Below are 230,686 nucleotides of genomic sequence, written 5' to 3' on the forward strand. Positions count from 1 at the left end.
TTTGGGAGATACGCCTATTGTGGAATGTTTGGATGCCATCGGCAAGAGTATGATTTATGTTTTTGCGGCACTGGCGGCAGTGGGATTAATGTCCTTCCTTGCGATTACCGTCATGCTCGCAGCAGGCAATATGACGGTCATGATGAGGTGAATACATGCACATAATCCAACGAGAGGGAGGCGAGTGACGTGACCTGGCTGGGAGGCTGGCTCAAGGAACTAGTGCTAATCGTGCTGCTGGCTTCTTTTGTCGATATGATCTTACCGAGCCGATCTATGGAAAGGTATGTCAAACTCGTACTCAGCCTGCTTGTTTTGCTGACATTGCTATCTCCGATTGTGCGCTTGCTGAGCAGCAGTCCCTCAGAGGTTCTGGGGCGAGCATTGGATCTGCAACGCCAGGCAGAGACAGGTAACAGGGAACCGACATTGGAGGAAATCTTAGCCAAAGGCAACAAGCTAAAGCAACAGCAGGAACAAAGCTCCTTGCAATGGGCAGGCAAAGAGGTAGCTAAGGAAATGAAAGGGCAATTGGAGCAGTACACTGGGTTAGCAATTCAGTCGGTCCAGGTGACCCTTGCGCAGATTCAGCAGAAAGAATCGGGGCTAGAGGCAGGAACGGGTGTTCAGTCAGTAGTGGTCAAATTGGCGGAGCAGAAGGCAGAAAAAGAAAAAAACACAAACGTCCCGCCGGATACAGATATCAAGCCGGTTATCGTGGAGCCTGTAGCTGAAAAGACAGTGAATATTCGTGTAGAGCCGACACAGTCAAAAACCTCTAATCATAATGAAGGAACGCGAGAAGATGATCGTAGTCCTGACGAAACCACAGAGGATGGCAAACCTGCGGATCAGAAAGCTTTTGGCTTAATCACAGGCATTCTACGTGAAAAATGGGGGATCGACAGCACACATGTTCAGGTGATTAATTCGCAGGATGGAACACATGAATGGTAACAGGAGGTGAACCGAAATGGGTAAATGGAGGAAAAAGCTGGAGCAATGGATGGGTGGAGGGGGAGACGGAGCGAAAAAGTTCAATTCATTTCGTTGGCTACTTATTCTTGGCCTTATCGGTGTAGCGATCATGCTCTTTAATTCATTCGTTAATGTGAAAAAAGTCGACCCGGAAAACGTAGGGAGAGAACCGCCTGGCGTAATGAAAAATGAGCCTGCGTTAGAAACAACGGTAGGTGAGGACAGTTCCTTTGCCGGAATCGAGAAGGCTTTTGAGGACAATATGAAACAGATGCTGGAGCAGATTGTTGGCGTAGGAACCGTCGATGTCATGGTTACGGTAGACTCTACCGAAGAAGTGATCGTTCAACGGAATGTGAAGGACATGCAGGAAGAAAATAACGAGACGGACGCCAATGGTGGACAAAGGCACACTACTCAATATACACGCGATGGTGAGATTGTCACCTATGAATCATCGGGTGGTCAGCATACTCCGATTGTTACCAAAAAAGTAAAACCACAGGTAAGGGGAGTGCTTGTGGTGGCTATGGGGGCAGAAAACCCTACGGTGAAGCAACTCATTGTAGATGCTGTGCAGAAGGGACTGAACGTACCTTCATACAAAATATCAGTCGTTCCGCGTAAGCAGGGATAATATGGAATTGGAGAACAAAGAAGTTAATATTGCAAACCACTTATGAATATGGAGGACAGAACATGAATAATAAAAGACAAACCGTTTGGCTGGTGTCCATGCTGAGTTTAATGGTGGTACTGTCTGCATATTATTTGTTTACGGAGGACTCAAGTCCGGCGAATCCACCAGTAGCGGACAGCGAGCAGGTGAGCAAGGTTAAACAGGATGCTGCACAGGAAACAACGACAAAGGCAGAAGAACAAATGAACGAACTAAAAGTAAATGAAGTGGTAACCAATGGTGAAGTAACTGACGGAACGGCAGAGACTTCCACAAAGGACACAGCTTCTACAACTGATCCAGCAACAGAATCATCAAAAGGTGATAAAGACACAGCCGCCGCCCCTGCTACTGAATCGACTGCATCCGATCAAAACACAACTACAGCTAAGACAGACACGACAGCTAAAAGTGATGACAAAGCAGCTTCTAGCGCCAAAACCGACAAGCAGGTACTTGATCAAGTAGCAAACGAACAAGCAGCCCAACCAACAGCGGCAGCTGTGATTGACAACTATTTGCTGGAGCGGGATGTGGAAAATCAAAAGAAAAATGACGAGCTGACTACCGCAATGAATGATAGTACACCTCAGAAAGCTGCAGAGGCGCAAAAGGAATTACATGTACTTGAAGATAAACAGGCCAAAATTACCGGTATCGAAGAAGAGCTACAGCAGCAATTCGCCAATGCAGTCGTCCGCGAGGAAGATGCTGATAAATACAAAGTAGTGGTTCTGAGTGAAAAATTGGATGCTAAGCAAGCGGTAACGATTGTCGATAAAGTCATGAAGGAATTAAACGTTACGCAGGACAAGATCAGTGTCCAGTATGTTACACAATAAGACAAAAAACGCGAAAAAGCCCGGATTTCTGCACAATCCCGGGCTCTTTCTATTTTTAATGATTGTGATATAATACATAAAGCTGTTTCAAAAATGTTATCAGCAACCGGCAAAATGCTGAAGGAGTGATTAATAGAGATGTTTAAATTAAGCGAGATTAAGGAATTGATCAAGCTGGTGGATGAAACGTCTGTGCATGAGCTTGAAATTGAAAATGAAGGAACTCGCCTCATGATCCGTAAACCGGGCAAAAGCGAGATCGTTACGGTACAGGCTCCTGTAACAGCACCTGCTTATACAGTGGCGCCACAAGCTGCAATTCCGAATCCACAAGCACAGTCCGATGTTGGACATGCAACTGCTGGGGAACCGAAGGAATATGCAAGCAATCTACATAAAATCGTATCTCCGATGGTGGGCACTTTCTATAGTTCTTCATCCCCGGATACGGCCCCGTATGTGAGTATCGGCAGTAAAGTAGGCGATAAAACAACGGTATGTATTATTGAAGCGATGAAGTTGATGAACGAGTTGGAAGCTGAAGTGAAGGGCGAAATTGTTGAAATTTTGGCCGAAAACGGACAGTTGGTTGAGTATGGCCAGCCATTGTTCCTTGTGAAACCGGAGTAAGAAGCTTGTTTGTCCCCTTTTTTGAGGGTTCGGCAAGACTGCTCCCAGGGAGGATAAAGTCATGACATTTCAAAAAGTATTAATCGCGAACCGTGGAGAAATTGCAGTTCGTATCATTCGCGCTTGCCGCGAAATGAATATTTCGACAGTTGCCGTTTATTCGGAAGCTGACAAGGATTCGCTACATGTGCGTCTCGCAGATGAGGCTTACTGTATCGGACCGACGTTGTCTAAGGACAGCTACCTTAATTTTACGAACCTGATGAGTGTTGCTACATTAACTGAATGTGATGCCATTCATCCAGGTTACGGATTTTTGGCGGAAAATGCAGACTTCGCTGAAATTTGCGAATCGTGCAATATTACGTTTATCGGACCTTCTCCTGAAGCAATTAACAAAATGGGAGACAAGGCTGTAGCCAAGCAGACCATGAAGGATGCCGGGGTTCCGGTTATTCCAGGTTCAGACGGACTGGTTGAGGATGTGCAGGATGCAATCAGCATCGCACGTGATATCGGATATCCGGTCATTATCAAGGCCACAGCAGGTGGTGGTGGTAAAGGTATTCGTATCGCCGAAGATGAGGATAACCTTATTCAACAAATCACTACTGCTCAGCAGGAAGCGCAAAAGGCCTTTGGCAATGCGGGTGTGTATCTGGAAAAATATTTGACCGGCATGAAACACGTGGAAATACAGATCATAGCGGACAAGCATGGTAATGTTGCCTATTTGGGCGAACGGGACTGCTCTGTACAGCGTCGTCGTCAGAAGTTGTTGGAGGAAGCACCATGTCCAGTACTTTCGCAGGACGTTCGTGAAGAAATGGGACAGGCAGCTGTTCGTGCAGCTTTGGCCGTTCAATACTCTGGTGCAGGTACGCTTGAATTTTTGCTTGGCCCGGATAATAAATTCTATTTCATGGAAATGAACACTCGTATTCAGGTAGAACATCCAGTAACAGAAATGATTACCGGTGTAGACCTGATTAAAGAAATGATTTCGGTCGCTGAAGGGCATCCGCTTTCCTTTACTCAGGAAGAAGTCACGATTAATGGCTGGGCAATAGAATGCCGCATTAACGCTGAGGACCCGGATCGTAATTTTATGCCTGCACCGGGTAAAATCGGATTTTATCTGCCTCCAGGCGGTCCTGGAGTACGGGTAGACAGCGCTGCTTATCCAGGTTATAGCATTCCTCCTTATTATGACTCTATGATTGCCAAGCTGATTGTATGGGCGCCTACACGGCAGGAGGCGATTGCCAAAATGAAGCGTGCTTTAGCTGAGTTTGCTATTGAGGGCATACCCACAACGATTTCTTTTCACCAGCGCTTGCTAGAGCATCCGACCTTTATTGAAGGCGATTTTGATATTAAATTTTTGGAGGAAAACGAAGTTTAATCGGTATATTTCCTCAGTTTGTCATAATGAACGCCAAATGATATAGTATGGATAATAAGTGAGCATGTCTGCTTTGATATCCAAAGCTGGAATGAAACTTATTTTGACCGAAAGGTGTTGAAGGTATGAGCACAGTGCCAACCGAATTCGAACGTACAGAAATTGGGGAAATTCAAATTGCCCCGGAAGTTATTGAAGTCATTGCCGGACTGGCTACCGTTGAAGTACCAGGTGTAGCGGGAATGAGTGGCGGATTTGCTGGCGGATTTGCCGAACTGCTAGGCCGCAAAAATTTATCTAAAGGTGTAAAAGTGGAAGTCGGACAGCGTGAAGCTGCTGTAGACGTCTCCGTCATTATTGAGTATGGTAACCGTCTGCCTGAGGTGGCTGCTGCTATTCAGCATAATGTTAAGCGTTCCATTGAAAACATGACAGGTCTTAACGTGGTAGAAGTGAACGTGCAAATTCATGATGTTCAATTCAAAAATGCTGAAAAAGTAGAAGAGCCGGAAGTGCTGGGCGCCGGACGGGTTAAATAGAGCGATACTTTGTACAAACCCCCGACCCTTATGGGTCGAGGGTTTACTCTAATTTAAGGAGGCTGTGCGTTTCGTGGCTAAAGTTATGGACAGACTTCTGCTGTTTTTGTACAGCTTAAGTATCGGAATTATTTCCATTCTCGCCATCCTCCTCCTGAGCGGGGCCATTCCGTATGTTTTAAGCATTGAGGATGAGCGAGTGGTGTGGTTTACCAGCTTGATTATTGCAGGAGTTCTGTTGTTATTGAGTCTTCGGTTTTTTTATATCTCTATTCGACGGAACCAAACCGTACAGCATTCTATTGATCAGCGAACCGAATATGGTGACATTCAGATTTCGGTGGATACCATCGAAAACCTGTGCCTCAAAGCGGCTTCCCGATTTCGCGGGATGCAGGATCTGAAAGCACGCGTTCGTGTGTTGGAATCGGGACTTGATATTACGATTCGGGCGATTGTTGACGGGGAAAGCTCCATTCCGGTGTTAACCTCCGAGGTACAAAAGGGGGTACACGACCATGTGGAAGAAATTACAGGAATTCCAGTATCCAATGTGTCGGTGTACATCGCTAATGTTTCTCAGTCACCAAGCTTTAAGAGTCGTGTGGAATAGAGGTGATTTTCCCTGATGCCCTGGAAAGAAATATGGGGAAGTTACAAGGGCCGGATCATGGGGATCACGGCCGGTATTTTTTTCGGTTTTATTTATTTGTGGGCAGGCTTTTGGAATATGTTGTTCTTTGCATTGATGGTGTTCATCGGATATACGCTAGGAAGACGTAGCGATTCAGCGCTTGGTTCATTCCTCCCTTGGAAAGAATGGAGCGAATGGTTATCGCAACGTTGGCGTCCTTTTAAATGAACCCTGTGATACGTGTTCTCCAAAATACAGCTGTAGCTTATTTGCGCCCAACGGTTTTGGAGGATGCGTTCACAGGTTTTTTTGTGGAAATTGGTTAGAATGAAAAATAGATATAGGCAAGCGTAGGAGGCAGGGCATGAAAAGACGTCTGGCGAGGGAATTAGCGGTACAGAGTATGTACCATATGGAAATGAATGAAGTGGATGCGGCGGCAGCTGTAGACATGCTGCTTCAGGAAGCGGCTGAGGAAAACGAAGCTGAAGTTGTGATTAAAAACGCGGAAGTGTTAAGAGCATATGTTTTGGAGCATGTGCGTGGCACATGGGAGCATAAGGAAGCTATTGACGGGCTGTTGGCGGATTACCTGAAAGGCTGGCAGATCAGCCGACTTTCACGTGTGGATCGTCAAATTTTGAGGCTTGCGGTATATGAAATGATTTTCCGCGAGGATGTTCCAGCCAAGGTAGCAGTCAATGAAGCCATTGAATTGTCGAAGCACTTTGGTACCGAGGAATCGGGTAAATTTGTTAATGGTGTGCTGGGACGAGTTATACAAGAGCTGGAGCAATTGAAAGCACGTTTTTAATTAGAGACTACTGAATCAGGTTGGGGAGTGGTTAAACATGTCAGCACCGATCATTGATGGTAAACAAATCTCTCAGGATATCCGGGCAAGCATTCAGCAAGAGGTCATTCGTTTGAAAGAACACAGCTTTCAACCCGGACTGGCTGTTGTACTGGTAGGCGAAGATCCTGCTTCTCAAGTGTATGTTAAAAATAAGGAAAAGGCGTGTCATGATCTCGGCTATTACTCTGAGGTTCATCGACTGGCGGCAGATACTTCGCAAGAAGCATTACTGAAACTGGTGGATAAGCTGAATCATCAAAGTAATATCCATGGGATATTGGTGCAATTGCCATTGCCAAAGCATATTCAGGAAAAAGCTGTCATTGACGCGATTGCAGTGGAGAAAGATGTTGACGGATTTCATCCGGTAAACGTAGGAAACCTGGTCATCGGCGATGATAGCCTACTGCCTTGTACTCCCGCTGGAGTCATTGAGTTAATCAAGCGTGCTGGAGTAGAGATAGCCGGTAAACATGCAGTTGTTATTGGTCGCAGTAATATCGTGGGCAAGCCAGTCTCTTTATTGCTGCAGCGTGAAAATGCTACGGTTACGATGTGTCACTCTCGTACAGCGAATATGGCCGAGCTCAGCAGACAAGCGGATATTTTGGTCGTTGCCATCGGCAAAGCCAATTTTATTGATGCTTCGTTCGTAAAACCAGGCGCAGTAGTTATCGATGTGGGAATGAATCGTCTGGAGAACGGAAAGTTGGCGGGTGACGTTGATTTTGAGAGCGTAAAGCAAGTGTCCGGTCCGATTACGCCTGTTCCCGGCGGAGTAGGCCCAATGACGATTACAATGCTGATGCAAAATACGCTCGTAGCGGCCAAGCGGTCGTACGGTTTGGCATAAAGGCAGCTGCCTGTGGCTGAACAACAACGTATTTATTCTATAAAGGACCTGAATCGTTATATCCGGATGAAACTGGAATCCGATCAGGTGCTGTCTGATGTATGGATACGCGGGGAGATTTCTAACTTTACGCATCATTCGAGTGGTCACATGTACTTTACGCTCAAGGATGAGGGGAGCCGGATACGTTCGATTATGTTTGCGACCCATAATAGACGGCTCCCTTTCGTACCAAAAGAAGGTACGCGTGTTATCGCCCGGGGAAACGTATCCGTGTATGAACGGGATGGACAATATCAATTTTATGCGACGCAAATGCAGCCTGACGGTATAGGCAGCCTTTATTTGGCTTATGAACAACTCAAACAAAAGCTTGATGCAGAAGGGCTGTTTGATACCGCTCGCAAACGGAATCTGCCCGCTCACCCGGCAACCATCGGTGTAATTACGTCACCGACCGGAGCGGCTGTGCGTGATATTATCACCACACTTCAACGCCGATACCCGCAGGCTGGAATCGTGTTGTATCCTGTTCTTGTGCAAGGAAAGGGTGCTGCCCCCTCGATCGTTAAGGCAATTGAAGCCATGAATCGTATGCAGGAGGTTCAGGTGATGATCGTCGGACGGGGCGGTGGCTCCTTAGAAGAACTGTGGGCGTTTAATGAGGAAGCGGTTGCGCGTGCCATTTACACATCGGTCATTCCTGTGATTTCGGCAGTTGGACACGAAACGGATTTTACCATTGCCGATTTTGTGGCTGACTTACGCGCAGCGACGCCGACCGCAGCAGCTGAGCTGGCTGTGCCTCACCAGGGAGAGCTTCGGGATCAGCTGCTCCAGCGGGAGCAACGGTTGCGCAACGCCCTTAGGCAGCGGCTGGAAGCCAGTCGTGAACGCTTGCTGAGGCTTCGGCGTTCGCCAGTGCTGCTGCATCCACGCCGCTACATGCTCCAGCATGCAGAGCGGATGGATATGCTGCATCAGCGTCTGATCCGCGCAGCGGCTAACCGTTCACGCTTAAACGCAGAGAAAAATGCGCGTATGCGTCAGGTACTAGAGCGGTTTAATCCGCGCGAACAAATTCGTTCGGCGCGCAAGCAGACGGATATGGCACAACGTCAGCTGGAGTCTGCGATGCGTGCGATCACAAAAACGGGACGGCAGCAGCTGCATACCGGAATTCGTCAGCTGGATGCGCTGAGTCCGCTCAAAGTCATGGCCCGAGGCTACAGCTTGGTATACGATGAGCAGGAGAAACGGCTGATCAAGTCGCTCAAAGATGTACAACCGGGAGATTCCATCAAGATAAAAGTGAGTGACGGGCAGTTAGACTGTCAAGTATGGGGAATGAAGGAGGACGCGAAGCACGGTGGCGAATGAAGCGGAATTGAATTTTGAAGCGGCCATGGCCGCTCTTGAAGAAATTGTCGGACAACTGGAGCATGGAGACGTTCCTCTGGAGCAAGCCATTGATTTGTTCCAGCGGGGGATGAAGCTGTCTCAGCTTTGCAGCCAGAAGCTGGAACAGGTCGAACGTAAAATTGAAATGATTGTGGAAGAGGATGGAGATTTGCGCAAGAAGCCTTTCGGTGGCGGATTGGATGAAAACGGCGGTGAAGGGCTTGAATAGACTGTCGTTCAAGGAATATTTGGCTGTGACGGCGGATGCAGTTTCGTCTGCATTGACCGAGCAGTTTCCGGCGCATTGGGACATTCCAGATGTCCTTCGAGAATCTATGAACTATTCACTGACCGCAGGCGGAAAACGGCTGCGGCCTCTGCTTGTGATCGCCGCTGCGGAAGCATTTGGTGGAAGCAGGGAAGCGGCGTTGCCAGTAGCATGTGCGGTAGAAATGGTACATACGTATTCCCTCATTCACGATGACTTGCCGGCGATGGATGATGATGATTATCGGCGAGGAAAGCTGACGAATCATAAGGTATACGGCGAGGCGGTTGCTGTTCTTGCGGGCGATGCTTTGCTGACCCATGCATTTTATAGCATCGTGCAGGCGGGTCGTCGTCACGGGGTTTCTTCCGATGCGCTATTGTCCATAGTTGAGGATTTATCCGAAATGAGCGGTGCCAGAGGCATGGTAGGTGGACAGGTCGCAGATATGTCAGGCGAGCAGGGAATGACGGGGATCGAGGAACTGGAATATATCCACCTTCATAAAACGGCTGATTTGATCATTTTCTCACTCTTGGCAGGTGGACGAATTGCTGGGGCAGACAAGAGTCAACTAGAGGCGCTTCGCTGTTTTGGACGAGATCTGGGCCTGGCCTTTCAAATTCAGGACGATATATTGGATCTCGTAGGCGATGAAAGCAAAATGGGAAAAAAAACGCAGAGTGATGTTGAACAAGAGAAGGTTACCTATCCGTATTTCATCGGTATGGACGCATCTCTGCGACAAGTGGAGGAACTCACAGTGTCTGCCAAAAAAGTGATTGCAGAAGGTGGCATTCCCGATTCTTCGCGTTTGCTGGAGATAGCGGATTACCTGATGAAGCGTGATCATTAGTAGCATTAGAACTGGTTTGACTTGTCTGCGTTTAAGCACAGTCCAAAAGTGTGATATAATACTTGTTAACTTTACACACAAACTTGAAGGAAAGCGGGGAGATATGCGTGCTGCTTCCACACATAAAGCAACCAGGCGATCTGAAATCACTGTCGGTTGAGGAGTTGGCTTCTCTAGCCGAGGAAATCAGGAGCTTTTTGATTGAGAAGCTGTCCGTGACTGGGGGGCATCTGGCATCGAATCTGGGAGTGGTTGAGCTCACGATCGCCCTGCATTATTGCTATAACAGTCCAAAGGACAAGATGATTTATGACGTTGGGCACCAAGCCTACGTGCACAAAATATTGACAGGGCGAATGGATCGTTTTGATACACTTCGTCAGCGTGATGGACTTTGTGGTTTTGTAAAAAGAAGCGAGAGCGAGCATGATGTATGGGAAGCTGGACATAGCAGCACTTCCCTTTCGGCTGCAATGGGGATGGCCTTGGCACGAGATTTAAAGGGCGAGGACAATAAAGTTATTGCAATGATCGGGGACGGAGCATTGACTGGGGGCATGGCCTTCGAAGCATTAAACCATATTGGTCATGAACGTAAAAATTTAATGGTCATTCTGAATGATAATGAAATGTCCATCGCCCCGAATGTAGGGGCCATGCATAATTATTTGAGCAAAATTCGCTCGGACCGTCACTATTTGCGGGCAAAGGATGAGCTGGAGGTTTTGCTGAAAAAAATACCCGCTATAGGCGGTAAACTTGCCAAATCGGCTGGCCGTGTCAAGGACAGTCTTAAATATATGATGGTGCCAGGTGTGCTGTTTGAGGAGCTGGGATTTACGTATCTTGGTCCGGTCGATGGACATGATTTGTCCAAGCTAATTGAGACTTTTCAGCAGGCTGATAACGTTACTGGCCCCGTATTAGTGCATGTCGTAACCACCAAGGGTAAAGGCTATAAACCTGCGGAGGCCGATTCGCACAAGTGGCACGGCATCAGTCCATACAAAATTGAATCAGGTCAGGTACTCAAAGCCGTGGGCAATCCGATGTATACAGAAATTTTCGGTAGAACGCTGATTGAGCTGGCTGAACAGGATGAGCGGATCATTGCGGTCACCCCTGCAATGCCTGGTGGATCAGGGCTAGTACCGTTTAGTAAAGAGTTTCCTACACGTATGATTGACGTCGGTATCGCTGAGCAGCATGCTGCAACCATGTGTGCAGCGTTAGCAATGGAAGGGATGAAGCCGGTATTTGCGGTGTATTCCACTTTTATGCAGCGTGCATATGACCAAATTGTGCACGATATTTGTCGTCATAATGCCAACGTGATGTTCGCGATTGATCGTGCTGGTTTTGTTGGTGCTGATGGTGAAACTCATCATGGCGTGTTTGATGTAGCATTCCTGCGTCATATCCCGAATCTGGTGCTTATGATGCCAAAGGATGAAAATGAGCTGCGCCATATGATGAAAACAGCACTTGACTACGAAGACGGTCCAATTGCTTATCGTTACCCACGTGTTAACGTGGTTGGTGTGCCATTGGATAATGAATTGCGGGCTATTCCCATCGGCAGTTGGGAGTTTCTGCGTAAAGGTGAGGGCTTCGCTGTAATCGCTTCAGGACCAATGCTCCAAGTGGCGACAGAGGCTGCGGAGGCGATGAAACGTGAGGGTATGCAAGTGGGCGTTGTGAATGCACGCTTCCTCAAGCCTTTGGATGAGGAGATGTTGCGTGAACTGGCCCGCCAGCATACGAAGCTGATCGTATTGGAAGAAGCTTCTGAAGCGGGAAGTTTGGGTAGCGCTGTACTGGAATTTTACGCTAAAGAAGAAATACAAGATGCACAGGTGCGCTTAATGGGGATTCCCGATCTGTTTGTGGAGCACGGCTCCATCAAAGAGCAGCGCGCTGAAGTGGGACTTACCGTTGAAGCTGTGTGCTTAAAGCTGCGTAAGTGGTCTGCTGAGCCAGCATATGGCATGGGGCAATCTGTATAGGGTAACTTAAAGTAAACAACATGATATTATAAAAAGTATGACAAGAGCAGCCTGGCTGCCTAAAGGGAGATTAACATGTCTGTTCCGAAGGAACGCATTGATGTATTGCTTGTAGAACAAGGTTTTTTTGAAAGCCGTGAAAAAGCTAAAGCCGCAATCATGGCAGGTCTAGTGTTGGCGGACAGCGAACGGATCGAGAAAGCGGGAATGAAGGTACCACGTTCCAGCGAGCTTAAAGTTAAAGGGGCGGTGCATCCGTATGTAAGCCGTGGAGGGTTGAAGCTCGAAAAGGCCATCCGTCAATTCGAGCTGGACATGAAGGGCAGGACGATGCTGGATATCGGTTCATCAACCGGAGGCTTTACGGATTGTGCGCTTCAGCATGGAGTTGAGTACGTGTATGCCATTGATGTGGGGTATAATCAGCTGGATTGGTCACTTCGTAATGATGAACGTGTATGCGTTATGGAGAAAACAAATTTCAGATATATGACACCTGCAGATTTGGGCGGTCCTGTGCCTAATTTCGCAAGTATTGATGTTTCTTTTATTTCGTTACGAATTATTTTGCCACCGTTGCTTGCACTGCTGCATCAACCTGCTGATATTGTAGCTCTAATTAAGCCTCAATTCGAAGCTGGACGCGAAAAGGTTGGGAAATCTGGCGTGGTTCGAGATCCTGCTACGCATAAAGAAGTGCTGCAGACCATCTTGATGTTTGCACATGAGCTTGGACTTTCATTGCAAGGCTTGGCCTATTCCCCCATAACAGGTGGCGAAGGAAATATTGAATTTTTAGCGCATTGGCGTTTGAATGGGCTTCCGGCGGCAGAATCGCAGCTGGAGAAGATGGATTTCAGTCCACTGATTGAACAAACTGTTCAGGAAGCAGGTCAGACATTTAATAATGGCCCATCGCGTAAGTGACATTCAGGGGTTCTCCATGAGTTCTGTGAACTTAAGAGAACCTCTTTTTGGTGTGAGGGATTGCTTGTAGAACTCACGTTCGCCTATAATGAGATGTATAATTGCAGATATTCATTTTCATTCACACAGATGTGATGAACCCAATTGAATATCCGGTCGCAGGTACAGCGTACCTGTATGAGGAAAAGGGATTTTATATCTTGTCCTAGAATATGTCCATGAGGTGATCGGTTCATGGACACGCGATACGATACGGTTATCATCACTGTGATCGGGGTGATATTAGGGATATGGGCTTTATATAGCCTGCGTGCCTGGTTAAAAGAGCCGGGACCGCTTGTACTAAAAACGATACCAATTAACGAGGATTTGAACGAAGGACCTGCTGTGGATCAGCTAGAAGAAGCAGGATATGAAGTGGTGGGCGGGAAAATGAAAATACCGCTTGCTTTTAAAGTGAATGGACATACCGTGTATAGCCGTTTGTTTATTGACTACGTAGCTGTACGTAACGGTTCGACATATATGGTCAAAACGTCACGCCGCAAGAAACCGATGGAGTGGAACGGTCCTGATTTACGGGACAGGCTTATGCCTTATTTGCTGCTCTATCCGGGCTGTGCGGGGGTATTGTACGTTGATACGGACGAGAAAAGTATTCGCCTTATTACATTAGTGGAAGACCTCGAAGAAGAGGAATATGAAGGCTAATCCATAGGAGGATTATATGAAGGGTCAACGACATATTAAAATCAGGGAAATTATTTCACAACATGAGATTGAAACGCAGGATGATTTAGTTGAAGCATTACGTGAGGCTGGTTTCCAGGTTACGCAGGCAACTGTATCCCGGGATATCAAAGAACTGCTGCTCATAAAGGTTCCAATGGACGACGGCAGATATAAATATTCGATGCCTTCAGACCAGCGCTACAATCCGACGCAGAAACTGAAACGTACATTGGTTGACAACTTTTTGCATATTGACTACACAACCAATCTGATTGTGATGAAGTGCCTGCCAGGAACAGCTAACTCGATTGCTGCTTTATTAGATAATATTGAATGGTCTGAGGTCATGGGTACGATTAGCGGGGATGACACCATTTTGATTATCTGCCGATCGGAAGAAAATAGCGAAACTATCGTGAATCGTCTTATGGGCTACATTTCCTAATTATAAAGTACGCATATTAGGCGTTTTAATTTGTACATCATAGAGGTGAAAGAACGATGCTGGTCACTTTGTCTATACGGAATTTGGCAGTCGTAGAAGCTGTCGATGTTCATTTTTATAAAGGATTTCATGTATTGAGCGGAGAAACTGGTGCTGGTAAATCCATTATTATCGACGCACTTGGGCTGATTGCGGGCGGCAGGGGATCTGCTGATCTAGTGCGTTACGGATGTGATAAAGCCGAAATGGAAGCCTTGTTTGAATTGCCGGTCAAACATCCCGTTTGGAATACGTTGGAGGAACAAGGGATTAAGGCTAATCCAGAAGAACATTTGCTGATTCGTCGAGAACTTACGGTTCAGGGGAAAAGCTCATCTCGAATTAACGGTCAGATGGTTAATTTAACGATGCTGCGTGAGGTAGGTGAGCAACTCGTTAATATCCACGGGCAGCATGAGCATCAAAGCTTGCTGCGTGCGGATCGCCATCTTGCGCTGCTGGATACGTTCGGTGACTCGGTCATTGGTCCAGTCAAAGCGCTTTACCGGGAACGCTACAATGCTTTTGTCAAAGCGGAAAAAGAAGTAAGAGAATTGCAAAGCTCCAGTCAAAAGGCTTATCAGCTATTGGACATGTATCGCTTCCAATTGGAAGAGATCGCTGCGGCGGAGTTAAAATTGGGTGAAGATGAATTATTGGCAGAGGAACGGGTCAAGCTATCCCATAGTGAGAAAATGATGGATGGAGTATCAGGAGCATACGAGCTGTTAAGTGGCAGAGGTGGTCTGGATACGGTCAATAACGTGTTGTCCAGATTAAATGATGTTCAGAGCTACGACAGTAAAAGCCTTCAGCCCATTGCGGAGCAGATTCAATCTGCTTTCTATCAGTTGGAGGATGCAGCGTTTCAATTACGCTCTTATCGTGAGGATATTGAATTTAATCCGGGTAAGCTGCATGAGGTGGAGCAACGTTTGAATCAAATTACCGGATTACAGCGAAAATATGGTGATAGTATAGAGCAGATTTTGGAATACTATAGCCGTATTGAGCAGGAAACCGATCTGTTGGAAAATAAAGATGAGCGGCTGGAGCAACTCATTGCAAAGCGGGATGAGTTGCTTTCGGATTTGCTGGAGATTGCTGAAGAGCTTACAGAAGCACGTGAAATTTGTGCTGAAGAGCTTGCAGAGCAAGTAGAACAGGAATTAAAAGATCTTCAAATGGAAAGAACGTCACTCAAGGTGCGTATTGATCCAATTGAGGATCCACGTGGATATGAATATAAAGGTCTAAAGGTACGACCTACCAAGCAAGGGATAGATAATGCGGAATTTCTGATTTCGCCCAATCCAGGTGAGCCACTTCGCCCACTCGGTAAAATTGCTTCTGGTGGTGAGTTATCACGTATCATGTTGGCAATGAAAAGTATTTTTGCGCGTCATGATCAAATTCCGGTGCTCATTTTTGACGAGGTTGATACCGGGGTAAGTGGTCGTGCAGCTCAGTCCATAGCCGAGAAGCTTTATCGTTTGTCTTCTGTTTGTCAGGTGTTTTCCATTACTCATTTGCCGCAGGTGGCGTGTATGGCAGATCATCAGTACCTGATTGAGAAAAATGTTCATGACGGACGGACCATGACTCAAATTGAGGGACTAACGGAGGAAGGTCGTGTTAAGGAATTGGCACGGATGCTGGGCGGGGTAGAAATTACCGAAAAAACATTGCATCACGCACAGGAAATGCTGAATTTGGCGGAAGGAAAGAAAGCCTGAAAAGAGCGGCTGGCGTAATGATTAACAGTTATAAAAGCCTGGGGGCAAGGTTACCTTATAGGTACGCAATTGGCGACCACCTTTACTCGTCAAGCGAAAGAAGCAAAGGGAGCGTGACAGCCATTGAATTTTTACTCCAGGATCAAATTGCTCGGTCTTTTGCTTGTTTTTCTTATGTGTTCTCTCGGTAACGCTCAGCATGTGCAAGCAGCGCTGCCTCTACAAGCTTCTTTGGATTTGTTCGGCACTAAAAGCATGCAAACAACCCAAGAAAGCGTGGTTCCCGATTTGAAAGTATACCCAGGGGGGCAGACGATCGGGGTCAAAGTAAAATCTTCAGGAGTGCTTGTCGTAGGTCACCATATCATTCAGGAAAGCAATGATCGTAAGGTGTCACCTGGTGAGATTGCTGGTATTCGCCTAGGGGACCGGATTACACACATGAACGGCAAACCCCTCAATAGTCTCGCCAGGGTAGCTGAAGCCGTGGACGAGGCAGGTAAAAACAAAAAGCCGCTGAACATCACGCTTTGTCGAGGTGAGCAGACGATTTCCACCAAGTTAACCCCAGCATATGATCAAGATGATAAAGCGTGGCGGCTTGGGTTGTATATTAGAGACTCGGCTGCAGGCGTAGGTACATTAACGTTTTATGCACCGGACCAGGGGGTTTACGGGGCCTTGGGTCATGTAATTACCGATATGAATACTCAAACTCCCATTGTTGTGGGTAGTGGAGAGATTGTGCAATCCAATGTGACGTCAATTGCGAAGAGCCAGAGTGGGGAACCCGGAGAAAAACGTGCTCATTTTCTCAAAGATCATCGGATATTAGGAAATATAGAACGAAATACGAGCTTTGGAATATTTGGGAAAATGTCAGATGAGCCGCAGAATGGATTGTATTCGACGCCCATTCCGGTGGGACTTGCGAATGAAGTAAAAGAAGGACCGGCAGAAATATTGACTGTATTGGAAGGTCAACAAATTCAGCGTTTTCAGGCAGAAATTGTACACATTTCTCAGCAGGGTAAACCGGCAACCAAAGGGCTTGTGATTCGGGTTGTAGATCCTAAGCTATTAGATAAGACCGGCGGAATCGTGCAAGGAATGAGTGGGAGTCCGATTATCCAAAATGGTAAGCTGATCGGAGCTGTAACACATGTATTCGTTAATGATCCTAAATCAGGTTACGGATGTTTTATCGAATGGATGTTGCGTGATGCAGGAATCATGCATAATAAATTGAGCTTGAAGTCATCCTCTAATCTTAAGGCGAGCTAGTGGCCTTAAGATTTTTTTGTCGAAAAGCAGAGGAATAACTCAGAATTGCAAGATAAAAATTCAATTATAATTGAATTAATAAAAAAAATAAATAAAAATAATTTTCGACAGAAGGAATTCATAATTCGATGTCGAAATCATATACTCCGACAAGAAATATTTATTTAATGCAAACAGATGTCCCAATGGAATAACACTCAATAAGGAGGAAGTACATTGCAAAAAATTGAGGTATTGTTGGCTGATGACAACCGGGAATTTACGAATTTGCTTGCTGAATATATTTCCGATCAGGAGGATATGGAAGTTACAGGAATCGCCTTTAACGGTGAAGAAGTACTCCAACGCATCGCAGAATCCCGCAACATACCTGATGTACTTATTTTAGATATTATTATGCCTCATCTGGATGGTCTCGGTGTATTGGAGCGTTTAAGAGAAATGAACCTGACTCCACAACCGAAAATCATTATGCTGACTGCATTCGGTCAAGAAAATATTACACAGAGGGCCGTTCAACTCGGGGCATCTTATTATATTTTGAAGCCGTTTGACATGGAAGTGCTTGCTAACCGTATACGCCAATTGGTAGGACCGCAATTAGTCAGCAATAGCCCGGTAACCGTTTCATCCATGCGGTCCAACGTTGTGCCTATGGGTAAGACGAAAAACCTGGATGCCAGCATCACGGCTATCATCCATGAGATCGGCGTACCAGCTCACATCAAGGGCTATCAATATCTACGCGAAGCCATTACGATGGTGTACAATAATATCGAAATATTGGGAGCCATCACCAAAACCCTATATCCGGCAATTGCCGAAAAGTTCAAAACGACGGCATCTCGCGTAGAACGCGCCATTCGTCATGCTATCGAGGTAGCATGGACCCGTGGAAATATCGACAGCATCTCCCACCTGTTCGGTTACACTATCAATATCAGCAAGTCCAAACCAACCAACTCAGAATTTATAGCGATGGTCGCAGACAAGCTGCGGATTGAGAATAAGGTGTCCTGAAAGTCTGATGAGACGCGAAAAAATGAACATGAGTAGAACGCAAATTCTCAATAATTTATCGATCGTTGCGCCGGAGATTCCGATGAAGCTCTTCGCAATTGAGTTGAATTTTACGCTTTACACACATATCAATAGGTATTTTTGCTGAAACTAATACTAAAAAAGTGAAAATTATTTGAATAACGCTTATCTCTTCGGAGGTGGGCGTTATTTTTTTGCAAGATGTCGCAAATTTGCAAATCCATCAAATTAGGGTAACTCACCGATAGAGGGCCCCTATACTTGGATTCATCGTATGAACGTTCAAAGAGCAATTAAGAGATGCAAGGTTGAATTATACCAAGCATTTAATGAATAAGGTTATGGAGAGACTACGAGCGAGGTAATTGCGGAGAGTTTATTTTATAGTAGGAATATCATTACAAGATCGAACAGATGTAATCTTGCAATTGCAATGGACTCTACGAATCATGCTGTCGATATACGTTAACCGGTCTATCTCCTTATGCGCATCAGAGTGTAAATCTGCCAATGTTATTATATTATTGACTTTACTTCCCATTAAAATGTAAGGTATTAACATACACTATTACTAGGGAAGGTTGTTAGATGATGCGGGTGAAAATTTCAATAATTTTGTTAGTGATTGTTTGGTTTTTCACTACCGGCATTTCTGATCTACAAGCTAAACTGGATAGAGGAATAAAAAACACGGTTACATCTAATATGTTTGGTGCCAGTGGAGACGGGACTGATCAGACAAAAGCTATCCAGTCTGCACTTGACTACCTCGAGAGAGTGGGAGGCGGTAAGCTTATCCTTGGCAAAGGTACGTATCTCCTAAGTATCGCTAAGAGTATTCACAGTAAGGCATGTATTGTCATACCCGCCGGAGTGATTATAGAAGGCTCTGGTATGGGTGTCACCATCATCAAACGGATTAGTAGTGAACGGAAGCAAAACGGCGTATTGCTCGTTAATAAAGGCTACGACACAAAGGGTGGATATAAAGCAGCTGGCAATATCGTGTTACGAAATTTCACGATTACAGACGGTGATGTTACCTCCAAGCCGAGGACTTACGGGGACTTGATTGCGTTGGGACATGCGAATAATGTACTTATTGAGCGTGTCCAATCGTTAAATCATGATCAACATTTCGTAGACATTTGCGGTTCGAGAAATATAACCATGAGAGATTCTATCAGTAATAATCTTCAAGACACCTATGGGACGGCCACAATCCAAGTTGATCGAGCTAAAAACCTAGGGATATGGGGGTTGCTACTGGACGGAACTAATCCAAAAAATGTAACTATAGAGAATAACAAAATCAACTCAATGTCCGAACTGGTGTTACAACTTGGGCATGATCAATCTATTGCAGGAGATATACGTGTAGTAAAAAATGCAATTAATTGCTTGAATAAGGCTAGAGCACAAATAGCAATCGGTAAGGACGAAGATACATCAATATTGACTGCAAACATTAAAGACAATCAAATAAAACTCAATAATGCAAATAGTGTAGGGGTTAATCTAGTGGCCAATACAGCTAATAGGCTAGAAAATATCTCAATAGCTGGCAATACTATCACAGGTAAGATGCGGTCAGCGACTATTGTAGGCAATTCTGTCGCATCTGCGGGTTTTGAGGACATTTTGTATTCACATTACGTTGAGGTGTAACACATGAGTTTTCTACGCAGGTTGCTATAGAATTTTTTAATAAATCTTTATATTTTTATGTTAAACTTGTCTCTATATGGGTTACTGTGGCATGTCTGATTAGAAATATAATTAAAGCAAACTTTCAAATGAGGTGAATGGATGTCTTTCCGTATTGTTCGAAGTATTTAGTTTCCGGGCTGGAAAAAAACGCGTACCAGCTGTCAAGGGGGGAGTCTGCCTTATTGACTACAAAACTAAAATTTCGAATGATCTCGGTCTGCTATTCTGTAGTTTATTATCTTATTTGAAGGTGGATAAAAATGAATTCAATTGAATATAAAGAGTTTTATGATAAGGTTGGAAAAATCAACGGATGGGATTTTAGCAATGTGAAATGTATTTCTGAAGGAGTAAAATGGGACTTCTATAATGAAGTGTCGAAGACGTGCGAGAAGTCGGACATATTGCTTGATATCGGCACGGGTGGCGGGGAAGCTATTTTGTCAATAGCGGCTTCTGCATTACTTTTAGTCGGAATTGACCAATCTGCTGGAATGATTGATACGGCAAGAAAAAATTCTACTGAAGCAGACATAGCGAATGTTCGTTTTCTACAGATGGATGCTGAAAATCTGAATTTTCCCAAGGAATTCTTTAATGTAATCTCTTCTCGACATTCGTGTTTCTCTGCAAAAGAAATAGCTAAGGTGTTAGTTAAGGGTGGTATATTTTTAACACAGCAAGTGAGCGAAAATGACAAATTAAACATTAAAGAAGCGTTTGGAAGAGGGCAGGCATTGGGTACTAAGAAAGACTCGTTGAAAACTCAATGTATTACAGATCTCAATGAAGCGGGCTTTAACGATATTCAGTCATTTGAATTTAATGCAACCGAATACTATCAGACTCCTGCAGACTTAGTTTTTCTTTTGAAACACACTCCCATTATTCCTGACTTTGGACAAAAACAAATGGATTTTGAAATACTCCAACAATTCATTCTGGACAACCAAACTCCAAAAGGAATTAGGACAAATGCAGAACGATTTATGATTATAGCTAGGAAGTAAAACATAAAGAGATACCCGCTTTGGGGTATCTCTTTTTTGCTTGCAATGCTTTAACGGATGAATTGGATGGACGAAAAATAATACTCTCACGCGGTTTATAAAATAAGCGTCAATCATTATATAACGATCAAGAAGAGAAATTTTCCTTTTGTAAACAGTTCTGAAATTCTCTTTAATTTTGATATAAACAATGTGTCGATTCTTGTCGATATAATATCTATTATAAAGAGAACTGAGGAGCGAATATATGAAATTTAACATTCGAACAAAATTGTTATTGGGTTTCCTTGCGGTAATAATCCTGTTGGTTGTGATTAGTACAGTATCGATCTCGAGAATGAAAAAGTTAGGCGATACTTCAATAGAAATTGATAGCCATTGGATGCCAAGTGTGACCATCCTCGGAACACTAAATGGTGATATATCTGATGTAGAGCGGCTCTCATTAAACATTATTGTAGAACGTGACCCGGAGGAAATGGAGAAGGTTCAGGCCGAATATGATAAGGTTTTAAAGAAAGTTGAAGAAGACCGAAAAACATACGAAAAATTAATTGCTACTCCTAAGGAACGTGAAATGTATGAACAATTCTCCAAAACTTATACGGAGTATTTGACTAAGTTACCAGAAATGATTGCAGCAGGGAGAGCTAATGATTACACTCAATCAAGCATTCTACACCAAGAATCCTATAAGTTATGGTATAGTTCAAACGATATGATCAGTCAGCTCATTAAGTTGAATGCAGATGGATCAAAACTGATTACGAAAGAAGCTGTTGACAACTTTATTTCAGGCAGACAATTAGTTATCGTTTTGAGTATTGCAGCCGTTATACTAGCATTGATCATGGCGATCATTATAGCCCAAATTATTTCTAAGCCCATTTTGCGCATCAGTCGTGCTGCTGAAAGCATTGCGTCCGGTGACCTTACTGGGGAAGCCATTGTCGTGAAAGGCAAGGATGAGATTAGTATTTTGGCCCATTCTTTTAATACGATGGTTGCAAATCTTCGTCAACTGATTCAGTCTGTAAGTAGTACGACCGAGCTGGTAACCACTTCCTCGGAGGAATTGACGGCCAGCGCAGAGCAAAATAGCCAAGCAACTGCGCAAATCACCGAAACAGTGCAAGAAGTTGCTACAGGGACAGGTGACCAGGTGGATATGGTGACCAAATCGTCCCAGGCTATTGAGGAAATGTCCATCGGTGTAGAACAAATTGCAATCCGTGCGCAAAATGTTTTTGCATCAGCTCAGGATGCGGCTCACAAATCAGCTGAAGGTAATCAGATGATCCAGCAGGCTGTTGTCCAAATGAATAGTGTGAATGACTCTATGAATAGCTTGGCTGATCTTATGGCTGGATTGGGAGAGCGTTCAGATGAAATCGGGAAGATTATTGATGTCATCACCAATATTTCAAGTCAGACCAATCTTCTTGCCCTGAACGCGGCCATTGAAGCAGCCCGCGCAGGAGATCACGGTAGCGGATTTGCTGTAGTTGCAGGTGAAGTGCGTAAGTTGGCTGAACAATCGGCTCATTCTGCTCAACAAATTACGGAGCTGGTGGGATTGATACAAAAGGATACCTCGCATGCTATTGAGGCGGTAGCGTCCAATGGGCGAGATGTCATGACAGGTCGGGAAGTCGTACAAAATGCGGGTGCATCCTTTGAGCTTATTCAGGAAACCGTTAATAAAGTGGCCAGTGAAATTGAAGAGGTCTCTGCTGGATCGGAGCAAATGTCTGCAAGTACCGATGAGATTGTTGGCTTTGTTAGACAAATTTCAGCGATTGCTGAAGAGGCTGCAGCTGGGACGCAGCACGTATCTGCCGCGACTCAAGAGCAATTGGCATCGATGGAGGAAATTGCTTCCTCTGCAAGAAACCTGTCCAAAATGGCAGAAGACCTACAAGGACAAATTGGTAAATTTAAAGTATAAATCGTATACCGGTTCTATATTTCAGGGGAAAAGCCGCTCTATTGTAAGCGGCTTTTTCTATTCATTTTTTAATAAATATATTTGCGATTAAAAGATGGAGATATGCGGAGCCTGTAATTGGAAAGATATGATACAATGGTGGGAAATTCTTTTGGGTTGGAGTGATATCATGGACAATAAAACTGAACTTAAAGCAAGCGACCTGCGTCAGTTAGCGATAGACAAAATCATAGCTACACCATTTTTGAATGATTTTAAATATCTGAAAAGCAGAAAAGTTTTGAAAAAAGAAAACAAGGAATTTATATTTGAAATTTGTTTCGGCGCGACCAAATATAGTGCATTAAAAGTTTACATTACCGTGGAATCCAAAAGTATAAAAAAGAAGTATAGTACAGGGGCTTGTTTTCACAGTGAGTTGATCGCTCTAACCAAGAAATATACGGGCAACAGGGATTACCTTGTGTCCACAGAAGTAGAAAGAGAACGAGTGATCCAAGAGATTGTGGAAGATATCTACACTTTCGCGTTGCCTTTTTTCAAGCGATTTGAAGATGTAGAAACCCTAGCAGAACAAGTACATAAGTCAGGCTTTTTACCGCATCGCAAACGTTTTGATAAATTTAATCCGTTGACGAAAAGATTCATTGATTTTTATTATCAAGGGGAGTAATGTAGCCATCTGGGACATTTTTGTCCTCACCTTTGGAAAGTAGATAAGCATTATGATAAGGAGAACGGTGTCCATGGAGTGGATATTACCGTTTTTCGAAAGAATCATGTACAATTTGTAAAAAGGATCAATATACTCCTCGGCATAACAAGATTTACCGAACGTGATCAATGTCTCGTTAAGAGGAGAGTCGGATGTTGCCCTGGAGGGTAGATTTTTACATGGGTAGCAATCGAATGAACAACACAGAGGCTGTATACACGGATATATACAATCATATTTTATAGGCAAAAGTCATCGCATTGAACGGGCTAGTGGTATGGATGTAAAAGATTTTAAAGCAAAGAGGGGATGAGAGCATGTGGAATAGTCTGACTTGGGTGATCGTCGGCGTGTTGTTGGTGGCGTTGGGTTGGATTGTTATGGCATGGCGTGGACGTAGCGGCAATCAACAACAATCGGATGAACATCGGGGCAGTAATGTTGTTGAATTTCGCCCTCGTAAGCCCGCCCGACAATCCCGCACTGGCAATGAAATGAAGTCTAAAGTGTTTTCGGGTACACGCGCGAATACAAAAGCGGCAGATATTCAGGCCCAAGCTGGATTTGGACTGTCTGACTCCATTCAGAGCACGAGTAAACAAAAATGCTCCTTTTGTAAAAAAGAAGAAAAATTAACCTTTTATGCCGATGATAATGGTTCGCTGTATGGGGTATGTAAAGAGTGTAAGCATAAGGCGGAAAGACAGGATATGCTGCCACTTTAGTCTATACAGACTATGGAGAACCATCATCAAATAATTCTTATAATTAATAAAAACTCCCAACCGTATGTAAGTAAATTGGTTAGGAGTTTTTTTGTTAGTGTTTTACTACATTGTTAGCGAATTTGCCTGTCAATCAATTCCTCTAGCGCATCAGCTATATGATCTGGTCCATAGGATAGTTCTTCCCGGCTTAAGCTCAACCAGGCATGACGCTCATCCATATCAAAGGCATTTTCCAGCCAACCGGACAAGCCTCTGCCTCTACGATCTACTTCTACAAGCACATGGACACCCTCGGGTTCCAACTGCATAATCAGCTCTAGCTCCTCGATATCCCGTGCATACTCCGAGCCAGGCGTAAACTCAAACTCCTGCACGAATGGAACACCGCGTCCAAGCTTGGGGTGACGTTCACAGGTGGAGGAACGGAATCGGAAGCCTAACAGGTGAACCGCCTCAAACACCGTACTCATATAAGGATGTGGCTCGATTTTGAGTGAATCACGATCGGTCGGGTCCAAAGCCATGCCAATGTCCAATGCTGTTTCCAGCCAGACAGGCTGTTTGGCATGAGTAACAGGAGTTTCCAAAGGCAACCTAAAGGAAAAAGGAGTTTCAAGCTCCTGTCCTTGCTTTAGATGAAAACCATCAGATACCTTGATCCGCGCAATGCAGCAGGTGGTGACGTTTTTTTTATCATCGTGCTCTACGATATATTCAGTCTTGAGTTCAATATCAATTTTGCCGATTTCCTGATCAATTTTACCGCCTTTGATACGTATGATGCCACTAAGTTCTTCTCCAGGCACATATACAGTCTGATCCACCAACGTATCGACTTTGGCTGAACCGATTCCTGCACTTGCTAAGATCTTGTTAAAGAAACTCATCATTCCGTCCCCCCGATAATCTTATGGTTATTATGCACAAAAAAATAAAAACTTGTACAGCTTAACGGATATACGGGGAAATAGCTTGAACCGTTCCAAAAAAATGCAAGAAAAAAGTAATGGAAAACAAGTGGGCGTATGGAGTTTGCCGCCCCATGTAGCTTACTATTCGCAGTTCACTTTATGAGGAGGTATAAAGCAATTACGACAACGAGGCTCATAAGCCTCAGAGTCACCGATCATCACGATAGGTCCTACAGTGGAAGGTTTTCCATTGACCATACGCTGCGTAAATACTGCTTCCGAGCTGCCGCATACAGCGCAGAAGGAAGTCAGTTTCTCGATGTCATCTGCCATAGCGAGCAGACCACCGACATAGCCGAACTCCTTGCCTCGGTAATCCAGATTTAGCCCATCGGCAATGACATGCTTTCCGCAATAAGCTAACTCTTGTATGAGCGACATAATATGCCGACTGAAAAACTGGACTTCGTCAAAGGCAACCACATCGGCATCTTTCGTTTCTTGCAAAATACGCTGAACGAGCTCATCCGTGAGTTTTCTTGGAATAGAGATAGCGGGCAGCCGATATCCGATTCGGCTTACAATTTCATCCTCCGCATAACGGTTGTCTTCAGCTGGTTTGTAAGCGACCACCTTGCGATGCCCGTATTGGATTAGTTTCTGACAACGGCGAATCAATTCGCCGGATTTTTCGCTGAACATGGGGCCTGTTATAATCGTAATTCGTCCTGTAGGCAAAGCGAATTCCCCTCTCTTAACATGTACATAACGCTGTAAATCTTCATCTCCGAAAGAAAACGCCATTATAGATTACCATAACGAGCCACATACAGACTAGAGAAAATATATTGTTTTTCGACATGTTTTTGTATGTCTATTCCTAAATCGTAAATGTGGTCGTCATTGCTCTGCCGCCGCGGGCATGATATGGTGAAGCGTAGTGGAATGAAGGGAAGAGTGGAAGGCATGGACGAAAAAAACACGGATTATAGTGCCAAAAAAAGAGTATTACTGGAACAAGGACTGATTAGCCGGCAAGCTCTGGAGCTAATCATTGAGTTGGAGACAGAGCTTGATTTTCTGAGCAAGCAAAATGAATCGTTTCGCAAGGCGTTGCGAGCCAAATCAGCACAAAGTCCAAGAATGGCTACCAAATTACGAGATGCACTGTATGAATGATATGGAGAGATATCTAGATTAGGTAGATGATGATTTGCAGCCTATGCCTAAACGCTAAATTTTGTACAGTGAAATAAAGAGAGTACAATAAGCTATATATAATCAATGTTAATGGAGGAGAAACATGACTATACATTGTGATGTCGCTATTTTGGGTGGAGGAACCGGAGGGTATGTAGCAGCAATTCGCGCAGCCCAGCTCGGCAAGGAAGTGGTGATCATCGAAAAGGACAAGCTGGGCGGAACCTGTCTGCACCGTGGTTGTATTCCGAGCAAGGCTTTGCTGCGCAGTGCGGAAGTATATGCAACGATTAAAGAAAGTGTGCAATATGGTATTGAGACATCGGGAGCACAGCTTGTATTTCCCAAGGTTCAGGAACGAAAGGAAGCCGTTGTGGAGCAGCTACACCAGGGCGTTCAATTTTTGATGCGGAAAAATAAAATTACGGTGCTGAGCGGTAAGGGACGCGTGATTGGACCGTCTATATTTTCTCCTAAAAGCGGCGCAGTGGCTGTGGAACTAGAAGATGGTGAGATGGAGACGATTGTTCCGGCACACCTCATTATTGCAACAGGATCACGTCCGCGTGTGCTGCCTGGACTGGAGCCAGATGGCGAATTTATTTTGAGCAGTGACGAAGCATTGACTATGGAGAACCTGCCAGCATCCCTGATTATCGTGGGTGGTGGGGTCATTGGCGTGGAATGGGCTTCCATGCTAAATGATTTTGGCGTGGAGGTTACGGTGGTTGAGGCCGCGAATCGACTTATTCCTACGGAGGACGAGGACGTTTCGCGTGAAATGCAGCGCTTGTTAACCAAGCGTGGTGTCAAGGTGCTGACGGGGGCACAAGTGTTGGCTGAAACCTACGGCAAGGATGAGGAAGGCGTACAGATTGACGTGCAAAAAGGTGAAGAAACCGAAACCCTCAGTGCTTCCAAACTGCTCATTTCTGTAGGTCGTCAGGCGAATGTGGAAAATATCGGGCTGGAAAATACGGATATCCGCGTGGAGCGTGGCTTTATCTCGGTTAATGAGCATTTGCAGACAAATGAGCCACATATCTACGCCATCGGGGATTGCATCGGCGGCTTACAACTGGCCCATGCCGCGAGTCATGAAGGCTTGCAGGCAGTTCATCATTTGGCGGGCGAAGAGTTTCACAGCGTACCCAACTATATGATTCCGCGGTGTATTTACACACGTCCTGAAGCCGCAAGCGTCGGCTTGACGGAGCAGGAAGCCCGTGAACGTGGACACCAGGTGAAAACAGGGAAGTTCCCTTTCCAAGCTATCGGAAAATCGCTAGTATACGGTAGTCGAGACGGCTTCGTGAAAGTGGTGGCGGACCAGCAAACCAATGATATTCTTGGTGTACATATGATCGGTACGCATGTAACGGATCTGATCAGCGAGGCCGCTCTTGCGCAATTGCTGGATGCTACGCCGTGGGAAGTCGGACAGCTTATTCATCCGCATCCAACGTTGTCGGAGATTTTGGGAGAAGCGATGCTGGCAGTTGATGGACAAGCGATAGGCATATAAACGTTTCAAATAAATCGGTACTTTTCTTTTTGGGGCGAAAAGGATTATAATGGGGTTAGTCAGAGTTTAGTACCAGGTTTTAAGACAAGATGGTACTAGGTGCTGAAAGTAGGATGTTTGACATTTAAGGAGGTGCCTCAATGAGTTCTAAAGGCGCTGTAGACGCTGGCTTCAGACATGAGCAGCTGGGACTTACTCACGGACAAGTAATTGATATGTACAGATATATGTTGCTCGCAAGAAGATTTGACGAGCGCAACATGCTCCTGCAACGGGCAGGGAAAATTAATTTCCACGTTTCCGGCATTGGACAGGAAGCGGCACAAGTAGGTGCAGCTTTCGCTCTGGACCGGGAAAAGGACTATTTCCTTCCCTATTACCGGGATTACGGATTTGTGCTTGCAGTCGGCATGACGCCGCGGGAATTGATGCTGTCGGCATTTGCCAAGGCAGATGACCCTAATAGTGGAGGGCGCCAGATGCCAGGGCATTTTGGTAGTAAACGGCTGCGTATTGTGACAGGCTCCAGCCCAGTAACGACACAGGTTCCACATGCAGTGGGTGTTGCGTTGGCCGCCAAGATGCAGAAAAAGGATTTTGTGTCGTTTGTTACGTTTGGGGAAGGCTCCAGCAATCAGGGGGATTTTCACGAAGGCTGTAACTTTGCAGGTGTACAGAAGCTGCCAGTCATCATTATGTGTGAGAACAATCAATATGCAATATCGGTTCCGATTCATAAGCAGTTGGCAGGCAAGGTAAGCGACCGGGCCTTGGGTTACGGATTCCCTGGTATTCGTGTCGATGGTAATGATGCGCTAGCCGTATATGCCGCGGTGAAGGAAGCACGTGAACGTGCTGTCCGCGGTGAAGGTCCTACGCTAATCGAAGCGATGATGTACCGTCTGTCCCCTCACTCCACCTCGGACAATGATCTGGCTTACCGGACCAAGGAGGAAGTGGATGAAAACTGGGCCAAGGACGGCGTAGCCCGCATGAAGAGTTACTTGATTGAATGCGGCATTTGGGACGAGGCCAAAGATGCAGATCTGTCGGCCGAGCTGCTGCTCGAAGTCAAGGAAGCCATTGAATATGCAGACAATGCGCCTTTTCCAAAGCCTGAAGATACGCTGCTGCATGTGTATGCTGATAGCGATGGGGAGGGTCGGTAACGATGGCGATTATGGAATATATTGATGCGATACGTCTTGCTATGAAAGAAGAAATGGAGCAGGATGAAACGGTTTTTGTATTAGGTGAGGACGTCGGCGTAAAAGGCGGTGTTTTTACAACGACTAAGGGGCTCATGGACCAATTCGGTGAGCAACGTGTCATGGATACGCCATTGGCAGAGTCGGCGATTGCAGGCGTTGCGATTGGTGCGGCAATGTACGGAATGAAGCCGATTGCCGAAATGCAGTATTCGGACTTCATGCTGCCGGCGACGAATCAGATTATTAGTGAAGCGGCTAAAATCCGCTACCGCTCTAATAACGATTGGAATTGCCCTGTGGTGATCCGCGCCCCCATCGGTGGCGGTATTTTTGGTGGTTTATATCATTCTCAGTGTCCAGAATCTATCTTTTTTGGTACACCGGGTTTAAAAATTGTTGCTCCATTTACACCTTATGATGCCAAAGGATTGTTGAAAGCAGCCATTCGTGACCCTGATCCAGTGCTGTTTTTTGAAAATAAAAAATCCTACAAGCTGATTAAGGGTGAAGTGCCTGAGGATGATTATATCGTTCCAATTGGCAAGGCTAATCTGCTACGTGAGGGTGACGATATTACGGTCATCGGATATAGCCAGCCGTTGCATTTTGTTATGCAGGCAGCTGAGGAATTGGAGAAGGAAGAGGGCATTACCGCACATGTTGTGGATTTGCGCACACTCCAGCCTTTGGATCGCGAAGCCATTATTGAGGCTGCACGACATACAGGTAAGGTTTTAATCGTTCATGAGGACAACAAAACGGGCGGTATCGGTGCCGAAGTATCGGCTATTATTAATGAAGAGTGTCTGTTCGAACTGGATGCACCGATTGAGCGTCTGTGCGCTCCTGATGTGCCAGCCATGCCGATCAGTCCACCGATGGAGAAGTTTTATATGTTAAACAAGGATAAAGTGAAGGAAGCCATGCGTCGTCTCGCAATGTATTAATATAGAGCAGATTCGGGCGAAAGCATTCCAAAAGTGTAGTGGGGCAGCGATAAAACGCGCCCTTCTATGATGTTAAGGAGTTGAAAAAAATGTCAGACCAAACACAATGGAACGACGTGACTATGCCGCAATTGGCTGAATCGCTCGTATCAGCGACAATCGCCAAATGGCTGAAACAACCTGGTGACCCAGTAGAGCAATTCGAGCCAATTTGCGAGGTCATTACAGATAAAGTGAACGCAGAAATTCCCTCCACATTGGATGGGATTATGGGTGACCTGTTGGCAGAGGAAGGTCAGACGGTAGCGGTAGGCGAGTTGATTTGCCGTATCCAGACGAAGTCGGCTGCACCTACAGCATCAACAGGAGGGACACCTGCGGCATCAGCATCTCAAAGCAACGTGCAAGCACAATCCCAGCAGAGTGCTGGATCGGATCAGTCCATGCGCGGACGTTTTTCTCCAGCGGTCCAAACACTGGCTGCTGAGCACAATATAGACTTAAGCAGAGTGCCAGGTACAGGCATGGGGGGAAGAATTACCCGCAAAGACGTGTTGAATTTTGTGCAGCAGGGCGGCTCTGCTCCAACTGGAGTGACTGGTCAGACGAGTGGAACCACGCAAGGACAAGGATCTCCTTTTACAGGACTCCAGCAGTCTGCCGTTCAGCATAGTGCACCAGTTCAAAATATGGACCCTGCGATTCCGGTGCGCAACAGCGGCATTCATTTAACGGAAGCTCCAAAAGTTCCTATGATCGAAGTTGAGGGTGGCAACAATAACAGATCCGAGTATTTTATTGATGTTACACCCATTCGTAGTGCAATTGCCCGCAATATGCGGCAAAGTGTTTCGGAAATTCCTCATGCCTGGACGACGATTGAAGTGGATGTGACCAATCTAGTGATGCTCCGTAACAAGATCAAAAACGAGTTCAAACAAAAAGAAGGCATCAATATTACGTATCTTGCTTTTCTCATGAAAGCAGTTGTGAATGCAATCAAGGAATATCCGATCATGAATTCGGTATGGGCAGTGGATAAAATTATCATCAAAAGAGACATCAATATTTCGTTGGCCGTAGGTACAGAGGACTCCGTTCTTACTCCTGTTATTAAAAAAGCCGATCAGAAAAATATTGCTGGCTTAGCTCGTGAAATTGACGATTTGGCACGTAAAACTCGCGAAGGTACACTCAAACTGGACGACATGCAGGGTGGAACGTTTACCGTCAACAACACAGGTTCCTTTGGTTCAATTTTATCTTATCCGGTGATTAACTATCCGCAGGCTGCAATTCTTACCTTTGAATCCATTGTCAAAAGACCAGTGGTTATTGATGATATGATTGCGGTGCGCTCAATGGCTAATCTGTGTCTGTCGCTGGATCATCGTATTTTAGATGGAGTGATTTGCGGACGATTCCTGCAACGGGTTAAAGAAAATCTAGAAGGCTACACCTTGGATACGAAGCTGTACTAATCATCCGAACAGTTAGGTAAATGGACGGAGAGGAAGTGACAGGCCGTGAATAGACGACCGCTTGATGTAACCTATACGAATAGGATGGAATATGCCCATGCTTGGGATGTCCAGAAGGAGATTGTGGGAAAGCTGGATGCAGGGGAGGCGAGAGAAACGCTTATGCTTCTCCAGCATCCACCAACCTACACCATTGGTTCCCAGAGGCATCCTGAGCATTTGCTCCTTACACCAGAGCAGCTGAAAGAGCAGGGAATCAGCGTCTTTCAGATTGATCGTGGGGGAGACATTACATATCATGGACCAGGGCAACTTGTCGGATATCCCCTACTTGTGCTTGGCAACCGAGAGGCGTTAAATCTGCACGGATACCTTCGAAGTCTGGAAGAAGTGATCATTCAGTTGCTGGCATCTTATGGGATTGAAGGGAGCCGTAAGCCTGAATATACGGGGGTATGGATCGGGAATCTTAAAATTGCGGCCATTGGTGTCAAATTTAACAAATGTAAGCACCGCCGGGGCTTCGTAACCAGCCATGGCTTTGCCTTTAACATCAAGTCAGGAATACAGCATGAGGGCTTTGAAGGCATTGTTCCGTGCGGAATTCAGGAATACGGTGTGACATCATTAGAGGACTGTACACAGCAGTCTTTTTCGGTGGAACAGATTGCGAAGGAAATTGTACCGTACTTTGAACAGCAATTTTCATTTGCTGCGCAATGGCAAACGCATTCCTTCCAATAAAGGTCAGGCGGGCAATTGTGTAATTAACACGGGAGCCCGCCTCTTTGCTTGTGCAGCAGCTCGTCCACACATAGCTTCAACGGATCTTGAAGTAGTTCAACCTTGAGCGGTATAGCTATTATAGTGGCATAATAAACGGCTCAATCACCATGAACAGTGTAGAACCAATCATAGCTGCGAGCATAACGTAGACGAAAAAACGAACCCATTTTTTGTTAGACATGTGTAACTCCTTTAGGATAGGTTTAAGTCATAGATAAGAACATCTATCCGTATTGTAACGTAATCGGGAAAGAGAGGAAAGTTTAATGACAGTAGAGATAGTAAAAGACCGAATCGTACAGGAATTTATGGAACTCGTACAGGTGGATAGTGAAACGAAGGATGAACAGGAAATATCACGTGTTCTGAAAGAAAAGTTTAATGCACTTGGACTGGAAGTCGTAGAAGATGATTCTCGCGAAAGAACGGGACATGGTTCGGGCAATTTGATTGTTACCTGGAAAGCGGAAGGTGTGGAGCAAGCACCCAAAATATTTTTCACCTGTCACATGGATACCGTGACTCCAGGCAAAGGAATCAAACCGCAGTTGGGTGAGGATGGCTGGATTCGCAGTGATGGTTCAACAATTCTGGGTGCGGACGACAAGGCTGGGATTGCTGCTTTGTTCGAGGCGATTCGTGTCGTGCGCGAGCAGAACATACCCCATGGTCAAATTCAGTTCGTGATTACGGCTGGCGAGGAATCTGGTTTAATGGGTGCACGGGCGATGAAGCCGGAAGTCCTGGATTCTGACTTCGGATACGCTTTGGATTCGAACGGTGAAGTCGGTTCTATTTGTATAGCTGCTCCCACACAGGCACGTATTGAAATGAGAATTACTGGAAAGTCCGCTCATGCGGGGGTCAATCCTGAAGATGGCATTAGTGCCATTCAAGTCGCTTCTAAAGCAATTTCTAAAATGAAATTGGGACGCATTGATAAGGAGACGACTGCTAACATCGGCAGTTTCGAGGGCGGCGGCGCGACGAATGTGGTCTGCGATTTTGTATTGATCCGTGCGGAGGCTCGCAGTATTGTACAGGAAAAGGTTAATCATCAGATTCAGCATATGCGTGAAGCGCTCGAAACCACTACGCGTGAATTTGGTGCTCAGGGAGAGTTCCGCAGTGAAGTCATCTATCCAGCATTCAGCTTTACGGAGCATGATGAAGTTGTACAGGTTGCACAGCGTGCCATTCAAGGACTGGGAATGGCAACATCAACCTTCCATTCCGGTGGCGGCTCAGATGCCAATGTATTCAACGGGCTTGGTATTCCAACGGTGAATTTGGCGGTAGGCTACCAGAACATCCACACCACAGAGGAAAAGATCAAGGCCGATGATCTAGTGAAGGTTGCTGAAGTAGTCGTAGCTCTGATCCAAGAAACTACAAAGTAAGACTTACTTCTTACATTTACAATATACCAAGAAAAAAGGGTTCAGGCTAAAGACAGGAACGGTGTTCCTCCTTTAGATCTGAACCTTTTTTGGAACAGTTAGCGAAGCAATAGTGGCTGTAGGTCCGTATTCCTTTTGCCATTGACGCAGGAGGGCTTGTATCTGCCAGGCTTTGCCAACAATATGAAGGGTGGTTTCAGTTCGGTAACTTTTCATGTTCTGAAATCTCCTTATAGCAGAAGTTTTGATATACTACCCCCAGCATATGTCCCAAGTGGACAAGTTAGACTAATGTTGGAGATAATTAATAATGAAAGAAAGATAGAAGACGAAGGAGGCAACATGTCTGATGAACGACCAAACGAACGAACAAGTGAACAATCCAACAAACAATACACTTCGCAAGCCTTTTTCCAATCCTGCGCTGGAGGAAAAGACCGTGTCCACACAGCCTATTTTTGAAGGAAAGGTCATTACGGTACAGGTAGACACGGTAGAGCTTCCCGACGGTTCCACTGGAAAGCGTGAAATCGTAAAGCATCCAGGTGCGGTGGCAGTTTTGGCTCTGCATGAAGGGAAAATGCTGGTGGTGGATCAGTACAGACAAGCTATGGGGCGATGTGAGGTTGAAATCCCCGCAGGCAAGCTGGAGCAAGGTGAAGACCCGCTGGAAGCAGCGGGACGTGAATTAAGAGAAGAAACAGGCTATACAGCCAAATCGTTGAAGCTGCTGCACTCTTTTTATACATCTCCTGGCTTTGCGGATGAAATCATACATCTGTATGTGGCCGAAGACCTGGAGCGAGGTGAGATGGAACCGGATGAGGATGAATTTCTGGAGCTATATGAAGTGACCCTGGAAGAAGCGCACACGCTTATTCGTGAAGGACGCATTAGTGATGCCAAAACGATTCTGGCCGTCTATGCATGGCAACTTCGCCAACAAACAGGGAGCTTCTAAGCGGATGGATACAAATATAATAGAACTTAACAACTACTTTGCAGACTTGCATATTCATATTGGCAGAACGGAGAAAGGAGCTCCAGTCAAAATTAGTGGTAGCCGTGATCTAACGTTTGCCAATATAGCCAAGGAAGCCTCCGGTCGCAAAGGGATTGGGCTTATCGGGATTATTGACTGCCATGCGCCTAATGTACAGGAAGATATTCGTAGCTATTTGCATACAGGTGAAATGGAAGAAATCAGCGGTGGTGGCATCGCATACAGAGATACAGTGATTCTACTTGGCACGGAGCTGGAAATACGGGCTGAAGGTCGTCCCGAAGCACACGTACTGGCTTATTTTCCTGATCTGGCGGCGATGGAGGATTTTACCCAATGGCTGAGTAAGCATATGAAAAATGTCAATCTCAGCTCACAACGGATCTACGCACCGCCACGTGAGTTGCAGCAGCAAATTTACGGTCGTGGAGGCATTATGGTGCCTGCGCATGTGTTCACTCCGCATAAGGGCATTTACGGCAGTTCTGCAGCCCGTATGGAGGAACTGCTGGATATGGAGCTCATTAGCGGGGTGGAACTGGGGCTGAGCGCAGATTCATCTATGGCTGGTTTGATTTCGGAGCTGGATCGTTTCAGCTTTCTCACGAATTCAGATGCCCATTCACTCGGGAAAATTGGACGAGAGTACAACAAATTATCATTGGCGAAGCCGAGTTTTGATGAATTCAGGATGGCTTTGGAGCGGCGTGAAGGACGACGAGTGTGTGCCAACTACGGTTTGAATCCCAAACTTGGAAAATACCATCGCTCTTACTGTCAAAGCTGCGGTACGATTATTGATGAGCAGCAGATGGCGGACGAACGTTGCCCTAACTGTGGGCATACCAAGCTGGTGCGGGGTGTGCTCGATCGAATCTGGAGCATTGCCGATCGTGAACAGCCCGTAATTCCCTCCCATCGTCCTCCGTACATTTACCAGATTCCGCTGGAATTTATTCCAGGCTTGGGTAAAGCCAAGCTGAACCAGCTGTTAGCAGCCTTCGGGACAGAAATGAATATTTTACATGAGGTTACGCAAGAGGAACTGTCAGAGGTCGTCGGTACAGTGTTGGCAGAGCAGATTGTGCTTTCACGCGAAGGACGCCTGGCGCTGTTATCCGGTGGTGGTGGAACATACGGAAAAATAGCGAAGTCCTAGTAAAGTGTCCTAGTCAAGTCTTGTCTCCCTAAAAAGGCATATCAGCGTCTGCTTGTTCATAACCATAAAATATCTCTGCCGTTGGCTTGGTGCATCATTCGTGATGTTAGATTTGCAGCGAAAGCTGCCCCATTTCTAGCCATCAGCCGTCGGATTACGGTTGTTTTTTGGACAAACAAGCAGATGAAAGGGGCAGGACCCGATGCAATGGTTTCGTCATACGTTAAAGGATCAGACGCCGTATTATGTTTTCTTGGCTGTACTGTTTCTAGTGGGAGTTGTCTTTGGCGCACTCATGGTAAATGCACTCTCCCTGGAACAGTTACAGGATTTGTCCCGTTACCTGAAGGACTTTTTTGTGACGGTCAATCAAAACAAGCAGGGCTTTGCTGATTCGCAGGCGGCCTCGACCTTTTGGGACAGCGTATCACTACATCTTAAATGGGTGGGCCTCATCTGGGTATGCGGGCTTTCGGTCATCGGACTCCCAGGTATTCTTGTATTGAATTTTCTCAAGGGTGTGCTGATTGGATTTTCTGTAGGTTATATGGTAGGGCAATATTCGTGGAAAGGACTATTATTTTCATTGGTTTCCGTTGCTCCACATAACCTGCTCGTGATTCCGGTACTGCTCGTCTGTAGCGTGGCTGCGATGACTTTTTCCATTCATATGATCAAAACTAAAATACTTGCTACTCGACCATCAGACGGGATGTTGCGTCCGTTGCTTTCTTACGCAGGATTGACTGCTGTGATGATGGTGCTGCTTATCGGCAGTGCATCCTTTGAAACCTGGGTCACCCCGGTTATGATGCAATGGGTCACTCCTATGCTGACGGCTTCCGTGACATCTTGAACTCATTTCAAAATGTTTGACTTTATTTGTATAGACCCCCTATAATAATAGGAGTGAAAAAAAGTGCAGTAGGCAGTAGCTTTGCAGGGGGAGGGAGACACATGGAAGCACGGATCGAAAAAATTAAGCAGCAGCTGCAATCCCAGGGCTACAAACTAACGCCTCAGCGGGAAGCCACCGTCAGAGTTTTACTTGAGAACGAAGATGATCATCTGAGTGCGGAAGATGTATTTATGCTCGTCAAAGAGAAAGCTCCCGAAATCGGTCTGGCAACCGTATACCGTACCCTAGAACTGCTAAGTGAACTGCATGTCGTGGAGAAAATTAATTTTGGCGATGGCGTTGCGCGTTATGACTTACGCGGCGATACAGCCAAACATCACCACCACCATTTGATATGTGTGCAGTGCGGCAGTGTAGATGAAATACTGGAAGATTGGCTTGGACCGTTAGAGGAGCGTTTGGAACGGGAATATAATTTTACTGTAGTGGACCATCGTTTGGACTTCCACGGTATTTGTTATCGTTGTAAGGCGAAGAACGATACAACTGCCCAGAAATCCTCGGGCAAAACCAAGAAAAACAAATCCCAGGATTAATAAGCTGACTACCCAAGCTCTCACCGACGAAGACGCGTTCGGGGGAGCTTTTTTGGTTCGGAATTTACTGTGTAGGATCAAGTGGTATAAAACAGAATAGCTTGTCATACCCTTCCATAGAGAGCCCTACATAGGGACTATATTTTGGGAAGGCGGCTGATCCACATGGTACTATCATTACGGAGAGGACTACAATGGCTGCGCTTGCTGATATTGTTCGGGGTGTTGGCATGTATGTTCTTTTATAGCCTCAGGCTGTTTACAGATTGGATAACACCTGTAGATCATTACCGAATACCGGAAGGACATGCAGTTAAGGTATTTGGCGGACAAACAGTGAATGAAGGGTCCGAGCAACGAATCGGAGTGTTGGAACGTTTACGTTTCTTTTATTGGTATGGTGAGTAGTCTATGTAATCTTCACGATGAGATGATGATATGAAGGCCGCACACGAAGAAGCAGGCGCAACAACTTGAATCGTTGTATGCAGGACAAGGAGACTTTTGGAACTCATGAAAATGTATATTCAACCTTTCGTTCAATATATGGAAGAGGAAAAAGGTTTGTCGCGCAGCACATTGGAAGCGTATCAGCGGGACGTACAGCAGTTTGCCGAATTCGCAGAAAGCTGTGGCCTTGAGCAGCCAGACAATGTACAGCGGTCACATCTGGTGCTGTATTTGGGGCATCTGAAGGAACAGGGAAAAGCCGCGGCGACAATTACACGTAGCGTCGCCTCGATACGCTCTTTTTTTCATTTTCTCATTCGGGAGGGAATCGCAATCCATGACCCGTCCGTTCTGGTGGAACTGCCCAAAGCCACTAAAAAGAAGCCCTCGGTGTTGACGCAGGATGAAATAGAGCGTTTACTGGCAGCGCCGGATGTGAGTGCCCCGCAGGGGGGACGAGATAAGGCCATGCTAGAGTTGTTGTATGCGACGGGCATCCGCGTATCAGAGCTGATTGCCCTGAACGTGTGTGATGTGCGCATAGATTTGCGCTTTGTACACTGTGGCGGTGAGGCGGGCAAGGAGCGTGTTGTACCGATCAGTCGTGAGGCATCACAGTGGGCACAAGCCTACTTGGACGAGCAGCGTCCAGCGTTGCTGCGACCCGGGCAGGGTGAAGAGGCTCAGACAAAGCAGGAAGCCTTGTTCTTGAATGTATCGGGTCAGCGGCTCAGTAGACAGGGCTTCTGGAAAATAATTAAGAAGTACGCTCAGGAAGCAGGCATAAGCAAGGATATCACGCCCCATACGCTGCGGCACTCCTTTGCGGTACATATGCTGGAGGGCGGAGCGGACTTACGCTCTGTACAGGAAATGCTGGGTCATGCTGATCTAGCAACGACGCAGGTATATGCACAGACCGCTAGACGGAACATGAAGGAAGTATATGAAATGCATCACCCGCACGGCGGTAACCGCACTTCTCATGATAGCAAGGATCAAACGTAACGTCGCTTTGCTATTATAGAAAGTGTGATAATGATATAACTTTACGATTGTACAAGTCAGGAGAGATATTTATGTCAACAGCCAACCAAGCTACAATTCAGGAAGCAGCAGACTATATCCGTGCCAAGAGCGGAATAACTCCAGAGATTGGTCTTATTCTGGGATCGGGCCTCGGTATTTTGGCAGATTTGATTCAAGATGGAGTTAGTATTCCCTATCAGGATATTCCCCATTTTCCCGTATCAACGGTAGAAGGCCACGAGGGGGAGTTACTGTTAGGCACTATTGAAGGTCGCGCTGTCGTCATGATGAAGGGGCGCTTTCATATGTATGAGGGCTATGGCCCGCAACTGACGGCTTTTCCTGTTCGGGTAATGAAGCAGCTCGGGATTCAAAGCCTACTCGTGACAAATGCGGCAGGTGGTGTAAACACTTCCTACAAAGCGGGCGATCTGATGGTCATCTCGGATCATCTGAATCTGACCGGACAAAATCCGCTGATTGGACCGAACGATGCTGCTCTGGGTGTTCGCTTCCCAGACATGTCAGAGGCATACAGCCGCCGCTTGCGTGAAATTGCCAAACAAACAGCTACCCAACAAGGCTTCAGCCTGCAGGAAGGTGTATATGCCGGATTGCTGGGACCCAACTATGAGACACCTGCTGAAATCGTTATGCTGCGTACACTGGGGGCAGATGCAGTAGGGATGTCGACCGTGTCTGAGGTTATCGTAGCTCGTCATGCGGGGATTGAGGTTTTGGGCTTCTCCTGTATTACCAATATGGCTGCAGGCATTCTGGACCAGCCTTTGTCTCATGGTGAAGTGATGGAGACGGCAGAGAAGGTACGTGAACAATTTCTGAAATTGGTACTGGCGATTATTCCACAAATGTAGATTAAGTATAATTTTCCACTCGAAACGGTGGTTATATTCAAAGAACCCCATATCCGAGCGCCTTTTGATGGCGTGGGATACGGGGTTCTTTTACATACCGCGGTTGAGCTGAGTAAGATTGCCTAGTGAAGAGGGCGTGTGCTCCATGCAGCTGTATTCGCTTTTTCTGCCACAGTTAGTCTATGTCGCTCTTGCACCTTGATCACAATGACCATGAATATAATCCAGTAGATGGATAATGAGTTCAGAAAACGGCTATCTGTTATATTATTTAACACGATGAACAGGAAGAAGACGGCTGCCGTCAGCCAAGTATACATATCTGTTTTGCCGATTCTGAATTTAAATAAGGTAGTTACGACGAGTATAACCGTTGCCAGTAGTCCTATAAGGCCCACATCGATCCACAGATCTCGAAAGCCGCTATGGCTGCTGGTCAGATCAAAGCGGATGCCGTTCGCATAAATGCTGGGCCGGGCTGCCCAGAAGGAGCCATAACCATGGCCGAACCAGTAGTGGCTCTGAATAGCACCATCAATTCCCTGCCAGATTTCCGTTCTTCCGGTTAAGGTTGTTGTTTTTCCGAATTCCGAGGCAATCGCATCTCCATAAGTAAAGGTAAGTGCCAAACCCAAAAGAACAAGTAGGCAGGAACAGCTAACAAAGAACCCCCGCAACGCGATGCTTCGAATTCTTTTGAATAGCAATATAAACAAAATAAATACGAACAGTGAAGATGTCAGCACCAATGAGGTGGTAGATTGGCATTCGATGAGTAATAAGGCATTGAGTAAGATGAAGCCAATATGTAAAGCTTTGCGTGTGCCCCTGAAAAAATAAATGACATGTGAAACAAAACTTAACAGAGAGAGGGTTCCAAGTGTATTTTTATGGCCGGAGATTCCCTTCCACAGTCCAGTATGTTCTACACCGCCATGAATGGCAAAGGAAGGAACGAGTACAACGGCGAGTAGATTGAGTACGCTCAGGATACTTAATGTAACGACTAAGAGGCGTATGCAGCCCTGTGTTGTATAATGGGTGACCAGATAAAGTCCAAAGGTAGAGAAGGCAATAAATTTGAGAACCATGAGCACGGAAGAAGTCTGCTCTTGTTCAGCCCATATACAGGAGGCGGCGATGTACATCATGAGTAAAGTCAGCAACGGATTATCAGCTAGGGTTGCGATTAATGACTTGAGTGAAGGCAGAAGCATGGTGTAGCTGAACAACAAGATAAGCAGGGAAATCGTGATCACTCTGGGAGACAAACCCTGACAGGCAAAGGGGATCGAGAAAGCCAGTAAACCGGCTACTGTGAGTATGTGTTTCACGGTTTCACCGCCTAGATACGTTATGTATCTATAATATACAAAATGTATCTCCTTGTACAATCATATAAAATATTTATTTTCATTTTTCGCGATCCTAGAGCAAGCCTTATTGTGCATATACTCAGTCCATGCTAAGAAAATGAAGAATTCTTCGGCATAGTCTGAAAGTATTTTCACGTTTTTAACAATGGGGGTGTTTGGGTGGCAGATTTTACAGACCGATTGAAGTTGAATTTGAGCGGTACGGGCAAAGAGTTAACGCCTCAGCAGTTAAATGACAATTTTAAAGCCATTGAAAAAGAATTCATGGAACGCAGTGTAAACGTAAGCTGGTTTGGAGCTGCTGGTGATGGTATTCAGGACGACACGGCATCTTTGCAAGAATTGATTAACAAGACCCCCGATTACTCCATTCTTCACATCCCCAGCGGCCGATACAAAATAACATCTACCCTTCAGATTCGGAAGCAGGGTATGCGCATTTTTGGTATTCATAAGGGCAGATACCGACAGGGTAAGGGAGTTACATCGATTGAATATTATGGCAAGGGCCCTTGTTTCCAAATTGGAGACGAAAGTCTGCCATCGTTTAGTGGCTTTCAAAATGTGCAGTTCCATGACTTATCGATCCGGTACGAAGGGACCGACAGAGCTACCTTAAATAATCCGTTTTCGCAGTCAGTGAAGCGCGGGTATTATGGCAAAGGTACTACGGGCATTCAGGATTGGAAGGGCGGCGGCGTTGTCCTGGATAACGTGTTGATTGAGCATTTTGAAACGGCTTTTTGGGGCTATGAAAGTGATGTGAACTTATTTAAATGCACGGAGATAAATTACAATAAAATAGGGATTCACTTGCAGAACAGAAGTTCACAGTTTACAAGCATTGCGCTTTTTACGCTCGGAAACGATACGGCGCTGGACCTGAATAGTTCTAACGGGGCGAGATTCATGGCTAGCCAGCACATTAAGGATGGGAGCCCCAGTGATATTCCCATTCTAATAAATGATTTTATGAATGCAGAATTTATAGGCTGCTGGTTTGAGGGACTAAGCAGAGAACACAAGGTGACAGTACCTTCTTTTATTCAAATTGGTGCTACGAAAGAAACCAAAAATGTTGCCTTGCGCGACTCTATTTTGGCGATAGCAGACAAATACGATGACACCCAATCAGTGTGCAATTATTTTGTGGATGTGGTCATTGGCAAAAAAGTTTTGGTGGACGAGGTGGGCGGATATCCCCGTAATCTAAAACAGCTTATTTGTTTCTCTGGTAGCTCCTCCACACAGCAGGTGACACTTCGCTCACATTTGGATTTTAGCTATAGCAATCATCGTTATGACGAAAATAATGGGACAGGGCAAGCGTTGTTGCTCGTAGAGAAATATTCGAATAACGGTATTGAACATTTGAATGAAACCTTTGTCAAAGCCTACCTTGGTTCAAGGCAAAATATCCCTGCAGGTAGCTGGCAGAAAGTAAGGTTCAATCAAATCAATCATGATGAGTTGACCGAATTCGATGGTTCGAATAGTCGGTGGCGAGCCAAACGAGCTGGGAAATACAGAATACAAGTATACGTTTCGACCGATCCCCAAGTAGATGGTAACCGGACACGGCTGGCACTTCACCTGAATGATGAGCAGCTTGCCGGAAGTTCTGCTTATGCATATCTCGATGACAGGGTGATTGGCGGGCTGAACTATGGTGCATTGAGTGGAGCAATGGAACTTAGACTTGAAGCGAATTCTTTTATTGATATACGGGTGTTTAGTCAAAATGCAGTGGATATTTTACCGGGTGGAGGTATTACATACCTCACCGTTAGCCGGATTTGAACGATTTTTATAGATCCTGTTACAGACGATACATGTTGTGTCATTTATAGATTGGAAAATAGCACCATGCTGGCTCAGCTTGGTGCTATTTGATGTTTTTATCCATATGGAATATTTTTCTTTCAATCTGACGACAATGGTTAGCAGCACGCGAATAGACCGGAGAGATCAGTAAATGGACTCCGGTGCTTTACGCCAATATGTTGAGGAGGGGACCGATTGTGAAGAAAAAAGTGGTGGCGTTCATCCTGGCTTGTCTGGTAGCCTTGACTGCCGTCCCTGTCGGCGGTTGGGCCGAAGAAAGCAGACCTGAAAGCAAAACCAAAGTAGGATCAGCAGCTGAGCTGGCTCCCGAGGCTCTTTCGGCGATCTTGATGGATGCAGATACAGGCACAGTCATCTATGAAAAAAATAGTCGTGAAAAGCTTCCTCCAGCAAGCATCACTAAGATCATGACGATGCTGCTAACAATGGAGGCCATTCATGATGGCAAGCTCAAGCTGACCGATAAAGTACGGGCCAGTGAGTATGCGTCTTCAATGGGAGGCTCACAAATTTTCTTGGAGCCGGGAGAAGAAATGACGGTCGATGAGATGCTGAAGGGAATTGCGATGGCTTCGGGCAACGACGCCTCTGTAGCGATGGCGGAGAAAATTGCGGGGTCTGAACAGGCTTTTGTCGAGATGATGAATGCCAAGGTGCAGCAGCTCGGACTCAAAGATACGCATTTTGCCAATTGCAACGGTTTACCCGTAGAAAATCACTATTCCTCTGCGCATGATATTGCGGTTATGAGCCGGGAACTGTTGAAATATCCACAAATTACGAAATATACGGGAGCGTATCAGGACTATTTGCGCAAATCCTCGGTCAAGCCCTTTTGGCTGGTGAATACGAATAAGCTTGTTCGCTTCTATACCGGAGCAGACGGTCTGAAAACGGGCTATACGTCAGAAGCAAAGTTCTGCCTTTCCGCTACGGCGAAGCGTGATGGCTTACGTGTCGTAGCTGTCGTACTCGGTGAGCCGAACACGAAGATACGCAACAATGAGGTTTCTTCCATGTTCGACTACGCATTTTCTCAATATACAATGAAATCCATATATAAACCAGGTGAAAAGCTGGGCAGTGTAAAAGTTGAAAAAGGTGTATTACCAGAGCTGGAAATTCAGGCTGACCGTTCTTACAGTGTGCTGGTGAAAAAAGGCGGCAACAAACAAACACTGCGTCACGAGCTGCAACTGACTCCAAGCCTTAAAGCTCCTGTCCGGGTGGGTGACCCTGTTGGTAAGCTGGTCGTCTATCAGGATGGACAACGCCTTAAGGAGTTTAATATCACTTCGCCTGTGGCGATCGAGAAGGCCGGCTGGTGGAAATTGTTTAAACGTACCATGTCAAACCTATTTTCTTTGTAGATTTTACGGGGTTTTCTTCTAGTTTTGTCGGAGGGCAGGAATCGTCTGCGACTACGTAGAAATCCTTGTCCAAGACCGGGAGGAGAGTGAGCAAGCATGAACCTGCAAATTGAAATGGAGCATCACCGGGGAGTACTTATTGTAAGGCTGTCTGGTGAACTTGATCACCATACGTCGGATATGGTCCGTATGCAAATGGATGAGGCGATTCAGCACCGGCAATGCGAGCATATCGTGCTCAGCCTGAAGAATCTTCAGTTTATGGATAGTTCCGGCCTTGGCGTTATCTTGGGACGATACAAACTGATCAAGCAAAAGGGCGGGAAAATGGCAGTCTGTGATGTCAATCCGCCGGTACATCGATTGCTGGATATGTCAGGCTTATTTAAAATCATGCCCATCTATGACAACGAGGGAAATGCGCTCACGGAATTGGAGGTTGTGTCATGAGAGAAGGCACGGGGAACAATTTCATGAGCTTGCAGTTTGCCGCCAAATCGGAAAATGAAGCATTTGCCCGCGTGGCTGTGGCAGCCTTTATTTCCAGGCTTGATCCCACGATGGATGAGCTTAGCGATTTGAAGACCGTCGTGTCTGAAGCGGTGACAAACAGTATTATTCACGGTTATGACAGCGATCCGTCAGGTGTTGTAACGATTAAAGTTGGGATTGAAGCGGACGTGATCACGTTAGTCGTTGAGGATGCAGGACGGGGAATTGAGGATCTGGAGCTGGCCAAGCAGCCTCTCTATACGTCCAAGCCTGAATTGGAACGCTCTGGGATGGGCTTTACGATTATGGAAAATTTCATGGATGAGTTCGAAGCAGTCAGTGAGCCGGGCGGAGGCACGTCGGTCCGGATGAAGAAAAGGATTGAATCCAAGAAAGCTTTATATAATTAGGAGTTGATCCTATGGAAGCAGGAGGAAAAAAAACTTCGCACAGCTATTTGGAGGATACAGAGGTCAAGCGGCTTATTGCACTGAGCCAATCTGGTGATAATGATGCTCGTGAGACACTGGTCAATAGTAATATCCGGCTCGTCTGGTCTGTCGTGCAGCGCTTTATGAACCGGGGGTATGAACCTGACGATCTTTTTCAAATTGGTTGCATCGGATTGTTAAAATCGGTGGATAAATTCGATCTCAGCTACGAAGTCAAATTTTCAACATATGCGGTACCGATGATTATCGGTGAGATTCAACGGTTCCTTCGAGATGACGGTACACTCAAGGTTAGCCGTTCCTTGAAGGAAACAGCCAATAAGGTCCGTAAAATGAAGGACGAGCTATCCAAACGGCTCAATCGTCTGCCTACAGTCAAGGAGGTTGCTGATGAGCTGGGAGTGACACCGGAGGATGTTGTTTTTGCGCAGGAGGCGAATAAGCCTCCTACCTCGATTCACGAAACGGTGTTTGAAAATGACGGGGACCCGATTACACTTATGGATCAGATTGCCGACGAATCACAGGAAAGATGGTTCGACAAGCTGGCGCTGAATGAGGCCATTGACGGATTATCTGAGCGGGAGCGATTGATTGTGTACCTGCGTTATTATCGGGATCAGACTCAATCAGAGGTTGCAAGTCGTCTTGGTATTTCTCAGGTGCAGGTATCACGATTGGAAAAAAAGATTTTACAACTGATCCGCGATCAGATTGCCCAATAATAAAGGGCAGGATTTTAGTAAAACTTTATGCTTACGCATTTTAAAGGGTATTCCAAAGCCATTTTAATGGCCAGGAGTACTCTTTTTTGCGTGTGACAAAAGACAATATACAGAATAGGTTTGCTTGCTTCGCTCCATACTAATCGGTAATTACGAGGATAAGGAGGGAATCGGATGAATCATAGTCCGGCTCCTATTGTCTACTTGCGGCTCCGCAGCCGTGTGCGTATGATCCAAGGGCAGGATTTACATTTGGGCGATGTAGCCCATCTGCTGACGGAGCCCGAATGGGAAAAGGATCTGCTTGAACTTGTTCTCAAGCGGCCGCAGAAGCAGGACGGTAACCTGATACTGGTGGACATGCTACAGATCATATCAAAAATTAGAGATCATATTCCGGGAGTTGTAATTGAATCTCTCGGGAAACCGCATGTACTTGTGGAACTCGTGGAGAGACCCCGTAAGCCATCCAAAATACTGTTCGTGTTGGTATGGTTACTTCTGTTTTTTGGCTCTGCGCTGACGATTATGAACTTTCATGCTGACGTTAGCATGATGGAGGTACAGGTTCGGATTGTAGAAATGATTACGGGACAAAAGGATGAGCACCCGTACTTGTTCCAAATTGCTTACTCGATCGGCATCGGCTTTGGTATGATCGTATTTTTTAATCACTTGTTCAAGAAAAAATGGAATGAGGAGCCGACGCCACTGGAGGTGGAAATGTATCTGTATCAGGAAAATGTGGATCAGTATGTTGTGGCAGAGGAGTATGAAAAGATGGCTCGTTTGCAGCCAAAGGATAAGAAACCATGATATTTGTACAGGCTGCACTTCAGATTATTTTGGGTATCGCTGGGGGGCTGGCGGTAGGTAGCGGTGTGATTGCTTTTTTTATTGTGCTGGATATTATGCCGCGATTAGCACAACTCACCCGGACGTATAAAAAATCACGTGCATACGAAAAGGCGATGATTTTAGGTTCAGTGGTGGGAACCGTGGCCGATTTTTGGAACATCTGCTTGCCATTACCGGGCATATTTACATGGATACCTGGTTTGTTTTGCGGAGTGTTTATTGGCTTGCTCGCCGCGGCTCTAACAGAGGTGCTGAATCTCCTGCCCATACTGGCCAAGCGACTCCATATGACTGTATACATGTTTGGTCTGTTAATGGCAATGGTGCTTGGCAAGGTAACGGGTTCCTTATTTGATTGGTTTGTATACAACCGTTAATAGTGAAAGAGAAGGGGGCAAGAAGTATGGATCATAGAACGGATCAGGATCAGCAGGAGCATTATCATGGAGACGGAGCAATTGGAAGGGAAAATCATACTGACGGGGAAAGTTTGGGCTCCTGGAAGCAAAAGCAGGAGCAGGAAGCCGCCCGTCTTAAGCACAAAAAAGAAAGCGAGCGTTCTGATAATGTAGAGGAATCCATTCGTTATTGGCAGATTGAGGATGATATTTCGCCAAAGATGAAGGAAAATCGTGAAACCCTTAAGATGGTATTGGGTTTGGGAGAAACCTTTGATGTTGTATTTAGGGAAATGACAACAGGTGGCCGCCATATCGGGTATTTGTTCTTGAATACCTTTGCCAAGGATCAGATCATGCTTGAGGTGCTAAAGCGGCTCACCTATCTGACGCCGGATGACATGACTTCAGCTGGACTTCAAGCGTATTTCGAAAATTTTATTCCACATATACAGGTGGAGAAGACGGATAAGATGTCCGTTGTCATAAACAAGGTACTGACGGGAATGAGTGCTCTCTTCATGGAAGGCGAGCGTTTTGCTGTTATTCTGGATACTCGTAATTACCCTGTACGGAGCCCAGAAGAACCTTCCTTGGAGAGAGTTGTGCGCGGTGCACGTGATGGTTTTACTGAAACGATGCTTACAAATGTAGGTTTAGTGCGTCGGCGTTTGCGAGACCCCGGACTTAAATTCGAGGCCATGCAGGTCGGACGCCGAACTCGAACAGATGTATGCTTGGGCTACATTGATGATATTGTGGATAAGGTCATGGTGGATACGGTACGAGACAAAATTAAAAATGTTAATCTGGATGGTATTCCACTGGCTGATAAGCAATTAGAGGAGACGATTATCAATAAAGGTTGGAATCCATATCCATTAGTACGATATTCAGAGCGACCAGATGTTGTGGCTTCGCATATTATGGAAGGAAGGCTCGTAATTTTCGTTGATACCTCACCCAGCGTAATGATTTTGCCTACCACTTTTTTTGACCTGTGCCAGCATGCAGAAGAGAATCGGCAAACCGCTTTTATGGGTAGCTATTTACGCTGGGTACGTTTTATAGGCATATTCGCCTCGATGTTTCTGCTTCCGATGTGGCTGCTAATGGTTATCAATCCCGAATTAAAACCGGGGTTTCTCGATTTTATCGGCCCTCAAAAGGAAGCACATTTTCCGCTGATTGCCCAGTTTATCATTGTGGAACTAGGGGTCGATCTTATGCGAATGGCAGCTGTGCATACTCCGACACCATTGGCTTCCGCCATGGGGTTGATTGCAGCCATTCTGGTTGGTGATATAGCGGTTAAGACGGGACTGTTCGTAAATGAAGTCGTATTGTACATGGCTGTTGCTGCCATAGGAATGTTCGCAACACCGAGCTATGAGCTGGGGCTCGCGAATAGACTGATTCGACTATTCCTGCTGATTGCTGTTGCTATTTTTCACGTACCAGGCTTTGTCGTGGGCACGACACTGATCATTTTGATGCTGACGCTGCATCGGTCATATAATTCTTCGTATTTGTGGCCGTTTATTCCTTTTAATGCCAAAGCGTTAGCTTCCATCTTGTTCCGTATGCCTGTACTTGATGCGCCTAACCGCCCGTCATTTAATAAAACGAGGGACAATACGCGTATGCCCCATACGGATGCCAACACAGATTCGAACTCAGGCAATGGACAGGAGCATTAATGTAAATGTTCTGAATAAAAATCCATTGTTCTTGATGTTTTTTTTGCTATACTGGTGTAAACATTCGATGGAATATGACTAGCTTGTTCCAGAAAGAGAGGCGCCAGAACATGTATTTGCATGGAAGCAGTAAAATTAACAGCAATGGACATTTGGAGATTGGCGGATGTGATACCACGCTTTTGAAAGAGCGTTTTGGCACGCCGCTATATATTGTAGACGAACAGTTAGTCCGCCGGCGCTGCCGGGAATTTATAGAAGCATTTCGTGAGACCGGTTTAAAGTTTCAAGTGGCTTATGCAAGCAAAGCATTTTGTGTTATGGCAATGTGCGCTTTAGCTGCTGAAGAAGGGATGTCGCTCGACGTTGTTTCCAGCGGAGAGCTGTTCACAGCACTGCAAGCAGGATTCCCGGCAGAACGAATCCATTTTCATGGCAATAACAAGACGCCGGAAGAAATTGAAATGGCGTTAGAGGCGCAAATTGGCTGCTTTGTCGTTGATAGCAAGATGGAATTGCATTTGTTACAGGCTCTCGCCTCTGAAAAAGGACAACAGGTCAATGTTTTACTGCGGGTTACGCCGGGGGTTGAGGCGCACACGCATGAATATATGGCCACAGGTCAAGAAGATTCAAAATTTGGTTTTGACATTGCGAATGGCACAGCCCGTCAAGCGGTGGAACAGGCTATCAAGCTGGATCATCTTAATCTGCTGGGAGTACATTCTCATATCGGCTCGCAAATCTTCGAAGTCAATGGCTTCCAAATGGCTGCCGAGCGGGTCGCAGTTTTTTGCAGGGAGATTAAGGAACAGCTTCAGTATTCCTTCAAGGTGATTAATCTCGGTGGGGGATTTGGTATCCGTTACACAGAGGAGGACACACCGCTGAAACTATCCACCTATGTACAGGCTATCGGTGAAGCGGTAAAAACTCATTTTTCAGGGCTTTACGATGAACTTCCAGAAATTTGGATTGAGCCGGGACGCAGTATTGTAGGTGATTCAGGTACAACCTTGTATACGGTAGGAAGCATCAAGGATATTCCGCAGGTTCGTAAATACGTTTCTGTAGACGGCGGAATGACAGATAATCCACGTCCTGCACTGTATCAGGCCAAGTATGAAGCAATGCTGGCTAATCGAGCCCAAGATGCGAACGAAGAGACAGTGTCCATTGCAGGCAAATGCTGTGAAAGCGGCGATATGCTTATTTGGGATGTAGAACTGCCTCGCCCGAATAGCGGAGACTTGCTCGCTGTTGCCTCAACCGGAGCTTATAATTACTCCATGGCGAGCAATTATAACCGGATACGCCGACCAGCAGTTGTATTTGTCAACAACGGTGAGGCCGAGCTGGTAGTGCGTCGGGAAACCTACGAGGATATCGTTCGCAATGATGTTTTGCCACAGCGCTTGGTTCGTGATCAAGCCAGTTCAGTGGTTCAGCCCAATGCTAAGATTACGGTTTCGTCCTGATTGTGGAATTCTAAATTCAAGCAGGCCATTGCGTCGGTAATAATAGACCGGGGACAATGGCCCCTTTTTTTTGGACAAGGCTTTGCTAAGCGCGCCAATTCATAGTAAACTGGAACTTGATGTTATTTAGTTCTCAAAACAGGTTGAAAAGGAGATACAAACAATGAAAAAAGGTAGAATAGATCTTGAAAACGGCGGTATCGTCGAAATTGACTTTTTCCCAGAAGAAGCTCCAAACACCGTTGCTAACTTTGAAAAGCTGGCAAACAGCGGTTACTACAATGGTTTGAGCTTCCACCGTGTCATCCCGGGCTTTGTTGCTCAAGGGGGTTGTCCGATCGGTAATGGTACTGGCGGTCCTGGCTACACCATTGACTGTGAAACAGCTACGAATACAACAAAGCATGCCAAAGGCGTTCTGTCCATGGCTCATGCAGGTCGCAACACAGGTGGCAGCCAATTCTTTATTTGCTACGCTCCACAGCCGCATTTAGATGGAGTACATACTGTATTTGGTAAAGTAACCAAAGGTATGGAATTCATTGATACTGTAAAACAAGGCGACAAAATGAAAGAGGTTAAAGTATTTGACGTGTAATTTACCATTACATGCATGATTTGAATTCCTTTAAATAGCGTTGCACCTAAGCCGTTCTGTCTTTGGACAGGGCGGCTTTTGTTGTCTTTTGTTTGACGGTTTGCTGATTTTTACAATCACGTAGGTATTACAGTGCGTAAGATCACATTCGAAAAGTAAGTGTTGTGATAGCCTTTTCATAAGAATGCATTTTCCATTTATTTTATATGAGTATTCAGCTCAGTAAGAGTTGGAAAAGAAGGGGGCTTATCACATTGTCTATTTTAACGCGCACAAATCGACTCGGATTTTTTGAAATCCGGCTGGAATCCATTGGTGGACTCGGCGCAAATCTGGCTGGCAAAATGTTGGCCGAAACCGGGGTACTTGGTCTGGGACTGAATGCTTCAAATTTCTCATCCTACGGTTCGGAAAAGAAGGGATCTCCAGTTAAAAGCTTTGTTCGCTTCTGTGAGCCGGAGGTGGATATTCGCGATCACAGTCCGATCGAGCAACCGCATGTGGTAGGCATTTTCCATGAAACGTTATACAAAACGGTAAATGTAATCAGCGGCCTGCCAGCAGATGGGATTGTAGTCGTAAATTCCACACGTCCGGCAGAAGAAATACGGGCTGATTTGGGACTGGTATCCGGTACATTAGCAGTGGTGGATGCGATGGGCATCGCACTGGAAGAGCGGACCAAACTAAATACGTCCATGCTAGGTGCCTTGTTCCGTGTCTGTGATTTCCTGGACCCGGAAGCAATGAGATCGGTTATTCGCAGTACTTTTGAAAAGAAAAATCCACAATTAGTGGAACCTAATCTGCGTACGTTTAATCGTGGTTTTGAAGAAATGCAACTACATGTATATCCGGTTACTGCTGATGCGCAGGATCGGGTTTTTGAACGTCCGCAGCCTTTGCTAGGGTACGAAACTCAATTGCTGGGGGGCGTTATTGCAACTCAGGGCAACAGCATGACGAAAGATGTTAGTGGTTCACGTCAGGGTTATGTACCTGAGTATGAAGCTGATAAATGTACTCATTGTGCCAAGTGTGATTCGATTTGCCCGGATTACTGCTTTGTATGGGAAGAGCAAGCAGACAAACGTGGAAGAATGATGCCGTTTTTGCAAGGGATTGATTACCAGTATTGCAAAGGGTGTCTGAAGTGTGTAGATATTTGCCCGTCGGGGGCATTAAGCTCGCGTCGCGAACAATGGGGCTGGGCGGAGCAGAATCGCGTTGCCCACCAATTTCCAGTATATGAAGGAGGGCGTGCGTAATGGCAAAGCTGGAGGAAGAACTCAAACAGACGGGCGCCGCACAAGTGACAACATTCGAATCCGGTAATGAAATGGCAGCTACAGCGGCTGCGCAGATCAATTATCATATGATGGGATATTTCCCGATTACGCCATCGACCGAGGTAGCACAGTATCTGGATCAAATGAAAACGCGTGGTCAGCATAATATTAAACTGGTTGCAGCAGATGGAGAACATGGATCGGCAGGGATTTGTTATGGAGCTGCGGCAGCAGGAGCGCGGGTTGTGAACGCTACCAGTTCGCAAGGTTTCCTATACATGCTGGAGCAGTTGCCTGTTCAGTCGGGTACCCGTTTTCCTATGGTTATGAATCTGGTGACAAGAGCTGTCAGTGGTCCCTTGGATATTCGGGGGGATCATTCGGACCTGTATTATGGTTTGAATACAGGCTGGGTCATTTTGACGGCAAGTACGCCACAGGCTGTGTATGATATGAACATTATGGCCCTGAAAATTGCAGAGCATAGCGATGTACGGTTGCCTGTAATGGTCGCATACGACGGTTTTTATACGTCCCATCAAAAACGTAAAGTGCAATATTTTGCCGATGCAGAGACCGTGCGCGATTTTGTAGGCCCCAACCCGAACCTAAATTATCCGAATATTACGGATTTTGATCGTCCTGTCACTGTGGGTGCGCATATGAACGGCGATGACCTGACGAATAATCACGTTCAACTGTCCGAAGCGTTGAAGCTTTCAGAAGGAGTATATGAGCAGGTAGCAGCAGAATATGCCGCTTTATCCGGTCGGGAATATCCGATTTTGGATCTGTATCATATGGAGGATGCTGAGGTTGCGGTATTTTTGCTGAATTCGGCGGCTGAATCGGCCAAGGATGTGGCAGATCAACTCCGCACGCGCGGCATTAAAGCCGGTGTGATTCGTCCGAATATCATCCGGCCATTCCCAGCTGCACAACTGCGGGAGGCATTGCGCCATGTCAAGGCGCTGTTGGTGGGTGAACGTGCAGATTCGTACGGGTCAGATGGTGGTAATTTGACGCATGAAATCAAGGCGGCGTTACAAGAGGACCCATTGAACCAAACCATCGTATTAAGCCGTATCTTTGGCTTGGGTGGTAAGGATTTTTATGCGGAAGATGCAGAGGCGTTCTTCCAGCTTGCTATTCAGGCGGCAGAGGCTGGACGAGCGGAAAAGCCCTTTGATTATTACGGGATTAATCCGGGTTCACCGGACAAAGTGATGCCGCAAGTCATGCAGCCACCACGTGGCAATGCATACCGTACGGGTCTGATTCAGGTTACGCCGGACGAGGCGACCGGGAAGCTCAAAGTCAAGGTACCACCTCTGCGTTCGTTGACAACCAAACCACGTCGTCTTACACCAGGGCATGGGGCTTGTCCTGGTTGTGGAGCCTTGTCTGCGCTTGAGCTATTTTTTAAAGGAATTGAAGGCGATATTGTCGTACTGTTCCAGACTGGCTGCGTTTATGTGGTGACGACAGGGTATCCATATACATCACACAAGCAACCGATGATCCACAATCTTTTTCAAAACGGGGCCGCTACCCTTTCAGGTGCGCTGGAAGCTTACATGGAGATGAAGCGACGTAATGAAATTGAGATGTCGGATGATCCAACCTTTATCATGATCAGTGGTGACGGCGGGATGGATATTGGTATGGGTTCTGCGATTGGTGCGGCTCTGCGTAACCATAAACTGATTATGCTGGAATATGACAACGAGGGGTACATGAATACAGGTTCGCAGCAATCGTACTCCACTCCAATGGGGCATATGACCAGTACGTCGGGTGTAGGGAAAATGCAAAAAGGGAAGCAAGGGCATCATAAGGATACCGTGCAAATCATGGCCGCCTGTAACATCCCGTATGCCTTTACAGCAGCCGAAAGTCATCCGCAGGATATGCTGCGCAAAGCCGCCAAGGCTCAATGGTATGCCAACAACGTGGGTACGGCATATGGTAAAATTCTGTGCGCCTGTCCGCTCAACTGGAAATCCGAAGACAGACTGGGTACTAGCATCGTGGGCGCCGCAGTCGAGTCCTGCTTCTTTCCTTTGTACGAAATCGAGCAGGGAAGTACGACGATTACGTACAATCCGGAAGACAAGGGAAAACGGATTCCAGCCGCAGAATGGCTGAAATTAATGGGTAAAACGAAGCATCTTCTCAAAGAGGAAGCAACGATGGCTACCTTTGAGCAGGAGATTGAGCGTCGCTGGACTATCCTGAAAAAGAAACATGAAATTTCGGAGTTATAATTCTGTTTTTTTGCATAATAATCGTGTAACATTGTTAGCCGCTGTTTTGGCACCAGTTCGATTGAGATTCCTTGCGCTTGCTGCGCAAGGAATCTTTTTTTGCGTTTATGGATTGAGGCATAAAAAAACAGGTAATGATTTCCGATATAGGAGTGGAGGCCTATAGAAGGCATGTTATAAAGTTTTCTTCTGAATTTTAAGATGCAATGAGGTGCAGGTAATGATTAAGCTGAATACAGTTGAAATAATTGAAGTTATAAAGAAGCAAATCCCCAAGGTTATGAACATCACGCCAGTGGAACTCAAGTTTACGGATGATTTTGGACGGGCATCGCTGGCGGCAACAGAACACAAATTCACGCTGACGAACCAGCATTATTCTGCCAAGGTGATGGATTGTGTGTTAGAAACACAAGTGCGCCCTATTTTAATGTGTGAAATTATTTATTTTCTAAAATGCGAGTTTATTGATGGGCATGTGGATGTACGACTGGATTATGAAGCATGCTCTGAGGGAGAGCGAGGACCTGTCGCTACAGCCGTTATTACCTTTGACCATGATACACAGCTTGGAGTCGACGAACTGGCCGATCTGATTGATCTGGCACTTCATATGAATGATAAAACCTGGTTTGAAGAACTCTCCAGCCAGTATGTCAAAACCAAAGCAGGAGCTTCTATTAGATAACTTGCTTTTTTTTGAAGTCGGTGCTAATATACGTAACAAGTTTAATGTTAATTCAATTAAATAAGAGCAAGATCCTTCGGGGCGGGGCGAAATTCCCCACCGGCGGTGATGGCATGTTTGTGAATCGCTTCTGCGAACACAGCATGGCTTAGTCCGTGACCCGGATGCTGAACAATCAGCAGAAGGTGGACCTGGTGTAATTCCGGGACCGACAGTATAGTCTGGATGGGAGAAGGATACGAAGCGCATGTGCATGACGTGGCATGTGCCAATTTTTAGCATACTTAAAAGTACGTACGGCTTATTTCGTTGTAGGACAGCATCAGACGATAGCTTTTTTTAGCTTTCTTTTTGATAACGTTCTGAGCGTAATTGCTGTATCTTCGATCATGCTTTCTTTTGGCAAACCTATGATTTCATGTCATTTTAAGACATACATGAACTGCGCTTGTATACTACATATGTGACTCTCATCACCCCCATGACGGATTGAATCCTGACTGGGGGTTGTTTGCGCTTACAGCAGATGAATTAGGGATAAACTGAAATGTAGTGGAAAGGAGTGAAAGCATGTTTACCGGATTGGTCGAGGAAGTGGGTCGCATTCAAAGTATTTCCAAAAGCGGTGAAGCGATGGTGCTGGGGATTTCGGGTTCTGTGGTATTGGGCGATTTGAAAATCGGCGATAGTGTCTCGGTAAATGGTGTTTGCCTGACGGCAATACAGATTGGTACTAAAGATTTTAAGGTTGATGTGATGCCAGAGACTTTTCGCAGCAGTAATCTAAGGGAACTCAGATCCGGTAGCCGAGTCAACCTAGAGCGAGCGATGGCGGCGAATGGAAGGTTCGGAGGACATATCGTACAGGGACATGTGGACGGGACGGGTACAATTCGCGGAGTAACATCAGACCAGAATGCAGTTGTGTTCGAAGTTGAGCCTTCTGATCAAGCATTATTTAAATATGTTCTCCTCAAAGGGTCAATTACAATTGATGGTATCAGCCTCACAGTCGCGCAGCGGACGAGAGATAGCTTTGCCGTATCTATTATCCCCCATACCTTAGCCGAAACGGCCTTACAAGCCAAACGTGAGGGAGACACTGTGAATATTGAATGCGACATATTGGGCAAATATGTGGAGCAGCTTTTACATTACAGAGGTTCAGTACCGATGGAGAGAGCAGATCAAGCTCCTCTTAGTTTGGACTATTTGGCGAAACACGGCTTTGCTTGATACAGCCTGATACAGAATGATAGAAAATTTGGTTCAGGAGCATTCGTGACATAAGACATAAGGAGGAGAGGGTTATGGATAGAGGCATCCAAACAAGTGCGACGACAAATATCATGGAGCAGGGCGAGTTGCACCATGACGAAGAGATTCGATTGGATTCCATCGAAGAAGCATTGGAGGATTTAAAGAACGGCAAAGTCGTTATTGTAGTGGATGATGAACAGCGGGAAAATGAAGGCGACTTTATCGCTTTGGCTGAGAAAGCATCGCCTGAGGTCATCAACTTCATGATTACAGAAGGTCGCGGGTTGGTCTGCGTGCCGATCACACAGCACAGAGCCGAGGCATTGGAATTGCATCCTATGGTAGAGCAAAACACAGATTTTCACGGTACCGCCTTTACGGTATCGGTAGATCATATGAAGACAACAACGGGGATTTCAGCGGCCGAGCGCTCTTTGACTGTTCGCGCCTTAGCCGACGAAGCAATCACGGGCAGCGATTTCCGCAAACCTGGTCACATGTTCCCGCTAATTGCTCGTGATGGTGGGGTCTTGCAACGCGCCGGTCATACTGAAGCGGCTGTCGACCTGGCCCGACTCAGCGGCTTTAATCCCGCCGGGGTCATTTGCGAAATTATAAAGGAAGATGGCTCAATGGCCCGCTTGCCTGATTTGGCCGTGATCGCCAAGCGACATCAATTGAAGCTGATTAGCATTCAACATTTAATTGAATACCGTCGTCGTTTGTCATTGTAAAAAATTCAAAAAAAAGAGAGGTTGATAAGCATGGCACGTTTTCTGGAAGGTAATCTTGTATCAAGTGGTTTAAAGTATGGTATTGTGGTGGGCAGATTTAATGAGTTTATTACAAGCAAACTGTTAAGTGGTGCGCTTGACGCACTTCAACGACATGGTGCAAAGGAAGATGAAATTGATGTAGCATGGGTGCCGGGTGCATTTGAAATCTCACTTATTGCACAAAAAATGGCTGCAAGCGGAAAATATGATGCCGTCATTACGCTTGGCACGGTTATCCGTGGCTCTACTTCACACTATGATATCGTCTGCAATGAAGTGGCCAAGGGTGTGGCGGCAAGCAGTCTGAAAACGGGTGTCCCCATTATTTTTGGTGTAGTGACTACGGAAAATATTGAGCAGGCTATTGAACGAGCAGGTACGAAGGCTGGTAATAAAGGTTGGGATTCTGCGCTGGCTGCGATTGAAATGGCCAATCTCGGTAAGCAGTTCTAATGATATAAATGGCTGAAAGAACGGCATAAATTGCAAAGTGGAAAAGGGATTGGATTGTTAAGCAAGGCGATGACGTATATACTACAGAAAGAGGGATTGATAATGTAGAGCATAAGTGCTAATGGGGAAAGGTATTGTTGAATGATGATTGGAGTAAGGCAGGGGGAAGCACATTGACAGTCGTAAATTACAAGCTGGAAACATTCGAGGGTCCGCTGGATCTACTGTTGCATCTGATTGATAAAGCCGAGATCGACATTCAGGATATCCCGATTAGCGATATTACTGATCAATACATGGCTTTTTTGCACAGTATGCAGGAGCTGGAGTTGGACATTACAAGCGAGTTTCTAGTGATGGCGGCGACGCTCTTATCCATTAAGAGTAAATTGTTGCTTCCCAAGCCACCTGTAATGGAATATGACGATTTGGATTATTATGGAGAAGAGGACTATGATCCACGCGAGGAACTGGTTCGCAAGCTGGTGGAGTATCGCAAATACAAAGGGATTGCTCGCCACCTGAGTGAACGTGAGTGGGAACGGAGTCTGATTTATGGCAAGGAGCCGGAAGATTTGAGCGCATTCTTGCCAACCGAACCCGCGAATCCGGTGCATGGGCTGCATGCAAGTGATTTGGTCGCGGCCTTTCAGCGTGCATTGCGCAAAGCTGAACGACGTACGACGGTAACCCGTGTTCATCGGGACGAAATTTCAGTCAAGGACCGTATCCGGCAAGTTATCGGGGCGTTAGAGATGGTGGGGACTGGAGGACGGCTGCTGTTCTCCAAGCTGATGCATGTGGACATGTATCGGCATGAGGTGGTTGTAACCTTTTTGGCTATCCTTGAATTGATGAAAATGAAGCAAATCTTCTGTTATCAGGAGAAGCTTTTCGATGATATTGTAATGGAGTGGAGAGGGGATTTACGGGTTAATGGATTATCTGAAGCTGAAATCAATTATTGAGGGGCTGCTGTTTCTTGCGGGAGAGGAAGGGTTGTCCACCAAGCAGATCGCCGACATTGTAGAGCAGCAGCAAGAGCTGGTTGAAAAGTGTCTGGAGGATATGAAACAGGACATGGAGCAGGGAGGAAGAGGCCTGCAGCTTGTCCGTATTGCTGGTCATTATCAGCTTGCAACCTTATCCGAACATGCACCCTATTTTGAAAAGCTCGCCTACTCTCCGGCACGTGCCTCACTGTCTCAAGCTGCTTTGGAGACACTGGCTATTGTGGCCTATCGCCAGCCCATTACAAGAGTTGAAATCGAAGAAATTCGGGGAGTCAAATCCGAGCGGGCCATACATACACTGGTCAACAAGGAGCTCATTGAAGAGAAAGGTCGAGCTGAAGCCATCGGACGACCAATATTGTATGGAACGACGAAATCATTCTTGGATTATTTCGGTCTAGGCTCTCTCGAAGATCTACCGCAACCGGAGCAGTTCGAGGATTCAGACAATTTGGAAGAAGAGACACAGCTATTGTTCGAGCGTTTGGAGAGCAGCCAGCCTGCGGAGAACGATTCGGATCTGGAATCCTAAGTTCATAAAATTCAAAAGACAGCCAGTCCTTACGTTGTTGAGGGCTGGCTGTTTGGCATTTAAGATGCATGATTTTCCGCCGAAGGGTCATACTATTTTTGCCATGATATTCTATAGCAAAAGGGTAGGGAGGACTCGCCAGTGTGGAAATGGATCAGTATCGCCATCATCATCTTTATATTCATCGTACTGGCTATTCTGCTCTCTCGTATTCGATTGAAGCTGGAAATTGCCAAGCATGACAATGATGATCGGGCGCATCTAGAGATCAGAATTCTATACGGGTTGGTCAAAATGGATTACGATATTCCAGCCATTCTCATAACAGGTTTGAAAAAAGGGCTTCTCTATCGGCTTGACCGCAATAAAAACATACATAAAACGGATGCTTCTGTGGATAGCGGAAATATTGATATCGAAAAAATCAAGCAATTTATACATGATATACGGGTTTTGCTCAAGGGAACACAATCTTTACAGCGATGGCTGCGACATACATTGGCCCATGTAACAGTGTCCAAAATGGAGTGGTCTACCAATATTAGTCTGGCTGACGCAGCTTATACAGCGACCTCAACTGGTATGTTATGGGGGCTAAAAACGACCTTGATCGGTTTTGCTTCCAGCATTGTGCGCATGGATTGTACCCCAAAGGTGTTTGTTGTGCCTTATTGGGTGGACCGACTACGTTTTACTACCATCTTGAACTGTGAAGCAAAAATATCGCTCGGTTATTTAATCTTTTCCATGCTCAGATTAGCTTTCCGCATATGGCGTGTTCCGGGAGGACCAGAGGCATGGAAGCGGGTTATTTCCAAAAATCCTGAGAATCAACAAGCCAGCAGTGAGGAATAAACAGTGTAGAGGATTGACATACATATTTCCCTGAACCTTTGCGCACAATAGCGAAAGAAAAGCAGTCTACGCTTGAGATAAGCAGAGGAGGAATAAAACATGTCAGATCATCCGATTCAAGGGCTCATGCAAACCGCGATGGAGAACATCAAGGCCATGGTGGACGTGAATACGATTGTGGGAGACGCGGTGGAAACACCCGATGGTTCCGTTATTTTGCCAATCAGTAAGGTAGGATTTGGGTTCGCAGCCGGGGGAAGTGATTTTAACGTAGATGAAGAGGCGCTCCATACTTCCTCAGCATCCGGTAATCATAGTGGGAAGGAAGTACATCCTTTTGGTGGCGGTAGCGGTGGTGGTGTATCTATTCATCCCATTGCCTTTCTAGTTGTTGGCAAACAGGGAGCACAAATCGTTCCGCTGGACAATCAAACGCATCTGTTTGAGAAAATCATCGACTCCACACCATACCTGATCGATAAGGTTCAGTCTATCTTCCAGAATTCAGGCAGCAACATGCAGACTCCACCTCCACAGGTACCTGCAAATGCTAATACTGACCAAAGTCAATCTGGACCGGCTTACTTGTAAAAGTTATTGAAATTAAAAGTGTGCTCTCAAGAAGGTATCCCCAAGCCAAGCGTGGCCTAGGAATACCTTCTTTTTAGTATGAACTCGGTCCTATTCCTGAATATACTGCCTTCCACCAATGACAGCATGTATACAGTGACTGAATTCTTGGTAATAAAATGTATTCACTGATAGTTCATTTTTTCGGTTTTCTTCGGGTGCGAACTGGGATAGGTAAACGAAGTCAGGGTAGATCACTTCATTCGTCAAATAAGCAGATACCGTGGCATTCGGGCGACGATGGCGATTAAGAGAATCAATAATACCTTGAGCCGGCAAGATGCCAATCCCATGTCCATAGAAAGCATCTTCCTTCAGTTTGACGACATTTTCTCCCTTCCATTCCAATGCATCGGACGACACATCTGGATTGTTAAAATACAGAATGTCCCCAGGAACCGCTTTATGGCTGCCTTGCTGTTGTATAAGCCTGAGATCACTGTCATAGTGCCAATCATACAACAGCATATCTGCAAAAATCTGATTAAACTCACTTTCTAGAATGGAATCCAGTACTCCTTTGTACAACACAATAACCATTGCTGTTGCACATTCAAAAGCGTATTGTTGACCGTTTATAAAGATATCTTTGATTCCTTGCGCCGGAGTGACACCTGCTTTGATCCGGAAACCGCCTTTTTCCGTTAACTCCCAAAATTGTGGGTTGCAACGCGCGGTAGCAAAAGTGGCGAAGGATACACCACTTTGATGCAATGCTTGTGCGGACTCTACAATCCGCGATCTTAAAATCATTTCAAACTGTAATCGCTGCATGTTGTAACCCCCCGATTCATATTTAACGTTTAGTAACTAATATTATATGTGTTCAGGAGTGCAAGTTGCTTGGTTAACATAGAAAGAAAGCAAAAGAGGAGCGGCTAATGACTGTCCTGTACAAGGAATTTTCTGTTATAAAGGTGGACATACTTTGAACAGCTTGGACATAGAATGGTACAAGACTTGCTCAAAACCGGAGGAATCCAAATGTTTAAAAAAAAACAACATATCCATGCGGACCACAGCCATTTTAAGAATAAGGCACGCGCATTTGTTTTACCGCTAGCGCTTATGCTTGTTTTGTCATTGCCGCTTACATTGCTGAGTCCACAGCCTGTTCTGGGAGCGGTGACAACAGAAGCAACACCACCCGCGTTAGGAACTCATGCACAGGCTGCTTCTTTAATTGATGTCACATCAGGACGGATCATATATTCAGCCGAAGGTGACCGGGAGCTCCGAATAGCTAGCCTAACTAAAATTATGACTGCGATTGTAGCCATTGAACATGGACGCTTGCAGGACCGAGTAAAAGTGAGTTCAACGGCGTATGCCAAAGAAGGCTCCTCGCTTTTTCTGCAAATGGGTGAACAAATGACGCTGGAAAATATGCTATACGGCTTAATGCTCCGTTCGGGTAATGATGCAGCTTCTGCCATTGCCGAGCATGTGGGGGGGACAGAGGAGGGGTTTGTCCATTTAATGAATGACAAGGCGGTTCAGCTTGGGCTAAACCATACGCATTTTGCTAATCCTCATGGGCTGGATGCCGATGGACATTATTCCTCAGCCAACGATATGGCCCGGCTCACTGCTTATGCGCTGCATAACCCAACTTTTGCCCGTATCGTAAAAACAGAACTGAAAAAAGCACCGAACCCCAACGATTCCTGGGACTATTCATGGCATAATAAAAATAAAATGCTGCGGCTGTATGAGGGAGCTGACGGTGTAAAAACAGGCTTCACTAAAAAAGCGTTTCGTTGCCTGGTCAGCTCGGCCACACGTGAGGGGCGCCAGCTCGCTGCTGTTACCTTGAATGACGGGGACGATTGGAATGACCATGCCCGTATGCTTGATTACGGCTTTCGATATTATCCTCTCATTCCGATTACGGACAAGCAGCAGCCTATTGATGGTTACCCCCTCTTGACAGGGGCGAGTTTTTCTTATCCTCTACATGATGGTGAGAAGACTCAATTGCACAAAAGACTGGTGTTGTTTAAAAATTCCGCTTCGGCGGATAGAGCTGACGTGTCTTTTGGTTTACGAGGACGGGTCGAATTTTTACTGGAAGGTAAATTGATCGGTTCTGTTCCTGTATATGAAAAAGGTAGTAAGCTGCCTACTCAAACTATTGTACAGCCACAGCAGGAGGCTCCGACTGCACAAGTTCCTGCAAACCATACTCAGCCACGAGGTTGGACGAGCAAATGGAATGAAATTCTTAAAAATCTGTTCAGATCATAAGGCAAGTAGGCTTGATGCTATAAAGCTGCGGTGTCACATCATTGGGAAAAGGGGGAATCAGTCATGATTCATCTCATATGGGTGGCTTTGATTTGTATAGGATTTGTATTTGCAGCCGCACAGGGAAATATAGAGGTGGTGACGAAGGCGGCTTTTGACGGGGCAACTACGGGTGTTACAGTATGCTTTGGACTGATAAGTGTGCTGGTATTCTGGATGGGCATGATGAGGTTGGCTGAAGACGGTGGGCTCTTGCAGAAAATATCTAAGCTGCTTTCTCCTTTGGTCGCCTTTCTCTTTCCTGATGTTCCGCGTAATCATCCCGCTATGGGCTACATTTTGTCCAATATGAGCGCCAATCTGCTCGGACTGGGGAATGCAGCAACGCCCATGGGGATCAAAGCGATGCAAGAGTTACAAACACTCAATCCTGATAAGCAAACTGCTACACCTGCCATGTGTACGCTACTCGCGCTGAATACAGCCAGCATTACGCTTATTCCTACAACGTTGATCGCCATTCGGCTAAATTTTCATTCCGCACACCCAGCAGAAATCGTCGGAACGACACTGGTGGCGACCGCAATAGCCACCTTTGCTGCCATTGCGGCGGATCGTTGGTATCGTAGTCGAGAATTGCGCCGCCGTCCTCCAGCGAATCCGCCATCCCAGACCTCCTTGGCGCCACGTACCTCGCAAGCACCAACATCTGTGGCTTCTTCACATGTACCGCCCATATCTTCACCTGCCGTGCCGCGAACGGGAATCACAGCTACCAAGGGCAGGGACACCACTTGGAAAGGATGAGGGAGGCATGCTAAATTTTATTAACCTCGTATCGACTTGGGCCATCCCGGTTATTCTCGCTTTTATTCCTTTATATGCATATGCCAAAAAGGTCCCTGTCTACGATTCTTTTGTAGATGGAGCCAAAGACGGCTTTTCTACCGCCATCAGCATTATTCCTCATCTTGTAGGTATGATGGTGGCGATTAGCATTTTTCGAGCATCCGGCGCTTTGGACTATGTAATATCCTGGGTAACCCCGTGGATTAAAAACTGGGGCGTACCTGGCGAGGTACTGCCTTTAGGTTTGCTCCGTCCATTGACAGGCACTGGTTCACTTGCGTTCACGACGGATCTAATTCGCACTTATGGTCCCGATTCCATGATCGGTCGGATTGCTTCAACGATTCAGGGCAGTACAGATACGACACTGTATGTATTAACTGTATATTTTGGTGCGGTAGGTATCCGCAATGGACGATATGCCTTGAAGGTGGGACTATTTTCAGATGTGGTTGGTTTTGTGGCGGCTATTGCCATTTGTTTGCTTGTATTTTGAATTTTGCATCGTTTTTTGAACGGGGGTTGTGATTTTGCTCATGGATGGGTATCATTAGCATGAGGTGAATTAGCGAACATGGAAAGATTGCAGAAAATATTGGCCCAAGCCGGTGTAGCTTCCAGACGTAAATGTGAGGAGCTTATTCAGGCGGGCAGTGTGGAAGTAAACGGGGTTACCGTAACTGAGCTGGGAACGAAAGCAGACCCTGATCAAGATATGATTACAGTAAAGGGACGCCCGATCAAAACTGAGAAAAAAATCTATTTGATGATGAACAAACCCAAAGGGGTCATTACAAGCGCTTCCGATCCGGAAGGTCGCAAAATTGTGTCTGACTATCTAAAAGGCGTCAAGGAACGCGTATATCCGGTCGGACGTCTTGATTACGACACCGAAGGGCTGCTGTTGCTTACCAATGACGGAGAGTTCGCCAATCTGCTCACCCATCCCAAGCATCATGTGCCGAAGACGTATGTGGCTACAGTCAAAGGCGTTCCGCACGGTACTGAGCTGGACAAGCTGAAAAAAGGAATCGTGCTGGAGGATGGCATTACTGCACCGGCCGAGGTAGAATATAAGGATGTAGATCCGGACGGTAAGGAATCTGTGATCCAGATTACCATTTATGAAGGCAGAAATCGCCAGGTAAGACGGATGTTTGAGGCCATTTCGCACCCAGTCATCAGACTCAAGCGGATTGCTTTTGGGGATCTATTGCTTCAAAACTTGAAGCGTGGTCTCACCAGACCCCTAACCAAGGACGAAATCAACCGTCTCATTCAACTTGCCAAATCAGACAACACGAAAAAGAAACGGACAGGACGGGGGTCATAACCCCGGCCTTTTTGGCGTAAAGAGACTATTGGATGAGAGTAAAGTTTGACCAAGCACGGGAAAATAGTAAAATAGAGAGAATGCTTTTTTTAGCGAAGGGGCTGGGAATATGTCAGAACAAAGCAACCGCATATTAATTGTAGATGATGAAGAACGCATTCGCCGCCTTCTGCGGATGTATCTGGAAAAAGAAGGATACGAGATTGAAGAAGCTGAGGATGGCGAGATTGCTCTCCAAAAAGCGACTGCAAGCGATTACAGTATTATTTTGCTCGATGTGATGCTTCCGGGTATGGACGGGATTGAAGTGTGTACACGGCTGCGCCAAACCAAATCTACACCTGTGATTATGCTGACAGCCAAAGGCGAGGAAGTGAACCGCGTGCAAGGCTTCGAAGTCGGAGCTGATGATTACGTGGTCAAGCCCTTCAGCCCGCGAGAGGTCATTTATCGGGTAAAGGCAATTTTACGACGGTCGTCGGAGACTGCTTTTTTAACGAAAGAGGCTGTGCCAAGCAATAGTATTGTTTTTCCAAATCTTATTATTGAGCATGATGCACACCGGGTAACTGCAGGCGGAATTGAAATCAGTCTAACGCCTAAAGAGTACGAGCTGTTGCATTATTTGGCGGTGTCGCCAGATAAAGTCTTCTCACGCGAAGAACTGCTGAAAGATGTTTGGAATTACGAATTTTTTGGTGATCTACGCACTGTGGACACGCATGTGAAACGGCTTCGTGAAAAGCTGAATAAGGTATCGCCAGAGGCAGCGGCTATGATTACGACCGTATGGGGCGTAGGTTATAAGCTGGAGGTTCCAAAATAACGTGAACTTCTGGAGATCGCTGGTAGGCAAGCTGTGGATCACCATCATTTGTCTTGTAGGTTCTGTGCTTATTTTTCTAGGGCTTTTTTTATTGCCGTACATCAACAGAAATTTTGCAGCACATGAATCGACGGAGATCAAGCATTTATTCACCTATACATGTATTGTCGGATTTTTATTGACGACCTTTTTTGCTCTATTTCTTTTTACTAAAATCACACAGCCTATGCAGCTGTTGATTCAGGCGGCGAATGCCATCCGTGAGGGAAGGTATGATACTCGGCTTTCGCTGGTGACCAGCGATGAAATTGGAGAGCTGGCGAAAACTTTTAACCATATGTCTACGGAACTGGAAGCGACGATCCGCAGTCTGAATGAGGAGAAAAACCACTTATCCAGTGTGCTGCGAAGTATGTCTGATGCCGTATTTACCTTCGACAGAAGTGGACAAATCATCTTGACGAATCCGCCTGCACAAAGTTTGCTGGATATTTGGGAAAAGCTGGAGTGGCAGGGGCGTGATCTGGAGGAATTCGGAGCTTCTGTGCCTGAGCCTTTGCTGCCTTTGTTCCATACGGTTATGGACAGAGGCGAGGATGTCGGAGACTACATCCATGTCAAGAAAGGCTCGTGGTCAGTGCAAATGGCGCCGCTGTATACAGATAACGCTATTCGTGGTGCAGTAGCTGTACTTAGAGATATTACGGAAGAAGTAAAACTTGAGAAGATGCGTAGCGATTTTGTAGCCAACGTATCCCATGAAATCCGTACACCCTTATCTATGATGCAGGGATACAGTGAGGCTTTGCTGGACGGCATGGCGGGTTCACCGGAAGAGTCTGAGGAGCTAGTACAGGTTATCCATGATGAATCATTGCGTATGGGAAGATTAGTCAAGGATCTGCTGGATCTGGCCCGAATGGAGGCAGGTCATACAGACATGTACCGTCAGGAAGTGGATGTGAATGAACTGATCGAGCGTGTTCACCGGAAATTTACGGTTCGTTCCAAGGAACGGGGACTGACACTCGATTATTATGAGTCAGATCAACACTTGCTGTTGCCTGAGGCAGATGAAGACCGACTGGAGCAGGTGTTGACCAATTTGCTGGATAATGCGTTCAGACATACACCCTCTGGGAAAAAAGTTACCATTGCGGCGGATCAAATTCGGGGAGAACGGAATGAGTTAATCCGCATTCGTATTAAAGATGAAGGTGTGGGCATTGCCAGTGAGGACCTACCTTATATTTTTGACCGCTTCTACAAGGCAGACAAGGCTAGAGTACGTGGTGAGGACAAAGGGACTGGTCTGGGGCTTGCCATTGTTAGAAACATCGTAGAGGCTCACGGAGGCTCTGTCTCAGCTGCTAGCGTACTGGGAGAAGGGACGGAATTTACTATTTTGCTGCCAATCTCCATCAAAACAAGACAGGGCTCTGTAACAAGCTTATAACGACGGCTCATATGTCCCAGTTTGCAGGCATCCTCGGAAGAGGGTGCTTTTTGTTGAAAAATCAACATTTATCTTGTTCAACGTGGAACATTCAGTTTCAAGATGGATGCTTCTATGTTAGATAAGGGTATAAGAAAAGGCGCCTCGGTAGCCGGGCGCCTCTCTTTATAAATAAAACCAAGGAAGTTTTCACACTGACTGGAACTAATCCAGCACTACTTCTTGGGCAGTATTCAGTTCTGGCAAGCCTACGAGTTGAATCAGTACGTCTTTAGGCACAGCTTTGTCAACGGTCAGGATCATGATAGCTTCACCGCCAACAATTTTACGACCTACTTGCATAGAAGCGATGTTGACGCTGTTCTCCCCAAGCAAGGTGCCGACACGGCCGATAATGCCGGGTTTATCATTGTGTGAGATGAGCAGGAAATGAGCCTCCGGTGCCACATCTACTGGGAACTGGTTCAATCGAACAATACGTTCACCATAGCCTGCGAGCAGGGTGCCGGAAACACGTTGTTCTTCACCGCTTTGCGTTTTGAGCGTAACGGTGATCAGGTTGGTAAAGCCCTTGGTGGCAGGCGCCTGAGAGACGATGAGATGAACGTCACGTGTTTTGGCAAGATGCACAGAGTTTACGATGTTCACATCGCTGCCCAGATGACGGCTAAGTACGCCTTTCAAAATATAACGTGTGAGCGGCTGTGTATCCACAGAAGACAAATCGCCAGCGTAATCCACCTGGATTTCACGTACAGCCTGGTTGGTGATCTGAGCGGCAAAGCTGCCCAGCTTCTCTCCGAGTGAGAAATATGGCTGCAATTGCGTCATGACATTGGATGGTACTGGAGGCATGTTGACCGCATTTTTAAACGGCTCATCCCGTAAAATATGCAGCACCTGCTCAGACACGTCGATCGCCACGTTCTCCTGAGCTTCGACAGTCGATGCACCCAGATGTGGTGTAACGATAATTTTTGGATGGCTCAGGAACGGATGATCCTGTGCTGGTGGTTCCGACTCGAATACGTCAAAGGCTGCACCGGCAACGATACCTTCATCAATAGCTTCAACAAGTGCCATTTCATCGATAACTCCGCCTCGGGCACAGTTGATGATGCGCATTCCTTTCTTCATCACTTCAAACTGCGGACGTGCGATCATATGCTTGGTTTCTGGTGTTAATGGCGTGTGTACGGTCATGAAATCTGCGTTGCGGATAATTTCGTCCACGCTGGCCAGCTTGATGCCCAGCTTCTCAGCGCGTTCTTCAGTCAGAAACGGATCATAACCGAGGATGTTCATGCCAAATGCTTTGGCGCGTTTAGCTACCTCACTGCCGATACGTCCCATGCCGAGGACTCCAAGTGTTTTGTTACGCAGTTCGACACCGAGGAATGTTTTACGATCCCATGTACCACCGATGGTTTTAGCGTAAGCCTGTGGAATATGGCGAGCCAGTGCCATCATCATGGCAAAAGTGTGCTCACATGTCGTAATTGTATTGCCGTCAGGAGCATTAATAACGATAATCCCGCGTTGTGTTGCTGCTTCAAGGTCGATGTTGTCCACTCCGACCCCAGCACGTCCGACAACCTTGAGGTTTTTACCTGCCGCCATGATGCGTTCGGTTACCCGGGTTTGACTTCGGACGAGTAATGCGTCATAGTCACCAATAATTTGAACCAATTCATCCTCGCTGAGACCTGTGTTCTTGTCCACCGTGACATCGTCTGCATCCATCAGCTGCTGAATGCCCAGGTCACTGATTGGATCGGATACTAACACTTTAAACATTTGGTTTCCTCCTCAAAGTTAACTTCTTTTATGGACAGGATGTACTTCAAACTGAAATACATTCCATAAAGAACATGAAAAAACTTGAAATGCTTCTAAAAAGTACAGGAGAGCGGTCGAAACACTAGTGTGATAACGCATTGACGCAGAAAAGGAATAAAATAGTATTTTGCACCAAACTGACAACCAAAGGCCTTATGCGGAGTCGCTTTACGGTTTTCGGGCATCAAAAAAACTCCCGAATCACATACTATCTCCATAGTAAGGGACGAGAGTTATCGTGGTACCACCCTAATTCGCAGCCATTTCGCAATGGACTGCCTTCAGCGGTCATATAATGACCGAAAGGATAACGGTTTTCTGCCGATTGCATCTAATGTCGGAAAATGATTCCCTAGACCTCGATGCAATAACTCAGGAGCGCTGAAAGTAGTTACTTCGCCACCGGCTTCCACCCAAGCACCGGTTCTCTGAGGACGAAATCAATACCTTTTCTCCATCATTGTTGTTGTCGCTAATAATTTTTTCATAATGTATCATGGCTTACATGGGCATGTCAATAGGACATGCGACATGTGTGGATAGACGACTAGATACATAGCTACAGAATGCGGAAAAATTAAGATTTAAGTCTTCTTGAATCCGCCCGACTTTTTGGCTATGATGCTAAAGAAGACTAAGCAGAGGACTAACTAACTATGAAAAAGCTTAAAGTGAAATGGAAAAGAGCGCAAATTCATCAATTGAACGACCGCTTGCTGCTTTACAATTTATATCTAACTCAGGGTCTGACCCTGCTGATTGGCGCAATCTGGATTATATTTCAGAAAAGAAATGTGTTTGAACTGTTTGCATTGCCCAACACTGTACACGTCTTATGGTGGGGATTGGGACTGGCGGCCGCTATGCTATTAGTGGATCTGCTGCTATCTCGGATCATGCCTGAGGATGCCATGGATGACGGTGGTATTAATCAAATGCTGTTTCAAAAGCGACCGGTTTGGCATATTATTTGTATAGCTGCTATCGTTTCCATCTGTGAGGAACTTTTGTTTAGAGGTGCGATTCAGTACAGCTTTGGTCCTTATTGGACAAGCATTTTGTTTGCGGTTATTCATATCCGATATTTACGGCATTGGATTCCCACGGGCTGGGTTTTCCTTAGCAGTTATGGATTGGGATATATATATGTGCAGACAGGCAGCCTGTGGGCACCAATCATTTGTCATTTTGTGATTGACCTTATATCTGGCTTAGCGTTACGTTTTCGGAGGTATGAAGAATGAATCAGGAACTTAGCAGAGTGCAGACCTATGGTAGCCGCCGAAATGGTCGCAAAGGCAAGGAGGAGGACAGGTCAAAGCCCAAACCGGTTCGCTCCCGTGCTTCACGGCCCATGCCAGAATTGGCTGACGTTGCCGCTGCACCAGAAGTTGCTGTGACAATGGAGGAAGACATTCCTGCCAGTGAGTACCGAACACGGACAGAAATGTTTCCGTCCCGCCGTATTCGGGTAAGTAAGTGGTTTTTAAATTTTTTGAGCACTCTTTTTGTGCTTATTACAGCAGCGTTACTATGGTGGGGAATTAAGGGTGCACCACCCATTAGTGAAATGCTGTGGTGATATAAAGGCATTGTGACAGCGTGCGTCTAGTACGTGCGTGCAACGTTACGCTAAAAAGGCCTCCATCTCCCACAAGTTATGTGGAGATGGAGGCCTTTTTACATTATTTATTTTTACGTCATCTACATTTGACCATACGAGCATATGCACAAGTGACTATTAACTGGCAGGAATCTCAATGCTTTGTGGATCGACAAATTGATAACCCTTCTGCTCAAGGCGCGTCAATAGACTGTCCAGTGCCTCCGCTGTCCATGGCAGTTCATGCATCAAAATATTGCCGCCTGGATGAAGTTGTTCTGTTACGTTTTTGAGAAGTGTCTCCGTTTTATGAGGTTGATTTTTTTTCATGGTCCAGTCCAGAGAACCTACGGACCATGTCATATACAAGAGCCCATTTTCCTTCGCCACCTTGCGACCTACGTCTCCACCAGCACCATGAGGCGGACGAAAGAATACGGGTGCTTGGCCTGTAGTATCTTTAACGATTTTTTGTACCGCTTCAATCTGTTTTTTGACCTCAGCCTCAGACTTGTTCTTGAGAACGATGTGGTCCCAGCTATGGTTGCCAATGGGCTGTCCACGATCATGGATAAGCTTGAGCAACTCAGGATGTTCTTTTACACGATAACCGTTTACGAAGAAAATCGCTTTTGCCTTGTGCTTATCCAAAATATCTATGATTTTGTTAATCATGACCGCTTCCTTCGGACCATCATCAAAAGTCAGCAACACCACTCTTTTTTCGGCACCTTGTTGTTTAGGAATTACATTATAAGCTTTGTCCAAGCGATACATTTTGTTAGTGGTAACCGCAGTTGTCGAAACTGTAGTTCCGTTACTCCCAACGGCGGTTTTGTCATTTTGTGTATTTGTTGTACTCACTGATTTTTGCTCATCACTGTCTGCTTGCTTACTGCTTCCTTTTGGGGAAGATATACTGCTCTGATCTTTGGCACTGTTACTTGAATCAGAAGTTACTGAATCCTGATGGTTACTGGAATCCGCAGATTCCGGCTTCGTCGCAGTGCAAGCACTAAGCAGCAGACATACTGTTAGCAAAATGACTGCTGTTTTTGTACCCATTAATTCATCTCACCTTCCTATATTTATACCGTATGAGTTTGTCTCTGCTGACGAACACTATGCTTGATTCTACCACAAAGGGAGGTTCTAATTGTGAAAACATCTTCATTTTTCCTGGGAATCGTCTTGGGGGCTGTCGCAAGCTCTCTGATCTCTCGTAACCGCAATGGTTTGGGCTTATCCATGGACATGGGCGGAAAAAAAGGCGGAAATTTGGTGCAGAAAGCTCGTACAAAAATGATGGACGCCGCTTTTCCAGGCATGGGTGATATTGCGCTGAATACACAAGACACCCACAAGGATCATGATCATCGTTCACAAGCAGATAAAACCGTGCATAACGCCCAAACTGCCAAGAGCAAGGAAGAGAATATGAAGTTGATTAAAGAGTTTATTAGCACAAGTCCCGATGTTAAACGTGAGGTCGAGCAAATACTGAAAGAAACTCATACAGCCGTACCGGGATTGTAACCCGAAACCTCTATTCCGAATCATTTTGCGGCTTTTTTGTTAAAGCCGTTCAAATGATTCTTTTTTTTATCATTTTTATTCGTGCATTTACGATTATAAAATGATAACATGATTACATAGAACCATTTTCATCACAGGAATCATATTTGAATCATAATCTGCTAATAACACTCGGCTGCCAGGAGGAGGGTCCAGTATGAAAATAGAAAGATTAAGTCAGGACAAGATACGGATTTTCCTTACCTTTGACGATTTAAGCGAACGGGGTATCCAAAAGGATGATATGTGGCAAGAAATTCCAAGAGTTCATGAGCTGTTTACTGAAATGATGGATCAGGCATACAGCGAACTGGGCTTCGATGCCACGGGACCGTTAGCTGTTGAAGTCTTTGCGCTTCCTGCTCAGGGAATGGTTGTTATCGTCACTCGGGGAAAATACGATCACCAGCAGTACGGTTCGGGTCCCGATGAGGAGCTTCCAGAGGAAGTCTACGAAATGGAAGTCACAATGGAGCACAGTGATTCCATCGTTTACGCGTTTAGCGATTTCGAAGTACTCATAGAAGCGGCTCATATGCTCCGCAGCAACACTACGGAAGCAGGTAAGCTGTATCATTATAGAGGAAAATGGATTTTGCATTTGGAGCCAGAAGAAGTAGAAGAGTCCAAGCTTGCAGCCTTAATCGCGATTTTGGCTGAATTTGGAGAAGGTTCATCCGTAACACCAGCTATGCTGGAAGAGTATGGAAAGTTGGTCATTCCTGAACAGGCAGTTGCTGTCATCTGCACCCATTTTGACAGCCGTTCTTGATTTTTTAGAAAGCGATAATGAAGTTAATTTGTCGGCTCTGCGCTGAAAGCAGGGCCGACTCATTTTTATGGAGGGATGATCGGTGCTTCTGTTTTCTGTTTTAGCGGCAGCTACAGCGCCGGGTCTCGCCTTATTGATGTACTTTTACTTAAAGGATCGCTATGATTCGGAGCCCCTGCACATGGTTATTAAAGTATTTTTGCTCGGTTTTTTAGTGGTGCTTCCGGTTATGATTTTTCAACGTGGGCTATTGCTTTGGCTAGGAGATGACACTTTAATTCAGGTGTTCGGTATTTCCGCTGGGGTGGAAGAGTTTTTTAAATGGTTCCTGCTGTATCACATCATCTATAACCATACGGAGTTCGACGAGCCTTATGATGGGATATTGTATGCAGCTGCAGTCTCACTCGGGTTTGCCACGGTTGAAAATCTGCTATATGCCTGGGCGGGGCATGCTTCGATCAGCATGATGTTAATGAGATCATTGCTACCGGTATCCGGTCATGCGATGTTTGGCGTTATGATGGGCTACTATATGGGGAAAGCCAAGTTTTCGGTAGACCTGAAGAGTAAATATATGCTGCTTCTGTCATTAGTGCTTCCATGGTTTTGGCACGGAGTATATGATTTAATTTTAACGAAATTTTCACACGACTGGATCTGGTTTATCATTCCACTGATGGCATTTCTATGGTATGGAGGGATGGCAAAAATCAGTCGAGCGAATAATCGTTCTCCTTTTCGAATGTTAAAACGGGAAGAAAAGGTTAATATGTAACGAAATGGGACACACTGATCTGACAAACCTGTTAGAGAAAGAGGTGTCTTTTTTGCGTATAAAAGTAAGAATTCATTGTAAAAGATGCGGAGAACGCTTTGTGCTGAGAGGGCGAATGGAGCAAGGGCAGATTCAGACCGGCTTTAAACGCTGTATTTGCGATAACTGTGAGTTTATTGTTGAAGTCATGGAAAACCATGCATAAGAGAGCTTTCTTCTTGTCACACTATCGGTAGTGTATTTGAAGAAAGGAGACTCCCAATATGTATAAGCGACTTAGTGCCGTATTGTTCCCGGTGGTTACCCTGATTATGATAGGAGCATTTGTGTGGGGTTATCAGCAAAGCCAGATGAGAAGAGAGGTGTCTTCTCAGGCAAATAGAATGTCAATTAAAGCGGAAAATCAATACCAGCGTGCGTTTCACGATTTGTCGTTTCATATGGATCAGTTGCATTCCCAACTCGGTAACGCGGTTGCTGTCCATACTACTTCACATGCGATGCACCGCAAATGCTTGATGAACGTGTGGAGAATTGCAAGTGAAGCCCAAAATGAGGTTAATCAGTTGCCTCTCAATGTAATGCCTTTTAATCATGCTAAAGATTTGCTGTCACATCTATCTGCATTTTCGTATCAGACCGCTGTTCGTGATCTGGATCACGAGCCTTTAAACGAGAAAGAAATTTCGAATCTAAAAACGTTATATAACAATTCCAAGGAAATTTCGAAAAACATGCATGAGGTGCAGCAAAAGGTCATTAGCAAAAACTTGCGTTGGATGGATGTCGATATGGCGGCAGGTTCTCAAACAGGACCGAAGGATAACACCATTATTGATGGCTTCAAAACCGTGGACAAAAAAGTAGAGAACTACAAAGAATTGGATTGGGGACCGTCTGTTGCGAGCATCTATGATAAGCGCTCAGTGAAAAAGTTGAGTCTCCCGGCGCTGGATGCTGGACAAATTAAGCGAAATGCCGCTGACTTTACAGGAAAACCAGAAAGTCAGATTCGTGTGAACGAAAATGGTAAAGGAACAGAATGGGCGTCTTATACGGCTACGTTGTTAAATAAGCAGCAGCCTGTGGCCACGATGGATTTTACGAAAAAGGGCGGCAAGCTCATTTCTTATCATGACATGAGATCAGTAGGTCCTAAAAAAGCAACTCGTAATGAAGCGGTTCGCTATGCAAGTGAGTATCTTGAACAAAAGGGCTACAAAGGAATGAAGCCCGTAGCATATGATGAAAGCGGGAATTTAGCTAACATTACATTTGCGAGCCAACAAGGGGATGTGATTATCTATCCAGAAAAAATCACAGTCAGATCAGGCTTAGATAACGGACAAGTGATTGGTTTTCAATGCAGCGATTATGTATATGAGCACAGTCACCTCCGTCGCATTCCTCAGGCAAAACTGAATTTGAATGAAGCGCGAGCGAAGTTGAATCCTGAGTTTCGCGAAACTTACCACCGCAAAGCACTAATTGAAAATGAACTGTCGAATGAAGTTCTGTGCTATGAATTTGGCGGTAAAATTAACGGTTCCATTTATCGAATTTACATTAACGCGAACACGGGAATGGAAGAAACGATTGAACAGGTAAAAGATTCAGATGAAGCACAAGTTACGGCAAGTAATGCCTAGTTGATTACACTGAAATGAATCTATAGTCACTCTAAGCCTCCTTTATTAAGGAGGTTTTTTGTGCTTTAGTCATGGCTCTAGCAAATATAATGCTTAATATAGGCAAAAAGTCGTGGTATTATATACCTTAATTATAGTTTTGAATGGACAAGGATGGTGAATCGTTTGTTTCCAAAAATTAATGATGTGTTATACATACAAGTTGCCGGTACCGATCAGAAGGAGGAATCTTTTGAATATAAGTCGCGTATTGCGGAAGAGGACTCACAGAACTTTCTAATTGAAATTCCCATGTCACAAACAAGCGGACACTTGAAAAAGCTGTTTCTTGGGGAAGAACTGTCTATATTTTTTATGAGTGAGGGTGGAATTAAAAACTATTTTAATACCCACGTTACGGGCTTTAAAGATGACGTCCTCCGGATGGTTCGTATTCACAAGCCTGCTCCGGACAGCATCAGCAAAATTCAGCGTCGAAACTTTCTTAGGGTAAAGGCCAACTTGGAAATTGCGGTTAAGCATGGTGCAAACGAATCTAGATTTGTAGCAGAGACGCATGATGTGGGAGGTGGAGGCGTATCTTTTCAGACTCAGGGCTCACATCATCTTGAAGAAGGAGAATCATTGTCTTGCTGGATTTTGGTTCCATATAAAAACGGCACTCAAGAGCATGTTCCGTTCCAATCTGAAATTGTACGCATTCAGCAGATGGAAAATGGCCGCGAACTCATTATGCTGAAATATGAGAAAATCGCTGATCAAGAGCGCCAAAAACTGATTAAATATTGTTTTGAAAGACAGTTGGAGTTCCGGGGGAAATCGTAATCATCCGAAGCTTTTCTTTTTTAGTAAACCTGTCGCTTATTTTGCATCGCCTATAAATGTGTGGTATAATTTTCACGTCGCAGGCAATGCCTGCTTTTTTCTTGAGGTTAGGTTAGGAGGAATTCCCTGTTGGCAAGGCAACATGCATCTTCAATTAACAAAATAAATGTAGCCATTGATGGACCTGCTGGCGCAGGGAAAAGTACAGTGGCCCGCCTGGTGGCGAAAGCACTTTCCTATGTATATGTAGATACCGGAGCCATGTATCGAGCAGCAACGTGGTACATGATGTGCAAAGAAATTCCTGCAGAAAATGTACAAAAAGTGCTTCAACATGTACCTGAGCTGGTGATTGAATTAGTACCGGACCCTACAGGCCAAAAGGTTTATTGTAACGGGGAAGATGTAACCACTGTGATTCGTTCGATGGAAGTGACTAGCAATGTGTCACAGTATTCAAGTATTGCTGGTTTACGTACACGCTTGACCGAAAACCAGCGTGAAATGGCTGCGCGTAAGGGTGTCGTTATGGACGGACGCGATATTGGAACAACTGTGCTTCCCGATGCGGAAGTTAAAGTGTTCATGACCGCAAGTGTTCAGGAACGTGCCTCACGTCGTTTTAAAGAACTGAGCGAAACTGATAATATCACTCTGGAACAGCTTGAACGTGACATTGCGGCACGTGATAAGTTTGATGAGGAGAGGGAGGTATCCCCGCTTCGTTGCAGTGAGGACGCCATCGTGCTTGATACGACCCATATGGGCATTCAGGATGTCGTTGATACGATCGTATCTTATTGCTTAACGGAGAAGGATGGAGAGATCAGCCAATGATATATACTGTATGCGCCAGTATTTTGCGTCTCATTTACCGCTTTCTGTTTAGGCTTGAGGCGGTAGGCAGGGAAAATGTTCCTGCTGAGGGTGGAGTGCTGTTGTGTTCTAATCATATTAGTAATCTTGACCCTCCTACAGTTGGCATTTTGCTGAAGCGAAAGGTTCACTTTATGGCTAAAGCAGAGCTGTTTAATGTTCCTGTGCTGGGACCACTGATCGACAAACTGGGAGCTTTTCCAGTCAAACGTGGTGGTGTGAGTAAGGAATCCATTAAGCTGGCATTGAACATTTTGCGTGACGGTAAGGTTATGGGGATTTTTCCCGAAGGCTCCAGAGGAGCTGGAGGAATTGGTAAAAAGGGTGCTGCCAGTTTTGCACTGCGTAGTGGAGCGGCTGCCGTTCCGGTCGCCATTATTGGTGATTACAAGCTTTTCCGTAAAACGAAAGTGATATACGGTAAACCTGTTAATTTGGACGCTTACCAAAAGGGTGCCGATGTCGAAGGAGATCCTCTTGAACTGGCAACAGAAGCAATTATGTCACGTATTCGCACAATGAAGGAAACTGGTGAGCCTACGAATGATTAAAAGGCTTGCATGAATTGTGTCTAAGCTTGGAAAACTAGAGCAAAAATGTATTTTGTTTTGAACTCTGCTATGCGCAGGTTTAAATAAATGGTTTTTTTGAATTGAGGAGGGTATTGACATGTCGGAAGAAATTAAAAATCAAGAAGCTGCTGAAGCGGCAAATCAAGACGAGCTCGATCAAATCGTTTCCCTGAAAAAAGGTGACACCGTTAAGGGTACAATTGTGAAATTGGAAGATAACCAAGCGGTAGTAAGCATTGGATATAAATACGATGGAGTTATTCCAATTCGCGAATTGTCTTCTGGTCTGGATAATGCAGAAGAAGCAGTACAAGTAGGCCAAGAGGTTGAAGCTAGAATTATCAGCATCGACGACGGCAAGGAAAAACTTGTTCTGTCCAAACGTGCAATCGACAGTGAAAATGCTTGGGAAAAGTTGGAGCAACTGTTCGAAAGCAAAGAAGTATTTGAAGTTGTTGTGAATGATGTTGTTAAAGGCGGCATCGTAGTAGACGTGGGTCTGCGCGGATTCATCCCTGCATCCATGGTAGAACGCCATTTTGTTGAAGATTTCAGTGATTACAAAGGCCGCACATTGCGTGTTGTTGTAAAAGAACTGGATCGTGAAAACAACAAAGTGATCCTTTCCCAAAAAGACGTTCTGGAAGCAGAATTCGAAGCTAACAAGCTTAAAGTAATGGCTGAGCTGAAAGAAGGACAAGAAATTGTTGGTACGGTTCAACGTCTTACTCAGTTTGGTGCTTTCGTAGATGTTGGCGGAGTGGACGGTCTGGTTCACGTATCTGAAATTGCTTGGACTCATGTTGATAAGCCTTCTGACGCTGTTTCCGAAGGAGATCAAGTGAAAGTGAAAGTCTTGAAAGTAGATCCTGAAAAAGGAAAAATCAGCCTGAGCATGAAAGCTGCACAGCCTGGTCCTTGGGAATCAGCTGCTGGACAATTCAATAACAATGACATCGTAACTGGTGTTGTTAAACGTTTGGTTAACTTCGGTGCATTCGTTGAGATTGCTCCTGGTGTGGAAGGTTTGGTTCATATTTCTCAAATTTCCCACAAACACATTGGAACTCCACAAGAAGTTCTGGAAGAAGGACAAGAAGTTAAAGTTAAAATTCTTGAAATGAATCCTTCTGAAAAACGTGTTAGCCTGAGCATTAAAGAAACTGAGGAAGCTCCTGAAGCCGCTCCAAAAGCAGAAAGAGCACCACGTGCATCACGCGCGCCTCGTGAGGAACTGAATAATCCTAACGTTTCCCTCAACAATTCCGGACTGAGCATTACGCTTGGCGAGCGTTTTGGCGATAAGCTGAACAAATTTAAATGAGTTTAAATCAATACATTTTATTATAAGCATAACGTACACCATCGGCGGACCCAGAGGGTTCGCCGATTGTTGTTACGTCACTATATCGCCAATAGGTATGTTTTTTGCTATGATGATAGCGGAAGAATTGACAGGAGGAGTGAATTTATGGCAAGACCCGTTGTGGCTATCGTTGGTCGTCCGAATGTGGGTAAGTCCACGATTTTTAATCGGATTATCGGGGATCGTTTGTCCATCGTGGAAGATAAACCGGGAATCACTCGTGACCGTATTTACGGTATATCGGAGTGGAATGGTAAATCCTTCAGTATTATTGACACCGGCGGCATTGAGATTGATGGTGAGGATGTTATCTTGAAGTCCATCCGTATGCAGGCCGAACTTGCAATAGAAGAAGCAGATGTTATTGTGTTCATGAGCGATGCAAAAGCAGGAATAACGCAAGCGGATGAAGAGGTAGCTCAAATGCTATATCGTTCGGGTAAACCGATCATCGTAGCAGTAAACAAGGTGGACAACCTCAGTCGCGCCGATCTGATCTATGAGTTTTATTCTTATGGATTTGGTGATCCAATTGCTGTTTCTGGTAGTCATGGCACAGGGATCGGTGATTTGTTGGATGCAATTACGTCCAATTTACCTGAGCTAGAAGAAGATCATTATGACGAAGACGTTATACGTGTCGCTTTGATCGGACGTCCGAATGTAGGTAAATCTTCACTCGTTAATGCCATTTTAGGAGAAGAACGGGTTATTGTCAGTGACATTGCAGGTACAACACGTGATGCAATTGACACGCCTTTTGAAAAAGACGGACAAAAGTATGTACTGATTGATACGGCAGGTATGCGCAAACGTGGTAAAGTATACGAAACGACAGAAAAATATAGTGTAATGCGTGCGATGCGTGCCATTGAGCGTGCAGATGTTGTACTGGTCGTTATTAACGGCGAGGAAGGCATCATTGAGCAGGATAAACACATTGCAGGCTATGCTTATGAAGCGGGTAAAGCCTCGTTGTTTGTCGTTAATAAATGGGATGTCGTAGATAAAGACGATAAAACGATGCACCAGTTTGAGACGAAAATCCGTGACCACTTTCTGTTCATGACCTATGCTCCGATTGTGTTCTTATCTGCAAAGACAAAGCAACGTCTGCAAAAGTTGCTTCCAGTTGTGCAGCATGTGGCACAGCAGCATGTCATGCGTATTCAGACACATCTGCTGAATGATGTCATTTCCGACGCGGTTGCCATCAATCCACCACCAACAGATAAGGGCCGTCGTCTGCGTATTAACTATGTGACTCAGGTTGCTGTTAAACCGCCTACGATGGTTGTATTCGTAAATGATCCAGAGATAATGCACTTCTCTTACGAGCGTTATCTGGAGAACAAAATTCGCGCCGCCTTTAATTTTGAAGGAACTCCAATTCGTATATTTACCCGGCGCAAGTCTGACGAAAGTTAGGAGCGAATAGGTTGATTTTACAGATCGTTGCCATCGTACTCAGTTACTTGCTTGGCTCTGTCAGCTTTAGTTTGCTGTATGGAAAATTAAAAGGAATCGACATTCGCCAGCATGGAAGCGGCAATGCCGGTGCGACGAATACGCTGCGCGTGCTTGGAAAAGGCCCAGCTATTCTGGTACTGCTGCTGGACGTACTTAAAGGGGTTATTGCGGTGCTGATAGGGCACTGGTTGGGTGGTGAATCATCCTGGTTACCGGGTTTGTGTGGCATTGCGGCGATTGCGGGCCATAACTGGCCGGTATATTTTCACTTTCGCGGAGGCAAAGGGATTGCGACTGCCATTGGTGTATTGGCATCGCTTGCCTTGCTGCCGGCATTATATGCCGGAATCATTGCGATACTTGCCATCGTAATAACGCGTTATGTATCCCTGGGATCGCTAATTTTTGTTATTTTGACCCCTTGGATATTACTCGTACTTGGTTATGCTTGGCCGTTATTTTGGACAGCTCTAATCATTTGCCTGTTCGCTGTGTGGAGACACCGTACTAATATAGTCAAGTTGGCACGGGGAAATGAGAATAAGCTTGGCTCCAAAGGAGGAGATCGTCTTGTCTGAGAAAATAGCTGTGCTGGTAGCAGGTAGTTGGGGAACAGCCCTAGCTTCCGTACTTGCGACCAATAACAACGATGTCTCTGTCTGGACGAGAAGCGAACAGCAAGCTGCTGAGATCAATGAGAAGCATACGAACGAGCATTATTTACCAGGCTCTATTTTGTCTGATCGCATTTCAGCTACAACGGATATGCAGACTGCGGTATCTGGAGCAAAAGCGGTGATCATCGTATCTCCTTCGTCTGCCGCTCGGCAGGTTGCACGTAGTTTGAAGGCTCATTTCACCAAGGATATGCTGGTAGTACATGCCATTAAGGGCTTTGAAACAGAGACACTCAAGCGTATGTCCACGGTGATCTCGGAAGAGCTGGAAATCGCGGAGGACGATATTGCCGTGCTATCAGGCCCGAGTCATGCGGAGGAAGTGGTGAAGAAATGTCCTACAACGGTTGTTGTAGCTTCTTCCAATGAGAAGGCAGCACAGGCTGCTCAGGGGCTGTTCATGAACTCCTATTTCCGCGTCTATACAAACCGAGATTTGCTCGGTGTCGAACTGTCCGGTGCTTTAAAAAACATTATCGCACTGGGTGCGGGAATGTCGGATGGACTTGGCTTCGGTGATAATGCTAAAGCGGCTTTGTTGACCCGTGGATTGGCTGAGATTACCCGTGCCGGAGTTGAGATGGGGGCTAATCCATTAACCTTTGCCGGACTTGCGGGTATAGGTGATTTAGTTGTGACGGCAACGAGTCGTCACAGCCGCAACTGGCGTGCAGGGTCATTATTGGGACAGGGCCAACAGCTTGATGCCGTACTGGAATCTATGGGTATGGTCGTAGAGGGAATTCGTACGACAAAAGCAGCATACGCTATCTCACAAAAATTAGGTGTTCAAATGCCTATTACAGAGGTGCTGTATGGAGTGTTGTTTGAAGGACGTGACGTCCGCAAAGCTGTTGAGGCATTAATGGGTCGCGATCCGAAAACCGAGATGGAAGTCATGCCGCTTCAAACTTGGGAGCAATGGCATTCATAAGAGTACAGAGGAGCTTCTAAAGTATAAAGGTTGTCTCATGAGTAGATTTTTCTACGATGAGATAGCCTTTTTTAGTTAGGCGTTTGGCATGTCTTTTGTATGCTTAATCACCTTTTGTCTCCGTCACTCATAGACTGAGTTGAGCAATGGCGGAGGAGGGGAGATTGTGAGTAAAAACTTTCCGAAAGATGCATTGAAGGCCATTAACAAAAAAGGCGGCAAAAACATATCCGAAAATGCAGTGAAAAAGCTGGCAGGCACGGTAAAGCCGGACACGCTTCAAAGTGAAACACAGTTGCGTCAGCTTATAAAACAGGTGTCTGCGATGGCTAACATTCCGGTATCGGAAGATACAGTCAGGGATATTGTCGGAGCCGTCAAAAAGAGTGGAATGAATCCTTCCAATATGGAAGCGTTAATGAAAATGATGATGAAAAAATAAAACGCTGGCCGCACGATGGTTCGTTTTTTTACCGTGAACTGGGAAGGTTCGCGGTTTTTTTATATTTTGAGGCAGGAAAGTACTATTCCAGTACACAAAATGTCGAACTGCCATGTCGAACATGTTATAATGATGCCCATCAGGAAACGGGAGGAAAGACAGCAAAGGAGGAAACGATGTTGAAGGAGGCAATATCATCAGTGTTAGTGGACAGGCTTCCTCATGATCTGGCAGTTGCGCTGGGTAGCTTGACTGAGAGCTGGTCAGCGGTGTCGGTTCCATGGATGCTGGGGGGGAGCTGTGCACTACTTGTGCAAGAAGTTGAATTGGATCGTCTGCCTCGGGACATTGATATTTATGCGGATATTCATGCAGCAAAGCTGTTACACGCGCACTCGCCGGGCGTGAGTATAGACCAACAGCAGGTTGATCGTAGCGGATCTTACGTTTCATTGTTAAGCCACTATGAACTGAAGGGATTTCCAGTCGAATTGGTGGGAGGATTTGAGGTTTTATGTGATGGAGCTTTATACCGCTTAGAGGTCGAGCGCCTACTCTGGTCGGCTGGGATACAGCTTGATCTGGAAAATACCTCATTGCGTTTGATGCCTCTCAGCCACGAGTTGCTATTCAATCTGTTGCGAAATCGCCCCGACCGCTATCAAGCGATTGCAAATGTCATGAAGCGAGACCCGCAACGACACATAGGGATACTAAAACAGCTATTGGTCAGTAACATTTGGAATAAGGAGCAGTTGGGCAAGCTTGGAGAGCTTCTCCCTTGGCCAGAACTTCACTCCTTCATCCGAATGAGTAATGAAATATAAGTTGCGTGCGTATTAAGAGGAAAGGTGAATGGAGGACCGTTCATGAATGTGCAGATTACGTTCAAGCCGTCAGGCAGGTGCGTACAGGTCAGTCGGGGTACGTCATTGCTCCAGGCTGCCCGTAAAGCAGGTGTGTATATTCCCACACGTTGTGATGGAAAAGCAGCCTGTCTGATGTGTAAGGTAGAGATAGCACCGGAACGGGCTGAGCTTGCAGGTCGCCCTAATGATGCAGAGCAGCGTAAGCTGGGGCCTTTACTGAATGAAGGAATACGTTTATCCTGTCAAGCCCGTGCTCAGGGTGATATGGAGGTAACCATACCGGAGGATAGGCTCAAGGCAGCTATTAGACGGCAACTGGAGCGTCAGGGGCTGGATGACGAACTGTGGTAATATCGATTATATCAGTAGAACAAAAAACAAAGGATATTTCTCGACGGCTAGAACCGGTCAGAGAAATATCCTTTTTTTATTTAAGTCTAGCAACAAAGTCATGGGGAAATCTTGCTGTGCATATATTAAGTGAGTGGACCCAAACGTAAAATATCTTTCTGCATTGATCACTGTAACGTAATCTATTTTTAAAAAAACTAAACATATTTTACGGAGGGGATACATATGATGGTATCAGTCCAAATGCATGTACGAGTTTACGCCGTTTCGCCGATTCCATCAGTCTCCTGAATCTCGGCGGCGGACGACTTCCGGGCATTTTAAAGGCTGTTCTGCCGCATCTGGGATCAAGCAGTTGGTTGAACACGAAGCGGATGCTCTTTAAGCATTTTTCCTTCGGAGACTTTTGAGGAGGGGATTTCATTGGAGAAAGTGGACATTTTTAAAGACATTGCCGAACGCACCGGAGGAGACATCTATCTTGGGGTCGTCGGCGCAGTCCGAACAGGAAAATCAACGTTTATCAAGCGGTTTATGGAAACGATTGTACTGCCCAACATTACGAGTGAGGCGGACCGTGCCCGTGCCGTAGATGAGTTGCCGCAAAGTGCGGCAGGGAAGACGATCATGACGACGGAACCTAAATTCGTACCGAATAATGCCGTCCAGATCAAAGTAACGGAAGGACTGGACGTGAATGTACGTCTGGTTGACTGTGTAGGATACGCAGTAGAAGGTGCAAAAGGCTACGAGGATGAAAATGGTCCAAGAATGATCTCTACACCATGGTTTGAAGAACCCATTCCTTTTCAGGAAGCGGCAGAAATTGGTACACGTAAGGTTATTCAAGAACATTCGACACTCGGTGTGGTCGTCACCACAGACGGCACCATTGCTGAAATCCCGCGTAGCTCTTATGTAGAGTCGGAGGAACGCGTCATTGAAGAGTTGAAGGAAGTTGGCAAGCCATTTGTTCTGGTTATCAACTCCACGCATCCACGCAGTGATGAAACACTTCAACTCCGCAGTGAACTGGCTGCCAAGTACGATATTCCAGTCATGACACTCAGCGCGGCAACCATGACGGAAGATGATGTTACGGGTGTACTTCGTGAAGTATTGTATGAATTCCCGGTGCATGAGGTGAATGTGAACCTGCCGAGCTGGGTTATGGTATTGAACGAAAATCACTGGTTGCGTAGCAACTATGAAAATTCCGTTCGTGATACGGTTAAAGATATTCGGCGCCTGCGTGATGTAGATCGGGTGGTTGGCCAGTTTATGGAGTATGAGTTCATCGACAGGGCCGGATTAAGCGGAATGAATATGGGGCAGGGCGTCGCGGAAATTGATTTGTATGCGCCTGATGAACTGTATGACCAGATTTTGGTTGAAGTCGTCGGGGTAGAGATTCGCGGCAAGGATCATTTGCTGCAGATGATGCAGGATTTTGCCCACGCTAAACGGGAATATGACCGTTTTGCCGAGGCTCTGGAAATGGTCAAGACAACAGGATATGGTATTGCTGCTCCGTCACTGGCTGAGATGGCACTGGACGAACCGCAGTTGATTCGACAGGGTACAAGATTTGGAGTGAGGCTTAAAGCGACAGCCCCTTCCATTCATATGATCCGTGTCGATGTGGAATCGGAATTTGCTCCGATTATCGGAACAGAGAAGCAGAGTGAGGAACTCGTGCGTTACCTGATGCAGGATTTTGAGAATGATCCAATCAAAATTTGGGAATCAGACATTTTCGGACGTTCGCTACATTCCATTGTTCGTGAAGGTATTCAAGGCAAGATTGCCATGATGCCAGACAATGCACGCTATAAGCTGCAGGAAACGCTGGGTCGCATTATCAATGAAGGTTCTGGTGGTCTTATTGCTATAATTCTTTAAGGCTAATCCATAACCAAAAATGTGTAAGTGAAATACCGTAGAGGGCTGCTGACTGCTCTTTGCGGTATTTTTTTATGGGATTTGTAGTTTTTTGCCATGAGAGATCGCGAATTTTTCTATATTTAATAAAACCTATTTACATACTTGGTTTAACGCGATATATTAAGTATCAAATTTGAAACATATTAGTGGATGGAACGAGGGGGAAACAGATCATGTATATCCAAAAAGGGCTCCAAAAAAACAAGAAGCTAGGGCTGGGAGCCATTATGCTACTGGTGCTGATTCTGCTGGTCACAGCATGTGGCGCGCCTAAAACAGAGAGCGGCGCTCAAGGGACAAGCACTGCAGGAACGAATACAGGGGACGGAAAAACAGATAGTTCGAATCTAAAGGGTAAACGGGTTGCTTTGATCATGGAGTTTAACACAGGTACGTTTTCGCAGCAGTATGTTCAAGGTGTGGAAGATGAGGTTAAGAAATTTGGCGGTACGCTGACCAAGTTTGTTGCAAATAACGATAAGGCAAAAATGGCTTCCTTGCTAGATAGTGCGATTAACCAGCAATTTGATGTCATTTTGACTGATCACGGTGACGCATTGCTGGAGCCAGGACTTAAAAAAGCAATTTCCCGCAATATTCCGGTTATCGTGTTCGATGCTGCGGTCAATGTTCCGGGCGCGGTAGTGCTTTCACAGGATGATCAAAGCATGGCGGAACTGACGCTGGAGCAAATGAAAAAGGACATCGGTGGCAAAGGAAATATTGTGAAGGTATGGGTTGCAGGGTTTGCGCCAATGGAGCGCCGTCAGGTTGCTTATGATGCATTTTTGAAATCCAATCCAGATATTAAAGAGATTGCAACTTTTGGTTCGGCTCAGAATCCTGCTTTGGATACGCAAGCCAAAATGGAAGCTGTGCTAAAGCAATATCCTAAGGGCGAAATTACGGCAGTTTGGGCGGCTTGGGATGAATTTGCCAAAGGTGCAGCTCGGGCGATACAACAAGCTGGGCGTACGGAAATTAAAGTTTACGGGATTGATATGAGTGATGAAGATTTGCAAATGATTCAGGACCCGAAAAACCCGTGGGTGGCTTCAGCAGCCGTAGATCCAACAGATATTGGACGTGTACAAGTGCGCTATGCATACCAAAAGTTGCATGGGGATAACCCTGAGGAGAAAGTTGTGCTGAAGGCAGTATATGTGCAGCGCGAAGAGTTGCCAGATAAGCAAATTTCCACATCCGAGTTGTCTCAATATGTGAAAGGATGGGGCAAGAGTGAGCAGGGTTACAAGGATTGGATGAAGGAATATGAAACGTCCAAATAAATTGATTCATAACGCAAATGCAATGGCGCGCTTCGGCGCGCTTTTATCATAAGCGGGAGTGAGGGGGCACCATGAGTTCACCAGTATATACATTGGAGATGAAGAACATCAGCAAACGGTTTGCTGGTGTAGATGCGCTGCGAGCTGTGGATTTTGCGGTTCAGGGTGGCGAAATTCACGCTCTGCTCGGTGCCAACGGGGCAGGGAAAAGCACATTAATGAAAATCTTGTCCGGTGCGTATCGTTACGATCAGGGAGCGATCGTTGTGGATGGCAAGGAACTGATTATTAGTTCACCGTGGGAAGCCAAAAGAGCCGGAATTCACTGTGTGTATCAAGAAGTCGATTCAGCACTTGTGCCTCAGTTAACCGTCGCTGAAAACATTGTAATGGACGATTTGTCTGCACTTGATGGTCGGTGGTGGGTTGCACCAGCGTCCATGCGCAGACGAGCACGTGAGGCATTAGCGCGTCTGGAGGTTGATATAGATGTACGACGATACGTGTCTGAATTGACGCTGGCAGAAAAGCAGCTTGTACTTATCGCACGGATTTTGACACAGCAAGCGAGTACTATCATTTTTGATGAGCCAACGGCACCGCTGAGCGAGGAAGAAACGCGACGTTTGTTCCGTACCATTCATACCCTCAAGGATGAGGGAGTAGCATGTATTCTTATCACCCACCGATTGCCGGAGGTCATCGAGCACAGTGACCGTGTTACGGTAATGCGTGATGGTGAGCGCGTGTTCTCGGGACCTGCTTCTGATTTAAATGTAGGCGACATTGCCACGTATATGCTTGGGAAAACATTTGATGAGGAATTTCCGAAAACAGAGGTGCTTATTGGTGAAACAGTATTGGAAGCAAGAGGGCTCCGAAAGGGATTGCGGGTTCACGGTGTTGATTTGCAGGTCAGACGCGGCGAAATTCTGTCTATTGTGGGTTTGGTCGGTGCGGGCAAGACGGAGCTGTCACGACTTCTTACAGGGGCAGACAAGCCAGATGTGGGGGAACTGACCTTCAAGGGTCGCTGCATTCGTTTGCGTGAGCCAGCGGACGCGGTAGCTCAAGGAATTGTGTCCATACCCGAGGAGCGGCGTAAGCAGGGGGTCTTGATTGAGGAAAGCGTGGAACGAAACCTTAGCCTTCCGCTCTTGGGCAAGCTGAGTGTTCTTGGTTTCATTAGTCGGCATAAAGAACGTAATAACGGTAATGAGGTTGCCGCCTCTCTTGGTATTAAGACGCCTTCACTGCGCCAGCATGTTAAGTATTTGAGCGGTGGGAATCAACAAAAGGTTGCGATAGGAAAATGGCTTCATTCTGGAGCGGATGTCTTTGTTTTTGACGAACCAACCAAGGGTGTAGATATAGGGGCAAAAAGCGATATTTTCCGTATCATTGGAGAATTGGCAGCACAAGGAAAAGCAATCATTTATCTAACCTGTGAATTTGCAGAAGGTATTGGCATTGGTGATCGGATAGCAGTCATGTATGACGGGAAAATAATAAGGGAATTTGCGCGAGGCGAAGTCGAACAGGAACAGCTTCTGTTGTACGCCAGCGGTGGTGAAGAGGTGCATTCATGAAGGAAAAATGGTTAAATGTCTCGTTTCGTTACGGTGCTGTAGTGGTCATTATAGGTGTGTTGGCGTTTTTCTCAGCCACCTTACCTTATTTTTGGACGTATGATAATTTAATGGATATTCTTGGCTCAATTGCGATTGTAACTTTTGTAGCCATTGGTGTGACATTGTCACTTATCGTGGACGGTTTTGACCTGTCGGTTGGTGCAACGGTATCTTTGACGACAGTCGTCTCAGCTTCGTTGATGGTCTGGTATGAACAGCCTGTTGCAGTGGTCATTATTGTGGCTCTGGTTGTTGGAGCTTTGGTTGGACTATTAAATTCACTTTTGATTATTAAACTGCGTATCCCCGATTTGCTCGCAACTCTAGCCATTATGTATATTGTAAGCGGGGTTCATCAAACGTACGCACAGGGCTATACCATCTACAATCATATGCAGTTTCCGGATGGCAGCAAGGCCCCAGGCGAGATATCTTCAGCATTTCTTTTACTAGGTCAAGGTAAATGGTTGGGTATCCCGATTTCTGTTATTTTACTGTTGCTAGCTGTGGCAGCGGTGCATGTTTTCTTGACCTATACGAAGCACGGGCGTCAAATGTATGTAACTGGCGGGAATGAGGAGGCTGCTCGTCTGTCGGGTATACGGGTAAAAAAAGTCCGTACACTGGCCTATATTGCTTCAGGCGTATTTGCAGCAATTGCTGGTATTTTGTATGCTTCGCGTGTAGGCTCGGGTCAAATTGACGCTGGCTCTCCCTTGCTCATGGAGGCGGTAGCTGCAGTATTCGTCGGCTTTTCAGTGTTTGGAGCGGGTAAACCCAATGTTATTGGTACATTTATTGGTGCGGTGTTGATCGGCGTATTGGTTAATGGACTGACCATGATGAATGTGCAATATTTTGCCCATGACATTGTCAAAGGAGTAGTACTGGTGCTTGCGCTGGCTGTTACTTTTTACGTGCTGAACCGTCGTCGTACTTGAAATTGTCTGTCGACTGTATTACTATAAACCTTGTTCCACGCAAGAAGGGTGCCATAAAACGCCAGTTTCGGCCTATATGGCGGTGGTTAGGTATATTATATGTATATTTAACGACGAAACGGAAACAGATGATAACATTATGGAAGGCAGTATGCCGCCCGGGTTATTTTATACAGGCGACTTCATTATCGGTGGAGAACACCGATAACCTTAATGCTGGACTACACTTGAATTGGGAGGTGAATATGTTGAATAAAACGGATTTGATCAATCAGGTTTCTGAGAGCACTGAATTGTCCAAAAAGGACGTAACCAAAGCAATCGATGCAGTATTTGAGGCGATCGCTGGTGCACTGCAAAACGGAGACAAGGTACAACTGGTAGGTTTCGGGAACTTTGAGGTTCGTGAACGTTCCGCACGTAAAGGACGTAACCCGCAAACAGGAGAAGAAATCGAAATCCCTGCGAGCAAAATTCCGGCATTCAAACCGGGTAAAGCGCTCAAAGACGGAATTAAATAAGATTTCTTACATATTCCCAATGCGCTGAAAGGACCGTGAATTTGATTCACGGCCCTTTCTTTTTGTCCTATTTACTTTGTGGTAGTGGTGCCATGGACTGAAGAAGAGGAAGTTGTCCTGCCGTTTCGGGAGGCATAAGCGATCAGCACCAGGGGTTCACCTGTCAGCTCGGCAAATTCATGTTCCATCCGTTGAAGCTGCTCAATCTGTGCAGGACTGAGATTGGCGGGACGATAGTTTTCCATCAGATCCGTTCCTTTCGTTAATAGATCGGATTGCACAGATAGTATGGCACAGGAAGCACTATTTGTTGCAGGCAGCGTGGAAAGCATGTAGTTGACAAAACAATCTTAAATCTCCATCATAAAAATATAGTTTCGGCTCTCAGGGAGGAAAAGAACATGGAAGATAACGTGACGGGCAGCAGTGAGTACGTCGTAATTAAAGCAAAAAGCAACGGATGTCAGGTTTTTGGTCTGACCAGAGGTCAGGATACACGCCTGCATCATTCAGAAAAATTGGACAAGGGTGAGGTAATGATCGTCCAATTTACGGATCATACTTCTGCCATCAAAATCCGCGGCAAGGCCGTTGTGATGACCAAGCACGGGGTTGTAGATACGGAGGAGTAAAATGCAGGCATAGCCTGCTTTTTTTTGTTGTACAATGAGAGTGAGGACCTTTACCGTAGCAAACCCACATTATGGGGTAGGGGTCAGGGGAGGCTCTGATGAAACCTTGGACTGTACTCGGTGGTTCCATTCTCATAACCACCGCAGCAGCAATATTGCTGCCGTCCTTACAGATGCTGGACTCGGGTACCGCAGCAGTTCGTGAAACACAGGCGACAATTTCGCCCCAGCAACGAGTACTGCTGACGGATGACAATCTGGTAGATACACTGAATGAGCTTCCATTAACCACACCGATTGCAAGTGTAAGCTGGGAACATTCAGTCCTGACCCTGGATGTTAAGCTGTCCAAGGAAGAAACTACGCCACTGGAGATTTATCAAAACATGGCGGAGCTTGCCGCCTTTAGCTTCTACGGAACGTCGAATGTACGGCAATTGTTGTTGCGGGTGGTGACAGAGGACGAATGGTCAGGAGAACGCCATTTGCTGCTAGCATCCGATATACGCCGGAACGAGTGGACGAACGAGGCACTGGAACAACTTAGAAATCGGGAAGGCGCTGAACTGCCAGAAGATTTGAAATCTCGTTTCCGCATTACAGTAACGCCCATGTGGCAAAACAGGTTTAGCGGTGTATATACAAACTAGATGTTTTCTACCGCTGGACCTACAGTACTTTAGTCGCGAATCATTTTAAATTGTGATATAATATAAGGCATTGCAATTATTTGAGTATACCAGAAAGTCATGGCTCGGAGGCTTAGGATGAAACCGTATCGCGTACCTCAATTAGCAAGGAAATATGTGGAATACGACATGATTCAACAACATACGGAAATGCCGGCTTTTCCTGACAGCCGTACCCGTTTGCTGTTTGAGTTTTTGAACCGGAATGCGCAAGGGCTGCATGCCAGTGAGGATGAACTGTACGCTTTGGTTACATCACTTGTGCAGATGGGACTGGATACGCATGATATGATTGATACTTTATCCGGTATACGAAGCCCGGAAGAGATGCGTTCCAGACAGCTGAAAGTGTTAGCCGGTGACTACTTCAGCAGCCGTTTTTATCAGCTACTTGCACTGGCAGGCCGAATCGAGGCCATTTCGAAGCTGAGTGATGCTGTATGTGAAGTGAACGCAGGGAAAATGAGCTTGTACTGGGAGATGAAGCATTTTCGTTTGGATGCTGCTCAGTATTTATCTCAGATGGTTTGCTTCAAACAGGAGCTTTTTTTATCATTGACTTCACTTATTGCAGAACAGGATCAGGAAGTCTGGAAGCAGCTTCTTAACGAATTCGCTCTCTGTGATACGCTGGTGGAGGAATGGGAGAAGCGGGCAGAACCAGACAAGTCCCGTTTCGGATATATGTTCTGGCATATTTACGGTAACGGAGACCAGCATGAGCAGGCGTTGCTTTCAGAGGGGGGTACTGAAACAGAAGTTTGGCGTAAGCTTGTGCTGAAATACAAAGCCGAGGATGCGATACTGGACAAGCTTCGCACGGCTGTTACACACATCCGGCAGACCCTGTCAGATGAACAAAACACGGGGATTGAGGAATTTGAATGCATGCTTGAGCCTTTCCTAAAGCTGCTACATAGTTCGCACCCGGTTGTGAGGGAAGGTTAGGTGAACGTCATGGGATCAAGCGACACCAAGCCGAAAGAGCAATTCGTTCATGGCGTGTTTGAAAGTATAGCCGGTAAATACGATTTGATGAACGATATACTGAGCTTTCGCAGACATAAGGCTTGGCGGAAATTTACAATGAAAAAGATGGACATGCATCGCGGCGATACGGCAATCGATCTTTGTTGTGGGACATGTGACTGGACGCTTGCGATGGCGCGTGCAAGTGAAAGTGGTCACATCGTAGGACTGGATTTTAGCCAGAACATGCTAAATGTTGGCGAGCGAAAGATTACATCAGAATCCCGTGAAAAGCAAATCAAGCTTGTTCAAGGCAACGCGATGGATCTACCTTTTGAAGACAATTCATTTGATTATGCGACGATTGGTTTCGGTCTTCGCAACGTGCCTGATCTGCGCCGCGTGTTGCAGGAAATGCAACGAGTCGTTAAGCCTGGTGGGCAGGTCGTATGTCTGGAGTTGTCTAAACCTACTTGGCAGCCGTTCAAGGGAATTTACTACGCATATTTTCAACACATCTTGCCCATGCTCGGCAAATTGTTCGCCAAACGTTATGAGCAGTACAAATGGCTCCCTGATTCGTTGGCGCTTTTTCCAGGAAGGGATGAACTGGCTGACATCTTTCGTGAAGTCGGATTAAAGGATGTTCAGGCTCATTCTCTCACCGGAGGCATTGCGGCATTGCATATTGGAATCAAGGAGAGTCTGCATGTTTAAGAAAATTGCTATTTTTTTGGAAATGATTAAAATTGAACATACCTTATTTGCGCTCCCATTTGCATTTATGGGGGCTGTATTGGGGTCAGTTGTCGTGACGGACAACCTTCCCTCATGGCCGCAGATCGGTTGGATTTTGTTGGCTATGGTTGGCGCTCGTAGCGCAGCCTTCGGCTTTAATCGTATGATTGACCGTGTAATTGACGGGAAAAATCCGCGTACAGCAGGACGCGCCATCCCGGCAGGGCTGCTCAAATCGAGCGAAGTGGTAATTTTCATCATCGTTAGCTTGTTGTTGTTATTCTGGGCCTCATTCAAGTTAAGTCCGCTGGCGTTCAAGCTGTTCCCGCTGGCCTTTTTTATGCTTGTTTTTTACTCTTACACCAAGCGTTTTACTTGGCTGTGCCATATTGTACTCGGTTTGACCATTGGTTTGGCACCATTAGGCGCATGGGTTGCAGTAACAGGACAAATGGATTTGACTGCTGTCGTACTTTATCTCACGATTGCATTTTGGACAGCTGGATTTGATGTTATTTATGCTTGTCAAGATATTGATTTTGACCAGAGTGAAGGGGTTTATTCTATTCCTGCCCGTTTTGGTGTAGCAGGTGCTCTGAACATCGCCCGGGTGTTCCATGTCATTACGGCGATCGGATTTATTGTGCTGTTCTTTATTGCAGATTTGAGCTGGTGGTATCTGGCGGGCATGATTATTTCATACATTATTTTATTTTATGAGCACTATATCGTTTCTCCAAAAGATCTAAGTCGCTTGCAGACGGCATTCTTTACGATGAACGGTGTACTTAGCATTGTCGTATTTGCTTTTACACTGATTGATTTGGTGGTGCGTTTATACTAATGAATAATCAGGTGAGCAACCATCAAGGCAAACGAATCGTTATTGGGATTACAGGTGCGAGCGGAAGCATTTATGGTGTACGACTGGTAGAGACACTGCTGGACTTGCAGTATACAGTTCACCTGATTGTTTCTAATGCTGGCTGGCGGGTATTGAAAGAGGAGCTGGGCTGGAATGTGACTGACCGGGAAGGAGCTTTGAATGAACAATTCGGAGACCGTCCCGGTTCTCTTGTATACCATCCCTTTACAGATATTGGAGCTTCTATTGCAAGCGGCTCTTATTTGGTCGATGCCATGATTATCATGCCATGCTCGATGGGGACGTTGTCAGCGGTAGCGCACGGTTCGTCTGATAATCTCATGGCACGTGCAGCAGATGTGATGATGAAGGAGGGTCGTCCGCTGATCCTTGTGCCTCGTGAGACACCATTGCATGCTATTCATCTGGAAAATATGCTTAAGCTTGCGAGACTCGGCGTCAAAATGATTCCGGCCATGCCAGCTTTTTATTTTCATCCAAAGACGCTGGATGATATTGTATTGTTCCTCGTAGGCAAAGTATTAGACAGCTTGCGTATAGAACATCAACTGTTTACGAGATGGGGGGATTCCGATGCCGATACCGGACACCAAGACAATCACAATCGGAAAAATTAAATATACAAACGCTTGGCCTATTTTTCATTACTTTAATCCTTCAGAGCTTCTCCATTCGGCGGAGATGGTTTCCAAAGTTCCGGCTGAATTGAATCGAGGCATGCTGAATGGGAGTTTGGATATGAGTGCGATGTCCTCCTTTGCGTATGCATCAGGTGCTGAGGAAATGCTGTTGTTGCCGGATTTATCCGTTAGTGCAGACGGTCCAGTCCAATCCATTTTACTATTTTCACGCAAGCCGCTAAATGAAATCATTAACGGCACCATTGCACTGACGAATACTTCAGCAACATCGGTGAACTTGTTGAAAATTTTGATGCAAAAGGCATGGGAAGGCCAGCCTACTTACTTTGACTGTGAACCAGATCTTGATTTGATGCTGGAACAGGCAGATGCGGGGCTGCTGATTGGAGATCACGCGATCAAGGCGTCCTGGCGAAGTGAAGGCCTGTATGTAACCGACCTTGGGGAAGAGTGGAAACGCTGGACGGGCTACAGCATGACATTTGCTGTATGGGCAGTTCGACGTGCTGTTGCTGCTCAGAATCCCGCTACGGTGGCTGAAATTGCGAGTGCGTTCCGCATAAGCAAGCAGCGTAGTCTGTCTGACCTGGTACCTGTTATTTCTGAAGCTTGCAAGGAAATTGGAGGTTCGGAAGATTATTGGGAGCGCTACTTTACGAATCTGTGTTATGATTTTGGAGAGAAGCAACAACAAGGTTTAGAGCTTTATTTTCAGTATGCATATGAACTGGGGCTGCTTGACCGACGAGTGAAGCCGCTTCTCTGGAGTGACAATACGCTGACACGGGTGAAAGAATGAAACGATTGGATTTGTTCGGTTTATTAAAAAAGGATATGAACTTCATAGAAGAAGAGCTGTACCGCAGCATTGACAGTAGGGAGCCGTTGATTAATGATACGTCGCTTCATCTGCTTAAAGCAGGGGGCAAGCGTTTGCGTCCCGTGTTTGTATTGCTGGGAGGCAAGTTTGGAGAATATGATTTGGACAAGCTCAAGCGCATAGCGGTACCTCTGGAACTGATTCATTCTGCCTCTCTCGTTCACGACGACGTGATTGATGATGCGGAAATGAGACGCGGCCAACCCACCGTGAAGTCCAAATGGGACAATCGGGTGGCTATGTACACCGGAGACTACATATATGCACGCGCACTATCTATTGCTGCTGGACTGCCGAATCCCGATATTCACCGGGTGCTGTCTAAGGCGTTGGTACAGATGTCAATTGGTGAAATGGAACAAATACGTGATTTTTTTAATGTGGATCAGAGTGTGCGCAATTATTTGTTGCGCATACGGCGCAAAACGGCATTGTTGATTGCAGTTAGTTGCCAATTGGGAGCTATGGCTGCAGGAGCACGGGAAAGAGTCAACTCTCTGTTGTACACCTATGGCTATAACGTAGGTATGGCTTTTCAAATTCAGGATGATTTGCTTGATCTGTGTGGAACAGAAAAAAAGATCGGCAAGCCGCCAGGCAGCGATATGAGACAGGGCAATATTACGCTTCCGGTCATTTATGCGCTTGAACAACCCGAACTGCGGGACGATCTGCTGGCTGAAATCCGGCGGATTCAGGATGGGGACGGGCAGGGAGACGCCCGTAAAGCGGTGGATATGATCAAAAAAAGTGAAGGAATCACTAAAGCTGAAATTCTCGCCGACCGATATATTAATAAAGCGCTGAACGCGCTGGACTTACTACCAGATGTCAAAACAAAAAAGACGCTGCGCGATATTGCTCATTTTGTAACACGCCGCTCCTACTAAAGTTGTATTTTAGGTTTGCTGTGACAAAATACTTTAACCGTTTCCAATCTTTCTGTTACAATACAGATTAGTACTGTATAAATACATTAGATAGGATTGGGAGTGAGCCGATGGATCGTACGTTTTTGATGGTTAAACCGGATGGTGTACAACGCGGACTGATTGGACGTATTGTCAGTCGTTTGGAAGACAAGGGCTTCAAAATGGCGGCTGGCAAGCTTGTGCAGGTATCTAGAGAACAAGCAGAACGGCATTATGCGGAGCATGTGGGCAAGCCTTTTTTTGAAGAGCTTGTAGGCTTTATCACATCAGGTCCTGTATTTGCCATGGTTTGGGAAGGGGATAACATTGTTACGCTTTCCCGCTTGCTGATTGGTAAAACACAAGTAACCGAAGCTCTTCCGGGCACCATTCGTGGAGACTTTGCTGCACATACACCGTTTAACCTCATTCATGGATCAGATTCACCGGAGAGCGCAGAGCGCGAGATTGCAAATTTTTTCACACCGGAAGAATTAGTTCGGTATGAAAAAACGGTAGCGACCTGGGTGTAAGTTTAATTACGTATGAAGAAGGATGGTAGCATGACAGATCTGGAACTGGGTCAGACGGACCCCGATTACACAGCGTTTATCCGCAAAATCAAGGACAGCACAGGTATTGATCTTGCACAATACAAAGAAGCACAGATGAAAAGGCGGTTAACGACGCTTCGCAACAAAAACGGGTTTCCCAGTTTTGTTTCTTTTTATGATGCCATGATGAAGGAAAAACCTCTATTCTATGAATTTCTGGATCGTATGACGATCAATGTTTCCGAGTTTTGGCGAAATCCCAATCGTTGGGAAGTGCTACGGGACATCATTTTGCCACAGTTGCTTGTGGGAAAGCAGAAGCTTAAGCTGTGGAGTGCGGCCTGCTCGACTGGTGAAGAGCCCTATAGCCTAGCTATGGTTCTCGACGGTAAAGGAATTTTGGGGAATTGCTCCATTACAGCTTCCGATATTGATGATGGCGCATTGGCTAAAGCCAAGGAAGGTAAATATTTGGAGCGTTCGCTCAAGGATGTGCCTGAGCAGGTAGCTAGCAAATATTTTAAACCAGATGGTGCCATGTATCGGATTGATGACCGTTTAAAACAGGCTGTGAAATTTCAAAAGCAAAACTTGCTGCTGGATCGATTTGAGGATGGGTATGATCTCATTATCTGTCGAAATGTTATGATTTATTTTACAGAAGAGGCCAAACATGCGTTATATCAAAAGTTTGCTGCCAGCCTTCGTCCCGGCGGTGTTCTATTTGTCGGCAGTACCGAGCAAATCTTTTCTCCTAACCAATACGGGCTGGAATCGACTGAAACCTTTTTTTATCGCAAAAAAGCATAAGTCTGTACATATCATCCATCGTTTCGTAGGAACTTATTTGTATCCTTAAGTAATGGATGGCTGGCTTATCAACAGCGCACGTCCTTTAGCTCTTCTAGCTGAGGGACGTGTTTTTTTGTTTATCTGCCTCACACGTGGCTTTTCTTGTCAAAGAAAGGTGCGTATACTATAATGAAGCACAGTTAAAGATTTTAGCGATGCACAGTTTAACAGTTTAAAGGGGGAACGCGTCATGAGTTTACGTTATTTAACCGCGGGGGAAACGCATGGTCCCCAGCTAACTGCCATTGTAGAGGGTATGCCGAGTAATTTAAAATTGGATTTTGAGGAATTGAATTTTCAGTTGCACCGTCGTCAGAAAGGATATGGACGGGGGCGGCGTATGCAGATTGAAAAAGATACGGCGAAGATTGCCGGTGGCGTACGTCACGGATATACCACAGGTGCACCAATTGCGCTAGTTGTGGAAAATAACGATTGGAAGCACTGGCAGAATATTATGAATATTGAGCCTATTGAAGGCAGTGATGAAGAGAAGCGTCGGGTTCATCGGCCACGTCCGGGCCATGCGGATTTGAATGGCGGAATGAAATACAACCTGAAGGATCTTCGTAACGTGTTGGAACGCTCCAGTGCACGTGAAACAGCAATTCGTGTGGCATGTGGCGGTTTGGCTCGTCAATTGTTGGCTGAGTTCGGAATCAAGGTGGCAGGTCAGGTCATCCGTATTGGTGAAATCGAAGCTCCTTATCACGATTTGCCGATTGATGAACTGATTGCTGTAACAGAAGCTTCTTCGGTGAGAGTAACCGATCCGGAAACGGAGAAGAAAATGGAAGCATATATTGACCTGATCAAGCAAGAAGGTGACTCCGTCGGTGGGGTAGTGGAATGTATCGTGGAAGGTGTTCCGATTGGTCTAGGTAGTCATGTACAGTATGATCGGAAGCTGGATGCGCGTATCGCACAAGGAGTCATGTCGATCAATGCATTTAAAGGTGTTGAAATCGGCATCGGGTTTGAAGCAGGAGAATTACGCGGTTCACAGGTGCATGATGAGATTCTGTATGATGAGGAACGTGGGTATCACCGTCGTACGAATCGTTTGGGTGGTTTTGAGGGTGGCATGACCAACGGAATGCCCGTGGTGGTTCGTGGCGTAATGAAGCCAATCCCTACACTCTATAAGCCGCTGCAAAGCGTCGACATTGATACGAAGGAAGTGTTCACTGCACAGGTTGAGCGTTCGGATGCATGTGCGGTACCAGCGGCAAGCGTAGTCATGGAGCATGTGGTAGCTTGGGAAATAGCCAAAGGTTTGCTAGAGAAATTCGGCGGGGATTCAATTGAAGAAATCCGCGCGAATATTGCATCCTATGAACAACAATTGGAGCAGTACTAAGATGAGTACGCTGACGGTACAGCTTGGCGAACGTTCTTATCCTATTCATATCGGACGTGGATTGTTGCATCAGGCCGGAGAGTCGTTGAAGGAACGAGGAATTGCACAAAAAAGCCCATTATTGATTGTTTCAGACGAAAATGTAGCGGGATTTTACCTGGCAGCATTGGAGAGCAATCTTCAGGAGTCGGGATACAAAACGGTATCATTTGTCGTTAAACCAGGTGAAACATCCAAGTCGCTTGCTGTATTTGAGCAGGTTATAACAGCAGCCATTGAGGGCGGCCTGGATCGGAATTCAGCCGTTATCGCTCTTGGTGGTGGTGTGGTGGGTGATTTGGCTGGATTTGTGGCGGCATCTTTTATGAGAGGCATCAAGTTCGTACAGGTTCCAACTACAATCCTTGCTCATGACAGCAGCGTGGGCGGTAAGGTCGGCATCAATCATCCTTTGGCAAAAAATATGATAGGAGCCTTCCACCAACCGGAACTCGTACTGTATGACGTAGATACGTTGTCAACATTACCTCCTCGCGAGGTATCTGCGGGACTAGCTGAAATGATCAAGCATGGCTTGATCTGGGATGCCGATTTCGCTCAGTGGTGCCGTGAGCATGCGACGGATTTGCTCGCACTGGATGCGGCGACACTGGAGTATGGACTGGAAAAGGGATGTTCCATTAAAGCTGAAGTCGTATCGCGCGATGAACGAGAAAACGATTTGCGCGCTATTCTAAACTTAGGTCATACGATTGGTCATGCGATTGAAGCGATTGCGGGATATGGTGAGTTTTTACACGGGGAAGCCATTTCTATTGGTATGGTCGGCTCCGCACTTCTGGGTGTGAAGCTAGGGGCAGATCCTTCTTTGGTAAACGAAACGAAGGAGATGTTGTCTTCGCTGCGCTTACCGACTTCTCTTCCATCACATCTCGATACAGATCGACTGCTTGAAGCGATGATGCATGACAAAAAGTTCAAGGAAGGCAGCATTACTTTCGTTGTCCCACGCAGTATTGGGCGTGTGGAGGTTGTGAAGGATATTTCCGTCTCTTACATCCGGGAAGTCATTGAACAGTTAAAAGAGGAGGCGTAACGATGTACAATCGTGGTATTCGTGGCGCGACGACCGTTGCAAATAATGAAGCAAACGAAATTTTGGAAGCAACAAGCCAACTGCTGGAGGAAATTGTATCCTACAATGAAATTCAGCCAGACGATATTAGTAATGTATGGATAACGGTGACCCATGACCTGGATGCTGCCTTTCCAGCCATGGCCATCCGTCAGCTTGACGGCTGGGATATGGTTCCACTCATGTGTGCATTAGAAATTCCTGTGGCTGGCAGCTTGCCCAAGTGCATCCGTTTAATGGTACAGGTGAATACTGATAAATCTCAGCGTGAAATGAAACATGTATATTTGAACGGAGCACAGATGTTAAGACCGGATCTGGCTTCCCAAGGGAAATAAGCGCCTGTTTTTAAAGTTGATGGTTGCCAAAGTAACATTCTATGAGATATAGTGTGTGTAGCAGAGTTGAGTAGAGTAGAGTTAGCCAGAGCAGAGTTGAGATGAGAAGAGTGTAGCCTTAGCCAATTCCATATGAGATTACAGAGACCGGCGGTAGCGGGTAAGCTTTTGTCCATGAAGAGACCTTCTTCTAAAGAGAAGCTTATTTGAGGTAACCTGCGTGGTTATGCAAAGGGATGAGTATATGCTTTTGTCTATTTGCTGTAATCATTTTACATATGGAGCATTCTTATAATTTCAATAACTGACAGCCTCTACCTTACGGGTAGAGGCTTTTTTATTCTCTCCATTGGTTCTGCGCCAATTTGGAAAGGAAGTGATCTCATGTTAACGCCGCATGTGGAGCAAGTGATAGCGATGGCGAATGAATTTAACCTGATTCCTGTGTACAAAAAAGTGCTGGCTGATATGGAGACGCCGATTCGGATATTCCGTCGGTATGCTGAGCGGGACCGTGCCTTTCTGCTGGAGAGTGTAGAGGGAGGCGAGCAGTGGGCGCGACATTCCTTCATCGGAACAGACCCGTTTCTAATGGTCTCAGGTAAAAAAGGTCGATTGATTCTGGAACAGCACGGTAAACGGCAAATATTAAGCGACAAGCCGATTGAAGCGCTCAAAGCATTGCTTCGTAAATACCGTAGTCCGAAACTGAAAGAAATGCCTCCGTTTACAGGCGGGGCTATCGGATTTTTTGGATATGACCTTCTTCAATATTACGAAAAGCTGCCGGAGCATTCGGTAGATGATTTGAATATGGATGATATTCGTTTTATGTTCTGTGATCAAGTCATTGTCTTTGATCATGTGAAACAGCAAATTTTGCTGGTTGGCAATGTTCATATAGGTGAAGGGTTCCGCGAGGAGGACATACGTGCTGCTTATGCAGATGTGGAACGCAAGTTGGAGAACACGGCGCAGTATCTGCGCAAGCAGTCCCCACCGGAGCGATTAGGATCAGCTTCCATTCCTGATGATGTGGAACTGGGTGAGATTCAATCCAATGTGACGAAGGAACAGTTTATATCAAACGTGGAGCAGGCAAAGGAGTATATCCGCTCAGGTGATATTTTTCAGGTTGTACTGTCCCAGCGTTTTCACATTGATACAGAGGCCTCTCCACTACAGGTATACCGCGTGCTGCGCACGATGAACCCGTCGCCATATATGTATTATTTGAAAATGGATGACGAGATCATCGTAGGCACTTCGCCGGAGGCACTCGTCAAGGTGGAAAACGGCCGCGTAGAGACCCGGCCGATTGCAGGAACGAGACCGCGTGGTGTAACGGAAACAGAAGATGCGGCACTTGCTGAAGAATTGTTGAAGGATGAAAAAGAACGTGCAGAGCATCTGATGCTGGTCGATTTGGGAAGAAATGATCTGGGCCGTGTATCCCAGTTTGGCACCGTAAAATGTGATACGTTCATGGAGATTGAACGCTATTCCCACGTGATGCACATTGTATCGAATGTGTCGGGTGAGCTGCGTGAGGACAAAGATTTCTTCGATGCTTTCCTGTCTTGCCTGCCTGCCGGCACCGTATCAGGAGCTCCAAAGCTACGGGCCATGGAGATTATTGCCGAGCTGGAACGGGAAGCACGCGGAACCTATGCAGGAGCAATTGGATATTTGGGCTTCTCAGGCAATATGGATGCTTGCATTACGATTCGCACAATTGTGTTTAAAAAGAACCGGGCCTATGTCCAGGCAGGGGCTGGGATTGTGTGGGACTCGGTACCGGAAAGCGAGTATCAGGAGACAGTGAACAAAGCAAAGGCACTGCTGAAAGCAATCCGCACGGCGGAAGCGATGTTCCCAGCAACGACACAGCCTTACAACAGCGTCATCAACCAAGATTATTTGTACACTCCGTAACACACAAAAATCTGATTCTGAGGAGGAGACGACAATGGAACGACATGACATGATGCAAGTAGGGTTAAGCCGGATCATTGAGGGACAGCATCTTTCACGTACGGAGGCCCGTAGCGTGATGGAACAGATTATGAGTGGGAGTGCTACACAGGCGCAAATCGGCGGGCTCCTGACGGCTCTTCGCCTCAAGGGAGAGACGGTAGATGAAATCACCGGTTTTGCCGAAGCAATGCGCAATTACGCTAGTCCAGTGCAAGCTGGAGAAGGGAACAGTCGTCTACTGGATACATGCGGCACCGGGGGTTCGGGTATTCACAAGTTTAATATTTCCACGATATCTGCTATTATCGCGGCTTCGGTTTCCGTGCGGGTAGCAAAGCATGGCAACCGTTCTGCAAGTGGCCGTGCCGGAAGCGCTGATGTCCTGGAGGCACTCGGAGTCAACATTCATTTGACAAGTGATCAGGCGCGAGCGTGTCTGGACCGCATTGGCATTTGCTTTTTATTCGCACAGCTGTATCATCCGTCTATGAAGCATGCCGCAGCGCCGCGTCGCGAGCTAGGTGTGCGGACAGTATTCAATATGCTCGGTCCATTGACGAATCCGGCTGGTGCGGATCGACAGCTGTTGGGCATTTATGATGCCAGCAAAACGGAAGTGATTGCCGAGGTATTGAACAAGCTCGGCTCCAAACGAGCCATGGTTGTCAGCAGTTTGGATGGACTAGATGAAATTAGTATCTCGGCTACGACGCGAGTATCCGAGCTCAAGGACGGCAAGGTTCACACGTTCGAGCTTCATCCGTCCGATCTGGGCTTGCAGACACATTCTCTAGATCAGGTGTTAGGCGGCGATGCACAGGTTAACGCAGATATCATACGACGAATTTTGAACGGAGAGCATGGAGCCTATCGTGATGTTGTGCTAGCGAACGCAGGAGCATGTATTTATGTCTCAGGCGCAGCAGCTAGCTTGACAGACGGAGTAGCGCGAGCAGCAGAAGCCATTGACTCCAGACTGGCACTTTCCAAGCTGGATCAATTAATACAGGCAACGGGGGAATATCAATATGTATCTTGATAAAATCGTGGTGACGAAGCGACAAGAAGTGGAGCAGCTGAAGCAGCATTTTCAAATTAATAAAGCCGAACGCTTAATTGCGGATTTACCTGTGACGAGAGGATTCGAAAATGCGCTCGCCAGCGGACGCAACCGTCCGCTCGGGCTGATTGCTGAAGTGAAGAAGGCTTCCCCGTCAAAAGGGTTGATTCGACCTGATTTTTATCCGGTGGATATCGCACGTGCATATGAGGGGGCAGGAGCCGATTGCATTTCTGTACTGACAGATGTGACGTATTTTCAGGGAAGTCCTGAATATTTACAGCAAATTCGCGATCAGGTGAAAATTCCGCTGCTGCGAAAAGATTTTATCATTGATGAACGGCAAATATATGAAGCTCGTCTGTTAGGAGCAGATGCGGTACTGTTGATTGCGGCTATCTTGGAACCCCATGTATTAGGGTCATTCTTACAAATCGCCAAGGATCTTGGTCTGGATGCATTGGTAGAGGTGCATGACAGTGAGGAACTTAAAACAGTGCTGGACCTGGGGACAGCAACCTTAATTGGTGTGAACAATCGTAATCTTCGGACATTTGAGACCCGTCTCCAGACGACAGAGGAGCTGATCTCACTGATCCCTAAAGGGGTTACATTCATCAGCGAAAGCGGCATTGCAGGACCGGAAGATGTGAAGTATCTGCATTCGGTAGGTGCGCACGGCATTCTGGTAGGGGAGCATTTGATGCGTAAGGAAGATGTAGGACAGGCTGTAGCCGAATTGATGGACGGGGTTAGAGCATGAACAAAACGGGCGTAAAAATTTGTGGACTTCAAAGCGTTGAAGTGCTAAAATCTATGGTAAACTTACCGGTCGATTATATAGGTTTTGTGTTTGCTGACAGCAAGCGCCGGATTGACGGCGCACATGCTGGAGAGTTGCTTCGCGTATTGGATGAATGGACTCCAGGCAGCAGACCTCGTAGCGTGGGCGTATTTGTGAACCCTAGTGACGCACTGTTAAACGATGTGATGGAGAAAGCACCATTGGATGTCATCCAGCTGCATGGACAGGAGAGTCCGCAGCGTTGTCGGGAGCTTAAGGAACGTTTTGGCATACAAGTATTCAAGGCCTGGTCTGTGGATAGCCAAGGGCAGACCGTGAAGGGGAAGATCGAACACCGAGCGGACGAATTGGAGGCTTATGTCGGAACGATCGATGCTTTACTGCTGGATACATACGATCCCCTGTATGGTGGCGGTTCTGGAAAAACGTTTGCGTGGGATCGGATTCCTGCCTATCAGGCTTGGACTCATCAACATGGAATTCCTTTGTTTGTAGCCGGGGGACTGACTGCCGATAACGCAGAAAAGCTGATTAACGAGTATCATCCCGAAGGGCTGGATGTGTCCAGCGGTGTAGAGACGAACGGAGTCAAGGACATTGCAAAAATCACAGCATTCGTAGAAAGGGTGAAGCAGGCATGACACAATTACCTGATAACAACGGACGTTTTGGAACTTTTGGCGGACGTTATGTACCGGAAACGTTGATGAACGCACTGATTGAATTGGAGGAATCCTACCGAAAGTATGCGGATGATCCTGAATTTAAAGCAGAGTTGAATGGACTTCTAAAAGACTATTCGGGTCGGGAAACGCCGCTTTATCATGCGGAGCGACTGAGTCAACATCTGGGCGGGGCTAAAATTTACTTGAAGCGCGAAGATTTAAACCATACTGGCGCCCATAAAATTAATAATGCATTGGCCCAGGGATTGCTGGCGAAGCGTATGGGTAAGCAGAAGGTTATTGCCGAAACAGGTGCTGGACAGCATGGTGTTGCGACGGCTACTGTGGCTGCATTGCTCGGATTGGAATGCAAGGTGTTTATGGGGGAAGAGGATACAGTTCGCCAGAAGTTGAATGTATTTCGGATGCAGCTTTTGGGTGCAGAAGTGATTCCGGTGACATCCGGTACGCGTACACTGAAGGATGCCGGGAATGAAGCTTTGCGTTATTGGGTGAGCCACGTCCATGATACGTTCTATATTTTGGGTTCGGCTGTCGGCCCACATCCGTATCCGATGATGGTGCGGGACTTTCAACGTGTGATAGGCGATGAAACACGCCGTCAGATCTTGGAGAAGGAAGGTAGACTTCCGGATGTAGTCGTGGCAGCGATCGGTGGTGGAAGCAATGCTATCGGCATGTTTTATCCTTTTATAGAGGATCAGGGTGTCGCTTTGATTGGCGTGGAGGCTGCTGGAAAAGGCGTCGAGACGGAATTCCATGCAGCTACCATGAGCAAGGGAACACAAGGGGTCTTCCAAGGCTCTATGAGTTATCTGCTTCAGGATGAGTACGGACAAGTGCAGCCTGCGCATTCCATCTCGGCTGGACTGGATTATCCAGGTGTTGGACCGGAGCATTCATACCTAAAAGATATTGAGCGGGCCAAATATGTTCCGATTACCGATCAGGAAGCACTAGATGCACTTCAGCTCCTTTGCCGTACCGAAGGAATACTTCCTGCATTAGAGTCGGCGCATGCCGTTGCACAGGTCGCCAAGCTGGCACCTACGTTGACCGCAGATGATATTATCGTTATTTGTTTGTCTGGGCGCGGGGATAAAGATGTGGACTCCATTATCAAGTATTTAGGGGGAAATCCGTCATGAATTTAATTGATCAGGCGTTTGAACGCCTTAAAAATGAAGGCAAAACGGCATTAATTCCTTTTCTGACGGTAGGCGACCCGGACGTAGATACTACGATAGAGATCATTCGGCAGTTAGAGTCGGCCGGAGCCGATATATTGGAACTAGGCGTACCTTATTCGGATCCGTTGGCTGACGGTCCTGTGATTCAGCGTGCGTCTGAACGTGCATTGAAACGGCAAATTTCGATCCGCACCTGTATGGAGACCGCGTCTCTGGCTAGAGCGGCAGGTTCAAACCTGCCTTTTATTCTGTTCACATATTATAATCCTGTATTGCAGATGGGAATGGATTCTTTCTTTGCTGGCTTGCAGGAGCACGGTATCAGTGGTCTTATTATTCCGGATCTTCCACTTGAAGAAGCAGAAGAGCTGGGAGGACGTGCAGCTGAGGTGGGTGTGCATCTGATCCCGCTGGTAGCCCCAACGTCTGAACAGCGTATCGAACGAATTGCCCGTCAGGCCCGTGGATTTGTATACTGTGTATCTTCGCTGGGTGTAACCGGAGAAAGAGCTTCTTTTTTTGAAGGTATAGAGGGCTTTATCGCGCAGGTCAAACGGCATACCAGTGTTCCGGTGGCGATAGGCTTTGGTATTTCAAATCGTGAGCAGGTTGTCCGGTTTTCAGACATTTGCGATGGAGTTGTGGTTGGCAGTGCCATTGTGCGCCAGGTGGAGGAAGCCATTCCATTGCTGGAGGATTCTGCACGCAGAGAAGAAGGGCTTTTGCAAATTCGTGATTTTGTGGCACAATTAAAGCAGTAATAGGGTCAAAATAAAATTTTAAATATAGTTCTGATTGGATAGAGGAGGTAGGGGCATGCAACCTAAACCGCATATTGTACATTTGCCAGTATATCAGCCCGGTAAACCGATTGAGGATGTGAAACGTGAGCTGGGACTCGATGAAGTAATCAAGCTCGCCTCAAACGAGAATCCGTATGGCAGTTCTCCTAAAGTGTTGCAGGCCATTCAGCAGGAGTTTGCTAACATCAGTGTGTATCCTGACGGAAGTGCAGTTGCTCTGACACAAGCACTAGCTAAACGGACGGGTTTAAAAGAAGAACAGTTTATCTATGGCTGTGGCTCTGACGAAATTATTGCGTTGATTACGCGTGCATTTCTCCTTCCAGGGGAAGAAAGCATCATGGCTGATCAGACATTTTCCGTATATAAAAGTAACGTGGAAATTGAGGGAGCAGTTGCAGTTGAGGTGCCTTTGCGTGACGGTGTACATGATTTGGATGCCATGCTATCTCATATCAATGACCGCACAAAAATTATTTGGATCTGTAATCCAAATAACCCAACAGGAACGATTGTACCCGAAGCCGAGTTGATAGCGTTTCTGAACCAAGTACCCAAGCATATCATGGTGGTGCTGGATGAAGCCTACGCTGAGTTTGTAATAGATCGTTCGTATCCAGACGGCATTCGCTTGTTGTCAGCTTATGAAAATTTGGTTGTACTACGTACCTTTTCCAAAATCTATGGTCTGGCTTCGCTACGTATCGGATATGGTATGGGAGCCGAGTCGACTATTCGCTTGATCAATCAGGTTCGGGAGCCATTTAATACTTCACGGGTAGCGCAGGCTGCAGCCATTGCTGCCTTGGAAGATCAGGAATTTGTTCAGGAATGCCGAGATCGTAATGCAGAGGGTAGAGCTTATTTGCAAAATGAGTTGAAACGTCTGGGTTTGGAGTCTTTCCCGGCACATGGCAATTTTATTATGCTGGATGTACGTCGTCCATCCAGTGAGGTATTTCAGGAGTTGCTTCGTAAAGGTGTGATCATTCGCGCAGGTCATCACAAATATCCGACTTATATTAGGGTGTCGGTTGGATCACAGCCGCAAAATGAGTTGTTTATTCGCGCGCTGGAACAGGTCCTAGGGGCGGAAGCGGCGAAAGTACGCCTATAATTTCCGCAGATGGGATTTGATATTAGATGAAGATTGCTATTTTCGGCGTGGGACTGATTGGCGGGTCCCTCGCACTTTGTTTTAAAGGGAAACCGGATATTACGGTAGTCGGCCACGCTCATCTCCCTGAACTGATGGAACCAATGTTAAGCCGTGGTGTCGTAGACACTGCGACTCTTTCGGTTGAAGAGGCGGCAAAGGATGCCGATTTTATTTTTTTATGCGTACCGGTTGGTTTACTGGAGCATTATCTCGAGTTGTTAAGTCAGCTACCGCTTAAAGCGGGTTGTATTATTACCGACGTAGGCAGCACGAAATCGGCGATTGCCAAAAAAGCATCAGAAATTTCTTTGCGCAACGCTTATTTTATCGGGGGTCATCCGATGGCCGGCTCGGAGCGTTCCGGTGTCAAGGCTGCTTCTGCGTTGTTGTTTGAAAACGCATATTATGTACTTTCCCCTGCAGAGGGTGTGCCTGAGGAAGCATACAGCTCGCTGGAGCATTTGTTGAAATATACAGGTGCTCATGTTGTGCGTGTCCAACCTGATATGCATGATGATATTGTCGGTGCGATTAGTCATCTTCCGCATATTATTGCAGCAGCGCTGGTGAATCAGGTGCGGAAGCACAATGATGAAAATCCGTTGTACCGTACATTGGCTGCTGGTGGGTTTCGTGATATTACACGGATAGCCTCTAGTGATCCGGTTGTGTGGCGGGACATTTTGCTGAGTAATCGTGATGTTTTACTGGGTCTGTTGGAAGAGTGGAATGGGCAGATTGAGCGTTTTACTCACTTGCTGAGAACACAAGACGGAGAGGGAATTGCTGACGAATTTTTGACAGCTGGGCATTTCCGTAGTGAACTGCCAGAGCGTCGTAAAGGAGTTATTGTCTCTACGTTTGATCTGTATATTGATGTACCGGATACCCCAGGGATTATCGGAAGAATTGCAATGGAACTGGGAAATCACAGCATTAATCTGAGCAATATGCGAATCATTGAAAGCCGGGAGGATGTTCCTGGCATCATGCGGCTTTCCTTTCGTCAAGAGCAGGATTGGGAACGTGCCAAAAGCTTGCTGGATTCGATGGGCTATAAAGTGGTGGTGTGAAGGGTGAAGTGGAATGAGTATTCGTTAAAGAGATACTCCGCTCCGCGATTCATTTGATCTTACGATCGCTGTTGCCTGCGGATTTTCTGATTATATGTTCAAAGGTGAAAATCCGTAGGCAAAGGCGAACGCTACGCTTCTCCAGATTCAAATGAACCTCTACGCTACAGCCGCCATAAAAGGACCACACTTTCTGGGAGTGAGTAGTAAGAAAAGATCTAAAGCGGGCGAAGGTTCTCTTCGCTCGCTTTTTTGTTATTTGAAGAGGGGGTGAAGCTACGCCTTATTTTGTAATTACTATCTTTCTATACATACCGTTAAACATTATAGGTGCATCCTCTTTGATACGCAGTTTTGTTTTTTGGGTTTCAAACAGTTCTTCAAAATTCAACCCTATATCGGTTCCTAACACCTTAATAACGGGTCTTATCGTTTTTTTGAATAATGAGGGCTTTTTTCCTTTAGGAGAAAACTTATCGAAAATAATAATTTCCCCGTCTTTTTTCAAAACCCGCACCATCTCATCGAAGCATTTATTTGCGTTAGGTACTACTGAGAGAATTAAACTTCCTACTACTATATCAAATTGCTCATCCATAAAATTCATTTGTTGAGCATCCATTTCTAAGAATTTTATGGAGGTTTTAATAAATTTCTCTTTTGCTTTGTTAAGCATTTCAGGTGAATAATCTATGGCAGTAATATCCAGCCCGTAGTGATTTATTAATTCTAAATCTGCTCCAGTTCCTACACCTACAAAAAGTATTTTTTGCTCGCTATTAAATGACTTTTCTTGAAATATGATCTTTCTAGAATTGAGGAAGCTGCCTGAATTGAAAAACTTATCATAAATTGGAGACCAAATCTTATATACAGCCTTGTTCCACTTATTATTCATTACCTGCCCCCTACCTATTGAAAAAATTTATTATATAATAATGTGTTTCAATAGGATAATCAAATAATTGGTAAATTATTGATGTATTTTATCAACCCACATATGGGTAGGTGAGTAAGGTAAAGAGGAGTATTGGAAAACAAAAAAAGACCACCCTGGTAAAGCCCCGGGTGGTAGCTACTTTCAGTAAAGTAGCTGAGTAGGATAGGAGTGGAGAGAAACCATACTGTACTTTTATTATATGTATACGTTTTCATTTTGTCAATATTTTTTTAAAGCGTTTTCTTTTTTTGTGTAATTATCCTTACTGGTGCTTTATATGGAACACTTTCATTGGGTTTGTCATTTATCTTGAAAAAACTAAAAATCCATTGAAAAGCTGTTTAAATGAATTAGCTGCCAGCGTTAGGGAGCCTTTGATGGAAATCGTGGGGATTTTGGACTTTTTTACTGGCGGCCATTTTGTGGTACAATGGGTAAGTCCATTTTGGATATTGAATATTGTTGGGGATAGCACCGTTAATGTTGGCACTACATAGGGTAAGAAAATAACAAATGTTCCATGATGCTGTTTCATCCATTTGCGCAGAGGGCGCAACTTTTTTTGACCTGTTCGGTATATATAGACAGAATCGAACGGGAAAACAGCACATGTATGGGCGAGGAGGGTCTCACTCGGATGATGACAGATTCCCAGATGATTCAGGAAATCAAACAAGGTAATGTCGAGGTTTATTCAGAATTAATGAGGCGACACCAACGTAAAATTTTAGCTTTTGTTTATCATATGCTGAAAAGTTCGAACCTGGAAATGATTGCTGAAGACTTATGCTCGGAGACGTTTTATAAAGCGTATCGGAGCCTGCATTCTTTTCGCGAGGTAGATGCATCGTTCTCCACTTGGCTATATACAATTGCACGCAATACGGTGCTAAGCGAGCTTCGCAAGCACCGTAGTGGTCAGGTTCCATTGGAAGAGAGCGGTTATGTACCGGTAGCTCCATCGGATGTGATTCCGGAGCAGGCTGTTCTTCGCGGTGAGAAGGTAGAGATGGTTCGTGAAGCAATCAACAGATTGCCTGAGAAGCAGCGATCTGCGCTGATTTTGCGTGAATATGAGCAATTAGATTATCAGGAGATTGCGACTATTTTAGGACAGACGGTCAGTGCGGTGAAGTCATTGCTTTTCCGGGCAAGAACCAGTGTGAAGACGCAGTTGGAGCCTTATTTTTTTGAGCCTCTCTATGAGGAAAACGAAGGGATGAGCAGCCAATGAAATCCAGGGACGCTGAGGATTTGTTCGCTACAGGCAAAAATGTATCGAAACAAGACTCGGAGCGCAGACGGGCCAAAAGCTCGTCTGCCGGGTGGGAGCATGGTTCGGAAGAGAATGATTGGAATTTGTCAAAAGAAAGTCGATCAGCTATTCGTGATATTTCCTTTGAAATAACAGATGATAAGCTAGAGGCAATGAATCGTAGAGTCATGGATCGAATTTATGAAGAATCACCGTGGCTTGTTCCGGGCGAGCATCGACGTGCGCGAGTGAACCCAGCAGCCCGTAAGTATATGTCTGTATGGATCGCCGGCTTCTTGGCCGTATTCTTGTGCAGCTTTTTATTTTTGAACTGGAATGGAAGCTCCTCTCAGGAAAATCCCCCCCAAGCGGCTCCTGTCATGGACACGGGTATTTTACCGACAGGCCTGCTGGAAACTACAAGTACATCTCCACAGTATCAATACCACATTAAAGATGTGAACAGTGGCATTATGGATCCGCTGGTTGCAAGCATTGTTCCTACTTACCCGCAATACTGGATGTTGCTGTCTGTATTGGCACTTGCGCTTGCTTTATTTTCTCTGGGCTGGATCCATCGGACGAGAAGAGTTAGAAATTAGCTGGCAGATGGGCTCCATATAAAATTCATTATAATGCCTGAATAACACAACAGCGGGGGACTAACATAATGCTTATTGGCTTGATCAGACATGGATTGACGGATTGGAATGCGGTAGGTAAAATCCAGGGCCACAGTGATATTCCGTTGAATGATGAAGGACGTCGGCAGGCACGCTTGCTGGCAGAACGATTGAAGGAAGAGCCTTATCATTGGGACGGACTTATTACAAGTAGTCTCTCCAGAGCGAAAGAGACGGGGGATATTATTGCCTCTGCTCTGCATTTGCCGTTGCTGGAACCTGATGATCGACTAAGAGAGCGTGCTTATGGTCAGGTCGAGGGGATGACACAGGCCGAACGCGAAGAAAAGTGGGGAGTTGACTGGCATCTGCTGGATTTGGGGCAGGAGAGCGATGCAGATCTTCAGCTTCGCGCGCTAGCTTTTATGGAGGCTCTTTGGACGGAAAATCGGGACAAGAATCTGCTGGTCGTTTCCCACGGCGGTTTTTTGGCTAATTTGTATAAGGCTCTGTATCAGGAGAAATTCACAGAGCGAATTGGTAATTTGTCACTAAGTGTACTCCAGCGTGAGGATGCGGACTGGGAACCGCTTTTGTATAATTGTACAAAGCATTTGCAAGAGAAAAAGTAGCTGCAACTTAAATAATTTGTGAAAGATCACGGCTTCTATTCATCATAGAGTCGTGGTCTTTTTGTTTTTTAATTATACCTTTGCGAAAAAAGAGGTTTAGAGTCTGAAGATTCCGTCAAAGCTGTGGGTACAACAGGTAAGAATCATTTCCGGATGACAGTCCAGTGACGAGGCGATGGAACAATGAATCTGGCGGATATGCTGACATTTGCGGATATTGTGCATTTGAACAGAATCGCAGTGTATTACGATTGTGACTGCAAACCTAATTCCAAGCATGAGTTGATCCAAGGGATTTTGACAAAGCTCGGCAGTAGTAGTTTCTTTGAGACGCAGGTCAAGGAGCTGAGGTTGTCAGAGGTAAGGTTTTTGAACGCGCTATTGTTCGATGACCGACCTTATTTCAGTATGGAGGAATTGATTGCGATTGCCAAACAGTCGGTTGAGAATGACGAGGATGCTGGTGAGCGACCACGAGATATTGTGACCCGTCTGCGTTCTAGCGGCTGGTTGTTCAACGGTTCGACGCACAATACGAGGTATTTGTACCAAATTCCGTCGGATATGAAAGAGCGCTTCCGGCGTGTTATGGTACATGACTTTCAAAACGGGATGACTCGGGTAAGCGAACCGTCGTCGTACCGGGATGAAGGTCATCTACTGGCGGAGGATTTACGGCTTTTCCTTCAATATATGAGGCAGCATGAGGTTCTGCTTAATCCTGAGGGAGCTTGGTACCGTCGTAATCAGCAGCAGCTAATGGAGCATTTGCACATTGCGGAGCCGTTGTTGGGTAAAGGAGGATGGCGTTTTGGCTATGGTTCCTCTTTTAAGTTTTATCCGGATCGAATGGCATTACTGTACGATTACGCCCGTCACTCCAAGTATATTGAGGAGAAGGGAGACCGGGTTGAGCTGACCGCAAAAGGGGAGGCACAACAAGAACTCGCAATTGAGGATGAAATGATACAGCTATTCAGGTTTTGGTTAAGATTGTATAAAGGAGCCGTACCCAATCTGCTTTCACTAGTCTACTGGATTGGAGAATGTGCCAGGCCATGGACATCCTCGGAGTCGCTTTTTATGCATATTGGTCCACTGATCCGACCGTTTTACTATGATACCCCCCGTTCGGTCTTTGATCAGAGGATTATACGAATGATGCTTCACTTGGGTATGCTTCGACAAGGTGAGCATTCAACAGGACCTTCTGTACAAATGACGGCCTGGGGGCAGAAGTTGGCGGGAGAGTGCCGCCTTGGGCGAAACGACTCGGGTATACGGCTCCATTGACAAGCAGTACACATGTTGATAGAATTTCACCCAAAATATGAGAGGGTGAAGTTGATGCTCATTCGCTACAACGGAAACATGCCACAGCTCCATTCATCTGTCTATGTGGCAGAAGGAGCAAAAGTTGTCGGAAAAGTAACGATCGGCCAAGAGTCCTCCGTATGGTTTAATGCCGTACTGCGCGGGGATATGGCGCCTATCATCATCGGTGAACGCTGCAATATTCAGGACGGCGTCGTGGGACATGTGAACACGGATCAGCCCCTGCTGCTGGCGAATGATGTTTCGGTAGGACATGCTGCCATTATCCACGGTTGTACGATAGGCAAAGGCACTTTAATTGGTATGGGGGCCATTGTACTCAACGGAGCGGAGCTTGGTGAATATGCTTTAATAGGAGCAGGGTCGGTCGTTACGGAAAATACCAAAATACCACCCTATACTCTTTCTATCGGTACACCTGCCAAAGTGGTGCGCGAATTGACAGATGCAGATTTGCAGCGGATGTCACGAACGACACTCAGCTATGTGGCGAAAGGAAAAGAATATAGGATCTCTTAAACTCATGTTGGAGGTGCATCCTATGGATAAAATGAAGGTTACTTATGAGGTAATGTTGGGCCTGTCTGCTGAAATGGTTTTGGACGAGGCATTACGTAAACACCGGAGTGAAAAACTTTACAAGGATATTGATGAGGCGTTAGCCTCCGGAGATGAAGTAGCTTTTCGTCATCTTACGGATGAGCTGAAAGCAATGAGTTAGAACGCTTTTGGTAAGCTTAAGTTGGTCATAAATGGCCAAGCGCCAGTTTGAGATTATATCATCAAACCTGACCCGTAACGGCGGTCAGGTTTTTTTGATACGCTTGGATATGATATAGTCTTTGTAAGATAGTGCCTGTGCAAGGTATCTGTCGTATGAACGGAGGATGAAGGGCGTGTCGTTATCTTATTTGTGGAGCCGGTCGTTCTTGACGAGCCGGCCCTTTTTGTGGCTGCTGTTCTGGTGTAATTTAGTTGGAACGGTGTATGGATACATATGGTATGGAGGACAGCTGGAATATACACTGAATTATCACCCGATGTGGCAGATTGTATTTGTGCCTGATAGTCCGACAGCCAGCCTATTTTTTACAATTTCCATAGCATTTTTGCTCTATCCTCCGCATCTCAAAAGCTTGAAGGTCATTCGCCAGATTATGGAAGCGTTGGCTGTCGTCACGAGTGTAAAGTATGGCATTTGGGCTTCGGCTATTATTTTGTGGGGAGTTGCGCAGGGCGGACCTATGGTATGGCAGGATTGGATGCTGATGGCATCTCACACAGCAATGGCGGTCGAAGCGTTACTGTTTGTACGTTTTTTTACCTGCAAATGGATTGCTTTATGCTTAGCCGCACTGTGGACCTTGTTAAATGATACGATGGATTATACCTTTGGCATATACCCTTATCTTCCCAGAACACTAACGGATGATGTACCGCAAGTATGTGTCTTTACCTACATGCTGACCCTTGTTAGTATTGTAGCGGCATGGCTTGCCATGTTGGCGCGTAATCGAAAGGTATCGTCTCATCGTGATATAGCTTGAGTCTTTTGAATGGAGAAATAGAGATGCATATAGTTATAAATCAAAAGGAATATGTATTCCAAAAGGGCATCCGTGATGATCACAAAATAAAAACAAGTTTTAATGAATTAGCAAAACAGAGTTTTGGCTTTGATTTTGAAGCCTGGTTTCAATTGGGGGATTGGGAGGATAGATATATTCCTTATGTCCTTTTGGATGAGGATTGTGTTGTGGCCAATGTATCTGTAAGTCTAATGGATTTTGATGTATCAGGCGAGAAGAAAAAATATATTCAGATCGGGACTGTAATGACGGATGCAAACTACAGGAATCAAGGTTTGAGTCGGTTTTTAGTAGAGCAAGCGCTGAAAGATTGGCATGGCAATTGTGATGGTATCTATCTGTTTGGAAATGATAGTGTGAGGGATTTTTATCCTAAATTCGGCTTCGCTGCGGCACCCGAGTATCAATATAGCCGGAAGGCACCTAACAGCTTGGACATAAGGATCGAGAAATTGAATACAGAAGAAATGTCGGATTTGCAGTTGTTGAAGATGAAGAGTGCTGACTTCAATCCGTATTCACTTTTTTCTGCGGAAAACAATGAGTGGTTGGTTTTATTTTATAGTACCTTATTTTTTAAAGACAAGTTCTGGCACATACCTCAATACGATACGATTGTTGTTGCAGATTTCGAAGGGGATGCGATGAATTGTTACGATATTTTTGGAGCGGGCGACATTTCTTTAGATGAAATTCTAGGGGCAGTCATGAAAAAAGATACGAAAAAGGTTGTTTTTGGCTTTACACCAAAAGAACAGGACGGCTGCGAAATTTCTGTGCTGAAGCAGGAAGATACTACGCTGTTTTATATGACTAAGCATCCCAACAGATGTAATGAAAATCCACTTATGTTTCCTATTTTGTCCAGAGCATAGCCGGTTTCTAACGTTTCACCTAAAGCCAGTTCTAGTCCCGTTAACCTTGCCATACAGTAAGGTGAGGAGGGATGTCCCATGATTAGGGGTCGGGGGGTTCGTATTACGTTACGTGTGGTTTTGAGTATTGTGTTATCCATAGTCCTGCTGCTGTCCGTCTACGTCCCTCCAGGTATGGCAGAAGCGCGCGATCAGTCAAAACCCGAAGGTAATACCAAGGAAATTGAAGAACTGGATCATGCAGCTGCGACACTGTACCGTGACGTAATGGACGGGAATATTGAAAAAGCACGCGCGGATGTAGCCGAGGTGAGCAGATGGTTCAGCACTGGACAGGTGCAGGCAGCGCTATCTGTAGAGGCCATTCATGCTCTATCCGGCAGCATTCTGGAGGTGCAGCAAGCTACACAGTCGGTTCAAGCATCACCGGATGAATGGGTGAAGGCAGCTGCGAATTTACGGCTTGCGACAGATGCGCTTGCGCACCCGCGCCAGCCCTTATGGCAGCAGTATTATAAGATTTTAAGAGAAGATGTTAGCGGCTTGAATAACCAGTTTGCTAAAGGGAACATGAAGGGATTCAAAGCTGGTACCGAAGTGCTGGAAGACCACTATGAAACGATTCGTACAGCAGCATTGATCCATGGCAGAACAACCGAGGTCGTGCGGACTGATTCCTGGATTTCCTACGTCAAAGGATTGGGAGATCAGCAAAATGCAGATGCCTCAGCGATTAGAGGAGCATTGGACCAAGGCAACCCGACGTTTAATGCCTTGTTTGGACGTGAGAAAGACGCTACCGCACTGGCGCCATTTATCCCGCGTGAGAGTGAGCGCCGGGCTGAATGGGCCATCGGCATGATTGTTCTGCTGGCGCTGGCTTACGCAGGTTATCGTAAATATCGGGCTGGTTTCATTGGGTAACGATGAAAGTTTGAACATTCGCATCGTTGGCTGTGGATCCATCCATATATGTCAGCCCATTGCCCGGATTACCGGGCTATTCCTCTTTGAACCCTTCGCCATGCACATCATGCACATCCTGAATGATAATAAACGCCCGTGGATCAACTGATTTAACAATTTGATGCAGTCGCCGTATTTCCTGACGGGACACGACACAATAGGCAACATGCTTGGCCTGTTTGGAAAATGCACCTACAGCCGGAATAATCGTAACTCCGCGATCCATGTCCCTGGTAATAATATCTGCAATGTCCATCGTGTGGTCGCTGATAATCATAAACGCTCTGGCGGAATAAGCCCCCTCTTGTATAAAATCAATAATTTTGGACGCAATGAACACAGCGACTAATGTATATAGAATTTTTTCTTTGGGTATGTAAAGTAGTGAAGCGCCGATAATGACAATGTCAATGACCAGCATAATCCTTCCCATACTCCAGCCAAACTTCCGGTTTAAAATACGAGCGATAATATCCGAGCCGCCAGTAGTGCCGCCAAAGCGGAACACAATACCTAACCCGGCCCCCAGCGTAACCCCCGCATATAATGAAGAAAGTATAAAATCGTGTTCAGTCTGAAACGTCCCCATCCATCCGAAATGAATCATTTTTTCAAATAACCACAGAAAGAATGTGAGCGACCCAATACCGACCCCCGTATATATAATCTGCTTGCCCCCAAGCATTTTCCATCCAATTAAAAATAATGGAATGTTCAGAAACAAAGTGGAGAGAGAAGGTGAAATCGAAAAAGCATAATTTAACAGCAGGGTGATGCCTGTAATACCGCCTTCCATCAGTTTACTGGGTATAATAAAATAAAGCAGACCGAATGCATAGATGGCGGTGCCGAATACGATGGGCAAGATCAATTTAAGCTGTTCCATGGACTTGGATATTTTCATAAGATCCCTCACAGTAGCAGTTTAAGGATGAGCGACTGAATGCAAATTTTTGCTAAATCGCAGGCCCTTATGTTTAGTATACCTTTTTGCGGCAGCTTTAAAAGACAGATGACTGTAAGTTGGCATCGTCAGTTCACAATTAAAAAAAATTTGTTTTAAAATGTGCTTTACGATAACATATGAATAAACCTGCACATGGGGGGATTGCGTGTTTCATGGAAAAATCGTTAGATGAAATTCAACGTGAGGTAGACCAGTATATCTCTCAATTTAAAGAAGGGTATTTCAGCCCTCTGGCCATGTTGGCCCGGATGTCCGAGGAAGTCGGTGAACTGGCAAGGGAGGTTAATCACTCCTTTGGTGAGAAGCCGAAAAAAACGGATGAGGCGGACAATTCCATTGAGCTGGAGCTGGGGGACATCTTGTTCATCACAGTTTGCTTTGCGAACTCACTAGGTATCAATTTGACCGAGGCACATGATAAGGTTATGCATAAATTTAACACGCGTGATGCGAATCGCTGGACCAAAAAGGACACCGATTAGGCATTTTGTACATATGCTGTACCAAACCGGTTACCCGGAGGTGCAGTGTCATGAAGGCGGAGGAATACGTTCAGAAAGCTTATCAGTGCATTTTGCAGAACGATTTTGAGCAGGCGGTGGAGTGGTTTGAAAAAGCGATTTCAGCCCAGCCTGATCATGCGGAGCATTATTTCCGTTGCTCGGTTACCTACGCTCGCAGTGGACGCTTGGAGCAGGCCCTTGCATATGCAGAGCATGCGGTTCGTCTCGCGCCACATCAGGATGAATATGTTCTCCATCTGCATGCGCAGGAAGCCAGGCAGTATACAGAAAAGGCCAGAAAAATGCTGGAGGTCGACAGAGCTACGCCACAGATGCACCAGGATGCGATTTTGCTGCTCGAACGGGCAATTTCTCTTGATCCGCTATGTGGTGACGCATTTTTGCTGCTCGCATTGATTTATGACGAATTGAATGAATATAAGCTGGCTGTGCAGGCTGCTCGTGAGGCGGCAGCGCTGTTTCCTCACAATGTTCAGCTTGCCAACCTCATGAAGAAATTATGCCAGCAGATGAATGAACAAATCTAGCACAAATGGATGCATAAGGAGTTGTAGGGATATGTCAGAACCAATAAAAGTGGCTGTCGTTGGAGCAGCAGGGCGTATGGGCCGTGAGGTGGTCAAATTGGTTCTTCAGGATGAGGAACTACAGCTTGTAGCCGCAGTGAACAGAACACACGCCGGCAGTGATGCCGGCCTTCTCGTCGGACTACCGGAAGCTGGTATCGCTATTATGGAGGATGTAGAGCAGGCTTTACTGGAGAGCCGAGCAGATGTCATGGTCGACTTTACGGGGCCGCGCTTCGCGTACGCACATACAGCGCTTGCTATTAAGCATGGAGTTCGTCCGGTTATCGGTACGACAGGGTTTACTCCTGAACAAATTGATGAACTGGACAAGCAGTGTCGTGAGCAACAAATTGGGGGTCTGATTGCGCCCAACTTTTCGATCGGAGTCATTTTGATGATGCGGTTTGCGGCTCAGGCAGCGAAATATTTCCCGCATCTAGAAATCATCGAATATCATGGTGACCAAAAATTGGACGCGCCATCAGGCACAGCCATTAAGACTGCAGAACTGATCGCTGAGCAGCGTGAGGAGCTACGACAAGGCAACCCGGAAGAGGAAGAAACGCTAGAAGGATCGCGTGGCGGTTACTATCAAGGCTTCCGCATTCACAGTGTTCGTCTTCCCGGTGTGTTCGCACAGCAAGAAGTCGTATTTGGAGGATTTGGACAATCTCTGAAAATTCGTCAGGACTCCTATGAACGAGCTGGTTATATGCCTGGTGTTAAAATCGGTATCCAGAAGGTAATGGAGCACCCGGGGCTTGTATATGGTTTTGAGCATTACATCGATTAAGAATATACGAATGAATTGATGGATGGAATTATAGAATGAGGCAGGAGGAGTTTGGAATGTTAAAGATTGCATTTATAGCGCATGATCGCAAAAAGGATGAAATGGTTAATTTTATAACGGCATATGAGCATGTTTTTACAGATCACCAATTATATTCAACAGGTACAACAGGTCAGCGCATTATGGATCAAACCAAGCTTCAAATTCACCGCTTCATGTCTGGGCCGCTTGGTGGAGATCAGCAAATCGGGGCTATGGTTGCGCAAAATGATATGGACTTGATTATATTTTTGCGTGATCCACTCATGGCACAGCCGCATGAGCCGGACATTAGCGCATTATTACGTCTGTGTGATGTACAGGGGATTCCTTTGGCAACCAACGTTGCAACCGCTGAAATACTGGTTAAAGCGCTGGATCGTGGCGATTTTGCTTGGCGTGAGCTGGTACATAAATATAAACCGGGCCTTGACCAGCAGGGTGATGTAAAATGACGCTGGACATCCTGATTTTCGGAGCCCATGCCGACGATGCAGAAATAGGAATGGGAGGCACGATTGCCAAGCATACTGCCGCTGGGTTAAAGGTGGGGGTGTGCGATTTGACACGGGCTGAAATGTCATCTAATGGTGATGTAGATACTCGCATGGCAGAAGCTGAACACGCTTCGAAAGTGCTCGGGCTTGCTGTGCGGACGAATTTGGGTCTGCCTGATCGTGGGTTATATGTAACTCCTGAACATGTAGCTGCAGTTACAGCAGAAATCAGGCGCCATGCACCAAAAGTTGTATTTGCCCCTTATTGGGAGGATCGGCATCCCGATCATGTCATGTGCAGCAAGTTAGTAGAGGAAGCTGTGTTTAACGCCAAGTTGAGACGTTTTATGTCAGAAAGTCCTGCGGTACAGGTAGAGCAATTATATTTTTATTTTATTAATGACATCGGCAGAACGGACTTGATCGTGGACATTACCGAGCATTATGAAGCGAAGGAGCAGTCGTTGTTGAGTTATGCTTCGCAATTTCAGGCAGCGCCTGGGAAGGACACGGTATCCACACCACTGAACCAGGGGTACGTGGAACGTGTAAAAGCTCGGGACTCGTTGTTGGGTCAACGTAAGCTGATTTCATATGCAGAAGGATTTGCGTCCAAAACGCCACATCTGGTTAAGCTATTCACATAAGGATTTTATACTTACGCATGTTGTAGAATGCTGAAATACATGGGCATACGAGTGATTACGGATGGACGGAAGGAGGCAGCTTAGCTTGAATGACAAACTGAAAATTGGGATTACCTGTTATCCGTCGCTGGGTGGCTCTGGCGTTGTGGCTACTGAGCTGGGTAAGTTGCTGGCAGAAAAAGGGCATGAGGTCCATTTTATTGCCAATAGCATTCCGTTTAGATTAGGCGGGGCGTTCCAGAAGAATATTTTTTATCATGAAGTTGAGGTTAACGATTATTATGTGTTTAGATATCCGCCATATGATTTGTCGCTAGCGACAAAAATGGCCCAGGTGGCACAAATGAAGAATTTGGATGTACTCCATGTCCATTATGCTGTCCCGCATGCAGTATGCGCTTATTTAGCGAAGGAAATGGTGGGCGATCATTTGAAAGTGGTGACCACCCTGCACGGTACAGACATTACAGTGTTGGCACAGGATGAATCATTAAAGGATCTGATTCGACTGGCTATTAACAAAAGCGATGCTGTGACAGCGGTCTCCAAGGATTTGATTCGTGAGACGATTGATGCGTTGGAAATCACACGACCTATTGATTTGACTTACAACTTTGTAGATAAACGGGTATATTATCCACGAGATGCTGCTGCGCTTAGGAGAGATTTTGCCCAACCGCACGAAAAAATTATGATGCATATTTCCAATTTCCGTCCTGTCAAAAGGGTGGGAGATGTGCTGGATATATTCGACAGAGTGCAACAAAAGATACCTGCGAAGCTGCTGCTGGTGGGAGAAGGACCGGATCTTCCAAAGATTCGTTGTAAAATCGAAAGTTTAGGCTTGCAGGACAAAGTCTTCTTTTTGGGTAAGCAGGATCAAATCGCAGAAGTGATTTCCATGGCGGATGTGCTGCTGCTTCCCTCGGAGAAAGAAAGTTTTGGTCTAGTTGCACTGGAAGCCATGGCCTGTGGAGTACCAACAATTGGTTCTCAGGCAGGAGGAGTACCTGAACTTGTCGTGCATGGAAGTACGGGGTATCTTGCTGAAATCGGGAATACCGAGGCGATGGCGGATTATGCAGTAGAACTGCTCTCCGATGAAGCGATGGCGGAACGTTTCCGTGAAGCGTGCCTGACACGCGCACGTACCGTATTCTGCGATGAGCTGATTACCCGTCAATATGAAGAAATCTATTACCGTGTGTTGGGACGCGAGGTGCCGGATCTTAAACCGATCAGCGTTTAAGGAGGCGGACTCGCGTCCGTTTTTTTATTGAATACTTGCAAAGGGGGAAACCCTGTGAATACAAATACTTGGCAACATGCTGATCCAGAAATGGCTCTTCGCGGCAGAGAGGTTATACATACACTAACCACAGCTGGCCACGAAGCTTATTGGGTTGGTGGCTGTGTGCGGGATGAGCTATTAGGACGAGCTATTCATGATATGGATCTGACCACTTCGGCTGAGCCTGAAGAGGTCTTAGCGCTGTTCCCTCATGTGATTCCGACAGGAATCCAGCATGGGACGGTAACGGTCATGCAGGATGGTCATGCATTCGAGGTGACCACTTTTCGTACGGAAAGCGGTTATACCGATCACCGTCGTCCAACGGAAGTATCCTTTGTGAAGGACATCCGTGAGGATCTGATGCGGCGGGACTTCACGATGAACGCAATAGCGATGGCTGAACATGGGGAGCGAGTGGACCCGTTTGGTGGGGAAGCTGATTTGCGAGCCGCTCTCGTTCGTTGTGTGGGACGAGCCGAGGAACGCTTTGAGGAGGACGGGCTACGAATGCTGCGTTGCATCCGTTTTGCCTCTGTATTTCGGTTCCGAGTGGCCTACAATACCTGGAAAGGTATGATCCGTCGCAGAGAGGGACTTCGACACATAGCCATGGAACGGGTACGAGTCGAGTTAGAAAAGATGCTAGCGGGGCCTGACCCATTACGTGGGTTAGAGATGCTGGGTCGTAGCGGATTGCTCGGCTGTACAAAAGTTCCGGTTCCCTGGGAACAATGTGACGCACAGGCGCTCAAGGAGATCGTGCAGCTGCCAGCAGAGCTGCGGTGGGGTTTGCTCCTTATGTCTTGTAGACTTAGCTCCGAGGCAGCGGACGAGCTTTTAAGAGCTTGGACCTTCTCCAACGCCGTACGTTTGCGTTTGGTTCATTTATTGGAATGGGAGACCGAACTCATCAGCCATGCTGTTGCCATAGCTGACAACTCTAATTCGAGAGATTCTGACCCTATCAACGACGAGGTGCTGCGTCGTAACTGGATTCGCTTGTTAATTAAGCTGGGAAAGGATACAGCTTCAGACTGGTTGGAGCTTCACAAGACACTGCCTTCTTCGTTCCGTGGATTACCGCCATGGGTAGAAAAGCATGTAAAGAAAATTGCCGAACTGGCTAACTCGTGGACACAGCAGGCTGTCGTCGTTCGTATCAAAGATTTAAATATTACTGGAAATGAACTGGTTCAGGCAATGAATCGACCAGGTGGACCTTGGCTGGGCCAGATGATGGAACGGCTTTTACAAGCGGTCGCTTGCGGAGATATCCCGAATGAAACAGAAACATTGCTTCAGGAAGTGAAACGGGTGATGAGTAGTGAATAATCATGAAAGATTGTTAGGCATACTGGAGGAAGGTTCATCCGATTACGTATCCGGGGAGGAAATTAGCCGACGACTGTCGGTTAGTCGTACAGCGGTATGGAAGCAGATCAACAAACTGCGTGAACTGGGTTATAATATCGATGCTTCCTCACGTCGGGGGTATCGGCTGATTTCTCAGCCAGATCGGCTGGAAGCCTCCAAACTGGCAGATATGTTGAATACTCAATCGTTTGGCCAGCGTATCGTCGTTCTGGATTCAACGGTATCTACCCAGCAGGATGCTATGCGTTTGGCAGAAGAGGGTGCGCCGGAGGGAACGTTAGTGCTTGCGGAGGAACAAACGGCAGGTCGGGGACGTCTGGGGCGGAAATGGTATTCCCCTCGCGGCAAAGGTATCTGGATGAGCATTGTATTGCGCCCAGCCCAGCCCTTGGCCTTTACCCCCCAGCTAACGCTGCTTACAGGTGTTGCGGTGTGTAGGGCTATTCGCCGTCTGACGGGTGTGGAGGCAGGCATCAAATGGCCAAACGATCTGCTGATTCATGGTCGCAAAGTATCCGGTATTCTGTTGGAATCTGCAACAGAGGATCAAAGGGTTCGCTATTGCATTGCAGGCATTGGCATCGACGTTAATTTGAATGTAGAAGATTATCCGGAAGAGTTATCCCATGTAGGGACATCTTTGAAAATAGAGGCAGGGCTTGAAGTTGACCGTACTGCGCTGATTGCTGCTGTTTTGGAAGAAATGGAGCTGCTAAGCAAGCTATATGCCGAGCAGGGGTTCCAGCCAATAGCCATGCTGTGGGAGGCATTATCTGTGACGATGAATCGCAGCGTACGGGCACATACAGGACAAGGGATAGCGGTAGAAGGTACAGCGGTTGGCTTGGACCCTTCAGGAGCGCTCGTAATAGAAACGAACCAGGGTGAGCGGATTCAGGTTATTTCAGGGGATATACAATTGTAGAAGCGACCCTAGCTGAGTATACGACCACAATCTTTCTGTTTCCTGTGTAAAACTTCACGTGAAAAAGCTGGTGTTTTTTGTTATACTGTGCAGGAGGCGGCATCGGACGGTCCGAGCTGCACTCCAAGGGCACATTGCTCTACTTTAGCAAGTTTGTAAGACCATCATAACTTCATTTGAAGGTTACGTTGGATTCTGCTCTGAGCCGAACAGGACCGAGACAGAAGGGACGATCTCAAAATGAGTGTCTTTTTTGGCTGTTCGGACCTTTTGATGACGCAGATGTACAGGCGTTCATAAAAGGTTATTTTTTGTGCCAAAAAAAGATGGAAGGGAGCCATTCGCAATGGCAGGAAAACAAGCACTGAATATTGTAAAAATGAAAAAAATGAAGCAAGAGGGCATTCCGCTCAGTATGCTGACCGCCTATGATTATCCATCGGCTAAAATAGCCGAGGAGGCGGGAATTGATATCATTCTCGTGGGTGACTCGCTGGGTAACGTAGTTCTTGGTTACGATTCAACCATCCCTGTGACCTTGGATGATATGGTGTACCATTCCCGGACAGTCGCAAGAGGCGCTGAGCATACATTTATCGTAGCGGACATGCCTTTTATGACATATCACAGCAGCATATCCGAAAGTCTTCAAGGCATCCGCCGTCTGATGCAGGAAGGACATGCGCATGCTGTTAAATTGGAGGGCGGAGCTGGGATTGCCGATGTCGTAAAAGCGACTGTTCAGGCAGGTGTGCCTGTACTGGGCCATATCGGGCTTACTCCGCAATCGGTTAATCAAATTGGCGGCTATCGCATTCAAGGTAAGGACGAAGCAGACGCACGCCGGTTGATGGCAGATGCCAAGGCATTAGAGCAGGCGGGTGCCTTTGGTATTGTCTTGGAATTGGTGACTGAGGAAGTGGCAACGGCGATCTCTAAAGAACTTTCTATTCCAACCATTGGAATCGGTGCAGGACGTGGCTGTGACGGTCAAGTACTCGTTTACCACGATCTGATTCAATATGCATCGCCATATTTCAGTAAACGATTTGTAAAAACTTATGCAGATGTAGGCGGCATGATCCGCAGCAGCATTGAGCAGTATGTGAGCGATGTAAAAGGGCGGGCATTCCCGGCCGCAGAGCATGTGTTCAGCGCGGATGACTGTGTTGTGGAGTCCCTGGAGTCCTTGTACGGACAGGCAAAAGGACAAGCGCAGGAACAAGCTAAGGAAAAGGTGGAATCTCAGTCATGATCATCGTAAGAGAAGTGGCTCAACTACGCAAGGTTATTGCCGAACGTCGCCAACTTGGAGCCAATGGAGCAAAAACTTTACACGATTCTGCCTCTTTACTGCAACATAAAGTCGGCTTTGTACCAACCATGGGATACCTGCACGAAGGGCACGCAAGCTTGATGCAAAAGGCGCGTGAAATGGCAGATACGGTGGTGCTTAGCATTTTCGTAAATCCGATTCAATTTGGACCTACCGAAGATCTAGACAGCTATCCTCGCGATGAAGCTCGTGATCTGGAAGTAGCGCGACGTGAAGGCGTGGATATTGTATTTATGCCGACTGTAGCAGAAATGTATCCGCAGCCAACTCAAACTAAAATTCACGTATCCGCTCTGACAGACCGCTTGTGCGGCGCTTCCCGTCCTGGCCATTTTGATGGTGTAACTACAGTGGTAGCTAAGCTGTTTAACATGGTAGGTCCTGATTTGGCTTTCTTTGGAATGAAGGATGCGCAGCAGGTTGCTGTGCTTCAACAAATGGTGGCCGATCTCAATATGAATGTGACCCTCATACCTTGTCCTATCGTCAGAGAGGCCGATGGTTTGGCTCTTAGCTCCCGCAATGTATATTTAAGTGCGGAACAGCGTGAGCAGGCGTTAGTGCTGTCCCAGTCACTGCGCAAGGTGCAAGAAGTGAGCGAAGATATTGTACAGAACACCATTACGATTGAGCAGTTACATCAAATGGTGGAGTCGACCATCTCCTCATCTCCTTTGGCAGATATTGACTACATTGAAATATTAACATTTCCTGGCCTGGAGCCTCTTCGCCCTGAGCAGCGCCTATGTGATGTGCAAGAAGATGTCATTGTTGCACTAGCCGTAAAATTTGGGAATACCCGACTGATTGATAATATAAGAATACAGAAAGTGGAGGTACTTTCCCATGTTTAGAACCATGATGAAATCTAAAATTCACCGCGCGACGGTTACTGAAGCCAACCTGAACTATGTGGGCAGTATTACCATAGATGAAGATTTAATGGAGACATCGGATCTGCTGGAGAATGAAAAGGTTCAAATTGTAAACAATAACAATGGAGCTCGATTGGAAACCTATGTGATCCCCGGACCACGTGGGAGCGGTGTGATTTGTCTTAACGGTGCGGCAGCCCGTTTGGTCCAGCCTGGTGATACAGTCATTATTATTTCCTATGCTTCCATGTCAAATGAAGAGGCCAAAACATACAAACCAACTGTGGTATTTGTGGATGAACATAATAAACCAGCCCAAACGATGAGCAAGGAAGTACACGCAACGATCATGTAATGAATGGGAATGCGGATGAAACCCGTCTTTTAAGCGAAAAATGTGAGTGTATTAATCCATCTTTCGTAAGGGCGGGATGCACATGTTCCAGCATGTATTCGCAGAAATGAACAGCATGTTAGATGATATCGTGAAGCATTACCCATCAGCCCAGGGCCCCCGCAGACAGGAGCTGCTACAGCACTGGAGTCTGCTGCGGAGAATGAGTGACGGAATTATGGATGAGTGGCTGGCCTTTGAGGAAAAAATGGTTTGCCTGCGTGCAGCCGGCTTTTCCGCAGAGGCCGACATGTCTGACGCTGAGCTGCCTGAAAAGGAGCTACCGGCATTTGACCGGGGGCAGGGGTATTATCGATTGCTTATGTACCCGGAGGCAATCCAGCAATTTGAGCAGGTGCTACAGCATTTTCCGAACAGCTGGCAGAGTCGCATGTATATGGGAATGGCGCATTTTCAACTGGATGATCCAGCAGAGGCTATAAGCCAGTTTCAAAAGGTGCTACACCTGACTGAACAGCCAGGGCTAAAAGCGGTCATCTATAATGCGCTAGGCTGTTTGATGGCAAAGCAGGCAGACGTAAAAGAGGCGCAAAAATATTTTGCTCTCGCTCATCAGTTCGATCCAACGCTGCCCGAGCCACTGCACAATATGCAAGCCTGTTTGTCCGGTGCCGAAAAGCTTCGCTACGACAGTTCCTTGTTGACTTGGATGTAGTTGTCAGACACCGAGTAAGACGATGCATGCTCACCTCCTTAGGCGGTGTGTGCATCGTCTTTTTTTGACTGTCTTAATTTCCAAACAGACAATCTTCTGCTATGCTATTATACAGAGTTATTATTTTTGTATGTGTCATAAGAAAGGATTAAGCTCGAATGAAATTTGCGGTATTGGATTTTGAAACGACAGGCACCCAGTCCGCGGATGACATCATTCAAGTCGGACTTGCAATTATAGATCATGATAACAGCATTTCCCGTGTTTACGGCTCTTATGTAAACCCTGGCAGATCTATTCCACCTTTTATCACCGGATTGACCGGAATTACAGATGATGACGTCAAGGATGCACCTGCACTCGAAGAAATGATGATGGAGCTCGTGCCTATGCTGGACGATGTCGTGCTGGTCGGTCATAACGTGGCGTTTGATTTCAATTTTTTGCAAAGCGCTTTGGACCGGTGTGGATATTTACCCTTTAGCGGTAGAATTTTGGATACGATGGATTTTCTGAAAATTATGTTTCCGTCGTTATCTTCTTATCAGTTGGGTTTTGTTTCCTCAGAGTTTGGGCTGGCGCATGACCGCCCTCATCAAGCAGACAGCGACGCGTTGGCTACGGCTGAGGTGTTTTTAAAATGTCTGGGTGAGCTTCAGGCATTACCTCTGATAACGATACAGCGGCTCAGCGATTTGTTCGCAGAGGAAGACAGTGACCTGGGTTGGTTTCTTGACGGCATACGAGAAGAGAAAGAGCTAGACCCTATTCAGGATTTGGAGAAACATCAGTTTTTTCGTCAGCTTGCGCTTAAAGTGGAAGATTGGACCGAACTGGCTACTCCACGAAGAGAAGATGATCCGAATCCACTCTCAGGCGTTTCCTTTGAGGAGTATATGGATGATGTGCGGGACAATTTGCGTTCATCCTTGAGCCAATATGAGGAGCGCGAGGCGCAAACACAAATGATTGAGGGTGTAAATCAAGCCCTGACTCAAGATAAGCATTTGTTGATCGAGGCGGGTACAGGAACAGGGAAGTCCCTAGGCTATTTGCTTCCGTCACTGTACCACAGTGTAAAATATGGGCAGAGGGTCACAGTAAGCACGCATACCATTAATCTGCAGGAGCAATTGCGAGAGCGTGATATTCCGATGCTGACAAAAGTGATTCCGTTCCCGTTCCGGGCTGCCATTTTTAAGGGTCGGGGGCATTATTTGTGTCTGCGTAAGTTTGAACATAAAATAAACAGAAGAGACTTCGCGACACCAAAGGAAGACTTGATTACAGCGGCTCAAATGATTGTCTGGCTGACTCTGACAGAAACCGGTGATGATGAGGAACTAAACCTGAGCAACCGTGGAGGGGATTTCTGGGAAACAGTAGCTAGTGATTCCGAGTCCTGTCTTGGTCGTTCTTGCCCATGGTTCCGCAAATGCTACTATCATCGTGCACGTCATGAAGCAGGAACAGCGGATGTGGTTATAACGAATCACTCCAAGCTGTTCACCGACGTCAAAGCAAGTCACCAGCTATTGCCCAGCTATGAACATCTGGTCATTGATGAAGCACATCATCTAGAGGAAGTAGCCGGTAAGCACCTGGGCATGCATATGAAATATTTCACACTCGTGCATACGCTGACTCGATTGTTCAAGGACAGTAAGAACGGACAATTGCCTTCGTTACGTCAGCAGTTGGCAAAGTCGGGGCATGAGAAGTCGACGGAATGGGCCTCGACCATTGATCAGCTGTACCCACTCGTGTTAGAGGTTAAGGAAACTTGGGACCTGCTAAGCGATAAGTTGTTTGGTATGTTGCCAGAGCGGTCTGATGCCACACCGGGTGAAACGGGGCAATTTTCTTCGCGTCTCAAACCGTCGGCCAAGCCTGCAAAGTGGGATCATGCGGCGGCGTTGGAAAATCAGCTTTATGTAACGTTGAGTGAAATTTTGCGCAAGGGCGACAAGCTGATGCTGGATGTCAAGGAAGAACACGACGATTATGCGGCGGATAGTCTCATTACAGATATCACGGGTCTGCTTAAGGATTTGGCGGGGATTAGGGAAAATTTGCGCTTCTTTATACGACTCGATGATGAAACAACCGTATATTGGCTCGAAGCGAGTGGGCAATTCCGTAGTAAATCATTGCAATTTTATGCAGTGCCCGTCGATGTGAGCCGCCAGTTGAAAGAAATGTTTTTTGACAAAAAAAGAAGTATTATTCTGACATCTGCTACTTTATCGGTAGATAAGTCGTTTCAGTACATGACCGATCAACTCGGCTTGCAGGAGGCAGCGGATCAAGGACGATTAATGACGTCACAGCTCCCATCACCTTTTAATTACAGGGATCAGGTGTTGCTGGTCATTCCGCGAGACTTTCCGAGTGTGAAGGGCAGTGTAGGGGATGCACATTTTGTAGAGATGCTCGTTAGCTCTCTAGGAGCGACTGCCCAGGCGACGCGGGGGAGAATGCTTGTTCTGTTTACTTCCTATCGGATGCTCCGGCAAGTGTATGAGCCACTCAAAGAGGCGTTAGCATCCAGCGATATTACCGTGTTAGGACAAGGTGTAGACAGTGGGAGCCGCAGCAAGCTAACCCGTCGTTTTCAGGAAGCCAAGGCTTCTGTATTGCTGGGAACCAGCAGCTTCTGGGAAGGCGTTGATATTCCAGGGAAGGCTTTGACTTGTCTGGCCATCGTTCGCTTGCCGTTTCAACCGCCCAATCACCCGTTACTGGAGGCAAAAAGCGAGCTGCTGCAGCAGCAGAAGAAGAATCCATTTATGAAGCTGTCTGTACCACAAGCAGTTATTCGCTTCAAACAGGGATTTGGACGATTGGTACGTACAGCGAGCGACCACGGAGTCGTTATCGTTTACGATACGCGTGTGATCGAATCCTATTATGGAAAGCACTTTTTGTACTCGTTACCGGGACCAAAAATGGAGCATATGCCATCGGAGCAAATGGTGCCCCGCATCGCCGAATGGCTCCAATCCGCCCCGGAGACAGAGGCACAACGGACGGACACCTAAAGTCCGTTACAATTAGGGGGAGCAAGTATGAAATCAGATAAAATTTCAGAGGCTGTCGTACGGAGATTACCCGTATATTTACGTTATCTGAATGCACTGCACAAACGGGAGGTGGCTACGGTCTCTTCTCAAGAGCTGGGACAGAGGTTAGATTTAAATCCAGCCCAAATTCGTAAAGATCTTGCCTATTTTGGCGATTTTGGTCGGAAGGGTATCGGTTACGATGTTTCTTATCTAATTGAGAAAATACGCCATATCCTGAAAATCGACCAGCAAATTAATGTGGTATTGGTCGGAGCGGGTAATCTGGGTCAAGCCCTATCAAACTATAACGCTTATTTAAAAGACAATATGAAGATTGTGGCGGTATTTGATGCGTTCCCGGATAAGGTTGGGACCAGAATCAATACCTTAGTCGTTCAGCCGATGGATGAATTGGAAACGACTGTAAAAGAAAAAAATATTCGAATCGGGATTATTACTGTACCTGATTTTGAGGCACAACACGTAGCTGATAGGCTCATTGAGAGTGGAATTGGAGCGATTTTAAACTTTGCACCTATCATTCTCAAGGCACCGGCTAACATTCGGATACATGCCACAGACTTTACAACTGATTTGCTTAGCCTCGCTTATTACCTGGAGGACGGAAAGGAAGAAGCACAATATGACAGTGAATAAATGGATGATTAAAAACGGTTCTTTTGCCGTGAATGGACCTGAAGCTGGGGTAATCCATGGTTTTATGATTGTGGAGGATAGCCGTATTACTTACATTGGCGAGACTCTGCCTCCGGGTGAGGAAGAGACGGAAGCAATCGACGGTAACGGGTTATTGTTTTTGCCTGGTCTGATTAATACTCATGGTCATGCGGCGATGTCTCTGCTGCGAGGGTATGGAGATGACTTGGCACTTCAAGTCTGGCTTCAGGAAAAAATGTGGCCTATGGAAGCCAAGTTTACATCTACGGATGTGTATTGGGGAACATCCTTGTCAGTGCTGGAAATGCTGAAAGGTGGAACCACAACTTTCCTGGATATGTACGATCATATGGATGAGGTGGCACGTGTAGCTGAAGAGTCGGGCATCCGTGCAAGTTTGATGCGTGGAGCCATTGGACTCTGTTCAGAAGAAGAACAGCGGATCAAGCTGGCTGAGGCCGTGACTTTTGCCCGTAACTGGCATGGAAAAGCAGACGGACGTATCACAACGATGATGTCTCCGCATGCCCCATACACATGCCCGCCAGCGTTTATTGAGAAATTTGTTCAAGCAGCACATGATCTCGATTTACCATTGCATACGCACATGTCCGAGACGATCGCCGAAGTTGAGCAAAACGTACGCGACTACGGTTTGCGTCCAGTTGCACACTTAGATAAGCTTGGCTTTTTCTCCCGCCCTTCACTTGTTGCCCACGGCGTACACTTGAACGACGAAGAGATAGCTTTATTAGCGGAACGAGGTGTGGCGGTTTCACATAATCCAGGCAGCAACTTGAAGCTGGCAAGTGGTGTAGCTAGAGTGCCTGAATTGCTGCGTGCAGGAGTTACTGTTTCTCTTGGAACAGACGGTCCTGCCAGCAATAATAACCTGGATATGTTCGAGGAAATGCGTCTGGCGGCACTCATTCACAAGGGAGTATCTGGCGACCCAACAGCAGTTCCTGCAAATGAAGCACTGCGTCTGGCAACAGAGTATGGTGCAAAGTCGATTGGTTTAAAAGAAGTAGGAACGCTGGCAGCAGGCAACAAGGCTGACTTTATCGCGCTAGATCTGAATCAGGCCCATTTCTTGCCGCGTACAGATCTTATTTCCCATGCCGTATACTCTGCAAGTGCCAAAGACGTGGCTCATGTGTGGGTAGACGGTCGACAGGTTGTGAAAAACGGCGAATGCCTGACGATGGACGAGGAACGTATCAAACATGAGGCACAAGCCGCCTTTGAAGGGCTGCTGTCGCGCTAATTCAGGTGTCACATCCCCTTAGAGAGGAAGCACAGGTTTGAAAAATAAGAAGAAATGGATAGCGGTCGCCATTTTGGCCGTAATACTGATTCTGGTCAGCATTTTCTGGTATTATTCCTATGTTACTCAAGACCAGGTGGCTGAGAAAAATGCCGCTATCATTAAGGCCAAGCAATCAGGTGGTCTGGTTAGCACGACTCAGACATGGAAGTCTGTGTGGGATCAGATATATTGGGTGGTTCAAGGAAAAAACGCACAGAATGAAAATATAATGGTGTGGGTCCCTTTTCAAAAAATGGAAGGACAACCTAACGTACCTGTCGCAGATCCAAGCGGTGTTCATACCGAGCTGATGAAAAACGGAGTCGACGAGCAAAAAATGACAGCGATAATTCAGCAGCAACTTCCAAATGCAAAAATTGTAAGGCTCCAACCGAGTGTGTTCAATGGCGAATATGTATGGCAACTGTTTTACGATGATGAAAGCCATCACAACTATACCTTTTACCGTTTCTCAGATGGAGCATCGACGGGGATAAAGTATACTTTGCCTAATTACTAGCGTGTTATGGGAGTAGTGATGATGGTGAAAGCAATGTATTGTTAAAAGAATAACTGATTGAAGTTGAAAAGACGTAAATGCGATTTAAATCGTATTTACGTCTTTTTTTGCTGCTACGAAAATCACAACTCCTCCACACATTGCCTTCGATATTAGATTCACGTTATGATATACTATATTTTATAAGTGATAGACAAAAATGATAGAAAAATGAGTTGCTGATCTCTATAAGATCATGCAATTTGGTTGTTTGTTGACATTCGTCCCGTTTCTTCTGGGTTTTACATTTTGAGAGGAGGATGTTGTTTGAAATTGCGTGCAGTTCCTATTGTTGTGGCGGCCGTTGTGGCAGCCTTGTTGATGTTTGGGGGATGGTTCATTTACCGTCAGGTTACAATGCAAAGTCCTCTGGAAAAACTGGTATCTCAATATCCAGGCGTGACAAGCGCTCAAATAGATATTAAACAGGATCAGGTCGTATTGAAACTAGATCTCAAACCGCAGGCGGATGTGGCCGGATTGGTTGATGTGGTTAAGCAAAAAGGGCAATCCATCATTGGCAGCCGTACCATTAAGCTGGATATCGCAGATCGTTCCAATTCAGCACTGAATCAATGGTGGTCTGAGGCTATGTTTCCTGTAGCCGAAGCGATGGAAAATAAAAAGTATACTCAAATTTCATCTACAGTTGAGCAGATGAAAAAGAAAAAAGCAGGTATCAAGGCTGATACCGATATGGATTCAAACAATGTCTATATCCGACTCAGCGAAGGCAATGCGACTAAGTTTATCGTTTTGCCACGTCAATCTCAGCAAATGGGGGTATGGCCTAATGCCTAGATGGATCAAGGAAATATTAATCGGTATTGTGCCGGTGACCATTATATTTCTCGTTTTTATTGGGGTGAATATTATCCCTCTTCTGGTTGCGGGCGTGATGCTCAGCGGCTTGTTAATGCTCATGCATGCTCGTGGCGGCTTGGCCGTAGGTGCCGGGCAAGAGCGCAAACGTAAAAAAAATGGTCCGGACAAGCTGACTTTTGAGGAAATTGGTGGACAAGAAAGCGCTAAACAGGAATTGCGTGAAGCCTTGGATTTTTTGAATCGGCATGATGAAATTTCCAAGTTTGGTATTCGTCCATTGAAAGGCGTTTTGCTTACAGGCCCTCCGGGAACAGGAAAAACGCTGATGGCGAAAGCAGCTGCACACTACACCAATTCTGTGTTTGTTGCAGCTTCAGGCAGTGAATTTGTTGAAATGTACGTGGGTGTCGGTGCAGGTCGTGTCCGTGAGTTGTTTCGGGAGGCTCGCACTCGTGCAGCCAAGGAAAAGAAAGAAAATGCAATTATTTTTATTGACGAGATTGATGTTATTGGTGGTAAGCGTGAGGGTGGACAGCAACGAGAATATGATCAGACTTTGAATCAGTTGCTGACAGAAATGGATGGCATTTATTCGGCAGATACACCGCGGATATTACTTATTGCGGCAACAAACCGTAAAGAAATGCTGGACAGCGCCTTAACGCGTCCAGGACGCTTTGACCGCCATATTCAAGTAGACTTGCCTGATAAGAAGGGCCGTCTTCATATCCTTAAAATTCATGCCAAAAACAAACCGATTCAGGAAGATGCTAATTTGGACAAAATCGCTGAGGAGTCTTACGGTTTTTCCGGTGCACAGTTGGAGAGCGTCATGAATGAAGCGGCCATCTATGCAATGAGACAGGATCGTCAAATGATTGCGCAGAGTCATCTATCCATGGCGATTGACAAGGTGATGATGGGTGAAAAAACAGACCGAGAATCAACATTGGAAGAGAAAAAGCGTGTAGCGATTCACGAGCTGGGACATGCTATTATGGCTGAAATCGTCCGTCCCGGTAGCGTAAGTCAAGTAGCGCTCAGCCCGCGTGGGAAAGCGCTCGGTTACGTGCGTCACAATCCACAGCAAGAACATTATTTATATACCAAGCAGTACCTGGAGGAGCAGATTATGATCTCGCTCGCAGGGGCTACTGCGGAAGAAATGTACTATGGCGGTCGAAGTACGGGCTCAAGTAATGATTTTGAGCAGGCGCTGAACATTGTTCATACGATGATGACTTCCGGTTTGACTTCTCTTGGGATTATTAACATGGAAATGGTTACAAAAGAGGAACTTATGCGGGAAAATGGCGAAATTATGAATGACCTGCATAATCGGACTTTGGAGTTGCTGGAAAAGCATCGTCCTGTGTTCGACAATTCTCTTGACATTCTGATGAAGGAAGAAACTCTGTCCGGGGATCAATTTAGATGTCAATTTAGTGAAAATGCTTTATTACCAGCATAATTTTTTATGCTGGTTATTTTTTTTTACTTTTAGTCCGTGCTAAGATATTATTATCTATTGGGACATAAACATGTATTTTTCGACAAAGAAGGATACAATATATGAGAGTGACCAGGAAAGGGTGGAGTTAAGAACCATGCAATTTAAAAAAATCGGCGTCATTGGCGGCGGCACCATGGGACAAGGTATTTCTGAAATGCTCGCGTCCAAAGGAATCGATGTGCTGCTAGTAGAGCAGACACCAGAGAAACTAGACTACGCTTATAATATGATTGAAACAAGTCTAGACAAGCAACTGGAAAAGTGGGCAATCACCCAAGCAGAGAAAAAACTGATTTTATCTCGCATTGAAAAAGTATCCCATCTGGCGGAGCTCGCTAGCTGTGATATGGTCATTGAAACCATTACAGAGAATCTGGACGAGAAAAAGGTTGTTTTCCAAGAGCTGGATCATGTGTGTCCAAGCAACATTATTCTTGCAAGTAATACATCCACGCTGAGCCTGACCGAGCTTGCCAGCTCGACCAAGTATCCAGAGCGTGTTATTGGTATGCACTTTATTTATCCAGTATCCCGTATTGATCTTGTAGAAATTATTCGTGGTTTGAAAACTTCAGACGATACCTTTGAAAACACGAAAATGTTCGTAGAAGAAATCGTGGAGAAAAAAGGAGTCATGATTTATGAATCTCCTGGCTTTGTAACTAGCCGGATTATCTGTCTGCTAATTAACGAAGCAGCTCATGTACTTCAAGAGGGCGTAGCTTCTGCGGAAGATATTGACGATGCTATGCGCATCGGCTACAACTTCCAAAACGGTCCTTTGGAAATGGCTGACCGCTTTGGTCTGGATTCCGTTTTGGCTGCTTTGGAGCGGATGTTCCGTGAATTTGGCGAACTGAAATACCGTCCGTCCATCGTCCTGAAGAAAATGGTGCGTGCAGGTAATCTGGGCGTGAAATCGGGCGAAGGCTTCTTTAAGTATGACAAGGATGGTGACCGGATATGAAAATTCTCGTAATCAACGCAGGGAGTTCTTCCCTGAAATACCAATTGTATGATATGACGGACGAGTCCGTTTTAGCAAAAGGATTGGTAGAGCGTATCGGTATGGACTCTTCAATTCTGACGCATAAACCAACCAATAAGGAAGAATACACTGAAGTTAGCGAAATTTTGGAGCATACTACTGCCATCCGTAAAGTGCTGAATGCACTCACAGATGCAGAGCATGGTGTTATCTCCAGTATTAGCGAAATTCAGGCTGTGGGCCATCGTGTGGTTCATGGAGGCGAAATCTTCAAACAGTCAGCGCTCGTAACTCCTGAAGCGAAGAGTGAAATCCGTCGCTTGTTCGACCTGGCTCCACTGCATAATCCCGCATCCATGATGGGGATTAAAGCGGCTGAATTGAATATGCCAGAAGTACCACAAGTTGTGGTGTTTGATACTTCGTTCCATCAAACCATGCCAGAAAAAGCTTATATGTACGCCATACCAAGAGTGTTGTACAATAAGTACAAGGTTCGTCGTTACGGTGCACACGGCACTTCCCATGACTTTGTAAGTAAGGAAGCTGCCAAATTTGTCGGCCGTCCTTTGGAAGACCTGAAGATTATCACTTGCCATATCGGTAATGGTGGTAGTGTAACAGCAGTTCAAGGCGGTTTGTCTGTAGATACTTCCATGGGTATGACTCCACTGGAAGGACTGATGATGGGTACTCGTAGTGGTGATTTGGATCCAGCAATCGTACCTTATGTCATGAACAAAGAAGAATTGACTGTCAATGAGGTCAATTCGATGCTGAACAAGCATAGTGGACTTCTAGCTATTTCTGGTATCAGCAGTGATATGCGTGAAATCACTGAAGGTATGGAAAAAGGCGAAGCTAATTCTACATTGGCATTTGAAATGTATGAATACCGTCTGCGCAAGTATATTGGTTCGTATGCTGCCGCAATGAACGGGGTAGACGTAATTGTATTTACGGCAGGCGTAGGCGAGAACTCCATCGTTCTGCGTAAGAGAGTGTTGGAACAACTGACATTCCTCGGTATCGAGCTGGATGAATCATTGAATGCTATTCGTTCTGGCGAGATTCGTCGGATTACAACTGCAAATTCAAAGGTAGAAGTACTGATCATTCCAACAAACGAAGAACTGGTAATTGCCCGTGACACGTTCCGTCTGGTTCAGTAGTTCGGTCCCTAAGTTTAAACTTTATACATGTGGAACTATGGTTTAAGTACCACATGCACCAAACAGCGAGAGCAAACAGCCTGACCCAAGGGGAAGGGCTGTTTGATTTCGGTTCAAGGAGAGAGACGGTCATGACAAATAAAAGTACGATTGCCCAAGTGGGCCGCCATGTAGGGGAAACGGTTACAATCGGCGCTTGGGTAAACAATAAGCGATCTAGCGGTAAAATTCAGTTCCTGCAACTACGTGATGGTAGCGGGTATATTCAAGGGGTTATCGTAAAAAGCGAAGTGTCTGAGGATATTTGGAATGATGCCAAATCCTTGACTCAAGAAAGCTCCCTATATGTAACTGGAATCGTGCGTGAGGAGCCGCGCAGTCAATCGGGCTATGAATTAACGGTTACAGGTATAGAAATAATTCATTTGACCGAAAACTACCCGATTACCCCTAAAGAGCACGGTGTAGATTTCCTGATGGATCATCGCCATTTGTGGCTGCGTTCCGCCAAGCAACGTGCAGTCCTGATCATACGGGCGGAAATTATCCGTGCTATACAGGAATTTTTCAACGGCAACGGTTTTACGAAGGTAGACCCGCCTATTTTGACTCCTTCTTCTGCAGAAGGCACAACAGAGTTGTTCCATATCAAATATTTTGACGAAGATGCCTATTTGACACAAAGCGGACAGTTGTACATGGAAGCTGCGGCAATGGCGCTGGGTAAAGTATATTCCTTTGGTCCAACCTTCCGTGCGGAAAAGTCCAAAACACGTCGTCACCTGATTGAGTTCTGGATGATCGAGCCTGAGATGGCTTTTGTGGATCATGAAGAATCCTTGCGCGTTCAGGAGCAGTTTGTAAGCCATATCGTGCAGTCAGTTCTGAAAAATTGTGCGAAGGAGCTTGAAGCCATCGGACGCGATGTTTCGAAGCTGGAGCAAATTCAAGGCGAGTTCCCACGGATTACGTACGATGAGGCGATTGCCTTCCTTCAAGGTGAAGGATTCGATATCCCGTGGGGGGAAGACTTTGGTGCTCCTCATGAAACAGCTATTGCCGAAAGATATAACAAGCCTGTGTTCATTACGCATTGGCCGACTCACATTAAAGCATTCTATATGAAACCTGACCCAGCCCGCCCAGAGGTTGTTCTGTGTGCTGATATGATCGCTCCTGAAGGTTATGGCGAAATTATCGGGGGTTCCCAACGGATTGATGATCCAGCATTGATGGAAGAACGTTTTAACGAGCATAACCTGGCACGTGAAGCCTATCAATGGTATATGGATCTTCGCACATATGGTTCCGTTCCGCATTCTGGCTTTGGATTGGGACTGGAGCGTACAGTAGCATGGATTTGTGGACTCGATCATGTACGTGAAACGATTCCGTTCCCACGCATGCTGTATCGTTTGTATCCATAATCAATGACAGGATCATTCGACAAGACATCAGCGGCAGAATGGGCGGAGGGAGTAGCCTATGCTATGGAAACCGGAATGGTTCAAATTCCCTACGCTCTGCTCAAGCATTATCGGACGCTTCGGCTGACGGATGGTGAAATGCTGCTACTGATGCAGTTACTTGCATTTAAACAAGCGGAACGTAATGAATTTCCGACATGGGAGCAATTGCAGGCTCGTATCGGATGCACTGCAAACGAAATCGCGCTTTATTTCAGTAAGCTCATGAAAGAAGGGTTTTTGCGAATAGATTCCGTGGAAGACCGCAGCTCATCCGTCCAATTTGAACGTTATAACTTGGCGGGTCTGTATCGCAAGCTGGCTGAATGTATGATCGCCGAGCGTTCGGAGCAGCGCGATGAAGATGACATTTTGTTTGCCGGGAAGCCCGATTTACTGAATGGATTATCAGAATCCCCAATTACAGAAGAACGAAATTTATTTACGATTTTTGAGAAAGAATTCGGACGACCATTATCACCGATGGAGTACGAGACGATCAGCAGTTGGGTGGATCAGGATCGGTATCCGGAGGAACTGATTTTACTGGCTTTGAAGGAAGCGGTGTTTGCTGGGAAGGTACATTTCCGGTATATAGATCGTATTTTGCTAGAATGGAGCCGAAACCGGGTCCGTAATGCACAGGATGCGAAAGAATATGCCCAGCGATTCCGTGGTGGCGGTCGCAATTAAAGTAGCAGACTGAGCCTTTTAGGTAGTAAATTGATGCACTATGGCTTTCACATTGAAAGGGCGATACATGGACAACCGGGGAGTTTCGCCTGTGCAGATGAAGGGCAGAAAATTAAAGTGATTAAGTAGACTTTAATGATAGAGGACACACCTTTCCGATTTGAAGGGTGTGTCCTTTTTAAATTTTTTTTTCGAAATATGCAGGGGGAGAAAAATTCCTGGCGTCTATAGTATTGGGAAGGGGGAGAGCGTCATTGATATAGAGAGAATCATTGAACGAATCCGGTCTGGTGATCGGCAGGCGTTCCGTGAGATCGTAGAGCTGTACAGCAAGCATGTATTTCATGTGGCTTATTCGGTACTGCATGACAGCAAGGAAGCGGAGGATGCCGCGCAGGAGTCGTTCGTTCAGGTGTACAAGTCTCTCCCCCAGTACCGGAACGAAGGGTTTAAAACGTGGCTGAGCCGAATTGCGCTTCATAAAGCGTTGGATATCAAACGTAAACAAGATAGGCGGCCCGCAGAGCTTATAGACGTGGCGCAATCCCTTGTGCAGCTCCCTTCCCCGGATGAGGATGTACTGGCCCGTCTCATTCGCGAAGAGCAAACGGTAGAACTATCACAAAAAATCGCCCAGTTACCCCAGCAGCATCGGGATATTATTCAAGCTTACTATATGCAGGGTAAAACCTACGACCAAATTGCAGAAGAGACGCAGGTAGCTTTAAAAACGGTAGAGTCCAGACTCTACCGGGCACGACTATGGATTCGAAATCACTGGAAGGAGGAGGAATGGCAATGACTGACCAACAGGATAGACCGTGGATGGAAGGGCAAACGAATGACTGGCATGCATACATTTCAGGAGCTTGTTCGATAGAGGAATCTACCCGACTGGAAAAGCTCTTATTGGAAGATGAACAGGCGCTTATGCTATATCTTGTCGCACTGGAGCAATTAGAGCCAACCTTGAAAGATTACTCTGCCTGGATGGACACGGAGCGCTTCACAGATCAGGTAATGGCGGTTCTTCCCGAGATAGAAATGGAACCAAATCAAGTTTTATTCAAAAAACGCCGCTGGTTTGAAAAACCTGTGTTTCACTATGTTGTTGCCGCAAGTCTGACGTTGATCTTGCTTTCCAGTGGAGCCTTTGACAAAATGATGCCGCAAACAGGCGATAAGCCGATTCCTCCAAAAGAACGCGTCTCTTACAGTGAAGAAGTCATGCAAGCTACGACAACCTGGCTCGATAAATTAAAGCCCTAAATTAAGTTAAGGGTAAGATGAACAAGTTTAAAGTCAACCATCTGTTGGGAATTTGTATCAAGATCCCGTAAATAGAAAGGAAGTGTAGCAATGCCTTATACGGAACGAAGCAAGCTCTTGGCATTTCTATTGAACATTATTCCGGGTGTAGGACACTATTACTGGACCAGAAAAGCCAATGCGTTTGTATATACCATTTTGTTTTTCGGATGTCTGGCAGGGGGAATATTTTTTTCAGTGGTAGCAAGTGACGGAACGCCTTTTTTGGTGAGTATTTTTATTGCTGCTCTTTTATGGGGACTCAGCATGCTGCATATCGTGATTAGCTTATTACGTTACGATCCTCGCGCAGTCGCTGCTCCTTATCCCCCTCATGCAGGACCCAATCCATATGGCTTTTACTCGCAAAGTGGACCTTATGGACAGGCGGATTTAACAGGAGAGGTACCAGAGGGGGCAACAGACACAGGCACGAATGCCCCGGGGGCAGGTATGGGATATGCGCCGGGGTATAACCATTATCAACAAGGACATTATGGTATGGCAGGATCACCTGCTTTTCAAAAAGGATCGGACAATGAACGATTTTTTACGATTTTGCTGTCATTTATTCCTGGATTGGGACACCTTCATTTGGGGCTAATGCAGCGTGGCTTGTCTTTTCTGCTATCCTTCTTTGGCTTTGGCGCGATCCTCGTCTTTATTACGAGCATAACGAACGAATCCGGATTTTTGGCGTTTGCGGGCGTGTTGCCGATTATTTGGTTGTATTGCATGTTTGATGCGGTGCAGCATGTACATCGTAAACAAGCCGGAGACATTCTTCAGGACCGGACTTTGTTTGAGGAACTGGAGTATGGAAGAGTTGAGGGACGTCGTAGTAAAATGTTGGCTACCATTTTATCGGTATTTCCCGGTGCTGGGCATATGTATATTGGTTTGCAAAAACGTGGACTCCAGCTCATGCTACTGTTTTTAGGATTTATCTATATACTGGATGTGCTGCATCTTTCACTCTTTTTGTTCCTAATCCCGGTGGTGTGGTTTTACAGCTTTTTTGATGCATTGCAGCAGGTAAGCCGTTATGGACAGGAGCAGCTGATCGACAAGCCTGTGATCGGTATGTTTGCTCAATATCACCGTTGGGTAGGCTTCGGACTCCTTCTGCTAGGTGCATACTACATCCTGATTAACGTACTTGTTCCCACACTGGACCGTCTGTTCCCGGATGGACAAATTTACAATATAGTTGACATGTATTTACGAACCATTATTGTCTCCTTCCTACTAATTGGCGGCGGTGTTTGGATGATGATCGGTAATTCCAAATCTAAGCGAGCAAAGGAGAAACGATAAAATGGATACTGAATTTTCAAAGAGTGAGGCTTCCTTCAAGGGAGCCCATCACTCTCAGAACGATGTAAATGGGGCGATAGGCTTATTGGGCACTTCATCCCATAAGAATGGTCCCTCTAAGAACTCCAACGCGCCAACAGGGGTGTGGAAAGTCGGAAGGCTATCCATGGGGCTGTTCTTGGTGCTGCTGGGCGGTATAACGTTTGCTTCCAAGTTTTGGGGAGCAGGCATACTGGATCAGGCGCTAACCTGGTGGCCTGTCGTATTTGTTTTGCTGGGACTGGAAATTTTAATGTATACTGCTTGGAAAGGAACACGTGAGCGCATTCGCTATGACCTGTTCAGTATGTTTATTACGGCGGTATTGGTTTTTTGTTGTATCGGATTTGCATTGGTCAGTTCACTGGGGATCACTCCGCAAGTTAGAGAAATAATGAGTTCGGTTCAGGAAACAAGGATTCTTCCAGACTGGCATGAAAAACTGCCTGCCGGAGTAACTAAGGTGATTGTGCAGGGTGAAGATCCTTATGCGGTCAAAATTGACGCAACCACCTCACCGGAGGTGCATGTGTTCGGGAGTTATGTATATACAGGCAATGAGGATGATTTCAAAGGAACCGAGCTGTATCAGACCAAGCATATTGGAGATACACTATATGTACTTCTCAGCCAGGTTCCCACACGTTTTATGCAAACACATCATCAGCTGGACGTTACCATTGCGGTACCTGAGGGAATAGCGGTTACTGTGCGTGACAGTCAGGGAAATGTGATTGAAAAATAGAGAATGTTTCCAGCTTCAGCTTTACATTTTGTATTATACGCGCGATACTTGTAAGGGAGCGTAACTTGATGATATGCATTCGAAGAGCGAATGTAACCGGAAAAGAGGGAAAAAATGATTTCATTGAATCCTGACACACTTACAGAGCGTGAAAATTATAAGCTGTTGACCGGAAGTATTATCCCAAGGCCGGTAGCGTTTGTAACGACTTTGAGCAGCGAAGGCGTGCTGAATGGTGCTCCGTTCAGTTATTTTTCCATCGTTGCCGCCGAGCCGCCACTGCTGTCTGTATCTGTACAGCGTGTCGATGGAGTTTCCAAAGATACAGCACGTAATGCCATGGAGCATAATGCTTTTGTCGTACATATTACAGACGAAGACAATGTGGGGGCGGTGAATGTGACGGCTTCCCGTCTGGCGCCGGAGGAGAGTGAGGTTGCACTGGCAGGTCTTACCCCGATTAAGAGTACAAAAATCGCCGTTCCTGGTGTGACTGAAGCGAAAATACGGTTGGAATGTATTTTGGAGAAAGTGATACCGCTGGGAGGCAAGGAGGACACACCTGCCTGTGATCTATTAATTGGGCGTGTAGTGCAGTATCATTTGTCGGAGGAAGCGTACCAAAATACATATGTGATCGCCAAGGAGTTGCGTCCGGTGAGTCGGTTGGCTGGAAACAACTATGCGAAGCTAGGAGAGCAATTCACGCTGGAACGTCCCCAATAGGGGACGTTTTTTTACAACATCAAGTAAAAGGAATTTGCCAGGCAATGAAAATATTCAAAGATGTTTGTAGGATTTAGGAGATCGAGGGTTTAGAATGGGCTCCTACTGGGTTGGGGTTCCCTGATGAAAAATCATTTGCCATTGCCCTTCATTTAATTTCCAAATGGAACTTCTTAATGACTTATTTCCGGTATCAATCGACTCAGTACAGTATGTTGCATGTACAAAATCTGAAGATAACACCTTTATGTTAAAGTCAGTAATCACAAATGGTATCCTCTAATTCTTTACTCACCTTATCACCCCAGTTGCCTTTCAATTTTCAGTGATACCTTCATCGGATTTAAAAGCTCAATTTGAGAAAAAAAGATTAGATTTTATGTCGCCAGTAGGACAGGTTGCTTTTTTAATAAAAAAAGAACGTTCCGTGCTTTCGCTAGGTTCCGTTCTCGATATTCAATGACCACTTTTACAATTCAATGATATGCATCTTTAATATTTATGATTTATTCATTTCGAAGTTTTCAGTAGTAGGGAGCGATAGGTCGTTTCAAACAGAAATTCAAACGCCTCTAGATGCTTTTTAGCTTCAAACACATCACGACCCCATGCATAAATGCCATGATTACGCAATAAAATTCCTGGAACCTGATCATTCAGCACGCCTGGTACCAGCTTGGCAATCAAGGCGATATCGGCATAATTTGGCAGCACGGGAATCTGGATGGCGGCATTTTCCTCCCAAATGTTAAAAGCCTTAATGAGCTCGATGCCTTGCACAGGTACAAAGCCCTGCTCGCCGTAGTATTCAGAAATCAGGTTGTTAAACACGGTATGCACATGAAAAACTGCTCCACAGCCTGTCAGGCGGTAAATTTCGCAATGGATGAGCGTCTCTGCACTTGGCTTGAGGTTTGTGGCTTCTGCTGCTTTTCCGTATTGGTCTACGAACAGAAAATCCTCAGGAGTGCGTTTGGTCTTATCCTTGCCGCTAGCGGTGACTGCAAAATAAAATTGTTCAGGATGAAAATCACCGATTCGGATCGACAGATTGCCGCTTGTACCTGGGAACCAGTTACGAGAGGCGAATAGCTCCTTGACATCAGCGAGTTCTTCCAACGAACGGCGTTTTTCCTCGAATGAAATGTCTGCCAAGTTAAAACTCATTACAGTACCCCCTGCTCCTGTTTTTGCTTTAAATCCTCGATAATATCATCAAATGTCTCAAAGGGTACATGCGGTACGCCAAGCTCTTGACACTTTAATGTCAGATGCGAGCGGGAGTACACAAGATCGGCAATTTTGGCACCTTCAAAATCGGTCAGACTGTCGCCAATCAAAATCCGTTCGTATTGCTCGGGAGGGTATTGACGAATGACGGTCGTTTTGCACATGCCGCAGTCATTCTTACACGGCTCATTACATGGATGCGGCCACGTGATCTGGATGTGAGTCCCGGAAAAATCTGCTCCGTTGCAAAAGATGTGATCCTGCGGGATGTCGAACGGTTCTAGCAATGGATCAATAAAAAAATCAATGCCCCCGCTAGTAACAAAAAATTCAATCTGCTGCTCTCGTACAAAGTCCAAAAAGCGTGCAAAGCCCTCACGTATACCCGCTTGTCCAAGTACATATGTGATGATGTCTTCCTTAAGTTCTGAAGGCATCAGGGCGAACATCGCATCTACGCCTTCACGAATGGACATATGTCCGCTCACGATTTGATGCATGATGGGCTCATAGCCCGCAGGCTTAAAATGCTTCATAATAGCGACAATATTATCGCTGTTTGTAATGGTCCCGTCAAAATCGCAAAAAATGACAGGCTTCTTGGCAGTGCTCATCGTTCGCCTCCCCACGTGTCGAGCGCAGATTGCAGCTCGGGATGAGTGCGGGCGTATTGTGCCAGCGGGACATTTTGCTGGACCGCTTCAATCGCTTGCACAAAGGCGCGTCCGCCAGCTTCCGTACCCAGCGGATGTCCGTGAATACCGCCTCCAGCGTTAACCACCACATCGGTACCAAAATCGCGGACAATTAGCGGCACTAGACCGGGGTGTATCCCTGCGGAAGGGACAGGCATGCAGGCCTTCAGCGGTGAATCAGGGGTGATCAGCACATCGCGGATCGCCATGTTTTCCTCACGCGGCATCGTCACTGAACCGTAAGGAGAAGGGAAGAGGACGAGATCAGCGCCAGCCAGCCGCATAAGCTGACCGAGCAGGACGGACGCTGATATGCCATAATGAGGCGAGGGGTAAGCAGCACCCGCTAATGAAGGATGGGCTGCAATCGGTACTGAAACGGCGGGATCGCTGCTAAGTTCATGCAGCACATCATAACCGTAGGCTAGTACGTTAAACAGTAACGCGTTCGCGCCTGCGTCGATAGCTTTGAGGGCTTGCGCCCTGAGCTGCGAGGTTGGACCGGTTAAATTAGCAGCATACAGCAGCTTTTTACCAGTTTCACGCTCCGCCTCTTCGGCAGCTCGGATACAGGCTTCGACACGTTTTTCAATCGGCGTCAGCGCATTTTCAAATAAGATCTCGTCGTCCTTGATCAGATCGACGCCGCCGAGAGCCTGACGGGTAAACTGTTCACGCAGTTCGTCCAAATTGAGCCCGATCACGGATTTAAAAATGCTCATGAGCAGAGGCCGGTCATACACGCCAAGCTGCTCGCGCAAGCCGCTGATACCGAATTTCGGTCCTGAAAAAGCAGAGAGGAATGCTTCCGAGAACCCCAGCTTCATCAGCTTAATTCGGCCGTCCATCGAAATTTTGCCGAAGACTGTAACTATCAAAGCGGGAATGTCTCGGCTGAAATTGACATCCGGGTAAGCAATCGTCAAGTCGGCGTATCGCTCACCGGGGCCTCCATCGTGAATATCTACAGATTGAACAGAGCCGAGATGTTTTTGCATCGCATCCCGCTTGGCCTGCGGGAGCTCAGTCCAGCTACCCACCGTCATGCCGATGGCAATAGATTGGGCCTTTTGGTTAAAATCAGCTTTGTCATCGTATATTCGGTAGGTCGCCAGGCAATAGCTCACTCAATCCCCTCCTTAAGTACAGCTCCCATCTCGCGGGATCGTTCAGCGCAGCGCTGCACCGCCGCAATCACTGTTTCGTAGAAGTCACCTTTGTCCAGTGTCTCCAATGCAGCTACCGTGGAACCATTAGGAGACATGATTTTGTGACGAAGGGCAGAAGGCTCCTCTCCGGTTTGCTGCACCATGCGTGCTGCACCAAGCGCAGTTTGCACTGTTAGTTCGTGCGCTTGTTCAGGAGTCAAGCCACCGCGGATTCCCCCAGCAATCATGGCTTCCATTAAGTAGTAGACATAGGCAGGGCCGCTTCCGGAAATGCCGGTCAATACATCCATTTTCTCTTCTTCTATAACCGTGACTGTACCTACAGATTCGAACATTGTAAGCACGTTTTTACGTTGACTTTCGCTGATCTCCTTGGAAAAGCTGATGCCTGTGGCTCCCAGTCCAATCGAGCTGGATGTATTGGGCATCGTCCGCGCGATTGGCTGCTTACGACCAAGCAACGTTTGCATGGTACGAATAGACAATCCGGCGATGACTGAAATGATCAGCTGTTCATCTGACAGGAGGGGACCAAGCTGTTCAAGTGCCCCGGCAGCATCTTTAGGCTTCATGGCAAGCACGATCACTGGAGAATGACGCAGCAGTTCTGTTTTGGCGGCATCTTCAGTTTGGAACAATACTCCGTATTGCTGTTGAAGTTCTTCAAGACGAGCCTGATTACTGCGGTTGATGACGGTAATACCGCCACGTTTGACGACAGAACGATTCGTCATCCCACGAATAATAGCCTCAGCCATTGAACCTGCCCCGAAAAACGTAATTTGCTCGTTAATTAACACTTTTGTTTGTGATTCACACATGGATTCATACCTCCAAAGATACGGATTGATTTATGATATTATTCCCTGATTTGTCCAGTACCGTACACGCGGTATTTGGTTGAAGTCAAGGCAGGCAATCCCATGGGGCCGCGGGCATGTAATTTTTGTGTGCTGATTCCGATCTCGGCCCCAAATCCAAACTCGAAGCCATCCGTGAAGCGGGTGGATGCATTGTGGTACACGGCTGCCGCGTCCACTTCTTGCAGAAAACGATCGGCATGAGCTTTATTCTCAGTGACAATACACTCTGAATGCATCGTACCATAACGGGCAATATGCTCCAGTACTTCGTCCAAATTGTGTACGACTTTAACGTTTAAAATGTAATCATTGTACTCGGTGCCATAATCCTCTTCCGTGACAGGAACAGCCCAAGGAGCCAGTTCTCGTGTCCGTACACAGCCGCGCAGCTCAACCCCGGCATCACGAAAACGTTCAGCCAATCCTGTTAAATGTGCTTGTGCATAATCCGAGTGTACGAGCAGTGTTTCCATCGAGTTACAGACGGACGGTCTTTGTACCTTCGCATTGAGTGTAATCGCTTCGGCCATTTCTGTATTTGCTGTAGCGTCCAAGAATGTATGGCATACGCCAGCCCCGGTTTCGATGACAGGCACGGTAGCATTCTGAACAACATTTTGAATGAGTGAACGCCCGCCGCGTGGAATAATCACATCCAGCAAGCCGTTCAAGGTGAGCATTTCATTGACGGAGGCACGATCTGAATCTTCAATGAGTTGAAGCGCCTCGCGTGGCACGGCTGTTGCGTCTAGCGCCTGCTGAAGCACTTCAATAATCTTGCGGTTGGAGGAGAGAGCAGCCGAACCACCGCGCAGTACAACCGGATTGCCTGTTTTCAAGCACAGGCCCGCTGCATCCACGGTTACATTTGGACGCGCTTCATATATGATACCGATGACACCCAGCGGTACACGTATTTTTTCAATTCGTAGACCATTGGGACGTTCAATTTGCTCAAGCGTGTCGCCGACTGGATCAGGTAGCGCCGCAATCTGGCGTAATCCTTCGGCAATAGCCCCGATTCGCTCCTCGGTCAGCTTGAGGCGGTCGAGCAGTGATTCGGATGTTCCCAGTTCCCGTCCACGTTTCAGGTCATTATGGTTTGCTGCAATCAGCTCTTCTGCATGGTTCACTAGAGCTTTTGCCATAGCAAGCAATGCCTCGTTTTTTTGTGCTGTAGTCAGTCGGTTCATAACCCCGGCACTTTTTTTCGCAAGACTTGCTTTGGTGCGTACTTCGCTGAATTGGTTATCCGCTGTTGTCACTGTGTTTGTTGTTAAATCACTCATATTATGGCCTCCCTACATACATAATGTAATCCATTCATCCCTGTGGATCACCTCAAGCCGATGGATGGGACCAATTTTGCCCACAACCTCGCCGCTAGGTAAACCTTGTACCATTCTAAGCTGTTCATCATCATAATTGACAATGCCTCGTCCTAACACCTTATTTTCCGGTCCCAGTACCTCAACGACATCTCCGGCATGAAAGCTGCCCTCGACACGCCGTACGCCAACCGGAAGCAGACTATGTCCTCCGTGTACCAACGCTTCTTCGGCCCCTTGGTCTACATGCACCGAGCCCAGAGGGGTGGACATAAATCCAAGCCATTGTTTTTTCATCGGCAGTGAAGAGAGGTGGGTATCAAAATAAGTGCCCGGTCCGTGTCCTTCGACAGCTGCGTTCAGATCACCATTTGCGCTTACTCGGCCGACATATACAGGCACACCGCCGCGTGTAGCAACTTTGGCAGCCTCGATTTTGGAGCGCATGCCGCCAGTCCCTACTGCTGATCCAGAACCTCCGGCTAATGCATAAATCTCTTCAGTAATTTCCTCGATACGTTCAAAACGTACGGCGTTTGGATGCTTGCGCGGGTCAGCCGTATATACACCATCGGTATCCGTGATGATAATCAAATGCTGGGCTTTGACCAGATTGGCAACTAGTGCAGACAGCATATCGTTATCGCCGAATTTCAATTCGTCAATCGATACGGTGTCATTTTCGTTAAAAATCGGGATAACCTGCTGGCGCAGCAATTCTTCTACAGTCATTCCGGCGTTGTTCATCCGTTTGCGGCTCAAAAAGTCACTACGGGTGAGCAGAACCTGTGCGATCACGAGGTCAAAATTTTTAAAAGCCTGCTCATAGGCTTGCATGAGAAGAGCTTGGCCGACGGCAGCTGCCGCTTGCTTCTCATGCAGCAGTTTGGGCCGAAAGGGATACCCAATCTCTCGGAATCCGGCGGCTACAGCGCCTGATGTAACCAGCAGCACTTCATGGCCTTTTGCACGAAGCAAGCTGATTTCCCTAGCAAAATAAGCGATAGCTTCCCGATTCAGGCCACCTTCCACTCCAGTCAGTGAGCTGCTACCAATTTTAATGACGATACGTGTTGACAAGACGTCCACTTCCTTAATTTTACTCTTTTTAATGCAAAAAAACTTCCATCCTTTGTATGCAAAGGACGAAAGTTTGTGCTTCCGCGGTACCACCTTCATTGATGATTCATGATCATCCCACTTAAGACCTGTTAACGGCAGGGACCGCCTGATTGCGCAGGGCGCTCGGGGATAGGAGTTGGGAGAGAGTCCAGGTAAATTCTTGCAGCCTATCGGAATTTACTCTCTGAACAGGACCGGGTCTCTCTTAATAGTCCCTTCAACGCGCTAAATGATATTGGATACAGAATACCACGAAAAGACCAGGTTTGGCAAAGAAGTTGTAGCTGGAAAATACGGCTTAACCAAACAGGTTTAGCTTGCCAATTCGATCAGCTGCCTCGGTCAGTCGGGTTTCTGAGCTTAGAAGCCCTGCCCGCACATACCCTTCGCCGCCGTTACCAAAGCCGATCCCTGGAGCGACAGCCACCTTGGCTTCACGCAGTAGCAGATCGGCAAAAGAAGCCGAGCTATAGCCCTGCGGCACAGGTAACCAACTGAAGAAGGAGCCGCTTGGGCGTGGCGCCTTCCAACCTATATGCCCAAGTGCATCATAAAAAGCGTTACGGCGTGATTCATAGCGGGCCACCAGCTGGCCTACGCACTCTTGCGAAGACGTCAGAGCTGTCGCCGCTGCTGCCTGAATGCCGCCAAACAGGCTTACATAAATATGGTCCTGCAGCAGATTAATCAGTGAAATAATTTTGGCATTACCGAGCGCGAAACCAACACGCCAGCCGGCCATGTTGTATGTTTTGGACAAGGTATAAAACTCAATTCCCACGTCCTTAGCCCCCTCAGCCTGAAGGAAGCTCACTGGCCGTTCGCCATCGAATCCAATAGCGCCATAGGCAAAATCACTGGCAACCACAATATTGTTACGTAGCGCAAATTCAACCGTATCCTCGTAGAAGGAGAGTGGGGCAGTTGCCGCAGTGGGATTATTCGGATAATTAAGAAACATTAATTTGGCGCGGCGGCGATCTTCTTCGGCAATGGCCTCATAATCGGGCAGAAAACGGTTCTCTTCCTTTAAGGGGAGAAATGACATTTCCGCTTTAGCCAAGGCTACGCCCGACCAGTAATCCGGGTAGCCGGGATCAGGGACGAGACACACATCGCCCGGATTGAGTAAGACTTGCGGTAGCTGAACCAAGCCTGTTTTCCCGCCAAACAGGATGGCGACCTCGCTTTCCGGGTCAAGCGTTACACCGTAATCCTCCTGATAGCGCTGGACAACGGCTTCTTTGAGAAAGCTGTAGCCGCGAAAAGGTGAATATTTATGATACAGCGGGTTATCCGCTGATTCCTGTAAAGCTTTTACAATATGGGGTGGAGTAGGAGTGTCCGGGTTTCCCTGACCGAGATTAATGACATCATGCCCTGCTGCAATTTCACGATTTACATTTTGTACAAGTGTGGCAAAAAATTGAGTGGGTAACTGTTTCATGACGTCAGCTGAGGGAATAGAAAAATGAGTCATCAATGTACACGACCTTTTGGAATAGTTTAAGAAACAATCTATCACGATTTTACCGAGTTGTATAGGGGGAATTGAGCTTTCATGGTTGCGTAATCCAGATTAATCGGGCTATGATGGGAGAAAATACCGGACGACAGGACACGGGAAGTTCCGGCTCACAGAGAGGATGAAGGACTTTGACGTATCAGGAAGCTCAGCCATTCGGTGTGGCACTTATACAAGCTCATATAGAGATAGGAAATCCCCCCGAAAACCACAGTCATATCCGATCTTTAATGGAACAAGCGGTGAAGGCCGAACAAAAGCCAGATCTGATTGTTCTACCGGAAATGTGGAATACGGGTTATGCCTTGGATCGCATTCATGAGCTGGCGGACGAAGAAGGGACGGAGACTAGGGCATGGATAGCAGCATTTGCCGCCACCCATCAAGTGAATGTAGTAGCAGGGTCAATCGCAGAGAAAAAAAGCGACGGTCATGTGTATAATACGATGCTCGTTTTTGACCGTACAGGCAAAGAGATAGCTTCGTACTCCAAAATTCATCTGTTCCGACTTATGGATGAAGAGAAATATTTACAGCCTGGCGAGGAAAAGGTTGTATTCGCACTGGATGGCGGGATTCAGGCTGGGGCGTCAATCTGCTACGATATCCGTTTTCCTGAACTGGCCCGCAGTCTGGCTCTGTCCGGCGCAAATTTGCTAATCGTACCCGCAGAATGGCCTCATCCCCGGCTTCATCACTGGCGTACCCTGCTGACCGCACGGGCTATTGAAAATCAGATGTATGTCATCGCTTGTAACCGGGTAGGTCGTAGCGGAGATACCGATTTCTTCGGGCATTCGCTCATCATTGATCCATGGGGAGAAATGATTGCCGAGGGCGGAGAACAGGAGGAAATTCTCACAGGATCAATTGAATCAGCCTTGGTTCAGGACGTGCGCGGGCGTATTCCGGTGTTTGAAGATCGGCGTCCCCTGCTGTATGACCGATAGTTAGTGTAGAAAGGATAATCCATGCTTAAGGAACGCATTGAATTTTTGTGTAAAAAGAAAAACCTATCCCGTAAAGAGTTAGTAGACGGATTAGTTACACCTGCACATTTTGCGAATATACTGGCTGACCGTTACCCGCTGGCTGAGGATTTAGCTGAGCAAATTGCTGAGCGCCTAGGTGTACAACCTTCTTACCTATTGCGCGCATCGGCAGAGGACGAGGAGACGCTGGCTACAGCGGATAAGATTTTCACAGAGCTGTCCAAGCTGGCTAATCCCGCTACGGAAAGCTATGTGGATCAGTTGGAGGATCGCAACGATTCGCTCGTGGTGGAAATGACGACTTATTTAATGAAGGCTGTTTATTTTCAACAGTTAAATGACCCAACGGCCTATGATTATTTGCATCAAACCTATTTGAATTTTTACTTGGAGAAGTTTGGTCGCTCGGATGAGGTGGAGCTGCCTGTACCGCTAAAAAAAGCAATTTTATTTTATAAAATTCAGTATTTCCGCTCTAAAAATCATTATTATGATGTACTAAATAATGTTACGCAGCTAATCCGCCTGGTGGAAGAAGGGACGGAAAACTGGCTCAATGCGCAAAACATTATGATGGAGGCCTGCATTCAGGTCAAGCAATTTGATCAGGCAAAGCAGGTATTTGAGCAGACGATGCGCAGAGTATATGATGATCGGCTTTTTCACCGTTTGACGGGTCTGTATGTGGCTTACAGCGGATATTGTTTTGCTATGGGTTCTGTACAGGAAGCACTGTTAACGTTGTCTATGGCGGAGGCCAATTTGGTCTATTTGGAAAATGCAGCAGATATGCTCACGACGATCCTGAACAATCGGATTATTATGCTGACGTCGATTGGCGAGCTGGATAAGGCCTTGGAGGAAGTGGTGCGTTTTGAAGCACTGGTGAGTCGGGAGCGAGAGGAAATGCAACAAATGATGCTGCCCGTTACGCTGATATATCGCTGCGAGATTGCGTTTGCCCGGAAAAACTGGGGGCTGCTCTCACAGCATCTGGATCAGCTGCGTAAAACTAATCTGACAACGGATCAGCAAATGGGGCTTGATTTTTATGAAAGCCAGCTTGCGCTTGCCCAGGGAAAACAGGATGCTTTTTGGAAGCATGCTCAAAAATGCTTGCCTTATTTTGAAGCCCTCCAGCATCCTGCGCGGCTTGAGCAACTATATGAAACGCTGGCTGTAGTGTCCGAGGACAGTCGTCGTTATAAAGAATCATCAGCGTATTATCGTAAACTGGTCTATCTTTTGCGAAAAAAATAGTCTGAATGCATTCGTTTTTCACAAAACGATCAGATGATCGTGTAAAAGAATGCTCCGAAGTGCGCAAAATTTTGTGCAAACCGCCCCAAAGTTCAAAACTAAACCGATAAAATACAGTTTAAAGCTGCTGTTTTTTCGGTTTTTTTGTATGTGCCAAAACATATTGTGATGCCGGATACCGTCTTTTATACTGAATTCATAAGGCACAACAACAATACAAAATATGAGGTGCAGCCACATGATGAACTTTTTCGGCAAGAAGAAAAAACAGCAGGATGCGATAGAACATGCAGATCAACTGATGAATAAGGGCTTATCCGGATTATTTATGAAAGGTCTGATCCCCAAAGAGCATCGGGAACAGATCAACCAGAGCTTAAACTCGGCAAGACAAGCTCAAGCAGCGGCTAACGGTGGATTGGCGATGGCAGCGACTGCGGTTGTCATTTCGGTAACAGATACCGGGAAGCTCGTAAATTTTGATCCGATTGTGGTGCTTGTACTAGATGTGACGGAAGTTAACGGCAATCGATACCAAAAAACACTGGAAACACTCGTTTCCAAGCTGCAAATTCCGCGGCCAGGAGATACAGTGGGGCTGGGGAGCAATCCGGTAAATCCATCAGAGCTGATTTATATGGGGCTGGTGACAGCATAAATGATTGGAGCGTTTCACCATTCTTGCGGGCATATTTTTAAAATAGATGATTGAAAAAGGGGTTTTGGAGGATGAAAGGATTTTTGAGTCTGATTGGGGTACTTCTGGTGTTTGGCGTAGGGTTTTCGCCTTTTCTGGCTGAATATTTATGGGATGATCCATTTTTGATTATGGATGCTCCGTGGTATCGGCCGTTAATTTATACAGGATTTGCGCTTATATTTCTACCGGGTATTTTAGGTCTATTTTTTGGAGGCGGTAAAGTCAAGAAGGGTGTTCCTGGAGTGGGAATCATTACAAGTGTTCAACAAACAGGGACTTATGTAAATAATCAGCCGCAGGTAAAGCTCGGGTTGACCGTAACCAAACAGGGAGAAGATAAATATGATACTGCTTTGACGACAATTATTCCTTTGACCTCCATGGCTCAATTTCAGCCGGGCTCGATCGTTCCGTTGATCGTATCTGAGAAAGACAAAATGAAGGTAGGTCTTGACCTGAAAGGTCAGGTGTCGCAAATGGATTTGCAAGCGTTAATGAATGAGCAGATGGTCAAGCAGGGCGTATCGCCTGAGCTGATGGAAATTGCCAAAACCGGTGAGCAAGCCTATGCGAAGATACTGGATGTCACACCCATGGGGGAAGCGGGGCCCAATAAAATCAAGCTTCAATTTACGCTGACGGTGACGAAAAGCAGTGGAGAAACATTTAATGTAACCACGCAAAAGGATGTTTTCTCTTCCCAACTATCCAAACTGCAGCAGGGAAGTATTATAGAGGTTATATATTCGCCTCAAGATCCTTCGAAACTGGTTTTTAAGACACAAGTGAGTGAAGCTGACGTGCAGCAAGCATTTGGTTCTTCCCGTTAAAAAAAATTTTTCCGCCTGTTTCAGATACAGCCTATAGGTGTATTATAATAGTATCCCGACACCAGGAGGTTGATAACGATGGATAACCAAAGTAGATCCGAACTGGCGAATAGGGATGGCCTGTCACGGCCGAGAGGCTTAAATAGACAGGTTGTCGGAAACAACTATGAAATGGGCTATGATCAGGACAAAAGTCCACCACATCTAGGGAGACCCTGATCACAACAAGGCGAGGACAGACACTTTGGGATCACACAGCACATTGGAACTGAGGTAGGACATTCTTGGATACCAAGACTAGAGACCTTAAGGAAAGAAGTGATGCGGGATGGATAAAGTGGAGTTTCCGAGCAAGCGTAGAGTAATCAGGCGAGGCTGACATGAATTTCAAATGAACATGAAATGTGGTTCGTTGAAGACAGATGGAAGCAACATCGCAACAGTGTAATCGAACCCGTGATCTAATTGCAGTATTGAAAGTATAGGGGCGAAGCCCCAGGACCGTCTTCCTCTCTGGCTTGGGCTGGGGAGGAAGACGGTCCTTTTCACGTTCGAGGCTACTTTTGAGAAAGTTGCTTGACCGTTTCTCGGAAGGTATCAATAAAAGCTTCGGCAGCTTTAGACAAATAACGTCCGTTCCGGTAAGCAATCGCTAGGGTGCGGCTGGGGGTAGGTTCGGCTAGTGGCAGCAATGCTGGAACAAACTCGCTACTGGCGGCCCGTGCGATAAAACGGGGGACGAGTGTCACGCCCATACCTGTCGCGACGAGCGATTGGAGTGTCTCCATATTAGTGCTTTCAAACACCACGTTGGGTTCAAAGCCTGCTTGATGACACAGATCCATCGTCAGCTTGCGAAAGCCTTGCCCTTTTTTCAGGACGACAAAAGGCTCGTCTTTAAGTTCTTCCATATGCACGGGCTGCGGCTGGTCACCGATTTTACGCACGGCTAGGGGATGACCCGGAGGAACGGCGAGATCAATCCATTCTTCACCGATGGGCACATAAGAAAGTGTAGGTTCTACTAAGGGAAGAGAGAGCAGGCTGAGATCTGTATCGCCACTTGCCGTTTTTTTCTCCAGATTCATGGAGGAATCTTCGACTAACACGATTTCAATGTCTGGATGAGCCCTCTTGAATACAGGCAGCACATGCGGCAGCAAATGGGAGCCCGTGATAGGCATGCTGCCAACGACGACCTTCCCTTTTCTCAGTTGAGAGATATCGTCCATTTCCTGTCGGAGTTGCTCCACCGCGTCGACTATTTTTTTTGCCTTTTCCACAAAGCTTGCTCCGGCATGTGTTAATTCCACCGTGCTGGTGTTGCGTTGAAACAACAGCACCCCAAGCTCTTTTTCCAGTTTGGACAATTGCTGGCTCAAAGAAGGCTGGGCAATATGCAGTTTTTCTGCGGCACGTGAGAAGTTTTTTTCCGCTGCAATTTGCAGGGTGTACTGAAGCTGTCTGAACTCCATCGAATTTCATGCTCCTTATCTTATAAGCTTTTCCTATTACATTATAGACTGATTATACAATAATAAAATTAAATGCCCAATCCTAACGAATCTCATGTGTCACAAGTTTTATATAGATGAAGTGTTTTTTCACAAATAGCTCCTTTTAATACAGATAATGAATTCCCTTAACATTCTCCTGATAAAACCTAATTAATCTTAGTTCTGGTTGTACAAAAAAGGTCTGGGAGGAAAATGAATGCTAAAATGTTGGGGGATACATACGAAAAAATCGGTGGCTGCACTCGTAGCGACAATGATGCTAACCGTAAGCGGCGGGACAGCGATGGCAGTCGAGAAGGATACATCAATTAAAAATGTAATTATTCTGATTCCAGACGGTATGGCTAATGACGCTACTGCACTGGCTAGATGGTACAAAGGATCATCTTTAACGTTAGACAGCATGGCAAGCGGCATGGTGCGCACGCATTCCGCGGATGCACCGATTGCCGATTCTGCTCCAGCGGGTACAGCTTTTGCCACAGGACATAAATCACACACTGGCTATGTAGGTGTTCTTCCGGATGAAGCGACGATGCCTGGACAACAACCGATCGCAGCAGGTGATGCCAAAAAACCTGTAGCTTCCATTCTGGAGGCTTCCAAGCTAGCAGGGAAATCGACCGGAATTATTGCTACTTCGGAGATTATGCATGCGACACCAGCTGATTTTACCGCACATTATCCTGACCGTAAAAATTATGATGCACTCAGCATGCAACAAGCCTACAACGGAGTTGACGTTGTGTTAGGTGGAGGCGGCAAGTTTTTGGAGCCAGCAGGGCGTAAGGACGGCCAAGATATAATTGCTCAAATTAAAGACCAGGGCTATGATTTTGTCACAACACCTGAGGGGCTGAAAAATTCGACCTCCAACAAGCTCTGGGGCAGCTTTTCTCCCGAAGCCCTCGCGTATAACTTGGATCGCGATGCATCCAAGGAACCTAGTTTGGCAGAAATGACAACGAAAGCCATTGATGTGTTATCCAAAAATGATAAAGGCTTTTTCTTAATGGTAGAAGGCAGTAAAGTGGATTGGGCTGCACATGCTAATGATCCAACGGGAATTATTAGTGACGTGCTTTCATTTGACGATGCAGTGAAAGTGGCTCTGGATTACGCCAAGCAAAATCAAAATACTGTCGTCGTAGCAGTGACAGACCACGGAAACGGTGGATTGACGATTGGTAGCAGTGATACAACTAGCAATTATGACAAAACGCCTTTGGCTTCTTTTATAGACCCGCTGAAAAAAGCGAAGCTAACGGGGGAAGGCTTGGAAGCCAAGCTGAATGCAGATCGCAGCAATATTAAAGAGGTGCTTTCCACGTATTTTGGCATCACCGATTTGACAGACGAAGAAGTAAAGACAATTAAAAATGCTAAAGAAGGTAGCGTGAATTATGCCGTCGGACCGATGATTAGCAAACGTGCCAATATTGGCTGGACTACGGGTGGACATACAGGAGGCGATGTTGTGTTGTACACGTACGCGCCGAACGGAGACCGTCCATCCGGTGTAATCGACAATACGGATGTAAATAAGTATATGACACGTGTACTTGGACTGGATTTGGATACAGTCAGCAAGCAACTGTTTGTTCCTGCAAAAGCCGCTTTTGAAGCTAAAGGAGCCAAGTTTACTGCAGACACGAAAGTCATTACAGTGACCAAAGGCAGTAACAAGCTGGAGCTTCCAGTATACAAAAATATTGCTACACTCAATGGTAAAAATTCTACGCTCAACGGTGTAGTCGTATTTAACGGCGTTGATTATTTTGTACCCCAGCAAGCGATTGATTTGATTCAGTGATAAACAGAACCATCGACAGAAGCTGTTTCTTCCATAAGGGAGGAGGCAGCTTTTTTTTTGTGTAGAGATGAATATGTAGTTTTTAAGTTGAGAATGAAATTGGTTTTCAGAAAATGGGATTTTTTGTGAAACTAGTCACGTTATATTCTCTCTAATGTTGCTAGAATAATACATGTACGATATAAGTCGCTGATGATGTAAAGTCCGGATGGACGAGGGAAGAAGGGATGAGTCACGGACGAATTATTACTGCGTCTGGCTGATGGCAAGGAATGGACGCATACAGAAATGGCGGAACTGCTAACACGTCTGGATAGTGAGCCGACGCTACGAGCTCAGCTGCGCCAACTGGCAGCTCGCACCAAATTGGAGCGTTATGGCAAAGGTGTTTTTTTACGAGGATTAATTGAATTCTCAAGTATATGTCGTCAGGATTGCATGTACTGTGGGCTGCGTGCTTCGAATAAACAGGCTGACCGTTACCGTTTGCAGCCGGAAGAAATTCTGGCCTGCTGCGCGGAGGGGTATGAACTGGGTTATCGGACCTTTGTTTTGCAAAGTGGGGAAGATTACTGGTTTACGGCTGCTCGGCTGACGAAACTAATTCGGGAAATTAAAAGCCGTTTTGCAGATGTGGCGGTTACATTGTCCATCGGTGAACGGGATGACGAAACTTATGAGCGATTATACGAGGCGGGTGCGGACCGTTTTTTGCTCCGGCATGAGACAGCTTCACCCAGTTTGTACGCCAAGCTGCATCCGACGATGACGATCGAAAGCAGGCGTAGCCGTCTGCTGGCTTTGCAACGTATCGGCTTTCAGATCGGGGCTGGATGTATGGTGGGATTGCCAGGACAAACGAACACTGAATTAGCAGACGATTTGGTCTATTTGCATAGTCTGTCCCCAGATATGATCGGGATTGGCCCCTTTTTACCACATAGCAACACGCCACTTCGTGAGGCCAGCCAGGGGAGCATGGAAAAGGCACTTGATATCATCTCATTATCCCGATTGGTCGTTCCAGATGCGCTTATTCCGGCATCCACGGCCATGGGGACGATTCATCCCCAAGGAAGGGAGAAGGCGCTTCAGGCGGGAGCGAATGTGGTGATGCCTAATTTGTCGCCACTGGCGGTGAGGCCTAAGTATGCGATTTATGAGAATAAAATATGTTTGGGTGATGAGTCTGCCCAATGTAGACATTGCTTGGAGCTGCGGATCCGTGGAGCTGGATTTGAAGTTGATATGGGGCGCGGCGATAGTTTGAGAGTGCAACGACAGCTTATGAGACAGGGGACAGTGTGAAACGTGACGGAAACAGTGCAGTAACCATAAATAAGGAGATGGGTATACGTGAGTGGAGTACGGGAGAAAGTGTCGGCGGATTTTATTAATGAAGCAGAGATTATGGCTGCAGTGGAGCAGGGGAAACAAGAGGCAACCAATCGACAGCGCATTTTGGAAATTTTAGAAAAGGGTAGAGCCTGCCGCGGACTGAATGCAAGTGAAGCGGCGGCTCTTTTGCATGTGGATGATCCTGAATTATTGGAAGAGATGTTCAAATCTTCGAGGGCAGTCAAAGAGCAGATTTATGGCAACCGGATTGTGTTGTTTGCTCCTTTATATGTAAGCAATCACTGCGTTAATAACTGCGAATATTGTGGTTATAAACATACCAATGATAGCTTTACGCGTAGCCGCTTGACCCCGGAGGAATTGGTGGAAGAGGTCAGAGTACTTCAAGAACTGGGACACAAGCGACTCGTACTGGAAGCGGGGGAAGACCCAGTCCATTGTCCCATTGACTATATCGTTGATTGTCTGCGCCAGATCTATGAGGTCAAAGTAGATAATGGCAGCATTCGGCGGATCAATGTGAATATTGCATCCACTACCGAAGAGGATTATCGGAAGTTGGCAGAGGTGGGTATTGGAACGTATATTCTATTTCAGGAAACGTATCACCGAGAAAGCTATCGCAAATTTCACTTACAAGGACCAAAACGGGACTTTGATTGGCACACCACCGCAATGGACCGGGCTATGCGTGCAGGTATAGATGATGTGGGGATCGGTGTGTTGTACGGTTTGTATGATTTCCGCTATGAAACTGTAGCCATGCTGAAACACGCCGAGCACTTGGAAGAAGTCTTTGGCTGTGGGCCTCACACGGTCTCGGTTCCACGCTTGCGTCCGGCTGAAAATGTAGACCTGGAGCGATATCCGTACCTGGTCAACGATGATGATTTTATGAAAATTGTATCCGTCCTTCGACTGGCTGTCCCTTATGCTGGTATGATTCTGTCTACACGCGAGGAGCCGGAATATAGAGACCGTGTCATTGGTTTAGGCGTGTCACAGATTAGTGCTGGATCAGCTACGGGCGTAGGGGCCTATGCCAAACAGGACACGGAAGATAAGCCTCAATTTGAGGTGGGAGACCATCGCTCACCATCGGAAATTATTAAAAGTCTATGTCGTGGCGGATATATGCCAAGCTACTGTACAGCTTGCTACCGTGAGGGGCGAACCGGAGATCGCTTCATGGAGCTTGCCAAATCCGGACAAATTCACAATGTGTGCCAGCCGAATTCGCTGCTGACTTTCCAAGAATATCTACTGGATTATGGGGATGAGGAGGCACGTGAACTGGGAGCTGCCGCGTTGCGAGAGAATCTGGAGCGTATTCCACGTGAATCGACACGCCGTTTGACGCTTGACAGACTTGAACGATTAGAAGCAGGCGAGCGCGATTTGTATTTTTAGCATTATATAATATGGGTAGTATCATTTCACGCTATGAAAATTCTTATTATTTATAATAATAGCATTTGAACATAAAAAGCAGTCGCGTTGGAATCAGCGCGGCTGCTTTTGTATGTCTAGAGAAAAAATATTAATGGCGAGTTATTTTAGGAATAACTTCCGGCTTCAGCCGCTTGCTCCCAGGCCAGCATAGCGGATGGAAAGCATTCAATAGCGCGGGGAAAGACCCCCTGTACATAAGCGATAAAAACACCATAGTTAACAATCGGCACGCCGGCCGCTTTCGTTTCAGACATTCGGTGAAGCATTGTACGCCGATTGAGCATACAGGCACCGCAATGAATAACCAACGCATATTCACTCAAATCGTCAGGGAAACTGGAGCCGGATGCATGCTCGATAATGAGACGTTTGCCTATCGTTTGGCGGAGCCAACGAGGGATCTTCACTCGACCAATATCGTCAGATTGGCATTGGTGAGTGCAGGCTTCGGCAATGAGTACACGGTCTCCATCCTTGAGGCGATCAATGGCTCTTGCCCCTCGCACCAGTTCGTCCAGATCGCCTTTATGACGGGCAAACAGAATAGAGAAAGAGGTAAGAGGTACATCCTTGGGTGTGTCGGCTGCGACTTTCATAAAGACCTGTGAATCGGTAATGACCAGGCGGGGCTTGCGTCCCAGTCGCTCCAGCGTCAAACGTAGTTCATGCTCTTTGGTCACTACAGCGATGGCATCGCTCTCTAGCGTATCACGGATCGTTTGCTGCTGCGGCAGAATCAATCGACCCTTTGGCGCAGCTTTATCGATGGGAACCACCAGCACGACCAGATCGCCAGGTGACAACAAGTCACCTACGATGCGGAAGCGATCTTCGTTTTGGGGGAGTGTATTCGTGATGGCCTTTTTCAGTTCAGTGTCCCCCCGAAGCATAGCGGCACTGAAAGGAATCAGTGTGAGATTCAATTCGTTCCCCAGCGTTGCAGCCATCGGATCTGATTCAGTAAGGGTATCTATTTTATTAAGTACCCCAATGACAGGAATCTTTTTAGTGCGTAGCTTTTCAAGCAGCTCATGCTCGAATGGTCCGACGCCAACAGTGGCGTCGATGACCAGCAGAGCCAAGTCTGTACTATTAAGAATTTCTAGCGTTTTGTTGCGGCGCAGCTCCCCGATCTCACCCTCATCGTCCAGTCCGGCGGTATCCACCAGAAGAATGGGACCCACAGGAAGTAGCTCCATCGGCTTGAAAACGGGGTCCGTAGTCGTTCCTCCTATAGGTGATACCACAGCGGCGGGCTGGCCGGTCAAGGTGTTCAGAATGCTGGATTTGCCTGCATTTCGGCGACCAAGCAGAACGATATGTGGTCGGTTGCTTCTCGGGGTATCATTCATTCCCATGGTGAGTTCCTTCTTCCTGCCCCGGAATTCCGGGCTTGGTAACGGTATAGGGATGGCACAATTGGTCAATCCGCGCACGGGTCAGTTGACCGCGATCCTCTGCAATATCCTCTGGTGAGCGCCCCTGTGCAATGGCTGCTGATGCAATGGAAGCAGCTTCATCATAGCCAAGTTCCGCGACTAGCGCAGAAGCCATCACAGCTGAGCTGTGCAGATTAGCAGAGCAGCGTTCCTCATGTACGATCAGACCGCGCACACACCGTTCCTCGAACAGTTGAACGGCATTGCTGAGAATGTGCAGAGATTCCAGCAGCGACTCGGCAATCAACGGTAGGAACGCGTTCAGCTCCAGCTGTCCAGAGGCAGCAGCCATCGTGATAGCCGCATCATTGGCCATCACGCGCATCGCTGTCAATCCGGCCATTTCTGCCATCACCGGATTGACCTTGCCTGGCATAATAGAGGAGCCAGCTTGGACCGGAGGCAGCATGTATTCACCGATACCACCGAAAGGACCAGAGGCCAGCAGACGAAAATCGCTAGATATTTTGAGCAGATTTACGGCAGCGGATTTAAGTAGACCCGATACCTCAACGAAGACATCCATATTTTGAATCGGGTCCATGGGGTGGTCGCTACGACATAGTCCTAATCCAGTCTCGTCCGCCAGCTTTTCGACCATCCGGTAGCTGTAAGCCCGAGGCGCATTCATACCTGTGCCAATCGCCGTGCCTCCAATTGGGATTTCTCGCAGCCGTTCTTCGGCTTTATAGAGGCGCCAACGGTCACGCGCTATAGCTTTTGCGTAGGCACCAAAGCCTTGCCCGGCCATCATAGGCAGGGCATCCATTAGCTGTGTGCGGCCTAGCTTGAGCAGGTCGGCATATTCTATTTCTTTTTGCTGTAAAGTATTTTGTAACGAAGACATCGTGTCACATAAAGGGCGCAGCAGGCGTATCGCAGCAATTCGTAGCGCCGTAGGATAGACATCATTCGTAGATTGGCAGCAGTTCACATCATCCAGCGGATGTACAAGCTCATATTGCCCTGGCTGCCCCCCTAGCTGTACGATGGCCAAATTAGCAATGACCTCATTTACATTCATATGGGTACTGGTGCCTGCGCCGCCTTGCATGGCATCTACGGTAAACATATCTTGATGCCGTCCAGCGAGTAATTCATCGCAGGCATTTACAATGGGAGACACCCGGTGAGTAGGTAGCCGTTTCTGCTCACCATTGACTTGAGCGGCCGTTTTTTTCACCAATACAAGAGCGTGAATCAGGTTTCTGTTCACGGGCCTGCCGCTGACTGCAAAATTGTTCATCGCACGTGCGGTGTGAATACCGTACAAGGCCTCCGCAGGAATTTCCATGTCTCCTAGTGCATCCCGTTCGGTCCGCATAACTTTGACCAGAGGAGAAGACGGAGTCATGTTATAGACCCGTCGCCGGAATACGTGTCATATGCAGCAGCTGACGTGCACTTGCAGCTCGTTTTTCCTCAACCCGTGCATGAACCAGATCTGGCTCGACCAGCTTGAGGGCTTGCGTTGGACATTTTCCAATACAGGCCGGTCCGCCATCCACACCTTCGCACAAATCACATTTGCTGGCAATCATGCGTTCTTTGGGTTGCAAACGACCCGACACATTAGTGTACAGTCCGTCTTGCACGACCGGCTGTCCGTCTCTGTATTGAGGCACCATGGTAATCGCGCCGTAAGGGCAGGCGATCATGCAGGTTTTACAGCCAATGCAACTTTCGCTGTTAATAAGAATGCAGCCGTCTGCGTTCGTAATGGAGCCGTTCGGGCAAGCATTAGCACATGGAGCATCCTCACAGTGACGACACTGGACAGGTGCGGTGACTCCAAAGGATTTGATCACCTTTAAGCGAGGGTGAAAATGAAACTCGTCATCTGGCGAGATAAAAGGGTTCTCCGATGAATGTGCGATAACACATGCGATTTCACAGGTACGACAGCCGATACACTGATCGGGATCAGCTAAAACAAAGCGATTCATACTAACTCGACTCCTCTCTAACTAACGGCAAATTATAATTTCTAATGATTATATCTATGTGTTGAACGTACTAATGAATGGGATAATCGTTATGTCCTTTGACGGACATATCACTGCTGCTGCGGCTCTGCCTGCCGGGTCCACGCTTTTGAAAGGTCGTGTGCAGCAGATGGTGTGATACATGACCTAGCGGCTCACCTAGAAATTCATCGTACAGCTTGATGATAAAAGGATTCTCATGCGATTTGCGCACCTGAGATGCAGCATCATGTCCATAGATAGACGATTTACGCGCACGATAAGCCTCGATTTTTTGTTTTTCTAACATGAGCTTGGGTTGCCCTCCTCCGCTGATACATCCAGCTGGACAGCCCATCACCTCAATAAAATGATAATCACATTCGCCTGCCTGCACACGATCCAGGAGCTGATAGGCATGCTGGAGTCCAGCGACGACCGCTACCTTGAGCTGCAATTCGCCCACCTGTACCTCCGCTACTCGAATGCCTTCCTCGCCACGGACAAAATCCAGCTGGAGCTTTGGCAGCTTCTCATTCGTCAGCAGTTCATAACCTGTGCGGATGGCAGCTTCCATAACTCCTCCAGTTACACCAAAAATAGTACCTGCGCCTGAATATTGACCTAGCGGTGCATCAAATTCCTCATCAGGCAGGTTCATAAAATCAATGCCTTGTTGCTTGATCCAGTATGCAAGCTCACGCGTGGTCAATACCTCATCCACATCACGATAACCGTCGGATTCCATTTCGGGACGATCGCATTCAAATTGTTTACAGGTACATGGCATGATCGCGACGCTGTAAATATTCGCAGGTTCCACCTCATCCAGCTGTGCACCATAGGTCTTGACCAGCGCTCCCACCATTTGCATTGGCGATTTGCAACTGGATAGATGGTCTAGCAGATCGGGGTATTCAATCTCGGCAAAACGGACCCAAGCTGGACAGCAGGATGTGAACATCGGTAACGGTCCACCCTCGGTTACGCGGCGAATCAACTCAGTGCCTTCTTCCATGATGGTTACGTCAGCTCCGAAATTCGTATCATATACTCGATCAAAGCCGAGGCGACGAAGGGCAGCGGCCATTTTGCCGGGTGTTAGGGTACCAAACGGCATGCCAAATTCCTCCGCGAGTGACACACGAATGGCTGGGGCGCACTGCACGATTCGAAGCTGTCCTGGCTTCTTCATCATGTCAGCTACCTTATTCAGGCTGTAGCTATAATAGGCAGCAAAGAGCGGTTCGCCGGTGTCGGCAGGCATATCGCGTTCACGTATACGTTCCTGACGTTTGATGGCGGATGCCTGCGGAGATGAATCTGCCCAATCTGTGGCGTATACGCTGCAGATTTGCACACATTGACCGCAAATAACACAGCGGTCTGCGTTCACGGTTTGAGGTTCTCCAGGCAGTCCCTCTATGGCATCTACCGGACAAACACCCGCACAGCGTCTGCATCCAGTACAGAGCGTTGGGTCAATATGAATGACGGGGTCTGTAGAATCAGACGTCCTCATACATGGAGGCGAAGAGATCTTGTCTGTTGTTGACATGTTTTTCTACCTTTCTGCGGCTGATTTTGACCTTACAGGCGTGGGAAAAAGACTTCCCGCCGAGGCTCTGGAGGCGAGTCGGATATACCATTGGCCAGCCGTAGCACATGATTTGGACAGGCCTCTACACAAGCAGGCTGTCCGTTCTCTGTTTCCGCGCACAGATCGCATTTGCTTGCCGCAGTGCGGGGAAGCGCGGTTCGATTTGCACGGTTAGTCAGACCGGACTGCGTGATAACGTGTCCGGCTCGATAGACTGGAGGCACCTCGATTGCTCCGAAGGGGCAGGCCAAGACACAGGAGGTGCAGCCGATGCATCGCTCCTCATCAATCATGACTACGCCATCCTCCTGGCGAATGGCCTGCACCGGGCAGGCATGTGCACAGGGGGCATTTTCACAATGCCGGCATTGCACTGGCACGTACGTATCTCCGGCGCGCACTACATATACCTTGGGAACCACAGGCACACTGACGGTTCCGACCGAAGCGCCTATGCCGCCCGCCTGCCCATGAACGGCAAAACACGCCAGTTCACAGGCTTTGCAGCCAATACATTGCCCGCCGTCTGCAACGACGAATGAGGAAGCAATAGCACTTGTTCTATCGGCTGACCCCATTCTGTTTGTCGGACGGCTCAGCGTGTTGCGCGCGCCGCTCATCTCGTCACCTTGTCAGCTAAAACGGCTTCCTGAACGTTCATTTGTTTACGAATCTGTTGGTATGATTCATGTACATCACGTTCAGCCTGCGCTTGGTCGGCAATCCGCTCCAACCGGATGGCACAGTATTTTAATTCCGGGGTTTTGGATACCGGGTCGAGAAAATCGGCGGTCAACTCGTTACATGCTCCGACCCACCAGTGATAGGTCATGTAGGTCGCACCTTTCTGCACACGGTCACTGATTTGTGCCCGTGCCATAATGCGTCCCCGACGCGAGGAGATAGCCACAATTTCGCCATCTAGAATGTTTAGATCTGCTCCGTCTTCCGGACTAATCTGAATAAATCCAGGCTCATCAGACAACTGGCGCAATGCACGGCAGTTACCAGTCATAGTACGTACGGAGTAATGGCCTACCTCACGTACTGTAGATAAGACAAGCGGGAATTGTACATCCGGCTGTTCTTGTGGTGGTCGCCATTCGCAGGCGAATAATCGGCCTTTACCACTAGGTGTGGAAAATTGATTGCCTTTGTACAAATACGGTGTACCTGGATGATCCTCTGTAGGGCATGGCCATTGTACGCCGCCTTGTTCCTCCATTTTCTGATAGCTGGCACCAGCGAATAAGGGACTTAGGCTTCGCATTTCATCCCAAATTTCCTCTGTGTTTGCATAGGACATAGGGTAGCCCATAGCGGTAGCAACCTCGCTAATAATAGCCCAGTCTGGCTTTACATCACCCTGAGGCTCGACGGCCTTGCGGATGCGCTGAAAGCCACGGTCTGCCGAAGAATACACCCCGTCATGCTCGCCCCAAGCGGTAGAAGGGAGGATGACATCCGCATGCAGTGCCGTCTTGTTCATGAAAATATCCTGCACCACGACAAATTCCAATTTTTCCAGCGCTTCACGCAGCTCGGCAGCGTTCGGATCACTTTGTACAGGATCTTCGCCGAAGATATAATAAGCCTTCAGCTTGTTCTCTTTCAGAATGAGATGCGGTACTTCTGTAAGTGAATATCCTTTTTTACGCGGCAGTTCAACACCCCATGCTTTTTCAAACTTTTTGCGAACTGCAGTGTCGATGACATCCTGGTAACCAGGATACACATTGGGTAATGCACCCATGTCGCAGGAGCCCTGGACATTGTTTTGTCCACGTACAGGTCCAATACCTACATTTGGCTTGCCCAGATTACCAGTAAGCAGGGCAAGGGAAGCGAGACCTTTTACCACATCAACGGCCTGTGAAAATTGACATACGCCCATTCCGTATAGAATTGTAGCGGTAGGAGCCTTGGCATATTCCCTCATAGCCGCCCGAATGTCAGCAGCCTTGACACCCGTAATACCTTCCGCATATTCAGGTGTATATTTTTTAATGTTTTCTACATATTCGGCAAAGCCTTCTGTGTTTGCTTCGACATATCTTTTGTCGTACAGCCCTTCATGTACTAGCACATGACCAAAGGCGTTCACCAAAGCCATGTTCGAGCCGCCTTTTAGAGGTAGCCACATATCCGCGATGCGCCCTGTTTCAGTCATACGAGGATCACATACAATAATTTTGGCACCTCTTTGCTTGGCAGCTACAATACGTCTTGCGACGATTGGATGCGTTTCTGGCGCATTGTATCCAAATACGAAAAGGAGATCAGAATGTTCAATTTCAGGAATAGAGTTGGACATAGCCCCATCCCCAAGCGAGTAGGTTAAGCCTGCTACGGAAGGACCGTGGCAAACACGGGCACAGTGATCAATATTATTGGTGCCAATGACTGCCCGCATGAACTTTTGCATGACATAATTGGCTTCATTCCCCGGACCGCGTGCGGAACCCGTCCCCATGATAGAGTCAGGTCCATACTTTTCCTTAATTGCTGACAGCCGTTCGGCAGTATACTGAATGGCTTCATTCCATTCCACTTCCTCCATGACTCCATTTTTGCGAATCATGGGCTTGCGCAAGCGTGCAGTCAGAATCTGTGGATCATTCAGAAAATCCCACCCATAATGTCCTTTCAAACACAATGTTCCTTCATTTGTACGACCATTAGCCGGCTCTGCGCCAATTACCTGTCCTTTGTCCACTAGCAAATGAAGCTGACAACCACTTCCGCAGTAGGGACATACTGTTAATACCTTGTCTGCCATGTGTGCAGCACCTCTTTTTATATGAAATAGATGAAACTCGTAACATAAAAAAAGCCAATACAAAAATGCCGCTTTACGCTGCATTCTGTACTGGCTTATCCGCGAGCGAGGAGATAATCTCCTTCCCGCTAATCCAACCGGGGTATGTGTTGTAGTTCAAGAGTAATGATAATGTGTCCGTCTCCATGGACGGAGGGGCAGACCTCCCAAGTGTAAGTGAAGGGACTGCCAAGTGTTTTTTCGGCTTCCCTCATAAACTCCTTTTCCAGATAAGGACGAAGGACATTCCAGTAATCACTGACCTTTTCCACAGCGCCTTCATGAACGAGAATTTCGGACAGATTAGACAAAGTACCTTGGATCTCTACTGTAACTCGGAGTGGTGAGTTCAAAGAAACCTTAACGTTGTCCGGTCCTTTTCCTCGGTAATGCTTGACAATACATACGGCCAGCTTCCTGATGCGCTCACGGTATTCCAATTCGGTATTCAACATCTGGACACTCCGCTTCGAATCAAAATAAAGGCGTACTTGCCGCGCATGCTAGACAGCCTCTGTAGCTAATTTAGAACAGGAAGTAAACGTCCCGACCAAAATGGTCTGCCCAGCACGGCGTATCACTCTTCTATGGTAGAACAGGTTGACCCGGAAAGATGTGAAATTCATTACACCCAACCAAAATTTTACATAGTTTAGATTGGAGGTAGGTATACTGGGAATTTAGCGAGCGAGAGAGTTCTGGAAAAGTAGCCATTGGTTTTTCATAAAGAGTGATTATGGTCGGAGGAAATCTACACACTAGCAAATACATTGACCAAGGAAAAGTATGGATGATATAATCAAAAAAGGAAAAATCATTGATTATTTTAGATCCGTATTTAAACGGGCTTTTTTAAGAGTTTATTTTGTAAGCGCGTACAATGGTTTTCCTTACATAACACGGGGGAGGCGATCAATGGATTCATTTTATCCAAAATAAGTGTCTTTCTTTTTTTTTATTTTTTATGCAACCGGTTGCACGATCTAGCTACTAAATTTTATCAGGAGGGTGTTAACTTGCTAAGAAAAAAAACAGGGAGTTTTATTTCTTGGTTGATTATATTGTCGCTTTGCTTGAACTTTTTCGGTTTACCTGGCGGTGCTTCGGCCAGTAACACCGATTATACAGCCGCCTATACGCATTCCACAGTGAATGCTCTTCCACTGCCAACCGCATCGGCCACTTCTACCGTTACTGCGACGTATGCACCTACAGCATCACCTACATCAACTCAAAACGGATTAACGGTTCACTTTAAAAAGCCTGCAAGCTGGAATTCAGCAATTCGAATCCATTACTGGAATTTGAATCCGGCAACCGTTCCGATTAGTGGGGCGTGGCCCGGGATTCTGATGAAGTCGGACGGAAACGACTGGTATAGCTATACCATTGCCGAGGCGACAGGCTCAAGTCTCATCTTTAATGATAGTAGTGGCAAACAGACGGCCGACTTGTCCCGCAGTGTGAAAGAGGGCTGGTATTACACGGATAACGTATGGTATGATGCCAACCCGGAAACTCCAAAAGTTCCGGTGGTTTCCATCTCTCCCGAGCCGAAAACATACGATTCGGCCCAAATGGTAACGCTGTCCAGCACCAACAGTGGCGATAAGATTTATTATACGATAGACGGTTCGACACCTACGACCTCCTCGACCTTGTATACCACTCCAATCAAGGTTGCTTCGTCTTTGACTATCAAAGCCATCGCTGTCAATTCAATCGGTCAAACTGGAAATGCATCCTCTTTCGATTATGTAATTGACCTAAATGCCGATCTGAAAGCTCCGACAATCACGGCTAATTTGCCTGCCGGGCATTCCGGTTCCTCTGTGACGATATCCTTCAACCTGAAAGATAACAAGGCGGCAACGACCAAGGCATACTACACGGAGGATGGTACGGAACCGACCACAAGCTCAAAAGTCTACATCCACGGTAACGCACTGACCGGATTGACCGGACCGTCCATCCTTATCTCCAGGACCACGACATTAAAATTTCTTGTTATAGACGGTGCTGGGAATCAAACCAAACAGAGCTTTGTTTATAATATTGGAGACAAGGGGGATTTTCGGGAAGACACTATTTACTTCGTGATTACTTCCCGGTTCTATGACGGTGATCCAAGCAACAATGTGCATGCATGGGATGATACCAAGGCGCGTAATCCGGATTCGGACCCGGCTTGGAGAGGAGATTTTAAGGGACTGATTCAAAAGCTCGATTATATCAAAGCCCTCGGATTTAGTGCCATCTGGATTACACCTGTTGTGCAGAATGCCAGCGGTTATGATTATCATGGTTACCATGCTATAAACTTTGCCAAAGTAGATCCAAGGTATGAATCGGCAGGAGCTTCTTATCAGGATTTGATCAATGCGGCCCATGCCAAAGGGCTGAAGGTTATTCAGGACATCGTCGTCAATCATACCGGTAATTTTGGTGAAGAGAATCTGTACCCCATGTTTAAGAAAGATCCGGCTAAACCGGATACCGGTAACAACTTGGTGAAAACTACGGATAAGCTGCCGTCAAACTATGATTCCATGACACCCGATCAGCAGTATAAGGCAAGGCTCGCTTTAATGAAGACCGCCGAAACGAATAATAATATTTACCATACAGAGAAAAGTCTTTCCTGGGAGTCCTATACTGTTCAGACTGGTCAGATAGCGGGAGATTGCGTGGATTTGAACACGGAAAACCCTGCAGTTAACAAATATTTAATTGATACCTACAATCACTATATAGACATGGGCGTTGACGCTTTCCGTGTCGATACAGTGAAGCATGTGAGCCGATATATTTTCAATAAATACTATATTCCTGCCTGGAAGACAAGAGGCGGCTCGGATTTCTATGTTTTTGGAGAAGTAGCCACCCGGTACAGAGATGTTTGGAACAGCGGAATTCCAGCGATTTCAACGCCATTCTATACTTGGAAGGCTTCAAAATCATATCCGGGCGATGGGAAAAATGACTATGCCTCTAATAAAATGTCGGTTGAACAAGAGTGGACGGATAACTCTACTACAGCAGGACAGCCAACCTCGAACAATGCTTTCTTAATCGGCAATACCTATCATACGCCTGACTATTCGATGAAATCGGGTATGGATGTGATAGATTTTCCTATGCATTGGGCATTCAAGACCGCGCATGAAGCCTTCAATATGAGAAGTGGAGATCAATACTACAATGATGCCACCTGGAATGTAACCTATGTCGACTCCCATGACTATGCGCCCGACCAGGCTCCGGAAAATCAAAGATTTGCGGGCACACAAGATACTTGGGCCGAGAATCTCGATCTGATGTTCACCTTCCGCGGAATACCCGCCATCTTCTATGGCTCCGAAATCGAATTTCAAAAGGGGGCAGTCATTGATCCGGGTCCAAATGCACCGCTAAGCAAAACGGGACGGGCTTACTACGGCGATCACATAGAAGGCAGTGTTATGGTACAAGATTATGGCAAATACACAAACGCTACTGGCACGCTTGCGGAATCACTCAACCATCCTCTGGCGAAACATATCAGACAGCTAAATTTAATTAGAAGAGCTGTTCCTGCCTTGCAAAAAGGCCAGTATTCTACAGAAAATGTAACGGGTAATCTTGCGTTTAAGAGAAGATATACCGACAGCGCCAAAGGCATTGACAGCTTTGCGTTGGTCACGATTTCGGGAAACGCAACGTTTTCCGGAATTCCGAACGGAACCTATGTGGATGCAGTGACCGGTGATTCCAAAAAAGTTACGGATGGCAAAATTACCTTGAATTGCTCCGGTAAAGGAAATGCAAGGGTATATGTTTTGAATGGCAGTGGTGGAATTGGAGAAACGGGAACCTATTTGAAGTAAGCAGTCATCGGAGATTGACGGTGTACGGTATGGTGATGCACTCAATCTCAATGTTTTAGCGCAAAACGATAATGATATAAAAATAGAGTCATACCAAAGGTCAAAAGGAAAAATAACCTTAGGCCTTTGGTGTGTTAGTCTTGCCTCAATATTTTCTTAAGTGCGCTTATAGGTCAAGACTATCACTTCTATAGATATCATATCTTAGACCAATCAGACACGTCGTGGTATATTGTTGACATCCAAGAGAGAGCCGTACAGCTTCTCTCCACTAGGTTCGAAAAACACAGGGGTGAATATTGATGAGTAAAAAGACCATGTTCGAGAAAATTTGGGATAACCATGTCATCTATCAGGAAGCGGGCAAGCCGAGTATTTTGTACATTGATCTTCACCTCGTACATGAGGTAACTTCGCCGCAGGCGTTTGAGGGACTACGTCTTAGCGGTCGCAAGGTGCGTCGTCCAGAGCTGACGTTTGCCACAATGGATCATAACGTGCCGACAAAAGATCGTTATAACATTACGGACCCGATTTCCAAGCAGCAGATTGATACATTAACTCAAAATTGCCGCGATTTCGGTGTCACACTATATGATCTGGATACGGTGGATCAGGGTGTCGTTCACGTTATGGGGCCTGAACTGGGGCTGACTCATCCGGGAAAAACGATTGTTTGTGGTGATAGCCATACCTCCACACACGGGGCGTTCGGAGCGCTCGCTTTTGGTATCGGAACCAGTGAGGTAGAGCACGTATTGGCAACGCAATGTCTCCAGCAAGCAAAAGCAAAAACGATGGAAGTTCGTTTTGTAGGGCGTCGCAAACCTGGTGTGACGGCAAAGGACATGATTTTGGGTGTCATCGCCCAATACGGTACAGATTTCGCTACAGGCTATGTTATTGAGTACACGGGTGAATCCATCCGCGAGTTGAGCATGGAAGAGCGCATGACAGTGTGTAACATGTCTATTGAAGGCGGAGCCAGAGCAGGTATGATTGCGCCGGACGAAACGACCTTCAACTACTTGCGTGGACGTCAACATGTAGCCCAAGGTGACGCATTTGAGCAGGCGGTTGCTGAGTGGAAAGAGCTTGTCACCGATGAAGGCGCCGAGTTTGATGTCGTGCTGGAGTTTGACGTGGACTCCTTAATTCCACAAGTAACGTGGGGCACCAGTCCCGGTATGGGCACAGATATTTCCTCAACCGTACCCATTCCGGCAGAATTGCCGACAGAAAACGAACGTAAAGCAGCTGAAAAAGCGCTTGAATATATGGATTTGAAGCCAGGCACACCGATCACGGATATTGCAATTGATTATGTGTTTATCGGCTCCTGCACCAACGGTCGGATTGAAGATTTGCGCGCTGCAGCCGAAGTAGCCAAAGGCTACAAGGTTTCTGACAAAGTCACGGCAATCGTGGTACCAGGTTCGGGTCGTGTGAAAATTCAGGCTGAAGAAGAAGGACTGGACGTCATTTTTCAAGAAGCAGGATTTGAGTGGCGCGAAGCGGGTTGCAGCATGTGTCTTGCGATGAATCCAGATGTACTTCAACCGGGGCAGCGTTGTGCTTCAACTTCTAATCGCAACTTTGAAGGTCGTCAGGGACGCGGAGGACGTACTCACCTTGTATCTCCAGCAATGGCAGCCGCTGCGGCGATTCATGGACATTTTGTCGATGTACGAGATTGGAAATTCAAGCAAGAAGAAGTTGTCCGCTAGGATACGGAGGAGGAATTAACGATGGAAGCTTTCACAACTTTAAAAGGAATTGTAGCGCCTGTGGATCGGGTGAACGTGGATACGGATGCTATTATTCCTAAGCAATTTTTGAAACGAATCGAGCGCACAGGCTTTGGGCAGTTTTTGTTCTATGAGTGGCGGTTTGATGAGGCGGGCAATATTAATCCTGAATTTGAACCGAACAAGCCTCGTTATGCAGGGGCATCTGTACTGATTTCTCGCGCCAACTTTGGTTGCGGCTCCTCCCGTGAGCATGCACCGTGGGCAATCATGGACTATGGGTTTCGTTGTGTAATCGCACCGTCTTTTGCGGATATCTTCTATAATAACTGTTTTAAAAACGGTATTTTGCCGATCAAACTGTCTGAAGAGCAAGTAGAGGAATTGTTCCAGCGCACGGCAAAGCATGATAATTACCAATTAAACGTAGACCTGAATGAAAAAACGATCACTGACGATTACGGTCTGCGTATTGAATTCGATCTGGATGAACATCGCCGTCAATTCCTGCTGCAAGGCTTGGATGATATTGGCTTGACCCTCCAGCATGAGTCTGAAATTCTGGCTTATGAGCAAAAACGTGCTGCGAAACAAGGCGCATAATGTTCATTTCCGGTCCAATTTCAATATGAAGAAATATAGTTAATTTATTTGATAGACAGACAGCCCGTACTGGCAACTCTTTTGCCTACGGGCTTTTATCATGTTTAGAAAATAAATTGGTAAATAAGGGGTTGACGGTTCGACTCATCATGGTATTGTAAATGTAAAATGGTTGAAGGACTATGTCTGTAAGTAGCACAAAAAATACATATATAAGTTAGGGGAATGAGGATGAAGAAATATGGTTGGGTGATACTAGCGGCTATCTTGATTTGGTTGTGGCCGTCCTCCCCTCATGTGAATGCGGCTGGAGCAGAATTGTTTTTGGATGGCAAAAGGGTGGAAGCGCCCGCGGGTGCCAAGCCTGAAATGGTCAATGGTAAAATCATGGTACCGCTCAGGGTGGTTGGGGAGCAGCTTGGATATCAGTTTAAGTGGGAGCCACAAGCCTATAAAATTTCAATACAAAAAAACAGTACCGATATGTCTATGTATGTAGGCCGTACATCCGCTGATGTGAATGGAAAAACAGTTAGTTTGGATGCACCACCTGTGCTGCGGGGCAGCTCGACCATGGTTCCATTGCGTTTTGTCGGGGAGCAAATGGGGTTAAAAGTGGATTGGAATAATCAAAATAAATCCGTAAATCTCAGTCAGAAGATTGCAACTCAACCAGCGGATAAACAGTCTCAATCCCAACAACCGTCGCAAACGTCAACACAGAGTACAAAAAGCACAAATAAAACGCCTACAGCAACAGCGAGAACAATAACTCCGGTTGAAGCAGACAAGCATACGGAAGCCGTACCTTCAACTTCCAAGGAGCAGAATGTAGAACAGACTACTACAAATGCGGTGCTTGTACAAAACATTTCTTTTGAGAATGAAACGTTAAAGATTTCTCTGAACAAAGACCTAACTCCTAAAGTATCCAAAATGACAGGACCTGACCGTATAGTTGTAGATTTACCGGAGACTTCACTGTCGACAGATCTTCTCCAGTCGTTCCCGGTTCGTAAGGATGGCACTCGGGCGTTGGTGAATAGTTACGGTGAGGATGTACAGGAAATCAGATTTGCTCCTGCGGATGGAACAAAAGGGGGCGCACGTATCGTCATTGTTTTGAATCAGGCACGTGATTACAATCTTTCAACAAATGGCATAGGTGATATCACCCTTCAGTTGCGTGAACGTAGTGTGAACCCGGAGATAGTAGCTCCAACGAATGTCGAAGGACGGCGAATCGTCGTAATTGATCCAGGACATGGTGGTAAGGACCCTGGAGCAGGCAGTGTGACTGGACGACATGAGAAGGAATTTACTTTGGCGGTAGCGTTAAAAGTCCAGCAGCTTGCCCAAAATGATCCTGATATTCAAATTGTATTGACTCGCAATGGAGATACGTATCCCACACTGGATGAACGGCCACAGCTCGCTAATAATCAGCAGGCTAGCGTGTTTGTTTCCATTCATGGTAACAGTATGCCAACTTCTAATAACGGAAAAGCTAATGGGTCTGAAACCTATTATGCACGTCAGGAAAGTTTGAGCCTGGCCACGATCATGCACAAGCATCTTGTAGCAGCAACCGAGTTTAAGGATAACGGTATTAAGGTGGCAAACCATGTGGTGACGAGAAAATCACAAATGCCCGCTGTATTACTGGAATGTGGCTACCTTAGTAATCTGTCAAATGAAGCGGCCATGTTCACAGAAGAAACACAGCAGAAGATTGCCGAAGGTATTGTCGATGGCCTGAAAGAGTACCTTGGAACAGGCACAGGAGTAACTGAATCACTCAACTAAGAAAGTTTGCAATAAAAGCTGCTTTTTCACCTTTTAATGAAAATTCATGAGGGTGAAAAGTAGCTTTTTTTATTTTTTTGCTGTGACTTTTGACGGGAAGCAAATGGTCCATATTTTTAGTCAAAATTCGACAAAAATAGTTCTTTGGCACGTATATTTCTGTTATGATGGAATATATTCGCAACTTTTGGTGTGAGATAACGTCTATAAGGTTGTCTGATATTACATAAGCGCGTATATCAGGTCGCCGCACCGGAGCATGTGGCAAAAAAATTATGAATGGAAGGGTGACGAATGAAGAAATTTGGTTTTTTGTTGTTATTATTTGTCTTCATGTGGGCGGTTCCGGGTTATGGACATGCGGCTTCGAGTGGAACACAAATCTATCTCGACGATCAACAGTTAAGTGTCCCTAGTGGTGCTAAGGCACAAGTAATTGGCGGAAGTACGATGGTTCCGCTGCGCGTAATTTCTGAAAATTTGGGATATGACGTGACATGGAAGCAGCAGGCGCGAACCATAACGATTGAGAAGGACAGTACCTTGATCCGAATGATAATCGGAAGTAAGACGGCGACTGTCAATGGAAGCGACATTAGTCTGGATGCTTCGCCTCTGCTGCGTTCCAATTATGCCCTTGTACCGCTTCGTTTTATCGGCGAGCAAATGGGACTGGACGTAAAATGGGACAGCAGCTCCAAGTCCGTAAAATTATATACCCGCAATAGTGGGTCTGGAAACGGGGAATTTACACCTCCTAAGTCCGGAAATAACAGTACAGGTACAGGAAGTGTAACTGCGCCAACCAATAATGCGAGTTCAGGTGTGACGCAGGTGCAGGGAGTCAGTTTCAGCCAAAACCGCTTAACCATCACAACAGCGGGTGCTGTCAAGCCGAAAGCGTTTACGATGACAGGCCCTGATCGGGTAGTGGTGGATTTGCCAGCGACTGCATTTGCGGACAATTTTGGAGACCAGCAGAAGCTGGATAGCAACTTAAATGGTTCGCTGGACATTGAGAATGAAGCGGATGTGTCCGGTATCCGATATGCTTTATTCCAAAAGGAACCATCAACGGTGCGAGTTGTTATTGATTTGAAACATGCCATGAATTATACCGCATATAATGATGGATCGAATCGTGTTATCGTCGATCTGGCTTCCAAGGATTCAGTGAATACAACGCCAGACGCAACGTTACCGGATGGGTCAGAGCCGGACGATACGCAGACATCTCCAGTTAATAGCAATGGTAAAAAGGTCGTTGTTATTGATGCTGGACATGGAGCAAAAGATTCCGGGGCAGTTGGTATTTCAAGAAAAAATTATGAAAAGACCTTCAACCTTGCGATGGCTCTGAAAGTAGAAAGCATATTAAAACAAAACCCCAAGCTTGAGGTTGTGTTAACACGTAGCGATGATACATTTTTGGAGCTTAAACAGCGCGTAAAAGTGGCTGAAAATCTTAAAGCCAACGTGTTTGTGTCCATTCATGCTAACAGCAGCGGTAGCTCAGCTTCCAACGGCACAGAGACGTATTACCAGCGTAGTGCAAGCAAAGCGTTCGCCAACGTTATGCATAAGTACTTTGCTCCTGCGACGGGTCTGACAGACCGCGGCATTCGTTATGGAAATTTCCATGTAATTCGGGAAACGACTATGCCAGCTGTTTTGCTTGAAGTAGGATATCTGAGTAATGCAAAAGAGGAAGCAACACTGTTTGATGAAGATTTTCAAAACCGGGTAGCTCAAGGGATTGCAGATGGAATCACAGAGTATCTCGACGTAAAATAAATCTTCAACAAATCGCTTGCCAACGTCAAGTAAGGAGGGGGACAGACATATGAACAAGAAAATCGTAATTGCAGGTCTGCTGGCACTGTTTGCCATTGCAGGTGCAGGGTGTGCCTCTAAGCAAACATCGGCTCCTGCGACTCCATCTCAGGAAACACAAACTTCAGCTGCACAAAATAGTACACCCGAACAGACGACCCCTGATCCATCAGCTCAGTCTGCTGAAAATAATGGAGCGAGTCAAACACCTGCAACTCCGTCGACGGAGCCTACAAAGACCAAGACGGACACGGAAAAGTCAGGAGATCGTCAAACACAGCAGATCACGGTGTATTATACGGATACACAAGAGAACGGTTTGAAAGAACAAAAAAAGGAAATTACCTATCCGAGCGAGCTGGAAAAATTCCAAAAAGCGTTTGAAGCTCTACAAAAGAGCGGTGATTCTGCTCTGATTCCGTTGTGGTCCGAGAAAATTACCGTGCATAAGATCAAATTGGATAACGGTGCATTGACCTTTGATATTTCCCTGCCGGATGAGGCTCGATTGGGAGCTGGCGGCGAGGAATTGGCTATCGATGCTTTGAAGCAAACGATGTTCCAATTCAAGGAAGTCAAAACGCTGGATTTGCTCGTAGATGGTCAATCTCTGGAGTCCTTAATGGGACATGTAGATTTGGAGCATCCAATGAGCCGTTAATTGATCAGACTGTATGAAAATTTCTTGAGAATTTACACACTTTTCACGTGCAATCTGTGACAGATAATGATAATATAGGAGTGTATTTCTCGCCTATGCAGGCAGTCATGCACAAATAGTATTCGTTTCTTTCCGGATGATTATTTAGAGTGACCGTCTTGATGCGGGCTATCCCGTATCAAGACGTTTTTTTTGCTAGGAGGTAGGATTTCCGTGAATGCAGCAACCGCACGTCATATATTGGACACCATCGGTACGATGTTTCCGGATGCCCATTGTGAGCTGAACCATGACAATGCTTTTGAATTAACGATTGCCGTGTTATTGTCTGCTCAATGCTCCGATCAGATGGTCAATAAAGTAACGGCAGACCTGTTTCAAAAATACAAGTCACCTGAGGATTATTTGGCTGTTCCTCTTGAGGAACTGGAGCAGGATATTCGTAGAATCGGCTTGTACCGAAACAAGGCCAAGCATATTCATAACCTCTGCCGGATTTTAATAGACCAGTACGGGGGAGAGATACCTTCGGAGCATGATCAACTGGTCAAGCTACCCGGTGTTGGCCGCAAGACGGCTAATGTCGTAGTATCTACTGCCTTTGATGTACCAGCTATTGCGGTAGATACGCATGTAGAGCGCGTTTCCAAACGGCTCGGCTTTGCAGGGTGGGATGATTCAGTGCTTGAGGTGGAAAAAAAGCTGATGAAAAGGGTACCTAGGGATGAATGGTCTGTGACCCATCACCGGCTCATTTTTTTCGGACGCTACCATTGCAAAGCTCAAAACCCTCAATGTCAGGTGTGTCCATTGCTGGATGTGTGCAGGGAAGGCAAGAAACGTATGAAAACGTCTCTTATCAGAAAAGATAAGAAACGTAGAGCTTAAAGACCCGAAAGACCTATAAAGGTAATAGAGGGTTTAACCATTTATGTGTAGAAAAGGATGAAGAGTAATGAAGTGCATTTCGGTATATACAGATAATTTTGAGGCGTTCTCCGATATTTTTGAGCAAATTGTAACAACAGAGTTTGCTGAAAACGAAGAGCGCGAGCTAGAGGGAATCACAGTTAGTCATTCTGGTGATGTCCCTGAGCATTACCTGGAGCGTATGTCACAAAAACCAGAAGTGGTCGTAATGAAGGATAAATCCCGTGGAATTACGATCTTACAGCATGGTCAAGTATTTGAAATTTTGCTGCCAGTACTTGAGACTGCAGCTAATTAAGTGTAATTAGCGGACGACATGCGTTGCATGTTCCGGTATAGGCGGCTCGGCTGGTCTAACCAGCCCGCAGGCGCATATACGAACCTTGAAGACCGTCATAAAACGCTGGATATGGATGATTTCACATATTTAAATATGAAATCTTCAATTACATTTTCAGAGGAGTTTCTTAAATGAGCATTTATGATTATTCAGCCATTGCGATGAACGGCAAGGAGATCACCCTTAGTGATTATAAAGATAAAGTAGTGTTGATTGTAAATACGGCCAGCCAGTGCGGTTTTACATTTCAATATCAGGATTTGCAGCGTCTATATGATCAATATAAGGATAGAGGCTTGGTGATTCTCGGGTTCCCATGCAATCAATTTGCCGATCAAGAGCCGGATTCCAATGAAAGTGTGCAAACATTTTGTACTCTGAATTATGGGGTCGCATTCCCCATGTTCCAAAAGGTGAATGTACGTGATGAGCAGGCTCACCCGTTGTTTACATATCTTGCTTCGTCGTTGCCCTTTGAGGGCTTTGATGAAACACATTCGGTTGCCAAAATACTTATTCCTTTAATTCATGAGCGTCATCCTGAGTACTTACCAGGAGATTCGATCAAATGGAATTTCACGAAATTCCTGATTGATCGGAACGGGAAAGTGATCAAACGATTTGAAGCAACGACAGACCCTCTGGATATGGAAGAATATATTGAAGCATTACTGTGATGATCTGTTTTGGACATTATAAAATAAACTTATGGTTTGCCATTTACAAGAACGCGTTCCCGAAAGCCAGGTACAGGCAGGGAGCGCTTTTTTAGTTTTTTTAATGTGATGATTCTCACAGTGGCTTAGGAATGCTACAATATAGCTATTTGGTGCAGATAAGAAACAAGGAGTGAAACCGTAGCTTATGATGCAAACGATTACAGGAGATGCGGACAAGTGGTTGAATACGATAGAACAGATACAGGATAACTTGCGTAAAGCAGGGGATGAAGCGGGAGCGAGGGCGCTAGGGGATTTGATGGAAAAAGCGCATGCGCAAGAGTTGACCATTGCCTTTTGTGGACATTTTTCAGCAGGTAAATCGAGCTTGATTAACAGCCTGTGCGGTAAAACCGTGCTGCCATCTGGACCGGTGCCTACAAGCGCTAATGTAGTGTCCATCCGTCATGGACGTTCGAGAGTGCTTATTCATCCAGCCCGATCGGTAGAAAACCCGGAGCCGGAAATCGTGGAAGCTTCCCTGTCCGAGCTTGCTGAGTATTGTAAAAATGGTGGAGCCTATGAATCAGTTGAAGTATGGGAGGATATACCGATATTATCTGGCGGAGGAGTGCTGCTGGATACACCCGGCGTAGATTCCACAGACCACGGACACGCGATGGCGACACATTCAGCTTTACATTGGGCTGATATTGTTTTTTATGTGATGGACTACAATCATGTCCAATCTGAAAATAATTTGTCTTTTGCCAAAAGTTTGTCGGATTGGGGCAAGCCACTATATTTGATAATCAATCAAATCGATAAGCACCGAGAGCGGGAGCTATCCTTTACACGTTATCGTAATGAGGTGGAAAGCAGCTTTCATGCCTGGCAGGTACATTACACGGACATTCTGTTTACTTCCTTGAAGGAACAGAATCACCCCTGGAATCAGTGGGAGCAGTTGACGTACTTGATTCCGAATTTGCTGGAGCGCAAAGCAGAGCTTTTGGCTTATAGTTTAGTGTCTTCTATGCACCATTTGGTAGAGCAGCATGTGGAGACGGTGCAGGCCGCTGAAGAAGAGGAACTGAACGCACTGCTCAAAGAAGCAGGTGGAGAAGAGGCCATTTTGCGCCTGGACATAGAGCAGAAGGCCTTACAGCAAGAGGATGAACACTGGAGGATGTTTCCAGAGCAGGAGCATAAACGGCTTCGTCAAGAGCTGGATCATCTACTGGAACATGCTCATCTCACGCCTGCGGAGCTACGTGAAGCGGCTGGCGAATATTTAGAAAGCCGCAAGCCGGGCTTTAAAACAGGGTTATGGTTTGCCGGAGGAAAGACGGAGCGAGAAAAGGAGCGCCGTTTGGACCGGCTGGCAGGGATGCTGAGTGATCAGGTGGAGGGACAACTGTTGCCTCATGTGCGTGAGTTACTGAGGTCATGGGGAGAAGGTCAAGGTTTGTGGACCGCTGCGATGGAACAGGAGCTGGATGAAATCCGCCCTGCAATGGATCGGCAACTGGTAGAGCAGACAGTAAAGGAAAATGCTTTGTCTCCGGAGTATACGTTGAACTATTGCAAGGACCTGCGCGCTGCTGTGACCGCTGATTGCCGCCGCAAGGCGTTGGCGCTGGTAGACCGCCTGCTGGCCCAGCTTGCGGTACGGGCCGAAGCCAGCCGCGAGGCTCTCGCGGATGCGCGCACTGCGTTGCTGGCGCAGGCGGAAGCTGCGAGCCGTTACAGCACTCGCTTGCAAGCCTTGGCTTCGCACGCCGACCTGCTGCGTAGCATGCTGCCGCAGGCTTCCGCGCCTGGCGGGTTGCCCCGTGTGGGCACGCCTGCTCCTGCGGCCGATACTGCCGCTGCTGCCCCGACAGATACGGCTTCAACAGGTGCCGTGCGTCCAGACATTGCTGGCTCGCACAACGCATCGGTGCAGCCACAAGCAGGCATGACAACAGCGCAGTCTGCCGCCGGGGGCCGCCGTACGCGGCTGGATGCAGCAGCGACAAGATTGAAGGCGGCCGCTGCATTGGTAAGCCCGTACCCTGCGATGCAGGCGGCTGTTCGGGATTTACATGCGCGAGCTGCTGCACTGGAGGACGGGCGCTTTACACTGGCGCTATTCGGAGCATTCAGTGCCGGCAAATCCAGCTTTGCCAACGCTTTGCTGGGCGAAGCGGTGTTACCCGTATCGCCCCATCCGACGACAGCGGCGATTAATCGCATTATGGCGCCTACAAGTCATGAGCGCCATGCCACGGCTGACGTCCACATGAAATCAGTGGATGCGTTGCGGGAAGATCTTAAATACTCATTTCGGTTATTAGGATTGGGAGAGCCAGCATCCGTGGGCTGGCAAGAAGCCGTAAATTCGTTATCACCAGAAGGTATTCATCCTGCGGGAAGGCCTCATTACAGCTTTTTGAAGGCTGCTGCAGCTGGATGGGAAGAAGCTGAAAGCTTGCTAGGACAACAGCTTCAGGTGAATCTAGAGCAATATCGAGATTTTGTCGCATCCGAGCGCAAATCATGCTTCGTGGAGCATATCGACCTTTATTATGATTGCACTTTGACTCGTCAGGGCATCGTGCTGGTGGATACGCCAGGTGCCGATTCTGTGAATGCACGGCACACAGGTGTGACCTTCAATTATATGAAGCATGCAGACGCTCTTGTATTTGTGACATATTATAACCATGCGTTTACGCAAGGAGACCGGCAGTTCTTGAATCAATTGGGCCGAGTCAAAGAGACATTGGCGCTGAATCAGACGTTTTTTATCGTCAACGCATCCGATTTGGCGTCTTCTGAAGATGAACTATATTCTGTGACTCAGCATGTACAGGAACAACTTCAGGCGAACGGAATCCGCAAGCCGCGTATTTATCCGCTTTCCAGCATGCTGGCGTTGGAAGCAGCCGAGCAGGGAGAGGCTTCGCTACGTGCAGCTTCACGGTTTGATGTGTTTGAAAATGATTTTTCGGCATTTGCAGCCGAAGAGCTGGCAGGTTTGTCTATTGCATCTGCTATGCAGGAGCTGGGACGTCTGCGGAGCCGAATAGAACAACATGCTGCTGATGCCCGGTATAGCGCTGAAGAGCGTGAGCTCCGATTAGAGCAATTAACTCGAATTCGTGGGGAACTGGAGAATGTGCTCCTTGGTTCGACTGACAACAATGGTGGATCTGTGCTGTCGGACGAAACCGATGAACTGTTGTATCATGTACGCCAAAGGCTAGCCTACCGGACGGGTGAATTTATGGCAGAAGCGTTCCATCCATCTGTTTTGCGTGAAGGAGTAGGTGATCTTCGTTTGGCCTTTGCATCTTGTGGTCGTGAGCTGATGCGATTGATCGAACTGGAGTTGTCTCAGGAATTGCTGGCAACCACCCTCAGACTAGAAAAAATGGGGCAAGCCTTGGTGGGTAAAGCTATCCAACAGTGCGTAGATCACATGAATCTTCAGTTGAATGGGCTAGATTGCACAGTTCCTGGATTTAGAGAATGGGCTGTCCCCGAACTGAGCGATATTTCCCTACAGGAGTCCATTCAGTGGAAGAATTATTGGAATAGCTTTAAAAATCCAAAGCTATTTTTTGAAGGGACGGGTCGGGCGAATTTACAAACTAGACTGGAGCCCATATTACGCCAGTTAATCGGAGAAGCTGTGGATCAGCAGCGAGAACGAATGTCTTCTTTTTACGTTGCTATGATGCAAGAGGAACAAACATGGCAGAAAGCACAGCTACGAGAGCAAATGCTGGAGACGATTCGTGGTATGGAACATGCACTTAAGGGCGGTGAGGAGCCACAAGTTTGGGAAGAGCTTGCTGATCAGCTCGCGAATTTAGAGTCAATATAAATATGTTCATGATTGTATTAAGTTCAGGACACCGGGTTGTGGGACAATCCGGTGTTTTAAGCATACTTCAAAAAGAAAGGAAAACTGAGGAAATAGCCATATTCAATGATAAGAAAGCGATTTAATTTGTCTAATCACCTACCAATTGCGAACCTGCCTGAAAACGGCCCGTTATCCTCTTTGCCGCCTTGGAACACGGATGGTAAACTTCACTAAGCCATATAACAACGTCGTGCAACTAATGGAGGGACTTGACATGGAAGTGCTCAGGCAACTGCAAGTTTTTTTTCGTGAGAGGAGACATTATCTATTTCTTTCCATTCTATGCCTTGCGATAGCGACGGCTTTGGGACTGGTTTATCCGAACCTGCTCCAACGGCTCATTGATAACGCTATCATTCCCGGTGACTTCGAGAAAGTTCCGGTTCTGGCTCTGACTGTACTGGGAGTCGTGATCATCAAAGGGTTTATGCAATTTTTACATGGTTTTTTTGGCGGACGGCTAGGTAACTATCTGGCGTATCGACTTCGCAATGCCTGTTACGAAAAGCTGCAATTTCTGTCCTTCAGATATTATGACACCGCCAAAACGGGGGATCTTATGTCCCGTCTGACTGGTGATTTGGAGGCGATTCGCAACTTTATCGGGTTTGGTTTTGCGCAACTCCTCAATGTGCTACTGATGGTCGTATTCGGCTCTATCATGATGCTGTATATTAATTGGCAGCTCACCCTCTTTACGATGATCAGCATGCCATTGCTACTCTTCGTCACATTCAAATTTGAATCTCGGATACATCCCACCTTTCAGGAAATGCGAATTGCTCTCAGCGCCCTGACGACAGCGGTACAAGAAAATATTACAGGTGTGCGAACCGTTAAATCTTTTGCTCGCGAATCCTATGAAGTAGAAAAATTCTCCGTACGTAATGAGCAGTACAAAAGTAACCAAATTCAGGCTGCTTCCTTATGGAGTCGATTTTTTCCCGCGATGGAACTGATTGCCTCGGTCAGTGTGGTTCTTCTCTTGGGCATGGGTGGATATCTAGTTATCCAGAAGTCAATGACCTTGGGGGAACTCGTCGCTTTCTTTAGCTTAATTTGGTATATTATCGGTCCCATCTGGAGCATTGGCTTTCATATCAATAACTATACGCAGTCCAAAGCTTCCGGTGAAAGGGTTTTGGAGTTGCTGAATCAGTCTGTAGATGTAACCGATGAAGCTGATGCACTTACACTCAACGCCGATCAGGTGAAGGGACATGTGACGTTTGAACATGTTACCTTTGCTTACGGTAATAAGCTACCTGCTGTTGTTGACATCAATCTGGATGCACCACCGGGATCGGTCATTGGGATTTTAGGAGGAACAGGTTCCGGGAAGTCGACCATTATTCAACTACTCATGCGAGCCTACAATGTGAATGCAGGAAGCATCAAGCTGGATGGGACGGATATACGTCATTTGAAAATTCGTGATTTACGTGCTCAAATTTCTTCTGTGTTTCAGGAGACGTTTCTGTTCTCGTCCTCTATACGCAACAATATTGCATATGGGTTAAGTCATGTCAGTATGGATGACATCATACGCGTTTCCAAGCTGGCTCAGGCGCATGAATTTATAACTGAATTACCGCTGGGCTACGACACTGTTGTTGGTGAACGTGGATTGGGACTGTCTGGAGGGCAGAAACAACGGATCGCCATCGCGCGCGCACTACTCAAAAATCCGAAAATTCTCGTGCTGGATGATGCTACCAGTGCGGTCGACATGGAGACGGAGCATGAAATTCAGTCCGGTTTTCAAGAGGTTATGCGTGGACGCACAACGTTTATTATAGCTCATCGAATCTCTTCGCTTCGTCATGCCAATGAAATTGTAGTGCTTGAGGAAGGACGAATCGTCCAACGTGGAACACATGAACAGCTCATTGCTACTCCAGGTCCATATCAAGATGTGTATCATATTCAATACGCCGATTACATAGCGGAGGCTCCAGACGGTGTATCCGAAGGGCAGGTGAGACCATGAATATTCCAGTAGAAAAAGCCAAACCGTTAAAGAAGCCGACCAATGAGCGCTTTGTCTATCAAGATGATGAGGTCATTGATAAACCGTTTAACTGGGCGGAATTCAAACGTTTGCTAGCATACATGAAACCTTATGCCCGTCAGATTCTGCCGATTCTTCTGGTCATGATGATTCTCGGCACGATTACTAAGTTGACGGTTCCATATTTGATCAGTCTGGCCATTGACAAGGCCATTGCTCCCGCATGGCCTGCACTGCCGAGCGTAAAGTTATTGTTGCTCATTACGGGTGCCGTGCTCTTGTTATATTTAATTCAATGGGCAGCCAGTACGTATCGCATTAAATTCACCAATATTATTGGTCAGCGGGTTATTTACGATTTACGTGAAGATTTGTTCAAGCATATTCAGAAGCTTTCCTTTAACTTTTTTGATAAAAGACCGGCGGGGTCTGTATTAGTACGTGTGACGAATGACATTAACTCGCTACAGGATTTATTTACGAATGGTGCAGTGAATGTCCTGATTGACTGCGTACAGCTTTTCGGAATTATTGTTATTTTGCTGCTTATTAACTGGAAGCTCGGTTTGGCAGTGATTGTGACCGTTCCGATCATGTTTTTGATCTCGACCAAGCTGCGAGTACGCATCCGTCGCGCCTGGCAAGAAGTACGCATGAAGAACTCGCGTATCAATTCTCATTTGAATGAATCTATTCAGGGAATTCGTGTGACACAAGCGTATACGCAGGAGCAGGAAAACATGGCTTATTTCGACGATATGAACAGCTCCAGTAAAAAATCGTGGGATAAGGCTTCTGCTATGAATCAGGTCTTTGGCCCACTTATTGATATTACCGGAGGATTAGGTACGCTTGTGCTGTTCTGGTTTGGAGCGCATTTAATTCAGACAGATCAGCTTACGGTGGGGCTGCTGGTTGCATTCGCCAACTATGTAGGGAACTTTTGGGAGCCAATCAATCGGCTGGGTCAAATGTACAATCAGCTACTGGTTGCGATGGCTTCTTCAGAAAGAATTTTTGAATTCATGGATGAACAGCCGAATATTGCAAACAAACCGGGAGCAAAAGCCTTACCGCCTATCCGGGGTGATATTCAATTTGAAAAAGTCATTTTTGAATATGAAAAGGGACGTCAGGCGCTTAAAGGTATTAATCTTTCTGTCGAGGCGGGTCAATCTATAGCGCTTGTAGGTCATACTGGATCAGGTAAAAGTACAATTATTAATTTGCTCAGTCGTTTTTATGACATTACGTCAGGGCGACTTACCATTGATGGTTATGATGTGCGAGATGTCACGGTGGAGAGCTTGCGCAGCCAGATTAGCATCGTGCTTCAGGATACATTTATTTTTTCGGGGACGATACGCGATAATATCCGATTTGGCCGTTTGGATGCAACGGATGAGGAAATCGAAGCGGCTGCGAAGGCGGTCAATGCTCATGAATTCATTGTTCACTTACCAGATGGCTATGAAACAGAGGTAGAGGAGCGTGGAGGGATGCTGTCCATGGGCCAGCGCCAGCTCTTATCCTTTGCTCGTGCCTTACTGGCTAATCCGCGAATTCTTATTCTGGATGAGGCCACAGCTAGCATTGATACGGAAACGGAGCTGAAAATTCAGGAGGCTCTTCAGGTTCTATTGGAAGGCAGAACTTCTTTTATGGTTGCTCACCGTTTGTCCACTATTCGGAATGCTGATCATATCGTTGTACTGGACCATGGGGAAATCCAGGAAAGTGGTAATCATGAACAATTGATGAAAAAACATGGAATATATCGGGGGCTGGTGGAAGCACAGTTCAGATTTTTGTAAAAAAAAGATCAAAAAATCGCGTTTTTTGTAAATTAAAATGCCGAGCACTATTGCATTCTTGGAGCTAAACCCTGAAAATAAAGATGAAAAGAGATCAGAGCAATATCGTCAGAGGGGGAAGAGTTCAAGATGTGGGGTGCTCCTTTTTCTGCCAAGGCTAAGAAGATGCTACTGCTGGGTAGCGGCGAATTGGGAAAAGAAGTCATTATTGAAGCTCAGCGGCTTGGCGTGGAATGTATTGCTGTAGATCGCTATGAGCTGGCTCCAGCAATGCAGGTGGCCCATCGCTCTCACTGTCTGGATATGCAGGATGCTGAGGCGTTGAAGGCACTAATTCGCAAGGAACAGCCCGACATAATTGTACCTGAAATCGAAGCTATTGCTACGGGTGCTTTGGAAGAATTAGAGCAAGAGGGATTTCACGTAGTACCAACGGCCCGGGCCGCCCGTCTTACGATGGACCGGGAGGGTATCCGCAGGTTGGCTGCCGAGAAATTACAGCTTCCGACTGCCGCCTACCGTTTTGCAGATCATTTTGAGCAGTTACGGTCGGCGGTTCAAGAGCTGGGCACGCCATGTGTGGTCAAACCCTTAATGAGTTCGTCGGGTAAAGGGCAGTCTGTATGCCGGACACTCGAAGACGCAGAATCCTGCTGGAATACGGCGCTGGAAGGCGCGCGTGCCAAAACGACACGTGTCATTGTTGAAGCTTTTGTCCCGTTTGAGAGCGAAATTACCTTATTGACCGTCAGATCGGAATCAGGCACGACTTTTTGCCCACCGATTGGCCACATTCAAAAAGATGGGGATTATGTCGAATCTTGGCAGCCTCATGGCATGACGGACAAGCAGCTTTCGGAGGCGCAAGACATTGCCCGTACGATTACGGATGAACTGGGGGGTTACGGATTGTTTGGCGTAGAGCTGTTTTTAACGGCTGATAGCGTCATATTTAGTGAAGTATCCCCGCGTCCGCATGATACAGGTATGGTAACCATGATCACGCAGGATTTGTCTGAATTTGCGCTTCATGTACGGGCGATTCTCGGATTCCCGGTGCCTTCGGTCACGCTGCTTACACCAGGAGCTTCAGCTACCTTGAAGGCAGAAGTGGCTACGCGCGATTTCGCAATAAGCGGTCTGCATGATGCACTATTGCTACCCCGGACACAGGTGCGAGTGTTCGGGAAGCCTGAAACCAAGCCGGGACGCCGGATGGCTGTAGCGCTTAGCGCTGCAGAAGATGTGGAGACAGCACGGAAGACAGCCAAAGAAGCTGCCAATATGCTGAAAGTGGAGGTAAATCATGTCTAACAGTGTGATGATTCCAGTACTGACAATTCGTTCCGTAGAGCTTGGCGATTGTGAAGCCGTAACTGGACTACTTAGAGAAGTCGGATACCCGATGACTTGTGGCGTTATGAAAGAAGTTATGGGAACAGCGCAGGAGGACAGTCAAGCGAATATGATGGTTGCAGAAATGGATGGTTGTGTTGTCGGAGTAATCGGCATGCATACGGCTCAAAGCCTGGCCTATCCTGATCCTGCTGTACAAATCACCATGCTGGTCGTGAGCGGGGAGTATCGCGGCGAAGGCATTGGCAAACGATTGGTTGCTTGTGGTGAGGAGTGGGGGCGTGCGCAAGGCTGCTATCATTTATTCATTACTGGAGCGAATAACCGCATCAAACAAGTAGAGGCCCGTGCTTTCTACAACCGAATCGGCTTTGAGAAGCAAGGCTACCGTTTCAGCAAAAAGCTTAGATAATCAGCTTGCAACAAACAATCTAATACTTAAAGCCTCAATATTTTTTAACTTAGTCCTGTTCGCAATTGCCGAGCAGGCTATTTTTTTTCCAACTTTTATACCATTGATGATGCTATAAAACATGATATACTGCTAGAGTAAAGATTACAAAGTTGTAACCTGAGACGTTTACACCAAGGCACTTATACAACAAGGAGATGACGAAATGAAGAATATGTTGAAAAAAACACTGGTGATGGGGAGCCTAAGCGCCGTTTTATCCGCAGGATTCATCGTTCCGGCATCAGCTTCACCAGCTGACGATTTGTCTGCCCAATTACAACAATGGTTTCAAAATAACGGATACACAGTCAATATGTCCAACGGGACGACAACAATAACGAAGACTGTCATTAAGGATTATTCTGAAAAGGACAAGGCTAAAACAAAAACAGCAAATCCTTCTTCTGGCAAGCAAACGACGAATCAGGGTAGCCAAAAGGCTTCAAAGACTGTTACCAAGCAACAGACTCAAACACAAAACGCCAACTCAGGTGCAGGTCAGTCTACAGATTCTAATGCCCAACTGAGCAAGTCTCAATTTGCAGCCGAGGTGGTAAAGCTTGTAAACAACGAGCGCAGCCAAAAAGGTCTGAAGCCCCTCACCTCCAATGCGAAGCTTACAGAAGTAGCCTTAGCGAAGGCGAAGGACATGAGTACGAACAATTACTTTTCCCATACATCTCCGACTTACGGTTCACCATTTGATATGATGAAAAAATTCGGTGTAACTTATACGTATGCGGGTGAGAATATTGCAATGGGACAAAAAACACCACAAGAAGTAATGAAGGCCTGGATGAATAGTCAGGGACATCGTGAAAATATTTTGAAGGCAGAATATACACAAATCGGTGTGGCTTACTACAATGGATATTGGGTACAAGAGTTCACACGTAACTAAGTTGATAGAAAAAACGTTTCAAACGTCATTTCTGTTTATAAAAAGATAATGACGAAACGTAATTTAGAGACCCGCTGACAACGTTCAGCGGGTCTTTTTATGTCGCTTATGACTCTTCAAGCATAAACCATTTCTCTATCCCAGAAAAGACATATGGGACGCGCTTATAGTATGATGACAGTAAGCTGAATGGATAACAGACTACTTTTGGAAAGCTAGGTGAACAAATGAGCTACGAAATCGTGCATGAAGGTGCCTTTGCTATGCTCAAGGTACAGTTGAGCCCCGGAGAAACCATTAAAGCGGAAATGGGAGCGATGGTTTCCATGTCTTCCAGTGTAGATATAAAGGGGACGGTAGACGGTGGACTGTTACGTGGTTTAGGCAGAATGCTGAGCGGAGAAAAATTCTTTTTTCAAGAGCTGAGGGCAGCCCGGGGACCCGCTGAAGTACTGCTAGCCCCCGCAAGCATAGGTGATGTACAAGCAGTGGAACTGGATGGCACGTATAGGCTGTTGGTCCAAAAGGACGGTTTTTTGGCCTGTACAGAAGGTATTGAGGTTAGTACCAAAATGCAAAACCTGATGAAAGGTTTATTCTCCGGTGAAGGTTTTTTTATTGTAGAAATCAGTGGCCGAGGCACAGTATTCCTATCCTCTTATGGAGCCATTCACCCTATTTATATTGCGCCAGGAGAGGAGCGTATTATTGATAATGCTCATCTAGTGGCGTGGCCGGATTATATGGATTATAGAATTGAAAAAGCATCTAAAGGTTGGTTGTCCAGCGTAACGAGTGGGGAAGCCCTTGTATGCCGTTTTCGCGGTGAAGGCACAGTACTGATTCAAAGCCGAAATCCGGGTAGTTTTGGACAATGGATTAGAAGTTTCATCCCTGATAGCAAATAGTTCCTTCCGTCTAATCCCGCTGATGAGAGGAAGGGCTATTCGCACAAAAAGTATAATAAAAGGATGGGAATTTGCCATCCTTTTTTAGTATGTTCATGGAAAATTATATGGGATTGTAATCATTGATTTTCGCTTGAACCAGAACGGTTTATTTGCAAAATGACAGGAGAAGCTTTATGTTTATTTCACCAAGCTATCAGGAGGGAACACGAGTGAATTCATCAAAATGGATTTGGCGGTCTGTCGGTTCCGTTTCCATTGCCGCCACACTGCTATTATTGTACGGATTTATTGCAGCAGTACGAAGTATTACGGCTCCAGAGCCATTGGTAAGTACTCAACCTGTACAATCCGGTTCATCGCAGACACAAACTGCACCATCGGCTACTGCTCAGACGGAAGAGTTGCGTGTAGCTGCCATTGGCGATTCGTTAGCCAAAGGAACGGGGGATGACTCCGGAAGTGGTTTTGTGCGTCGGTCGGTGACTTTGTTAAATGATCAGGAAGGACATAAAGCTCGGCTCATAAATAATCTAGGGATTAATGGACTGACGACTCAAGGACTATTAACCAAGCTGGATGAGCCTGGTGTGTCTTATGTACTGAAGAAGGCTAATGTGATTATAGTTTCGATTGGCGGAAATGATTTATTTCAGGGCGCACAGGCGGCCCAAACCGGCAAAGAGCCACCTACACTCAGCGGTTTGCGCAAAGCTCTGCCTGATGCAGCCAAACGTCTGCAAAAGGTGCTAACAAAGGTAGGGAAAATCAATCCGAATGCTAAAATTGTCTATGTAGGATTGTATAATCCATTCAGTGATCTGCGGGAAATGAAAATTCCCGGTAATCTTGTGGTAACTGAATGGAATATGGCTGCCATGGCAATTACCAACCAAAACAGTAACATGACGCTGGTTCCAACTTTCGATTTATTCGAGCAAAATTTGCCCGTCTATTTATCATCCGATCATTTTCATCCCAACGGACAAGGCTATCAGGCAATCGCTGAACGTATCGCACAAGGATTTGCTGTTACCGCAACGAAGGGTACCGATCATGTAAATCCTAATCAACAGTCTACAAGTAGCCAACCTGCAGAAGCGAAAAAGGGAGGGAACAAGTAATGAGCATCCAATCTGCTGACAAGACCGAGGCTGGCGTGACCCAAGATTCGACATCCACGAATGCAGTGTCCAGTCTTCATTCCTCCAATCAGGTTGGTAGCGCAGACAGAGACAGCAGCAATAATGAAATCGTGCTCTCTGTTCAGCATGTTAAAAAACGCATTAAACGCAAAATGATCATTCATGATGTAACGTTCGACGTTCGCGCAGGTGAAATTTTCGGATTTCTCGGCCCCAATGGAGCAGGAAAAACGACGACTATTCGTATGCTGGTCGATTTAATTAAGCCTACGGAAGGGACGATAACCGTATGCGGTCATAATGTAAATCGTGACCCTGAGCAGGCTTTACGGCATATTGGTTCTATTGTGGAAAATCCAGAGGTGTACAGCTACCTGACAGGATGGGAGAATTTAGAACATTTTGCCCGCATGCAGCCTGGCGTAGATGAACAGCGCATCCGCGAGGTGGTTGAGTTGGTTCGGCTCGATCGTCGCATCCATGATAAGGTAAGTACATATTCACTGGGGATGCGCCAACGTCTTGGTATAGCTCAAGCCTTGCTTGGCAGACCTAAGCTACTCATTTTGGATGAGCCGACGAACGGGCTAGACCCCAAGGGAATCAAAGAGATGAGAGCTTTTATCCGTTTGTTAGCGGCAGAAGGCATGGCTGTATTTGTTTCCAGTCATTTGCTCAGCGAGATCCAGTTGCTATGTGATCGTGTGGCAATTATTAGTCGGGGAAAGGTGCTGGCTGTTGGTGGGGTACAGGAACTGGTTGAGACACACTCACATATGGCTGTATGGCAGCTGGAGCCTCGCGATCAAGGCCTTGCCCTATTGCAAAATTCTCCGTATGTGCACATAATTACGAACGTCGATGAATTAATTGATGACAGCATTGTTGCAGGCAGCGGAGTCGATGCTATTTTTACAGAAATGGATGAAGAGCATATTGCGAAGCTGGTCGCACACATGACAGCTTCCGGTATTTCCGTTAAAGGTGTAACCAAAATTAATCCTACACTGGAGCAACTATTCCTGAAAATGACGGAAGGTGAGATACTTGAATAATATTTTACCGCTCGTACAAAATGAAACCCTTAAAATTATCAAGAAGAAACGATTTTATGTCATTTTACTTGTTTTGCTTGTGCTTGTGCCGATTTTTACGTACGCTCAGATGAAAGTGGCAGAAAACAATCGCAAGAAATTCGGCAATGATTGGCGGCTGGAACTGCGTCAAGCCATTACCGATAACCAAAACTCGCTGGGCAGCGATAGGGTTCCCGAAGAATGGAAGACCTATCGTCGGGTCTTTGTGCAGCAGATGCAATATTATCTGGAAAATGACGTGAATCCTAATGAGCCGAGTGGCGTCACTTTTACCAGAGAGTTTATGGATAACTCCATAAATCTGTTCGTTCCGTTGTTGATCATGGCCATTGCTTCGGACTTGGTTTCAGGAGAACGGACGACAGGCACGATAAAAATGTTGCTGACTCGGCCGGTCAGGCGGTGGAAAATACTGCTGAGCAAGCTGCTGACACTGTATATGTTCGTTTCGCTCATCATTTTGGCCGTATTTGTCATTAGTTATCTCATATCAGGCTTGTTTTTTGGTTTTCGTGGTTTTAATGTTCCGGTATTTACCGGCTTTCAAATTGTTGGATCGACGGTGGATTTGTCTGCTGTACATGCAATTCCACAATGGCATTACCTGATGCTGCAAGCCGGATTGATCTGGTTTGTCAGTCTGGTGGTTGCTTCGTTAGCCTTTATGGTATCTGTTCTGGTACGTAGTACAGCTGCAAGTATCGTGGTCATGATGGCCGCGCTCATTTCGGGCACTATACTGACCAACATGGCTTCATCTTGGCAGAGCGCCAAATATTTATTTATGGTTAACCTCCGATTAACCGATTATTTATCTGGAAGCCCTGCCCCGATTGAGGGAATGACCCTGCCGTTTTCTTTAGCTGTACTGGGCATTTGGGGGGCTGCGGCGTTGATTGTTTCATTCGCCGTCTTTACGAAACGGGATATATTGAATTAAAATGGACAAGGTAAAAGAAAACATCTGTTTGCATTTTTGGTGAAAACCATCAAGAATAAGGCAAAACACGGTTACGATTAGACAAAGGGGGAGCATGAATGGTCGACAAAATCGACTTGTCTGCGGGAGCTTCCGGTACACAGAACGGAGCTTCAGAATATGGCGCGGACGACATTCAAGTGCTCGAAGGGCTTGTGGCAGTTCGCAAACGGCCGGGCATGTACATCGGGAGCACCAGTTCTTCGGGACTGCATCATTTGGTATGGGAAATTGTAGACAACGCGGTGGATGAACATCTCGCCAAGTTTTGCTCTCGCATTGATATCACAATGCATAAGGACGGTTCTGTTACAGTATCAGACAACGGGCGCGGTATTCCTACGGGAATGCACAAAATGGGAATTCCTACGCCTCAAGTTGTATTCACCATTTTGCACGCCGGAGGTAAGTTTGGCGGTTCGGGATATAAAAAGTCCGGGGGTCTGCATGGGGTAGGTGCGTCTGTAACGAACGCTCTTTCGGAATGGCTTGAAGTGGAAATCTACCGGGACGGCAAGATTCACCGTCAGCGGTTTGAATATTGGCAGGACAAGAAGGGCGTGGAGCATGTCGGTGAACCGACCACAGGCCTTGAAGTGCTGGGCAATACTAACAAGACGGGCTCGAAAATTACATTTAAACCGGATATTCGCGTTTTTCAGTCAGGAATTCATTTTAACTACGATACGCTGGCTGAACGCCTTCAGGAAATTGCTTTTCTGAATTCTGGCCTTCGTATTCAGCTTAAAGACGAACGCAGCGGAAAGTCAGATGAATATTTTTATGAGGGTGGAGCAAGTCAGTTTGTTTCTTTTTTGAATGAGGGTAAGGATGTACTGCATGATGTTATTCACTTTAATGCCGAGAAAGAAGACATTGAAGTGGAGATTGCCATCCAATACAATGCCGGCTACACAGAGACGATTGCTTCGTTCGTTAACTCCATTCCGACACGTGGCGGGGGTACGCATGAAACAGGCTTCAAAACCGCTTACACTCGTATCATGAACGACTATGCACGTAAAACAGCGATGTTGAAGGAAAAGGATAAAAACCTGGAGGGTAACGATCTGCGTGAGGGTATGATGGCTGTAATCAGTGTCAAGATGGCCGAGGTTGAATTTGTCGGTCAGACAAAAGATCAGCTGGGTAGTGCTTCGGCGCGGAGTACAGTGGATGCCATCGTATCTGAACAAATGCAGCGCTTTTTGGAGGAAAATCCACAGATAGCGCAAACCTTGATCAGAAAGGCAGTTCAAGCATCCAAAGCGCGTGAAGCTGCACGTAAGGCTCGGGACGAAATGCGTTCTGGCAAGAAACGCAGTGAAAGTTCTAATTTGAATGGCAAACTGTCGCCTGCGCAGTCCAAGGATTTTACACGTAATGAGTTATTTATCGTGGAAGGCGATTCGGCTGGAGGATCGGCCAAACAAGGACGGGATTCCAAAATCCAGGCAATTTTGCCGTTAAAGGGCAAGCCGATGAATCCGGAAAAATCAAAGTTGGCGGATATTATGAAAAATGATGAGTACCGTGCGATTACGGCAGCGATTGGCGCGGGGGTAGGAACAGAGTTCACGCTGGAAGACAGCAATTATTCCAAAATCATCATTATGACTGATGCAGATACGGATGGCGCGCACATTCAAGTACTGTTGTTGACGTTCTTTTATCGGTACATGAAAGAACTCATTGATGCAGGACGCATATTTATTGCTCAGCCGCCATTGTATAAAATAACCCGCAAGTCGGGTAAGCTCGAAACGGTTCGTTATGCCTGGACTGACGAGCAGCTTGATAATTACTTAAAAGAATTTGGACGGAATTTTGAGCTTCAACGTTATAAAGGACTCGGGGAGATGAACCCTGATCAGTTATGGGAAACGACAATGAATCCCGAGTCACGCACCCTGTTGCGCGTTCAGATTGAGGATGCTGCCAAAGCTGAACGCCGTGTGTCCACATTGATGGGTGATAAGGTGGATCCACGTAAGCGCTGGATCGTGGAAAACGTGGATTTCACGGAATACGTAGAGTAGTGCTATTAAATGAGGTGTAGACATGAGCTTATCGGAGCAATTTTTGCCAGCTTATCTGGAGGAAATGGTCGGTGACCGCTTTGGCCGATATTCCAAATATATAATTCAGGATCGGGCGATACCTGATGTACGGGATGGATTAAAGCCTGTGCAACGCCGAATACTGTACGCGATGTACGATTCGGGTAATACCCCGGAAAAAGCGTATCGCAAATCCGCCAAAACCGTTGGGGACGTTATGGGTAATTACCATCCTCATGGTGATTCATCTATTTACGATGGGATGGTACGGATGGCGCAGCCTTGGAAAATGAGCCACGTACTGGTGGATGGTCACGGCAACTGGGGTTCTCAGGACGACGATCCTGCGGCAGCTATGCGTTACACGGAGGCACGCTTGTCTCCGATCGCAATGGAAATGCTGCGTGATATCGAAAAACGTACGGTTTTGTTCAAGGATAACTTTGATAACTCGGCAAAGGAACCTGTTGTGCTGCCATCCCGTTATCCTAATCTGTTGGTAAACGGATCCAGCGGGATTTCAGCGGGATTTGCAACGGAAATTCCAACTCATAGTTTGCGTGAGGTGATTGACGCCACCATCGCAGTGATGGAAAAGCCGCAGATCGAGCTAGAAGAGATTATGACCTTTATTAAAGGTCCGGATTTCCCGACTGGCGGACTCATTATGGGTGGCGAAGGCATCAAGGATGCTTACAGAACAGGCAAAGGACGTATTTATATCCGTTCCAAAACGGAAATTCAGTCTTTGCGTGGAGGCAAGCAGCAACTGGTTATTACAGAGATTCCATACCAGGTTGTTAAATCCAGGCTTGTAACCGCTATGGAAAATATCCGTTTGGAGAAAAAGGTAGAAGGGATTGCCGAGGTTCGTGACGAGAGCGGGCGAAATGGCCTGCGTATTGTTGTCGAGCTGAAGAAGGAAGCGGATGCAGAAGGTATTTTGGCATATCTGCTGAAAAAAACTGATCTCCAGGTGGCTTATAACTTCAATATGGTAGCCATCGTAAACAAAGCACCACACCAGCTTGGATTAAAGTCCATTTTGGAAGCGTATATAGCTCACCAGCGCGAGGTTGTCACAAACCGTATCAAGTTTGAACTGGAAAAGGCGGAGGATCGCGCACATGTACTGGAAGGTTTAGTCAAGGCGCTGAACATTCTGGATGAGGTCATCGCGGCTATTAAAGCTTCTAAAAATCGTCAGGATGCACAAAATAATTTGCAATGGATGTTTGGCTTTAGTGAACGACAAGCGGATTCCATTTTGACTCTGCAATTGTACCGTCTTACGAATCTTGAAATTACAACTCTCGAAAAAGAACTTGCTGACATTCAGAAGAAAATTACTCAATATCGTTCTATTCTGGATAGCGACCGCAAGCTGATCAGTCTGATCCGCAAGGAACTGCTGGAAATTCGTGAAAAGTACGGTATTGACCGCCGCTCGGAGATACAGGGTGAGGTAGAAGAGATTAAGGTAAACCTGGAGGTCATGGTTGCGGCAGAGGATGTGTTGCTGACCCTCTCGAAAGATGGATATGTGAAACGTACGAGTATGCTGTCGTTCACTCGTTCTGGCGGGGAACGTTCAAACTCAGGTGTTAAAGAAGGGGACTACATTACCCAGTTCCTTGACGTGAATACACTCGATGTGCTGCTCGTCTTCACCCAGCGTGGACAATACTTTTTGCTGCCTGTGCACCAGGTACCAGAGTATAAGTGGAAAGAGCCGGGCACTCCAATTGTCAATGTCATTTCGCTAGCGAAGGAAGATCGGATCGTAAGCGTTATTCCGATCAAAAACATGGAGGAAATCGGCAAAAGTCTGGTGTTTGTAACGAAGAAAGGACAGGTCAAACGAACAGAACTTACGGAGTATGCTACAAAGCGCTCCAGTGCTGTAGCAGCCTGCAAGGTGGCTGGCGACGATGAGATATTATCAGTAACGTTAAGCGACAATAGCAAGGATATTATGTTGATTACCCGTGCGGGGATGAGCATACGCTTCAAGGAGCAAGAGGTTAATGCCATGGGCCGCGTTTCAGCGGGAGTCAAAGGTATACAACTGGCGGAAGGCGATGAAATTGTCGCAGCACTATGGGTAGAAGAGGATGAAGGAGAGGTACTGGTACTGACCGAATCCGGTTACGGTAAGCGTACGCTACTGCTGGATTATCCTTCTCAGGGAAGAGGCGGTAAAGGAATCAGCACCTTCGAATTCAAGGAAGGCAAGCGGGTGCGTTCGAACGGAACACGAATTGTGGCTGCTTTCTATTGTCGTGAAGCTGTTCAATTATTTGTCATCACATCAGAAGGGCAGACGATGTCCTTCCTTTCGGAAAAAGCTCCTTTAACCGACCGCAAAGATACAGGCAAGCTGCTGGCTCCTGTGGAGAAGAAGGACGAAATTGTAAATGTGCTGCCGCGTAGTGAACCTCAGAGTTCGCAGACAGTAGAATAATTGTAAAGTCAAGCGTTTTTTAGCTCGAAAAAGAGAGGTCCTCACGTGCCATTCCGGCACGAATGAGGACCTTTTTGCCGTCATGCTGTCGAACCTTGACCTGCCTCCAAATCCGAAGTGAGACTTCCTTCCCCTTTTCATTTGATGCTCCAAAAAGGGCAGGAAACTGAAGGGAAATGGCGAAAATTTAATGTGATGAAATACAATCCGGACGGTGGCCCATACGGTAACATTGATGCTTTTACTGACCCTGTTATTCAAAGGAGTGAGGCAAAATGCAAACGACCGAATTTGCAAAAATCTGGTCCAGAATGGCTAAGGACTACAAGGTTCATATGGAGCAACAACTAGCTCCATCACTAACTGAGGCTCAACTCACGGTGCTGGAGGTTCTGAACGAATACGGCCGCATGAAGCCGTCTCAACTTATCCCATATCTCGCCACCACACCTGCGGCAGTTACGATGCTATTGGATCGGATGGAGCGGAATCGACTGGTCACCCGGTTCAGAGACGTAAAGGACCGTAGAATTGTATGGATTGTTATCTCAGATCAAGGTAGAGAAGAAGTGGAGCGTGGATTGCAAATCAGGGACGATTTTCTGGGTTCTGCGCTAAACCGAATATCTCAGCACAATCAGAATTTGCTGGTTTATTTGTTGGGGAAAATTACAACGAAGTCGAAAACTGCTGTATCAGCCAGTGAAAACGAGGGAATAAAGGAACAAATAGAGCGAGCAGAATAGCTTTCTAAGGCGAATAGAAATGCGCGGGTAAATGCCGATCGTGGTATTCATTTCCGCGCTTTTTTGTGTTCAAGCATAGGTAGTATTTGGGGGAATGTTGACTTTTACATAAGAGATGATAAAATAATAGTTATAAATAAATAACATTTCGTATACGAATAGTTACTAGTTTGTGTATATGGGTAAAGAATATGTATTGGGAAGAAGGATGGTTCTAGTGAGTGACAGAGAGGAAGACAGACTTGAGGTGTACCGGATTATTCAATCGGTAAGGGAGGTTAACAAGACAATATTTTATGCTTTCTGGAATGAGGAGCAGCATTTGGATCTGACGGCGATGCAGCACATGGCTTTGGCCATTCTAAATAAACGTCCCAATATTGGGTTATCCGAGCTGGCAGAGATAGCTCATGTGGGAAGCAGCTCTATGAGCGGGGTGGTTGACCGCTTGACCAAGGCGGGATATATCGCTCGTGGACGGCATGAGCATGATCGCAGATCTTTAGTACTGACGCTTACGCCAGAAGGAAAAGATATCATGCAAAAGGTAGACGCCATGTGGATGGAGCGCGTCTTGCCAATTCTGGACATCCCGAAGGAGCAGCTAGAGTTGCTCTTGGATGTTCATAAACAAATGATCATGAAATTAACACCGAAGGGAATGAATCAACTTGAGCAGTCCTCAAATGACACTACCAGGTAATGTCCGCAGAGCACCCATTGTGGCCGCTCTGTTGATTGGCGCAATTGTTGCGATTTTAAACCAGACGTTGATAAGTGTGGCTTTACCGAAAATGATGAGTGATCTGAATGTAGATGCCAATATAGCTCAGTGGCTTAGCACAGGCTTTATGCTCGTAAACGGGGTATTAATCCCGGTGACCGCATTCCTGATTGCCCGTTTCTCTACTCGTAAATTGTTTATTAGTGCGATGACTATTTTTTCAATCGGCACGCTGTTATGTGCAATAGCGCCGAGTTTTAGTATCTTGCTAATCGGTCGGCTTATTCAGGCTGCGGGTGCAGGGATTATGATGCCATTAATGATGGTCGTTATCTTGAACATTTACCCAATAGAGCGTCGTGGCCGTGCAATGGGAACGCTGGGGCTTGCGATGGGGTTTGCTCCAGCCATTGGACCAACCTTATCTGGTTATATAGTGCAGCATTATGACTGGCGAGTATTGTTCTGGATTATCCTGCCGATTTCCGTGATATCGATTGTGATCGGATTTATTTTTCTGAAAAATGTAACCGAGCAATCCGAGCCTAAGCTGGACATTCTCAGTGTTATTTTGTCTACACTCGGTTTCGGCGGGCTGTTATACGGCTTTAGTGATGCTGGAACATCAGGTTGGGGAAGTATTCCAGTCCTGTCTACACTCATCGTCGGGACGATTGCGCTTATTTTATTTATTGTCCGACAACTGAAGGTAGATGAGCCTATGCTGGAGTTCCGTATCTTTAAATACGATGTGTACAGCTTGACGACAATCATTAATGTTATTGTGACGATGGCTCTGTACGCTGGTATGATATTGCTTCCGATTTATTTGCAAAATATTCGCGGATTTACACCACTCCAGTCTGGTATGCTAATGCTACCAGGAGCGATTCTGATGGGGATCATGTCTCCTGTGACGGGGGCTATTTTTGACCGAATTGGAGCGCGCTGGCTGTCTGTAATTGGGTTGTTGATCATGACTATAACGACTTGGGAATTCACACGTTTAACCGAATCAACCACCTATTTGACACTCTTAATCAACTATACGGTACGGATGTTCGGGATGTCGTTGCTGATGATGCCGATCCAAACAGCCGGACTGAATCAGCTTCCACAACGATTGAATGCCCATGGTACAGCGATGGGCAATACGCTGCGTATGATTTCGGGCTCGATTGGGACAGCAATTCTAGTGACGGTAATGTCTACTCAAACCAGCAATCGTTTGACCACGATGGTTGCATCTGAAGGACTGAACGTTACGGACAAAGCGGGAATGCTGGCTGCTGGCAATCAAGCTACGATTTACGGTATTAACTCGGCTTTTATTATTGCTACACTATTGAGCGTGACAGCTTTGGTTTTAGCGTTTTTCATCAAAAATACGAATGCACAAAACGCTCGTTCCCGTCAACAACTGGTCAACAGCGAGAAGGGGAAGACCGTGGCTTCCTCATCATAAGCATGGATACATTTTAATTTGCTTTTGTGAAAAAAGAGAACCCACATTGCATGTTTGTTTACATGCAGTGCGGGTTCTTTGTAGTAAGTCTGCTCAATTTTCCGACGTAATCATCTTCTCATAAAGCGATAAGGGCCACTCACTCCAAGGAAATTGGACGGGAGGCAGTGAGTGGAAGCTCATCGCTTCCTTGCTGACCGGATGCGGTGCTCCAGCGAGCAAGGACCAGAGGGCCAGCTGTTGACCAGGACGGCTCAGATTACCGCCATATTTTTGGTCCCCATAGAGTGGACAGCCGATTGCCTGCATCTGTACGCGAATTTGGTGCGAGCGTCCGGTGTGTAGCTTAATTTCCACAAGACTGAGTCCAGCAGCCTGTCCGATAACGCGGTATTCCAAAATGGCTTCCTTGGCACCGGCCGTGCCGGGTCGAACCGTTTTGACCGTGTTGGTACGGCTGTCCTTTAGCAGGTAATGGGTTAGCCGGCCTTGAAGAGCCGCAGGAACGCCATTCAGAACAGCTGTATACAGCTTGTGAAAATGACGACTTCGAACCGACTCTGACAGGCGAGAAGCAGCTTTGGACGTCTTAGCAAAAATCATGGCTCCGCCTACAGGCCGATCTAGCCTGTGAACTAAACCTAAAAAGACGTTACCAGGCTTATTGTGTCTGATTTTCAAATCTTCCTTGAGTAAAGACAGCAGATCGGGATCACCGCTGGCATCCTCCTGTGTCGGAACATTGACAGGCTTTACAACCGCCAGGACATGGTTGTCCTCATATAGTACGGGAATATTCGGCTGTGCATGCTCTTGCCGAGTAAGTTCATCTTGATTCATAAGAGGAATTAAGCCTCCCAGCGTCCGAGAATACCACAAGGCAAATTCAATCCTGAGCGTGTGATCGGCAATCCGATTTCACCAGCGCTAATTTGGCCCCCATACTTTTGTTGCATCGTCATGCTCAGCATGTTACGCAATACAGTAGGTGAAATACCCGTCGTGTAGGAGTTGATCAGCATAAACAAGGGTTGATCTGAAATGATGCTCATGCAGGATTCAAGGAACGGATATAAGCTTTCTTCAAGCTTCCAGGTTTCTCCATTAGGTCCACGTCCGTAAGAAGGAGGGTCCATAATAATGGCATCATAACGGTTGCCTCGACGTTGTTCCCGTTGCACGAACTTGAACACGTCGTCTGTAATGAAGCGCACCGGACGGTCAGCCAGACCGGACAATTGAACGTTTTCCTTTGCCCACTGCACCATACCTTTGGCGGCATCCACGTGAACTACACTGGCTCCGGCATACGCTGCGGCGGTCGTGGCCCCTCCTGTGTATGCAAACAGGTTCAGTACGGAAATGGGTCTGCCCGCGCCTTTAATTTTATCCATCATCCAGCTCCAGTTGGCTGCTTGCTCTGGGAAAAGGCCAGTATGCTTGAAGCTGGTCGGTTTAATGTGGAATTTAAGCGGTCCATAGCTAATCGTCCAGCGCTCGGGGATAGGCTTTTTCATATCCCATTGGCCTCCCCCGGAAGAGCTGCGGTGATAATGCCCATGAACATTCCGCCATTCCGCTGTTTCCTGGGTCAAAGGCCATATGATTTGCGGATCGGGACGACGCAGGACAATATTGCCCCAACGTTCCAGCTTTTCACCACCGCCTGTATCCATTACTTCATAGTCTTTCCACTCTTGTGCTACATACATGTACAATCCATCCTTCAGCAGTCAATTCAGGATTTAGGCAGTAAGCTGCGTAAAATCCCCATATGGAGTCTATTGTACAACAAACCTTAGCAACAATCGAATGATTCCATGAATAAGTAAGTAGTTAGACAGAGCAAAAATATTTTTTTCGGATGTACTTGTAATTAGAGCGCTTCCATATTAAAATGAAATCAATCCCACTTGTACGTACAACTATCCGATTTTCATTCTATTTGTGAAGAAGGGATTCAGTTGTACGTACATAATATTTTTACATCTATCCATAGATTCTAATTGTGAAAAGTCGCATATAATGCGACTTTTTTGCGTATATGTTTACCAAAATACAGTTGATAATTGAAATTTGTATTTGACAATGAGAATCATTATCAAATATTATTTGAGTAATAGGGAATGAAAGCATCCCATATTTCAAATAAAGGTGAGGGATGAACTTGGGTAAAATCATGATTGCTTATGCTAGCATGACCGGTAATACAGAGGAAATCGCGGAATTGATCGCCGAGGGTGTTCGTCAGGCAGGGCATGAGGCGGAGTTGAAGGCTTCGTATGATTGCAGCGCGCAAGAATTGCTTGCATATGATGGATTCCTTTTGGGTGTATATACATGGGGAGATGGTGAGCTTCCTGATGAATTTTTAGATTTTTATGAGGAACTAGACGAGCTTGATCTGTCTGGTAAAAAGACTGCTGTATTTGGCAGTGGAGATACATCTTATACACAATTCTGTGGCGCAGTGGACTTAGTAGAGGAAAAAGTCAAAGAACGCGGCGCATCGGTCATTCAGGAGAGTCTGAAGATTGAATTCAATCCACTCGATGATGAGAAGGAGAATTGCCGGGCTTACGGAAGACAATTTGCGCAGGCTGGTATTGGAGTGTCCTGAGAAGAGAGTGAGGGATAGGTATGCGCAATAGCGATAGCTTAAGCGGCTTTCCTCTTCTGCACGACTATCAGCTTGAGGAGATGTGGAGAACTCCGCAGCCAATCCGTCAATCACAGAGAAAACGAGGGCGTGAGCGTTGGAATTGGCGGCAACGGGTTCAATATGCGATAGGGCATGCGCTGAACGAATACTTTGGAATGGAAGTAGAGGTACGGCGAGAAGTCCCTGTCCAGTATGTGCTGGAGAAGTGGTGGCCTAAGCAGTCGAACAGTTTTGAATCCTTGTTCCATTACTGGGATGTCAAAAATAAAGTGTCAGGCGAGTTGTCAAAAATATGTGCCTTAAATAATGACTTATTGGTGCCTGTGATGTTGTATGAACAATTTTGTACAGCGGTGCCTGAGTTGGAGGTTGATATTTCGCTGATTATTCAGGCAGCCTGGCAACAATCAGAACAAGCGGATTCATTACTGATTCAAAAGTATATGGTGGACTACAACCCTAACGTTATTAGTACTTTTCAACATTTAACAAATGTATTTTGTTATTATGCATTTGGAGCTCTCCCTCAGCTTATCGAAGTATACTGTCTGCTAGAAGGCAAGAAGGTTCGTTTTCTTCCTGGTTCGGCTTCTTTACAGCAATCTTTGGATTACGTACGACTATTAAAAGACTCCAGAGAGGATATGCATGGGATGGCAGAACGCTGTCGTTGTAGGGGATGTATGGGGCAGCAAGGTTCTCAGCAGAACAGAGCGAATAAGGACAAAAAGGAAGAGCGAGAGGCGAAAAACTGTAGGGATCGGTCATTTGGACCTACGCTTTTCTCTTAGGTTTATTGTATGAACCTTTAAATGTAAACTATCCCTTTTCATGAAAGAGCCTTGGAAACAAGGTTCTTTTTTGTGAAAAAAAATTCTGAAAAAACTGAAAATTTATATTGCCTGAATAGATAAATATATCTATAATATTTCAATGTACAATAGTTATATGAAAATATTTAAATATAATAAAGACGGTTTGTGGACTATGGATCAGTTTGTCCTACGTACATAAATAAGTCCTGTCTTGTGCATGGCTTGCTGCCATGTGTTTATTTATGCTCTAGATTTGGTTTAATGCCCTAATATTTCAATTTTAAAATATTAGCGTTGAATAATAAAAATTTTTTGGACAACAGGGGTGGAACAAGTGAGTAAGAAAACTGTATTGCCGATTCTCATCGTGCTGCTCATTCTGAGTGGTGGAGCTATTGGCTACTATTATTGGTATCAGGCAACACACTTTGTTAAAAGTGACGATGCGCGCATTCAAGCCGATCAGTATAAGGTGATGCCGCAAATTTCCGGTGAGATTAGCCACATTGATGTTGAAGAAGGCGATGTGCTGCAACGCAATGAACCGATTGCCGAACAGGATGTATCAGGACTGGATGCAAGCATGATTAGCAAGTCTGTGCTGCGTGCGCCGATTAACGGAACTGTTATTAAGATTTATTCAAAAGAACATGAAATTGGAACACCGGGTAGTGCTGTAGCGACTATGGTTGATATGAACAACCTGTATGTATCCACGAATATTGAAGAAACCGATATTAACCGTATTAAACCAGGACAGCTTGTTGACATTACGCTTGATGCTGCAGGCGATCAGGTCATTCAGGGTAAGGTTCGTAAAGTGGGCGAAGCTTCCAATGCAGTGTTTTCGCTCGTTCCTGCTGTGAACACAAGTGGTAACTTTAATAAGGTGACTCAACGTGTACCTGTAGAAATTGCTGTGAACAAGCCGAAGGACATGAAGCTTATCCCTGGAACGAACGTGGAAGTAAAAATTCATACATCTTAAAAAGGAGGGGTCCATGTGGCTGCCAATGAAACTGCTGCTGCTCCTTCGACAGATTCTTCCAAAGAACGCTGGCTTGCCTTTTTTGCTATCGTTTTAGGCGCCTTTGTCGCCATTCTGAACAACAGTCTGATCAATGTTGCCATTCCACGATTGACGACGGATTTAGGGTCAACGACGACACGTATTCAGTGGGTTATTACAGGTTACACGCTTGCATCCGGCGTAATCGTTCCGATTACCGGATATATGGAGCAGCGTATCGGATACAAAAAGTTTTTGATTCTTGCGCTCAGCGTGTTCTCGCTGGGGACAGGAATATGTATTTTTGCATGGAGTGATTCTTCCCTGATTGCAGCGCGTGTATTGGCTGGTCTGGGCGGCGGTGTCATTATGCCGCTGAGTATGACGATTATTTACAAAATTATGCCGCGTGAACAAATCGGGATGTCCCTTGGTATATGGGGTATCGCTGCAATGGCCGCACCAGCTGTAGGGCCTACGCTGAGTGGCTACTTAATTGAATGGTTTAACTGGCGTTTCTTGTTTATTGTCAGTCTGCCGGTTGCTTTATTTGCCATTTTAATGGTCATCCTTCTCATCAAGGAGCCGCCTAAGGTTACGCCGAAACCGTTTGATCTGCCAGGATTTTTACTGGCGGCAACCTGTGCAGGAACACTCTTGTACGCACTGACAAACGGCCAGCGTGATGGCTGGACTTCTTTTGGGATTGTATCTCTACTATTTATTTCTTTCTGGGCACTTGTCTTTCTCATCTATGTAGAAAGCGGCAAGGATAATGCTGTAATTGAAATTTCATTATTCAAGAATTCAAAATATACGATTAGTGTTATCGCCTCCAGTCTGGTCATGATGGGGATGTACGGAGGAACGTTCCTAACACCGTTATTTTTGCAAAATATTCAGCGCGTGTCACCGATTGATACTGGTATTATCCTCATTCCACAGGCCATTGCCATGGCGGCGATGATGCCTATTGCCGGGAAGCTGTTCGATAAGTTCGGCATTGTGCCTTTGGGACTTGTGGGCCTGACGTTAACCAGCTTTATGACCTATCATCTTCATCAGCTTACGCCAGATACTTCGCATGCCTGGTTGGAAACCGTAATGGCATTACGGGGTCTGGGAATTGGTATTTGCATGATGCCATTGTCCACGGTCGGCATGAATGCTGTTCATCCGAGCAAGGTAGCCAATGCGTCTACAGCGTCCAATCTGGTACGTACCGTGGCTGCATCTATGGCGATTGCGGTACTGACCGCCATTATGCAAAGCCGTTCAGCTGCCCATGCCCAGCAAATTTCGGAGTCCATTACACAAGACTCGGCTCATACGCTACAAGCGACATTGGGTAGCTCATGGATGTCATCCATAAGTAGTTTAATCACACTGGATGCTACATCGAGAGGAATTGGGGATACGTTCCTCATTTCATCTATACCGCTGTTTTGCACGATTCCACTCATCTTTTTGTTTATTCAGAGGAAGAAAGCAAAGACACAGCCGGAAGCTTAATAAAGAGAAATACAAAAATATCGACTGGATGGCTTACATTATTTCCACGGACAGAAAGAAAGGGAATTATCATGAAAATATTGAGAGTAGAAAGTACATTAGCGGCTTTAGTCCTCGGCGGCGCAGTGCTGGCAGGCTGCTCCAGTAATAGCGGAGCGGCTCAGGACATGGTCGTACCGGTTAAAATTAGTCAAGCACAGCAGGGGATTATCGGACAGGGCAATATTTATACAGGTACGGTAACTCCTTCGGAAACAGTCAATATTGTGCCTAAAGTAGGCGGTAAAGTGGTTGAGCTGCCTGTGGATATTGGTTCTGAGGTTAAAAAGGGTCAAGTACTATTCAAGCTTGACGATAAGGATATGCGTAACAATGTTGCAAAAGCCCGTGCCGCCGCCGCCGCAGCAGCAGCAGGCGTAAGCACCGCTCAAGCATCCCATGAATCAACGATGGTTCAAGCAACTTCGGGCTTAGTGCAGTCCAAAAGCGGTGTGATTCAATCCCAAAGTGCAATCAATCAGGCTCAGGGAGCTATTAATCAAGCAACTACAGCCGTAGAACAAGCGACACATAGTGTCTCCTCGGCAGCCAATACGGTGAAACAAACACAGCAAGCATTGGCAGATGCACAAAAGAATGTAACCCGTACACAAAGTCTGTTTGATGCTGGTGCGAGCACCCAAGCACAATTAGAACAAGCAAAAACCGCAGTTGTGAATGCGGAAGCGGCTTATAATAATGCACAAAATGCGCAGGCTAATGCAAAAGATCAATTGATAGCGGCTCAAAAGGCCCTAACTACAGCCCGCAACAGCTATGAGTCAGCAAAAAATAGCTACAGTAATGCTAACAGCGGCTACAGCAATGCGCAAAATCAACTTAAAGTATCTCAAAATACGGCTGGCATTGAGTCTAGCCAACAATCTCTTAAGCAGGCACAACTGAATGTAAACATTGCTCAGGATGCATTGGATGACACCGTTGTTACATCACCGATCAACGGTATTGTGGGTACGAAAAATGCAGAAGTGGGCGAAATGGTATCCGCTCAGTCTCCTGCGCTTGTCATTGCTAACCTGAGTACGGTCAATACATTGATCTATGTCCCTGCGGAACAGATCAACAATGTAAAAGCAGGTGACAAGGTGCAGGTTCGTGTTGCAGCTTCCAACATTGTAACAACAGGTACAGTCAAAAATGTAAGCCCGTTGGATGCAAGCGGAAAAGGCTATCCTGTAAAAATCTCAGTAGCCAATCCAGATATGAAACTGAAATCCGGCATGTTGGCTGATATCAGCTTTGTCGCTGCCAATGCGCAAGAAGGTATTGTTGTTCCTACTGCGGCAGTGCAAAAGGATCAAGGTAAAGAATATGTATATGTGGTAAACGGCGACCATGCGAAACGCAAGGAAGTGAAGACTGTTCAAACGACAGGTTCACAAACACTCATTACCAGTGGCTTGAGCAAGGAAGAGAATGTGATCGTGAATAATCTGGCATTGCTGTCCGATAACTCACCGATTACAATTACCCAATAACTTGGTTCTAAACTTGCGTTCTTTATAATAGTAGAAATTTATTATGGATACATTCCAAGGCAGCCCGTAAGTGGGCTGTCTTGTTTTTACTTCATTTGCACATTTTACATAGGATTAATGTCGATCTGGGACTTTTTTTGACGAACATTGGTAGAATAGGATAGACTAAATTGGAAATAGATAGTTTACGAGATCTCAGACAAGCGATCGGAGGAATTGTGAGATGGAAGTGAAATTGGTTGTAGATTATGAAGCTTATGAGAATGGCCAAACGATGGCTAAATCTATTGAGGAACTGGCAGCCAAGCCGGAGAGTGCCCAAGTTACGGATCTGATCATTGGAGATTGGGGCGGCGCCTATGAAAATTCACCAGATGATTTTATACCAGTGTTAGTGAAGCTAAAAGATCAATTTCCTAAGGTACGCAAGCTGTTTATTGGTGATATGGAATATGATGAGTGTGAGGTATCATGGATTAACCAAACGAATCTGTCGCCGCTGTTAGAAGCGTTTCCAAAGCTTGAATCCTTACATATTAAAGGAAGCCAGGACCTGAGCTTGGAACCACTTCGCCATAATCATCTTCAAGAATTAGTTATTATTTGTGGCGGTCTGCCTGTGAGCGTCCTTCAGCAAATCCGTAATGCCGAACTGCCTGAACTGCGCAAGCTGGAGCTGTATTTGGGTGTCGAGGATTATGGTTTTGACGGTAAACTGGAAGATATTTTACCGTTTTTAGACAGCAATCCTTTTCCCAAACTTACATACTTGGGACTCAAAGACAGTGAGATACAGGATGAAATTGCCATTGCTGCTGCTAATGCCCCTGTGATTGGACAACTGGAAGTGCTAGATCTCTCACAAGGTACATTGTCTGATCAAGGTGCAGAAGCGTTGCTGGCTAGTGAAAGTATAAAAGGGCTAAAACATCTGGATTTGAGCTATCATTATATGTCTAGTGAAATGATGGAACGCTGGAAAAACTCAGGTTTATCTGTGAACGTAGAAGATCAACAAGAAGCAGATGAAGAAGATGATTGGCGCTATCCATCACTGACAGAGTAATTTGCTCCAATGGATTTCTAAAACGGATTGAATTTAAAATTAAAAAGAATAAAAGTGAGGCGGCTCTATGATGAAGATGTGGGATAGTAATGTCAACGAGCCGTTTATCTTGTTCGGTAATTCGGGGAATCGTCGAACTACGGGGCTGCAGAAAGCACGAAGCAGATTAATGCTTCCGCCAGCTCTGGAGGTTTCCTATACAGATGTGTTGTGGGCCATTCGAGAGAAGCACAGTCTGAGCGAACTGATGGTCAGGATAGCTGCACAAGCTGCGCAAGATAGCGTGAATGGCAGTGTCCATGTACAAGAGAGCATTGATCAACTACTGGCAGGGCGGCTGGACAGTGGTCCGCTGCTACGTCTGGATGCACCGGGCGAAAACTTTGAGGTAGAGCGGGAATTGATTGCTCTGGGCGCCCCGGATGCCGAGGGAGACGATTCTTTGTTGCCATGGCCGGAATGGGCACATGGCACAGGTATACTGGCGGCAGAAGCGCGCCGTTTGCAGGAGCAGCATGGTCGCATTTGGCACCCGGCACAATGGTTCCGGGGCTATTGCCGTCTGCTGGCTTGGCTGCGGCATGAAGTAGATCGGCTCTGGCCTTCGTCACGCTGGATGAACGATCCTGCGGAAGTAGCCGTCATGTTTGACAAACGGCGTTGTAGCGCCGTATTAGACCAGGCAGACATCAGGGTCCCGCCTGTGCTTACAGCTTCAGGCGGTGTATTTCGTGATGCTGTCGATCTGCATACAGCTATGAAAGAGAGTGGGTTTCACCGCGTATTTGTGAAAATATTCTGCGGGTCAGGTGCTTCTGGTGTTATGGCATATCAGGTACATCCCCAGACACATGCAGAGCTGGCGGTAACTACGATTGGAACAGAGATCATACACGGACAGCGTGTGTATTATAATGCCGGACGATTGCGTCGTTATACAGACAAGCAGGACATTCATGCCATCCTTAACTGGCTATGTTTGGAAGGGGTACATGTGGAACGCTGGATTCCCAAAGCGATCCTGAACGGACGTGTTTATGATGTGCGTCAACTCGTGTGTGAATCAGAAGCTTGTCATGCGGTTTTACGTTTGAGTCACAGCCCCATTACAAATCTACATTTGCGTAATGAGCGACTCTTGCTGGAGGAAGCCGGACTACCACAGAATACGGTAGAATCGGTCCAGCATACTGCAAAAGCCGCCATGAGGGTTTTTCCGGCATCTATGGTTGCTGGACTGGATGTGCTCGTTCCGGCTCACGGTGGTTGTCCCTATGTATTGGATGTTAATCCGTTCGGTGATTTACTGTATCGGGTTGAGTATCAGGGTTGGAATCCATATGAATGGGAAATGCTGCACCTTGCTAATAGGAGCGTAGTTTTGGAAAGGAAAGACAGATAATGACTGATATGAATCAAATTGTCGGCTCTCATGATATTGTCATGATTACACTGGATACCCTGCGTTATGACGTAGCCAAGCTGGAGGAAGAAAACTGCCCGAATTTATGCGGCTCCGGGTCGTGGGAAAAGCGCCATACACCAGGGAGCTTTACATATGCTGCACACCATGCTTTTTTTGGCGGATTTTTACCGACTCCAGCCAATACGGATAAGGCTTCACATGTCAGGCTGTTTCACACAAAGGATACGGGACTGCGAACGCATCCACATACCTGGCTGTTCGATGCTCCGGACATTGTGTCCGGGCTAGAGAACGAGGGCTATCGGACGATCTGTATCGGTGGCGTTATTTTTTTCACGAAGAAGAACAAGCTGGCCAAGGTGCTGCCCGGATATTTTCAAGAGAGCTACTGGCGCATGAACTTTGGCGTTACCAACCCTCGTTCAACAGAGCATCAGGTGAATCATGCCTTGAAGCTGTTGGAAAAGGCAGACCCTGCACAGCGCTTGTTTTTGTTTCTGAATGTATCAGCAATCCATGGGCCTAATCATTATTTTGTAAAGGGCTCTTCAAAAGATTCAGTAGAGTCTCAACGAGCAGCTTTGCGGTATGTGGATGGTGAACTTGGACGCTTGTTTGATGCTTTGCGTAAGCGTGGCAAGACGTTTTGCATGGCTTTTTCCGATCATGGTACAGCTTATGGCGAAGACGGCTACGAAGGGCATCGTCTGGCGCATGAGGTAGTGTGGAATGTGCCTTACCGCGATTTTATACTGTAGGACAAAAAGAAAAGTAGTTTGCACTGATAAATGATCAAGAATCCAATCCAGCGCGAGAAAGGAGCAGAAATGAAAGCCATGAATCTGAATCACCTACATCCGATGGGCGCAGCAACCCAAACTTCTCCAGGAATGGACACAAAATTAGTAACGACTAGATTTCAGTGGCCGGATACTCCTGTAGAATGGGCACGTACGATCCGAGAAGCTCCCTATCGCTCCTATCTGTACTCTTACCCGCATAAAACGGCCTATCGTTCGTTCGATACACCGCTCTCATTGCAGGAATTGTGGGAGAAAGAAGAGTTGGAAAGCTATTTTTTGTATATGCATATACCGTTTTGCGCAGCTCGCTGTGGATTTTGTAACCTGTTCACTTTACCGGATAAGCGCCAGGATGTGCACAAGGAGTATGTGGATGCGCTAGAAAGACAAGCTCGGCAATGGGCCCCAATTATGGGCGGTCGGCCTTTTTCGCGTTTTGCGATTGGCGGTGGTACGCCGACCTTATTGGAGGCTCCTTTGGTGGAGCGTTTATTTGACATTGCAGAAAATATTATGGGATTGGACCCCAAGCGAGCTTCTATTTCAGTCGAAACCTCTCCCGATACTGTAACTGAGGATAGGCTGGAGGTGCTCAAGCGCCGCGGTACAGACCGTGTCAGCATGGGAATCCAGAGCTTTGTGGAATCAGAAAGTGCCGCCATATACCGACCTCAGAAGCCCAAGCTTGTTAGAGATGCACTTGAGCGGCTGGTAGAATACAATTTTCCTTTGCTCAACGTGGATCTGATCTATGGTCTGCCTGGTCAAACGGTGGAAACCTGGCTGTATTCTCTCGAGGAAGCCCTGTCCTATTCGCCAGGAGAGATTTTTCTTTACCCGTTATACATTCGTGAAAATACGATTTTAAAGCCTGGCTATACTGGGCTGGATCATGATATTCGCCTCAGCTTGTATGAAGTAGCGCGCGAACGACTCAAACAGGCAGGATATGTACAATATTCCATGCGCCGTTTTGCTAAAAATGAGGGTACATCTAGCAAAGAGCTTTTACCCTACAGTTGCCAGGAGGAGGGCATGGCTGGATTGGGGTGTGGTGCACGCTCTTATACACGCGATGTACACTATGCCAGCCGGTATGGTGTCAGTACAGCAGCTACACGTAGTATTATCGCGGATTATGTGGCGGCGGAGCGTCATGATCTGGCTGACTACGGCTTTATTTTAAATGCGGATGAGCGTAAGCGGCGCTTTATCCTGAAGGCGCTTCTTCATCGGGAAGGTTTGGAGCTATGTGCCTATGCAGAGCGCTTTGGTGTATCCCTGGAAGACGATTTTACAGGAATGTCGCTGCTACTGGAATCGGGTATGGCTGTGGTCGAGGAGGGCACGCTTCGACTTACGGAGGAAGGAATGGCCTATTCCGATGCGATTGGAGACTGGATGATCTCCACATCAGTACGCGAGCGTATGGAAGGATATGTAGGCGCATGAGAGCGACCTTATATTATCGTGGTTCGTTGACCTCATGCAACTATGCTTGCCCGTACTGCCCATTCAGTAAAAACGTCGATAGTCGGGAAACGTTGAACAAGGATCGGGCGCAGTTGGAGCGTTTTGCTGATTGGGTACGGGAGCAGGGGGCTTTAGGGCACCAGCTCTCCATTTTTTTTAATCCGTACGGAGAAGCCTTGATTCATTCCTGGTATCGTAAGGCTATGATTGAGTTTTCTCACATGGCGCATGTGGAAAAAGTGGCGGTGCAGACGAATCTATCGGCTAAGCTGGATTGGACAAACGAATTAAATCCAGATACGGCTGCACTGTGGGCTACTTATCATCCTGGAGAAACCAAAGAGCAAGCTTTTATATCGCAGGCTATGAAGCTATATGAACTTGGCATTTCCTATAGTGTCGGTACAGTTGGATTGAGACAGGTGTTCCCGGCTATTCGTTCCTTGCGGGCGCAACTTCCAAAAGAAGTTTATATGTGGATCAACGCCTACAAGGACCGACCACATTATTATACGGATGCCGAGGTTGCCGATTTAACTGAGATAGATCCCTATTTTCAATGGAATTTAAAGGATTATAGCAGCCAGGGGAGAGCATGTCGCGCGGGAGCAGATGTATTCTACGTCCAAGGTGACGGGCGAGTAAAACACTGCTATCAGGATCGACGTGTGATTGGGCACCTGTACAGAGACGGTCTGGAGGGGCTGAGTGCTCAGCGTCCGTGCCGGATGAAAGAATGTGGCTGTTATATCGGTTATATCCATATGGAAGAGCAGCCATTTCGGGAAATGTATGGTAGTGGTTTGCTTGAAAGGGTGCCGCGTACAACCATGACGATCTATTAGAGAGAAAAGAGCAGAAAAAGAACCGCCCTTGCCACCAGGCAAAGAGCGGTTCTTTTATTTTGAAACAAGTTTGTACGACGGTCCTATGCAATTTAATTAAGTTTGGACAATAGCGGTAATTTCTTCATCCAGATCCAATCTGACCTGCTCGCGATAGGCACGAATATTGTATTCGGAATGAAGATATCTCAGAATGGCTTCAATCATATTGGCTTCCACCAGATATTGACTGCGTCCCTGGACATGAACTTCGGCTGTATAGCCTGTATCCTCTTCCCAGCTTAGCTCCACAACCACATCGGTCGGTCGTACGCCCTTGCGTTCAGCCATATGCAGGCAAATGGCATTGACAATCTCATCCATGCTTAAAATCATAACTTAGTAACGTCCTCCACGAGAATCATCGGGTCTACGGCGATTTTTGATAGCTCGGTAGATCCCTACACCAACCATAATCAGGACATAAATAGCTAGAACGTTAACGGCCAGGCCAAGTAAGCTGCCCAATGCACCCATGTTGCCGAACAATCCGCCGAAAAGCATACCTGCCAAGCCGCCCAGCATCATACCTTTGAGGAACCCGCCACCGCCACCGAGGAACCCACCGGTTCTGCTTGTGTTGCCCGTAGCCGCACTAGATTTAGTTCCGCTATCAGACTTATTGATGCCGCTGCTGTCATTCGCCTTGCTTGGTGTAGATTGGTATGATTTTGGTCCGGATTTAAATCCACCACCACGCCTTGCATCAGCTGTAGATGGTGCGATCATAGCAATGAGTAGGGTGAAAGCCATCATCAGCATCATCATATTTTTCAAAGTGAATGTCTTTTTCATGTAAATATAATCCCCCTAGTAATTTGTGTTATAGGTCAAACAACCGCTTACCCGTAATACGATATAGCATGGAAAAGGGTTTCAAAGAATTTTAAATTTTAAAAAATTAAACGATAACGTACATAAATCCCATGCATGGATTGATAAAAGCATTTTGCTTTAGGGTTTAAGTAAAAACGGATTAGTGTCCGCTCTGACATCACCGGCAAGCAGCATGCGCAGCACCATTTGGCACCATTCCAGGCCTGCTTTGGCATTCATAAGCCCTTTTTGTACTAGAATATAGTCACCGAAATTCTTACTGCCAAAGTGTAAATTTTCTGCGGGAATGTCGTTCAGTATATCCTCTAGATGACGGATTTTCTGAATAAAATAACGTTTGCGTTCCTCTAGCATACGATTGGCGCTAGTTTTGTCCGTCAACCAGAGACAGAATAGTCGAAGGCTTAATTCATCCCGTGTAACCGGAGCAGCTAACGTTTCCTGAGACCATTGCTGAAGCATATGGATTCCCTTGTCCGTAATGGTATACATCTTTTTATCAGGCTTGTCGGACTGCTGAATCCATCGGGAGGCTAGCAGTTCCTTGCTCTCCATACGGGCCAGTAGCGGATAGATCTGGCTGTGCTTGGCCTGCCAAAAAGGCTGAATACGCAGCATCAGATCATAGCCGGAGGATTCCTCTCTGGCGAGAAGTCCTAACAGACCATACGATAGTAAATTCATATATCTTATCTCCTTCATCCATCAAAGTAACGGTTGTAACAGCTCTGCGGCAGGTAATCTGCGGCTCCATAAAAAGTGTACACTGAAACTGTATGGTTTGACAACTTTCACACCAGTCGTTCACAGGTTAGCCAAAATTGGCTGGGGTCATTCGGTATGTATATGTGCTTTTTTTCATAGAAACAGGGTAGTTTAAGCACGTATATACGCGCCTGAACTACCCTGATAACTTTTGAGGATGAGGATTCTGTTTACTGGTTATTCCCATCAACAACAAGGGTTAACGCGCCTGTATCCGGATGTATTACCATACCATGAACGGGCGTATTGGGAGGGAGAAGGGGGTGGTTTTTAATAAGCTTCACTGTAGTCTGTACCCCTTCTTCAATGTTGTCAAAACCCTTCAACCATTTATTTAACTTAATACCTGAATTTTCTAATGTACTTAGCACTTCCTGCGAAATTCCACGTTCCAGCATCTCATTAACCATATGATCAGCGTTTAGTGCAGCCATGCCGCATTCATAATGACCTATAACGAGTACTTCGTCTGCTCCCAGCTCATATAAAGCGACTAGCACACTGCGCATTACACTTCCAAAAGGCTGTGAAATAATGGCACCCGCATTTTTAATAATTTTGACATCCCCGTTACGCAGGTTCATGGCTTTGGGGAGCAATTCCGTTAGCCGCGTATCCATACAGGTTATGATGACCATTTTTTTGTTAGGGAACTTGCCCGTTCTATAGGCCTCGTATTCTTTGTTTTCTACGAAAACACGATTGTACTCTAAAATTTCTTGGATGTGATCCACGATAGTTCCCTCCAGATTCTAATAAAGTGCAATATGTACTGCCCAACGTTGATCCAGGTATTAGGAGTTGGTCGTACATGTTGTGTGTTGATTATACTTTTTAATATAAGTATCATCAAGTATAGGTAGTTGTAAAGTTTTAACCATTTTAAGTTAAAGAGGTGACCCTAATTATGGAGCAACAGACGTTGGATCAATGGACGGCTTTAAAGGAAATCTCACACAAAATCAGCAGTTATGGCGAAGCAGTCGGCTTGCTGCACTGGGATTTACGGACAGGAGCTCCACGCAAGGGAGTTGACATTCGGTCCGAGACGTTGGGGATGCTGTCCACGGAAATGTTCAAGCTGATGATCTCAGATGAAATGGGGCAGTTGCTGCAATTTTTTGCCGCAAAAGACAAGCTGGAGCAACTGGAGGACAATGATCGCAGATTGGTAGAGGAATGTCGCAAAAATTATGACTTGAATCGTTCAGTCCCAGCAGACCGCTACCGGGAGTATAGCATTTTAGCGGCTCAGGCAGAAAGCAAGTGGGAGGAAGCAAAGGAACACAGCGACTTTGCTGGATTCGAACCGTACTTGTCTAAAATCGTAGACATGAAGCGTGAGTTTATCGGCTACTGGGGTGTTAAGGATACAGAGTACGACACACTTTTGGATCAATATGAGCCAGGGATGACGGTTAAAAAGCTGGATGCTGTCTTTGATCGACTCAAAAAGCGCCTTGTACCCCTTTTGTCTAAAATTCAGGCTTCACCCAACCAGCCGGATAAGAGCTTTTTAGACGGGGTATTTGATGTGAAGCAGCAGGAAAAGTTCAGTCTGTTCATTTTAGGGCAGATGGGTTATGACTTTGATGCAGGTCGTTTGGATGAGAGTGTGCATCCTTTTGCGACAGGATTAAATCCAGGTGATGTGCGTATAACAACACACTATTTGCAAGATGATGTAACCAGTGCTATTTTCAGCTCGCTGCATGAAGGAGGCCATGCACTGTACGAACAAAACATTGCTCCTGAGCTGGCAGGATCACTACTGTCCGGAGGAACCTCTATGGGGATTCATGAATCCCAGTCCCGCTTGTGGGAAAATAAAATCGGACGCAGTCGTGCTTTCTGGGATCGGTATTACGATGATCTGCAAAAGCATTTTCCTGATCGTTTGGCGAAGGTCACGGCAGAGCAATTTTACCGGGCAGTCAACCGCGTGGAAAATTCATTGATTCGTATTGAAGCGGATGAGCTGACATATAATTTACATATCATTGTCCGCTATGAAATTGAGAAAATGCTGTTTAATGAAAAGCTGGATGTAAAGCGTCTCCCCGAAGTGTGGAATGCAAAATATAAAGAATACCTGGGGCTTCTACCCCCGAACGACGGGCTGGGCGTACTTCAAGACGTTCACTGGTCCGGTGGTGATTTTGGCTATTTTGCTTCTTACTCACTTGGCAATATGTATGCAGCCCAGATTTTGGCGACTCTGCGTAAGGAGCTACCGAACCTGGATGAGCTGATTGCTGCTGGTGAGCTGGAGCCGATCAAGCAATGGCTGACTGAACGGATTTACCGTTACGGCAAGAGCCGGACGCCGTCTGAGTTGATTGTAGCCATTACGGGTGAGGATCTGAATCCTGATTATCTCGCCGACTATCTGGAAGATAAATATACATCCATATACAAGCTCTGATTTAGAGTTCTTATACAATCGCACACAAAAACCTCGCATTCATAGGCAAATGCGGGGTTTTTGTATGCAGTTAACCATTATAACGTCAGCTGCATAACAATATATGAAGTCAACGATGTAAAGGTGGGGAGGGAACAAGGATGAAATACGGCGCTCGTTGCAAAGCAGTGGTGGCTGCGGCACTACTCGGATTACTGTTGCTCAGTGGGTGTGCCCCCAAGGGGGGGCAGACGATTGAGATCAGACTTGGCGAGGTAGCCCGTACGGTCTTTTATGCGCCGCAGTATGTAGCCTTGAGCCAGGGGATGTTTGCTCAGGAGGGACTGGATGTCCAACTGGCTACGATCCCTGGCGGAGACAAGGCGATGACGGCGTTGTTGTCCAATCAGGCAGATATCGCGCTGATCGGCGCGGAAACATCTATTTATGTGTATCAGCAAGGAGCAGAGGACCCTATCATTAATTTCGCTCAGCTGACACAGAAGGACGGAACCTTTTTGTTTGCTCGGCAAACAAAGGATAGCTTTGACTGGGAAAAGCTGAAACAACAAAATTTTTTGGGACAACGCAAGGGCGGAATGCCACAAATGTCACTTGAATTTACGCTTCGCAAACACGGCATTGATCCTCATAAGGATCTGAAGCTGATTCAAAATATTGATTTTGCCAATGTCGCTTCTGCTTTTGGTTCGGGTACAGGGGATTATGTGCAGCTGTTTGAGCCACAGGCGTCTATTTTTGAAAAGGAAGGTCGAGGTCGGGTAGTTGCCTCTATCGGCGTAGAGAGTGGCGAGTTGCCGTATACGGTATATATGGCGAAGCAAAGCTATCTAAATACCAATAGCGAAGCCGCACAGAAATTTACAAATGCCATATATCGGGCACAGCAGTGGATTGCTGCGCATTCACCTGAACAGATCGCCGAAGCCATTACACCTTATTTTAAGGATACAGAATTAGCTGTTTTGACGAGTAGTATCAAGCGCTATAAGGAACAGGGTACCTATGCAATGAACCCGATGATTGAGGAAAAGGAATGGAAGAATTTACAGGATGTCATGGCTTCGGCAGGTGAGCTGAAAAGCCCGGTTGCACTAGATAAGCTGGTAAACCCAAGTTTTGCAAAACAGGCGATCTCCTCCAACTCTATCGGGAATACTGAGACAGATGTGAAAAAGAGCACAACCGAAGCTACGGATACAGCTGTGGATGCAGGAGGTTCACCATGACGGAGGAACAGAGTGGTCTCACTGCGGATGTGACGATCCCGATGGTGAGAATGGAGCAAGTGACCCATGTATACGTAACAGATCGGGAAGCTTCATTGGCGGTTGAGAATATCGATTTTTCCGTAAATACAGGGGAATTTGTCAGTTTAGTCGGTCCAAGCGGCTGCGGCAAAACGACGATCCTATCTATGATCGCCGGGCTGCTGCGTCCAGCGGCAGGTCAAGTTATGTTGCAAGGTCAGCCAGTAAGTGGCCCGAGTCCTGAGGTCGGTTACATGTTGCAGCAGGATTATCTTTTCCCGTGGCGGACGATCATGGATAACGCATTGTTAGGTCTGGAACTAAGCAACAGAGTAGATGAAGCTGCGCGTGAGCGGACGCGATTATTGCTGGAAGGTATGGGTTTGGGAGGAAAGGAGCATTTGCATCCATCCCAGTTGTCTGGAGGAATGCGCCAGCGTGTGGCGCTGGTACGGACGCTGGCGACGAATCCGGGATTGCTGCTACTGGATGAGCCGTTCTCCGCGCTGGATTATCAAACCAAGCTGCAGCTGGAGGACCTCGTTGTGCAAACCTTGCGCGAGCGAGAGAAAACGGCGATTTTAGTCACGCACGATTTGGCCGAGGCGATTGCAGTCAGTGACCGGGTTATAGTGATGGGGCGAAATCCTGGTCATATCCGGCGTACTTTCGAGATTCCGGTTTCCATCCGGGAAGCTCAGCCTTTTTATGCACGCGAGCAGCCGGGCTTTAATGAGCTTTTTCATGAGATATGGGGGGAACTGGAGGCTTCGGGAGCAAAGGAGTGAGTTAATGTATGAAGAACGAAGCTGATCAGCTTGAGCAACGTTGGATTCAAGGACTGCATCAGACGTATTTGCGTAACAGGCGTTTGCAAAAGTGGTTAGTAACAGGTGTGCAGACAGCTATTTTGCTGCTTTTATTTGTATTGTGGGAAATTGCAGGTCGTTTGAAGTGGATTGATGTACTGTTGTTTAGCTACCCTAGCAAAATTTTCACTCAGATTGGCAAGGATGCGGTCAGCGGGGAATTATGGGGACATGTAGGTGTCACTGTTGGAGAAACGATGGCAGGTTTTTTGCTCGGCACACTGCTCGGTACACTGCTGGCGGTACTTATTTGGTGGTCGCCGTTCTTGTCGAGGGTGCTTGACCCGTATATGGTTGTGTTTAACAGTATGCCGAAGGTAGCGCTGGGTCCGATTTTTATCGTCATGTTTGGGGCGGGTTTTACCGCGATTCTGATGACGACCCTCTCCATTACGGTTATCATTACGACCCTTGTGGTGTACAACAGCTTTCAGGAAGTTGATTCGAATTTGATCAAAGTGGTTCGCACGTTTGGAGGAACACGCCGGGATACGTTTCAAAAGGTGATTTTGCCTGCCTCCTTTCCCGCAATTGTCTCTACGCTGAAAGTGAATGTCGGCATGGCATGGGTTGGCGTGATTGTTGGTGAATTTTTGGTTGCTAAAAATGGCTTAGGTTATTTGATCATTTATGGTTTTCAGGTGTTCAATTTCACACTGGTCATGTCCAGTCTGTTGATCATTGCTGTCGTAGCTACATTGATGTATCAGGCAGTCGTGTATGTGGAGCACCGCTTGCTTTCAGGTCGCCCTCATCGGTAATTATTAAATTTCTGAATATTTGTGTAAAACGTGAAAATAAAGTACCATGAAAATGAAATACTTAATATTTATAAAAATGAGAAAACAGATTTCATCTAGAGGGGACAGAATTTTTTCATGGGCTTTCGTACGATTAAAACGGCTATTGCCGCATTAATGGCCGTACTTATTGCGGAGGGAGTAGGCATTCACGGAGCCACCTCGGCAGGGCTTTTAGCAATTTTGGGGGTGGATGTCACACGCAAGAGAAGTCTCCGCACCATTTCGGCGAGATTTTTTGCATCCGTCGTGGGACTTCTTTTTGCTTGTGTTTTGTTTGTGGTATTCGGATTCCATGATTGGGTGCTTGCATTATATATTTTAACGGCGTTTCCGGTCATTGTACGGGTGGGCTTTAAGGAAGGCATTGTCACGGGTTCGGTCGTGGTTTTCCGAGTATTCAGCGGCGGTGTGATTGATATGGAGGTACTGCTGACCCAACTGGCTCTGCTGGTGATTGGGCTGGGTTCTGCGATGGTTGTCAATCTAGCTTATATGCCGCGTTCTGATAATACAATGCAACAAATCCGGCAGGAGGTGGATCGGACATTTTCTGTTATATTCAGAAATATGGCCAACACGCTGCGTAGTCCGGCATACATATGGGATGGCAAGGAAGTTATTGAAGCGGACAGCGTGATCACCAAAGGGGTCACTGAGGCGGGTCGTTCATTGGAAAATCAAATGCTTCGTCCCCAAGAAGGCTGGAATGTGTATTTTTATATGCGCAAAGAACAGCTGGATTCGATTCAAAACATGATGCAGTTGATCGCACAAATGTATCAGCACATGCCGCAGGCCAAGCTTCTGGCCGAGCTGTTCGACCAGCTTAGCAACGACGTTTTGGCTGGACATTATACAGGACAGACCGAGAAGCTGTTGGAGCAGGTTCGTGAAGAATTTAAAGCCATGGAGCTTCCCGCAACTCGGGAGGAATTTGAGATTCGTTCAGCATTATTGCAGCTTACACATGAGCTTCACCAGTATTTGAAAATCGCTAAAAAGGACAAGGCCCCTACTCCGGTGAAAAATTAGAGTAAGGACCTTGAGCGGCTACTATCCACGACGGACAGTAGCCTTTTCTTGTTCAGTAACGGCAGAATTCGGATGAGTGAAAGTCCGTTTATGCCGAATTCGATCTGTGATCCACAAGACAACGGTGATCAGGCAAGGGTAAAGCATGGCCCACCCGACAAAGGGGAAAACAACTGCCGTGGAAATGAAGGAAATCCAACTAATGGAAACTCCCCAACGACTCCCACGTAGGAGCTTGATTCCTGCTGCACAACCCCCTAGATAGGTCAGAATGAAGGTAGCGTTCGGCAATTGGATCAGGTTGGTGAGTGAAACAGCACCGCTACTGTACAACACCATAATGATCACGAAGCAGACGCTAAGAAAAGCAATGCCCCCGATGGGGGTATAGAAGCGTTGGGATAACACGCCCATCCAGCGAAAGGCCTGTCCTTGTCGAGATAAAGCATAAGCGACTCGTGAAGCGGCACCCACGTAAGCAATAATAGTAGCGGTACAAATAAAGATCCCCGTCAAGCCCGCAATGATCGCACCCCATGGCCCGATAGCCCGACTAATCACCCATATGAGCGAAGCATCCGAACCCCCTGCAAGGTAACTTTGTGTGCCTACCGTAGCAAGCGCAGTAAGGAAATAAAGCAAACCTACAATGACGGCTGCAATGGTCACACCTCTAACGGCAGACCGCTCGGGATTGGTAAATTCCTCTGACATATGGGACACAGCCTCCCAGCCGATAAAGCACCAGAACAGAATCGCAGCTGCTTGGCCGACAGAAAGCCAGCCATGTGGAACAAACGGCGTGAAGTGAATAGTTTTCATCTGAGGGAGTGCTGCGGCAATAGCGAATATCAGGACGGCAACGATGGCTATAACGACGGCAATCTGAATACGTCCGGCAACCTTCATACCAATCCAGTTGATGACCAGGCCCACCGCCAGCATGGCAGCGGCCAACATTATGCGGCTTTCCTCTCCCCAGCCCATAGCTGCGGTCATATAGCCGGCTCCGGTAAGTGCGGCAACAGGGGCCCCAATTGGAACCGACATGAGAAAAAACCACCCGATATAAGCACCAGCCCGTGGGGAAAAGGCCAACGTCACAAAATGCGATACCCCTCCCGCATTTGGGAATTTCGCGGATAGAAGTCCCATGGAAAGCGCCATTGGCAGAATGAGCAGGGTCATGAATCCCCATGCCAGCAACGATGCTGGACCCGCCATTTGGGCGGCAAGACCAGGCACAATCAATACCCCCGAACCCAATACAGCTCCGATATAGAGCGCAATGGCCTGTGGAAGACCAATAGTGGATTGAAGCTTATTTTCATTCGTCATGCAGAAAGGCCTTCTTTCTCTTGTTATTTTCTCCAGCTTATCAGATAATCAATCTATCGGAAAAACGGAATATTACGATTGCTTGCATCGGAAAAATCGATTGAAGGAGCGGATTATGGAATCGCGGCATTTGTTTACCTTTATAAATGTAGTGGAGGCAGGCAGTTTTACGCGAGCAGCGCGTATACTGGATTATGCACAGTCAAGTATTACTGCTCAAATTCAAACACTGGAGACGGAATTGGGTACGCCGCTGTTTGATCGCATTGGCAAGAAAATTATGCTGACCGATGCCGGACGACGCCTGCTGCCCTATGCGCAGGAAATTTCCAAGATGCATGCTATGGCCAAGGATGCGCTTCGTTCAGAAACAGAATTAGCAGGAACGCTAAAAATAGGAGCACCAGAGTCTCTGGCTGCTTTTCGTTTGCCGAGTCTGATCCGTGAGTACAGGGAGCGGTACCCAAAGGTTAAAATTGTACTTAAACCCGGCGAATGCTGGGAATTACGTGATTTGATCCGTTCCGGTGAATTGGATTTGGCTTTTTTGCTTCAACCTGAGACGGAGGATAGGGAACTGAATATCACCACGCTTATTCATGAGCCGATGGCGCTGGTTGCGCCACTGAAGCATTCGCTGGTTGCCTATACACAGGTAGAGCCTGCCGACTTGAAGGACGAAACCATTTTGCATACGGAGGCTGGATGTACGTACCGAATCCTTTTTGAGCAGTATTTGAACAAACACGGTATTTTTGCAGACCCTAGTCTGGAATTTTGGAGCATAGAAGCCATCAAGCAATGCGTCATGGCTGGACTGGGTATTGCGCTGCTTCCGCTGGTTACGGTACAGAATGAGCTTCGAGAAGGGAAAATGGCACGTCTAGCCTGGGATGACAGTGAACAGCAGGTGGCTACTCAGGTCGCTTATCACACGAAAAAGTGGAAATCGCCAGCTCTCAGCGAATTTTTACAGATCGTTGAGCAGCATGTAACACATTGGCGTGCATGAGTTCAAGCCATGGCGGCATATGCTTATACAAATAATATTTTTTCCTTTTCGCCTATTCACTCAACATTCGCCCACAACCTGCATACATATGTATGGAATGATTGATTGTATGGAGGAGGTTCAAGAATGGCATTAAGTCATAAAAATCGTAGAGAGATTATTACCAAAGCGATCTGTGGTAAAGGTCGCAGATTCTCTACCGTAACCCATACCGTAACTCCGCCGAATAATCCGACCAGTATTTTGGGGGCATGGATTATTAACCACCAGTATGAAGCTGTGGCGGCTGGAGACGGCATTGAGGTCATCGGGACGTATGATATCAATATTTGGTACTCATACGATAAAAACTCGCAGACCGATGTGGCTAAGGAAACGGTGTCGTACGTAGAAAATGTGCCGCTCTCGTATCTTGATCCGAAGCACCGGGCGTCTACAGTGGAAGTATCCGCCGAAGCTACACAGGAGCCAAGTTGCGTCGAGGCCAGTGTGTCTTCTGGAGGTGGCAGCGTAATGATCCGGGTCGAGCGGGAATTTGCGGTGGAGCTGGTGGCGGAAACGAAGATTGTTGTAGAAGTATTCCCGTATGGTAGCAGTGACGATTTTGACAAGGACTTTGATTTTGGAGCGGAAGAGGGGGACTATGAGGAGCTCGACCCCGACCTCATTGACGACGAGCTCTGACAGGAGTGACCAAAAAGAGGGCCACTTTACTCTTTGCGCCGGCTGATATTGCGCAGGGGGCAAAGGCCCTCCTTTTTTGTCGTTTGGATTGTTTAAGTCCGTACGTAGATCGGTAAGGGGGAGTTATGATGCGGCAACCGGGACAGGCGCTCAGACGTTTCAGACAGATGACGGACGATGAAAAAATGCGCAGATTGGAGCGCTCAGGTATTTCGGTTCGTTGGCTGGATGAGAGTACAGCAGATTTTGCGATCGGCTACGCGGTGCAAATCCATCAACTACGGGTGCTGGAAATCCGTAGACGTTCCCTCGAAGGTTCTACTAAGGTTAGTGCATATGATCGGTCTGAACTAGATTATCAATCACCGCTCTATGTCCGGATGGAGCGGCTGGCTGTACGTGCGTTGTATACTCTCGGTTTGGACAGTGGTGAGGTAGTGCTGACGCCGCTGGGAGAACGTAGTTGTCAGGTTCGCTATGTCTTGGCACAGCCATGGCTGAACGATAGACGTTTGGCCACGCTATATGAAGCTGCTGCTCGTGAAGAGGATGCTCCGGGAGAGGAACTTTCAGCGGAACGGGGCAGAGCGCGACTATTAATCGGAATGGATCCCGAATTTGTGCTGGTTCGTATGCCAGAGGGGAGGGTTGTTCCGGCCTCTCGATATTTGGGCCGATTAGGCGTAGCCGGCTGCGATGCCGTTACCCGCCGAGGACGAACGCTATACCCAGTCGCTGAGCTTCGTCCTGCACCGAGCGAAGATCCGGCCCGTCTGCTGAGGCACCTGCGCCAAGCTTTTGCGATAGCAGCTCGGCGGATAGATGACCATACGCTCATCTGGCAGGCGGGCGGAATGCCGCAACCAGGTTTTCCCCTGGGCGGACACCTGCATTTCAGCGGGGTTCCGCTAAATGGTGCCCTGCTCAGGGCGCTAGATAACTATTTGGCGTTGCCTCTGGCGCTGCTGGAAGACAAGCGCTCGGCTCGGCGCAGACCGCATTATGGCAATTTGGGCGATTTTCGCCGTCAGTCTTACGGAGGCTTTGAATATCGTACACTGCCCAGTTTTC

The 230,686-nt window shown here is 46.5% G+C and carries 227 protein-coding genes, 1 riboswitch and 1 other annotated feature (2 of these 229 running past the window's edge); of the genes, 194 read left to right on the forward strand and 33 right to left on the reverse strand.

Going from position 1 to position 230,686, the window contains the following annotated elements:
* The 26 genes from spoIIIAE to C0638_RS18055 form a co-directional block, all read left to right on the forward strand.
* Window positions 1-151, forward strand: the final stretch of a protein-coding gene (gene spoIIIAE, locus C0638_RS17930; protein WP_013371784.1) for a stage III sporulation protein AE. The gene continues 1,040 nt to the left of window position 1, outside the view; only the last 151 of its 1,191 coding nucleotides appear in the window; the start codon falls outside the window, past its left edge; it ends in the stop codon at window positions 149-151.
* 38 nt (window positions 152-189) lie between these two features.
* Window positions 190-957 carry a stage III sporulation protein AF gene (gene spoIIIAF, locus C0638_RS17935; RefSeq protein ID WP_102163675.1) on the forward strand — a complete coding sequence of 256 codons (768 nt, stop codon included), beginning with the start codon at window positions 190-192 and terminating at the stop codon, window positions 955-957.
* Between the two features lie 16 nt (window positions 958-973).
* On the forward strand, window positions 974-1,615 hold the full coding sequence (spoIIIAG, locus tag C0638_RS17940; protein ID WP_013371782.1) for a stage III sporulation protein AG: 642 nt from the start codon (window positions 974-976) through the stop codon (window positions 1,613-1,615).
* Between the two features lie 62 nt (window positions 1,616-1,677).
* Window positions 1,678-2,499: a SpoIIIAH-like family protein gene (locus tag C0638_RS17945; RefSeq protein ID WP_102163677.1), complete on the forward strand. Its 822-nt coding sequence runs from the start codon at window positions 1,678-1,680 to the stop codon at window positions 2,497-2,499.
* A 138-nt stretch (window positions 2,500-2,637) separates the two neighbouring features.
* Complete coding sequence (gene accB / locus C0638_RS17950) at window positions 2,638-3,129, forward strand: acetyl-CoA carboxylase biotin carboxyl carrier protein (protein WP_013371780.1); 492 nt, start codon at window positions 2,638-2,640, stop codon at window positions 3,127-3,129.
* Window positions 3,130-3,190: 61 nt separating this feature from the next.
* Entirely contained in the window at window positions 3,191-4,534 is a 1,344-nt protein-coding gene (accC, locus tag C0638_RS17955) for an acetyl-CoA carboxylase biotin carboxylase subunit (protein WP_013371779.1), read from the forward strand.
* Window positions 4,535-4,659: 125 nt separating this feature from the next.
* On the forward strand, window positions 4,660-5,073 hold the full coding sequence (locus tag C0638_RS17960; RefSeq protein ID WP_013310820.1) for an Asp23/Gls24 family envelope stress response protein: 414 nt from the start codon (window positions 4,660-4,662) through the stop codon (window positions 5,071-5,073).
* 73 nt (window positions 5,074-5,146) lie between these two features.
* Window positions 5,147-5,686: an alkaline shock response membrane anchor protein AmaP gene (gene amaP, locus C0638_RS17965; protein WP_040103448.1), complete on the forward strand. Its 540-nt coding sequence runs from the start codon at window positions 5,147-5,149 to the stop codon at window positions 5,684-5,686.
* A gap of 15 nt (window positions 5,687-5,701) precedes the next feature.
* Window positions 5,702-5,935, forward strand: a complete 234-nt coding sequence (locus C0638_RS17970) for a DUF2273 domain-containing protein (RefSeq protein WP_013371777.1) — start codon at window positions 5,702-5,704, stop codon at window positions 5,933-5,935.
* Window positions 5,936-6,071: 136 nt separating this feature from the next.
* Window positions 6,072-6,521 carry a transcription antitermination factor NusB gene (nusB, locus tag C0638_RS17975; protein ID WP_013371776.1) on the forward strand — a complete coding sequence of 150 codons (450 nt, stop codon included), beginning with the start codon at window positions 6,072-6,074 and terminating at the stop codon, window positions 6,519-6,521.
* A 37-nt stretch (window positions 6,522-6,558) separates the two neighbouring features.
* Window positions 6,559-7,416, forward strand: coding sequence for a bifunctional methylenetetrahydrofolate dehydrogenase/methenyltetrahydrofolate cyclohydrolase FolD (folD, locus tag C0638_RS17980; RefSeq protein ID WP_013371775.1), 858 nt, complete (start codon window positions 6,559-6,561; stop codon window positions 7,414-7,416).
* Between the two features lie 66 nt (window positions 7,417-7,482).
* Window positions 7,483-8,796, forward strand: coding sequence for an exodeoxyribonuclease VII large subunit (xseA, locus tag C0638_RS17985; protein ID WP_058830136.1), 1,314 nt, complete (start codon window positions 7,483-7,485; stop codon window positions 8,794-8,796).
* Window positions 8,786-9,046: an exodeoxyribonuclease VII small subunit gene (gene xseB / locus C0638_RS17990; RefSeq protein ID WP_013371773.1), complete on the forward strand. Its 261-nt coding sequence runs from the start codon at window positions 8,786-8,788 to the stop codon at window positions 9,044-9,046. The genes xseA and xseB overlap by 11 nt, the downstream gene beginning before the upstream one ends.
* The gene (locus tag C0638_RS17995) at window positions 9,018-9,941 is read left to right on the forward strand and encodes a polyprenyl synthetase family protein (protein WP_102163679.1); all 924 of its coding nucleotides are present in this window, start codon (window positions 9,018-9,020) and stop codon (window positions 9,939-9,941) included. Before xseB ends, C0638_RS17995 begins: the two co-directional genes overlap by 29 nt.
* 107 nt (window positions 9,942-10,048) lie before the next feature.
* Window positions 10,049-11,947, forward strand: a complete 1,899-nt coding sequence (gene dxs / locus C0638_RS18000; protein WP_013371771.1) for a 1-deoxy-D-xylulose-5-phosphate synthase — start codon at window positions 10,049-10,051, stop codon at window positions 11,945-11,947.
* A 75-nt stretch (window positions 11,948-12,022) separates the two neighbouring features.
* On the forward strand, window positions 12,023-12,874 hold the full coding sequence (locus C0638_RS18005; protein ID WP_090738835.1) for a TlyA family RNA methyltransferase: 852 nt from the start codon (window positions 12,023-12,025) through the stop codon (window positions 12,872-12,874).
* Between the two features lie 234 nt (window positions 12,875-13,108).
* Window positions 13,109-13,585, forward strand: coding sequence for a hypothetical protein (locus tag C0638_RS18010; protein ID WP_102163681.1), 477 nt, complete (start codon window positions 13,109-13,111; stop codon window positions 13,583-13,585).
* Window positions 13,586-13,601: 16 nt separating this feature from the next.
* Entirely contained in the window at window positions 13,602-14,051 is a 450-nt protein-coding gene (gene ahrC, locus C0638_RS18015) for a transcriptional regulator AhrC/ArgR (protein ID WP_013371768.1), read from the forward strand.
* A gap of 56 nt (window positions 14,052-14,107) precedes the next feature.
* Window positions 14,108-15,826 (forward strand): DNA repair protein RecN, encoded by a 1,719-nt coding sequence (gene recN, locus C0638_RS18020; RefSeq protein WP_058711533.1) that lies wholly within the window; start codon window positions 14,108-14,110, stop codon window positions 15,824-15,826.
* Between the two features lie 123 nt (window positions 15,827-15,949).
* Complete coding sequence (spoIVB, locus tag C0638_RS18025) at window positions 15,950-17,110, forward strand: SpoIVB peptidase (protein ID WP_058711532.1); 1,161 nt, start codon at window positions 15,950-15,952, stop codon at window positions 17,108-17,110.
* Between the two features lie 216 nt (window positions 17,111-17,326).
* Complete coding sequence (spo0A, locus tag C0638_RS18030) at window positions 17,327-18,130, forward strand: sporulation transcription factor Spo0A (protein ID WP_013371763.1); 804 nt, start codon at window positions 17,327-17,329, stop codon at window positions 18,128-18,130.
* 609 nt (window positions 18,131-18,739) lie between these two features.
* Entirely contained in the window at window positions 18,740-19,819 is a 1,080-nt protein-coding gene (locus tag C0638_RS18035) for a hypothetical protein (RefSeq protein WP_058711531.1), read from the forward strand.
* A 302-nt stretch (window positions 19,820-20,121) separates the two neighbouring features.
* Entirely contained in the window at window positions 20,122-20,871 is a 750-nt protein-coding gene (locus C0638_RS18040) for a class I SAM-dependent methyltransferase (RefSeq protein ID WP_025675619.1), read from the forward strand.
* 247 nt (window positions 20,872-21,118) lie between these two features.
* Window positions 21,119-22,819 carry a methyl-accepting chemotaxis protein gene (locus tag C0638_RS18045; protein ID WP_058711126.1) on the forward strand — a complete coding sequence of 567 codons (1,701 nt, stop codon included), beginning with the start codon at window positions 21,119-21,121 and terminating at the stop codon, window positions 22,817-22,819.
* Window positions 22,820-22,988: 169 nt separating this feature from the next.
* Window positions 22,989-23,492: a hypothetical protein gene (locus tag C0638_RS18050; RefSeq protein WP_058711125.1), complete on the forward strand. Its 504-nt coding sequence runs from the start codon at window positions 22,989-22,991 to the stop codon at window positions 23,490-23,492.
* A gap of 359 nt (window positions 23,493-23,851) precedes the next feature.
* Complete coding sequence (locus C0638_RS18055; protein ID WP_025675622.1) at window positions 23,852-24,259, forward strand: hypothetical protein; 408 nt, start codon at window positions 23,852-23,854, stop codon at window positions 24,257-24,259.
* A 113-nt stretch (window positions 24,260-24,372) separates the two neighbouring features.
* Here the strand turns inward: C0638_RS18055 and C0638_RS18060 are convergent, their stop codons facing one another.
* Window positions 24,373-25,149 (reverse strand): sporulation protein, encoded by a 777-nt coding sequence (locus C0638_RS18060; RefSeq protein WP_058711124.1) that lies wholly within the window; start codon window positions 25,147-25,149, stop codon window positions 24,373-24,375.
* A gap of 165 nt (window positions 25,150-25,314) precedes the next feature.
* Complete coding sequence (locus C0638_RS18065) at window positions 25,315-25,911, reverse strand: thymidine kinase (protein ID WP_170973174.1); 597 nt, start codon at window positions 25,909-25,911, stop codon at window positions 25,315-25,317.
* 207 nt (window positions 25,912-26,118) lie between these two features.
* Between C0638_RS18065 and C0638_RS18070 the strand changes: the two genes are divergently transcribed.
* From C0638_RS18070 to lipB, 6 genes are all read left to right on the forward strand, one after another.
* Window positions 26,119-26,352, forward strand: a complete 234-nt coding sequence (locus C0638_RS18070) for a hypothetical protein (protein ID WP_014599988.1) — start codon at window positions 26,119-26,121, stop codon at window positions 26,350-26,352.
* Between the two features lie 124 nt (window positions 26,353-26,476).
* Complete coding sequence (gene lpdA / locus C0638_RS18075) at window positions 26,477-27,898, forward strand: dihydrolipoyl dehydrogenase (RefSeq protein WP_058711123.1); 1,422 nt, start codon at window positions 26,477-26,479, stop codon at window positions 27,896-27,898.
* A gap of 140 nt (window positions 27,899-28,038) precedes the next feature.
* Window positions 28,039-29,067: a thiamine pyrophosphate-dependent dehydrogenase E1 component subunit alpha gene (locus C0638_RS18080; protein WP_013371751.1), complete on the forward strand. Its 1,029-nt coding sequence runs from the start codon at window positions 28,039-28,041 to the stop codon at window positions 29,065-29,067.
* A 2-nt stretch (window positions 29,068-29,069) separates the two neighbouring features.
* Window positions 29,070-30,056 (forward strand): alpha-ketoacid dehydrogenase subunit beta, encoded by a 987-nt coding sequence (locus C0638_RS18085; RefSeq protein WP_013310796.1) that lies wholly within the window; start codon window positions 29,070-29,072, stop codon window positions 30,054-30,056.
* Window positions 30,057-30,145: 89 nt separating this feature from the next.
* A complete protein-coding gene (locus tag C0638_RS18090) occupies window positions 30,146-31,537 on the forward strand; it encodes a dihydrolipoamide acetyltransferase family protein (protein ID WP_058711122.1) in 1,392 nt (463 codons plus the stop codon).
* Between the two features lie 45 nt (window positions 31,538-31,582).
* Complete coding sequence (gene lipB / locus C0638_RS18095) at window positions 31,583-32,281, forward strand: lipoyl(octanoyl) transferase LipB (RefSeq protein WP_025675624.1); 699 nt, start codon at window positions 31,583-31,585, stop codon at window positions 32,279-32,281.
* Between the two features lie 118 nt (window positions 32,282-32,399).
* On the opposite strand, the gene prli42 is transcribed toward lipB, so the two are convergent.
* Entirely contained in the window at window positions 32,400-32,504 is a 105-nt protein-coding gene (prli42, locus tag C0638_RS18100; protein WP_016822268.1) for a stressosome-associated protein Prli42, read from the reverse strand.
* Between the two features lie 85 nt (window positions 32,505-32,589).
* On the opposite strand from prli42, the gene C0638_RS18105 reads away from it, so the two are divergent.
* Window positions 32,590-33,723 (forward strand): tripeptidase T, encoded by a 1,134-nt coding sequence (locus C0638_RS18105; protein ID WP_040103459.1) that lies wholly within the window; start codon window positions 32,590-32,592, stop codon window positions 33,721-33,723.
* A gap of 72 nt (window positions 33,724-33,795) precedes the next feature.
* Here the strand turns inward: C0638_RS18105 and mciZ are convergent, their stop codons facing one another.
* Complete coding sequence (mciZ, locus tag C0638_RS18110; RefSeq protein ID WP_013371746.1) at window positions 33,796-33,939, reverse strand: Z-ring formation inhibitor MciZ; 144 nt, start codon at window positions 33,937-33,939, stop codon at window positions 33,796-33,798.
* 133 nt (window positions 33,940-34,072) lie between these two features.
* Between mciZ and C0638_RS18115 the strand changes: the two genes are divergently transcribed.
* The 7 genes from C0638_RS18115 (at window position 34,073) to C0638_RS18145 (ending at window position 39,694) form a co-directional block, all read left to right on the forward strand.
* Window positions 34,073-34,684, forward strand: coding sequence for an NUDIX domain-containing protein (locus C0638_RS18115; protein ID WP_058711121.1), 612 nt, complete (start codon window positions 34,073-34,075; stop codon window positions 34,682-34,684).
* A gap of 4 nt (window positions 34,685-34,688) precedes the next feature.
* Window positions 34,689-35,885: an endonuclease Q family protein gene (locus tag C0638_RS18120; RefSeq protein WP_058711120.1), complete on the forward strand. Its 1,197-nt coding sequence runs from the start codon at window positions 34,689-34,691 to the stop codon at window positions 35,883-35,885.
* A gap of 202 nt (window positions 35,886-36,087) precedes the next feature.
* Window positions 36,088-36,741: a stage II sporulation protein M gene (gene spoIIM, locus C0638_RS18125; protein WP_013371743.1), complete on the forward strand. Its 654-nt coding sequence runs from the start codon at window positions 36,088-36,090 to the stop codon at window positions 36,739-36,741.
* A 101-nt stretch (window positions 36,742-36,842) separates the two neighbouring features.
* Window positions 36,843-37,340, forward strand: a complete 498-nt coding sequence (gene fur, locus C0638_RS18130) for a ferric iron uptake transcriptional regulator (protein ID WP_013371742.1) — start codon at window positions 36,843-36,845, stop codon at window positions 37,338-37,340.
* A gap of 165 nt (window positions 37,341-37,505) precedes the next feature.
* Window positions 37,506-37,748 (forward strand): YqzK family protein, encoded by a 243-nt coding sequence (locus C0638_RS18135; RefSeq protein WP_013371741.1) that lies wholly within the window; start codon window positions 37,506-37,508, stop codon window positions 37,746-37,748.
* Between the two features lie 105 nt (window positions 37,749-37,853).
* Entirely contained in the window at window positions 37,854-38,798 is a 945-nt protein-coding gene (gene xerD / locus C0638_RS18140) for a site-specific tyrosine recombinase XerD (RefSeq protein WP_058711119.1), read from the forward strand.
* Window positions 38,799-38,869: 71 nt separating this feature from the next.
* Complete coding sequence (locus C0638_RS18145; protein WP_025675629.1) at window positions 38,870-39,694, forward strand: purine-nucleoside phosphorylase; 825 nt, start codon at window positions 38,870-38,872, stop codon at window positions 39,692-39,694.
* A gap of 122 nt (window positions 39,695-39,816) precedes the next feature.
* On the opposite strand, the gene C0638_RS18150 is transcribed toward C0638_RS18145, so the two are convergent.
* Entirely contained in the window at window positions 39,817-41,028 is a 1,212-nt protein-coding gene (locus tag C0638_RS18150; RefSeq protein WP_058711118.1) for an O-antigen ligase family protein, read from the reverse strand.
* A 201-nt stretch (window positions 41,029-41,229) separates the two neighbouring features.
* Between C0638_RS18150 and C0638_RS18155 the strand changes: the two genes are divergently transcribed.
* From C0638_RS18155 to ytfJ, 20 genes are all read left to right on the forward strand, one after another.
* The gene (locus C0638_RS18155; protein WP_058711117.1) at window positions 41,230-42,870 is read left to right on the forward strand and encodes a glycosyl hydrolase family 28-related protein; all 1,641 of its coding nucleotides are present in this window, start codon (window positions 41,230-41,232) and stop codon (window positions 42,868-42,870) included.
* 221 nt (window positions 42,871-43,091) lie between these two features.
* A complete protein-coding gene (locus tag C0638_RS18160; RefSeq protein WP_013371735.1) occupies window positions 43,092-44,285 on the forward strand; it encodes a D-alanyl-D-alanine carboxypeptidase family protein in 1,194 nt (397 codons plus the stop codon).
* Window positions 44,286-44,381: 96 nt separating this feature from the next.
* Window positions 44,382-44,735 (forward strand): anti-sigma F factor antagonist, encoded by a 354-nt coding sequence (gene spoIIAA / locus C0638_RS18165; RefSeq protein WP_058711116.1) that lies wholly within the window; start codon window positions 44,382-44,384, stop codon window positions 44,733-44,735.
* Window positions 44,732-45,187, forward strand: coding sequence for an anti-sigma F factor (gene spoIIAB / locus C0638_RS18170; RefSeq protein ID WP_013310781.1), 456 nt, complete (start codon window positions 44,732-44,734; stop codon window positions 45,185-45,187). Before spoIIAA ends, spoIIAB begins: the two co-directional genes overlap by 4 nt.
* A gap of 11 nt (window positions 45,188-45,198) precedes the next feature.
* Entirely contained in the window at window positions 45,199-45,954 is a 756-nt protein-coding gene (gene sigF / locus C0638_RS18175) for an RNA polymerase sporulation sigma factor SigF (RefSeq protein WP_013371734.1), read from the forward strand.
* Between the two features lie 174 nt (window positions 45,955-46,128).
* The gene (locus C0638_RS18180; protein ID WP_025675632.1) at window positions 46,129-46,770 is read left to right on the forward strand and encodes a stage V sporulation protein AA; all 642 of its coding nucleotides are present in this window, start codon (window positions 46,129-46,131) and stop codon (window positions 46,768-46,770) included.
* Window positions 46,767-47,189: a stage V sporulation protein AB gene (locus tag C0638_RS18185; protein WP_013371732.1), complete on the forward strand. Its 423-nt coding sequence runs from the start codon at window positions 46,767-46,769 to the stop codon at window positions 47,187-47,189. Before C0638_RS18180 ends, C0638_RS18185 begins: the two co-directional genes overlap by 4 nt.
* Window positions 47,190-47,215: 26 nt before the next feature.
* Window positions 47,216-48,910, forward strand: a complete 1,695-nt coding sequence (locus tag C0638_RS18190; protein ID WP_058711115.1) for a spore germination protein — start codon at window positions 47,216-47,218, stop codon at window positions 48,908-48,910.
* 110 nt (window positions 48,911-49,020) lie between these two features.
* Entirely contained in the window at window positions 49,021-50,388 is a 1,368-nt protein-coding gene (gene lysA / locus C0638_RS18195; RefSeq protein ID WP_058711114.1) for a diaminopimelate decarboxylase, read from the forward strand.
* 163 nt (window positions 50,389-50,551) lie between these two features.
* Window positions 50,552-50,986: a peptidylprolyl isomerase gene (locus tag C0638_RS18200; RefSeq protein ID WP_058711113.1), complete on the forward strand. Its 435-nt coding sequence runs from the start codon at window positions 50,552-50,554 to the stop codon at window positions 50,984-50,986.
* Between the two features lie 254 nt (window positions 50,987-51,240).
* On the forward strand, window positions 51,241-52,254 hold the full coding sequence (locus C0638_RS18205) for a 2-oxoacid:acceptor oxidoreductase family protein (protein ID WP_013371729.1): 1,014 nt from the start codon (window positions 51,241-51,243) through the stop codon (window positions 52,252-52,254).
* Window positions 52,254-54,542: a thiamine pyrophosphate-dependent enzyme gene (locus C0638_RS18210; RefSeq protein WP_058711112.1), complete on the forward strand. Its 2,289-nt coding sequence runs from the start codon at window positions 52,254-52,256 to the stop codon at window positions 54,540-54,542. Before C0638_RS18205 ends, C0638_RS18210 begins: the two co-directional genes overlap by 1 nt.
* 220 nt (window positions 54,543-54,762) lie before the next feature.
* Window positions 54,763-55,230 (forward strand): IDEAL domain-containing protein, encoded by a 468-nt coding sequence (locus C0638_RS18215; RefSeq protein ID WP_058711111.1) that lies wholly within the window; start codon window positions 54,763-54,765, stop codon window positions 55,228-55,230.
* 68 nt (window positions 55,231-55,298) lie between these two features.
* A riboswitch (FMN riboswitch) is annotated at window positions 55,299-55,471 on the forward strand.
* 329 nt (window positions 55,472-55,800) lie between these two features.
* On the forward strand, window positions 55,801-56,466 hold the full coding sequence (gene ribE, locus C0638_RS18220) for a riboflavin synthase (RefSeq protein WP_013371726.1): 666 nt from the start codon (window positions 55,801-55,803) through the stop codon (window positions 56,464-56,466).
* A gap of 74 nt (window positions 56,467-56,540) precedes the next feature.
* On the forward strand, window positions 56,541-57,224 hold the full coding sequence (gene ribB, locus C0638_RS18225; protein ID WP_082689636.1) for a 3,4-dihydroxy-2-butanone-4-phosphate synthase: 684 nt from the start codon (window positions 56,541-56,543) through the stop codon (window positions 57,222-57,224).
* A gap of 30 nt (window positions 57,225-57,254) precedes the next feature.
* Window positions 57,255-57,719: a 6,7-dimethyl-8-ribityllumazine synthase gene (ribH, locus tag C0638_RS18230; protein WP_058711110.1), complete on the forward strand. Its 465-nt coding sequence runs from the start codon at window positions 57,255-57,257 to the stop codon at window positions 57,717-57,719.
* A gap of 173 nt (window positions 57,720-57,892) precedes the next feature.
* Window positions 57,893-58,687, forward strand: coding sequence for a segregation and condensation protein A (locus tag C0638_RS18235; protein WP_058711109.1), 795 nt, complete (start codon window positions 57,893-57,895; stop codon window positions 58,685-58,687).
* Window positions 58,656-59,264, forward strand: a complete 609-nt coding sequence (gene scpB / locus C0638_RS18240; protein WP_013371722.1) for an SMC-Scp complex subunit ScpB — start codon at window positions 58,656-58,658, stop codon at window positions 59,262-59,264. The genes C0638_RS18235 and scpB overlap by 32 nt, the downstream gene beginning before the upstream one ends.
* A 141-nt stretch (window positions 59,265-59,405) precedes the next feature.
* The gene (locus C0638_RS18245) at window positions 59,406-60,119 is read left to right on the forward strand and encodes a DUF2953 domain-containing protein (RefSeq protein WP_040103468.1); all 714 of its coding nucleotides are present in this window, start codon (window positions 59,406-59,408) and stop codon (window positions 60,117-60,119) included.
* 99 nt (window positions 60,120-60,218) lie between these two features.
* On the forward strand, window positions 60,219-60,710 hold the full coding sequence (gene ytfJ / locus C0638_RS18250) for a GerW family sporulation protein (protein ID WP_013371720.1): 492 nt from the start codon (window positions 60,219-60,221) through the stop codon (window positions 60,708-60,710).
* Between the two features lie 90 nt (window positions 60,711-60,800).
* On the opposite strand, the gene C0638_RS18255 is transcribed toward ytfJ, so the two are convergent.
* Entirely contained in the window at window positions 60,801-61,523 is a 723-nt protein-coding gene (locus tag C0638_RS18255; protein ID WP_058711108.1) for a protein-glutamine gamma-glutamyltransferase, read from the reverse strand.
* A gap of 210 nt (window positions 61,524-61,733) precedes the next feature.
* Between C0638_RS18255 and C0638_RS18260 the strand changes: the two genes are divergently transcribed.
* The 6 genes from C0638_RS18260 to C0638_RS18285 all read left to right on the forward strand — a co-directional run bounded on the left by C0638_RS18260 (window position 61,734) and on the right by C0638_RS18285 (window position 67,460).
* Window positions 61,734-62,996, forward strand: a complete 1,263-nt coding sequence (locus C0638_RS18260; protein WP_025675640.1) for a D-alanyl-D-alanine carboxypeptidase family protein — start codon at window positions 61,734-61,736, stop codon at window positions 62,994-62,996.
* 63 nt (window positions 62,997-63,059) lie between these two features.
* Window positions 63,060-63,803, forward strand: a complete 744-nt coding sequence (locus C0638_RS18265) for a nucleoside recognition domain-containing protein (RefSeq protein ID WP_013371716.1) — start codon at window positions 63,060-63,062, stop codon at window positions 63,801-63,803.
* Window positions 63,804-63,810: 7 nt separating this feature from the next.
* A complete protein-coding gene (locus tag C0638_RS18270; RefSeq protein WP_014599983.1) occupies window positions 63,811-64,341 on the forward strand; it encodes a spore maturation protein in 531 nt (176 codons plus the stop codon).
* Window positions 64,342-64,419: 78 nt separating this feature from the next.
* Window positions 64,420-65,178, forward strand: coding sequence for a pseudouridine synthase (locus C0638_RS18275; RefSeq protein WP_013371714.1), 759 nt, complete (start codon window positions 64,420-64,422; stop codon window positions 65,176-65,178).
* Between the two features lie 109 nt (window positions 65,179-65,287).
* On the forward strand, window positions 65,288-66,004 hold the full coding sequence (locus C0638_RS18280) for a response regulator transcription factor (RefSeq protein WP_013371713.1): 717 nt from the start codon (window positions 65,288-65,290) through the stop codon (window positions 66,002-66,004).
* A 1-nt stretch (window position 66,005) separates the two neighbouring features.
* Window positions 66,006-67,460, forward strand: a complete 1,455-nt coding sequence (locus C0638_RS18285) for a HAMP domain-containing sensor histidine kinase (RefSeq protein WP_058711107.1) — start codon at window positions 66,006-66,008, stop codon at window positions 67,458-67,460.
* A gap of 204 nt (window positions 67,461-67,664) precedes the next feature.
* Here the strand turns inward: C0638_RS18285 and serA are convergent, their stop codons facing one another.
* Window positions 67,665-69,257, reverse strand: a complete 1,593-nt coding sequence (serA, locus tag C0638_RS18290) for a phosphoglycerate dehydrogenase (protein WP_058711106.1) — start codon at window positions 69,255-69,257, stop codon at window positions 67,665-67,667.
* A 261-nt stretch (window positions 69,258-69,518) separates the two neighbouring features.
* Window positions 69,519-69,769 (reverse strand) — a binding site (T-box leader).
* Between the two features lie 186 nt (window positions 69,770-69,955).
* Here serA and C0638_RS18295 point away from each other — a divergent pair.
* Together C0638_RS18295 and C0638_RS18300 are read left to right on the forward strand one after the other, a co-directional pair.
* Window positions 69,956-70,543: a CPBP family intramembrane glutamic endopeptidase gene (locus C0638_RS18295; protein WP_058711105.1), complete on the forward strand. Its 588-nt coding sequence runs from the start codon at window positions 69,956-69,958 to the stop codon at window positions 70,541-70,543.
* Window positions 70,540-70,881, forward strand: a complete 342-nt coding sequence (locus C0638_RS18300; protein WP_058711104.1) for a hypothetical protein — start codon at window positions 70,540-70,542, stop codon at window positions 70,879-70,881. Before C0638_RS18295 ends, C0638_RS18300 begins: the two co-directional genes overlap by 4 nt.
* A gap of 159 nt (window positions 70,882-71,040) precedes the next feature.
* On the opposite strand, the gene C0638_RS18305 is transcribed toward C0638_RS18300, so the two are convergent.
* Entirely contained in the window at window positions 71,041-71,967 is a 927-nt protein-coding gene (locus C0638_RS18305) for a polysaccharide deacetylase family protein (RefSeq protein ID WP_058711103.1), read from the reverse strand.
* Between the two features lie 93 nt (window positions 71,968-72,060).
* Here C0638_RS18305 and C0638_RS18310 point away from each other — a divergent pair, with 93 nt between their 5' ends.
* From C0638_RS18310 to C0638_RS18400, 19 genes are all read left to right on the forward strand, one after another.
* A complete protein-coding gene (locus tag C0638_RS18310; RefSeq protein ID WP_058711102.1) occupies window positions 72,061-72,438 on the forward strand; it encodes a hypothetical protein in 378 nt (125 codons plus the stop codon).
* A 196-nt stretch (window positions 72,439-72,634) separates the two neighbouring features.
* Window positions 72,635-73,249: a genetic competence negative regulator gene (locus C0638_RS18315; RefSeq protein ID WP_013371706.1), complete on the forward strand. Its 615-nt coding sequence runs from the start codon at window positions 72,635-72,637 to the stop codon at window positions 73,247-73,249.
* Between the two features lie 82 nt (window positions 73,250-73,331).
* On the forward strand, window positions 73,332-74,027 hold the full coding sequence (gene prsW, locus C0638_RS18320) for a glutamic-type intramembrane protease PrsW (protein WP_058711101.1): 696 nt from the start codon (window positions 73,332-73,334) through the stop codon (window positions 74,025-74,027).
* A 263-nt stretch (window positions 74,028-74,290) separates the two neighbouring features.
* Window positions 74,291-75,676: a germination protein YpeB gene (gene ypeB, locus C0638_RS18325; RefSeq protein ID WP_058711100.1), complete on the forward strand. Its 1,386-nt coding sequence runs from the start codon at window positions 74,291-74,293 to the stop codon at window positions 75,674-75,676.
* A 165-nt stretch (window positions 75,677-75,841) separates the two neighbouring features.
* Window positions 75,842-76,501: a flagellar brake protein gene (locus C0638_RS18330; RefSeq protein ID WP_040103474.1), complete on the forward strand. Its 660-nt coding sequence runs from the start codon at window positions 75,842-75,844 to the stop codon at window positions 76,499-76,501.
* Between the two features lie 129 nt (window positions 76,502-76,630).
* Entirely contained in the window at window positions 76,631-77,338 is a 708-nt protein-coding gene (gene cmk, locus C0638_RS18335) for a (d)CMP kinase (RefSeq protein WP_058711099.1), read from the forward strand.
* Window positions 77,335-77,928 (forward strand): lysophospholipid acyltransferase family protein, encoded by a 594-nt coding sequence (locus C0638_RS18340; protein ID WP_013371700.1) that lies wholly within the window; start codon window positions 77,335-77,337, stop codon window positions 77,926-77,928. The genes cmk and C0638_RS18340 overlap by 4 nt, the downstream gene beginning before the upstream one ends.
* Window positions 77,929-78,046: 118 nt before the next feature.
* Window positions 78,047-79,273 (forward strand): 30S ribosomal protein S1, encoded by a 1,227-nt coding sequence (gene rpsA / locus C0638_RS18345; RefSeq protein WP_013371699.1) that lies wholly within the window; start codon window positions 78,047-78,049, stop codon window positions 79,271-79,273.
* Window positions 79,274-79,420: 147 nt separating this feature from the next.
* Window positions 79,421-80,743, forward strand: a complete 1,323-nt coding sequence (der, locus tag C0638_RS18350) for a ribosome biogenesis GTPase Der (protein WP_013371698.1) — start codon at window positions 79,421-79,423, stop codon at window positions 80,741-80,743.
* A gap of 11 nt (window positions 80,744-80,754) precedes the next feature.
* Complete coding sequence (gene plsY, locus C0638_RS18355) at window positions 80,755-81,363, forward strand: glycerol-3-phosphate 1-O-acyltransferase PlsY (RefSeq protein WP_013371697.1); 609 nt, start codon at window positions 80,755-80,757, stop codon at window positions 81,361-81,363.
* The gene (locus tag C0638_RS18360; protein ID WP_013371696.1) at window positions 81,356-82,396 is read left to right on the forward strand and encodes an NAD(P)H-dependent glycerol-3-phosphate dehydrogenase; all 1,041 of its coding nucleotides are present in this window, start codon (window positions 81,356-81,358) and stop codon (window positions 82,394-82,396) included. Before plsY ends, C0638_RS18360 begins: the two co-directional genes overlap by 8 nt.
* A 166-nt stretch (window positions 82,397-82,562) precedes the next feature.
* On the forward strand, window positions 82,563-82,838 hold the full coding sequence (locus C0638_RS18365) for a stage VI sporulation protein F (protein ID WP_013371695.1): 276 nt from the start codon (window positions 82,563-82,565) through the stop codon (window positions 82,836-82,838).
* A 176-nt stretch (window positions 82,839-83,014) separates the two neighbouring features.
* Window positions 83,015-83,665 (forward strand): hypothetical protein, encoded by a 651-nt coding sequence (locus tag C0638_RS18370; protein ID WP_025675648.1) that lies wholly within the window; start codon window positions 83,015-83,017, stop codon window positions 83,663-83,665.
* A gap of 42 nt (window positions 83,666-83,707) precedes the next feature.
* On the forward strand, window positions 83,708-84,058 hold the full coding sequence (locus C0638_RS18375) for a 2Fe-2S iron-sulfur cluster-binding protein (RefSeq protein ID WP_013371691.1): 351 nt from the start codon (window positions 83,708-83,710) through the stop codon (window positions 84,056-84,058).
* A gap of 423 nt (window positions 84,059-84,481) precedes the next feature.
* Window positions 84,482-85,960 carry a stage IV sporulation protein A gene (gene spoIVA / locus C0638_RS18380; RefSeq protein ID WP_013371689.1) on the forward strand — a complete coding sequence of 493 codons (1,479 nt, stop codon included), beginning with the start codon at window positions 84,482-84,484 and terminating at the stop codon, window positions 85,958-85,960.
* A 215-nt stretch (window positions 85,961-86,175) separates the two neighbouring features.
* Window positions 86,176-87,291, forward strand: coding sequence for a sugar ABC transporter substrate-binding protein (locus tag C0638_RS18385; RefSeq protein WP_025675650.1), 1,116 nt, complete (start codon window positions 86,176-86,178; stop codon window positions 87,289-87,291).
* A 71-nt stretch (window positions 87,292-87,362) separates the two neighbouring features.
* Window positions 87,363-88,880 carry a sugar ABC transporter ATP-binding protein gene (locus C0638_RS18390; protein WP_058711590.1) on the forward strand — a complete coding sequence of 506 codons (1,518 nt, stop codon included), beginning with the start codon at window positions 87,363-87,365 and terminating at the stop codon, window positions 88,878-88,880.
* Complete coding sequence (locus C0638_RS18395) at window positions 88,877-89,863, forward strand: ABC transporter permease (protein WP_058711589.1); 987 nt, start codon at window positions 88,877-88,879, stop codon at window positions 89,861-89,863. Before C0638_RS18390 ends, C0638_RS18395 begins: the two co-directional genes overlap by 4 nt.
* Window positions 89,864-90,111: 248 nt before the next feature.
* The gene (locus C0638_RS18400; RefSeq protein WP_014599981.1) at window positions 90,112-90,384 is read left to right on the forward strand and encodes an HU family DNA-binding protein; all 273 of its coding nucleotides are present in this window, start codon (window positions 90,112-90,114) and stop codon (window positions 90,382-90,384) included.
* Window positions 90,385-90,455: 71 nt separating this feature from the next.
* Here C0638_RS18400 and C0638_RS25410 read toward each other — a convergent pair whose 3' ends face one another.
* The gene (locus C0638_RS25410; RefSeq protein WP_013371683.1) at window positions 90,456-90,629 is read right to left on the reverse strand and encodes a hypothetical protein; all 174 of its coding nucleotides are present in this window, start codon (window positions 90,627-90,629) and stop codon (window positions 90,456-90,458) included.
* Window positions 90,630-90,785: 156 nt separating this feature from the next.
* Here C0638_RS25410 and mtrB point away from each other — a divergent pair, with 156 nt between their 5' ends.
* The 21 genes from mtrB to C0638_RS18510 all read left to right on the forward strand — a co-directional run bounded on the left by mtrB (window position 90,786) and on the right by C0638_RS18510 (window position 109,722).
* Window positions 90,786-91,016, forward strand: a complete 231-nt coding sequence (gene mtrB / locus C0638_RS18410) for a trp RNA-binding attenuation protein MtrB (RefSeq protein ID WP_013371682.1) — start codon at window positions 90,786-90,788, stop codon at window positions 91,014-91,016.
* Window positions 91,017-91,114: 98 nt separating this feature from the next.
* The gene (locus C0638_RS18415) at window positions 91,115-91,666 is read left to right on the forward strand and encodes a hypothetical protein (RefSeq protein WP_040103480.1); all 552 of its coding nucleotides are present in this window, start codon (window positions 91,115-91,117) and stop codon (window positions 91,664-91,666) included.
* Window positions 91,667-91,783: 117 nt separating this feature from the next.
* The gene (locus C0638_RS18420; RefSeq protein ID WP_013371680.1) at window positions 91,784-92,653 is read left to right on the forward strand and encodes a heptaprenyl diphosphate synthase component 1; all 870 of its coding nucleotides are present in this window, start codon (window positions 91,784-91,786) and stop codon (window positions 92,651-92,653) included.
* Between the two features lie 9 nt (window positions 92,654-92,662).
* Complete coding sequence (locus tag C0638_RS18425; protein ID WP_013371679.1) at window positions 92,663-93,391, forward strand: demethylmenaquinone methyltransferase; 729 nt, start codon at window positions 92,663-92,665, stop codon at window positions 93,389-93,391.
* Window positions 93,384-94,256, forward strand: coding sequence for a UbiA-like polyprenyltransferase (locus C0638_RS18430; RefSeq protein ID WP_058711587.1), 873 nt, complete (start codon window positions 93,384-93,386; stop codon window positions 94,254-94,256). Before C0638_RS18425 ends, C0638_RS18430 begins: the two co-directional genes overlap by 8 nt.
* Window positions 94,256-94,915, forward strand: a complete 660-nt coding sequence (locus C0638_RS18435) for a UbiX family flavin prenyltransferase (protein ID WP_013371677.1) — start codon at window positions 94,256-94,258, stop codon at window positions 94,913-94,915. The genes C0638_RS18430 and C0638_RS18435 overlap by 1 nt, the downstream gene beginning before the upstream one ends.
* Entirely contained in the window at window positions 94,872-95,738 is an 867-nt protein-coding gene (locus C0638_RS18440) for a menaquinone biosynthetic enzyme MqnA/MqnD family protein (protein WP_025675654.1), read from the forward strand. Before C0638_RS18435 ends, C0638_RS18440 begins: the two co-directional genes overlap by 44 nt.
* A complete protein-coding gene (locus tag C0638_RS18445; RefSeq protein WP_025675655.1) occupies window positions 95,735-96,709 on the forward strand; it encodes a polyprenyl synthetase family protein in 975 nt (324 codons plus the stop codon). The genes C0638_RS18440 and C0638_RS18445 overlap by 4 nt, the downstream gene beginning before the upstream one ends.
* A 110-nt stretch (window positions 96,710-96,819) precedes the next feature.
* A complete protein-coding gene (ndk, locus tag C0638_RS18450; protein WP_013371674.1) occupies window positions 96,820-97,263 on the forward strand; it encodes a nucleoside-diphosphate kinase in 444 nt (147 codons plus the stop codon).
* Between the two features lie 30 nt (window positions 97,264-97,293).
* Window positions 97,294-98,094 (forward strand): CheR family methyltransferase, encoded by an 801-nt coding sequence (locus tag C0638_RS18455; RefSeq protein WP_013371673.1) that lies wholly within the window; start codon window positions 97,294-97,296, stop codon window positions 98,092-98,094.
* 232 nt (window positions 98,095-98,326) lie between these two features.
* On the forward strand, window positions 98,327-99,496 hold the full coding sequence (gene aroC, locus C0638_RS18460) for a chorismate synthase (RefSeq protein WP_102163683.1): 1,170 nt from the start codon (window positions 98,327-98,329) through the stop codon (window positions 99,494-99,496).
* Window position 99,497: 1 nt separating this feature from the next.
* On the forward strand, window positions 99,498-100,592 hold the full coding sequence (gene aroB, locus C0638_RS18465; protein WP_013371671.1) for a 3-dehydroquinate synthase: 1,095 nt from the start codon (window positions 99,498-99,500) through the stop codon (window positions 100,590-100,592).
* Between the two features lie 2 nt (window positions 100,593-100,594).
* Window positions 100,595-100,969: a chorismate mutase gene (aroH, locus tag C0638_RS18470; protein WP_013371670.1), complete on the forward strand. Its 375-nt coding sequence runs from the start codon at window positions 100,595-100,597 to the stop codon at window positions 100,967-100,969.
* Between the two features lie 384 nt (window positions 100,970-101,353).
* Window positions 101,354-102,904, forward strand: coding sequence for an anthranilate synthase component I (trpE, locus tag C0638_RS18475; RefSeq protein ID WP_013371669.1), 1,551 nt, complete (start codon window positions 101,354-101,356; stop codon window positions 102,902-102,904).
* 34 nt (window positions 102,905-102,938) lie between these two features.
* Entirely contained in the window at window positions 102,939-103,985 is a 1,047-nt protein-coding gene (trpD, locus tag C0638_RS18480; protein ID WP_058711585.1) for an anthranilate phosphoribosyltransferase, read from the forward strand.
* Window positions 103,975-104,769 carry an indole-3-glycerol phosphate synthase TrpC gene (trpC, locus tag C0638_RS18485; RefSeq protein ID WP_013371667.1) on the forward strand — a complete coding sequence of 265 codons (795 nt, stop codon included), beginning with the start codon at window positions 103,975-103,977 and terminating at the stop codon, window positions 104,767-104,769. Before trpD ends, trpC begins: the two co-directional genes overlap by 11 nt.
* Window positions 104,766-105,452 carry a phosphoribosylanthranilate isomerase gene (locus tag C0638_RS18490; protein WP_013371666.1) on the forward strand — a complete coding sequence of 229 codons (687 nt, stop codon included), beginning with the start codon at window positions 104,766-104,768 and terminating at the stop codon, window positions 105,450-105,452. Before trpC ends, C0638_RS18490 begins: the two co-directional genes overlap by 4 nt.
* Window positions 105,449-106,645 (forward strand): tryptophan synthase subunit beta, encoded by a 1,197-nt coding sequence (trpB, locus tag C0638_RS18495; RefSeq protein WP_058711583.1) that lies wholly within the window; start codon window positions 105,449-105,451, stop codon window positions 106,643-106,645. Before C0638_RS18490 ends, trpB begins: the two co-directional genes overlap by 4 nt.
* Window positions 106,642-107,448, forward strand: a complete 807-nt coding sequence (trpA, locus tag C0638_RS18500; protein ID WP_025675664.1) for a tryptophan synthase subunit alpha — start codon at window positions 106,642-106,644, stop codon at window positions 107,446-107,448. Before trpB ends, trpA begins: the two co-directional genes overlap by 4 nt.
* Window positions 107,449-107,503: 55 nt before the next feature.
* Window positions 107,504-108,607, forward strand: a complete 1,104-nt coding sequence (hisC, locus tag C0638_RS18505) for a histidinol-phosphate transaminase (RefSeq protein ID WP_058711582.1) — start codon at window positions 107,504-107,506, stop codon at window positions 108,605-108,607.
* Between the two features lie 26 nt (window positions 108,608-108,633).
* Entirely contained in the window at window positions 108,634-109,722 is a 1,089-nt protein-coding gene (locus C0638_RS18510; RefSeq protein WP_058711581.1) for a prephenate dehydrogenase, read from the forward strand.
* Window positions 109,723-110,005: 283 nt separating this feature from the next.
* Here the strand turns inward: C0638_RS18510 and C0638_RS18515 are convergent, their stop codons facing one another.
* Window positions 110,006-110,620, reverse strand: coding sequence for a class I SAM-dependent methyltransferase (locus C0638_RS18515; RefSeq protein ID WP_058711580.1), 615 nt, complete (start codon window positions 110,618-110,620; stop codon window positions 110,006-110,008).
* A gap of 679 nt (window positions 110,621-111,299) precedes the next feature.
* On the opposite strand from C0638_RS18515, the gene C0638_RS18520 reads away from it, so the two are divergent.
* The 9 genes from C0638_RS18520 (at window position 111,300) to C0638_RS18560 (ending at window position 117,895) form a co-directional block, all read left to right on the forward strand.
* Window positions 111,300-111,896 carry an RNA polymerase sigma factor gene (locus C0638_RS18520; RefSeq protein ID WP_013310707.1) on the forward strand — a complete coding sequence of 199 codons (597 nt, stop codon included), beginning with the start codon at window positions 111,300-111,302 and terminating at the stop codon, window positions 111,894-111,896.
* Entirely contained in the window at window positions 111,893-112,519 is a 627-nt protein-coding gene (locus C0638_RS18525; protein WP_013371659.1) for a hypothetical protein, read from the forward strand. The genes C0638_RS18520 and C0638_RS18525 overlap by 4 nt, the downstream gene beginning before the upstream one ends.
* A 68-nt stretch (window positions 112,520-112,587) precedes the next feature.
* The gene (locus C0638_RS18530; protein WP_040103489.1) at window positions 112,588-113,172 is read left to right on the forward strand and encodes a histidine phosphatase family protein; all 585 of its coding nucleotides are present in this window, start codon (window positions 112,588-112,590) and stop codon (window positions 113,170-113,172) included.
* Window positions 113,173-113,355: 183 nt separating this feature from the next.
* Window positions 113,356-114,465 (forward strand): hypothetical protein, encoded by a 1,110-nt coding sequence (locus C0638_RS18535; protein ID WP_058711579.1) that lies wholly within the window; start codon window positions 113,356-113,358, stop codon window positions 114,463-114,465.
* Window positions 114,466-114,519: 54 nt separating this feature from the next.
* Entirely contained in the window at window positions 114,520-115,026 is a 507-nt protein-coding gene (locus tag C0638_RS18540; RefSeq protein ID WP_013371656.1) for a gamma carbonic anhydrase family protein, read from the forward strand.
* 22 nt (window positions 115,027-115,048) lie between these two features.
* Window positions 115,049-115,228, forward strand: a complete 180-nt coding sequence (locus C0638_RS18545) for an IDEAL domain-containing protein (RefSeq protein ID WP_013371655.1) — start codon at window positions 115,049-115,051, stop codon at window positions 115,226-115,228.
* A 175-nt stretch (window positions 115,229-115,403) separates the two neighbouring features.
* Window positions 115,404-116,054, forward strand: a complete 651-nt coding sequence (locus C0638_RS18550; RefSeq protein ID WP_102163685.1) for a DUF1405 domain-containing protein — start codon at window positions 115,404-115,406, stop codon at window positions 116,052-116,054.
* A gap of 23 nt (window positions 116,055-116,077) precedes the next feature.
* Window positions 116,078-116,971 (forward strand): GNAT family N-acetyltransferase, encoded by an 894-nt coding sequence (locus C0638_RS18555; protein WP_102163687.1) that lies wholly within the window; start codon window positions 116,078-116,080, stop codon window positions 116,969-116,971.
* A gap of 78 nt (window positions 116,972-117,049) precedes the next feature.
* The gene (locus C0638_RS18560) at window positions 117,050-117,895 is read left to right on the forward strand and encodes a sporulation protein YpjB (protein ID WP_102163689.1); all 846 of its coding nucleotides are present in this window, start codon (window positions 117,050-117,052) and stop codon (window positions 117,893-117,895) included.
* Window positions 117,896-117,971: 76 nt separating this feature from the next.
* On the opposite strand, the gene C0638_RS18565 is transcribed toward C0638_RS18560, so the two are convergent.
* Window positions 117,972-118,841: a YitT family protein gene (locus C0638_RS18565; protein ID WP_013371651.1), complete on the reverse strand. Its 870-nt coding sequence runs from the start codon at window positions 118,839-118,841 to the stop codon at window positions 117,972-117,974.
* Window positions 118,842-119,056: 215 nt separating this feature from the next.
* On the opposite strand from C0638_RS18565, the gene C0638_RS18570 reads away from it, so the two are divergent.
* The 27 genes from C0638_RS18570 to C0638_RS18700 all read left to right on the forward strand — a co-directional run bounded on the left by C0638_RS18570 (window position 119,057) and on the right by C0638_RS18700 (window position 145,250).
* Window positions 119,057-119,386 (forward strand): nucleotide pyrophosphohydrolase, encoded by a 330-nt coding sequence (locus tag C0638_RS18570; protein WP_007430805.1) that lies wholly within the window; start codon window positions 119,057-119,059, stop codon window positions 119,384-119,386.
* Window positions 119,387-119,436: 50 nt separating this feature from the next.
* A complete protein-coding gene (locus C0638_RS18575) occupies window positions 119,437-119,955 on the forward strand; it encodes a tetratricopeptide repeat protein (RefSeq protein ID WP_013371650.1) in 519 nt (172 codons plus the stop codon).
* Window positions 119,956-119,986: 31 nt separating this feature from the next.
* Window positions 119,987-120,790, forward strand: a complete 804-nt coding sequence (dapB, locus tag C0638_RS18580; RefSeq protein ID WP_013371649.1) for a 4-hydroxy-tetrahydrodipicolinate reductase — start codon at window positions 119,987-119,989, stop codon at window positions 120,788-120,790.
* Window positions 120,791-120,846: 56 nt separating this feature from the next.
* Window positions 120,847-121,284 carry a methylglyoxal synthase gene (mgsA, locus tag C0638_RS18585; RefSeq protein WP_058711575.1) on the forward strand — a complete coding sequence of 146 codons (438 nt, stop codon included), beginning with the start codon at window positions 120,847-120,849 and terminating at the stop codon, window positions 121,282-121,284.
* A complete protein-coding gene (gene bshB1, locus C0638_RS18590) occupies window positions 121,281-121,973 on the forward strand; it encodes a bacillithiol biosynthesis deacetylase BshB1 (RefSeq protein ID WP_025678534.1) in 693 nt (230 codons plus the stop codon). The genes mgsA and bshB1 overlap by 4 nt, the downstream gene beginning before the upstream one ends.
* An 85-nt stretch (window positions 121,974-122,058) precedes the next feature.
* On the forward strand, window positions 122,059-123,222 hold the full coding sequence (bshA, locus tag C0638_RS18595) for an N-acetyl-alpha-D-glucosaminyl L-malate synthase BshA (protein ID WP_013371646.1): 1,164 nt from the start codon (window positions 122,059-122,061) through the stop codon (window positions 123,220-123,222).
* 54 nt (window positions 123,223-123,276) lie between these two features.
* Window positions 123,277-124,599 (forward strand): CCA tRNA nucleotidyltransferase, encoded by a 1,323-nt coding sequence (locus tag C0638_RS18600; protein ID WP_058711574.1) that lies wholly within the window; start codon window positions 123,277-123,279, stop codon window positions 124,597-124,599.
* On the forward strand, window positions 124,592-125,566 hold the full coding sequence (locus tag C0638_RS18605) for a biotin--[acetyl-CoA-carboxylase] ligase (protein ID WP_040103499.1): 975 nt from the start codon (window positions 124,592-124,594) through the stop codon (window positions 125,564-125,566). Before C0638_RS18600 ends, C0638_RS18605 begins: the two co-directional genes overlap by 8 nt.
* 346 nt (window positions 125,567-125,912) lie before the next feature.
* Window positions 125,913-126,821 carry a 3-methyl-2-oxobutanoate hydroxymethyltransferase gene (gene panB, locus C0638_RS18610; protein ID WP_102163691.1) on the forward strand — a complete coding sequence of 303 codons (909 nt, stop codon included), beginning with the start codon at window positions 125,913-125,915 and terminating at the stop codon, window positions 126,819-126,821.
* Window positions 126,818-127,756, forward strand: a complete 939-nt coding sequence (gene panC, locus C0638_RS18615) for a pantoate--beta-alanine ligase (protein WP_102163693.1) — start codon at window positions 126,818-126,820, stop codon at window positions 127,754-127,756. The genes panB and panC overlap by 4 nt, the downstream gene beginning before the upstream one ends.
* Window positions 127,749-128,132 (forward strand): aspartate 1-decarboxylase, encoded by a 384-nt coding sequence (panD, locus tag C0638_RS18620; protein ID WP_025678543.1) that lies wholly within the window; start codon window positions 127,749-127,751, stop codon window positions 128,130-128,132. The genes panC and panD overlap by 8 nt, the downstream gene beginning before the upstream one ends.
* An 82-nt stretch (window positions 128,133-128,214) precedes the next feature.
* Window positions 128,215-128,847, forward strand: a complete 633-nt coding sequence (locus C0638_RS18625; protein WP_058711571.1) for a tetratricopeptide repeat protein — start codon at window positions 128,215-128,217, stop codon at window positions 128,845-128,847.
* A 158-nt stretch (window positions 128,848-129,005) separates the two neighbouring features.
* The gene (gene dinG / locus C0638_RS18630) at window positions 129,006-131,888 is read left to right on the forward strand and encodes an ATP-dependent DNA helicase DinG (protein ID WP_058711570.1); all 2,883 of its coding nucleotides are present in this window, start codon (window positions 129,006-129,008) and stop codon (window positions 131,886-131,888) included.
* A gap of 27 nt (window positions 131,889-131,915) precedes the next feature.
* On the forward strand, window positions 131,916-132,569 hold the full coding sequence (locus C0638_RS18635; protein ID WP_013371638.1) for a redox-sensing transcriptional repressor Rex: 654 nt from the start codon (window positions 131,916-131,918) through the stop codon (window positions 132,567-132,569).
* Entirely contained in the window at window positions 132,556-133,857 is a 1,302-nt protein-coding gene (locus C0638_RS18640; RefSeq protein WP_058711569.1) for an amidohydrolase, read from the forward strand. The genes C0638_RS18635 and C0638_RS18640 overlap by 14 nt, the downstream gene beginning before the upstream one ends.
* A 37-nt stretch (window positions 133,858-133,894) precedes the next feature.
* Window positions 133,895-134,419 carry a cell wall elongation regulator TseB-like domain-containing protein gene (locus C0638_RS18645; protein WP_058711568.1) on the forward strand — a complete coding sequence of 175 codons (525 nt, stop codon included), beginning with the start codon at window positions 133,895-133,897 and terminating at the stop codon, window positions 134,417-134,419.
* Window positions 134,420-134,725: 306 nt separating this feature from the next.
* On the forward strand, window positions 134,726-135,259 hold the full coding sequence (locus tag C0638_RS18650; RefSeq protein WP_058711567.1) for a hypothetical protein: 534 nt from the start codon (window positions 134,726-134,728) through the stop codon (window positions 135,257-135,259).
* Window positions 135,252-136,754, forward strand: coding sequence for an AAA family ATPase (locus C0638_RS18655; RefSeq protein ID WP_013371632.1), 1,503 nt, complete (start codon window positions 135,252-135,254; stop codon window positions 136,752-136,754). Before C0638_RS18650 ends, C0638_RS18655 begins: the two co-directional genes overlap by 8 nt.
* Window positions 136,755-136,890: 136 nt before the next feature.
* Complete coding sequence (locus tag C0638_RS18660; protein ID WP_013371631.1) at window positions 136,891-137,763, forward strand: 3-hydroxyacyl-CoA dehydrogenase family protein; 873 nt, start codon at window positions 136,891-136,893, stop codon at window positions 137,761-137,763.
* The gene (locus C0638_RS18665) at window positions 137,760-138,956 is read left to right on the forward strand and encodes an acetate/propionate family kinase (RefSeq protein WP_013371630.1); all 1,197 of its coding nucleotides are present in this window, start codon (window positions 137,760-137,762) and stop codon (window positions 138,954-138,956) included. The genes C0638_RS18660 and C0638_RS18665 overlap by 4 nt, the downstream gene beginning before the upstream one ends.
* A gap of 131 nt (window positions 138,957-139,087) precedes the next feature.
* On the forward strand, window positions 139,088-140,383 hold the full coding sequence (gene asnS / locus C0638_RS18670) for an asparagine--tRNA ligase (RefSeq protein ID WP_013371629.1): 1,296 nt from the start codon (window positions 139,088-139,090) through the stop codon (window positions 140,381-140,383).
* 3 nt (window positions 140,384-140,386) lie between these two features.
* Entirely contained in the window at window positions 140,387-141,115 is a 729-nt protein-coding gene (locus C0638_RS18675; RefSeq protein ID WP_013371628.1) for a DnaD domain-containing protein, read from the forward strand.
* A 169-nt stretch (window positions 141,116-141,284) separates the two neighbouring features.
* Entirely contained in the window at window positions 141,285-141,917 is a 633-nt protein-coding gene (locus tag C0638_RS18680; RefSeq protein ID WP_058711591.1) for an RNA polymerase sigma factor, read from the forward strand.
* Complete coding sequence (locus C0638_RS18685) at window positions 141,914-142,384, forward strand: hypothetical protein (RefSeq protein ID WP_013371626.1); 471 nt, start codon at window positions 141,914-141,916, stop codon at window positions 142,382-142,384. The genes C0638_RS18680 and C0638_RS18685 overlap by 4 nt, the downstream gene beginning before the upstream one ends.
* Before the next feature lie 90 nt (window positions 142,385-142,474).
* A complete protein-coding gene (locus C0638_RS18690) occupies window positions 142,475-143,740 on the forward strand; it encodes a hypothetical protein (protein ID WP_058711566.1) in 1,266 nt (421 codons plus the stop codon).
* Window position 143,741: 1 nt separating this feature from the next.
* Window positions 143,742-144,524: a hypothetical protein gene (locus tag C0638_RS18695; RefSeq protein ID WP_058711565.1), complete on the forward strand. Its 783-nt coding sequence runs from the start codon at window positions 143,742-143,744 to the stop codon at window positions 144,522-144,524.
* A 114-nt stretch (window positions 144,525-144,638) separates the two neighbouring features.
* Entirely contained in the window at window positions 144,639-145,250 is a 612-nt protein-coding gene (locus tag C0638_RS18700) for a flavin reductase family protein (protein ID WP_013371623.1), read from the forward strand.
* Between the two features lie 510 nt (window positions 145,251-145,760).
* Here the strand turns inward: C0638_RS18700 and C0638_RS18710 are convergent.
* From C0638_RS18710 to C0638_RS18740, 7 genes are all read right to left on the reverse strand, one after another.
* The gene (locus tag C0638_RS18710) at window positions 145,761-146,417 is read right to left on the reverse strand and encodes a methylthioribulose 1-phosphate dehydratase (RefSeq protein ID WP_058711564.1); all 657 of its coding nucleotides are present in this window, start codon (window positions 146,415-146,417) and stop codon (window positions 145,761-145,763) included.
* Entirely contained in the window at window positions 146,417-147,094 is a 678-nt protein-coding gene (locus tag C0638_RS18715) for a 2-hydroxy-3-keto-5-methylthiopentenyl-1-phosphate phosphatase (protein ID WP_058711563.1), read from the reverse strand. The genes C0638_RS18710 and C0638_RS18715 overlap by 1 nt, the downstream gene beginning before the upstream one ends.
* Window positions 147,091-148,302 (reverse strand): 2,3-diketo-5-methylthiopentyl-1-phosphate enolase, encoded by a 1,212-nt coding sequence (locus C0638_RS18720; protein WP_058711562.1) that lies wholly within the window; start codon window positions 148,300-148,302, stop codon window positions 147,091-147,093. The genes C0638_RS18715 and C0638_RS18720 overlap by 4 nt, the downstream gene beginning before the upstream one ends.
* Window positions 148,299-149,165, reverse strand: coding sequence for a pyrroline-5-carboxylate reductase (proC, locus tag C0638_RS18725; protein WP_013371619.1), 867 nt, complete (start codon window positions 149,163-149,165; stop codon window positions 148,299-148,301). Before proC ends, C0638_RS18720 begins: the two co-directional genes overlap by 4 nt.
* 38 nt (window positions 149,166-149,203) lie before the next feature.
* The gene (locus tag C0638_RS18730; protein ID WP_058711561.1) at window positions 149,204-150,496 is read right to left on the reverse strand and encodes a glutamate-5-semialdehyde dehydrogenase; all 1,293 of its coding nucleotides are present in this window, start codon (window positions 150,494-150,496) and stop codon (window positions 149,204-149,206) included.
* A gap of 12 nt (window positions 150,497-150,508) precedes the next feature.
* The gene (proB, locus tag C0638_RS18735; RefSeq protein WP_014599974.1) at window positions 150,509-151,714 is read right to left on the reverse strand and encodes a glutamate 5-kinase; all 1,206 of its coding nucleotides are present in this window, start codon (window positions 151,712-151,714) and stop codon (window positions 150,509-150,511) included.
* A 241-nt stretch (window positions 151,715-151,955) separates the two neighbouring features.
* Entirely contained in the window at window positions 151,956-153,137 is a 1,182-nt protein-coding gene (locus C0638_RS18740; RefSeq protein WP_058711560.1) for a pyridoxal phosphate-dependent aminotransferase, read from the reverse strand.
* Between the two features lie 176 nt (window positions 153,138-153,313).
* On the opposite strand from C0638_RS18740, the gene C0638_RS18745 reads away from it, so the two are divergent.
* The 5 genes from C0638_RS18745 (at window position 153,314) to C0638_RS25415 (ending at window position 157,183) form a co-directional block, all read left to right on the forward strand.
* Window positions 153,314-154,132 carry a carbon-nitrogen family hydrolase gene (locus C0638_RS18745; protein ID WP_058711559.1) on the forward strand — a complete coding sequence of 273 codons (819 nt, stop codon included), beginning with the start codon at window positions 153,314-153,316 and terminating at the stop codon, window positions 154,130-154,132.
* A gap of 21 nt (window positions 154,133-154,153) precedes the next feature.
* Window positions 154,154-155,434 (forward strand): helix-turn-helix domain-containing protein, encoded by a 1,281-nt coding sequence (locus C0638_RS18750; protein WP_058711558.1) that lies wholly within the window; start codon window positions 154,154-154,156, stop codon window positions 155,432-155,434.
* A gap of 238 nt (window positions 155,435-155,672) precedes the next feature.
* On the forward strand, window positions 155,673-156,092 hold the full coding sequence (locus C0638_RS18755; protein WP_058711557.1) for a hypothetical protein: 420 nt from the start codon (window positions 155,673-155,675) through the stop codon (window positions 156,090-156,092).
* A 71-nt stretch (window positions 156,093-156,163) separates the two neighbouring features.
* Window positions 156,164-156,964, forward strand: a complete 801-nt coding sequence (locus C0638_RS18760; protein WP_058711556.1) for a hypothetical protein — start codon at window positions 156,164-156,166, stop codon at window positions 156,962-156,964.
* Window positions 156,965-157,042: 78 nt separating this feature from the next.
* Window positions 157,043-157,183 (forward strand): hypothetical protein, encoded by a 141-nt coding sequence (locus tag C0638_RS25415; protein ID WP_165082404.1) that lies wholly within the window; start codon window positions 157,043-157,045, stop codon window positions 157,181-157,183.
* A gap of 338 nt (window positions 157,184-157,521) precedes the next feature.
* Here the strand turns inward: C0638_RS25415 and C0638_RS18765 are convergent, their stop codons facing one another.
* Window positions 157,522-158,439 carry a LysR family transcriptional regulator gene (locus C0638_RS18765; RefSeq protein WP_013371611.1) on the reverse strand — a complete coding sequence of 306 codons (918 nt, stop codon included), beginning with the start codon at window positions 158,437-158,439 and terminating at the stop codon, window positions 157,522-157,524.
* Between the two features lie 238 nt (window positions 158,440-158,677).
* Here C0638_RS18765 and C0638_RS18770 point away from each other — a divergent pair, with 238 nt between their 5' ends.
* The 3 genes from C0638_RS18770 to hydG all read left to right on the forward strand — a co-directional run bounded on the left by C0638_RS18770 (window position 158,678) and on the right by hydG (window position 163,063).
* On the forward strand, window positions 158,678-160,294 hold the full coding sequence (locus C0638_RS18770; protein WP_040103517.1) for an alkaline phosphatase: 1,617 nt from the start codon (window positions 158,678-158,680) through the stop codon (window positions 160,292-160,294).
* Window positions 160,295-160,582: 288 nt separating this feature from the next.
* Window positions 160,583-161,602, forward strand: coding sequence for a [FeFe] hydrogenase H-cluster radical SAM maturase HydE (gene hydE, locus C0638_RS18775; RefSeq protein WP_058711555.1), 1,020 nt, complete (start codon window positions 160,583-160,585; stop codon window positions 161,600-161,602).
* A 48-nt stretch (window positions 161,603-161,650) separates the two neighbouring features.
* Window positions 161,651-163,063: a [FeFe] hydrogenase H-cluster radical SAM maturase HydG gene (gene hydG / locus C0638_RS18780; protein ID WP_013371608.1), complete on the forward strand. Its 1,413-nt coding sequence runs from the start codon at window positions 161,651-161,653 to the stop codon at window positions 163,061-163,063.
* Window positions 163,064-163,209: 146 nt separating this feature from the next.
* Here hydG and hydF read toward each other — a convergent pair whose 3' ends face one another.
* The 7 genes from hydF to C0638_RS18815 all read right to left on the reverse strand — a co-directional run bounded on the left by hydF (window position 163,210) and on the right by C0638_RS18815 (window position 171,381).
* Entirely contained in the window at window positions 163,210-164,463 is a 1,254-nt protein-coding gene (gene hydF, locus C0638_RS18785) for a [FeFe] hydrogenase H-cluster maturation GTPase HydF (RefSeq protein ID WP_058712306.1), read from the reverse strand.
* Window positions 164,450-165,898, reverse strand: a complete 1,449-nt coding sequence (locus tag C0638_RS18790) for an aspartate ammonia-lyase (protein WP_082689684.1) — start codon at window positions 165,896-165,898, stop codon at window positions 164,450-164,452. The genes hydF and C0638_RS18790 overlap by 14 nt, the downstream gene beginning before the upstream one ends.
* Window position 165,899: 1 nt before the next feature.
* A complete protein-coding gene (locus C0638_RS18795) occupies window positions 165,900-166,490 on the reverse strand; it encodes a 4Fe-4S dicluster domain-containing protein (RefSeq protein ID WP_013371605.1) in 591 nt (196 codons plus the stop codon).
* A 70-nt stretch (window positions 166,491-166,560) separates the two neighbouring features.
* Window positions 166,561-168,066, reverse strand: coding sequence for a [FeFe] hydrogenase, group A (locus tag C0638_RS18800; RefSeq protein WP_233902222.1), 1,506 nt, complete (start codon window positions 168,064-168,066; stop codon window positions 166,561-166,563).
* Window positions 168,067-168,098: 32 nt separating this feature from the next.
* The gene (locus C0638_RS26065) at window positions 168,099-168,728 is read right to left on the reverse strand and encodes a 4Fe-4S dicluster domain-containing protein (protein ID WP_058712309.1); all 630 of its coding nucleotides are present in this window, start codon (window positions 168,726-168,728) and stop codon (window positions 168,099-168,101) included.
* Entirely contained in the window at window positions 168,725-170,887 is a 2,163-nt protein-coding gene (gene fdhF / locus C0638_RS18810; protein WP_058712313.1) for a formate dehydrogenase subunit alpha, read from the reverse strand. Before fdhF ends, C0638_RS26065 begins: the two co-directional genes overlap by 4 nt.
* A gap of 128 nt (window positions 170,888-171,015) precedes the next feature.
* On the reverse strand, window positions 171,016-171,381 hold the full coding sequence (locus tag C0638_RS18815; RefSeq protein ID WP_013371601.1) for a hypothetical protein: 366 nt from the start codon (window positions 171,379-171,381) through the stop codon (window positions 171,016-171,018).
* Between the two features lie 561 nt (window positions 171,382-171,942).
* On the opposite strand from C0638_RS18815, the gene C0638_RS18820 reads away from it, so the two are divergent.
* From C0638_RS18820 to C0638_RS18935, 24 genes are all read left to right on the forward strand, one after another.
* Window positions 171,943-174,792: an alpha-amylase family glycosyl hydrolase gene (locus C0638_RS18820; RefSeq protein WP_058712310.1), complete on the forward strand. Its 2,850-nt coding sequence runs from the start codon at window positions 171,943-171,945 to the stop codon at window positions 174,790-174,792.
* 302 nt (window positions 174,793-175,094) lie between these two features.
* The gene (leuC, locus tag C0638_RS18825; RefSeq protein ID WP_058712311.1) at window positions 175,095-176,519 is read left to right on the forward strand and encodes a 3-isopropylmalate dehydratase large subunit; all 1,425 of its coding nucleotides are present in this window, start codon (window positions 175,095-175,097) and stop codon (window positions 176,517-176,519) included.
* 21 nt (window positions 176,520-176,540) lie between these two features.
* Window positions 176,541-177,143, forward strand: a complete 603-nt coding sequence (gene leuD / locus C0638_RS18830) for a 3-isopropylmalate dehydratase small subunit (RefSeq protein WP_016822140.1) — start codon at window positions 176,541-176,543, stop codon at window positions 177,141-177,143.
* Between the two features lie 231 nt (window positions 177,144-177,374).
* Window positions 177,375-178,949, forward strand: coding sequence for an N-acetylmuramoyl-L-alanine amidase (locus C0638_RS18835; RefSeq protein WP_058712280.1), 1,575 nt, complete (start codon window positions 177,375-177,377; stop codon window positions 178,947-178,949).
* 294 nt (window positions 178,950-179,243) lie between these two features.
* Window positions 179,244-180,743, forward strand: coding sequence for an N-acetylmuramoyl-L-alanine amidase family protein (locus C0638_RS18840; RefSeq protein WP_040103523.1), 1,500 nt, complete (start codon window positions 179,244-179,246; stop codon window positions 180,741-180,743).
* 49 nt (window positions 180,744-180,792) lie between these two features.
* Window positions 180,793-181,443, forward strand: coding sequence for a GerMN domain-containing protein (locus tag C0638_RS18845; RefSeq protein ID WP_013371594.1), 651 nt, complete (start codon window positions 180,793-180,795; stop codon window positions 181,441-181,443).
* A 213-nt stretch (window positions 181,444-181,656) separates the two neighbouring features.
* Window positions 181,657-182,331, forward strand: coding sequence for an endonuclease III (nth, locus tag C0638_RS18850; protein ID WP_025365090.1), 675 nt, complete (start codon window positions 181,657-181,659; stop codon window positions 182,329-182,331).
* A gap of 67 nt (window positions 182,332-182,398) precedes the next feature.
* Window positions 182,399-182,671: a hypothetical protein gene (locus C0638_RS18855; RefSeq protein WP_013310628.1), complete on the forward strand. Its 273-nt coding sequence runs from the start codon at window positions 182,399-182,401 to the stop codon at window positions 182,669-182,671.
* Between the two features lie 173 nt (window positions 182,672-182,844).
* A complete protein-coding gene (locus tag C0638_RS18860) occupies window positions 182,845-183,390 on the forward strand; it encodes a glutathione peroxidase (RefSeq protein WP_013371592.1) in 546 nt (181 codons plus the stop codon).
* A 187-nt stretch (window positions 183,391-183,577) separates the two neighbouring features.
* Window positions 183,578-187,246, forward strand: a complete 3,669-nt coding sequence (locus tag C0638_RS18865) for a dynamin family protein (RefSeq protein ID WP_058712281.1) — start codon at window positions 183,578-183,580, stop codon at window positions 187,244-187,246.
* A 256-nt stretch (window positions 187,247-187,502) separates the two neighbouring features.
* Window positions 187,503-189,278 (forward strand): ABC transporter ATP-binding protein, encoded by a 1,776-nt coding sequence (locus C0638_RS18870; RefSeq protein WP_058712282.1) that lies wholly within the window; start codon window positions 187,503-187,505, stop codon window positions 189,276-189,278.
* Window positions 189,275-191,113: an ABC transporter ATP-binding protein gene (locus tag C0638_RS18875; RefSeq protein WP_058712283.1), complete on the forward strand. Its 1,839-nt coding sequence runs from the start codon at window positions 189,275-189,277 to the stop codon at window positions 191,111-191,113. Before C0638_RS18870 ends, C0638_RS18875 begins: the two co-directional genes overlap by 4 nt.
* A 129-nt stretch (window positions 191,114-191,242) precedes the next feature.
* Window positions 191,243-192,427, forward strand: coding sequence for a formate-dependent phosphoribosylglycinamide formyltransferase (gene purT, locus C0638_RS18880; RefSeq protein WP_019687815.1), 1,185 nt, complete (start codon window positions 191,243-191,245; stop codon window positions 192,425-192,427).
* Window positions 192,420-192,881 carry a GNAT family N-acetyltransferase gene (locus C0638_RS18885; protein WP_013371586.1) on the forward strand — a complete coding sequence of 154 codons (462 nt, stop codon included), beginning with the start codon at window positions 192,420-192,422 and terminating at the stop codon, window positions 192,879-192,881. Before purT ends, C0638_RS18885 begins: the two co-directional genes overlap by 8 nt.
* 205 nt (window positions 192,882-193,086) lie before the next feature.
* On the forward strand, window positions 193,087-193,824 hold the full coding sequence (locus tag C0638_RS18890; RefSeq protein ID WP_058712285.1) for a CAP domain-containing protein: 738 nt from the start codon (window positions 193,087-193,089) through the stop codon (window positions 193,822-193,824).
* A 227-nt stretch (window positions 193,825-194,051) separates the two neighbouring features.
* The gene (locus C0638_RS18895; protein ID WP_013371584.1) at window positions 194,052-194,732 is read left to right on the forward strand and encodes a TIGR00266 family protein; all 681 of its coding nucleotides are present in this window, start codon (window positions 194,052-194,054) and stop codon (window positions 194,730-194,732) included.
* A gap of 176 nt (window positions 194,733-194,908) precedes the next feature.
* Window positions 194,909-195,856 (forward strand): GDSL-type esterase/lipase family protein, encoded by a 948-nt coding sequence (locus C0638_RS18900; protein WP_013371583.1) that lies wholly within the window; start codon window positions 194,909-194,911, stop codon window positions 195,854-195,856.
* Window positions 195,856-196,932 carry an ABC transporter ATP-binding protein gene (locus C0638_RS18905; protein ID WP_013371582.1) on the forward strand — a complete coding sequence of 359 codons (1,077 nt, stop codon included), beginning with the start codon at window positions 195,856-195,858 and terminating at the stop codon, window positions 196,930-196,932. Before C0638_RS18900 ends, C0638_RS18905 begins: the two co-directional genes overlap by 1 nt.
* Complete coding sequence (locus C0638_RS18910; protein WP_058712286.1) at window positions 196,925-197,914, forward strand: ABC transporter permease; 990 nt, start codon at window positions 196,925-196,927, stop codon at window positions 197,912-197,914. The genes C0638_RS18905 and C0638_RS18910 overlap by 8 nt, the downstream gene beginning before the upstream one ends.
* Before the next feature lie 98 nt (window positions 197,915-198,012).
* Window positions 198,013-199,992, forward strand: coding sequence for a DNA topoisomerase IV subunit B (parE, locus tag C0638_RS18915; RefSeq protein ID WP_013371580.1), 1,980 nt, complete (start codon window positions 198,013-198,015; stop codon window positions 199,990-199,992).
* Between the two features lie 22 nt (window positions 199,993-200,014).
* Window positions 200,015-202,477 (forward strand): DNA gyrase subunit A, encoded by a 2,463-nt coding sequence (gene gyrA, locus C0638_RS18920; protein ID WP_013371579.1) that lies wholly within the window; start codon window positions 200,015-200,017, stop codon window positions 202,475-202,477.
* 275 nt (window positions 202,478-202,752) lie between these two features.
* Window positions 202,753-203,223 carry a MarR family winged helix-turn-helix transcriptional regulator gene (locus tag C0638_RS18925; protein ID WP_013371578.1) on the forward strand — a complete coding sequence of 157 codons (471 nt, stop codon included), beginning with the start codon at window positions 202,753-202,755 and terminating at the stop codon, window positions 203,221-203,223.
* A gap of 217 nt (window positions 203,224-203,440) precedes the next feature.
* Complete coding sequence (locus tag C0638_RS18930; protein ID WP_013371577.1) at window positions 203,441-203,926, forward strand: MarR family winged helix-turn-helix transcriptional regulator; 486 nt, start codon at window positions 203,441-203,443, stop codon at window positions 203,924-203,926.
* Window positions 203,910-205,412, forward strand: coding sequence for a DHA2 family efflux MFS transporter permease subunit (locus C0638_RS18935; protein ID WP_044785169.1), 1,503 nt, complete (start codon window positions 203,910-203,912; stop codon window positions 205,410-205,412). Before C0638_RS18930 ends, C0638_RS18935 begins: the two co-directional genes overlap by 17 nt.
* A 93-nt stretch (window positions 205,413-205,505) precedes the next feature.
* On the opposite strand, the gene C0638_RS18940 is transcribed toward C0638_RS18935, so the two are convergent.
* Together C0638_RS18940 and C0638_RS18945 are read right to left on the reverse strand one after the other, a co-directional pair.
* Window positions 205,506-206,252, reverse strand: coding sequence for an RluA family pseudouridine synthase (locus tag C0638_RS18940; RefSeq protein WP_013371575.1), 747 nt, complete (start codon window positions 206,250-206,252; stop codon window positions 205,506-205,508).
* Window positions 206,253-206,260: 8 nt separating this feature from the next.
* Complete coding sequence (locus C0638_RS18945) at window positions 206,261-207,124, reverse strand: class I SAM-dependent methyltransferase (protein WP_013371574.1); 864 nt, start codon at window positions 207,122-207,124, stop codon at window positions 206,261-206,263.
* Between the two features lie 449 nt (window positions 207,125-207,573).
* Between C0638_RS18945 and C0638_RS18950 the strand changes: the two genes are divergently transcribed.
* From C0638_RS18950 to C0638_RS18995, 10 genes are all read left to right on the forward strand, one after another.
* Entirely contained in the window at window positions 207,574-208,032 is a 459-nt protein-coding gene (locus C0638_RS18950; protein WP_016822119.1) for a flavodoxin, read from the forward strand.
* Between the two features lie 20 nt (window positions 208,033-208,052).
* The gene (locus tag C0638_RS18955; RefSeq protein WP_040103531.1) at window positions 208,053-208,865 is read left to right on the forward strand and encodes a hypothetical protein; all 813 of its coding nucleotides are present in this window, start codon (window positions 208,053-208,055) and stop codon (window positions 208,863-208,865) included.
* Between the two features lie 358 nt (window positions 208,866-209,223).
* Complete coding sequence (locus C0638_RS18960) at window positions 209,224-209,877, forward strand: HlyD family secretion protein (protein ID WP_013371571.1); 654 nt, start codon at window positions 209,224-209,226, stop codon at window positions 209,875-209,877.
* A 15-nt stretch (window positions 209,878-209,892) separates the two neighbouring features.
* Window positions 209,893-211,410, forward strand: coding sequence for a DHA2 family efflux MFS transporter permease subunit (locus C0638_RS18965; protein ID WP_016822117.1), 1,518 nt, complete (start codon window positions 209,893-209,895; stop codon window positions 211,408-211,410).
* Window positions 211,411-211,481: 71 nt separating this feature from the next.
* Entirely contained in the window at window positions 211,482-212,948 is a 1,467-nt protein-coding gene (locus C0638_RS18970; protein WP_040103532.1) for an efflux RND transporter periplasmic adaptor subunit, read from the forward strand.
* 223 nt (window positions 212,949-213,171) lie between these two features.
* On the forward strand, window positions 213,172-214,014 hold the full coding sequence (locus C0638_RS18975) for an STM4015 family protein (protein ID WP_013371568.1): 843 nt from the start codon (window positions 213,172-213,174) through the stop codon (window positions 214,012-214,014).
* A 67-nt stretch (window positions 214,015-214,081) separates the two neighbouring features.
* Window positions 214,082-215,416: an STM4014 family protein gene (locus C0638_RS18980; protein ID WP_058711888.1), complete on the forward strand. Its 1,335-nt coding sequence runs from the start codon at window positions 214,082-214,084 to the stop codon at window positions 215,414-215,416.
* Window positions 215,416-216,198 carry an STM4013/SEN3800 family hydrolase gene (locus C0638_RS18985; RefSeq protein WP_058711887.1) on the forward strand — a complete coding sequence of 261 codons (783 nt, stop codon included), beginning with the start codon at window positions 215,416-215,418 and terminating at the stop codon, window positions 216,196-216,198. Before C0638_RS18980 ends, C0638_RS18985 begins: the two co-directional genes overlap by 1 nt.
* A 69-nt stretch (window positions 216,199-216,267) precedes the next feature.
* Window positions 216,268-217,695, forward strand: a complete 1,428-nt coding sequence (locus C0638_RS18990) for an STM4012 family radical SAM protein (protein WP_058711886.1) — start codon at window positions 216,268-216,270, stop codon at window positions 217,693-217,695.
* Window positions 217,692-218,561: an STM4011 family radical SAM protein gene (locus C0638_RS18995; protein WP_058711885.1), complete on the forward strand. Its 870-nt coding sequence runs from the start codon at window positions 217,692-217,694 to the stop codon at window positions 218,559-218,561. Before C0638_RS18990 ends, C0638_RS18995 begins: the two co-directional genes overlap by 4 nt.
* Before the next feature lie 96 nt (window positions 218,562-218,657).
* On the opposite strand, the gene C0638_RS19000 is transcribed toward C0638_RS18995, so the two are convergent.
* The 4 genes from C0638_RS19000 to C0638_RS19015 all read right to left on the reverse strand — a co-directional run bounded on the left by C0638_RS19000 (window position 218,658) and on the right by C0638_RS19015 (window position 220,936).
* On the reverse strand, window positions 218,658-218,936 hold the full coding sequence (locus tag C0638_RS19000; RefSeq protein ID WP_013371563.1) for a YxcD family protein: 279 nt from the start codon (window positions 218,934-218,936) through the stop codon (window positions 218,658-218,660).
* Window positions 218,937-218,939: 3 nt separating this feature from the next.
* Complete coding sequence (locus C0638_RS19005) at window positions 218,940-219,395, reverse strand: hypothetical protein (RefSeq protein WP_013371562.1); 456 nt, start codon at window positions 219,393-219,395, stop codon at window positions 218,940-218,942.
* A 159-nt stretch (window positions 219,396-219,554) separates the two neighbouring features.
* Window positions 219,555-220,121: a PadR family transcriptional regulator gene (locus tag C0638_RS19010; RefSeq protein ID WP_013371561.1), complete on the reverse strand. Its 567-nt coding sequence runs from the start codon at window positions 220,119-220,121 to the stop codon at window positions 219,555-219,557.
* Between the two features lie 251 nt (window positions 220,122-220,372).
* Window positions 220,373-220,936 (reverse strand): beta-class carbonic anhydrase, encoded by a 564-nt coding sequence (locus C0638_RS19015; RefSeq protein WP_025675094.1) that lies wholly within the window; start codon window positions 220,934-220,936, stop codon window positions 220,373-220,375.
* A gap of 173 nt (window positions 220,937-221,109) precedes the next feature.
* On the opposite strand from C0638_RS19015, the gene C0638_RS19020 reads away from it, so the two are divergent.
* The 5 genes from C0638_RS19020 (at window position 221,110) to C0638_RS19040 (ending at window position 226,581) form a co-directional block, all read left to right on the forward strand.
* On the forward strand, window positions 221,110-222,627 hold the full coding sequence (locus C0638_RS19020; protein ID WP_058711884.1) for a carboxypeptidase M32: 1,518 nt from the start codon (window positions 221,110-221,112) through the stop codon (window positions 222,625-222,627).
* Between the two features lie 140 nt (window positions 222,628-222,767).
* A complete protein-coding gene (locus tag C0638_RS19025; protein ID WP_058711883.1) occupies window positions 222,768-223,856 on the forward strand; it encodes an ABC transporter substrate-binding protein in 1,089 nt (362 codons plus the stop codon).
* On the forward strand, window positions 223,853-224,665 hold the full coding sequence (locus C0638_RS19030; RefSeq protein ID WP_058711882.1) for an ABC transporter ATP-binding protein: 813 nt from the start codon (window positions 223,853-223,855) through the stop codon (window positions 224,663-224,665). Before C0638_RS19025 ends, C0638_RS19030 begins: the two co-directional genes overlap by 4 nt.
* Before the next feature lie 8 nt (window positions 224,666-224,673).
* Window positions 224,674-225,507, forward strand: coding sequence for an ABC transporter permease (locus C0638_RS19035; protein ID WP_058711881.1), 834 nt, complete (start codon window positions 224,674-224,676; stop codon window positions 225,505-225,507).
* A 117-nt stretch (window positions 225,508-225,624) separates the two neighbouring features.
* On the forward strand, window positions 225,625-226,581 hold the full coding sequence (locus C0638_RS19040) for an aromatic acid exporter family protein (protein WP_013371555.1): 957 nt from the start codon (window positions 225,625-225,627) through the stop codon (window positions 226,579-226,581).
* Between the two features lie 21 nt (window positions 226,582-226,602).
* On the opposite strand, the gene C0638_RS19045 is transcribed toward C0638_RS19040, so the two are convergent.
* Window positions 226,603-227,919 (reverse strand): amino acid permease, encoded by a 1,317-nt coding sequence (locus tag C0638_RS19045; RefSeq protein WP_058711880.1) that lies wholly within the window; start codon window positions 227,917-227,919, stop codon window positions 226,603-226,605.
* 115 nt (window positions 227,920-228,034) lie between these two features.
* On the opposite strand from C0638_RS19045, the gene C0638_RS19050 reads away from it, so the two are divergent.
* The 3 genes from C0638_RS19050 to C0638_RS19060 form a co-directional block, all read left to right on the forward strand.
* Window positions 228,035-228,931, forward strand: coding sequence for a LysR family transcriptional regulator (locus C0638_RS19050; protein WP_025675099.1), 897 nt, complete (start codon window positions 228,035-228,037; stop codon window positions 228,929-228,931).
* Between the two features lie 126 nt (window positions 228,932-229,057).
* Window positions 229,058-229,615 carry an outer spore coat protein CotE gene (locus C0638_RS19055; RefSeq protein ID WP_013371552.1) on the forward strand — a complete coding sequence of 186 codons (558 nt, stop codon included), beginning with the start codon at window positions 229,058-229,060 and terminating at the stop codon, window positions 229,613-229,615.
* A 125-nt stretch (window positions 229,616-229,740) separates the two neighbouring features.
* Window positions 229,741-230,686 carry the 5' portion of a putative amidoligase domain-containing protein gene (locus C0638_RS19060; protein WP_058711879.1) on the forward strand. Its footprint extends 290 nt past the window's final position, so 946 of the gene's 1,236 nt are visible here — the first part of the coding sequence; it begins with the start codon at window positions 229,741-229,743; its stop codon lies off the right edge, out of view.

The organism is Paenibacillus sp. lzh-N1 (genome assembly GCF_002872435.1).
GTDB classification, from domain to species: domain Bacteria; phylum Bacillota; class Bacilli; order Paenibacillales; family Paenibacillaceae; genus Paenibacillus; species Paenibacillus polymyxa_C.

Bases quoted from the DNA above. Each gene is read 5' to 3' on its own strand.
- C0638_RS18655 (WP_013371632.1), top strand. From the start codon at position 135,252: ATGCCTAGATGGATCAAGGAAATATTAATCGGTATTGTGCCGGTGACC.
- C0638_RS18265 (WP_013371716.1), top strand. From the start codon at position 63,060: ATGATTCATCTCATATGGGTGGCTTTGATTTGTATAGGATTTGTATTT.
- C0638_RS18625 (WP_058711571.1), top strand. From the start codon at position 128,215: ATGTTCCAGCATGTATTCGCAGAAATGAACAGCATGTTAGATGATATC.
- C0638_RS18730 (WP_058711561.1), bottom strand. From the start codon at position 150,496: ATGAGTGATTTAACAACAAACACAGTGACAACAGCGGATAACCAATTC.
- C0638_RS18530 (WP_040103489.1), top strand. From the start codon at position 112,588: ATGCTTATTGGCTTGATCAGACATGGATTGACGGATTGGAATGCGGTA.
- C0638_RS18315 (WP_013371706.1), top strand. From the start codon at position 72,635: ATGAAAATAGAAAGATTAAGTCAGGACAAGATACGGATTTTCCTTACC.
- C0638_RS18305 (WP_058711103.1), bottom strand. From the start codon at position 71,967: ATGGGTACAAAAACAGCAGTCATTTTGCTAACAGTATGTCTGCTGCTT.
- der (WP_013371698.1), top strand. From the start codon at position 79,421: ATGGCAAGACCCGTTGTGGCTATCGTTGGTCGTCCGAATGTGGGTAAG.
- C0638_RS18905 (WP_013371582.1), top strand. From the start codon at position 195,856: ATGAGCATCCAATCTGCTGACAAGACCGAGGCTGGCGTGACCCAAGAT.
- C0638_RS18800 (WP_233902222.1), bottom strand. From the start codon at position 168,066: ATGTCAACAACAGACAAGATCTCTTCGCCTCCATGTATGAGGACGTCT.
- panC (WP_102163693.1), top strand. From the start codon at position 126,818: ATGATCATCGTAAGAGAAGTGGCTCAACTACGCAAGGTTATTGCCGAA.
- C0638_RS19010 (WP_013371561.1), bottom strand. From the start codon at position 220,121: ATGAATTTACTATCGTATGGTCTGTTAGGACTTCTCGCCAGAGAGGAA.
- C0638_RS18525 (WP_013371659.1), top strand. From the start codon at position 111,893: ATGAAATCCAGGGACGCTGAGGATTTGTTCGCTACAGGCAAAAATGTA.
- bshB1 (WP_025678534.1), top strand. From the start codon at position 121,281: ATGACGCTGGACATCCTGATTTTCGGAGCCCATGCCGACGATGCAGAA.
- C0638_RS19005 (WP_013371562.1), bottom strand. From the start codon at position 219,395: ATGAAAAAGACATTCACTTTGAAAAATATGATGATGCTGATGATGGCT.
- trpC (WP_013371667.1), top strand. From the start codon at position 103,975: ATGTATCTTGATAAAATCGTGGTGACGAAGCGACAAGAAGTGGAGCAG.
- C0638_RS18435 (WP_013371677.1), top strand. From the start codon at position 94,256: ATGAATAATCAGGTGAGCAACCATCAAGGCAAACGAATCGTTATTGGG.
- C0638_RS18870 (WP_058712282.1), top strand. From the start codon at position 187,503: ATGGAAGTGCTCAGGCAACTGCAAGTTTTTTTTCGTGAGAGGAGACAT.
- mtrB (WP_013371682.1), top strand. From the start codon at position 90,786: ATGGAAGATAACGTGACGGGCAGCAGTGAGTACGTCGTAATTAAAGCA.
- C0638_RS18390 (WP_058711590.1), top strand. From the start codon at position 87,363: ATGAGTTCACCAGTATATACATTGGAGATGAAGAACATCAGCAAACGG.
- folD (WP_013371775.1), top strand. From the start codon at position 6,559: ATGTCAGCACCGATCATTGATGGTAAACAAATCTCTCAGGATATCCGG.
- serA (WP_058711106.1), bottom strand. From the start codon at position 69,257: ATGTTTAAAGTGTTAGTATCCGATCCAATCAGTGACCTGGGCATTCAG.
- C0638_RS18660 (WP_013371631.1), top strand. From the start codon at position 136,891: ATGCAATTTAAAAAAATCGGCGTCATTGGCGGCGGCACCATGGGACAA.
- C0638_RS25415 (WP_165082404.1), top strand. From the start codon at position 157,043: ATGGATAACCAAAGTAGATCCGAACTGGCGAATAGGGATGGCCTGTCA.
- C0638_RS18255 (WP_058711108.1), bottom strand. From the start codon at position 61,523: ATGCAGCGATTACAGTTTGAAATGATTTTAAGATCGCGGATTGTAGAG.
- C0638_RS18215 (WP_058711111.1), top strand. From the start codon at position 54,763: ATGATTAAGCTGAATACAGTTGAAATAATTGAAGTTATAAAGAAGCAA.
- C0638_RS18055 (WP_025675622.1), top strand. From the start codon at position 23,852: ATGTGGAATAGTCTGACTTGGGTGATCGTCGGCGTGTTGTTGGTGGCG.
- C0638_RS18845 (WP_013371594.1), top strand. From the start codon at position 180,793: ATGAACAAGAAAATCGTAATTGCAGGTCTGCTGGCACTGTTTGCCATT.
- C0638_RS19025 (WP_058711883.1), top strand. From the start codon at position 222,768: ATGAAATACGGCGCTCGTTGCAAAGCAGTGGTGGCTGCGGCACTACTC.
- C0638_RS18490 (WP_013371666.1), top strand. From the start codon at position 104,766: ATGAACAAAACGGGCGTAAAAATTTGTGGACTTCAAAGCGTTGAAGTG.
- recN (WP_058711533.1), top strand. From the start codon at position 14,108: ATGCTGGTCACTTTGTCTATACGGAATTTGGCAGTCGTAGAAGCTGTC.
- C0638_RS18040 (WP_025675619.1), top strand. From the start codon at position 20,122: ATGAATTCAATTGAATATAAAGAGTTTTATGATAAGGTTGGAAAAATC.
- C0638_RS18385 (WP_025675650.1), top strand. From the start codon at position 86,176: ATGTATATCCAAAAAGGGCTCCAAAAAAACAAGAAGCTAGGGCTGGGA.
- leuD (WP_016822140.1), top strand. From the start codon at position 176,541: ATGGAAGCTTTCACAACTTTAAAAGGAATTGTAGCGCCTGTGGATCGG.
- ahrC (WP_013371768.1), top strand. From the start codon at position 13,602: ATGAAGGGTCAACGACATATTAAAATCAGGGAAATTATTTCACAACAT.
- xerD (WP_058711119.1), top strand. From the start codon at position 37,854: ATGAAAATGTATATTCAACCTTTCGTTCAATATATGGAAGAGGAAAAA.
- purT (WP_019687815.1), top strand. From the start codon at position 191,243: ATGTGGGGTGCTCCTTTTTCTGCCAAGGCTAAGAAGATGCTACTGCTG.
- C0638_RS18860 (WP_013371592.1), top strand. From the start codon at position 182,845: ATGAGCATTTATGATTATTCAGCCATTGCGATGAACGGCAAGGAGATC.
- C0638_RS18120 (WP_058711120.1), top strand. From the start codon at position 34,689: ATGGATACAAATATAATAGAACTTAACAACTACTTTGCAGACTTGCAT.
- C0638_RS18445 (WP_025675655.1), top strand. From the start codon at position 95,735: ATGAAACGATTGGATTTGTTCGGTTTATTAAAAAAGGATATGAACTTC.
- C0638_RS18675 (WP_013371628.1), top strand. From the start codon at position 140,387: ATGACAGGATCATTCGACAAGACATCAGCGGCAGAATGGGCGGAGGGA.
- C0638_RS18900 (WP_013371583.1), top strand. From the start codon at position 194,909: ATGTTTATTTCACCAAGCTATCAGGAGGGAACACGAGTGAATTCATCA.
- C0638_RS18980 (WP_058711888.1), top strand. From the start codon at position 214,082: ATGATGAAGATGTGGGATAGTAATGTCAACGAGCCGTTTATCTTGTTC.
- C0638_RS19050 (WP_025675099.1), top strand. From the start codon at position 228,035: ATGGAATCGCGGCATTTGTTTACCTTTATAAATGTAGTGGAGGCAGGC.
- ypeB (WP_058711100.1), top strand. From the start codon at position 74,291: ATGTATAAGCGACTTAGTGCCGTATTGTTCCCGGTGGTTACCCTGATT.
- C0638_RS18700 (WP_013371623.1), top strand. From the start codon at position 144,639: ATGATTTCATTGAATCCTGACACACTTACAGAGCGTGAAAATTATAAG.
- fdhF (WP_058712313.1), bottom strand. From the start codon at position 170,887: ATGGCAGACAAGGTATTAACAGTATGTCCCTACTGCGGAAGTGGTTGT.
- C0638_RS18275 (WP_013371714.1), top strand. From the start codon at position 64,420: ATGGAAAGATTGCAGAAAATATTGGCCCAAGCCGGTGTAGCTTCCAGA.
- C0638_RS18425 (WP_013371679.1), top strand. From the start codon at position 92,663: ATGGGATCAAGCGACACCAAGCCGAAAGAGCAATTCGTTCATGGCGTG.
- C0638_RS18510 (WP_058711581.1), top strand. From the start codon at position 108,634: ATGAAGATTGCTATTTTCGGCGTGGGACTGATTGGCGGGTCCCTCGCA.
- C0638_RS18415 (WP_040103480.1), top strand. From the start codon at position 91,115: ATGAAACCTTGGACTGTACTCGGTGGTTCCATTCTCATAACCACCGCA.
- spoIIAB (WP_013310781.1), top strand. From the start codon at position 44,732: ATGAGAGAAGGCACGGGGAACAATTTCATGAGCTTGCAGTTTGCCGCC.
- C0638_RS18695 (WP_058711565.1), top strand. From the start codon at position 143,742: ATGGATACTGAATTTTCAAAGAGTGAGGCTTCCTTCAAGGGAGCCCAT.
- ribH (WP_058711110.1), top strand. From the start codon at position 57,255: ATGGCACGTTTTCTGGAAGGTAATCTTGTATCAAGTGGTTTAAAGTAT.
- C0638_RS18925 (WP_013371578.1), top strand. From the start codon at position 202,753: ATGCAAACGACCGAATTTGCAAAAATCTGGTCCAGAATGGCTAAGGAC.
- C0638_RS18070 (WP_014599988.1), top strand. From the start codon at position 26,119: ATGAAGGGAAGAGTGGAAGGCATGGACGAAAAAAACACGGATTATAGT.
- C0638_RS18715 (WP_058711563.1), bottom strand. From the start codon at position 147,094: ATGAGCACTGCCAAGAAGCCTGTCATTTTTTGCGATTTTGACGGGACC.
- C0638_RS18210 (WP_058711112.1), top strand. From the start codon at position 52,254: ATGGCAAAGCTGGAGGAAGAACTCAAACAGACGGGCGCCGCACAAGTG.
- C0638_RS19040 (WP_013371555.1), top strand. From the start codon at position 225,625: ATGGGCTTTCGTACGATTAAAACGGCTATTGCCGCATTAATGGCCGTA.
- C0638_RS18515 (WP_058711580.1), bottom strand. From the start codon at position 110,620: ATGAATAATAAGTGGAACAAGGCTGTATATAAGATTTGGTCTCCAATT.
- C0638_RS19000 (WP_013371563.1), bottom strand. From the start codon at position 218,936: ATGATTTTAAGCATGGATGAGATTGTCAATGCCATTTGCCTGCATATG.
- spoIIAA (WP_058711116.1), top strand. From the start codon at position 44,382: ATGAACCTGCAAATTGAAATGGAGCATCACCGGGGAGTACTTATTGTA.
- C0638_RS18975 (WP_013371568.1), top strand. From the start codon at position 213,172: ATGGAAGTGAAATTGGTTGTAGATTATGAAGCTTATGAGAATGGCCAA.
- C0638_RS18635 (WP_013371638.1), top strand. From the start codon at position 131,916: ATGAAATCAGATAAAATTTCAGAGGCTGTCGTACGGAGATTACCCGTA.
- C0638_RS18815 (WP_013371601.1), bottom strand. From the start codon at position 171,381: ATGTTGAATACCGAATTGGAATACCGTGAGCGCATCAGGAAGCTGGCC.
- ndk (WP_013371674.1), top strand. From the start codon at position 96,820: ATGGATCGTACGTTTTTGATGGTTAAACCGGATGGTGTACAACGCGGA.
- aroB (WP_013371671.1), top strand. From the start codon at position 99,498: ATGAGTACGCTGACGGTACAGCTTGGCGAACGTTCTTATCCTATTCAT.
- C0638_RS18430 (WP_058711587.1), top strand. From the start codon at position 93,384: ATGTTTAAGAAAATTGCTATTTTTTTGGAAATGATTAAAATTGAACAT.
- C0638_RS18105 (WP_040103459.1), top strand. From the start codon at position 32,590: ATGACAGTAGAGATAGTAAAAGACCGAATCGTACAGGAATTTATGGAA.
- C0638_RS18790 (WP_082689684.1), bottom strand. From the start codon at position 165,898: ATGACTCCGTCTTCTCCTCTGGTCAAAGTTATGCGGACCGAACGGGAT.
- C0638_RS18340 (WP_013371700.1), top strand. From the start codon at position 77,335: ATGATATATACTGTATGCGCCAGTATTTTGCGTCTCATTTACCGCTTT.
- C0638_RS18270 (WP_014599983.1), top strand. From the start codon at position 63,811: ATGCTAAATTTTATTAACCTCGTATCGACTTGGGCCATCCCGGTTATT.
- lysA (WP_058711114.1), top strand. From the start codon at position 49,021: ATGTATTTGCATGGAAGCAGTAAAATTAACAGCAATGGACATTTGGAG.
- spoIIIAG (WP_013371782.1), top strand. From the start codon at position 974: ATGGGTAAATGGAGGAAAAAGCTGGAGCAATGGATGGGTGGAGGGGGA.
- ytfJ (WP_013371720.1), top strand. From the start codon at position 60,219: ATGTCAGATCATCCGATTCAAGGGCTCATGCAAACCGCGATGGAGAAC.
- C0638_RS18970 (WP_040103532.1), top strand. From the start codon at position 211,482: ATGAAAATATTGAGAGTAGAAAGTACATTAGCGGCTTTAGTCCTCGGC.
- C0638_RS18840 (WP_040103523.1), top strand. From the start codon at position 179,244: ATGAAGAAATTTGGTTTTTTGTTGTTATTATTTGTCTTCATGTGGGCG.
- C0638_RS18770 (WP_040103517.1), top strand. From the start codon at position 158,678: ATGCTAAAATGTTGGGGGATACATACGAAAAAATCGGTGGCTGCACTC.
- C0638_RS19055 (WP_013371552.1), top strand. From the start codon at position 229,058: ATGGCATTAAGTCATAAAAATCGTAGAGAGATTATTACCAAAGCGATC.
- C0638_RS18935 (WP_044785169.1), top strand. From the start codon at position 203,910: ATGACACTACCAGGTAATGTCCGCAGAGCACCCATTGTGGCCGCTCTG.
- C0638_RS19030 (WP_058711882.1), top strand. From the start codon at position 223,853: ATGACGGAGGAACAGAGTGGTCTCACTGCGGATGTGACGATCCCGATG.
- hydF (WP_058712306.1), bottom strand. From the start codon at position 164,463: ATGGGAATGAATGATACCCCGAGAAGCAACCGACCACATATCGTTCTG.
- C0638_RS18185 (WP_013371732.1), top strand. From the start codon at position 46,767: ATGATATTTGTACAGGCTGCACTTCAGATTATTTTGGGTATCGCTGGG.
- C0638_RS18420 (WP_013371680.1), top strand. From the start codon at position 91,784: ATGAAACCGTATCGCGTACCTCAATTAGCAAGGAAATATGTGGAATAC.
- C0638_RS18640 (WP_058711569.1), top strand. From the start codon at position 132,556: ATGACAGTGAATAAATGGATGATTAAAAACGGTTCTTTTGCCGTGAAT.
- C0638_RS18540 (WP_013371656.1), top strand. From the start codon at position 114,520: ATGCTCATTCGCTACAACGGAAACATGCCACAGCTCCATTCATCTGTC.
- parE (WP_013371580.1), top strand. From the start codon at position 198,013: ATGGTCGACAAAATCGACTTGTCTGCGGGAGCTTCCGGTACACAGAAC.
- aroH (WP_013371670.1), top strand. From the start codon at position 100,595: ATGTACAATCGTGGTATTCGTGGCGCGACGACCGTTGCAAATAATGAA.
- C0638_RS18950 (WP_016822119.1), top strand. From the start codon at position 207,574: ATGAACTTGGGTAAAATCATGATTGCTTATGCTAGCATGACCGGTAAT.
- C0638_RS26065 (WP_058712309.1), bottom strand. From the start codon at position 168,728: ATGAGCGGCGCGCGCAACACGCTGAGCCGTCCGACAAACAGAATGGGG.
- sigF (WP_013371734.1), top strand. From the start codon at position 45,199: ATGGAAGCAGGAGGAAAAAAAACTTCGCACAGCTATTTGGAGGATACA.
- C0638_RS18560 (WP_102163689.1), top strand. From the start codon at position 117,050: ATGATTAGGGGTCGGGGGGTTCGTATTACGTTACGTGTGGTTTTGAGT.
- C0638_RS18005 (WP_090738835.1), top strand. From the start codon at position 12,023: ATGTCTGTTCCGAAGGAACGCATTGATGTATTGCTTGTAGAACAAGGT.
- C0638_RS18555 (WP_102163687.1), top strand. From the start codon at position 116,078: ATGCATATAGTTATAAATCAAAAGGAATATGTATTCCAAAAGGGCATC.
- C0638_RS18855 (WP_013310628.1), top strand. From the start codon at position 182,399: ATGAAGTGCATTTCGGTATATACAGATAATTTTGAGGCGTTCTCCGAT.
- C0638_RS18370 (WP_025675648.1), top strand. From the start codon at position 83,015: ATGTTGAAGGAGGCAATATCATCAGTGTTAGTGGACAGGCTTCCTCAT.
- C0638_RS18010 (WP_102163681.1), top strand. From the start codon at position 13,109: ATGGACACGCGATACGATACGGTTATCATCACTGTGATCGGGGTGATA.
- C0638_RS18535 (WP_058711579.1), top strand. From the start codon at position 113,356: ATGAATCTGGCGGATATGCTGACATTTGCGGATATTGTGCATTTGAAC.
- C0638_RS18885 (WP_013371586.1), top strand. From the start codon at position 192,420: ATGTCTAACAGTGTGATGATTCCAGTACTGACAATTCGTTCCGTAGAG.
- C0638_RS18890 (WP_058712285.1), top strand. From the start codon at position 193,087: ATGAAGAATATGTTGAAAAAAACACTGGTGATGGGGAGCCTAAGCGCC.
- C0638_RS18955 (WP_040103531.1), top strand. From the start codon at position 208,053: ATGCGCAATAGCGATAGCTTAAGCGGCTTTCCTCTTCTGCACGACTAT.
- C0638_RS18565 (WP_013371651.1), bottom strand. From the start codon at position 118,841: ATGAAAATATCCAAGTCCATGGAACAGCTTAAATTGATCTTGCCCATC.
- C0638_RS18135 (WP_013371741.1), top strand. From the start codon at position 37,506: ATGGTACTATCATTACGGAGAGGACTACAATGGCTGCGCTTGCTGATA.
- C0638_RS18455 (WP_013371673.1), top strand. From the start codon at position 97,294: ATGACAGATCTGGAACTGGGTCAGACGGACCCCGATTACACAGCGTTT.
- C0638_RS18085 (WP_013310796.1), top strand. From the start codon at position 29,070: ATGGCGATTATGGAATATATTGATGCGATACGTCTTGCTATGAAAGAA.
- hydE (WP_058711555.1), top strand. From the start codon at position 160,583: ATGGCGGAACTGCTAACACGTCTGGATAGTGAGCCGACGCTACGAGCT.
- C0638_RS18545 (WP_013371655.1), top strand. From the start codon at position 115,049: ATGGATAAAATGAAGGTTACTTATGAGGTAATGTTGGGCCTGTCTGCT.
- C0638_RS17945 (WP_102163677.1), top strand. From the start codon at position 1,678: ATGAATAATAAAAGACAAACCGTTTGGCTGGTGTCCATGCTGAGTTTA.
- C0638_RS17995 (WP_102163679.1), top strand. From the start codon at position 9,018: ATGAAAACGGCGGTGAAGGGCTTGAATAGACTGTCGTTCAAGGAATAT.
- asnS (WP_013371629.1), top strand. From the start codon at position 139,088: ATGACAAATAAAAGTACGATTGCCCAAGTGGGCCGCCATGTAGGGGAA.
- C0638_RS18050 (WP_058711125.1), top strand. From the start codon at position 22,989: ATGGACAATAAAACTGAACTTAAAGCAAGCGACCTGCGTCAGTTAGCG.
- C0638_RS18940 (WP_013371575.1), bottom strand. From the start codon at position 206,252: ATGAATCAAGATGAACTTACTCGGCAAGAGCATGCACAGCCGAATATT.
- ribE (WP_013371726.1), top strand. From the start codon at position 55,801: ATGTTTACCGGATTGGTCGAGGAAGTGGGTCGCATTCAAAGTATTTCC.
- C0638_RS17970 (WP_013371777.1), top strand. From the start codon at position 5,702: ATGCCCTGGAAAGAAATATGGGGAAGTTACAAGGGCCGGATCATGGGG.
- C0638_RS18990 (WP_058711886.1), top strand. From the start codon at position 216,268: ATGAAAGCCATGAATCTGAATCACCTACATCCGATGGGCGCAGCAACC.
- C0638_RS18190 (WP_058711115.1), top strand. From the start codon at position 47,216: ATGGATCATAGAACGGATCAGGATCAGCAGGAGCATTATCATGGAGAC.
- C0638_RS18710 (WP_058711564.1), bottom strand. From the start codon at position 146,417: ATGAGTTTTAACTTGGCAGACATTTCATTCGAGGAAAAACGCCGTTCG.
- C0638_RS18685 (WP_013371626.1), top strand. From the start codon at position 141,914: ATGACTGACCAACAGGATAGACCGTGGATGGAAGGGCAAACGAATGAC.
- dinG (WP_058711570.1), top strand. From the start codon at position 129,006: ATGAAATTTGCGGTATTGGATTTTGAAACGACAGGCACCCAGTCCGCG.
- C0638_RS18060 (WP_058711124.1), bottom strand. From the start codon at position 25,149: ATGAGTTTCTTTAACAAGATCTTAGCAAGTGCAGGAATCGGTTCAGCC.
- C0638_RS18750 (WP_058711558.1), top strand. From the start codon at position 154,154: ATGCTTAAGGAACGCATTGAATTTTTGTGTAAAAAGAAAAACCTATCC.
- C0638_RS18835 (WP_058712280.1), top strand. From the start codon at position 177,375: ATGAAGAAATATGGTTGGGTGATACTAGCGGCTATCTTGATTTGGTTG.
- ribB (WP_082689636.1), top strand. From the start codon at position 56,541: ATGGATAGAGGCATCCAAACAAGTGCGACGACAAATATCATGGAGCAG.
- mciZ (WP_013371746.1), bottom strand. From the start codon at position 33,939: ATGAAAAGTTACCGAACTGAAACCACCCTTCATATTGTTGGCAAAGCC.
- C0638_RS18200 (WP_058711113.1), top strand. From the start codon at position 50,552: ATGAAAAAAGGTAGAATAGATCTTGAAAACGGCGGTATCGTCGAAATT.
- C0638_RS18985 (WP_058711887.1), top strand. From the start codon at position 215,416: ATGACTGATATGAATCAAATTGTCGGCTCTCATGATATTGTCATGATT.
- C0638_RS18740 (WP_058711560.1), bottom strand. From the start codon at position 153,137: ATGACTCATTTTTCTATTCCCTCAGCTGACGTCATGAAACAGTTACCC.
- trpE (WP_013371669.1), top strand. From the start codon at position 101,354: ATGTTAACGCCGCATGTGGAGCAAGTGATAGCGATGGCGAATGAATTT.
- nusB (WP_013371776.1), top strand. From the start codon at position 6,072: ATGAAAAGACGTCTGGCGAGGGAATTAGCGGTACAGAGTATGTACCAT.
- C0638_RS18795 (WP_013371605.1), bottom strand. From the start codon at position 166,490: ATGAATCGCTTTGTTTTAGCTGATCCCGATCAGTGTATCGGCTGTCGT.
- leuC (WP_058712311.1), top strand. From the start codon at position 175,095: ATGAGTAAAAAGACCATGTTCGAGAAAATTTGGGATAACCATGTCATC.
- C0638_RS18280 (WP_013371713.1), top strand. From the start codon at position 65,288: ATGTCAGAACAAAGCAACCGCATATTAATTGTAGATGATGAAGAACGC.
- C0638_RS18875 (WP_058712283.1), top strand. From the start codon at position 189,275: ATGAATATTCCAGTAGAAAAAGCCAAACCGTTAAAGAAGCCGACCAAT.
- accC (WP_013371779.1), top strand. From the start codon at position 3,191: ATGACATTTCAAAAAGTATTAATCGCGAACCGTGGAGAAATTGCAGTT.
- lpdA (WP_058711123.1), top strand. From the start codon at position 26,477: ATGACTATACATTGTGATGTCGCTATTTTGGGTGGAGGAACCGGAGGG.
- C0638_RS19020 (WP_058711884.1), top strand. From the start codon at position 221,110: ATGGAGCAACAGACGTTGGATCAATGGACGGCTTTAAAGGAAATCTCA.
- C0638_RS18865 (WP_058712281.1), top strand. From the start codon at position 183,578: ATGATGCAAACGATTACAGGAGATGCGGACAAGTGGTTGAATACGATA.
- C0638_RS18115 (WP_058711121.1), top strand. From the start codon at position 34,073: ATGAACGACCAAACGAACGAACAAGTGAACAATCCAACAAACAATACA.
- C0638_RS18395 (WP_058711589.1), top strand. From the start codon at position 88,877: ATGAAGGAAAAATGGTTAAATGTCTCGTTTCGTTACGGTGCTGTAGTG.
- C0638_RS18035 (WP_058711531.1), top strand. From the start codon at position 18,740: ATGATGCGGGTGAAAATTTCAATAATTTTGTTAGTGATTGTTTGGTTT.
- scpB (WP_013371722.1), top strand. From the start codon at position 58,656: ATGGATTATCTGAAGCTGAAATCAATTATTGAGGGGCTGCTGTTTCTT.
- trpD (WP_058711585.1), top strand. From the start codon at position 102,939: ATGGAACGACATGACATGATGCAAGTAGGGTTAAGCCGGATCATTGAG.
- rpsA (WP_013371699.1), top strand. From the start codon at position 78,047: ATGTCGGAAGAAATTAAAAATCAAGAAGCTGCTGAAGCGGCAAATCAA.
- proC (WP_013371619.1), bottom strand. From the start codon at position 149,165: ATGTGTGAATCACAAACAAAAGTGTTAATTAACGAGCAAATTACGTTT.
- gyrA (WP_013371579.1), top strand. From the start codon at position 200,015: ATGAGCTTATCGGAGCAATTTTTGCCAGCTTATCTGGAGGAAATGGTC.
- C0638_RS18295 (WP_058711105.1), top strand. From the start codon at position 69,956: ATGAAAAAGCTTAAAGTGAAATGGAAAAGAGCGCAAATTCATCAATTG.
- prli42 (WP_016822268.1), bottom strand. From the start codon at position 32,504: ATGTCTAACAAAAAATGGGTTCGTTTTTTCGTCTACGTTATGCTCGCA.
- hisC (WP_058711582.1), top strand. From the start codon at position 107,504: ATGCAACCTAAACCGCATATTGTACATTTGCCAGTATATCAGCCCGGT.
- panD (WP_025678543.1), top strand. From the start codon at position 127,749: ATGTTTAGAACCATGATGAAATCTAAAATTCACCGCGCGACGGTTACT.
- proB (WP_014599974.1), bottom strand. From the start codon at position 151,714: ATGAAGGTGGTACCGCGGAAGCACAAACTTTCGTCCTTTGCATACAAA.
- trpA (WP_025675664.1), top strand. From the start codon at position 106,642: ATGAATTTAATTGATCAGGCGTTTGAACGCCTTAAAAATGAAGGCAAA.
- C0638_RS18440 (WP_025675654.1), top strand. From the start codon at position 94,872: ATGCCGATACCGGACACCAAGACAATCACAATCGGAAAAATTAAATAT.
- panB (WP_102163691.1), top strand. From the start codon at position 125,913: ATGGCAGGAAAACAAGCACTGAATATTGTAAAAATGAAAAAAATGAAG.
- mgsA (WP_058711575.1), top strand. From the start codon at position 120,847: ATGTTAAAGATTGCATTTATAGCGCATGATCGCAAAAAGGATGAAATG.
- C0638_RS18570 (WP_007430805.1), top strand. From the start codon at position 119,057: ATGGAAAAATCGTTAGATGAAATTCAACGTGAGGTAGACCAGTATATC.
- C0638_RS19035 (WP_058711881.1), top strand. From the start codon at position 224,674: ATGAAGAACGAAGCTGATCAGCTTGAGCAACGTTGGATTCAAGGACTG.
- accB (WP_013371780.1), top strand. From the start codon at position 2,638: ATGTTTAAATTAAGCGAGATTAAGGAATTGATCAAGCTGGTGGATGAA.
- C0638_RS18090 (WP_058711122.1), top strand. From the start codon at position 30,146: ATGTCAGACCAAACACAATGGAACGACGTGACTATGCCGCAATTGGCT.
- C0638_RS18045 (WP_058711126.1), top strand. From the start codon at position 21,119: ATGAAATTTAACATTCGAACAAAATTGTTATTGGGTTTCCTTGCGGTA.
- C0638_RS18260 (WP_025675640.1), top strand. From the start codon at position 61,734: ATGTTTAAAAAAAAACAACATATCCATGCGGACCACAGCCATTTTAAG.
- spoIIM (WP_013371743.1), top strand. From the start codon at position 36,088: ATGCAATGGTTTCGTCATACGTTAAAGGATCAGACGCCGTATTATGTT.
- C0638_RS18895 (WP_013371584.1), top strand. From the start codon at position 194,052: ATGAGCTACGAAATCGTGCATGAAGGTGCCTTTGCTATGCTCAAGGTA.
- C0638_RS18945 (WP_013371574.1), bottom strand. From the start codon at position 207,124: ATGTATGTAGCACAAGAGTGGAAAGACTATGAAGTAATGGATACAGGC.
- C0638_RS18690 (WP_058711566.1), top strand. From the start codon at position 142,475: ATGCCTTATACGGAACGAAGCAAGCTCTTGGCATTTCTATTGAACATT.
- C0638_RS18995 (WP_058711885.1), top strand. From the start codon at position 217,692: ATGAGAGCGACCTTATATTATCGTGGTTCGTTGACCTCATGCAACTAT.
- C0638_RS18760 (WP_058711556.1), top strand. From the start codon at position 156,164: ATGAAAGGATTTTTGAGTCTGATTGGGGTACTTCTGGTGTTTGGCGTA.
- C0638_RS18575 (WP_013371650.1), top strand. From the start codon at position 119,437: ATGAAGGCGGAGGAATACGTTCAGAAAGCTTATCAGTGCATTTTGCAG.
- C0638_RS25410 (WP_013371683.1), bottom strand. From the start codon at position 90,629: ATGGAAAACTATCGTCCCGCCAATCTCAGTCCTGCACAGATTGAGCAG.
- dapB (WP_013371649.1), top strand. From the start codon at position 119,987: ATGTCAGAACCAATAAAAGTGGCTGTCGTTGGAGCAGCAGGGCGTATG.
- C0638_RS18755 (WP_058711557.1), top strand. From the start codon at position 155,673: ATGATGAACTTTTTCGGCAAGAAGAAAAAACAGCAGGATGCGATAGAA.
- aroC (WP_102163683.1), top strand. From the start codon at position 98,327: ATGAGTTTACGTTATTTAACCGCGGGGGAAACGCATGGTCCCCAGCTA.
- C0638_RS18375 (WP_013371691.1), top strand. From the start codon at position 83,708: ATGAATGTGCAGATTACGTTCAAGCCGTCAGGCAGGTGCGTACAGGTC.
- C0638_RS18520 (WP_013310707.1), top strand. From the start codon at position 111,300: ATGATGACAGATTCCCAGATGATTCAGGAAATCAAACAAGGTAATGTC.
- C0638_RS18765 (WP_013371611.1), bottom strand. From the start codon at position 158,439: ATGGAGTTCAGACAGCTTCAGTACACCCTGCAAATTGCAGCGGAAAAA.
- C0638_RS18145 (WP_025675629.1), top strand. From the start codon at position 38,870: ATGTCAACAGCCAACCAAGCTACAATTCAGGAAGCAGCAGACTATATC.
- trpB (WP_058711583.1), top strand. From the start codon at position 105,449: ATGACACAATTACCTGATAACAACGGACGTTTTGGAACTTTTGGCGGA.
- C0638_RS18300 (WP_058711104.1), top strand. From the start codon at position 70,540: ATGAATCAGGAACTTAGCAGAGTGCAGACCTATGGTAGCCGCCGAAAT.
- fur (WP_013371742.1), top strand. From the start codon at position 36,843: ATGGAAGCACGGATCGAAAAAATTAAGCAGCAGCTGCAATCCCAGGGC.
- xseA (WP_058830136.1), top strand. From the start codon at position 7,483: ATGAAACTGGAATCCGATCAGGTGCTGTCTGATGTATGGATACGCGGG.
- C0638_RS18665 (WP_013371630.1), top strand. From the start codon at position 137,760: ATGAAAATTCTCGTAATCAACGCAGGGAGTTCTTCCCTGAAATACCAA.
- C0638_RS17960 (WP_013310820.1), top strand. From the start codon at position 4,660: ATGAGCACAGTGCCAACCGAATTCGAACGTACAGAAATTGGGGAAATT.
- C0638_RS18080 (WP_013371751.1), top strand. From the start codon at position 28,039: ATGAGTTCTAAAGGCGCTGTAGACGCTGGCTTCAGACATGAGCAGCTG.
- C0638_RS18180 (WP_025675632.1), top strand. From the start codon at position 46,129: ATGAATCATAGTCCGGCTCCTATTGTCTACTTGCGGCTCCGCAGCCGT.
- C0638_RS19045 (WP_058711880.1), bottom strand. From the start codon at position 227,919: ATGACGAATGAAAATAAGCTTCAATCCACTATTGGTCTTCCACAGGCC.